This window comes from Herbidospora sp. RD11066, assembly GCF_054661255.1.
The window spans coordinates 1,088,295-1,259,641 of the sequence record NZ_BAAGDO010000002.1; the positions used below are offsets into that span (position 1 = coordinate 1,088,295).

Annotated in this window: 145 protein-coding genes, 4 pseudogenes and 2 riboswitches (1 of these 151 only partly in view); of the genes and pseudogenes, 75 read left to right on the forward strand and 74 right to left on the reverse strand. The window is 70.8% G+C overall.

Features of this window, described 5'->3' with window-relative positions; translation table 11 throughout:
- From ACYQ78_RS10635 to ACYQ78_RS10685, 11 genes are all read left to right on the forward strand, one after another.
- Nucleotides 1–6,920, forward strand: the 3' portion of a protein-coding gene (locus tag ACYQ78_RS10635; protein WP_459800597.1) for an amino acid adenylation domain-containing protein. 2,413 nt of this gene lie to the left of the window's left edge; 6,920 of the gene's 9,333 nt are visible here — the last part of the coding sequence; its start codon lies beyond the left edge, outside the window; the stop codon is at nucleotides 6,918–6,920.
- The gene (locus ACYQ78_RS10640) at nucleotides 6,917–10,108 is read left to right on the forward strand and encodes a non-ribosomal peptide synthetase (RefSeq protein ID WP_459800598.1); all 3,192 of its coding nucleotides are present in this window, start codon (nucleotides 6,917–6,919) and stop codon (nucleotides 10,106–10,108) included. The genes ACYQ78_RS10635 and ACYQ78_RS10640 overlap by 4 nt, the downstream gene beginning before the upstream one ends.
- Nucleotides 10,108–17,385 (forward strand): amino acid adenylation domain-containing protein, encoded by a 7,278-nt coding sequence (locus tag ACYQ78_RS10645; protein WP_459800599.1) that lies wholly within the window; start codon nucleotides 10,108–10,110, stop codon nucleotides 17,383–17,385. Before ACYQ78_RS10640 ends, ACYQ78_RS10645 begins: the two co-directional genes overlap by 1 nt.
- A complete protein-coding gene (locus tag ACYQ78_RS10650; RefSeq protein WP_459800600.1) occupies nucleotides 17,372–18,334 on the forward strand; it encodes an ornithine carbamoyltransferase in 963 nt (320 codons plus the stop codon). Before ACYQ78_RS10645 ends, ACYQ78_RS10650 begins: the two co-directional genes overlap by 14 nt.
- Complete coding sequence (locus tag ACYQ78_RS10655) at nucleotides 18,328–19,512, forward strand: M20/M25/M40 family metallo-hydrolase (RefSeq protein WP_459800601.1); 1,185 nt, start codon at nucleotides 18,328–18,330, stop codon at nucleotides 19,510–19,512. The genes ACYQ78_RS10650 and ACYQ78_RS10655 overlap by 7 nt, the downstream gene beginning before the upstream one ends.
- On the forward strand, nucleotides 19,509–20,348 hold the full coding sequence (locus ACYQ78_RS10660; RefSeq protein ID WP_459800602.1) for an ABC transporter ATP-binding protein: 840 nt from the start codon (nucleotides 19,509–19,511) through the stop codon (nucleotides 20,346–20,348). The genes ACYQ78_RS10655 and ACYQ78_RS10660 overlap by 4 nt, the downstream gene beginning before the upstream one ends.
- Nucleotides 20,341–21,213, forward strand: a complete 873-nt coding sequence (locus ACYQ78_RS10665; RefSeq protein ID WP_459800603.1) for an ABC transporter permease — start codon at nucleotides 20,341–20,343, stop codon at nucleotides 21,211–21,213. Before ACYQ78_RS10660 ends, ACYQ78_RS10665 begins: the two co-directional genes overlap by 8 nt.
- A 113-nt stretch (nucleotides 21,214–21,326) precedes the next feature.
- Nucleotides 21,327–25,475 (forward strand): nSTAND1 domain-containing NTPase, encoded by a 4,149-nt coding sequence (locus tag ACYQ78_RS10670; protein ID WP_459800604.1) that lies wholly within the window; start codon nucleotides 21,327–21,329, stop codon nucleotides 25,473–25,475.
- A 179-nt stretch (nucleotides 25,476–25,654) separates the two neighbouring features.
- Nucleotides 25,655–27,082 (forward strand): FAD-dependent monooxygenase, encoded by a 1,428-nt coding sequence (locus ACYQ78_RS10675; RefSeq protein ID WP_459800605.1) that lies wholly within the window; start codon nucleotides 25,655–25,657, stop codon nucleotides 27,080–27,082.
- A 188-nt stretch (nucleotides 27,083–27,270) separates the two neighbouring features.
- Entirely contained in the window at nucleotides 27,271–27,927 is a 657-nt protein-coding gene (locus ACYQ78_RS10680; RefSeq protein ID WP_459800606.1) for a 2-phosphosulfolactate phosphatase, read from the forward strand.
- Between the two features lie 31 nt (nucleotides 27,928–27,958).
- Nucleotides 27,959–28,813, forward strand: a complete 855-nt coding sequence (locus ACYQ78_RS10685; protein WP_459800607.1) for a hypothetical protein — start codon at nucleotides 27,959–27,961, stop codon at nucleotides 28,811–28,813.
- Here the strand turns inward: ACYQ78_RS10685 and ACYQ78_RS10690 are convergent.
- Nucleotides 28,797–30,185, reverse strand: a complete 1,389-nt coding sequence (locus ACYQ78_RS10690) for a DHA2 family efflux MFS transporter permease subunit (RefSeq protein WP_459800608.1) — start codon at nucleotides 30,183–30,185, stop codon at nucleotides 28,797–28,799. The genes ACYQ78_RS10685 and ACYQ78_RS10690 overlap by 17 nt on opposite strands.
- 111 nt (nucleotides 30,186–30,296) lie before the next feature.
- Between ACYQ78_RS10690 and ACYQ78_RS10695 the strand changes: the two genes are divergently transcribed.
- Nucleotides 30,297–30,896, forward strand: coding sequence for an ABATE domain-containing protein (locus ACYQ78_RS10695; protein WP_459800750.1), 600 nt, complete (start codon nucleotides 30,297–30,299; stop codon nucleotides 30,894–30,896).
- A 53-nt stretch (nucleotides 30,897–30,949) separates the two neighbouring features.
- Here the strand turns inward: ACYQ78_RS10695 and ACYQ78_RS10700 are convergent, their stop codons facing one another.
- Entirely contained in the window at nucleotides 30,950–31,924 is a 975-nt protein-coding gene (locus ACYQ78_RS10700) for a helix-turn-helix transcriptional regulator (protein WP_459800609.1), read from the reverse strand.
- Between the two features lie 60 nt (nucleotides 31,925–31,984).
- Between ACYQ78_RS10700 and ACYQ78_RS10705 the strand changes: the two genes are divergently transcribed.
- Complete coding sequence (locus ACYQ78_RS10705) at nucleotides 31,985–32,386, forward strand: RidA family protein (protein WP_459800610.1); 402 nt, start codon at nucleotides 31,985–31,987, stop codon at nucleotides 32,384–32,386.
- On the opposite strand, the gene ACYQ78_RS10710 is transcribed toward ACYQ78_RS10705, so the two are convergent.
- Together ACYQ78_RS10710 and ACYQ78_RS10715 are read right to left on the reverse strand one after the other, a co-directional pair.
- Nucleotides 32,330–33,214, reverse strand: coding sequence for an SDR family NAD(P)-dependent oxidoreductase (locus ACYQ78_RS10710; RefSeq protein ID WP_459800611.1), 885 nt, complete (start codon nucleotides 33,212–33,214; stop codon nucleotides 32,330–32,332). The genes ACYQ78_RS10705 and ACYQ78_RS10710 overlap by 57 nt on opposite strands.
- Before the next feature lie 58 nt (nucleotides 33,215–33,272).
- Nucleotides 33,273–33,809, reverse strand: coding sequence for a TetR/AcrR family transcriptional regulator (locus tag ACYQ78_RS10715; RefSeq protein WP_459800612.1), 537 nt, complete (start codon nucleotides 33,807–33,809; stop codon nucleotides 33,273–33,275).
- A 162-nt stretch (nucleotides 33,810–33,971) separates the two neighbouring features.
- Between ACYQ78_RS10715 and ACYQ78_RS10720 the strand changes: the two genes are divergently transcribed.
- The 5 genes from ACYQ78_RS10720 to ACYQ78_RS10740 are packed head-to-tail and all read left to right on the forward strand — an operon-like array spanning nucleotide 33,972 to nucleotide 40,045.
- The gene (locus ACYQ78_RS10720) at nucleotides 33,972–35,312 is read left to right on the forward strand and encodes an extracellular solute-binding protein (protein WP_459800613.1); all 1,341 of its coding nucleotides are present in this window, start codon (nucleotides 33,972–33,974) and stop codon (nucleotides 35,310–35,312) included.
- Nucleotides 35,313–35,315: 3 nt separating this feature from the next.
- Complete coding sequence (locus ACYQ78_RS10725; protein ID WP_459800614.1) at nucleotides 35,316–36,230, forward strand: carbohydrate ABC transporter permease; 915 nt, start codon at nucleotides 35,316–35,318, stop codon at nucleotides 36,228–36,230.
- Nucleotides 36,227–37,054 carry a carbohydrate ABC transporter permease gene (locus tag ACYQ78_RS10730; RefSeq protein WP_459800615.1) on the forward strand — a complete coding sequence of 276 codons (828 nt, stop codon included), beginning with the start codon at nucleotides 36,227–36,229 and terminating at the stop codon, nucleotides 37,052–37,054. The genes ACYQ78_RS10725 and ACYQ78_RS10730 overlap by 4 nt, the downstream gene beginning before the upstream one ends.
- Nucleotides 37,051–38,835, forward strand: coding sequence for a glycoside hydrolase family 9 protein (locus tag ACYQ78_RS10735; RefSeq protein WP_459800616.1), 1,785 nt, complete (start codon nucleotides 37,051–37,053; stop codon nucleotides 38,833–38,835). The genes ACYQ78_RS10730 and ACYQ78_RS10735 overlap by 4 nt, the downstream gene beginning before the upstream one ends.
- 19 nt (nucleotides 38,836–38,854) lie before the next feature.
- Nucleotides 38,855–40,045, forward strand: coding sequence for an ROK family transcriptional regulator (locus tag ACYQ78_RS10740; RefSeq protein ID WP_459800617.1), 1,191 nt, complete (start codon nucleotides 38,855–38,857; stop codon nucleotides 40,043–40,045).
- A 6-nt stretch (nucleotides 40,046–40,051) separates the two neighbouring features.
- Here the strand turns inward: ACYQ78_RS10740 and ACYQ78_RS10745 are convergent, their stop codons facing one another.
- The 15 genes from ACYQ78_RS10745 to ACYQ78_RS10815 all read right to left on the reverse strand — a co-directional run bounded on the left by ACYQ78_RS10745 (nucleotide 40,052) and on the right by ACYQ78_RS10815 (nucleotide 58,295).
- The gene (locus tag ACYQ78_RS10745; RefSeq protein WP_459800618.1) at nucleotides 40,052–41,656 is read right to left on the reverse strand and encodes a PucR family transcriptional regulator; all 1,605 of its coding nucleotides are present in this window, start codon (nucleotides 41,654–41,656) and stop codon (nucleotides 40,052–40,054) included.
- A gap of 22 nt (nucleotides 41,657–41,678) precedes the next feature.
- A complete protein-coding gene (gene menC, locus ACYQ78_RS10750) occupies nucleotides 41,679–42,803 on the reverse strand; it encodes an o-succinylbenzoate synthase (protein WP_459800619.1) in 1,125 nt (374 codons plus the stop codon).
- The gene (locus ACYQ78_RS10755; protein ID WP_459800620.1) at nucleotides 42,800–43,516 is read right to left on the reverse strand and encodes a GNAT family N-acetyltransferase; all 717 of its coding nucleotides are present in this window, start codon (nucleotides 43,514–43,516) and stop codon (nucleotides 42,800–42,802) included. The genes menC and ACYQ78_RS10755 overlap by 4 nt, the downstream gene beginning before the upstream one ends.
- Nucleotides 43,517–43,518: 2 nt before the next feature.
- Nucleotides 43,519–44,886, reverse strand: coding sequence for a serine hydrolase domain-containing protein (locus ACYQ78_RS10760; RefSeq protein ID WP_459800621.1), 1,368 nt, complete (start codon nucleotides 44,884–44,886; stop codon nucleotides 43,519–43,521).
- On the reverse strand, nucleotides 44,883–45,599 hold the full coding sequence (locus ACYQ78_RS10765) for an ABC transporter ATP-binding protein (RefSeq protein WP_459800751.1): 717 nt from the start codon (nucleotides 45,597–45,599) through the stop codon (nucleotides 44,883–44,885). The genes ACYQ78_RS10760 and ACYQ78_RS10765 overlap by 4 nt, the downstream gene beginning before the upstream one ends.
- 2 nt (nucleotides 45,600–45,601) lie before the next feature.
- Nucleotides 45,602–47,320 (reverse strand): dipeptide/oligopeptide/nickel ABC transporter permease/ATP-binding protein, encoded by a 1,719-nt coding sequence (locus tag ACYQ78_RS10770; protein ID WP_459800622.1) that lies wholly within the window; start codon nucleotides 47,318–47,320, stop codon nucleotides 45,602–45,604.
- Nucleotides 47,317–48,261: an ABC transporter permease gene (locus tag ACYQ78_RS10775; protein WP_459800752.1), complete on the reverse strand. Its 945-nt coding sequence runs from the start codon at nucleotides 48,259–48,261 to the stop codon at nucleotides 47,317–47,319. Before ACYQ78_RS10775 ends, ACYQ78_RS10770 begins: the two co-directional genes overlap by 4 nt.
- Nucleotides 48,258–49,832, reverse strand: a complete 1,575-nt coding sequence (locus tag ACYQ78_RS10780; protein WP_459800623.1) for an ABC transporter substrate-binding protein — start codon at nucleotides 49,830–49,832, stop codon at nucleotides 48,258–48,260. The genes ACYQ78_RS10775 and ACYQ78_RS10780 overlap by 4 nt, the downstream gene beginning before the upstream one ends.
- A gap of 87 nt (nucleotides 49,833–49,919) precedes the next feature.
- Nucleotides 49,920–50,873 (reverse strand): dipeptidase, encoded by a 954-nt coding sequence (locus ACYQ78_RS10785; protein WP_459800624.1) that lies wholly within the window; start codon nucleotides 50,871–50,873, stop codon nucleotides 49,920–49,922.
- Nucleotides 50,874–50,889: 16 nt separating this feature from the next.
- A complete protein-coding gene (locus ACYQ78_RS10790) occupies nucleotides 50,890–51,933 on the reverse strand; it encodes a thiopeptide maturation pyridine synthase (protein WP_459800625.1) in 1,044 nt (347 codons plus the stop codon).
- The gene (locus tag ACYQ78_RS10795) at nucleotides 51,930–52,760 is read right to left on the reverse strand and encodes a lantibiotic dehydratase C-terminal domain-containing protein (protein WP_459800626.1); all 831 of its coding nucleotides are present in this window, start codon (nucleotides 52,758–52,760) and stop codon (nucleotides 51,930–51,932) included. The genes ACYQ78_RS10790 and ACYQ78_RS10795 overlap by 4 nt, the downstream gene beginning before the upstream one ends.
- Nucleotides 52,753–55,128 carry a lantibiotic dehydratase gene (locus tag ACYQ78_RS10800; protein ID WP_459800627.1) on the reverse strand — a complete coding sequence of 792 codons (2,376 nt, stop codon included), beginning with the start codon at nucleotides 55,126–55,128 and terminating at the stop codon, nucleotides 52,753–52,755. Before ACYQ78_RS10800 ends, ACYQ78_RS10795 begins: the two co-directional genes overlap by 8 nt.
- A 10-nt stretch (nucleotides 55,129–55,138) precedes the next feature.
- Complete coding sequence (locus tag ACYQ78_RS10805; RefSeq protein WP_459800628.1) at nucleotides 55,139–55,294, reverse strand: hypothetical protein; 156 nt, start codon at nucleotides 55,292–55,294, stop codon at nucleotides 55,139–55,141.
- 197 nt (nucleotides 55,295–55,491) lie between these two features.
- Nucleotides 55,492–56,655, reverse strand: coding sequence for a cytochrome P450 (locus tag ACYQ78_RS10810; protein ID WP_459800629.1), 1,164 nt, complete (start codon nucleotides 56,653–56,655; stop codon nucleotides 55,492–55,494).
- A complete protein-coding gene (locus ACYQ78_RS10815) occupies nucleotides 56,652–58,295 on the reverse strand; it encodes an FAD-dependent oxidoreductase (RefSeq protein ID WP_459800630.1) in 1,644 nt (547 codons plus the stop codon). Before ACYQ78_RS10815 ends, ACYQ78_RS10810 begins: the two co-directional genes overlap by 4 nt.
- Between ACYQ78_RS10815 and ACYQ78_RS10820 the strand changes: the two genes are divergently transcribed.
- Nucleotides 58,294–59,415 (forward strand): epoxide hydrolase family protein, encoded by a 1,122-nt coding sequence (locus tag ACYQ78_RS10820; RefSeq protein ID WP_459800631.1) that lies wholly within the window; start codon nucleotides 58,294–58,296, stop codon nucleotides 59,413–59,415. The two genes, ACYQ78_RS10815 and ACYQ78_RS10820, sit on opposite strands and share 2 nt — an antisense overlap.
- A 50-nt stretch (nucleotides 59,416–59,465) precedes the next feature.
- Here ACYQ78_RS10820 and ACYQ78_RS10825 read toward each other — a convergent pair whose 3' ends face one another.
- Complete coding sequence (locus ACYQ78_RS10825) at nucleotides 59,466–60,545, reverse strand: hypothetical protein (RefSeq protein WP_459800632.1); 1,080 nt, start codon at nucleotides 60,543–60,545, stop codon at nucleotides 59,466–59,468.
- Between the two features lie 204 nt (nucleotides 60,546–60,749).
- On the reverse strand, nucleotides 60,750–61,058 hold the full coding sequence (locus ACYQ78_RS10830) for a MiAMP1 family antimicrobial peptide (RefSeq protein ID WP_459800633.1): 309 nt from the start codon (nucleotides 61,056–61,058) through the stop codon (nucleotides 60,750–60,752).
- 92 nt (nucleotides 61,059–61,150) lie between these two features.
- Between ACYQ78_RS10830 and ACYQ78_RS10835 the strand changes: the two genes are divergently transcribed.
- Together ACYQ78_RS10835 and ACYQ78_RS10840 are read left to right on the forward strand one after the other, a co-directional pair.
- On the forward strand, nucleotides 61,151–61,924 hold the full coding sequence (locus ACYQ78_RS10835) for an NYN domain-containing protein (RefSeq protein ID WP_459800634.1): 774 nt from the start codon (nucleotides 61,151–61,153) through the stop codon (nucleotides 61,922–61,924).
- Between the two features lie 101 nt (nucleotides 61,925–62,025).
- Nucleotides 62,026–62,238: a DUF5988 family protein gene (locus tag ACYQ78_RS10840; protein WP_459800635.1), complete on the forward strand. Its 213-nt coding sequence runs from the start codon at nucleotides 62,026–62,028 to the stop codon at nucleotides 62,236–62,238.
- Between the two features lie 191 nt (nucleotides 62,239–62,429).
- Here ACYQ78_RS10840 and ACYQ78_RS10845 read toward each other — a convergent pair whose 3' ends face one another.
- Nucleotides 62,430–63,632, reverse strand: coding sequence for a glycosyltransferase (locus ACYQ78_RS10845; protein WP_459800636.1), 1,203 nt, complete (start codon nucleotides 63,630–63,632; stop codon nucleotides 62,430–62,432).
- Between the two features lie 137 nt (nucleotides 63,633–63,769).
- Between ACYQ78_RS10845 and ACYQ78_RS10850 the strand changes: the two genes are divergently transcribed.
- Both ACYQ78_RS10850 and ACYQ78_RS10855 read left to right on the forward strand, forming a co-directional pair.
- A complete protein-coding gene (locus ACYQ78_RS10850; RefSeq protein WP_459800637.1) occupies nucleotides 63,770–63,964 on the forward strand; it encodes a hypothetical protein in 195 nt (64 codons plus the stop codon).
- 24 nt (nucleotides 63,965–63,988) lie between these two features.
- A complete protein-coding gene (locus ACYQ78_RS10855; protein WP_459800638.1) occupies nucleotides 63,989–64,252 on the forward strand; it encodes a TetR family transcriptional regulator C-terminal domain-containing protein in 264 nt (87 codons plus the stop codon).
- Here the strand turns inward: ACYQ78_RS10855 and mobA are convergent.
- The 4 genes from mobA to lexA all read right to left on the reverse strand — a co-directional run bounded on the left by mobA (nucleotide 64,212) and on the right by lexA (nucleotide 67,834).
- The gene (mobA, locus tag ACYQ78_RS10860; RefSeq protein ID WP_459800639.1) at nucleotides 64,212–65,018 is read right to left on the reverse strand and encodes a molybdenum cofactor guanylyltransferase; all 807 of its coding nucleotides are present in this window, start codon (nucleotides 65,016–65,018) and stop codon (nucleotides 64,212–64,214) included. The two genes, ACYQ78_RS10855 and mobA, sit on opposite strands and share 41 nt — an antisense overlap.
- A 289-nt stretch (nucleotides 65,019–65,307) precedes the next feature.
- Complete coding sequence (locus ACYQ78_RS10865; protein ID WP_459800640.1) at nucleotides 65,308–65,898, reverse strand: hypothetical protein; 591 nt, start codon at nucleotides 65,896–65,898, stop codon at nucleotides 65,308–65,310.
- A 349-nt stretch (nucleotides 65,899–66,247) separates the two neighbouring features.
- Complete coding sequence (locus ACYQ78_RS10870) at nucleotides 66,248–67,105, reverse strand: fumarylacetoacetate hydrolase family protein (RefSeq protein WP_459800641.1); 858 nt, start codon at nucleotides 67,103–67,105, stop codon at nucleotides 66,248–66,250.
- A 69-nt stretch (nucleotides 67,106–67,174) separates the two neighbouring features.
- A complete protein-coding gene (gene lexA / locus ACYQ78_RS10875; protein ID WP_459800642.1) occupies nucleotides 67,175–67,834 on the reverse strand; it encodes a transcriptional repressor LexA in 660 nt (219 codons plus the stop codon).
- A 379-nt stretch (nucleotides 67,835–68,213) separates the two neighbouring features.
- On the opposite strand from lexA, the gene ACYQ78_RS10880 reads away from it, so the two are divergent.
- Both ACYQ78_RS10880 and ACYQ78_RS10885 read left to right on the forward strand, forming a co-directional pair.
- Entirely contained in the window at nucleotides 68,214–68,744 is a 531-nt protein-coding gene (locus tag ACYQ78_RS10880) for a DUF1697 domain-containing protein (protein WP_459800643.1), read from the forward strand.
- Nucleotides 68,745–68,919: 175 nt separating this feature from the next.
- The gene (locus ACYQ78_RS10885; protein WP_459800644.1) at nucleotides 68,920–70,140 is read left to right on the forward strand and encodes an MFS transporter; all 1,221 of its coding nucleotides are present in this window, start codon (nucleotides 68,920–68,922) and stop codon (nucleotides 70,138–70,140) included.
- A 29-nt stretch (nucleotides 70,141–70,169) separates the two neighbouring features.
- On the opposite strand, the pseudogene ACYQ78_RS10890 reads toward ACYQ78_RS10885, so the two are convergent.
- The 3 genes and pseudogenes from ACYQ78_RS10890 to ACYQ78_RS10900 form a co-directional block, all read right to left on the reverse strand.
- Nucleotides 70,170–70,699 (reverse strand): annotated as a pseudogene (locus ACYQ78_RS10890) (IS5 family transposase); the annotation flags it as partial.
- A 386-nt stretch (nucleotides 70,700–71,085) separates the two neighbouring features.
- A complete protein-coding gene (locus tag ACYQ78_RS10895) occupies nucleotides 71,086–71,568 on the reverse strand; it encodes a metallophosphoesterase family protein (RefSeq protein WP_459800645.1) in 483 nt (160 codons plus the stop codon).
- The gene (locus tag ACYQ78_RS10900; RefSeq protein WP_459800646.1) at nucleotides 71,565–72,290 is read right to left on the reverse strand and encodes a nucleotide exchange factor GrpE; all 726 of its coding nucleotides are present in this window, start codon (nucleotides 72,288–72,290) and stop codon (nucleotides 71,565–71,567) included. Before ACYQ78_RS10900 ends, ACYQ78_RS10895 begins: the two co-directional genes overlap by 4 nt.
- Nucleotides 72,291–72,355: 65 nt before the next feature.
- Between ACYQ78_RS10900 and ACYQ78_RS10905 the strand changes: the two genes are divergently transcribed.
- A complete protein-coding gene (locus tag ACYQ78_RS10905) occupies nucleotides 72,356–72,793 on the forward strand; it encodes a MarR family winged helix-turn-helix transcriptional regulator (protein ID WP_459800647.1) in 438 nt (145 codons plus the stop codon).
- A gap of 82 nt (nucleotides 72,794–72,875) precedes the next feature.
- A complete protein-coding gene (locus ACYQ78_RS10910) occupies nucleotides 72,876–74,306 on the forward strand; it encodes an MATE family efflux transporter (protein ID WP_459800648.1) in 1,431 nt (476 codons plus the stop codon).
- A gap of 288 nt (nucleotides 74,307–74,594) precedes the next feature.
- Here the strand turns inward: ACYQ78_RS10910 and ACYQ78_RS10915 are convergent, their stop codons facing one another.
- Complete coding sequence (locus tag ACYQ78_RS10915) at nucleotides 74,595–75,737, reverse strand: tudor domain-containing protein (RefSeq protein WP_459800649.1); 1,143 nt, start codon at nucleotides 75,735–75,737, stop codon at nucleotides 74,595–74,597.
- Nucleotides 75,694–77,145: an MFS transporter gene (locus tag ACYQ78_RS10920; protein WP_459800650.1), complete on the reverse strand. Its 1,452-nt coding sequence runs from the start codon at nucleotides 77,143–77,145 to the stop codon at nucleotides 75,694–75,696. The genes ACYQ78_RS10915 and ACYQ78_RS10920 overlap by 44 nt, the downstream gene beginning before the upstream one ends.
- A gap of 487 nt (nucleotides 77,146–77,632) precedes the next feature.
- On the opposite strand from ACYQ78_RS10920, the gene ACYQ78_RS10925 reads away from it, so the two are divergent.
- A complete protein-coding gene (locus ACYQ78_RS10925) occupies nucleotides 77,633–78,220 on the forward strand; it encodes a helix-turn-helix domain-containing protein (protein ID WP_459800651.1) in 588 nt (195 codons plus the stop codon).
- Nucleotides 78,221–78,259: 39 nt separating this feature from the next.
- Nucleotides 78,260–78,496 (forward strand): hypothetical protein, encoded by a 237-nt coding sequence (locus tag ACYQ78_RS10930; RefSeq protein ID WP_459800652.1) that lies wholly within the window; start codon nucleotides 78,260–78,262, stop codon nucleotides 78,494–78,496.
- Between the two features lie 24 nt (nucleotides 78,497–78,520).
- On the opposite strand, the pseudogene ACYQ78_RS10935 reads toward ACYQ78_RS10930, so the two are convergent.
- From ACYQ78_RS10935 to ACYQ78_RS10945, 3 genes and pseudogenes are all read right to left on the reverse strand, one after another.
- Nucleotides 78,521–79,097, reverse strand: a pseudogene (locus tag ACYQ78_RS10935) (transposase family protein); the annotation flags it as partial.
- Between the two features lie 130 nt (nucleotides 79,098–79,227).
- Nucleotides 79,228–80,036, reverse strand: a protein-coding gene (locus ACYQ78_RS10940; RefSeq protein WP_459800653.1) for an IS5 family transposase whose coding sequence is annotated in 2 segments (ribosomal slippage) — nucleotides 79,228–79,700 and nucleotides 79,700–80,036 — 810 coding nt in all. Because the reading frame shifts where the segments join, the coding sequence is not laid out codon by codon here.
- A 128-nt stretch (nucleotides 80,037–80,164) separates the two neighbouring features.
- Nucleotides 80,165–80,716, reverse strand: a pseudogene (locus ACYQ78_RS10945) (transposase); the annotation flags it as partial.
- Nucleotides 80,717–80,802: 86 nt separating this feature from the next.
- On the opposite strand from ACYQ78_RS10945, the gene ACYQ78_RS10950 reads away from it, so the two are divergent.
- On the forward strand, nucleotides 80,803–81,207 hold the full coding sequence (locus ACYQ78_RS10950) for a type II toxin-antitoxin system PemK/MazF family toxin (protein WP_459800654.1): 405 nt from the start codon (nucleotides 80,803–80,805) through the stop codon (nucleotides 81,205–81,207).
- Between the two features lie 362 nt (nucleotides 81,208–81,569).
- On the opposite strand, the gene ligA is transcribed toward ACYQ78_RS10950, so the two are convergent.
- On the reverse strand, nucleotides 81,570–83,633 hold the full coding sequence (ligA, locus tag ACYQ78_RS10955; protein WP_459800655.1) for an NAD-dependent DNA ligase LigA: 2,064 nt from the start codon (nucleotides 83,631–83,633) through the stop codon (nucleotides 81,570–81,572).
- A complete protein-coding gene (locus tag ACYQ78_RS10960) occupies nucleotides 83,630–84,607 on the reverse strand; it encodes a GlxA family transcriptional regulator (protein ID WP_459800656.1) in 978 nt (325 codons plus the stop codon). Before ACYQ78_RS10960 ends, ligA begins: the two co-directional genes overlap by 4 nt.
- A gap of 138 nt (nucleotides 84,608–84,745) precedes the next feature.
- Here ACYQ78_RS10960 and ACYQ78_RS10965 point away from each other — a divergent pair.
- Nucleotides 84,746–84,991: pseudogene (locus tag ACYQ78_RS10965) on the forward strand (DUF6010 family protein); the annotation flags it as partial.
- A 52-nt stretch (nucleotides 84,992–85,043) separates the two neighbouring features.
- Here the strand turns inward: ACYQ78_RS10965 and tenA are convergent.
- Complete coding sequence (gene tenA, locus ACYQ78_RS10970; RefSeq protein ID WP_459800657.1) at nucleotides 85,044–85,700, reverse strand: thiaminase II; 657 nt, start codon at nucleotides 85,698–85,700, stop codon at nucleotides 85,044–85,046.
- Nucleotides 85,695–85,805: riboswitch (TPP riboswitch) on the reverse strand. Its footprint overlaps the gene before it by 6 nt.
- Nucleotides 85,806–85,890: 85 nt before the next feature.
- Between tenA and ACYQ78_RS10975 the strand changes: the two genes are divergently transcribed.
- The gene (locus ACYQ78_RS10975) at nucleotides 85,891–87,018 is read left to right on the forward strand and encodes an AI-2E family transporter (RefSeq protein WP_459800658.1); all 1,128 of its coding nucleotides are present in this window, start codon (nucleotides 85,891–85,893) and stop codon (nucleotides 87,016–87,018) included.
- 3 nt (nucleotides 87,019–87,021) lie between these two features.
- On the opposite strand, the gene ACYQ78_RS10980 is transcribed toward ACYQ78_RS10975, so the two are convergent.
- On the reverse strand, nucleotides 87,022–88,206 hold the full coding sequence (locus tag ACYQ78_RS10980) for an amidohydrolase family protein (protein ID WP_459800659.1): 1,185 nt from the start codon (nucleotides 88,204–88,206) through the stop codon (nucleotides 87,022–87,024).
- A gap of 75 nt (nucleotides 88,207–88,281) precedes the next feature.
- Here ACYQ78_RS10980 and ACYQ78_RS10985 point away from each other — a divergent pair, with 75 nt between their 5' ends.
- Both ACYQ78_RS10985 and ACYQ78_RS10990 read left to right on the forward strand, forming a co-directional pair.
- The gene (locus ACYQ78_RS10985) at nucleotides 88,282–88,755 is read left to right on the forward strand and encodes a MarR family winged helix-turn-helix transcriptional regulator (RefSeq protein WP_459800660.1); all 474 of its coding nucleotides are present in this window, start codon (nucleotides 88,282–88,284) and stop codon (nucleotides 88,753–88,755) included.
- Between the two features lie 10 nt (nucleotides 88,756–88,765).
- Nucleotides 88,766–90,046, forward strand: coding sequence for a class I SAM-dependent methyltransferase (locus tag ACYQ78_RS10990; RefSeq protein WP_459800661.1), 1,281 nt, complete (start codon nucleotides 88,766–88,768; stop codon nucleotides 90,044–90,046).
- Here the strand turns inward: ACYQ78_RS10990 and ACYQ78_RS10995 are convergent.
- On the reverse strand, nucleotides 90,033–90,755 hold the full coding sequence (locus tag ACYQ78_RS10995) for an SDR family NAD(P)-dependent oxidoreductase (protein WP_459800662.1): 723 nt from the start codon (nucleotides 90,753–90,755) through the stop codon (nucleotides 90,033–90,035). The two genes, ACYQ78_RS10990 and ACYQ78_RS10995, sit on opposite strands and share 14 nt — an antisense overlap.
- 82 nt (nucleotides 90,756–90,837) lie before the next feature.
- On the opposite strand from ACYQ78_RS10995, the gene ACYQ78_RS11000 reads away from it, so the two are divergent.
- Nucleotides 90,838–91,692: a LysR family transcriptional regulator gene (locus ACYQ78_RS11000; RefSeq protein ID WP_459800663.1), complete on the forward strand. Its 855-nt coding sequence runs from the start codon at nucleotides 90,838–90,840 to the stop codon at nucleotides 91,690–91,692.
- Here the strand turns inward: ACYQ78_RS11000 and ACYQ78_RS11005 are convergent.
- Nucleotides 91,687–92,364 carry a response regulator gene (locus ACYQ78_RS11005; protein WP_459800664.1) on the reverse strand — a complete coding sequence of 226 codons (678 nt, stop codon included), beginning with the start codon at nucleotides 92,362–92,364 and terminating at the stop codon, nucleotides 91,687–91,689. The two genes, ACYQ78_RS11000 and ACYQ78_RS11005, sit on opposite strands and share 6 nt — an antisense overlap.
- Before the next feature lie 391 nt (nucleotides 92,365–92,755).
- Nucleotides 92,756–94,069: a sensor histidine kinase gene (locus ACYQ78_RS11010; RefSeq protein ID WP_459800665.1), complete on the reverse strand. Its 1,314-nt coding sequence runs from the start codon at nucleotides 94,067–94,069 to the stop codon at nucleotides 92,756–92,758.
- Between the two features lie 172 nt (nucleotides 94,070–94,241).
- On the opposite strand from ACYQ78_RS11010, the gene ACYQ78_RS11015 reads away from it, so the two are divergent.
- From ACYQ78_RS11015 to ACYQ78_RS11030, 4 genes are all read left to right on the forward strand, one after another.
- Nucleotides 94,242–94,976: an ABC transporter ATP-binding protein gene (locus ACYQ78_RS11015; protein WP_459800666.1), complete on the forward strand. Its 735-nt coding sequence runs from the start codon at nucleotides 94,242–94,244 to the stop codon at nucleotides 94,974–94,976.
- Nucleotides 94,973–96,037 (forward strand): ABC transporter permease, encoded by a 1,065-nt coding sequence (locus tag ACYQ78_RS11020; protein ID WP_459800667.1) that lies wholly within the window; start codon nucleotides 94,973–94,975, stop codon nucleotides 96,035–96,037. The genes ACYQ78_RS11015 and ACYQ78_RS11020 overlap by 4 nt, the downstream gene beginning before the upstream one ends.
- A complete protein-coding gene (locus ACYQ78_RS11025) occupies nucleotides 96,037–97,407 on the forward strand; it encodes a S41 family peptidase (RefSeq protein ID WP_459800668.1) in 1,371 nt (456 codons plus the stop codon). Before ACYQ78_RS11020 ends, ACYQ78_RS11025 begins: the two co-directional genes overlap by 1 nt.
- An 872-nt stretch (nucleotides 97,408–98,279) precedes the next feature.
- Nucleotides 98,280–99,392: an alpha/beta hydrolase family protein gene (locus ACYQ78_RS11030; RefSeq protein ID WP_459800669.1), complete on the forward strand. Its 1,113-nt coding sequence runs from the start codon at nucleotides 98,280–98,282 to the stop codon at nucleotides 99,390–99,392.
- On the opposite strand, the gene ACYQ78_RS11035 is transcribed toward ACYQ78_RS11030, so the two are convergent.
- Nucleotides 99,380–100,156 (reverse strand): isoprenyl transferase, encoded by a 777-nt coding sequence (locus tag ACYQ78_RS11035; protein WP_459800670.1) that lies wholly within the window; start codon nucleotides 100,154–100,156, stop codon nucleotides 99,380–99,382. The genes ACYQ78_RS11030 and ACYQ78_RS11035 overlap by 13 nt on opposite strands.
- A 147-nt stretch (nucleotides 100,157–100,303) precedes the next feature.
- Here ACYQ78_RS11035 and ACYQ78_RS11040 point away from each other — a divergent pair, with 147 nt between their 5' ends.
- From ACYQ78_RS11040 to ACYQ78_RS11050, 3 genes are all read left to right on the forward strand, one after another.
- The gene (locus ACYQ78_RS11040) at nucleotides 100,304–101,602 is read left to right on the forward strand and encodes an FAD-dependent oxidoreductase (RefSeq protein ID WP_459800671.1); all 1,299 of its coding nucleotides are present in this window, start codon (nucleotides 100,304–100,306) and stop codon (nucleotides 101,600–101,602) included.
- Between the two features lie 119 nt (nucleotides 101,603–101,721).
- On the forward strand, nucleotides 101,722–102,093 hold the full coding sequence (locus tag ACYQ78_RS11045; RefSeq protein ID WP_459800672.1) for a hypothetical protein: 372 nt from the start codon (nucleotides 101,722–101,724) through the stop codon (nucleotides 102,091–102,093).
- Nucleotides 102,094–102,262: 169 nt separating this feature from the next.
- Nucleotides 102,263–102,589: a metalloregulator ArsR/SmtB family transcription factor gene (locus ACYQ78_RS11050; protein ID WP_459800673.1), complete on the forward strand. Its 327-nt coding sequence runs from the start codon at nucleotides 102,263–102,265 to the stop codon at nucleotides 102,587–102,589.
- A gap of 312 nt (nucleotides 102,590–102,901) precedes the next feature.
- Here the strand turns inward: ACYQ78_RS11050 and ACYQ78_RS11055 are convergent, their stop codons facing one another.
- Nucleotides 102,902–103,882 (reverse strand): quinone oxidoreductase family protein, encoded by a 981-nt coding sequence (locus ACYQ78_RS11055; RefSeq protein ID WP_459800674.1) that lies wholly within the window; start codon nucleotides 103,880–103,882, stop codon nucleotides 102,902–102,904.
- A gap of 114 nt (nucleotides 103,883–103,996) precedes the next feature.
- Between ACYQ78_RS11055 and ACYQ78_RS11060 the strand changes: the two genes are divergently transcribed.
- Nucleotides 103,997–104,650 (forward strand): TetR family transcriptional regulator, encoded by a 654-nt coding sequence (locus ACYQ78_RS11060; protein ID WP_459800675.1) that lies wholly within the window; start codon nucleotides 103,997–103,999, stop codon nucleotides 104,648–104,650.
- A gap of 88 nt (nucleotides 104,651–104,738) precedes the next feature.
- Here ACYQ78_RS11060 and ACYQ78_RS11065 read toward each other — a convergent pair whose 3' ends face one another.
- Complete coding sequence (locus tag ACYQ78_RS11065; protein ID WP_459800676.1) at nucleotides 104,739–106,088, reverse strand: DNRLRE domain-containing protein; 1,350 nt, start codon at nucleotides 106,086–106,088, stop codon at nucleotides 104,739–104,741.
- 549 nt (nucleotides 106,089–106,637) lie between these two features.
- Nucleotides 106,638–106,753: riboswitch (SAM riboswitch) on the forward strand.
- 13 nt (nucleotides 106,754–106,766) lie between these two features.
- Here ACYQ78_RS11065 and ACYQ78_RS11070 point away from each other — a divergent pair.
- A complete protein-coding gene (locus ACYQ78_RS11070) occupies nucleotides 106,767–107,960 on the forward strand; it encodes an aminotransferase class V-fold PLP-dependent enzyme (RefSeq protein ID WP_459800677.1) in 1,194 nt (397 codons plus the stop codon).
- Between the two features lie 65 nt (nucleotides 107,961–108,025).
- Here ACYQ78_RS11070 and ACYQ78_RS11075 read toward each other — a convergent pair whose 3' ends face one another.
- The 3 genes from ACYQ78_RS11075 to ACYQ78_RS11085 all read right to left on the reverse strand — a co-directional run bounded on the left by ACYQ78_RS11075 (nucleotide 108,026) and on the right by ACYQ78_RS11085 (nucleotide 110,131).
- Entirely contained in the window at nucleotides 108,026–108,745 is a 720-nt protein-coding gene (locus ACYQ78_RS11075) for an SDR family NAD(P)-dependent oxidoreductase (protein WP_459800678.1), read from the reverse strand.
- Nucleotides 108,746–108,815: 70 nt separating this feature from the next.
- Nucleotides 108,816–109,583 (reverse strand): helix-turn-helix transcriptional regulator, encoded by a 768-nt coding sequence (locus ACYQ78_RS11080; protein ID WP_459800679.1) that lies wholly within the window; start codon nucleotides 109,581–109,583, stop codon nucleotides 108,816–108,818.
- Nucleotides 109,580–110,131, reverse strand: coding sequence for a TetR/AcrR family transcriptional regulator (locus ACYQ78_RS11085; RefSeq protein ID WP_459800680.1), 552 nt, complete (start codon nucleotides 110,129–110,131; stop codon nucleotides 109,580–109,582). Before ACYQ78_RS11085 ends, ACYQ78_RS11080 begins: the two co-directional genes overlap by 4 nt.
- A 98-nt stretch (nucleotides 110,132–110,229) precedes the next feature.
- Here ACYQ78_RS11085 and ACYQ78_RS11090 point away from each other — a divergent pair, with 98 nt between their 5' ends.
- The gene (locus ACYQ78_RS11090; protein WP_459800681.1) at nucleotides 110,230–111,129 is read left to right on the forward strand and encodes an NmrA family NAD(P)-binding protein; all 900 of its coding nucleotides are present in this window, start codon (nucleotides 110,230–110,232) and stop codon (nucleotides 111,127–111,129) included.
- Here the strand turns inward: ACYQ78_RS11090 and ACYQ78_RS11095 are convergent.
- Genes ACYQ78_RS11095 through ACYQ78_RS11110 form a run of 4 tightly spaced genes read right to left on the reverse strand, consistent with a single transcriptional unit; the run spans nucleotide 111,126 to nucleotide 115,653 of the window.
- Entirely contained in the window at nucleotides 111,126–112,496 is a 1,371-nt protein-coding gene (locus ACYQ78_RS11095) for a glycoside hydrolase family 5 protein (protein WP_459800682.1), read from the reverse strand. The genes ACYQ78_RS11090 and ACYQ78_RS11095 overlap by 4 nt on opposite strands.
- A 15-nt stretch (nucleotides 112,497–112,511) precedes the next feature.
- Nucleotides 112,512–113,309 (reverse strand): carbohydrate ABC transporter permease, encoded by a 798-nt coding sequence (locus ACYQ78_RS11100; RefSeq protein ID WP_459800683.1) that lies wholly within the window; start codon nucleotides 113,307–113,309, stop codon nucleotides 112,512–112,514.
- On the reverse strand, nucleotides 113,293–114,243 hold the full coding sequence (locus ACYQ78_RS11105; protein ID WP_459800684.1) for a carbohydrate ABC transporter permease: 951 nt from the start codon (nucleotides 114,241–114,243) through the stop codon (nucleotides 113,293–113,295). Before ACYQ78_RS11105 ends, ACYQ78_RS11100 begins: the two co-directional genes overlap by 17 nt.
- Nucleotides 114,244–114,261: 18 nt before the next feature.
- The gene (locus ACYQ78_RS11110; protein ID WP_459800685.1) at nucleotides 114,262–115,653 is read right to left on the reverse strand and encodes an ABC transporter substrate-binding protein; all 1,392 of its coding nucleotides are present in this window, start codon (nucleotides 115,651–115,653) and stop codon (nucleotides 114,262–114,264) included.
- 380 nt (nucleotides 115,654–116,033) lie between these two features.
- On the opposite strand from ACYQ78_RS11110, the gene ACYQ78_RS11115 reads away from it, so the two are divergent.
- From ACYQ78_RS11115 to ACYQ78_RS11145, 7 genes are all read left to right on the forward strand, one after another.
- Nucleotides 116,034–117,080: a LacI family DNA-binding transcriptional regulator gene (locus ACYQ78_RS11115; protein WP_459800686.1), complete on the forward strand. Its 1,047-nt coding sequence runs from the start codon at nucleotides 116,034–116,036 to the stop codon at nucleotides 117,078–117,080.
- Between the two features lie 81 nt (nucleotides 117,081–117,161).
- Nucleotides 117,162–117,527, forward strand: coding sequence for a tautomerase family protein (locus ACYQ78_RS11120; RefSeq protein ID WP_459800687.1), 366 nt, complete (start codon nucleotides 117,162–117,164; stop codon nucleotides 117,525–117,527).
- A gap of 11 nt (nucleotides 117,528–117,538) precedes the next feature.
- Nucleotides 117,539–118,555 carry an NAD-dependent epimerase/dehydratase family protein gene (locus ACYQ78_RS11125; RefSeq protein ID WP_459800688.1) on the forward strand — a complete coding sequence of 339 codons (1,017 nt, stop codon included), beginning with the start codon at nucleotides 117,539–117,541 and terminating at the stop codon, nucleotides 118,553–118,555.
- Entirely contained in the window at nucleotides 118,552–119,400 is an 849-nt protein-coding gene (locus tag ACYQ78_RS11130) for an SMP-30/gluconolactonase/LRE family protein (RefSeq protein WP_459800689.1), read from the forward strand. Before ACYQ78_RS11125 ends, ACYQ78_RS11130 begins: the two co-directional genes overlap by 4 nt.
- A 2-nt stretch (nucleotides 119,401–119,402) precedes the next feature.
- Complete coding sequence (locus ACYQ78_RS11135; RefSeq protein ID WP_459800690.1) at nucleotides 119,403–120,341, forward strand: aldo/keto reductase; 939 nt, start codon at nucleotides 119,403–119,405, stop codon at nucleotides 120,339–120,341.
- A 37-nt stretch (nucleotides 120,342–120,378) separates the two neighbouring features.
- The gene (locus ACYQ78_RS11140; protein WP_459800691.1) at nucleotides 120,379–122,688 is read left to right on the forward strand and encodes a beta-glucosidase family protein; all 2,310 of its coding nucleotides are present in this window, start codon (nucleotides 120,379–120,381) and stop codon (nucleotides 122,686–122,688) included.
- A 67-nt stretch (nucleotides 122,689–122,755) separates the two neighbouring features.
- Nucleotides 122,756–123,739 (forward strand): Gfo/Idh/MocA family protein, encoded by a 984-nt coding sequence (locus tag ACYQ78_RS11145; RefSeq protein WP_459800692.1) that lies wholly within the window; start codon nucleotides 122,756–122,758, stop codon nucleotides 123,737–123,739.
- On the opposite strand, the gene ACYQ78_RS11150 is transcribed toward ACYQ78_RS11145, so the two are convergent.
- From ACYQ78_RS11150 to ACYQ78_RS11175, 6 genes are all read right to left on the reverse strand, one after another.
- Nucleotides 123,681–124,928 carry a DJ-1/PfpI family protein gene (locus tag ACYQ78_RS11150; protein ID WP_459800693.1) on the reverse strand — a complete coding sequence of 416 codons (1,248 nt, stop codon included), beginning with the start codon at nucleotides 124,926–124,928 and terminating at the stop codon, nucleotides 123,681–123,683. The genes ACYQ78_RS11145 and ACYQ78_RS11150 overlap by 59 nt on opposite strands.
- A gap of 23 nt (nucleotides 124,929–124,951) precedes the next feature.
- Entirely contained in the window at nucleotides 124,952–125,899 is a 948-nt protein-coding gene (locus ACYQ78_RS11155) for a GlxA family transcriptional regulator (protein WP_459800694.1), read from the reverse strand.
- 66 nt (nucleotides 125,900–125,965) lie between these two features.
- Nucleotides 125,966–127,018 carry a LacI family DNA-binding transcriptional regulator gene (locus tag ACYQ78_RS11160; protein WP_459800695.1) on the reverse strand — a complete coding sequence of 351 codons (1,053 nt, stop codon included), beginning with the start codon at nucleotides 127,016–127,018 and terminating at the stop codon, nucleotides 125,966–125,968.
- Between the two features lie 18 nt (nucleotides 127,019–127,036).
- Nucleotides 127,037–128,776: an IlvD/Edd family dehydratase gene (locus tag ACYQ78_RS11165; protein WP_459800696.1), complete on the reverse strand. Its 1,740-nt coding sequence runs from the start codon at nucleotides 128,774–128,776 to the stop codon at nucleotides 127,037–127,039.
- Nucleotides 128,764–129,510 carry an SDR family NAD(P)-dependent oxidoreductase gene (locus ACYQ78_RS11170; protein WP_459800697.1) on the reverse strand — a complete coding sequence of 249 codons (747 nt, stop codon included), beginning with the start codon at nucleotides 129,508–129,510 and terminating at the stop codon, nucleotides 128,764–128,766. The genes ACYQ78_RS11165 and ACYQ78_RS11170 overlap by 13 nt, the downstream gene beginning before the upstream one ends.
- Nucleotides 129,507–130,601 (reverse strand): zinc-binding dehydrogenase, encoded by a 1,095-nt coding sequence (locus tag ACYQ78_RS11175; RefSeq protein WP_459800698.1) that lies wholly within the window; start codon nucleotides 130,599–130,601, stop codon nucleotides 129,507–129,509. Before ACYQ78_RS11175 ends, ACYQ78_RS11170 begins: the two co-directional genes overlap by 4 nt.
- A 271-nt stretch (nucleotides 130,602–130,872) precedes the next feature.
- Here ACYQ78_RS11175 and ACYQ78_RS11180 point away from each other — a divergent pair, with 271 nt between their 5' ends.
- The 3 genes from ACYQ78_RS11180 to ACYQ78_RS11190 all read left to right on the forward strand — a co-directional run bounded on the left by ACYQ78_RS11180 (nucleotide 130,873) and on the right by ACYQ78_RS11190 (nucleotide 133,051).
- Nucleotides 130,873–131,424 carry a hypothetical protein gene (locus ACYQ78_RS11180; RefSeq protein WP_459800699.1) on the forward strand — a complete coding sequence of 184 codons (552 nt, stop codon included), beginning with the start codon at nucleotides 130,873–130,875 and terminating at the stop codon, nucleotides 131,422–131,424.
- A 19-nt stretch (nucleotides 131,425–131,443) separates the two neighbouring features.
- Nucleotides 131,444–132,325 carry a WD40 repeat domain-containing protein gene (locus tag ACYQ78_RS11185; protein WP_459800700.1) on the forward strand — a complete coding sequence of 294 codons (882 nt, stop codon included), beginning with the start codon at nucleotides 131,444–131,446 and terminating at the stop codon, nucleotides 132,323–132,325.
- 306 nt (nucleotides 132,326–132,631) lie between these two features.
- Nucleotides 132,632–133,051, forward strand: a complete 420-nt coding sequence (locus ACYQ78_RS11190; protein WP_459800701.1) for a hypothetical protein — start codon at nucleotides 132,632–132,634, stop codon at nucleotides 133,049–133,051.
- A gap of 159 nt (nucleotides 133,052–133,210) precedes the next feature.
- Here ACYQ78_RS11190 and ACYQ78_RS11195 read toward each other — a convergent pair whose 3' ends face one another.
- Nucleotides 133,211–134,158 carry an NADP-dependent oxidoreductase gene (locus ACYQ78_RS11195; RefSeq protein WP_459800702.1) on the reverse strand — a complete coding sequence of 316 codons (948 nt, stop codon included), beginning with the start codon at nucleotides 134,156–134,158 and terminating at the stop codon, nucleotides 133,211–133,213.
- A 49-nt stretch (nucleotides 134,159–134,207) separates the two neighbouring features.
- Between ACYQ78_RS11195 and ACYQ78_RS11200 the strand changes: the two genes are divergently transcribed.
- From ACYQ78_RS11200 to ACYQ78_RS11210, 3 genes are all read left to right on the forward strand, one after another.
- Nucleotides 134,208–134,843, forward strand: a complete 636-nt coding sequence (locus ACYQ78_RS11200) for a TetR/AcrR family transcriptional regulator (RefSeq protein ID WP_459800703.1) — start codon at nucleotides 134,208–134,210, stop codon at nucleotides 134,841–134,843.
- A 436-nt stretch (nucleotides 134,844–135,279) separates the two neighbouring features.
- Nucleotides 135,280–135,798 (forward strand): hypothetical protein, encoded by a 519-nt coding sequence (locus ACYQ78_RS11205; protein ID WP_459800704.1) that lies wholly within the window; start codon nucleotides 135,280–135,282, stop codon nucleotides 135,796–135,798.
- Between the two features lie 50 nt (nucleotides 135,799–135,848).
- The gene (locus tag ACYQ78_RS11210) at nucleotides 135,849–138,509 is read left to right on the forward strand and encodes an AAA family ATPase (protein ID WP_459800705.1); all 2,661 of its coding nucleotides are present in this window, start codon (nucleotides 135,849–135,851) and stop codon (nucleotides 138,507–138,509) included.
- Here the strand turns inward: ACYQ78_RS11210 and ACYQ78_RS11215 are convergent.
- From ACYQ78_RS11215 to ACYQ78_RS11230, 4 genes are read right to left on the reverse strand one after another with little or no spacing between them, the layout of a single operon-like run.
- Nucleotides 138,496–139,119 carry a response regulator gene (locus ACYQ78_RS11215; protein ID WP_459800706.1) on the reverse strand — a complete coding sequence of 208 codons (624 nt, stop codon included), beginning with the start codon at nucleotides 139,117–139,119 and terminating at the stop codon, nucleotides 138,496–138,498. The two genes, ACYQ78_RS11210 and ACYQ78_RS11215, sit on opposite strands and share 14 nt — an antisense overlap.
- Entirely contained in the window at nucleotides 139,116–140,240 is a 1,125-nt protein-coding gene (locus tag ACYQ78_RS11220; protein ID WP_459800707.1) for a sensor histidine kinase, read from the reverse strand. Before ACYQ78_RS11220 ends, ACYQ78_RS11215 begins: the two co-directional genes overlap by 4 nt.
- 3 nt (nucleotides 140,241–140,243) lie before the next feature.
- Complete coding sequence (locus ACYQ78_RS11225; RefSeq protein WP_459800708.1) at nucleotides 140,244–140,981, reverse strand: ABC transporter permease; 738 nt, start codon at nucleotides 140,979–140,981, stop codon at nucleotides 140,244–140,246.
- Nucleotides 140,978–141,880, reverse strand: coding sequence for an ABC transporter ATP-binding protein (locus ACYQ78_RS11230; RefSeq protein ID WP_459800709.1), 903 nt, complete (start codon nucleotides 141,878–141,880; stop codon nucleotides 140,978–140,980). The genes ACYQ78_RS11225 and ACYQ78_RS11230 overlap by 4 nt, the downstream gene beginning before the upstream one ends.
- A gap of 91 nt (nucleotides 141,881–141,971) precedes the next feature.
- Here ACYQ78_RS11230 and ACYQ78_RS11235 point away from each other — a divergent pair, with 91 nt between their 5' ends.
- Both ACYQ78_RS11235 and ACYQ78_RS11240 read left to right on the forward strand, forming a co-directional pair.
- Nucleotides 141,972–142,529 (forward strand): YdeI/OmpD-associated family protein, encoded by a 558-nt coding sequence (locus ACYQ78_RS11235; RefSeq protein ID WP_459800710.1) that lies wholly within the window; start codon nucleotides 141,972–141,974, stop codon nucleotides 142,527–142,529.
- A gap of 285 nt (nucleotides 142,530–142,814) precedes the next feature.
- Complete coding sequence (locus tag ACYQ78_RS11240) at nucleotides 142,815–145,604, forward strand: M14 family zinc carboxypeptidase (protein WP_459800711.1); 2,790 nt, start codon at nucleotides 142,815–142,817, stop codon at nucleotides 145,602–145,604.
- Nucleotides 145,605–145,658: 54 nt separating this feature from the next.
- On the opposite strand, the gene ACYQ78_RS11245 is transcribed toward ACYQ78_RS11240, so the two are convergent.
- Together ACYQ78_RS11245 and ACYQ78_RS11250 are read right to left on the reverse strand one after the other, a co-directional pair.
- Nucleotides 145,659–146,564: a hypothetical protein gene (locus ACYQ78_RS11245; RefSeq protein WP_459800712.1), complete on the reverse strand. Its 906-nt coding sequence runs from the start codon at nucleotides 146,562–146,564 to the stop codon at nucleotides 145,659–145,661.
- Nucleotides 146,561–147,052 (reverse strand): RNA polymerase sigma factor, encoded by a 492-nt coding sequence (locus ACYQ78_RS11250; protein ID WP_459800713.1) that lies wholly within the window; start codon nucleotides 147,050–147,052, stop codon nucleotides 146,561–146,563. The genes ACYQ78_RS11245 and ACYQ78_RS11250 overlap by 4 nt, the downstream gene beginning before the upstream one ends.
- Before the next feature lie 111 nt (nucleotides 147,053–147,163).
- Between ACYQ78_RS11250 and ACYQ78_RS11255 the strand changes: the two genes are divergently transcribed.
- Entirely contained in the window at nucleotides 147,164–147,502 is a 339-nt protein-coding gene (locus ACYQ78_RS11255) for a peptidase inhibitor family I36 protein (RefSeq protein ID WP_459800714.1), read from the forward strand.
- Nucleotides 147,503–147,550: 48 nt separating this feature from the next.
- On the opposite strand, the gene ACYQ78_RS11260 is transcribed toward ACYQ78_RS11255, so the two are convergent.
- Complete coding sequence (locus ACYQ78_RS11260; RefSeq protein WP_459800715.1) at nucleotides 147,551–148,603, reverse strand: DUF5685 family protein; 1,053 nt, start codon at nucleotides 148,601–148,603, stop codon at nucleotides 147,551–147,553.
- Nucleotides 148,604–148,628: 25 nt separating this feature from the next.
- Nucleotides 148,629–149,159: an Imm21 family immunity protein gene (locus ACYQ78_RS11265; RefSeq protein ID WP_459800716.1), complete on the reverse strand. Its 531-nt coding sequence runs from the start codon at nucleotides 149,157–149,159 to the stop codon at nucleotides 148,629–148,631.
- 155 nt (nucleotides 149,160–149,314) lie between these two features.
- On the opposite strand from ACYQ78_RS11265, the gene ACYQ78_RS11270 reads away from it, so the two are divergent.
- On the forward strand, nucleotides 149,315–150,181 hold the full coding sequence (locus ACYQ78_RS11270; RefSeq protein ID WP_459800717.1) for a hypothetical protein: 867 nt from the start codon (nucleotides 149,315–149,317) through the stop codon (nucleotides 150,179–150,181).
- Here ACYQ78_RS11270 and ACYQ78_RS11275 read toward each other — a convergent pair.
- Complete coding sequence (locus ACYQ78_RS11275) at nucleotides 150,170–150,649, reverse strand: hypothetical protein (protein WP_459800718.1); 480 nt, start codon at nucleotides 150,647–150,649, stop codon at nucleotides 150,170–150,172. The two genes, ACYQ78_RS11270 and ACYQ78_RS11275, sit on opposite strands and share 12 nt — an antisense overlap.
- A 48-nt stretch (nucleotides 150,650–150,697) precedes the next feature.
- Here ACYQ78_RS11275 and ACYQ78_RS11280 point away from each other — a divergent pair, with 48 nt between their 5' ends.
- From ACYQ78_RS11280 to ACYQ78_RS11290, 3 genes are read left to right on the forward strand one after another with little or no spacing between them, the layout of a single operon-like run.
- A complete protein-coding gene (locus tag ACYQ78_RS11280) occupies nucleotides 150,698–151,483 on the forward strand; it encodes an ABC transporter ATP-binding protein (protein ID WP_459800719.1) in 786 nt (261 codons plus the stop codon).
- On the forward strand, nucleotides 151,480–152,490 hold the full coding sequence (locus ACYQ78_RS11285) for an aliphatic sulfonate ABC transporter substrate-binding protein (protein WP_459800720.1): 1,011 nt from the start codon (nucleotides 151,480–151,482) through the stop codon (nucleotides 152,488–152,490). Before ACYQ78_RS11280 ends, ACYQ78_RS11285 begins: the two co-directional genes overlap by 4 nt.
- A complete protein-coding gene (locus tag ACYQ78_RS11290; protein WP_459800721.1) occupies nucleotides 152,487–153,296 on the forward strand; it encodes an ABC transporter permease in 810 nt (269 codons plus the stop codon). The genes ACYQ78_RS11285 and ACYQ78_RS11290 overlap by 4 nt, the downstream gene beginning before the upstream one ends.
- Here ACYQ78_RS11290 and ACYQ78_RS11295 read toward each other — a convergent pair.
- Complete coding sequence (locus ACYQ78_RS11295) at nucleotides 153,219–153,962, reverse strand: TioE family transcriptional regulator (RefSeq protein WP_459800722.1); 744 nt, start codon at nucleotides 153,960–153,962, stop codon at nucleotides 153,219–153,221. The genes ACYQ78_RS11290 and ACYQ78_RS11295 overlap by 78 nt on opposite strands.
- A gap of 81 nt (nucleotides 153,963–154,043) precedes the next feature.
- On the opposite strand from ACYQ78_RS11295, the gene ACYQ78_RS11300 reads away from it, so the two are divergent.
- Nucleotides 154,044–155,171, forward strand: a complete 1,128-nt coding sequence (locus ACYQ78_RS11300; protein WP_459800723.1) for an erythromycin esterase family protein — start codon at nucleotides 154,044–154,046, stop codon at nucleotides 155,169–155,171.
- Here ACYQ78_RS11300 and ACYQ78_RS11305 read toward each other — a convergent pair.
- Nucleotides 155,168–155,812, reverse strand: coding sequence for a hypothetical protein (locus ACYQ78_RS11305; RefSeq protein ID WP_459800724.1), 645 nt, complete (start codon nucleotides 155,810–155,812; stop codon nucleotides 155,168–155,170). The genes ACYQ78_RS11300 and ACYQ78_RS11305 overlap by 4 nt on opposite strands.
- A gap of 134 nt (nucleotides 155,813–155,946) precedes the next feature.
- Between ACYQ78_RS11305 and ACYQ78_RS11310 the strand changes: the two genes are divergently transcribed.
- The 3 genes from ACYQ78_RS11310 to ACYQ78_RS11320 are packed head-to-tail and all read left to right on the forward strand — an operon-like array spanning nucleotide 155,947 to nucleotide 159,234.
- Nucleotides 155,947–157,689 (forward strand): sensor histidine kinase, encoded by a 1,743-nt coding sequence (locus ACYQ78_RS11310; RefSeq protein WP_459800725.1) that lies wholly within the window; start codon nucleotides 155,947–155,949, stop codon nucleotides 157,687–157,689.
- Complete coding sequence (locus ACYQ78_RS11315; RefSeq protein ID WP_459800726.1) at nucleotides 157,686–158,333, forward strand: response regulator; 648 nt, start codon at nucleotides 157,686–157,688, stop codon at nucleotides 158,331–158,333. The genes ACYQ78_RS11310 and ACYQ78_RS11315 overlap by 4 nt, the downstream gene beginning before the upstream one ends.
- A gap of 34 nt (nucleotides 158,334–158,367) precedes the next feature.
- A complete protein-coding gene (locus ACYQ78_RS11320; protein ID WP_459800727.1) occupies nucleotides 158,368–159,234 on the forward strand; it encodes a fumarylacetoacetate hydrolase family protein in 867 nt (288 codons plus the stop codon).
- Here ACYQ78_RS11320 and ACYQ78_RS11325 read toward each other — a convergent pair whose 3' ends face one another.
- Nucleotides 159,235–159,534 carry an STAS domain-containing protein gene (locus ACYQ78_RS11325; RefSeq protein WP_459800728.1) on the reverse strand — a complete coding sequence of 100 codons (300 nt, stop codon included), beginning with the start codon at nucleotides 159,532–159,534 and terminating at the stop codon, nucleotides 159,235–159,237.
- Between the two features lie 84 nt (nucleotides 159,535–159,618).
- On the opposite strand from ACYQ78_RS11325, the gene ACYQ78_RS11330 reads away from it, so the two are divergent.
- The gene (locus ACYQ78_RS11330; RefSeq protein ID WP_459800729.1) at nucleotides 159,619–160,482 is read left to right on the forward strand and encodes a tyrosine-type recombinase/integrase; all 864 of its coding nucleotides are present in this window, start codon (nucleotides 159,619–159,621) and stop codon (nucleotides 160,480–160,482) included.
- 12 nt (nucleotides 160,483–160,494) lie between these two features.
- Nucleotides 160,495–161,475: a methyltransferase gene (locus ACYQ78_RS11335; RefSeq protein WP_459800730.1), complete on the forward strand. Its 981-nt coding sequence runs from the start codon at nucleotides 160,495–160,497 to the stop codon at nucleotides 161,473–161,475.
- Here ACYQ78_RS11335 and ACYQ78_RS11340 read toward each other — a convergent pair.
- The 4 genes from ACYQ78_RS11340 to ACYQ78_RS11355 form a co-directional block, all read right to left on the reverse strand.
- Nucleotides 161,441–164,443 (reverse strand): efflux RND transporter permease subunit, encoded by a 3,003-nt coding sequence (locus tag ACYQ78_RS11340; protein WP_459800731.1) that lies wholly within the window; start codon nucleotides 164,441–164,443, stop codon nucleotides 161,441–161,443. The two genes, ACYQ78_RS11335 and ACYQ78_RS11340, sit on opposite strands and share 35 nt — an antisense overlap.
- 88 nt (nucleotides 164,444–164,531) lie before the next feature.
- Nucleotides 164,532–165,203 carry a response regulator transcription factor gene (locus tag ACYQ78_RS11345; protein WP_459800732.1) on the reverse strand — a complete coding sequence of 224 codons (672 nt, stop codon included), beginning with the start codon at nucleotides 165,201–165,203 and terminating at the stop codon, nucleotides 164,532–164,534.
- Nucleotides 165,200–166,375, reverse strand: coding sequence for a sensor histidine kinase (locus ACYQ78_RS11350; RefSeq protein WP_459800733.1), 1,176 nt, complete (start codon nucleotides 166,373–166,375; stop codon nucleotides 165,200–165,202). Before ACYQ78_RS11350 ends, ACYQ78_RS11345 begins: the two co-directional genes overlap by 4 nt.
- 58 nt (nucleotides 166,376–166,433) lie before the next feature.
- Nucleotides 166,434–167,009 (reverse strand): CPCC family cysteine-rich protein, encoded by a 576-nt coding sequence (locus tag ACYQ78_RS11355; protein WP_459800734.1) that lies wholly within the window; start codon nucleotides 167,007–167,009, stop codon nucleotides 166,434–166,436.
- Nucleotides 167,010–167,785: 776 nt separating this feature from the next.
- On the opposite strand from ACYQ78_RS11355, the gene ACYQ78_RS11360 reads away from it, so the two are divergent.
- From ACYQ78_RS11360 to ACYQ78_RS11375, 4 genes are read left to right on the forward strand one after another with little or no spacing between them, the layout of a single operon-like run.
- Complete coding sequence (locus ACYQ78_RS11360) at nucleotides 167,786–168,628, forward strand: ABC transporter ATP-binding protein (RefSeq protein ID WP_459800735.1); 843 nt, start codon at nucleotides 167,786–167,788, stop codon at nucleotides 168,626–168,628.
- Nucleotides 168,625–169,335, forward strand: coding sequence for an ABC transporter permease (locus ACYQ78_RS11365; protein ID WP_459800736.1), 711 nt, complete (start codon nucleotides 168,625–168,627; stop codon nucleotides 169,333–169,335). Before ACYQ78_RS11360 ends, ACYQ78_RS11365 begins: the two co-directional genes overlap by 4 nt.
- A complete protein-coding gene (locus tag ACYQ78_RS11370; RefSeq protein ID WP_459800737.1) occupies nucleotides 169,326–170,393 on the forward strand; it encodes a sensor histidine kinase in 1,068 nt (355 codons plus the stop codon). The genes ACYQ78_RS11365 and ACYQ78_RS11370 overlap by 10 nt, the downstream gene beginning before the upstream one ends.
- A complete protein-coding gene (locus ACYQ78_RS11375) occupies nucleotides 170,390–170,983 on the forward strand; it encodes a response regulator (protein WP_459800738.1) in 594 nt (197 codons plus the stop codon). The genes ACYQ78_RS11370 and ACYQ78_RS11375 overlap by 4 nt, the downstream gene beginning before the upstream one ends.
- Nucleotides 170,984–171,347 lie beyond the last annotated feature (364 nt).

The following is a 171,347-nucleotide window of genomic DNA, read 5'->3' on the forward strand; positions in this document are numbered from 1 at the left end:
TCACCCGACGCGTCGTCACCCCGGCCGACGTGGGCAGCCCGATCGGACGGCCTCTCGACGACATGCGCACCTATGTCGTCGATGTCTTCGGCGACCTCGCCCCACCCGGTGTCATCGGCGAGCTCTACGTCGGCGGCGCCGGTGTCGCGCGTGGCTATCTGGGACGCCCGGCGCTGACGGCCGACCGTTTCACCCCCGATCCGTACACGGCGGGAAAGCGCGTCTACCGCTCCGGGGACCTCGCGCGCTGGACCCCCGACGGCGAGCTGCGGTTCGCCGGGCGGGCCGACCAGCAGGTGAAGATCCGGGGCTACCGGATCGAACCGGGCGAGGTCAGGGCCGCGCTCATCGCCCACCCGGAGGTCGCCGACGCGGCCGTCATCGCCCGTGAGGACACCCCGGGCCATCGCCGCCTGGTCGCCTACGTCGTGTCGGGCACCGATCCGGAGGAACTCCGCGCGCACCTGCGCCACGTGCTCCCGCCCTACATGGTCCCGTCGGCGATCGAGACGGTGGCCGGTCTGCCGCTGACCTCCACCGGCAAGCTCGACATCGCCGCGCTGCCCGCCCCGGGCGCCGCCCGCAGAAGCGCCGCCGAACCGCCCGTCACGGCGACCGAGCGGCGCATGACCACGGTCTGGGAGCGGGTGCTGGGGCAGCGGGTCGTCGGGGTCGGGGACGACTTCTTCGAGCTGGGCGGTGACTCCGTCAGGGCGGTCGCGCTGGTCGGGGCGCTGCGCGCGGAGGGGTTCGACGTCGCGGTCAGGGACGTGTTCGAGGACCGGACCGTCGCCGCGCTGGCGGTCCGCGCCGCCGGGCGCACCGCCGCCGCGCCGCACGTCTCGGTGGCGCCGTTCGCGCTGCTCGAACCGGGTGAGGCAGCGCCAGTCGGGGTCGTCGACGCCTATCCGCTGTCGCGGATCCAGGCCGGCATGGTGTACGAGATGCTCGCCGACGCCGAACGCGGCAGCTACCACAACGTCACGAGCTTCAGCATCACCGACGACGCCCCCCTCGACGAGACCGCGCTCCGTCGGGCCGCCGACCTGCTGGTCGCCCGGCACGAGGTGCTGCGCACGTCGATCGACCTGGCCGGGGCCGACCGGCCGCTCCAGCGGGTGCACGCCACCGCCGTCATGCCCGTCCACGTCGGCTCCCTCAACGGTGACGACGAACTGACCGCGTTCCTCGACGCCGAGCGGGCGACGCCCTTCGACCTGCTGGTGCCGCCGTTGCTGCGGCTGGCGGCCCATCGCACGGGCTCGCGCACGTGGCGGCTGTCGCTGACCGAGTGTCACGCCATCCTCGAAGGCTGGAGCTACCACTCGCTGCTGATGGAGCTGCTCACCCTCTACCGGGCGGTCCGCGACGGGCGGGAGGTGCCCGCCGCCGATCCGCCGCCCGTGCGGTACGCCGACTTCGTCGCGGCCGAGCTGGCCACCGTCGCCGACCCGGAGGCGCGGGACTACTGGCGTGAGGTGGTCGACGGGCACTCGACGCTGGCCCTTCCGGCCGCCTGGCGGGATCCGGAGGGCGGGCGGGCACCGTACAAGATCTCGATTCCGCTCTTCGGGCAGGACGCCGGGCTGCGGCGGCTGGCCTCGGCGGCGGGCGTGCCGTTGAAGAGTGTGCTGCTGGCGGCGCACCTGAAGGTCATGTCGGGGCTGACGCACGAGCGCGCCTTCCACACCGGGCTGGTCTGCGACACCCGGCCCGAGGTGGACGGCGCCGACCGGCTGGCCGGGATGTTCATCAACACCGTCCCGTTCCCGCACGCGCCAAGCGCGGCCGACTGGCGCGGGCTGGTCCGCGAGGTGTTCGCGGCGGAGACCGCGATGTGGCCGCACCGCCGCTTCCCGCTGCCCGAGACGCAACAGCGGTTCGCGGGTGGACGCCAGCTCGTCGAGGTCTACTTCAACTATCTCGACTTCACCGTCGTCGACACCGATCTGGTCGACCTGACGGGCAGCGTCGACGTCAGCCCGAACGAGTTCCCCCTGTCGGTGACCGTCCTGGCCGGGCTGCTAACCCTCACCTCCAGCCCCGACGTGCTCGCCCGCGACCAGGCCGAACGCCTGGCCGCCTGGTATGAGGCCGTTTTGGACGCGATGGCCGCCGACCCCTGCGGCGACGCCTTGGCCTCCTACCTCGCCCCGGGTGAGAAGGAGCGGCTGCTCCAGGGGCCGCCCGAGCTGCCGCGCCCGCCGGTCACCGTGCTGGAGGTGTTCGAGGAGACCGCCCGCCTGCTGCCGGGCGCCGAGGCCGTCACCACCTGGGACGGCCGCTCCCTCACCTACGCCGAACTCGACGCCCGCGCCAACCGGATCGCGCACGCGCTGCGCGCCCACGGCGCCGGACCGGAGACCGTGGTGGGCCTGTGCCTGGAGCGCGGCCCCGACCTGGTGGCCGGGATGCTCGGCGCGTGGAAGGCCGGAGCGGCCTACACGCCGCTGGAGCCCGCCCACCCGGCCGACCGCTGGGGGAACGTGCTGGCCGACGCCGGCGCCCTGGTCACCCTCGCCGATCCCGAGCACGCGACGGCGCTGGCCTCGGTCTTCGAGGGCACCGTGCTGACCGCGAAGACCTGGGAGGACGCGCCGTCGACCCGCCCGCCGGGGGCGCCCGACCTCGAAGGGCTGGCGTACATCATGTACACCTCGGGGTCGACCGGGCGCCCGAAGGGCGTGCTGATCGGGCATCGGGGGCTGGCCAACTACCTGTGGTGGGGTGTCGAGCGGTACGCCGCGCACGGAGTCGGCGGGGCGCCGCTGTTCTCGTCGGTGGCGTTCGACATGGTGGTGCCGAACATCTTCGTGCCGCTGATGCTGGGCCAGCGGGTGCACCTGCTGCCACCCCGCGTGGAGCCGGGCGAGCTGGGCGGGCTACTGGCCGACGGGGGGCCGTACAGCTTCGTGAAGCTCACGCCCGGCCACGTCGAGCTCCTCACCCACCAGCTCGACGCCGACCGGGCCGCCGCGCTGACCGAGCTGCTGGCCATCGGCGCCGACGCCTTCCCGACCGGCATCCTCGACCGCTGGCAGGCCGTCGGCGGCGACACCCGCACCCTCAACGAGTACGGCCCGACGGAGATCTCGGTCGCCAACAGCACCTACGCCATCGACGGCCCGGTCCCGGGCGAGGTCGTCCCGATCGGCGTCCCGATCCCCAACACCACCATGTACGTCCTGGACCGCCAGCTCGAACCGGTCGCGTCCGGCGTGGTGGGCGAGATCTACATCGGCGGCGCGGGCGTCGCCCGGGGCTACCACGCGATGCCGGGCCGGACCGCCGAGCGCTTCGTCCCCGACCCCTACGGCGTTCCCGGCGACCGCCTCTACCGGACGGGCGACCTGGCGTCGGTCCGCGACAACGGCGACGTCGACTTCCTCGGCCGCGCCGACGACCAGATCAAGATCCGCGGCTACCGCATCGAACCGGGCGAGGTCCAGGCCGTGTTGACGGCACACCCGGGCGTGCACGAGGCGATCGTCCTGGCCAGGGACGAACGCCTGGTGGCCTACTGGGTGCCCACCGAGGCCGGGACCGATGAGGTCACGCTGCTCGACTGGTGCCGGGAGCGGTTGCCCGACTATCTCGTCCCGGCGCACGCCATCGCCATCGCGGCCGTTCCGCTGAACTCCAACGGCAAGGTCGACCGCAAGGCGCTTCCCCTTCCGGGATCGGCCGGGGAGCGGGTGTCGGTCGCGCCGCGCACCGAGGTCGAGCGGCGGGTGGCCGAAGTCTGGGCGGGGCTGCTCGGTGCCGAGCCGGGTGTCACCGACGACTTCTTCGCGCTCGGTGGCCATTCGATCATGGTGGTCCGGATGGTCTCCCGGTTGCGGGAGGCGTTCGGGGTCTCGCTGCCGATGCGCGCGGTGTTCGACCGGCCGACCGTCGAGGGCGTCGCCCGCCTGGTCGCCGAGGCCTCCGGGCCGCAGCCGATCCCGGCCACGCCCCGTACCGGACCGGTGTCGCTGTCGGCGGCGCAGCGGCGCCTCTGGATGCTGGACCGGCTGAACCCGGGCAGCCCCGAGTACCTGGTCCCGATGGCGGTCCGGCTGCGCGGCGTCCTCGACCCGGCGAGGGTCCGCGAGGCGTGGGAGCGGCTGGTCGCGCGGCACGAGATCCTCCGCACCCGATACGCCGTCGTCGACGGTGAACCCCGCCAGATCGTCGACCCGGCCGGCCCGATCGACTTCACGGCGACCACCGGATCGGAAGAATCCGCGCTGGCCGTCGCCCGGCAGCCGTTCGATCTGGCCGCCGAATGGCCGATCCGCGTGAGGCTGATCGAGCTCGGCCCCGACGACCACCTGCTGGTCGCGGTCCTGCACCACATCGCGTGCGACGGCTGGTCGACCGGTGTGCTGCAGCGCGAGTTCACCGCCCTCTACCTCGGCGACGACCCCGGCCCGGCCCCGGTCCAGTACGCCGACTACGCCGCCTGGGTCACCGAGGGCCCGCTCGGCTACTGGCGCGAGCACCTGGCGGGGCTGGAACCCCTGCCGCTGGCCACCGACCGGCCCCGGCCCGCCATCCGCGATTGGGCCGGTGACACGGTCACCTTCGCGGTGCCGGACGAGGTCGGCGAACGGCTGAGGGAGATCGCCCGTGCGCACGGCACCACGATGTTCGTCACCACCCTGGCGGCCGCGCAGATGGTGCTGGCCCGCCAGACGGGGGCCCTCGACGTCCCGCTCGGCACCCCCGTGGCCGGGCGGGACCACCCCGACCTCGCCGGGATGGTCGGCTGCACGGTCAACACCCTGCTCATCCGGGGCGACCTGCGCGGCGATCCCGCGTTCACCGATGTGCTGCGCCTGGCGAAGGAGACGGTCGCGGGGGCGCTGGCGCACCAGGACGTCCCGTTCGAGACGCTCGTCGAGGCGCTGTCGCCCGACCGCGACCTGTCGAGGAACCCGCTGTTCGACGTCATGTTCGCCCTCGACCACGTCGACCGCCCGCAGGGGGAGCCGGTCGTCCTGGACGGCGCCGTCGCCAAGTTCGACCTCACCCTGCACCTCGACGACCACGGCGACACCCTGACCGGCCTGCTGGAGTTCGCCACCGCCCTGTTCGACCGCACCACCGCCGAACGCCTGACCGCCCGCTTCCTCCAGGCGCTGGCCGAGATCGCCGCCGACCCGTCGATCCGCCTCTCCCGCCTGGCGATCCCGGTAGCCCCCGCCGGACTCCGGAAGGCCGCGCAGGTCGAGGCCGCCATGTGGGAGACCACGCCGGAGGCCATCGCCGCGCAGGTCGCCGCCGCTCCCGATGCGGTCGCCGTGATCGCTCCTGATGGCACCGCGATCTCGTACAAGGAACTGGATCTGATGGCCCGCCGGGTGGCGGGCCACCTGCGGGCCGAGGGCGCCGGACCCGAAGACGTCGTCGGCGTCTGCCTCGGGCGCGGGCCGCACCTCCTCGCCGCGCTGCTCGGCGTCTGGTACGCCGGGGCCGCCTACCTGCCGCTCGACCCGTCGTGGCCGCCACTGCGCCGGGCCGCGCTGGTCGAGGACATGCGGGTGAGGATCGTGCTCGACGAGCAGGTCGAGGGCCCGGAAATCGAACCGGTGCGTGTCGACCCGGACACCCTCGCCTACGTCATCGCCACCTCCGGCTCCACCGGCCGCCCGAAGGGTGTGGCGGTCTCCCACCGGTCGCTGGCCGCCTACCTGCGCGACGCCGCCCCCCGCTACGACGCCGCGCGAGGTTCCGCAGTCCTCACCTCACCGGCCTACGACCTGGCCGTCACCACCCTGTTCGCCCCGCTGGTGGCGGGCGGCCGGGTCAGGCTGCTCCCCGCCGACCTGGACCTCGCCTCGCTCGGCAGGCTCCTCACCCAGGGCGGCCCCTACGGCTTCGTCAAACTGACCCCGGGCCACCTGGAGGCGCTCCTGGCCTCCCCATCAGGTGACCTGCCCGAGGCAGGACACGTCGTGGTCGGCGGCGAGACCCTCACCTCCGCCCTGGCCGCACGCTGGCCCAAGATCATCAACGAGTACGGCCCCACCGAGGCCACCGTCGCCTGCACCATCCACGCCGCGGGCGCCGAGCAGGGCCCCCGGGTGCCGGTCGGAAAGACGATCGCGGGCGCGTCGGTACGGGTGCTCGACCTCTGGCTCGACCCCTGCGCGCCCGGCACCCCCGGCGAGGTCATGATCGGCGGCCCGGGTGTCGCCCGTGGCTACCACGGCCGCCCGGCGCTGACGGCAGACCGGTTCGTCCCCGATCCCTACGGCCCGCCGGGCTCGCGCATGTACCGGACCGGCGACCTGGGCCGGGTCCTGGACACGGGCGACCTTGACCTGATCGGCCGCACCGACGACCAGGTGAAGATCCGCGGTCACCGCGTGGAACCGGGCGAGGTCGCGGCCACGCTGGCCGAGTCGGTCAAGGACGCCGTGGTGGTCGCCCGCGAAGGCCGGTTGGTCGCTTATGTCGTACCGGCGGAAGAGGGCTTCGACGAGGACGCGCTCATCGGCCGGCTCAGGGAACGGCTGCCCGCCCCGCTCGTGCCCTGGCGGGTGATCCCGGTCGCGGCGATCCCGCTCACCCACGGCGGCAAAACGGACCTGCGCGCACTCCCCGCCCCGGCGGCGGCCGTGACCCGCACGCCACCGGGCACCGCCGCCGAGCGGCTGCTGGCCGGGATCTGGGGCGACCTGCTCGAGACCGCCGAGTTCGGGGTGCACGACGACTTCTTCCGGCTCGGCGGCCACTCGATCCTGGCGGTGCGGCTGCTGGCCCGCGTCCAGGAGGTCTTCGAGGTCGAGCTGGCCTTCCGGACCGTGTTCGAACACCCCTCCGTCGCCGGGCTGGCCCGCGCGGTGGAAGAGGCGATCCGCGCCGAGGTCGCGGGGCTCACCGATGCCGAGGTCGCCGTCGAGGCGCAGCGTCAGAAAGGCAGCACACCATGACCGACGCCGTCCGTGAGGAACTGATCCAGGCCCGGCTGGCGGGCGGCACGACCGGCCGCCGCCAGACGATCCCGCGGGTGCCGCGCGGCGGGCCGCTGCCGTTGTCGTTCGGGCAGCGCCGCCTGTGGGTGCTCGACCGGCTCGACCACGACGGCGCCGAATACCTGGTGCCGACGGTGATGCGGATGCCCGAGTCGCTGGACCCCGAGGTGGTCCGCGCCGCCTGGCAGGCCCTCGCCGACCGGCACGAGGCGCTGCGCACCCGGTACGTGCTGGTCGGCCAGGAGCCGATGCAGGTCGTCGACGAGACGGGCGAGATCGACTTCGAACTCCGCGACCTGTCCGAGGAAGAAGCGCTGGCCTGGTCGGAGGAGGCGTCCCGCACCCCGTTCGCGCTCGACCGCGACTGGCCGGTGCGGGTGCGGCTGGCCCACCTGCGCGAGGGCGGATATCTGCTGGTGATCGTGCTGCACCACATCGCCTGCGACGCCTGGTCCAACGGCGTCCTCGGCGAGGAGTTCGGCCTGCTCTATTCGGCGATCAGCGCGGGGGTGCCCGCGACCCTGCCCGACCTGCCGATCCAATATGCCGACTTCGCCGTCTGGCAGCGTGAGCGCCTCACCGGCGACCTGCGCGAGCAGATCCTCGGCTACTGGCGCGAGCGGCTCGACGGGATCCCCCGGCTGCGGCTGCCGCTCGACCGGCCCCGCCCCGCACTGCGCGGCGGCACGGGCGGCACGGTCCCGTTCCGGGTCGGCGCCGAGACCGCCGAACGGCTGCGCACGCTGGCGAAGGAGCACGACGCCAGTCTCTACATGGTGCTGCTGGCCGCCTTCCAGGGTCTGCTGGGGCGGCACTGCTCGACGCGGGACGTCGTCGTCGGGACGGTGGTGTGCGGGCGGACCCGTCCGGAGGTCGACCACATGGTCGGCTTCATGGTGAACACGCTGGTCGTGCGGACCGGCTGGACCCCGGACGCCGACTTCCACACCCTGGTCGACCTGACCCGCGAGGCGGTGCTGGGGTCGCTCGACAACCAGGACCTGCCCTTCGAGCAGCTCGTCGAGGAGCTCCAGCCGGAGCGCGACCCGTCGCGGATGCCGCTGTTCGACGTCATGTTCGGCTCGCAGACCGACGACTCACTTCGGGTCGGCCTGGACGAACTGGACGCCACCCAGGTCGTCCCCGACTCCCCCGTGGCCAAGTTCGATCTGAGCGGCTACGTGGAGGACGTCGCGGACGGCTCGCTGCTGGGGCGGCTGGAGTTCGCGACCGAGATCTTCGACCGGCCGACGATCGACGCGATGGCCGCCCGGTACGTCCGGCTGCTCGACCTGGTCGCCGCCGACCCCCGGGCGGTCGTGGCGCTGGCCCCGATCTTCGGCCCCGGTGAGGTCTCCACCCTGGAGGTCGCCGCCGACCCGCCCGACCTGCTGGTGCCGGACGCGGTCGTGGCGCAGGCCCGGCAGACCCCGGACGCCACCGCCGTGACCTTTCCTGGCGGGAGGTTGACGTACAAGGAGCTGATCGAACGCGCTGGTCGAGTGGCTCACGCTCTGCGAGTGCTTCACCAGGGCCCGGAGAGCGTCGTCGGGGTCAACCTGGGCCGTCACGAGAACCTGATGCCGGCGCTGCTCGGCTGCTGGCTGGCCGGGGCGGCCTACCTGCCGATGGACCCCGTCTTCCCGGTGGAGCGGCGGCGGCTGATGCTCGCCGACGCGGGCGCGTCGGTGGTGCTCTGCGAACCGGTCACCGACGACCTGTCCGGTACGCCGGGCCTGACGGTCGTGGACGTCCCGAGCCTGGAACCGGGGCTCGTCGAAGAACCGGCCGTCCACGACCCCGACGGGCTCGCCTACGTCATCTACACCTCCGGCTCCACCGGCCGCCCCAAGGGCGTGATGATCAAGCACGACGCGCTGGCCGACTACGTGAGGCACTCCGCCGGATACCACCGGGGCGAGGGCGGGGTGCCGCTGTTCCTGTCGGTCGCCTTCGACATCTCGGTGCCGAGCCTGTGGCCCGCGCTGACCAACGGCAGGCACGTCGCGATGGTCCCCGACGACGTCGACCTCGCCGACCTCGGCCGTGCCCTGACCGCCTGCGGCCCGCACGCCTTCATCGACCTCACCCCCTCCCACCTGGAACTCCTCACCCACCAGCTCAGCCCGGAGGAGGCGTCGAACCTCAGCGGCGCCTACGTGCTCGGCGGCCAGGCCCTCCCCTACGCCCGCGTCCGCGCCTGGCGCGCCCTCGACCCGGACAGCCCGCTCATCAACGAGTACGGCCCCACCGAGGCGACCGTCGGCTGCCTGCGCCAGTACGTCACCGAGCTCGGCCCCGACACCGAGACCGTCCCGATCGGCATCCCCCTTCCTGGCGTGACCGCGTCGGTCGTCGACGAGGAACTGCGGCCGGTCCCGCCGGGGGTCGAAGGCGAACTGGTCATCGCGGGCCCCCACCTGGCCCGTGGGTACCTGGGCCGACCCGGCCTGACGGCCGAACGGTTCGTGCCCGCCCCCGGCGGTGGCCGCCTCTACCGGACCGGTGACCTGGTCGCCCTGGTCGGCGGTGTGATGGAGTTCCGGGGCCGGGTCGACGACCAGGTCAAGATCCGCGGCCACCGCATCGAGCCCGGCGAGATCGCCGCCGTGCTGCGGGAACATCCGCTGGTCAGGGACGCCGTCGTGGTCGCCCGCGACCAGCGCCTGCACGCCTACGCCACCGGCGAGGCCACCTTCGACGACCTGCTCGCGCACTGCCGCGCGAGGCTGCCCGAATACATGGTCCCGTCGGCGTTCGTCGCCGTGGACACCATCCCGCTCACCCCGCACGGCAAGGTCGACACCGCCAAACTGCCCGTCCCCGACCCGTCGGCCGGCCCGACGTCACGCGCACCGGAGACCGAGACCGAGCAGGTCGTCGCCGACCTGTGGGCGGAGGTCCTCGGCGGCGGCGAACCGGGCGCCCACGACGACTTCTTCGCCTCCGGCGGCGACTCGATCAGCGCCATCCGCATGATCGGCAGCCTCCGCGACGCCTTCGAGATCGACCTGCCGTTCCGCGTCTTCTTCGCCGGCCCCACGGTCGCCGCGCTCGCGGTGGAGGTCGAGGAGGCCGTACGGGCCGAGATCGAGCGCATGACCCACGACGAGCTGCACGCCGAACTCGCCCGCGAGGAACTCTGATGACCGTCGACGCGGACCTGCGCGAGGAGCTGATCCGGCGGCGGCTGGCCGGCACCCGGCGCCGCCGCCAGGGCATCCCCCCGGCCGACCGGTCGGCGCCGCTGCCGCTGTCGTTCGGCCAGCGGCGGCTGTGGCTGCTGCACCTGTTCGACCCGTCGAGCCCCGAATACCTGGTGCCGATGGCGATGCGCCTGCGCGGCGACCTGTCGCCGGCCGCAGTGGTGAGGGCATGGGAGGCGATGGTCGCCCGCCACGAGGTCCTGCGCACCCGCTACGTCGACGACACCCAGGTCATCGACCCTCCGGGACCGCTGGAGGTCCGCGAGACCGACCTGTCGGCCCTGCCGGAGGACGAGCGGCTGCCCGCCGCGATGGAGATCTTCGAACGCGAGGCCGCGACCCCGTTCGCGTTGGACCGCGACTGGCCCTTGCGGGTCTGGCTGGTGACCCTGGGCGAGAACGACCACGTGATGATCACCGTCTACCACCACATCGCCTTCGACGGCTGGTCGCTGGGCGTCATCGACGCGGAGTGGCCCGCCCTGTATCTGGGCTTCGCCCTGGGCGAGCCCGACCCGGCTTCGGGGTTGCCCGAGCTGCCGGTCCAATACGCCGACTACGCCGCCTGGCAGCGCGACCGCCTCGCCGCGGGCGGCGCGCTCGACCGCGAGCTGACCTACTGGCACGAGCGCCTGGCCGGACTTCGCCCCCTGGACCTCCCCACCGACCGCCCCCGACCGGCGGTGCGCGACTGGGCCGGAGCGAAGATCGAGTTCACGGTGCCGCCGTGGCTGGCCGAACGCCTCCGGAAGGTCGGCCGCGACCATCAGGCGACGCTGTTCATGGTCCTGCTGACCGCCTTCCAGACGTTGCTGTCGCGGCTGACCGGCCAGCGGGACATCGCCATCGGCACCCCCGTCGCCGGACGCACCCGCCCCGAACTCGCCCGCGTCATCGGCTTCACCGTGAACACCCTGGTGATCAGGGCGACGTGGCACGGCGACCCCGCCTTCACCGAGGTGCTGGGCGACACCCGCTCCGCCGTCCTGGACGCCCTCGACCACCAGGAAGTCCCGTTCGAGCGCCTGGTCGACGACCTGGAGCCCGGCCGCGACATGTCCCGTCACCCGCTGTTCCAGGTGATGTTCGGCCTGCACAACGAGGAGTCCGGCGCAGGCGACTACGGCATCCTGACCGCCGAGACCCTGCTGACCGAGAGCGCGGTCGCCAAGTTCGACCTCAACCTCCACTTCGAGGAGACCGCCTCGGGGGGCCTGTCGGGCGTCCTCGACTACGCGACAGCCCTGTTCGACCACACGACAGCCGAACGCCTGGTCTCTTCGCTGACCCGAATCCTCACCGAGGTCGCCGCCGACCCGGCCCGGCCGGTCTCCGTCGTCACCCACACCGCCGTGCCGGTCCCGGCCCCTTCGGAGGTGCGGGACCTGACTTCGGTCCCGTCCCGAATCCTTCTGTACGCCACCACGCACCCAGAGGCGATCGCGGTCACCGCCGGGGGCGTCTCCCTGAGCTACGGCGACCTGGTTGAGCAGGCCGAGAGCGTGGCGGCCCGACTGCGCTCGGCGGGGATCGGTCCGGAGGACCGGGTGGCGGTATGCCTCCCCCGAGGACCGTTACTCGTTCCGGCGCTGTTGGGAGTGTGGCGAGCTGGCGCCGCCTACGTCCCGCTGGACCCGACGCACCCCGACGCCCGCCTGCACGCGATCGTCGCCGACGCGAGCACCCGCCTCGTGATCACCGACACGGATCTTGCCACCCGTTTCCCGGGCCACCCCGTGCTCGACATCATGGATCCGGAACCGGCTCCCCGTTTTCCGGATCTTTCCGGGCCGGATCTCGACTCGGCCGCCTACGTGATCTACACCTCCGGATCGACAGGGGCGCCCAAGGGTGTCGTGGTCACGCATCGGAACGTGGCCCGGCTGCTCGCCGTCACCGAGGGCCCGTTCGGGTTCACCTCGGAAGACGTGTGGTCGTGCTGTCACTCGGCCGCGTTCGACTTCTCGGTGTGGGAGGTCTGGGGTGCGCTGGCGACCGGTGGGCGGGTCGTCGTGGTGCCCTCCGACGTGGCGCGGCTCCCCGACGAACTGCTGGACCTGCTGGGGTCGGAGCGGGTGACCGTGCTCAACCAGACACCGTCGGCGTTCGGCGGGCTCGTCGCGGCGGCCGGGCGGGACGACCCCCGGCTCATCGGCCTGGCGCTCCGCCTGGTCGTCTTCGGCGGCGAACGGCTCGGCACCGCCGCCCTCGCGCCGTGGTTCGCCCGGTTCGGGACCGGCGGCCCCCGGCTGGTCAACATGTACGGCATCACCGAGACGACCGTCCACGTCACCGCCTGCGACGTCACCGGCACCGAGGAGGGCGCGGGCAGCCGGATCGGCCTTCCCCTGGACGACCTGAGCGCGGTCGTCATCGACGCCTACGGTGACCCCGGCGCCCCCGGCGTCGCCGGTGACCTGCACGTCGGCGGCGCGGGCGTCGCCCGTGGCTACCTCGGCCGCCCGGCCCTGACCGCCGAACGGTTCGTCCCCGACCCGCACGGCCCGCCGGGCTCCCGCCGCTACCGATCGGGCGACCGCGCCCGCCACCGCGCCGACGGGATGCTGGAGTTCCTGGGCCGGGTCGACGACCAGCTCGCCCTGCGCGGCCACCGCATCGAACCGGGCGAGGTGGAGGCGGCCCTGACCCGCCACCCGTCGGTCGCGGGAGCCGCCGTGCTGGTCCACGACGCCCGGCTGGTCGCCTACGTGGTCCTGCGATCCGACGCCGTCGACCTGCGCGACCATTGCGCGCGGACTCTTCCGTCGTACATGGTCCCGGCGCTGTTCGTCACCGTGCCCGACCTGCCGCTCACCCCGAACGGCAAGGTCGACCGCCGCGCCCTCCCCGCACCGGAGCCGCCGGAGGTCGCCGAAGCGGGCGCCCCTCGCACACGGACCGAGGCCCTGATGCTGGCCGCCTGGACCCGGGCCGTCGGACGCGGCGGCGTCGACGAAGACTTCTTCGAGGCCGGTGGCGACTCCCTGCGCGCGGTCGCCCTCATCGGCGAGCTGCGCGCCGCCGGATTCGACGTGGCCGTCCGGGACCTGTTCGAACGCCGCACCGTCGCCCGCCTCGCCGCCTTGGCCGACGAACGCCCCGCCGCCGAGCAGCCATCACCCGTCGAGCCCTTCGCCCTGATCTCCCCCGACGACAAGGCCCGCCTGCCGGAGGGCGTCACCGACGCCTATCCGCTGTCGCAGATCCAGGCCGGCATGGTCTACCAGTCGCTCCTCCACCCGGACCGGCGCCACTACCACGACGTGATCGGCTTCTCCGTCCAGGGCGCCTTCGACGAGACGGCCCTGCGCGCTGCGGCCGAGACGGCGACGCGACGCCACGAGAACCTCCGCACCTCGGTCCACCTGGCCGGATATTCGACCCCGCTCCAGCTCGTGCACGCGACCGCGACCCTCCCGATCGAGGTGGAGGACCTGCGCGACCTGCCCCCGGAGGCCCGCGCGTCCGCCGTCGAGACCCGCCTGTCGCGGGAACGCGCGACCGACGTCGAGTTGCCGGCGGCGCCGCTGATGCGCCTGACGGTCCAGATCGAGTCCGACGACCGCTGGCGGCTGTGGATGACCCTCCACCACGTCATCGTCGAAGGCTGGAGCCACCATGCGTTGCTGATGGAGTTGGTGACGGGCGACCCGCCGGGCGACGAGGAGGCCGTCACGGTCCGGCACGCGGACTTCGTCGCCGCCGAGCTGGCCGCCCTCGACTCGCCCGACGACCAGGCCCACTGGGCCGGTGTCCTGGCGCGGCACCACCGCTGGGACATCCCCGACGCCTGGGGCGACCCGACGGCCGGCGACGAGGTCGACCAGGTGCACGTCGACCTGCTCGACGCCTACGAGGGCCTGCTCCGCCTGGCCGCCACCGCACAGGTGCCGCTGAAGAGCGTCATGCTCGCGGCCCACCTCAGGGTCCTGGCCGCCTGCACCCCCGACACCGCCTTCCACACGGGCCTGCTGGTCGACGCCCGCCCCGAGGTGGCCGGAGCGGACCGCGTCCACGGCATGTTCCTGAACATGGTCCCCTTCCCGTTCACACTGCGGGCCGGGACCTGGCGGGATCTGGTACGCGAGGTCTTCGCCACCGAGGTGACTCTGTGGCCGCACCGGCGCTTCCCGCTGCCGGAGATGTCCCGCCGCTGGGGCGACGGCCGGGACCTGCTCCCGGCGTTCTTCAACTACCTCGACTTCCACATGGTCGACGCGGAGGTCGTCGACCTGGGCGAGAGCGTCGGCGAGGTCCCCAACGAGTTCCCTTTGATGGTCACCACCTCCAACGGCGTCCTCACCCTCACCACCCACCGCCGCGCCCTGACCCCTCACCACGCCACCCGCCTGGCCGCCGCCTACCGAACCGTCATCACCGCCATGGCCACCGACCCCGAAGGCGACCCCCTGGCCCCCTGCTTCCCACCCGAGGCAGCAGGCGCCATCGCAGCAAAGGCGGAGGCGCTGCCCACTGAGAGCACCCCGTCGAGCGGGCACGCTTCAAGGCTCAGCGCTAGCACTGCCCGAGTGCCGCAGACCTCCGGCGCCGTGATGGTCCCGGGCGTGGAGGAAGAAAGTGTTCGGAGCACCCTGCCGGACTGGCGGGGCTCGGTGCCCGCGTCGATCGCGATACAGGTGCTCCGGACCCCCGATGCCGTGGCGGTCTCGGTCGCAGAGGGAGGGGCCGAGGCCGTCACCTACGCACAACTACATGAGCGGGCGCGGCATGTGGCGGGGTTGCTCGCGGCGGCGGGTGCGGGGCCCGAGAAGGTCGTCGGCGTGCGGCTCGGGCGTGGGCCGGACCTCGTGGCCGCGCTCCTCGGCGTCTGGTACGCCGGAGCCGCTTACCTCCCTATCGACCCCGCTTGGCCTGCCCGGCGAGTCGCGGGTGTCCTGGCCGATGCGGGGGCCGTCGCCGTTCTCGGCGATCTCCCTGCTTCGGAGGGCGCGCTGGTGTTTCCCGTGTCGGCATGGCGCGAGGCGGGGCCGGTCGATCCGGTGGAGGTCGAGCCCGGGACGCTCGCTTATGTGATCTTCACTTCGGGGTCCACCGGGCGGCCGAAGGGGGTGGAGGTCAGTCACCGCAACCTATGGGGATATATCCGGACAGCGGCGGCTCGGGGGTCGGCTCCGCTGATCTCCTCGCCCGCCTATGACATGGCGGTTACGTCGCTCTTCGTTCCGCTGGTCGCGGGTGAGCGTGTTCATATCCTCCCCGACCGACCCGAGGACCTCGGCAAGCTTCTCGCCGACGGGGCGCCCTACGGGTTCGTCAAGCTCACCCCCTCTCACCTGGAGATCCTCGCCACCACCTCGCACGAGCCCACGACATGGCTGGTCGGTGGCGAGACCCTCACCACCTCGTTGGCCCGACGCTGGCTGGCCGCCTCCCCCGGATCGGTGATCGTCAACGAATACGGCCCCACCGAGGCCACCGTCGCCTGCGCCGTCCACACCGCCGCCGCTCCCGCCGAACTGGGGGGCGGAGAGCGGGTGCCGATCGGGCGGCCGATGCAGGGTGCCACGGTTCGCGTGGTCGACCAGTGGTTCCACGCCACGCCTCAGGGCGTTCCGGGTGAGGTCGTCATCGGGGGTGCCGGGGTCGCAAGGGGGTATCGGGGGCGGGCAGCCCTGACCGCCGAACGCTTTGTCCCGGACCCGGATGGGCCACCCGGATCCCGGATGTACCGGACAGGTGACCTCGGGCGCGTTCTGGAATCGGGCGACCTCGACCTCATCGGGCGCACCGACGACCAGGTGAAGATCCGGGGCCACCGAGTGGAACCCGGCGAGACCGCCGCGCTCCTGGCGACCCACCCTGCGGTCCGGGCCGCCGTGGCCATTCCCGTGGACGGGCACCTCGTGGCCTATGCGGTGTCTGCCGAACTGGCTCCGGCACCGAGGTCGCCAGAAGGGTGGGCGGGAGCCGTAAAAGAACCCGCTTCTGACCAGACATCGCACCCTGCACGGATCGCCGGAGCAGACGATGAGCGACCTGCACCCGCCTCAACCACCAGGGACGAACGGCGCATAGGGCGTGAAGAGGACACCACGCCGGGAGAAGCTCAGGAGGAGGATCTGCTCGCCTGGTTGCGGGAACGGCTGCCCGCGCCGCAGGTTCCCTGGCGGATCGTCATGATCGACGCCATTCCCGTCACGTCCGGCGGGAAGCTCGACCGGGCCGCTCTGCCCTCTCCCACGCCGCTGACCCGGACCCACGCCGTTTCGCCGGAGACTCCCACCGAGCAAGCCCTCGCCGCGATCTGGCAGGCGATCTTCAAGCGGGACATCGGCGCCGAAGACGACTTCTTCGACCTGGGCGGCCACTCCCTCCTGATGCTCCGCGCGGTAGGCCTGGCCACCGAGCAGGGCATCCCACTACGCGCCGCCGACATCCTTGAGCTCCGCACTCTGCGCGCCATCGCCGCCCGCATCGCCGCCCCCACCACCGACAGCCCGCTGTTCCCCCTCACCACCGGCGAAGGCGCCCCCCTGATCACGGTCCACCCGGCCGGCGGAAGCTCCCACTGGTACCTGCCGCTCGCCGAGCGGCTCACGGCCCCGGTGGCGGCATTCGCCGTGCCCGACCTGGACACGGCCGCCGATATCGCCGCCCTCGCCGACCACTACCTGCGCCACCTCCCCGCAGGGAAGCCCCACCTGTTCGCCTGGTCCTCCGGCAGCGTCATCGCCTGGGAGCTCGCCCGCCGCCTCATCGCCCAGGGCCGACCCCCCAGGCTCACCCTCGCCGACCCGATGACCGACCTCCCCGGCAGCGACGTCGGCGCCGCCACGTTCGACGAGCTGGAACACCTGCTCGCCCACCCCGGCACCAACCGCCTCGCCCGCGGCCTCACCGGCTACCGCGCCCAGCGCCTGCTCAACGATCTCGGCATCGCCGCCCGGCGCGACGACCTGACCTCGCTCACCGACGAGATCCGCCTCTGGCGCACCCTCGACGCCGCCACCGCCGCCTACCGCTTCACCCCACTCCCGCTCCGCGTCACGCTGATCGCCAGTGACGACGCCGCGAGCGGACAGCACAGCGTCACCGGACACCTGCCCTACCCCGACTATCTCGCCCGCTGGCGTGAGCTCGCGCTCGGCGGGCTCGCCGTCAGCCGCCTCGGGAGCAGCCACCGAGGGCTGTTCCACCCGCCCTACGTCGACACGCTCGCCCGCATCACCAGTGAGGTGACCCATGACGACCACTGACGCCGCACTGGCGACCCGGCCGCGCAACCTGCTCACCCTGGGCGACCTGCCCGCCCCCGACCTCGACCACCTCGTCACCCGCGCCCGCACGATGGCCGAGCGCCTCGCGGCGCGCGACCCGGACCTCACCGACACGCTGCGCGGGCGCGTCGCGGGGATCTACTTCACCCGCACCTCCACCCGCACCCGGACCGCCTTCTCCAGCGCGGCCCTGCGGCTCGGCGCCGGGCTCATCTCCTATGGACCCGGCGACCTCCAGGTCAACACCGGTGAGACCCTTGAGGACACCGGGCGGGTCCTGAGCGGGATGCTCGACCTGCTCGTCGTGCGCACCGCCGGGCCCGTCGCCGACATGGCCGCGCTCGCCCACCCGGGCATGGCCGTGGTCAACGCCATGAGCGCGGAGGAACACCCCACCCAGGCGCTCGCCGACCTCACCACGCTCCACGCCCACTTCGGCGGCGTCGCCGGATTGAGGGTGCTTTACGTCGGCGAGGGCAACAACACCGCCACCGCGCTCGCGCTGGCCCTGACCCGCTACCCGGGCGCCGAGCTCCACCTGCGCACCCCGCCCGGCTACGGCCTCCCGGCCGACACCGCGCAGGTCGCCGCCATCCAGGCCGCCGACACCGGCGCGATCCTCACCGAACGCCACGACATGGACGACCTCCCCGCCGACGTCGACGTCGTCTACACCACCCGCTGGCAGACCACCGGCACCACCAAACCCGACCCCGACTGGCGGCGGATCTTCGCCCCTTTCCGGGTCGACGAGCACCTCATGGCCCGCTACCCGGACGCCGTCTTCCTGCACGACCTGCCCGCCCACCGCGGCGAAGAGGTCACCGCCGACGTCCTCGACGGGCCGCGCAGCCTCGCCTTCACCCAGGCCCACCACAAGCTCCACAGCGCGATGGCCGTGCTCGAATGGGCGGGCGGCGCATGGTGACCACCCCCGGACTCCACCTCGACCAGAAGGTCACCATCCGCGGCGAACGGCTCCTCGCCGACATCACCCGCCTCGCGGCCATCGGCGGACGCCTCGACGGCGGCGTCGACCGGGTCGCCGGGTCGGCCGCCGACCACGCCGCCCGCGACTGGCTCGGCGCCCGCATCGCCGAGGCGGGGTGCGTCACCTGGCGCGACCCCACCGGCAACATCTTCGGCCGCGCCCCCGGCGCGGCGCCCCACGAGCGCCTCCTCGCCGGGTCGCACACCGACACCGTCCCCGGCGGGGGCAGGCTCGACGGCGCCTACGGCGTGCTCGCCGCGCTCGAAACGCTGCGCACCCTGCACGAACACGGCCACCCGGCCGCCCGGAGCCTCGACATCGTCAGTTTCTGGGACGAAGAGGGCGCCGCCCCCACCTCCACCGGCGGCCTCACGGGCTCCACCGCCTTCTGCGCCGGAGACGACGTCACCCGCGTCGCCGCCTTCCTCGAACCCCACATCGAGCAGGGCCCCCGGATGGAAGCGGCCGGAATCGACCTCGCCGTCGTGGACGGCATCGTCGGCATCGACCGCCACACCGTCACCCTCACCGGCGAGACCAACCACGCCGGCACCACCCCCACCGACCGGCGCGCCGACGCGGGCCGGGCCGCCGCCCGCACGCTCCTGGCCGCCCGTGACATCGCCGCCGGCACCGACCCGGGCATGGTCGCCAACGTCGGCTGCGTCGACGTCCAACCGGGCGCGCCCAACGTCGTGCCTGGTCAGGCCCGTCTCGTCGTCGAGTTCCGCGCCGCCACCCGGGCCGCCCTCGACCACGCCGCCGCGCAGCTGTCGGCGTGCGCCGACGACGCCGCCCGCGCCGAACGCTGCACGGCCACCGTCACCCCGCTGTCCAGCAAACCGGAAGCCCGCTTCGACCCCGGCCTGCGCGAACTCCTCGCCGGGGTGTGCGCGGCACTCGGAGCCCCGACCACGCATCTGATGAGTTTCGCCGGGCACGACGCCGGCGTCCTGAGCAGGCACGTCCCCACCGCCATGCTCTTCGTCCCCAGCACCGCGGGCATCAGCCACGCCCCGGCCGAGCACACCCCCGACCGTCAGCTCGTGCTCGGCTGCCAAGCCCTGCTCGACACGGTGATCGCTTGGCACACCACGAGAGGAGAACGGCAATGACCGCCGTACGGGTCAGAGGACTACAGAAGCGCTACGGCAAGACCATCGCAGTGGACGGCATCGACCTCGACATCCAGCGAGGCGAGGTGTTCGGCCTGCTCGGCCCCAACGGAGCCGGCAAGACCACCACCGTCGAGATCCTCGAGGGCTACCGGGACCGCGACGGCGGCGAGGTCGACGTCCTCGGCGCCGACCCCGGCCGCGCCCCCAACTCCTGGCGCGACCGCATCGGCGTCGTCTGGCAGAGCACCGCCGACGCCCCCGAACTCAGCGTCGCCGAGATCACCCGCAACTTCGCCACCTACTACCAGCACCCCCGCGACCCCGAGCAGGTCATCGACCAGGTCGGCCTCACCGAACACGCCGGCAAGAAGGTCTACCACCTGTCCGGCGGCCAGCGCCGCCGCCTCGACGTCGCCCTCGGCATCATCGGCGACCCCGAACTCCTCTTCCTGGACGAACCCACCACCGGCCTCGACCCGGAGGCCCGCCGCAAGTTCGCCGACCTCATTCTCGGCCTCGCCCACGACGGCACCACCATCCTGCTGACCAGCCACTATCTCGACGAGGTCGAGACCCTCGCCGACCGCATCGCCGTCATCGCGCGCGGCACCATCGTCGCCGAAGGCACCCCCAAGACCCTCGGCGGCCGGGCCACCGCCGTCAGCACCGTCCAGTGGATCGGCGAAGACGGCCCCCAGTCCCTCGAAACCGCCACCCCCGCCCAGGCGATCGCCGACCTCTACGGCACCCACGGCGAGATCCCCGGGCTCACCGTCACCCGCCCCACCCTCGAAGACGTCTACCTCCAACTGATCGGAGCCGAGAATGAGTGAGCCCGCCACCCTCACCGCGGCAGAGCCGTCGAGCAGCCGCCCACCCGCACGGCTCCCCCGCATGGAACCGGCCCGAGCCGTCCGCCTCGGCCTCGGCCGCGCCGTCCTCGAGACCAAGATGTTCTTCCGCGAACGCGACCAGATCGCCTTCGTCTTCTCCATCGCCGTCGTGATGCTCATCATCCTGGGCTCGATCTTCACGACCCGCTACAACGGCCTGAACGTCACCGTCTCGCAGGTGTACGCGGCGGGTCTCATCGGCACGGGCATCATGGCCGTCAGCTTCCAGAACCTCGGCATCGCCATCGCGGTCGAGCGGGACCTGGGCGGGTTACGGCGCCTGGCCGCCACCCCGATGCCGCCGAGCGCCTACTTCATCGGCAAGGTCGGCAGCGTCTTCGTCGTGGCGGTCATCCAGATCGCCATCCTGCTCGCCATCGGCGTCGCCTTCTACGACCTCCAGCTGCCGTCGACCGTCGGGACCTGGTTCACCTTCACGTGGGTGTTCGTCATGGGCCTGGCGGCGATGACCATGCTGGGCATCGCCGCCAGCAGCGTCCCCCGGTCGGCGCGCAGCGCGACCGCGGTGATCACCCTGCCGTTCGTGGTGCTCCAGTTCATCTCGGGGACCTTCATCCCGCACACCGACGTGCCCGACTGGCTGCTGAACGTGTCCGCGGTCTTCCCGCTGAAGTGGCTCTGCCAGGGGATGCGGTCGGTGTTCCTCGGGCCCGAGGCCGCCGTCCTCGAAGTGGCGGGGAGCTATGAGCTGGGGAAGGTCGCGCTGGTCCTGGCGGCCTGGATGATCGGCGGCCTGGTGCTGTGCCTGCTGACCTTCCGCTGGCGCGACAACCGCACGAAGTGACGTCCCGCGCCGGTGGCCCCCGCAGGGCCACCGGCGTATCGAATCGGCCACCAAACGACCACGAAAAGTGATATTTCTGCTACGGCGGAAACACGTGCTTTCAGGTCGCTTTGGTGGAGGCCGACATCGAGCAGTCCCGCGACACGCGGGCCAGGGTGGCGGCGGCCGTCGTCCGGCAGGCGGGTGACGGAGCGCTGCGGCTGACGCCGCCGTTGCTGCTCGCCACCCTCTGCGCCAGTGCGCTCACCCCGCTGGCCCTGGACGCGCCGGACGTCGCCCTCGCCCAGGTCGTCGCCGGAGTGGGCGTCAACATCCTCAGCCAGGTGATCGGCGACTCGATCACCGCGCTACGCGCGAGGGCGAAGAAACCCGAACCGGAGGTGGCCGAGCAGGAGCTGACCACGCGGATCGCCCAGCTGCTCGACACCGGCTCGGCCCAGGCCAAAGAGCTGCGGATCGAGATCGCCGGAGTGCTCCGCGAGATCGACGCGGCCGGTCTCACACTGGAGGCGATGATCAAGACCGGCGACCGGGCGCTACAGTCGCAGATCGCCGGCGCGTTCACCGACCTGAGCGCCGAGTTCTCCGAGTTCGGCTTCCTGCTCACCGGCCTCGAGGACACCGCCGACCAGACCCTGTCCGAGCTCCGGCGGCAGGCGGCGGAGCTCCGGTACGACCGCGACCAGGCCCGGCACCGGTCCGACCAGCTCGTCCTCATCCGCGACGAGCTGGCCCGGCTGCGGCGGGTGCGCGGCCACGACCCCGAGACGGTGCGATGGGAGAACGGAAGCCCGTACCGGGGGCTGCTGCCGTTCGAGGCCGACCACGAGGCGATCTTCTACGGACGCGAGCAGCTGACCGCCCGGCTGGTGGGCAAGGTGGGCGAGCGGCTCACCGGCCCTGGGCTGGTGATGGTGACCGGCGCGTCGGGTGCGGGCAAGTCGTCCCTCGTCCGGGCCGGGCTGCTGCCCGCGCTGACCCGGGGGCGGCTGGCGGCGGCCGGGTCGGACACCTGGCCGCGCCTGCTGTTCACCCCGACCGCGACTCCCCTGGACGAGTTCGCCGCCCACCTGTCCGCCGCCGGAAGGCTCGACCCGGTCACCACGATGAACGCGCTGGCCGAGCGCCCCGGCCGGGCGGATCTGCTCGTGCGGCAGTGCCTCCTGACCCAGGGCGCCCCCGAGCGCCTGGTGATCGTCGTCGACCAGTTCGAGGAGGTCTTCACCCTCGCCGGAACCGCGCAACGGGAGGCGTTCATCACGGCGCTGGCCTCGATCGTCGCGCGGCCGACGGGCCTGGTCATCCTGGTCATGCGCGGCGACTTCACCGAGCGGTGCGCCGACCATCCCGTGTTAGCCGAAGCGCTGATGGACGGACAGTTCGTCGTCGGCCGGACCACCCGGTCCGAACTGCGGCTCGCCATCACCGGCCCGGCGGCGGCGGCCGGTCTGACCCTGGAGCCGGGCCTGAGCGAGGCCATCCTCGACGAGCTCGGCCCGAGCGTCCACGAGGCGGGGGCACTGCCGCTGTTGTCCCAGGCGATGCTGATGACCTGGGAGAACAGGGACGGCGACCGGATCACCCTCCGGGGATACGAGCGCGGCGGGGGCGTGGAGTTCGCCGTCCAGACCAGCGCGGAGGCGGTGTTCGACGGTCTCTCCCCCGACCGGCAGGCGCTGGCGCGGCGGCTCTTCCGGCAGATGACGCAGGTGTCCCACGACGGCCACCTCGCCCGGCGGCGGCTGGGCCGGGCCGAGCCGCCGGACCGGGCCGACGTGGACGCCGTCCTGAACGCCTTCGCCGCCCGGCGCCTGATCGTGCTCACCGCGACGGACGCCGAGATCAGCCACGACTGCCTCCTGCACGCCTGGCCACGGCTCCGCGACTGGCTGCGGGAGGACCAGGCCGTCCACGCCGAACACGGCCGGCTCACGGACGCCGCCGCCGTCTGGGACGCCCATGGCAGGGACGCGTCCTTCCTCTACCGGGGCGTCCGGCTGGCATCCCTACGCGCGGCCCGCGATGTCTGGACGGCCCATCCCGGACGCTTCCCCCCGGTCGGCGAGACGGCCCGGGACTTCCTCGACGCGTGCGAGCGGGCCGCCGTGAAGGCCGAGCGGTCCGTCGTCCGCCGCAGGCGGCTGACCCGGCTGGTCGTCGCGGGGACGACCGTGCTGGCGCTCGTCGCCGTGACCGGGGCGGTCCTCGCCGTCAGGTCGGCGGACGAGGCCGAGACCGGGCGGCTGGAGGCGCTGTCGCGGCAGCTGTCGGTGCAGAGCGTCACCCTCGCCGAGACCGACCCCGTCGCCTCGGCGAGGCTGGCCCTGACGGCCTGGGACCGGGCCGAGACCGACGAGGCCCGCCACGCGGTGCGCAACGCGCTGGCCTCACCGCTCCGAGGCGTCCTCACCGGCCACACCGACGCGGTCAGGGCGGTGGCCGTCAGCGCCGACGGCAAGCGGGTGGCGACGGCGGGAGCGGACGGCACCGCCCGGCTGTGGGACGCCCCCACCCACCGGCAGATCGGCGCACCTCTCACCGGCCACGCCGGCCCTGTCTCGGGAGTGGCCTTCGGCGGCGGCCTGCTGGCCACCACGGGGACCGACCGGACCGTCCGGCTCTGGGACCTCGCGACGCAGCGGCCGGCCGGCACCCTGCGTAGCGAGGACGTCGACCTCTCCGGCCAGGTGGCGTTCGGCCCCGGCGCCACGACGGTGGTCGCCACCGCGACCGACGGAACCGCCCGGTCGTGGGACGTCGCCACCCTGCGGCCGACCGGCCCGCCCGTCGGTCGCAGCCGGGCCCTCGCCGCCACGGCCCTGAGCGGTGACGGCGGGACGCTGGCGGTGGCGGGAGCCGGAGGTTCCGTCGTCCTGTGGGACGTCGCCACCGGAAAGCGCGTCGGAGCCGGTCCCCTCGGCGACACCGGAAACGTGCGGGCCCTGGCGTTCCACCCCGGCGGCGGCCTGCTGTGCGCCGTAGGAACCGACGGCACACTCCTTCTCTGGGATGTACGCACCCGGAAGCGGCTCGGCGACCTGGTCTCCACCGAGCTGGGAGCGCTTTTCGCGGTCGCGTTCAGCCCCGACGGCGCCACGTTCGCCGTCACCGGCGACGACACCGTGCAACTGTGGGACACCGCGACCCGCAGGCGGATCGGCGCCCCCCTTGCCGATGGCATCGGTCCCGTGGAAGCGATGACCTTCGACCCCGCAGGAACGACGCTGATCACCGCGGGTACCACGGGGGTCGTCCGCCGCTGGGACACCCGCGTCCACCGGCAGATCGGCCCCCCGCTGGGCGGCCACGAAGGCTACGTGCTCGCGATGGCCCACGACGACGATCACGACCTCCTGGCCACAGCGGGCGCCGACGGGAAGGTCCGGTTCTGGGACGTCACCACCGGCGAGCAGACCGGCAGGACCCTGCCGGACCACGCCGGTGCCGTCTACGCGATGGCGTTCGACCCCGAAGGCACGATCCTGTCCACCGCCGGATCGGAGGGAGAGATCCATCGCTGGGACGTCCGCACCCGCCGCCCGGCCGGCGCCGTCCTCCGGACCGGATACCTGGCTTCATCGGTACGGTTCAGCCCCGACGGCACCCGCGTGGCCACGACCGGCGCCGACGGCAAAGCCCGCATCTGGGACGTCCCCGCCCGCAGGCAGATCGGCCAACCGGTCAGCGGCCCGGAGGCCATCGACACCGTGGCGTTCGGCCCCGGCGGAACGACGCTGGCCACCGCCGAACGCGACGGCACGATACGACTGCTGGACGCCGTCACCCACAAGGAGCTCACCCCACCTCTCGCCGGCCATGTCGGCAGGGTCAGTTGGGTGGGCTTCAGTCCTGACGGGACGACACTGGTCTCCGCCGGTCTCGACGACACGACCCGCCTGTGGGAGGTCGCCACCGGCGAGCAGCTCGGCACACCTCTCGCCGGTGGCGGAAGGGTCGCCTCCGCAGAGTTCAGCCGCGACGGGACGACACTGGCCACCGCCGGGGTCGACGGCCTGACCCGCCTGTGGGACGTCCCCACCGGGAAGCAGATCGGCGCGCCCCTCGCGGGCCACACCGACACCGTCCAGCTGGTGGCCTTCACTCGCGACGGAACCACGCTGGCGACCGTGAGCAACGACGCCACCGCCCGCCTGTGGGACATCGCCACCCCCACCGGGATCTGCGCCGTCGCCGGCGGCTCCCTCACCGAGGAAGAGTGGTCCAGATACCTGCCGGACGAGCTCTACCGGCAGCTCTGCTGAAAAGGGTTGGACGAGGTGGTGATCGGGCTTGTAGCTTGCAGGCGACCGCGACATCGCCCGAGGAGGTGAGACCCATGAACGTATCGACGTGGGTGCTCCCCCTTCCCATCACGGTCGGGCGATCGACGTAGGTGTCGCCGGGAGCGCCGCAGACCAGGCACTCCCGAAAGGCACCACCTATGCACTACGACGTGATCATCGCCGGATGCGGCCCCACCGGCGCGATGCTGGCCGCCGAACTGCGGCTGCACGACGTGCGGGTCCTCGTCCTGGAGAAGGAAACCGAGCCGACATCGTTCGTCCGCATCGTCGGGCTGCACATCCGCAGCCTCGAACTGATGGCGATGCGCGGACTCCTCGACCGCCTCCTCCCCCACGGCCGCCGCCGCCCCGCCGCGGGCTTCTTCGCCGCCATCCCGAAACCGGCACCCCAGGGCCTCGATTCCCCGTACGACTACCTCCTGGGCATCCCCCAGCCGGTCATCGAGCGCCTCCTCGAAGAACACGCGACCGAACTGGGCGCCGAGGTCAGGCGCGGTCACGCGGTCACCGGATTCTCCCAGGACGACGAAGGCGTGACGGTCGAACTGGCCGACGGCGAACGGCTCCGTTGCCGCTACCTGGTCGGCTGCGACGGCGCGCGCAGCACGGTCCGCAAACTGCTCGGCGTCGGCTTCCCTGGCGAGCCTTCACGGAACGACACCCTCATGGGCGAGCTGCAATTCAGCGCGCCACCGGAGGAGATCGCCGCCAAGGCCGCCGACCTCGGCAGAACCCTTCAGCGGTTCTGGCTCAGGCCCTTCGGCGAGGGGATCTACAGCGTCCTGATCCCGGCGGCGGGAGTCAGCGACCGCACCGAACCACCCACCCTTGAGGACTTCCGACAGCAACTGCTCTCTTTCGCCGGTACGGATTTCGGCGCCCACTCCCCCCGCTGGCTGTCCCGTTTCGGAGACGCCACCCGGCTGGCCGAACGCTACCGAGTAGGGCGGGTGCTCCTGGCCGGTGACGCCGCGCACATCCACCCGCCGACAGGTGGTCAGGGCCTGAACCTGGGCGTCCAGGACGCGTTCAACCTCGGCTGGAAGCTGGCCGCCCAGATCCAAGGCCGGGCACCTGAGGGCCTACTCGACACCTACCAGGCCGAACGCCACCCGGTCGCTGCGGAGGTCCTCGACAACACCCGCGCCCAGACGGAGTTGTCGTCCCCCGAACCAGGCCCCCAGGCGGTCCGCAGACTGCTCACCGAACTGATGGACTTCGACGAGGTCAACCGCCACCTGATCAAGAAGATCACCGCGATCGACATCCGCTACGACTTCGGCGCGGGCCCCGACCTCCTCGGCCGCCGCCTCCCCGACCTCGCCCTGAAACAGGGCACCCTCTACAGCCACCTGCACCAAGGCCGCCCCCTCCTCCTGGACCGCACCGAACACCTGACCGTCGACGGCTGGTCAGACCGCGTCGACCATCTGCCCGATCCCACTCCCGCCCTGGACGCCCTCAGCGTCCTGCTCCGCCCCGACGGCCACGTGGCCTGGATCGGCGACGACCAGCAGGACCTGAACGTCCACCTCTCCCGCTGGTTCGGCGAGCCCACCGACTGATCCCCCACAACTAACCGTGGTGCTCTGACGCCGAAGCAGCGGCCGAAGAGCACCACGAGTTGATCGGCGCCGATGTCGGCGGTCTGCGCCACCTCGCCATCGTGACCACGTCCTGGCCCGCGGGACGGACAGGCCACTATCGGCGAGCACCTGGAACTCCGCGCCCGATGCCTGCGATCATGACCCGGATGGACGCTCGCTTCCTCGGTATCCCCGACCTGGCCGAACCCCCGTCAGTCGCGGTCGTCGTGGACGTCATGCGTGCCTTCACCGTCGCCGCGTGGGCCTTCGCCCGAGGCGCGGAGAAGATCGTTCTTGCCGCGTCGCTGGACGACGCCCTGGCGCTCAAGGCCCGCCACCCTGGTTGGGCCGCGATCAAGGACGGCCCGCCCGCGCCCGGGTTCGACGCCGTCAACTCGCCCGGACTGCTGCGATCCATCGATCTCGGCGGTCGCACCGTCGTACAGAAAACAACCGCCGGAACGGTCGGTGCCCTCGCGGTCAAGGACGCCGATCTGGTGCTGTGCGCGAGCTTCGTGGTGGCGGAGGCGACGGTCCGGATGCTGCGGACGCACGAGCGCGTCACCTTCGTCGTGACCGGTGAGGACGGGCGGGCCGATGAGGATCTGGCATGTGCGCAGTACATCGCCCGGGGGGCCACCGGCCCCGCGGCCGGCTATCTCCGGCGGGCCGCCGAGTCACGGGCCGCCTTCGAGCTGAGGGAGGGGGTGCGCGAGGGCGTCCATCCCGACGACGTCTCGCTCTGCCTGGAGCTCGACCGGTTTCCCTTCGCCATGGTGGCGGCGCTGGAAGGTCCGCTCATGGTGCTGCGTCCACGGCACTGAACCTCTGACGATCTCCACCCGTCTCGGAGGCATGAGAGGTTTGTGGCCCCTGGCCGCCATCGCGGTGCTCGCCGCCTGTGGGACGGCGCCGGCCGACACCACCGCCACCGAGCGACGGTACGAAGCCGACGCCACCGTGCTGTCCGACCCGAAGCACGGGCCCCAGCTCTGCATGATGGTCGCCGAATCGTTCCCGCCCCAGTGCCAGGGCCCCGACGTCGTCGGATGGGACTGGGCCGCCGTCCGGCACACCGAAGAGCGCGGCACCCGCTGGGGGCTGTACCACGTCGTCGGCACCTGGGACGGCGAGCGCCTGACCCTCACCGAACCGCCCCGCTCCCCCGAGCCGCCGGCCTCGCCGCCCGACGACACGCCGATCACCACTCCGTGCCCGGAACCCGAGGGGGGCTGGCGTCCCGCCGACCCCGCCAAGGTGACCCAGAAGACGATGGACGCGGCGCTCGCACGAGCTCAGTCGATCCCCGGGTACGCCGGAAGTTCGCTCGACCAGAGCTACCTGAAGGAGATCGAGGGCTACGACCCCGGCGACGTGAGGTCCGTCGAGCGGTACGCCAACGATCCTCAGCGCGTCGTGCTGACCCTCCTGTTCACCGGCGATCCGCAGGTCCACGAACCGGCGATCCGGGAGATCTGGGGCGGCGCGCTGTGCCTCGCCGCGGCCCCGCGCAGCCAGAGCGACCTGTGGGCCCTTCAGGACAGGGCGTTCGACGAGATCGAAGGCGCCGTCTCGGCCGGCTCGAACGAACGGACCGGCCAGGTCGAGATCACGGTCTGGGTGGCGACGCCGGAGCGGCAGCGCGAGGTCGACGAGAAGTACGGAGAGGGCCGCGTCCTCCTGACGGGCTTCCTCACGCCTGTGGACTGAGGCGCTCCGCCGCGAGGGACGCGCTGCTCACGAGGGCCGCGATGACGATGAACAGGAAGCCGTTGCGGTAGCCGTCGAAGCCGTCTCCCGCCGCCAGGAGGGTGACCAGGACCGCGACGCCGATGGCGCTGCCGACCTGGCGGGACATGTTCAGCACGGCGCTGCCCGTGGTCGAGCGGTCGGGCGGCAGGGTGCTCGCGGTCGCGAACAGCGGGGCCTGGGTCATGCCGACGCCGCTGCCCGCGACGATGAGTCCGGGCAGGAGGCCGGCGACGTAGTCGGGGTGGGACGGGGTGACCAGGAACCAGAACAGCCCGGCGGCGGCGACCAGCAGGGTGCCGACCATGGCCGTGTTGCGGCGGCCGAAGCGGGCGGTGATGCGTCCGGCGTTGACGGCGAGCAGGCCCGACATGATCGGGCCTGGGGCGATCGCCAGACCGGCCTGGATGACGCCGTAGTGCCAGACGTCCTGGAGGAGGAGCACCGTCAGGAGCAGCCAGGCGGAGAAGGCCAGGAAGAACAGGAACAGCGCGACCGTCGCCACGGTGAACTGGCGGCTCTGGAACAGCCGCGCCTCGATCAGCGCGTGCGGGTGGACGATCGACCGCCGGAGCGTGACGATCCCGGCGGCCACGGCGACCGCGAGGAGACTCAGGGTGCGGGCGTCGGCCCAGCCCCACACCGAGCTCTGCACCAGCGCGAACGTCAGCAGCGCCAGGCCGACGACCAGCGAGATCACCGACACCACGTCGGGCAGCCGGGCGCCGTCGCCGGCGCGGCTCTCGGGCAGCAGGCGCAGCCCGGCGACGATCGTGGCGGCCCCGATCGGGACGTTGATCAGGAAGATCCAGCGCCAGTCGAACTCGACGAGCAGCCCGCCGACCGTGGGGCCCGAGGCGGCGGCGACCGCGGCGACCCCGGCCCAGATGCCGACCACGAGGGTGTGCTCGTTCTTGGGGAACGACGGGTAGAGCAGTCCGAGCGACGTCGGCACGATCATCGCGCCACCGGCCGCCTGGAGAATCCGCCCGATCACCAGGACCGGCAGCGTCGGGGCCACGGCGCAGATCACCGAGGCGACCACGAAGACCGCGACACCGATCAGTAGCAGGCGGCGTCGGCCGACGTGGTCGGCCAGCCGTCCCATCGGCACCAGCAGGGCGGCGAAGGTGATCGCGTACGCGTTCAGCACCCACGACAGGTCGTTGAGCCCCGACTGGTCGAAGCTCCGCGCCATCGCGGGCAGCGCGATGTTGACGATGAACAGATCGAGCTGCGCCATGAACGCCACGGCGGCCAGCACCGCCAGCACGGCCCACCGACGCCTCGACGGCGCCCCGACGACCGTCGCCGAGGTCTCCTGGTCGATCATGCAGCCCTCCGGTTGAGTGAGGATCTAACTCAACTAGACCATAACAGAACACCTCCCGGCTCGGACAATGTGATCTACCAGACGGAAACGAGGTAAGGTTCCTCCGTGACCATGGTTCCGGCGTCAACGGTGCTGAGCTTCGTCAACACGCGCTTCGACGGAAAGGGCGGCCACGTCGAGCGGTTCGGCGACGCCGCCGACTTCGCGGCCTGGGCGGCCGAACACGGCTTCCCCACTGACGAGACGATCAGCGAGTCCGAGGCCTTCGCGGCCCGAGAACTGCGCACCGCCCTGCTCACCCTGCTGCTGAGCCACAACGACCACCCGGATGTCACCGAGGAGGAGGTCAGGGCGGCCGAGCGCCATCTGGCCCACGCGGGCGAGCTCTATCCGATCCGCGTCGTCCTCACCGCCGACGGATCACAGTCCGCCGGCCAGCGCCGAGGAGCGGCCGGCGTCTTCGGATCGGTGCTCGCCGCCGCCGACCAGATCGTCCAGCAGGGGCGGTGGCCCCGGATGAAGGCCTGCTGCAGCGCGCCCTGCCGCCACGGCTTCCTCGACCGCACCCGCAACGGCACCCAGCGCTACTGCGCCCAGCGCTGCGCCTCCCGCGCGGCGATGAGGGCGATGCGCGACCGCCAGAACGACGGAACAGGGGCACCTGAGCAGGCCGAGCGCGGGCGAAACCTGGCGGCCGGAAACTCGCCGTAGGCGCTCAAAAGGCCGGGAACCGCCGCCGAAGCAACGCCCCGCAAATCCCGAGATCAGATGGACGCCTCGTAGCGGGTGACGATCGCCGCTGCGCGGTCGCGCAACGTGTCGCGGAGCCACTGTGGCGTCAGGGCCTCTCCGTTCGTGCCGAGTTGCCACAACGCCCATTCCGCATGCCGCCGGTCCTGGAAGTCCGCTTCCAGGCGGAGCCAGCCGTCCGGGTCGGTCTCCTCGAAGCGGATGGCCAAGGCGGTAGCCACCAATTCCTCGCGCCGGGCCGGATTCAGCCGTACCAGCACGGTCACCTGGTCGCCTCCCGCCCGGAAGCGGGTGCTGCGTTCCTGCCACGCCCGGTCCAGGTCGACGCGGTCGGCGCGTTGCGCGGGTTCGGGGAGTTCCTCGGCGGCCGAGATGCGGGACAGGCGGTAGGTGCGGTCGGCGCCCGAGCGGGTGGCGAGCAGGTAGCCCTTGTCGCGCACGGTCACCAGGCCGATCGGGTCGACGGTGCGCCATTCCGGCGTCTGCCCGAAGGCCTCGTACAGGATCTTCAATCTGCGGCCGGCGAAGACCGCGCGCAGGACCTCGGCCACGACGGCGTCGGGGGCCTCCTCGTCGGCCAGGCGCCGGGACAGCAGGTCGGTCTCCGGGTCGATGAGCAGGCGGCCGGCCGCTCCGGCCGCGGTGGCGCGGTAGCCGGCGGGGAGGGCGTCGACCACCTTCAGCATCGCGGAGGCGAGGGCGGAACCCAGGCCGAACGCCTGGGCGCCGCGCCGCGATCCGGCGACGAGCAGGGCGAGTGCCTCGTCGTGGTTGAGGCCGGTGAGCTCGGTGCGGAATCCGGGGAGCAGCGCGAACCCGCCGTGGCGGCCGCGTTCGGCGTAGACCGGGACGCCCGCCGCCGACAGCGCCTCGATGTCGCGCAGGACCGTGCGGGTGGAGACCTCCAGCTCGCGGGAGAGCGCCGCAGCCGACAACCGGCCGTGCTGACGGAGCAGCAGGACCAGGGAGACCAGCCGGTCGGCGCGCATCCGGAAACTCTACGGAATACACGACACAGGGTGTCGTGATTCCCCGACAGGCTGATCGTCATGACAACGAAGCGAACCGCGGTGAACCCGTGGGCCTGGTCGACCGGGCTGGGCTACAACCAGGGCGAACTCGTCTCCGGACACACCCGGACCCTCTACCTCTCGGGGCAGACCGCGATGAGCGGCGACGGCAAGCCCCAGCATCCCGACGACATGGCGGCGCAGCTCGCGCTGACCCTCGACAACCTGGAGGCCGTGCTCGCCGAGGCGGACATGTCGCTGGCCAACCTGGTGCGGCTCAACGTCTACACCACCGACGTCGACCGTCTTTTCGAGCACTACGGCGTGCTGGCGGGGCGGCTGGGCGCGGCCCGGGTGGCGCCGTCGACGACGATGCTCGGGGTGTCACGATTGGCGATCCCCGACCTGCTGGTCGAGCTGGAGGGGACCGCCGTGGCGTGACGACATCACCCGCTCGGTCAGGGCCAGCACCGCGCGGACCGTGCGCGGGTCGAGGCTCGGCCGATAGGCCGGTACGGGAACGGCGCGCGGCCCGATGACCAGCCCGGTCTCCAGCGAGGGATCGGTGGCGGCGGCCAACGAGGGGCGGGCCGCCACCGAGGCCGGGCCCGAGGTCGAGCGTTCGAAGACCCGGCGGACGAGGGGCCACAGCAGGCGGTAGCCGGGCTTGACGATCCGGGGCGAGCGCATCGTCCCGTCGGTCATGGGGGTCGCGGCGCCGCCCGGGTCGGCGGCGAAGACCGCGGTGGTCCCGCGCAGCCGTCCGGCCAGGTCGAGGGTGTAGGCGAGGTGGGCCAGCTTGGCCCTGCCGTACCAGTGGAAGCCGTAGTAGCCGCCGGGCGGGTCGACCTCGTCGAAGACGTTCTTCGCCGCCCGGACGGCGCCCGAGGTGACGTTCACGATCCGGCCGCCCCTGACGACGTCCAGGAGCAGTTCGGTCAGCAGGTAGGGCGAGAGGTGGTTGACCGCGAAGCTCGCCTCGATGCCGTCGGCCGTCTCGGTGCGGTCGGGGAACATCGCGCCGACGTTGTTGACCAGCACGTCGATCGGGCCGTCATCGGCCAGCCGGGCGGCCAGGGCGCGGACCTCGTCCAGAGAGGAAAGATCGGCCTGGACGAAGGTCGCGCCGCCGATGCGTTCCGCGGCGGCCCGGCCGCGGGAAACGTCTCTGCCGACCACGGTGACGTGGTGGCCGGTCGCGGCGAGGCCGATCGCGGTCTCCAGGCCGATGCCGCCGGTTCCGGCGGTCACCACTGCGCGTCGAATCATGGCATGCCTCCACTAAACGGATAACCATCCGCTTAGTACGGTAGCACGAAGCGGATAGCTATCCGCTTTCGCGCAGGCCCTGGAGAAGCACGTCCAGATAGAGCTCGGACCGGCCGGGAGCCACGCCGATCGCATGGACGACGCCGCAGACCAGATGGACCACATCGCGCGCGTCCACATCCGCGCGGACCCGCGCCCGGACGAGCAGTTCGGCCGCCGCCGCGCCGAACTCGGCCTTCATCGCCGAGGTCTCCGGATCGGCGTCGTCGGGCGCGTCGAGCACGGCCGCGAACCCCGGGTCGGCCACCGCCCGGCCCACGATGGAGCGCAGCAGATCGCCCAGCCCCGCCACGGGATCGTCGGCGGACGCCGCCGACCGCGCCTCGGCGACCAGGTCGCGGAACCGCTCGGCCGTCAGCGCCTCCAGGAGGGCGAGCCGGGTCGGGAAGTGCCGGTAGACCGTGCCCACGCCGACCCCGGCCAGCTTGGCGAGGTGGTTGAACTGGAGCGACTCATCGCCGGCCTCCCACTGCTCGCGGGCGACCCGGAGCACCAGAGCGCGGTTGCGGGCGGCGTCGGAGCGGGGTCTGGTCACCCGGCCAGCCTAGTGACCCTTGATCGTAAGGACTCCTTCCCGACTCCCCCGGTTACGAGTTGATGTCGCCCATTGACCCTCATAGTGGCCAGACCTAAGGTCCATTGAAAGTTAGGAAATGTTACTAACTTTCCGTGCACGACGGGTCTGAGGAGAAACCACGTGCGCTTCATCTCTCTCGCGGCCGCCGGGTGTCTGGCCCTGACGCTGACCGCATGCACCGCCGGCAAGGAGGCGCCGCCCTCGCTCGGGGCCCAGGCGCCCAATCCGGCCTCGTCCGCCGCCCTGCCTCCCGCGACGCTGGAGTTGTGGCACGGCTTCTCGACCGACGTCGAGACCAAGGCGTTCGAGGAGGCGATCGCGGGCTTCACCAAGAAGTTCCCGCAGATCAAGGTCACCACGAAGAAGGGGATCCAGGACGACCAGATCACCCAGGCGATCCGGGGTGGCCAGGCGCCCGACGTGGCGGCGTCGTTCACCACCGACAACGTCGCCCAGTGGTGCAAGAGCGGGGCGTTCCAGGACCTCACGGCGGTCATCAAGCAGGACGGCCTCGACCTGGGCGTGCTGCCGGCCGCGTCCCGCGCGTACACGGAGTTCGAGGGCAAGCGGTGCACGATGCCGCTGCTCGCCGACGCGTACGGGCTCTACTACAACAAGGCGCTCATGCAGGGCGAGGAGCCGCCGAAGACCCTGTCGGAGCTGACCGAGCTGACCAAGAAGCTCACCGTCCGCGACGCCGACGGGAACATCGAGGTGGCTGGGTTCATCCCCAGCTTCCAGTACTACGAGAACTCCCCCAGCCACCTCGGGCCCATGGTCGGCGCGAAGTGGTACAACGACGACGGCACCTCGGCCATCGGCTCCGACCCGGCGTGGAAGGAGCTGCTGACCTGGCAGAAGGAGCTCGTCGACTGGTACGGCTACGACAAGCTGGAGAAGTTCCGCAAGGGCCTGGGCGACGAGTGGGGCGCCGAGCACCCGTTCTTCGAGGGCAAGGTCGCGATGGTCCTCGACGGTGAGTGGCGCAACGCCATGATCGCCGCCGACCCGAAGGCCAAGGCGCTCGACTACGGCACCGCGCCGCTGCCCGTCTCCGACGCCAAGCCCGACCTGTACGGCAGCGGCTTCACCGCCGGAACCGTCATCGGCGTGCCGAGGGGCGCCAAGAACCCGCAGCAGGCGTGGGAGCTGGTCAAGTATCTGACCACCGACACCGCGTCGCTGGTCACCCTGTCGAACGCGCTGCGCAACGTGCCCACCACCCAGGCCGCCATGAACGACCCGGGCCTGGCCGAGGACGCCAACTTCGCCACCTTCCTCAAGATCTTCGCCCACCCGAAGACCTCGACGCTCCCGGCGAACGTCAACAGCGTCTTCAACCAGGACGCCTTCTCCACCTTCCTCATCCAGTGGGAGAAGGGCGCGGTCAAGGACCTCGACGCCGGGCTGGCCGAGGTCGACAAACGGATCGACGACAAGATGAAGCTGTCCGGAGGCTGATCGATGGCCTCCACGCGCGGGGAGGGCGTCCGCGCCCTCCTCTGGCTCTCCCCCTGGCTCATCGGGATCGCGATCTTCTTCGTCTACCCGCTGATCTCCACGGTCTACTTCTCCTTCCAGCGCTACGACCTGTTCACGCTGGAGTTCATCGGCCTGGACAACTGGCGCTACGCCTTCCACGACCCGCGCCTGCTCCAGTCGGGGCTCAACACGCTCTGGCTCGTGGTGTTCATGGTCCCGGCGCAGGTGCTGTTCGCACTGGGCGTGGCGCAGCTGCTGACCAAGATCAAGAGCGGGTCGGGCGTCCTGCGCACCCTGTTCTACCTGCCCTCGCTGGTGCCGACGGTGGCGGGCACGGTCGCCTTCGTCTACCTGCTGAACCCGGCCACCGGCCCGGTCAACCAGGCGCTGTCGTGGATCGGGATCACCGGCCCCGACTGGTTCGGCAGCGCGGCGTGGGCCAAGCCGAGCGTGACGCTGCTGGCGCTGTGGGGCGCGGGCAACACCGTCATGATCTTCCTGGCGGCGCTGCTCGACGTACCGAAGCATCTGTACGAGGCCGCCGCCATCGACGGCGCGGGCGCGTGGCGGCAGTTCCGCAACATCACGCTGCCGGTCATCTCCCCGGTGCTGATGTTCTCGGCGGTGACCGGGGTGATCTACGCGGTGCAGTACTTCACCCAGGCGATGATCGCCTCCCGGGTGGCGTCGGGGGCGACCGACTCGGCGGGCACCTCGTTCACGCCCGGCTACCCCGACGGCGCGCTGCTCACGCTGCCGCAGCACCTGTTCCAGACCGGGTTCCGCGACTGGTCGATGGGGCTGGCCTGCGTCCACGCGCTGCTGCTGTTCGCGGTGTCGATGCTGTTCACGCTGGTGCTGCTGCGCCAGTTCAACCGCGCGGAGGCGGCCTCATGACGCGCAGACGCGGTCTCTACTGGATCGCCCAGCACGCGCTGGCGATCGCGCTGTCGCTGATGTTCCTCGGGCCGATCGTGTTCATCGCGCTGACCGCGCTGATGACCGACGAGCAGGCCCTCACGAGCGCGCTCTGGCCGGAGCAGTGGAACTGGGGCAACTTCGCCGAGGTGTTCGCCCGGTCGGAGCTGCTCACCTGGACCTTCAACACCTTCGTGTACGCCTCGCTCGCGACGCTGTTCATGCTGGTGTCGTCGATCCCGGCGGCGTACGCGCTGTCGCGGTTCCGGTTCCGGGGCCGGAAGCTGGCGTTCCTCGTGGTGATCAGCGCGATGATGCTGCCGCCGCAGGTCGTCGCGGTGCCGATCTACCTGGTCTGGGCGCGTCTCGACCTGACCGACTCGCTCTGGCCGCTGATCCTGCCGATGCTGTTCGGCGACGCCTTCTCGATCTTCCTGCTGCGTCAGTTCCTCATCACGATCCCCCGTGACTACACCGACGCGGCGAAGGTCGACGGCTGCTCCGATGTGCGCATCCTGTTCACCGTCATCCTGCCGATGGCCCGCCCCGCCATCGCGGCGGTGGCGCTGTTCTCGTTCTTCTACTGCTGGAACGACTACTACGGTCCTTTGTTGTACGCGGGGGTGGACCAGGAGAATTGGACGCTGTCGCTGGGCCTGGCCACTTTCAAGGCCTTCCACAGCGTGCAGTGGAACCTGACCATGGCGGCCACCCTGCTGGTGACCGCGCCCGTGATCGTCGTCTTCCTCTTCGCCCAGCGGGTCTTCATCGAGGGCGTCACACTGACAGGAGTCAAAGGGTGAAACTTTCACGACCGGTCCTCGCGCTGACGCTGATGGCCTCCGTACTGGCCAGTCCGGCGCAGGCCGACGCGTCGCCGTCCCACGTGAGAGTCGACCAGGTGGGCTACTGGCCGAACGAGAGCAAGCACGCCTACCTGATGACGGCCGGTGGGAAGGGCCGCTTCACCGTGGTCGACCACCGCGGGAAGACCGTGTTCACCGGGCAGGCGGGGGCCGACCGGGGGTCGTGGAACGGCGCCTACCCGCACGTCTACGAGCTCGACCTGACCAAGCTGCGCACGCCCGGCCGTTACCGGATCAAGGCCGGTGGCGCCGTCTCGTCGGAGTTCCAGATCGCGCCGTCGCGCACTCCCGTCCACGACATCCTGCGGTTCTTCGGCATCCAGCGGGACACCACCCACCGCAACGACCGCGCGGCGTCCGTCTACGACTGGCCGGTGTTCACCGGCCCGGACACCGACCAGACCAAGGGTGAGCTGAAGAAGGTCGGCGGCCCGGTCGACGTCGAGGGCGGCTGGTTCGACGCGGGCGACTACCTGAAGTTCACCCACATCCTCGCGTACGTCGACACCATGCTCTGGGCCGCCCAGCGCGACGGGAAGGCCGACGTCCGCGACGAGGCCGCTCACGGCCTGAAATATCTCGACAAGATGTGGGACGAGAAGTCCAAGACCCTCTACATCCAGGTCGGCGTGGGCGCCGGGAACGAAGAGGGCACCTTCGTCGGCGACCACGACATCTGGCGCCTCCCCGAGGCCGACGACCACGACACCGCCGAGGGCCACCAGTTCATCCGGCACCGCCCGGTCTTCCGCGCCGCCGCCCCCGGCCAGCCGATCAGCCCCAACCTGGCCGGCCGCACCGCCGCCGCCTTCGCCCTGGCCTCCCAGCTGGAACCCGACCGCCGCCGCGCCGCCCGCCTGCTCGACGAGGCCGCCTCGGTGTATGCCATGGCCAAGACCGAGAACGTCGGCCAGCTCGTGACCTCGCTCCCGCACGCCTTCTACCCCGAGAGCGTCTGGCGCGACGACATGCAGCTCGGCGCCGCCGAGATGACCCTGGCCGCGCAGCGCCTGCGCGACCCGCGGGCCAACCGCTGGCTCGCCGACGCCGCCCGCTGGGCCCGCGCCTACCTCGACGAGGAGCAGGGCGACACCCTGAACCTGTACGACGTGAGCGCCCTGGCCCACGCCGATCTCGTCAAGGCCATCCGGGCCGCCCGCGCGTTCGACCTGGCCGTGACGGAGGCCGACCTGGTCGCCGGTCTGAAGGCCCAGCTCGACCTCGGCGCGGAACGCGCCGCCGCCGACCCCTTCCGCGCCGGTGCGGAGCACGACCAGTTCGACGCCGTCCCGCACGCCTTCGGCCTGGCCGCCACCGCCGGTCTCTACAAGCGGGTGACGGGCGAGCGCACCTACGACGCCTTCGGCACCCAGCAGCGCAACTGGACGTTCGGCGCCAACCCGTGGGGCGTGTCCTTCGTCGCCGGGGCGGGCGCCAACTCCATCGGCTGCCCGCACCACCAGATCTTCAACATCACCGGCAAGCCCGCCACCGGCGCCGTCGTCAACGGCCCGAACAGCGCCGACCTGTTCGAAGACGGCCTCGGCGACCACTTCGAGGAGATGCCCCCCTGCCCCGCCGACGGAAAGGACCGCTACGCCGAGTTCACCGGCCACGGCAGCCGCTTCGTGGACGACGTCCGCTCCTGGCAGGCCTCCGAACCGGCCGACGATTTCGCCGCGATCGCGCTGTACGCTTTGAGCCTGATCTCGTCATGAACCCGCACGCGGAGTTGATGTGAAGCCTCCTCTGCACGGGACCCCCAGCCTGATGCGGGCGATCAACAAAGGCCGGGCCCTGCGGGTCCTGCTGGAGCGCGGCCCGCTCACGCGTCCCGAGATCGGCGAGCTCACGGGCCTGTCCAAGCCGACGGCCTTCCAGCTCCTGGCCCGCCTCCACGAGGCGGGCCTGGTGGTCGCCGACGGCATCCGCGCCGGCCAGCCGGGCCCCACGGCGGAGGTCTACCGGATCAACCCCGACGCCGCCTACGTCGCCGCCCTCGACGTCACCCGCGACCGGATCAGCGTCCGCGTCGCCGACATCACCGGGCAGGTCCGAGGCGAACACACCGTCACCGTCCCTTCGGAGGCCCCCGCCCCGCTGGTCGACCGCCTAGCGTCGGCCATCGCGGCGGCGGGCCCGCCGGGCCCGCTGCGCCGGGTGGTGATCGGCGTCCAGGGCGCCGTCGACCCGACCACGGGCCTGCTCAGTTACGCCACCGACGAGGACCTGCCCGGCTGGAAGGTCCCCGACCTGCTCCCCACCCTGCGCACGGGCCTGGGCACGGCGGTCGACGTGGAGAACGACGTCAACCTGGTGGCCCTGGCGGAACAGGCCCACGGCGCGGCCTCCGACTGCCCCGACTTCGTCCTGTTGTGGGCCGACGAGGGCCTGGGCTCGGCGCTGGTGATAGGCGGCCGCCTGCACCGCGGCTTCTTCGGCGGCGCCGGAGAGGTCGGCTACATGCCGACCCCGGGCGTGGCCACCGCACGCGACGGCGGCCGCTTCGGCCACCACGGCTACCAGGCGCTGGTGGGCGGCCCTACCGTCCACGACCTCCTGCGAACGTACGGCGTCGAGGCCCCCGACTTCCGCCGGGCGGTGACCTCGGCCGTCACCCTGGCCCAGGGCACGGACCTGGCGGCCGAAGAGGCGGGCGCGGGCCTGCGCATGGTGGCGGCCAGACTCGCGGTCGGCCTGGCCGCCGTTGCGTCGGTCGTCGATCCGGGGCTGATCGTCCTCGCGGGCGGGCTGCCTACGGCGGGTGGCGAGTATCTGCGGGACCTGGTGGAACGGGAGCTGCACGCGATCACCCATTCGCGGCCGCAGGTGCGGTTGTCGGCGCTGGAGGGTAATCCCGTGTTGGCGGGGGCGCTGGACCTGGCGCTGAAATCCGTCCAGGAAGAGCTCTTCGAGCTGCTGATCTGACCTGACTCAGCGTGGGGCGAGGATGCGGAGTTGGAGCATCGCGGCGAATCGCTGTTCCGGGTCGGTCAGGTCGATTTCGCCGACCTCCGTCACGCGTTTCAGCCGGTAGCGCAGGGTGTTCGGGTGGATGAACAGGGCGCTGGCCGCCTTGGCCACGTCGCCCAGAGCGTCCAGCCACGCCTCCAGAGTCTCGACCAGGCCTGCGTTGTTGCGGGCGTCGTAGTCCATCAGGCGGGCGATCGCGCCGGCCGGGCGTTCGTCGCGGGCGGCGGCCAGGTCGCGGAGTTCCAGGACCAGAGCGAGGGTCTGCACGTCGTCGAGGCGGGCCACCCGCAGGTTGGTGTGGCCTTCGCGTATCACCCGCAGCACCCGGTCGGCCTGGGCCTTCCCGTGGACGATCGCGCTGATGTCCGAGCCCGCCGGGGCCACCGCCACGATCGCGTGGAGGTTGCCGTCGACCCGGTCGACGAAGTCGGCCGCCAGTCGGGCCGCGCGGCCTTCGGGAGCGTCGCCGACGACGGGGAGCAGGCCGTAGACCGTGCCGCCGACCGCCGCCACGGCCGATGACGGCACGGTCGCCGACAGGTGGACGGACAGCGCGTCGGCCAGCCGTTCCAGGTCGGTGTGGGGGTCGCCCGGCAGGAGGCCGGCGCTGACGATGACGAGGCGGCGGGCCGACAGGCCCAATCGCGCGAGGGCGTCGCGGGCGCCCGCGCCGCCTTCCAGGACGGTGCCGATCAGGTCGGTGCGCAACCTCCGTTGCACGTCGGCGCCGGCCCGCAGGCGCAGTAGATGGAGGGCGACCAGCTTCGACGCGTCCAGCAACGCCTGGGTGCGTTCGGCGTCGACCTCGCCGTCCATGGCGGCCCAGATCGAGCCCAGGACCTCGTCGCCCGCCCGCACCGCGATGGCGACGCGTTGCACGGTGATGGCCTCGTAGCCCAGGTCCTGCGGGCGGACGACCACCGGCGCCTGGTGGCGGTAGAGGTCGCGGAAGACGCCCAGTTCGGTGAGGCGCACCGCGTACCGTTCCGGGACCTGGCGGCCGATGACGGTCTCCACGCGAGACGGGTCGGCCTCGTCCTGGCGGCCGGAGAAGGCCAGGACGCGGGAGCTGCGGTCTTCGATCGTGATGGGGGCGTCGAGGAGGGCGGCCACGGCGTTCGCGACGGCGAAAAGGTCGCCCGACGGCAGGCCGCCGAGGGACTCGTGGTCGGCCACCCCGATGTCGCCCTCGGCGAGCATCGCGCGCAGAAGGGCGGTGAGCTGGGCCCAGGTCGCGCCCCGGCGCAGGCCGATCAGGGCCACGCCGCTCTCCTGGATGGCGGCCCGCAACTCGGGGGTCAGCGCGACCGGGGCCCGGACCACCAGGCCCACCGTCGAGTGGGCGCCGAGCGCGCGGAGCAGCGACGGCAGGGTGCCTCCGGCCGGGTCGACCCCCACGCCCAGCACCAGCGAGCGCGGCGCGAGGACCGGTTCGTCCAAGGGGTCGAAGATCACCAGGGCGCTGATGCCCTCGGGGTGGTCGACGTCTCCGGCGACGAGTTCCAGGAGGGTGGAGCCCAGGTCGTCGAGGACCCGCCCGAGGCTGGCACGCGGTCGCTGACTCACGCCCGGAGTATAGGCGCGGCGATCAGAAACCGATCCACTCCGTACCGGTCGTGAAGCGTTCGAGCAGTTCGGGGATGGGGGTGACGCCCAGGCCCGGACCGGTGGGGACGGTGACGTGGCCGTCCACCAGGACGATCGGCTCGGTGATGTCGGTGCGGTAGAAGCGGTCGGAGGCCGAGACGTCGCCGGGGAGGGTGAAGCCGGGCAGGGCGGCCAGGGCGATGTTGGCGGCGCGGCCGAGGCCGGTCTCCACCATGCCGCCGCACCACACCGCGATGCCGTGGGCGGCGGCCAGGTCGTGGATCTTCCTCGCCTCCAGGTAGCCGCCCACACGGCCGGGCTTGATGTTGATGATCTGGCAGGCGCCCAGCGTGATCGCGGCGGCGGCGGTCTGGGCCGACACGATCGACTCGTCGAGGCAGATCGGCGTCTTCAGTTGCCGGGCCAGGGCGGCGTGGCCGAGCACGTCCTCCTCTTCCAGCGGCTGTTCGATCAGCAGCAGGTCGAAGGCGTCGAGTCTGGCCAGGTGGCGGGCGTCGCGGAGGGTGTAGGCGGTGTTGGCGTCCACCTGGAGGAGCACATCTCCCCCGAAGCGGTCGCGGACGGCGGCGACCGGTTCCACGTCCCAGCCGGGTTCGATCTTGAGTTTGATGCGGGCGTAGCCCTCGTCCAGATAGCCCTCGACCGCCGTGAGCAGCGCCGGGATCGAGTCGTGGATGCCGACCGAGACTCCGCTGGGCACGCGGTCGGCCACGGCGCCGAGTTCGCGGCCGAACGAGCGGCCGAGCGTGCGCAGCTCCGCGTCGAGGAGCGCCATCTCCACGGCCGCTTTGGCCATGCGGTGTCCCTTGTACGGATGCAGCAGGCCCGCCACCGCCCCCGCACCCGACCTGGCGATCGCGGCCGTCCCCTCCGGCGAGGCGAGCTTGGGCAGCAGGAAGCGGCGCAGAACGTCCTGCTGCGACTCGACGTATTCGGCCGAGTAAAGCGGGTCGGTCAGCGCGACGCACTCGCCCCAGCCCTCGGCGGCGTCGGTGACCGCCCTGACCAGCAGGATGTCGCGGTCGACCTGGGTGCCGAACGAGGTGCGGAACGGCGAGACGAGCGGCATCGAGAGGCGGCGGAGTTCGATTCCGCGCAGTTTCATGGGTTCTCCAGGTCGACGAGGTAGCCGAGGTCGCGGTCGAAGTCGACGACGCGGCCCCCGGCCGCCATCAGGGGCGCCAGGTCGTCGCGGAGGCGACGTCGCCAGGCTACGGCCGCCGCCGGGTCGTCTTGACGCAGGGCCTCGATGTCGGCGGGCGCGGCGACCCGGCGGGCCGAGGGTCCGGCGGGCGGGGGCTCGAACGGCTTTCCCTCGCAGGCGGCGACGACCCTCGGCGAGAGCAGGTCCCAGCGCACCAGCAGGCGGTCGGTGTCGTCGGTGCCGTTGATCGCGTCGTGCATCGCGCCGTAGAAGTTCGTGAGGTACTCCACCGGGAGCGCCCCCAGCTTGACGATGTTGAAGTAGGCGTTGCGGCCGACCAGCGGGTCGAAGGTCCACTCGATCGTGGGGATGTCGCGCGCCAGGGCCCACGACCGCTGGTGGATCTTGAGCGCCGTGCCGACGCCGCGCCCCGCCAGGCCCGGCGCGACCCCGGCGACGTGGCTGTGCAGGGTGCGGGCCGCCGGTTCCTCGTGGAAGCCGATGCAGACGCCGACGAGGCGCTCGCCCTCCCAGGCCCCGGCGGCGTAGTTGCCCGCCCTGGACAGGGCCCGGAGGAACTCCACCGTGATCAGCGGACGGCCCCAGATCGCCACGAGCAGGTCGATCATGGCGTGGGCGTCGGACAGGTCCCGCAGATCCCTGATCACCAGCACGGTCAGCCGAGCCTCTTCGGGGTCGCGCGGGCGCCGTAGTGGACGTAGTCCTCGCCGCTCGGCAGCGAGTAGAACGTCACCGGCACCCACGTCTCCAGGCCCTCGGGACGCACGGCGTAGACGCCGGGTTCGACCGGGGTCATCTCGTACGTCGCGACCGGGTCGCCCTCCAGCCCGGCCAGCGGGCCGGTGACCGTGGTGCGCAGGGTGGGCTTGCCGTCGTCGTCGAACACCTCCATCCGGACCGACTCCCTCTCGTAGGTGCCGACGAAGGGGGACAGATCGGTCGTGACCGGCTCGGCCGGGGGTTCGAACGCCTCGGGGAGCCGCACTCCGGTGAGGGCGGCGAAGATCTCGTCGTACAGGTCGGCGTAGAGGGCGTGGGTGTGGCCGCCGTTGGTGTTGAGCGCGACCGCGACCCCGGCCTCCGGGAGCACGCGCAGGAACGCGGCCTGGCCGATGGTGTTGCCGTCGTGGCCGTAGGCGCGGTGGCCGTGCCAGTCGCAGCGGAACCAGCCGAGCCCCCACGAGTCGCCGAGCAGGCGCTTCTCGGGGCAGTCGGTCTGGTACGACGACATCGCCGCGGCGCTCTCCGCCGACAGGATCCGGGTGCCGTCGCCGGCGATCCCGCCGCGCAGGTGCATGCGGGCGAAGGCGAGCACGTCGGTGACGGTCGCGGTGACCAGCCCGGCCGGGCCGACCGCGCGCGGCAGCCCCCACACGGGCGCGAGCACCGGGTCGGCGCCGCCCTTGACATGGCCCATCGCGTGGCCGAAGACCATCGCGTCTTCGGGGAGGGTGGTGGTGTGGGTGAGGCCGAGCGGGGTGAACAGCTTCTCCCTGATCGCCTGGTCCCAGTTCTGGCCGGTGACGGCCTCGATGATCCGGCCGAGCACCGAGTAGCCCGCGTTGCAGTACGACCAGGTGGCGCCGATCGGGTGGTTCAGCGGGACGTCGGCCAGCAGGGCGACGTACTTCTCCAGAGCGTCGTCGCCCCGGCCGGTGTCGGTGAACAGGTCGCCGTCGATGCCGCTGGTGTGGGTGAGCAGGTGCCAGACGGTGACGGCGGCGGTGGTCTCGGGGTCGCGCAGCCGGAACCCGGGGAGGATCTCGGCGACCGGGGTGGCGAGGGTGAGCCGGTCGTCGTCGACGAGTTGCATGATGACGGTGGCCGTCCACACCTTGGAGATCGAGCCGATCTGCCAGACCGACTCGGCGGTGGCGGGCTGGCCGGTGCCGGCGTGCAGCACCCCGGTGGCGAGGGTGACGACCTCGTCGCCCTGGAGGATGCCGAGCTGGGCACCGGGGACACCGTGCTTGGCGGCGAGTTCGTCGAGGCGGCTCTGCCAATGGGCCTGGTCGATGGTCACGTTGACTCCTTCACAGCGAGCAGATGACGGGTGTAGGGGTGCTGAGGTGCGCCGAGCACCTGGGCGGTGGGGCCGTGTTCGACGATGTGTCCGTCGTGGAGGACCGCCACGCTGTCGGACACGTAGCGGACGACGGCCAGGTCGTGCGAGATGAAGAGGAGGGACAGGCCCAGGTCGCGGCGCATGTCCCTGATGAGGTTGAGCACGGCGCCCTGCACCGAGACGTCGAGCGCGGAGGTGATCTCGTCGGCGAGGATCACCTCGGGCCGGGCGCCGATCGCGCGGGCCAGCGCGACGCGTTGACGCTGGCCGCCGGAGAGCCGTCCGGGCCGGTCGCCGGCGCGGGCCGGGTCGAGGTGGACGAGTTCGAGGAGCCGGGCGATCTCAGCGTGACGCTCTTTCTTGGGGAGCCGATCCGGCAGGGCTTCGGCGATGGTCTCCCCCACGGTCATGCGGGGGTCGAGGGAGGAGTAGGGGTCCTGGAAGACCATCTGCACCGGGCGGCGGCCCCGGCGCGGGAGCGGTCTGCCGTCGAGCAGGATCCGGCCGCCCGTCAGGGGCGCCAGTCCCACGGCGGCGCGGGCGAGGGTCGACTTGCCACACCCTGATTCGCCGACCAGGCCGACGGTCTGACCTGGAGGGACGTCCAGGCTGACATCGGTCAGGACGGAGTGCGCGCCGTAACGTACAGAAACGTCGTGGAAGCTCAGCATGGTCACCGGCCGCTCTTGTGGCACGCGACGCCCGCCAGGAGCGGGGGTTCGACGGTGCGGCAGTGGTCGTCGGCGAGCGGGCAGCGCGGCGCGAAGGAGCACCCCACCGGGATCCGCGCGGGGTCGGCGGGCAGTCCGGGAATGACGGCGAGCGGGCGTTCCAGGTCGGTCTCCAGGTCGGGCACCGCCGCGACGAGCGCCCGCGTGTACGGATGCCGCGCCTGCGCCCGCAGGTCCTTGGCCGGGAGCTCCTCGACGATGCGACCGGCGTACATGACCAGCACCCGGTCACAGACGTCGGTCACCACCGAGACGTCGTGGCTGATGAGCAGCAGGGCGGCGCCGGTGTCGCGGCGCACGTCGGCGAGCAGTTCGAGGACCTGCCGCCGCACGGCGACGTCGAGGGCGGTGGTCGGCTCGTCGGCGACGATGAGCCGGGGATTCCCCATGAGGCCCATCCCGATCATCGCCCGCTGCCGCATGCCGCCCGAGAACTCGAACGGATACTGCCGCGCCCGCCGCTCCGGCTCGCCGATCCGCACCGCGCGCAGCCGGTCGACCGCCCGCGCGAACGCGGCCTTGCGGCCCATCCGCTGGTGGACGCGGCTCACCTCGGCCAGCTGCGGCCCGATCCGGTGGGCGGGGTTGAACGAGGTCATCGGGTCCTGGAACACCATCGCCACTTCGGGCACGACCAGGCGGGCCGCCTCCACCTGGATCGGAGCTTCGAGGAGCCCGGCCACCGCGAGCGCGGTCACCGACTTCCCCGACCCCGACTCGCCGACCACCCCGACCGCCTCGCCCTCACCGACCGAGAACGTGACGCCCCGCACGGCGTGGACCGGACCGGGGATGGTCACCCGGAGGTCGTCGACCACCAGGGCGGAGCCCGGAACCGGAGCCGCCATCAGATAAGGCCCAAGGGGGCGGACGCGTTCGGGGGCCGTGGCGAAGGCCTCGCCGGTCAGGTTGAACGCCAGCCCGGCCAGCACGACCGCGATGCCGGGGCCAAGAGCCGCGAGCGGGTGGACGTAGATGCCGTTCAGCCCGTCCTGCATGAGCTTGCCCCAGTCGTAGGCGGGCGCCTGCACCCCCAGCCCCAGGAAGGAGAGCCCCGCGAAGGTGAGCAGCACCCCGCCCGCCGCCATCGTCGCGTTCACGATGAGCGGTTCGGCGACGTTCGGCAGGATGTGCCGCCACAGCACCCGCAGCCGGGAGACCCCGGAGATACGGGCCGCCGCGACGAAATCGCGCTCGGAGACGGCGGCGACCAGCGTGTGGCAGAGCCGGGCGAACGCGGGCGCCCCGGCCAGGCCCACCGCGAGCGCGGCCCCCTGGGCGCCGACGCCGAAGATCACCGCGAAGAAGAGCACGAGCAGCAGCCCCGGGAAGGCCACCAGCACGTTGACCGCCGAGGTGATGAGACGGCCGAGCCGCCGCCCGACCAGCACGGGCGCGGCCCCGAGGGCGATGCCGAGCGTCAGGCTGATCGCGGTCGCCGCCAGCGCCAGCAGGATCGAGAGCCGCGCCGCCACCAGCACCCGGGCGAACAGGTCGCGGCCGAGGTTGTCGGTGCCGATCCAGTGCTCGGCCGACGGCCCGGCCAGCAGGTTGCCGGTGTCGACGACCATGGCCCGCTCGCCCCAGAACACGGGGCCGAACACGGCGGCGCAGACGACCAGGGCCAGCAGTCCGAGCCCCACCCGGCCGACGGGCCTCATGCTCTCTCCCCGATCGCCGAACGCGGGTCGAGCAGCGTGAGCACCACGTCGACCAGCGTGTTGATGAGGAGAACCCCGATGCCGTAGACGAGCACGGTGCCCTGGACCAGCGGATAGTCCTTGGCGACGATCGAGGAGACGATGGACGACCCGAGCCCCGGCCAGGCGAACACGTTCTCCACCAGCACCGTCCCGGCCACGAGCGAGCTCAGCAGCAGCCCGCCGATCGTGAGGGTGGCGGTGACGGCGTTGGGAAGGGCGTGGACCACGTACACGCGAAGGGGCGTGAGCCGTTTGGCCCGCGCGGTGCGGATGTAGTCGGCCTCCATCACCGCGAGCATCTCCACCCGGACGATCCGCGACAGCACCGCCGCAGGGCCGACCGCCAGCGCCAGCACCGGCAGCACGTAGGAGTCGGGCCCGGCCCGCCCGGCCACCGGGAAGACGTTGGTCTGGACGGCCAGCAGGTAGACGAGCCCGACGCCGAGCAGGAAGTCGGGGACCGCGCTGACCACGACGTTCGTGCCGGTGAACGCGAGTTCCACGCGCCGCCCCCGGCCCCGGCGGGTGATGACCGCCATCACCACGCCGACGGGGATCGCGACGGCCACCGACAGCAGGAACGCGGCCACGGCGAGCTCGGCCGTCGCGGGCAGCCGCTGGGCGATCGTCTCGCCGACCGGGAGCCGGGTGGAGATCGAGGCGCCCAGCTCACCGGTCAGCAGGCGGCCGAGGAACCCGAGGTACTGCTGCCACAGAGGGTCGAGCAGGCCGAGCTCCTCCTTGTGCGCCAGCACCAGTTCGGCCGGGGCGGTCGGCCCGAGCGCGGCGCGCACGGGGTCGCCCGGCACCAGGTGGATCATCAGGAACGAGGCGGTCACCAGCACCCAGAGCGACCCCAGCAACCGCCCCGCACGCCGGAGTGCGAACCGCGGCCTCAGCTCGTCATCCTGATGCTGGTCGGGACGACGCTGCCGATGATCGACAGCTCCGCGCCCTTGACGTACATCGGGACGACGCTGTTCGCGAACGGCACCACGTCGGCGGCCCGGTAGAGCGCCTGTTCGGCGGCGAACCAGTCGGGGCAGCCCTCGGCGCCGGTCGCGGCCATCGCCTTGGTCGCGGCGGCGGTGTAGCCGTCGTTGTCGATGGCGGCGAAGTTGGTGCCCTTCGGCGCGGCCGGGCCGGAGACGAACGGCATGACCTGGTCGGGGGTGCTGACGTTGAGGGGCACCCAGGCGACGTCCCAGTCACCGGTGCCGAAGACCGCGCCGGAGATCTGCGTCGCGTTCTGCTGGACGGCCTTGGCCTCGATCCCGACCGCCTTCCACGCCGCCACGGCCAGTTCGGCCGCGCCGCTCCCCGCGGCGCCGAGCGCGCCGTCGTAGAGGAGGGAGACCGAGAGCGGCTTGCCGTCCTTGGCCCGCACCCCGCCGGCGCCCTTCGCCCACCCGGCCGCGTCGAGGGCGGCCCCCGCCGCCGCGGCGTCGAAGGAGGGCACGTGGCCGGTCACGGCGTCGCCGGTGCAGCCGGACGGCGCGAGCACCGCGAGCTGGGTCGCCGGGACGCCCTTGCCCGAGGTCATGGCGACCTGCAGCTGCTTGAGGTCGACGGCCTGGGTCAGCGCCATCCGCACGGCCGGGTCGGAGGTGGGGTGTCCTTCGGCCTGGTTGTACCACTGCTGGCCGATCAGCGCCTGGGTGCCGACCGAGGCCAGGCCCGCCCCGGCGAGGCGGTCGCCGTCGGGGCCGATGACCTGGACGGCGTTGATCGTGCCGGCGAGCAGTTCGTTGGCGGAGGTGGTCTCGTTCGCGACGACCTTGACGACGACGGTGGCGGGCATGCCCTTCTCGGCGGTGGTCGCGCCGCCGGGACCCCACGTGTAGCCCTCGCGCAGCCGGTAGGTGTAGCGGCTCGACGGCACGGCCTCGGTCAGCACGTAGGGGCCGGTGCCGTTGGTGGCGGCTTTCAGCGTCGCCCGGTCCTTCATGCCGGCGTCGCACACCATCGGCAGGTTCGAGAACGCGTTCAGCGCGAACGGCGCGGGCGCGGCCAGCTTGACGGTGACCTTCGAGCCGGAGGCGGAGGCGGTGGCCCCGGCCGGGATGAACACGCCCAGGAACGGGCTCTTGTTCTCCGGGTCCTCGACGTAGGAGATGTTGTCGACCACCGTCTGGGCGGTGAACGGGGCGCCGTCGGCGCAGGTCACACCGCTCTTGATGTCGAAGGTGAGGGTGGTGCCCTCGACCGTCCACGCGCTCGCGAGCTGGGGCTCGATCGTGCCGTCGGCGGCGACGGAGACCAGGTTGTCGTAGGCGAACTGGGTCAGGCCGAACAGGGCGCTCACCGCGGAACCCTGCGGGTCGAGGGCGCCGGGGTCGGACGCGATGTTCAGGGTGAAGGTCGCCGCCGGGGCTTCCGCGCCGCCGCCACCGTCACCACCGGCGCCGCCGCAGCCGGCCAGGCCGATCAGGGCGAGGGCCGAGAGCGCCCTCGTGCGTAAGGGACTCATGCGCTGAGGCTAGATCGCGTTCCGGCCGTCGTACTCAGCCGATCGCACAACCCCTCCCCGCCCGGGTTGTGCGATCGGACAATGGCTCTATTTCCAGACCTGGGCCGCCACCCGCCGGAAGTTGCCGCCGAGGATGCCGCGCACCGTCTCCTCGGGATAGCCGCGCGCCATCAGTTCCCGCTCGACCAGCAGCGTCGTCTCGGGCTCGACGAATTGGATCACGCCCCAGCGGGTGTACTCCTCGGGGAACAGCTCGGGGTTGTCCTCCAGTTCGGCCATGATGTCCTCCGCGTCGAAGGAGTAGTCGCTGCCGATGCCGACGTGCTCGGGCCCGACCAGTTCGACGGCGTAGTCGATGTGGGCGACGAAGGCGTCGAGGGTCGCGGTGTTCTCGCCCAGGAAGATGCCGACGCCGGGGATGCCGATGACGCCGCCGGTCGCCGCGCAGGCGCGGGCCTGCTCGTCGGTGATGTTGCGGGGGTGGTCCCAGAGCCCGCGCATCGCCGAGTGGGAGTAGATCATCGGCTGCTCGGAGAGTTCGGAGAGGTCCAGTCCGGTACGAGATCCGCAGTGCGACCCGTCGACCAGCATGCCGACCTCGTTCATCCGCCGCACCAGGTCGCGGCCCCAGCCGGTCAGCCCCGAGTCGACGGCGTCGAGGCAGCCGCCCCCGGCCGCGTTGCCGTTGTTGTAGCTCGGCAGCAGCGACTTCACGCCCAGGTCGTAGAAGGTGCGCACCATGTCGAGGTCGCCCGCCAGGGGGCGCGAGTCCTCCAGGTCGAAGGCGACCACGATGCGGTCGTCCGGCACCGCCGCGTCGATCTCACCGACGGTCGTGGCGAGCTCCAGGTCGGGGTGGGCCTCGATCGCGCGGGTGAAATGGCCGATGTAGGCGAGCGAGTCCTCACGGGAGTGCGGCGCGTAACCGACGTTCACGCACACGTAGGCACCGCCGGGCCGCCGGTAGCGCAGGAGGTCGGCGACGTCGGCGTCGAGGGTCAGGGGCAGACAGGCGTGCTGCTCCCAGAAGGCACGGGTCATGCGGCACATCCTGCACTCATCCGCCGCGCAGATACTCCCGGGCCCGCTCCAGCGGGGACACGCCCCACTCCTCCTCGACCGCCGACGCGATCAGATGGCAGAACAGGTGCCGCTGGATCGGGGTGACCCCGAGCCGCGCCAGGTGCGCGTAGAGCAGGTTGACCGCGAGCCGGTGGGCCCGGAACCAGTCGGATTCGAGGACCTCGGTGCGGTAGCGGTCGGTGGACATGAGCACGTCGAAGTAGTCGACCGGATGGCGGCGCGGATCGGCCGGCTGGCCGGGCGTGTCGAGGTCGATCTCCGCGTTCGCCAGCAGCGGGAGCGCGCGCTCCTTCTGGCGGTGGGTGAAGGCGATCCAGTCCTGTACGTGTTGCGCGGGCTCGCCGTCGTCGATCGTCCTGACCACGTCGACCACGGTCGCGCGCAGCCCCCGGGCGTTCTCGCGGTATTTGGCGTCGAACGCGACGGTGATCGCGTCGGGGTTCTCGCTGGCCGCGATGGCCGCCGAGACGTGGGAGCGATACGACATGTAGCCCCGGCCGATCGGCGGCACGCTCACGTGCGCGACCGCGACCATGAGATCGATGGCGACCCCGAACAGCGCGAGCTCCCCTGTGCGGATCCGGTCGAGCGTGCCGAAGGCGAGCAGGGAACTCTCCGCGGCGGCGGTGTCGACCAGGTCGGCGAGAGGCCGCCCGCCGAAGATCCGCATCCGGTCGTCGTGGGGCTCGGCCTGGAGGGTGTTGTCGGGATACCACGGCGTCAGCGGCCCGGTCTCGTGCTCGCGAATGGCGAGGAGGCGGTGCGGTTCGAGGTACTCGTCCGGGTCGAGGAGAGTCGTGGACGGGTGCTTTCTCAGGTAGCCGGTGATCGCCTCGGTCACGACGAGGAGCCGGTCGTCGGAGGCCGCCCGGAAGTCGAGCCGCAGGTGCGGCCCCCGCCGCCAGTGCCGGACGAAGGACGGATCGTCGAGGTGCTCGAACAGAGGGCGGACGCAGTCGAGGATCAGCCCGGTCTTGTCCGGGTCGTAGTAGCGGATCTGCAGACTGTGCCGGGTCACGGGGTCCCCGCCTTCTCCAGGGTGGCGGCGGCCAGGTAGCGCAGGTGCGCCTCTTCGGCGATGGTCAGGCCGAGCCGGTTGCAGAACAGGTGGACGCACCGGTCGAGCACCCCCTTGTCGGGCACCTGCTCCCTGAGCGTGGAGATCGACCGCCACCAGCTTCCGCCCGAGGCGGCGATCCGCCGGCAGCGTTCGGCCTGGGCGGCCAGGGCCTCGTGCTGGGCCTCGAAGATCTCGGCGTGCCGGGCGCGGGCCGGGGCCGGATCCCAGCCGTCCCGGTTCGCCGCCAGCAGGGCGGCCAGGCGGACGGGGTCGGGCTCCCAGGCCATGAGGGTGAGCATCGTCGCGGTGAGGGCGTGGCCGAGCCGCCGCCGGTGGTCGGGCTCGCCGCGCAGGATCGCCAGCGCGATCCTGCTGGAGTCGGTGAAGTGCCGTTCGACGGCCGCCGAGTGTTCGGACCGGTAGGCGATCGCCTCGACGTGGTCGTCGGGCCGCAGCCGTTCGTCGTATTCGGTCAGGCCCTCGCGGCGGGCGAACTCGCGGGCGAGCCGGGCGTAGTCCTCCCGGTCCCAGGTGGTGAGCGTCGGATGGGCGGCCAGGTGGTCTTCCAGCACCTCGACGGCGCGCTTCTCGATCGTCTCGGCGTCGCTCGCGAAGACCGGCAGCAGGCGGAGCCGCACGTGCGGGCCGCCCTCCCAGTAGCGCAGGAAGAAGAACCGGTCGAGGCGCCCGTCGAGCTCCCTGATCAGGCCGTCGACGGCCGTGACCAGTAACGAGTCGGGGTCGCCGTGATGGAAGACGTGCAGGGAGATCCAACGGTCAGGCATGGTTCACCTCGACGACGTACTCGGTCACATGGCCTCCGGGCGCCGCCTCGAAGCCGGGGAGCTGCTCGTGGAAGACGACCATCGGCCCGCACGTGTCGAGCCCTCGGTCGAACAGCGCGACCAGCGCGGGATCGGCCAGATCGAGGAAGGTCGGTTTGCCCGGCCGCCTCCCCGGGTGGCGCGAGCCGACGAAACACCGTTCCGGCATGCCGTGCCCGGCGAACCAGGCGGCGAGCCTGAGCAGGTGCGCCGCGCCGGAACCCTTGCCCCGTCGCGGGATCTCCCCTGTCGGGACGTACCAGGCGGCGCGCGCCACGGTGACCCGGCCGACCGACACCCTGCCCGTGCGCTCGACCCGATCGGGCACCGACTCGGGCGGCCGGGAGAAGATCGCCTCCAGGCCGACGGCGGGGCTGGGCAGATCGCCGAACAGCTGGAGCAGCAGGCGGGCCGTGCGGGGCAGCAGCATCGGCGCGAGCATCCCGGTGTAGACCGGAAATATCCGGATCCCGTCGTGGACGAGAACCAGACCGCCCGGCTCGTGCCGGACGACCAGGTTGCGCAGGTCAAGAGCCGGGCCACGCGGGACCACGCCGGGATAGCCGACCTCGTGGGCGGCGACCGGGGACCGCAGGTTGACGTTGCCGCCGAACAGCCCGCTGATCTCCACCGGCAGACCGCGCTCGTCGCCGAGTGCGCGGTTCGGGCCGACCGGCACCCCGGCCACCCGCAGCAGGCGGTGCACGCGGCTGCGCATCGCGCCGTATCCCGGCCCGATCCCGTTGAGCACCAACCGCACCGGCGTCTCATCCGGCGGCCCGATCGTCTGGACAAAACAGGACACCGACCCCACCGGCCGAACCTTGGGGAACCCGGCCCGGCGACTGGCGGCCGCATCCCAGAGCCCAGGCCCCGGGTTCCGCTCGGGCCGCGGGTTCTGCCCAGGCCGCGGGTTCTGCTCGGGCCTGAGGTTCTGCTCAGGCCGTGCGTTCTGAAAGGGGTGTTCCTCCCAGGGGAACAGGAGTGCGTGCAGGTCGTCGCCGGGGCCGGTGCGCTCCGCCAGGGTTCGGTGGAAGCGGCCGAAAGGGACCTGGGCGCCTTCGCCGAACCATTCCGCGAACAGGTCGGCGGCGAGGCGCTTGGCCGTGGGATCCCGGTCGAAGGTCGCGGCGAAGCGGACGATCTCCGACAGGTCGTCGAGCGCGGGGGCCCAGGCGGCCCGGCCCAGCCGGGGGCCCGGGGTGGTGACCACGGCGTTCTCGTGGAAGAGGTTGCGGTCGGGCAGCAGGTCGGCGTCGCCTCCGGCCAGTTCGGTGAACGCGGCCCGCACCCGTGCGGCCAGCGCTTCGCGTTCCGGCACACCCGGGGCGTCGGGGTAGCGGGCCAGCGCCTCCTGGACGTCCGCGAGCACCTTCGCCACCGGATGCGGCCCGAGCCGGTCGACGAGGTCGGTGAGGTGCGCGTCGGCCTGGTCGGCGACCGGTGGCCGGAGCTCCAGCAGGCCCAGCTCGACCAGCCGCCGCCGGGAGACGTCGTAGGGCGGGGTCAGCAGCGCCCGCAGCGGCTCGGACACCGCGACGCCCTGGTAGGCGCCCTCCTCGCCGGTCGGCCACCACAGGCGTCCGCCGTCTTCCTCGAGGGCCGGGTTGAGCCTGATCTCGAACAGCTCCGCGAGCGCCGCGTCGTCGCGGGCCAAGGCGGTGAGCAGCCGGAGCAGCAGCGGCACGTTCGGCTCGACCGCGCTCCGCACCGGCCTCGGCCCGTCGTCCCAGGTGACCGGCTCGGCGCCGTCACCCCACTCCCCCAGCGCCGCCGTCATGAAGGTCGCGTGCGGGCTGGTCTTCGCCACCACCCGGGCCAGGTACTTGTGCAGCCGGAGCGCCACCCGGCGCGGCGGGTCGGGCGACCGGCTCAGCGCGGCGGCCATCGACGGCCCGGCCTGGAGCAGTCCGTACCGGAAGGCGTCGGTGCCGGTCCAGCGGCGCAGCACCTCGCGGGTGTCCCGTTCGAGCAGGCGCGGAAGGTTCCGGACGAGCGCCTCGTGCCGGTCGAACTCCGCGACCCAGGACGCGATCTCCGGAGGCCAATCGGCCGGGCGTCTGACGTTGTAGAGGTCGCGCCGCAGCGCCACGAGCGCCACCCGTTCCGGCCCGGGGCCGGTCGAACCGATCACCGGCTCCAGCGCGAGAGCGAGCCGCCGCCCCTCGGAGGCCAGGCGCGCGCGGAGGGCCAGGATCTCCTGGACGCATCCCCAGGTGACCGTGCACCTCAGCTCCGCGAGGGCCGTCACCGGCAGCGCGGCGGTCCTGACGACCGCCGTCGCGTCGATCTCGACGCGTCCCGGCAGGCCACGACGCGTCGAGACCATGGTCGGGACCTCAGATGACCCAGCTGGTACGGCCGATGCCGGAGGCGCCGACTTCGGTGTTGCCCAGCCCCATGCCGAGGGCCTTCACGAGGTCCTCGCCGGGGAGCTCGACCGTCATCACGTCGAGCGCGTCGAGGTCGAGGTGAAACGGTTCATTAGTCGCCATCTACTCTCCATTCCACGGGCTTTACCGGTGACGTTCGTCACGGTAAGCGGGGGTGGAGAAGTCGTCCATCGGCGATTCACGAACGGAAAGTGCGGGGCCGAATACGAATCGAAACTCGGCCCCGCCACGACCAGCGGGTGTCACCGTCAGCGATATGTCCCTACGGGCGATTCCACGACGGTGAGACAATGCTTTTGTCAACGCGCGGAAAGGACCTCGTCGTAGTCGACGAGAAGGTGGCGCGGCCCGCGCAGGATCGGGCTCGGCCGATAGGGCGGCGGGTCGGCGACCAGCCGGGGATTGCGCAGCCGCCTGACCAGTTCCGTCAAGACGATCTGGGCCTCCAGCCGGGCCAGCGGCGCCCCGAAGCAGTAGTGGATCCCGCCGCCGAACCCCAGGTGCTCGTTGCGCTGCCGGTCGAGCGAGAACGTGTCGGGATCGGCCACGTGCTCCGGATCGCGGCTGCCCGCCGCCACGGCCAGCACGATCGGCGCCCCGGCGGGGATGACGACCCCGCCGACCTCGATGTCCTCCAGGGCGACGCGCGAGGAGATGAGCTGCACGGGAGGTTCGTACCGCAGCAGTTCCTCCACCGCGGGGACGATCAGCCCGGGGTCGTCGTGCACGCGGGCCAGGATGTCGGGGCGGCGCAGGAAGGTGAGCATGCCGTTGGCGATGAGGTTGATCGTGGTCTCGTGCCCGGCGATCAGCAGCAGCACGCCGGTCCTGACGATCTCGTCCCGGGTCATCTCGCCGTCGGCGATGAAGCCCGACAGCATGTCGTCGCCGAGCTTGTGGCGCCGCTCGTCGACGAGTTCGCCGAGGTAGTGGTCGAGTTTGGCGGCGACCTCCCGGCTCTCCTCGAGGTGCTCGTCGCCCGGTCCGAGGAGCTCGATCAGCCGGTCGGCCCAGGCGTGGAAGGTCGGTTCGTCCTCGCGCGGCACGCCGAGCAGGCGGCAGATCATCGCGACGGGCAGCGGGTAGGCGACCTCGTCGACCAGGTCGGCGCGCTGCTTGCCGGCCAGGTCGTTGATCAGGCCGGTCGTGAGGGCCAGCATCTCGGGGCGGAGCGCGTCGATCCTGCCGGGCGCGTGCGGCGGGCCGAAGTGGCGCATGGCCAGGCGGCGCAGCCGGTCGTGCTCGGGCGGGTCGAGGCCGATGAAGGCGGGCGTGCGGTCGAAGCGGCGCCGGGTGGAGCTGACGCGCGGGTCGTGCAGGAGGGCGACGATCTCGCGGTAGGTGCTGACGACGTATGTGCCGTCGTCCTGAAGCGCCACCGGGGTGGCGCGCAGCTCCGTGAACAGCGGATACGGGTCGGCGCGGTTCGACGGGTCGAGGATGCGGTGGAACGGGCAGCTCATGACGTGCGGCCTCCGGGCAGCAGCGAGACCCGCCGTTCGGCGGGGTCGTGGCCGGTCACGACCACGGTCGCCTCGGTGGCGGCGGACAGTTTCTCCGGGACGCGGGCGGGCCGCGCGTTCGCCGAAGGGAAGGGCGCGGCCTGCTCGATGAGCCGCTGGTAGTGCTCCAGCCACATGCCCTGGTCGAAGGTGACCGCCGCGGTGATCCGCCCCTGGTAGCCGTAAGCGGCGACGAACCGGTGGTCGGCCGTCGACCCCTGGGTGACGGCGACCTGGTCGGCGAAGGTCGGCACCCCGACCGACTTGATGTTGACCCCGAACTGGCTCGACCAGAAGACCGGCACCGCCAGGTGCGGCCAGCGGTGCGCCTGGTCGCTGATCATGTTGTGGGCGGCGATCTCGGCCTGCGCGACCGCGTTCCCCCAGTGCTCCAGGGTCATGAACTGGTATTGGTAGAGCGGGTGCGGGAAGCGCGCGATGTCCCCGGCCACGAAGACGTCGTCCAAGACCAGGCCGTTGAGGTCGACGGCGCGGCAGCCCGCGTCGCAGGTCACGCCCCACACCCCGGCGGCCAGCCCCGAGCCCTCCAGCCACTCGACGTTGCGCACCGAGCCGAGCGCGACCACGGCCACGTCGGCCTCGACCGTGCTGCCGTCGGACAGCCGGGCCCGCCGGAAGCGGCCGTCGGCGTCGCCCTCCAGTGAGGTGACGGTGGTGTCGCACCGCAGGTCCACGCCGTGCGCGCGCTGCAGCGCGGCGGCCACGTCGCCGATCACGCCGCCCAGCGCGCTCGCCAGCGGGGCGGGCCCGCGCTCCACGACGGTCACCGGGAGGTCGAGCTCCCGGCAGACGGAGGCGATCTCGCTGCCGGTGAACCCGGCGCCCAGGATCAGTACCCGCTTCGGCCCCGCCTCCAGCGCCTTGCGCAGCTCGGCGGCGTCCTGCGCCGATCTCAGGGTGTGGACGCCCGCCAGCGCGGCCTCGGCCGGGTCGTGCCACGGGCGGGCGCGGGTGCCGGTGGCCAGCAGGACCCGGTCGAACGGGATCTCCCGCCCGTCGGCCAGCAGCACCTTCTTGGCCTCGATGTCCAGGCCGGTCGCGGGCGTACCCGACAGCCACTCGACGTCGACCTCGATCAGGCGCGGGAAGACGGTGTGCCCGGCCGCGACCTGCCCGGTGAGGACCTGCTTGGACAGGGGCGGCCGGTCGTACGGCTCGCCCTCCTCCTCGCTGATCACCGTCAGCGGCCCGGTGAAGCCCTCCCGCCGCAGCCTCCCGACCGCCCGCGCCCCGGCCAGCGAGCCGCCGACGATGACGATCCGGCCCTGGTAGGTGCTCCCGCCGGGCTTGAAGTCGGGGACCGGGCGCATCGCCGTCCAGTCGAGATGGATGGCCTGGACGGGACAGGCCGCCGCCGCCCTCAGCACGTGGTCGCGCTGCTGGTCGGAGGGCGCCAGGTCGTACAGCAGGGATTCCTCGCGCATGCGGAAGACCTCGGGCGCGAGGAACACGCACTGGCCGTAGCCCTGGCACCGCGTCAGATCGACGACCACTCTCACGAGGTCGGCCGTGCCCGCCCGCGCGGTGCGGCATGTGCCCGTGCCGACGATCTTTTCCTGATTTTGTACGATGCGGCTCATGTCCCATCCCGAGCCGTTCACCTCGAAGACCACCCTCGAAGAGCTCGACGACCTGCGGAACCGCCTCCGCGCGACCCGATGGCCGGTCAGCCCAGAGGACGCCGGATGGTCGATCGGCACCGACCTCGACTACCTGCGCGAACTCGTCGACTACTGGTCGTGCGGCTTCGACTGGTCCGCGCAGGAGGCGGCTCTCAACACCCTGCCCCGCTTCCGCGCGACGGTCGGCGGGCTCGGGATCCACTTCGTCCACGCCAAGGCGGCCGCCCCGGCGCTGCCGCTGATCCTCACCCACGGCTGGCCCGACTCGTTCTGGCGCTACCAGAAGGTCATCCCGCTGCTGACCGACCCGGGCGCGCACGGCGGCGACCCGGCCGACGCGTTCGACGTCGTGGTGCCCGACGTGCCCGGCTTCGGCTACTCCGACATCCCGCGCGGCCCGGCCCTGGACGCCGTCGCGGTCGCCGGTCTGTGGGCCGGGCTGATGACCGATCTGGGCTACGAGAGGTTCGGCGCGGTCGGCGGCGACATCGGCAGCCATGTCAGCCGCTACCTGGCGCTCGACCACCCCGAGCGGGTGGTGGCGGTGCACCGTACCGACGCCGGTCTGCCCCTCTACCAGGGCGATCCGGCCGACCTGTCGCCCGAGGAGCGCGCCTGGATGGAGGGCGCGGCGGTCTGGGGCCGCGACGAGGGCGCCTACGCCGCCATCCACCGCACCAAGCCGCAGACCGCGGCCGTCGGCCTCACCGACTCCCCGGCGGGCCTGGCGGCGTGGATCGTCGAGAAGCTGCACGCGTGGGGCGACACGCCCCTGACGATGGACGAGATCTGCACCAACCTCACGATTTACTGGCTGACCGGCACGATCGGCTCGTCGATGCGCATGTACCGCGCGAACGCCGCGATCCCCCCGGCGCAGCACGCCAGGAAGGTCGAGGTCCCGTCGGGCTTCGCGATCTTCGCGGGCGACGTCGTGCGGCCTCCCCGCGCGTGGCTGCACCGCGTCGCGAACACCGTCCACGTGAGCGAACCTCCGCGCGGCGGCCACTTCGCGGCCTTCGAGGAGCCCGAGCTCTACGCCGAGGACCTGCGGAACTTCTTCCGCCCCTACCGCTGAGACGAAGCGGGACGACTCCGGGACGTCGCCCCGCCGCTCCGGTCAGATCGTCACGCGGTGGACGTGTACGACACGAACGAGGTGTTGTTGACGCGCGTCGTGCCGACCCAGCAGACCACGTTGCGGACGATGGCGATGCCGCCGCTGGTGAACCACGGCATCTGGATGTTGCAGTAGGCGGGGTTGTTGGCGGACGCCGTCACCTGCACGTGGTCGATGGGGTAGCCGACCTTGGGGAAGGTGATCATGCGGAGCCCCGTCCCGGAGCTCTGCACCGTGTTGATCGCTCCCTGCGAGTTGTAGTTGAGGCCGGCCGCGGGCGCGTAGGGGCCGGGGTTGGACGGGTTCTGGTCGAAGGTGTACGCGAACGCCTTCGGCGGCACCCAGCGCCCGTTGATGTTGCGTTCCCGCTGGTAGGTGAAGCTGAAGCCGGAGTTCTGCGGCGTGTTCGCCGCGTCGAAGCACCGGACCTCGGCCTGCTGCGCACCACCGGACGGCACCCAGTTGACGACCTTGCACCGGGCGGGCACGAGATCGTTGACCGCCGTGACCTGGATGTTCCCCGCCGCCGACGACGAGCCCAGGCCGGGCATCGTCACCTTGTACCAGCCGACGCCGAGGACGCTGACGATGTTGCCCACGAGGGCCGAGTTGTACTGGGTGACGATCCCGGCGTTGTAGTGGACGTAGCCGAAGGCCGCCGTGGCCGGTCCGCCCATGACCCCGGTGCTCTCGGAGTAGGTGACGGTGAACGGCACGGCCTGCGGGGTACCGGTGCCGAACTGGTGACACCGCACGTAGGCGATGATGTCCGTCCCGATCGGCACCCACTTGGCGACCTGGCAGATGACCGGGCCGTCGTACACGGCCGTGGCGTGCACGACCCCGCCCGGCCCCGCGATCTGCGGGAACCGCACGACCGTCTCACCGGGTATGCCGGGCAGCACGCTGACGTTGAACCCCACCGGCCAGCTTCCAGCCTGGTGGGCAAGGCTGGGGACCCCCGACGGGACGTTGACGTAGGCGTACCCCCACCGGTTCGGCACGGCGGCCTGCGCGGGGGTGACGGCGACCTGGACGAGCCCGAGCGCGACCAGCACGCCCATCAGGACCCTCGATAATCGCGACATGTGTTTCCTTTCGGTGTGAACAACTTGTCACGCCGTTCATAAATCAGAAACACAGGTGCGAGATAGAGGGATTCCGCCACGTGAGACGTTCATTCTGAACGGTTCACGCATTCGATCCGGCGGCGTTTGTCAAGCCCACGAATTCAGGGTTTCGGCCTCGGCCGGATCGCCGAGGCCGACGCTCGTCATTCGGTCATCTGAGAGCTAGCAGGCGATGAAGATGCTCTGCCAGCCGACCGGGGTCCGCTGCTCGGCGTTGCGGGCGCTGTCGAGGGTGAAGTGGGAGCGGCCCTGGGCGTTGGGCTGGTTGTACATCACGCCGCTCTGACCGTCGCCGTACCACTTGTACGAACCATGGAACGGAATGTTGGACACGCCGCACGCGGTGATCACGACGCTGCGGCCGGCGAAGCCCGGGAGCTCATAGGCGACGTACTGCGAGGCGAAGGCCGCACCGGCGGTGCCGAGCGTGACGGCGGCGGCGAGCGCGGACGTGAGGATCAGCTTCTTCATGATGATCACGATAAGTGATCTTGTCGTGACGGTCGGCTGTACACGCCGTGGGCCGGGTTCCCGGGAATGCCGGGCGCTGAGAGGATGGCCCCATGGCCAGTGAGAACGCCGCCAAGCTCGCGGTGCTCATCGACGCGGACAACGCGCCCCCGGCGATCGTGGAGGCGCTGCTCGCCGAAGTGGCCACCTACGGCACCGCCCACGTCAAACGCGCCTACGGCGACTGGACCGGCACCAGCCTGCGCGGCTGGAAGGCGCAGCTGCTCACGCAGTCGATCCAGCCGATCCAGCAGTTCGCGTACACGACCGGGAAGAACGCCACCGACGCCGCGCTCGTGATCGACGCGATGGACCTGCTCTACACCGGGCGTTTCGACGGATTCTGCCTCGTCTCCAGCGACAGCGACTTCACCCGCCTGGCCGCCCGCATCCGCGAGTCGGGCCTGACCGTCTACGGCTTCGGCGAGCGCAAGACGCCCAAGCCGTTCGTCGCGGCCTGCGACAAATTCGTCTACCTCGAGAACCTCGGCTACTCCTCCGCCACGCTGGCCGAGGTGCCCATCGCCCCGACCCCGCGCGCCTCGACCGCGAAACTCCGCGGCGACACCGCGCTGGTGAACCTGCTCCGGCACGCCGTGAAGGCCGCCTCCGACGACGACGGCTGGGCCGGGCTGGCCACGATCGGGCACATCATCACCAAACAGCAGCCCGATTTCGACGCCCGCACCTACGGCTACACGAAACTCAGCGACCTCATCGCCGCCTCGACGCTGTTCGACATCGACCGCAGAACCCTCGGCGAGGGAAAACCCGCGGTCGTGTACGCCCGCGACAAACGCCACCAGAGCAAAAGCCAGCCCGAATAGCACACCGCGGCTCGTAGGGGTTCTAGGGGATAGGCGCCGCCGTTCCGGGTTGTCAGCATGGAATCACGGATCGCGATCTCCAGATATCAAGGAGTCCCCCCATGCGAACGAACAACGCTTCCGTTCTCGACGGCCTGGTCGACGTCATTCTGGAAGGCGGGCCGGCCAGCTGCCCCCGCCGGACGCGCGTGGAGCCCCACGCCGGCAAGGTGAAGATCCCCAACCAGGGCGGCTACGAGCACTTCGAGCGGGTCGAGTCGGGCCACCCGGAGTGGATCTTCCGCTGGACCATGCGCACCAAGATCGCCGAATAGAAGCACGTCCCATACAGCAGAGAGCTCGGATGCCCGCGGCCATCCGAGCTCGCTCCGGCTTTCACGAGAGCGGCGAGATCCCACCGGGCACGGTTGAGAAAGAAGAGGAACGGGCCGATACCGAAAGCCCTTTCCCTTGCGCCGGCTCATCCTGCCTGTCCGCCGCTTTTCACGAGAACGGCGATGTCCCCTCAGGTTGCGAGCCGGTTCACCGCCTCGATGACGGGCACCGCGCCGTCTTCCGCCGCGACCCCCGCGGACAGTTCGCGAGCCCGCCGCAGGTAGGCGGGGTCGGTGACGGCCGTGGTGAGCGCGGTGGCCAGCCGCTCGGGAGTCACCCGGCGGAACGGGATCGCGGCCGGGGCGACCCCGAGGGCCACCAGCCGGGCCGCCCAGAACGGCTGGTCGTTCATGACCGGCAGGGCCACGGCGGGCACCCCCGCCCGCACCCCACTCCCGGTGGTGCCACCCCCGCAGGCGTGGGCGACGGCCGCCATGCGGGGGAACAGCCAGTCGTGCGGCACGTCACCGACCGCCAGCACGTCGTCGGAGAGACGCCCTTTCGCACCGGTCTGCACCACCCCACGCAGCCCCGCCTTCCGCAGAGCTTTCAAGGCCAGTTCCGTGTACCGCTCCGCCCGCGTGTCCGCCAGGCTGCCGAACCCGACGTAGACCGGCGCGGGCCCCGAGGCCAGGAAGTCGTCCAGCTCCGGCTCGGGCCGCCATCCGGCAGACCGGTGTGCCCACCAGTAGCCGGTGATCTCCAGCCCCGCCCGCCAGTCGGCCGGACGCGGCAGCACCAGCGGGCTGACGCCGTGGAACACGGGCAGGCGACTGCTCTCGCGGCGCCGATAGTGGTCTCGGGGAGTCATCGGGGCCAGCCCGAGCCGGGCCCGCATCGGCGCGCTCAGCCCCGCGATCAGCGGCCCCGCGGCCGGGACCTCGAACGCGAGCCGCGCCGCCCTGCGGTTCCCCCACCGCCCAAGCGACGGGCGGAACATGCTCAGAACGGGCGGAAAGTCACCGGTGGGCTCGATCGGCTGCAGGTGCACCCCCATGCTGGGCACCCCCATCGCCTCGGCGACATGGTGCCCGAGCGCACCGGCCACCCCCACGAGAAGCACATCGGCGTCCCGCTGGGCGATCGCGCTCAGGCCGTCGAGCAGATGCCCGCCATATTCCTTGTACGCACTGACGGAGAACCGTCCGGTCAGGAAGAAGAGCGGATCCCCCGGAAGCTCCAGATATCCGAGCCCCGCCCCGGTCACCAGAGCGGCGTAGGGCGCGTGCGCGGCGACGAGCACCTCGTGCCCCGCCTCACGTAATCGCACCCCCAGCCCCGTGTAGGGCGCCACGTCCCCCCGCGTGCCGACCCCGACGATCAGAACCCGCATCCCCATCTCCCCTCGTTTCCTGCTTTTACCATGCGTGTGTACGAAAAGAGGTGGGCCATCCCGAAGATCGTCAACCATGACGAACGCGGCGGCACATCGCCGAACCCGTGCACCGCGTGGCGGTCAGCTTGCGAGAAATGGCCACCGAGGCGGGCATGTCGATGGGCGCGGTGCAGCACTACGTCACGACCAAGAACCACATGCTGCTGCTCGCGCTGGAGCACATCGGCATCTGGATCGGCCAACGGGTGACCGCCGTCGCCGCCCGCGAGTCGACCCCCCTCGACCTGGTGCGGACCGCCGTGCTGGAACTCCTGCCCCTGGACGAGTAGCGCAGCTACCTCAACCGCATCGGCTTGGCCTTCCACGCGAGCTCCGTGGTCGACGGCGAGCTGGCCACGGCGATGCGACTCGGCCTGCCCCTCCTGCTGTCGTTCTTCGCCGACCAGATCGCCGCCGCCCAGGCGGCTGGCCAGCTCGCCGCCGACCTCGACCCCGCCAAGGAAGCGAGCATCCTGTACGCCTTCGCCCAGGGCATCGTGAACGCCACCCTGGTCGGCCACTACACACCCGAAGAGGTCACGGCGCTACTCGACTATCACCTGGCCCGGCTCCGGTGACGGTCACGATGTCCCCCGCCACCAGAGGCATGTGCTCGTCCAAGGTCACCCGAACGCCGTTGAGCGTGATCACCACGTCGCGATCGGAGGTGAGCCCGGCCACCGCCGCCCCGAGGGTCGCCGCCCGGACCTCTCCGACCTGCGGCGACGGCCGGTCACGGGCCGCCGCGTAGTCCTCGGGAGAGTTGACGTTCACCACCGACTCCAGCGTCGGATCGAGCCGGGCGAGGTCGGCGTCGGCCAGCAGCTCCTCCTCGGTGAGCCGGGCCACCTCGCAGCGCTCGAAGAGCATCCCGGGCCGGAGAGCACCCTCGGCCAGAAGACGCTCGACCAGCGGAACCAGCGAGGTACGGTAACCGGCGGCCAACGGCTGCCGGAACCCCCGCGCCACCGGAAGCGCGACATCGACCCCGGGGGCCAGCCCACGCAGCACCCGCCGGACGAAGGCCGGGTGCAGGAACGGCATGTCGGTCGAGCACACGAACGCCGCCTCGGCCCGGTCGGCCACCGCCGCGAGCCCCACCGCCAGCCCCTGCACCGGACCGCGCCCCTCGACGGGATCCTCGACCACCGTAACGTCGCGGGGCAGCGGCGGGAGCTCCTGCCCCGGTGCGGCCACCACGACGACCGGCCCGTCGACACTCCGGGCGAGGATCGCGGCGGCACGGTGGAGCAGGGTCGACCCGTGCCACTCCAGCCAGGCCTTGGACTGTCCCATGCGCGAGGAACGCCCACCGGCCAGCACGACACCCGCAGCGGTCAGCATGTCCGCACCCTAAGCCACGGCGTCACACCGCCCATCGGCGGTGAGCCAGGAGCCGTCACCGAGAGGGTGGAGGTCGTAGGGGTTCCCGTTACGGCCGTCGAACGGCGGCCCGATCCGGCCGGAGCGCAGATCGACTCGTCCTCCCGCGCCAGAACAACGATCAAGGTGTCGGCAGTGAGGAATCCGCCTGACCATTCGAAGAGGGTCTCGTCCTCTGCCGGGAGCTGAAGGAGTGTTTCACCACCCGGATAGGCGTGGACTGTTGCGTCGGCCTGGTCGTGGCCGATCGTCAGGAACCAGGTGCGATGAGGCACCGGTCGTTCCACGGGTAGCGTCCGAGAGCCATTCCGTCGGTGGGTGTCAGTGTCGCCCGGTGGATGACGGTGCCATCCTGGCCCTCTCCGACGTCGAGCAGGACGTGACCGTCTGACGGATGAACGAGATGCCGGGCGCCATGGCCGACCGTCTCCAGGTCGGCGTGGGCGAGAGGTGCTCCGGTTCGGGCGTCGAGGGCGACCCATCGGTCGGGGAGGTGGCGTCCGGCCATCGCGTCGGGCCGGTACACCCACACGGTCTTCTGATCCGTCGAGAGGGCGCAGCCGGGTCGATGGCCGTACACCCGATCTGACCTCGGCTCCAACCCCGACCGCCAGACCTCGGCCCCGGCATCGGTGACGCAGACGACCGCGTTCAGCGTCGTGTAAACGGCCCTCTTCCCATCGTCGAAGACCACGTACTCCCCGACCGCATCGCCGGGCGAAGCCGAATACACCGCGACGGGAGCCAGCAAGCCCCAGGCCTCGGGCGTCACGACATAAGCGCAAATCTCCCCGTCGACCAGACGTGTGATGATCTTCGATGGAGTCGCGGTCAGGACCATGGCCGGAGGCTAACGCCCAAAGAGATCTTCCAAAAGCCAGACCTCCCAGTCCAGCACGTCTTCCCAACCGGGACCCTCAACCCTGTACCACGGCGAAAAGAGAGCACCTCACACGTCCTCCAAACCTGACCGACAGCCCGGCACTACGCCGCTCGTAATCCCGGAAACCAGACTCTCGGCCCTTGGGCAGAAACAGCCCGCCACACACCCTCCGAAATCCAAGACCCCCGCCCAGCAACCAGCACCGTGCGGAGTCTCCAACCCGAGGCCCTCACCCACGGCAGGAAGCCGGCCTCCCTAGAACCGAACCCTCAACCCAGGGCGAGATACCGGCGCCCCATGCAGTAGCTCAGCTCTGCGGCTGGTAGGCCACGATGGTCTGTTCCTGGCGGCCGAGTCCGTCGATCTCCATCGTCACGACGTCGCCCACCTTCAGGTAGGGGAAGCGGCCCGACAGGGCGACGCCCTCGGGGGTGCCGGTGCTGATCACGTCGCCGGGCATCAGGAGCATGTAGTGGCTCAGGTGGTGGATGATCTCGGCGACGGAGAAGACCATGTCGGCCGTGTTCGAGTCCTGCCGGACCTCGCCGTTGACCCACGACCGCAGCCGGAGCTTGGCAGGGTCGAGTTCCGAGGCGGGCCGCAGCACGGGCCCCAGCGGGTTGAACGTCTCGGCGCACTTGCCCTTCGACCACTGCCCGCCCGACTCCTCAAGCTGGAAGGCCCGCTCGGACAGGTCGTTCGACAGGGCGTATCCGGCCACATAGTCGAGGGCCTCCGACGGGTCGGCCAGGTAGCGCGGGGTGCGCTTCATGACGACCGCAAGCTCGACCTCCCAGTCGGTCTTCGCCGAGTTGGGCGGCAGGATCACGTCGTCGTCGGGACCGACCACGCAGCCTGGATGCTTGAGGAACACGATCGGGTAGGGCGGCGGGGCCGCGCCCGACTCGGCCGCGTGGGCGGCGTAGTTCATCCCGATGCACACCACGGCCGCCGGACGCGCGATGGGCGAGCCGATGCGCCGCCCCGCGGTGTCGATCTCGGACAGCTCACCGGCGGCCAGCGCGGCGGCGACGCGTTCGATGCCGTCGGCCGCGAAGAAGCCGCCGTCGAGGTCGGCGGTGACCGGCGTCAGGTCGAAGTCACGCCCCTCATGACGGACGGCGGGTCGTTCGGACCCGGCGGGGCCGTGGCGGAAGAGTTCCATGTTCCTGTCCTCACACGTCCTCACAGCCCGTGCGCAGCGGGCCGGACGTCGTTGATGGTTCCGGGGACCTCAGAGGTTACGCAGGACCGAGACCACGATGCCCAGCACCACCGCCTCATCGCCGTCGATGACGTCGAAGGCGGGGTTGCGCGGCTCCAGGTACACGTGACCGTCGCGGCGCCGGAACACCTTCACGGTCGCCTCCCCGTCGATCATCGCGGCGACGATCTGACCCGAGTGTGCCTCGGGCTGCTGCCGGACCACGACGATGTCACCGTCGCAGATCGCCGCGTCGATCATCGAATCGCCCCGTACCCGCAGCCCGAACACGGTCCCCCGGCCGGTGAGATCGCGCGGCAGGGTCAGCGCGTCGTCGACGTACTGTTCGGCCGGGATGGGGACACCCGCCGCGATGTCACCGACCATCGGCACGCTCACCATGTCGGCGGCGGGCTTGGGCGCCGGGTCGCGCAGGAACAGCCGAACGTCGATCGGCCTGGTCATGGCCGTACCCCGGCGGAGGAAGCCCTGTTCTTCGAGGATCTTGAGATGCTTCGACACCGACGAGGACGACCGCAGCCCGACCGCGTCACCGATCTCACGGGTGCTCGGCGAGTATCCATATCTGACCACCCAGTCGCGGATCGTCACCAGAATCCGCTGCTGGCGCGGCGACAACGCCGAGGAATCCAGGTAGTCGAACACGTCGGCATCGTCGTAGGCGGTCATCCGCCACATGTTAGGGCCCGACACGCCTCGTGATGGCCAGTGACCACCCCGTGTCCGCACACGAACACGACCACCCGCACCCGTCCACGCACGGCAGGCCGCAGACGTGGGCCCTTCACTGCGGCCGGACCGCCTTCCGCGTGCTCGACGCGCTCGTTGTCGCCACAGGAGCCTCGCGTTCGCGGTAGGGAGATGCGGCAACTAGCCGGGCGTAGAGCTCCTAACAAAATGGCTCAGGTGCCCGACAACTCGCCGTTGCCAAGCGCCGCCTATGCAGGTGACTCATCGCGCCCGTCCGGCGAGGCGTGACCTCGGTCTTCTTCGCCAGGTTCCTGCACGGTCCGATGGCCAGGTCAGCGCATGCGGTAGAAAGTGGGACGTGACGCGATATGTGGCGCTGCTGCGCGCGGTGAATCTCGGCAGCCACAAGAAGGTGTCCATGCCCGACCTGCGCGCGGTGTGCACCGCCTTGGGCCACGACGACGTCGAGACCTACCTGCAGAGCGGCAACATCGTCTTCACCTCGGCCTCGTCGAGCTCTGAGGAAGTCGCGGCCCAACTCGAAGAGCGCCTGGCCGCCGAGCTCGGCCTGACGACGGAGGCCATCCTGCGAACCGCCGCCGACCTGCGCTCCCTGGTCGACGACAGCCCAATGACCCCCGACGACCCGACCAGGTATTCAGTACTGTTCCTGCTCGATCCGCCAGCGGAGGGATGGCTCGACGGTTTCGACGCCACACCGTTCGCCCCCGAGCAGATGTGGACGACCCACCGCGAGATCTACCTGAGCCTGCCGAACGGCACCGGCCGCGCCAAACTCCCACCCGCACTCGGCCGTCGCCTGAAGACCCCGGCGACGATGCGCAACTGGAGAACCGTCACCAACCTGCTGAACCTGGCCGAAAACTAGAAGACCGCCGAACTCCGCGACAGGCAGGCCCTCTGGACGTTCATCGGACGCGAAGCGACAATTGCCGCCGACAAGGGTGATCCACTGACATCGGGGGCAGAGTGCGGCACCGCGACCAGACGGATGGTGTGGCGGCCTCGCCCCGCGAGTCTCGTACAGACGACGTTTTCACCCGATGAGCGGCGCCGCACCCCGGGAGGAGAGCTGGGCCCCGTTCCGGCACCGCGCGTTCGCGCTGCTGTTCACGGGACGATTCATCGCCTTCGTCGGGAATGCGGTCGCGCCCGTGGCGGTGGCCTTCGCGGTGCTCGACCTGACGGGGTCGGCGGGCGACGTCGGCCTCGTGCTGGCCGCGCGCAGCCTGGCGCTAGGCGTGTTCGTACTGGTGGGCGGCGTCTGGGCCGATCGGTTACCGCGCGATCTGGTACTCGTCGTGTCGAACGTGGTCAGCGCGGGCAGCCAGGCCGTAGCCGCGACCGTGGTACTGACGGGAAACGCGAGCGTCCCGGCACTGATCGGGCTGGAAGCGCTCAACGGCGCGGCGGCGGCGTTCGTCCTGCCCGCCGCAGCCGGAGTGATCCCGCAGACACTGCCGCCGGCGCTGCTCCAGAAGGGCAACACCCTGCTGCGCGTCGGCACCAACGCGGCGGCCGTCGGCGGCGCGAGCGCGGGCGGCTTCGTCGTCGCGGTCATCGGACCAGGCTGGGGCCTGGTGATCGACTCCGCCGCATTCCTCCTGGCGGCCGGGATCTTCACCTTGATGCGGCTCGACCGATCCGTACCGGAGGAGAAGTCGGGCTTCCTCTCCGATCTCCGGGCAGGCTGGCGCGAGTTCACGTCGCGAACCTGGCTGTGGGTCGTGGTCGCCGCGTTCTGCGTCATCAACGCCGCCTTCGCCGCCGCGTTCTCGACCCTCGGCCCAGTGGTCGCCGACGCGTCGATCGGCCGCGCAGGATGGGGCGCCGTCGTCGGCGCGGAGGCCGCCGGCTTCCTGCTGGGCGGCGTCATCGCGCTGAAACTCCGCGCCGACCGGCCACTGCTGGTGGCCATGGTCGCGATGCTCGCGACCGCCCCAGTGCTGTTCGTCCTCGGCCTCGCCCCCGCACTGGTCCCGCTGATCGCGCTGTCGGTTCTGGCTGGCGTCGCACTGGAGGTCTTCGGCGTGCTCTGGGACACCTCCGTCCAGAGCAACGTGCCACAGGCCGTCCTTTCTCGCGTGTACGCCTACGACGCCCTCGGCTCCTTCGTCGCCATCCCAGCGGGCCAGGCCATAGCCGGACCCGTATCGGTCGTCTTCGGCTTCGGCCCCACGATCGCCTTCTGCGGCGGCCTCGTCGTCGCCGCAGTGGCCGCCACGTTGATCGTTCCGGGAGTGCGGCGCCTACGCCTCAACTGACCGACATGACCGCCGTCTTAGAGCTCATTTCAGAATGAGGTGCGTAGGCGTCGGAGGCAGATGATGCTGCAGGCCAGGAGCAACAGGGCGTGATGAAGTCTGGCCTGGCGTTCGGAGCGGACGCGTAAGCGTTTGAACTGGTGGAGCCAGGCGAGGGTCCGCTCGACGACCCATCGGACCTTGCCCAGGCCGGAACCGTGCGGTGTGCCGCGGCGGGCGATCACGGGGATGACGCCTCTGGCGCGGACCAGCGTGCGGTATTTATCGTGGTCGTAGCCCCGGTCGGCGAACAGCCGGCGAGGTCTTCGGCGAGGGCGGCCGCGGATGGGCTGGATGGCCTCCAGCAGCGGGATGAGCTGGGTGACATCGTTGCGGTGGCCTCCGGTGACCGAGACGGCCAGCGGTGTCCCGTGAGAGTCGACGATCAGGTGGTGCTTGGATCCGGGTCGTCCCCGGTCGACCGGCGAGGGTCCGACGTGGTCCCCCCTTTGAGGGTCCGTACGTGGGAGCTGTCGATGCACGCCCGCTCCATGTCCAGCAGGCCGACGGCGCGTAGATCGCACCGTCGTGTCTCGTCGGGTGCCGTCGTCATGGCCGCGGCAGTCTTGCCCTAGTCATTCCTGGGCGATGACTGCGGCTCAATCGAGCATACGACCGTAGCTCCGTGACGATGGCCTGGTCGTGGCCGCAAATCATTCTGGCGGTTCGGGTCTACTGACGGACACGATCGACGCCCTGCGAGAGGTCTCCGCCGTGGTCCCGCGTTGGTCGTTCCCAGGCAGGATGCGTGGCCTGCGCCTCAACCGGCTCGCACCATCGTCGTCCCCGGCGTGATGGCGTCGTCATGGCTGCGATGACTGCGAGGTTGAGCGTTCCGGAGGTGCGACGGCTACAGCTCATTTGGCCGACACGATCATCGCCTTGGCAAGGCTGCCCTGGTGCTGGTCAGCTGACGGGCACGATCATCGCCTCCGTGAGGATGCCGTCGTCGATGTGCAGGACGCCCAGGGTGCCGTGGGGCTGGCGGCGTTTGTCGGTGGGTGAGCCCGGGTTGAAGATGCGGAATCCGTCGGCACTCTCGTTCACGGGGATGTGTGAGTGGCCGTAGACGACCAGTTCGGCGTCGGGAAAGCGGCCCCGCATTCTGGCCATGCGTCCTTTGGCCGGGCCGCTGTCGTGGATCATGGCCACTCGCAGGCCGCCGAGTGTCAGCTCCAGCGTCTCGGGGGCCTCGACGTCGGGGCCGTCGTTGTTGCCCTTGACGGCGTGGACAGGCGCGTAAGCGGCCAGGTCATCGAGCACCTGGCCGACGCAGACGTCACCGGCGTGCAGGATCGCGTCGGCGCCTCGAAGGTGCTTGGCCACGGCAGGCGGGCAGGCCTTCCAGAAGCGCGGCGCGTGCGTGTCGGACAGGACGACGATCTTCACAGCGGCTCGACGTGGTGGCAGTCGTAGGGGAACAGGTCGTCGCCGTAGTCGACGACAGTGCTGCACCGGTGGCGGACGATCTCGATCATCCAGTCGGCCTCGGGTTTCTCATCGCCGTCGACGTTGTAGCGCAGCAGGCCGTCGGTCACGTAGTCGCGGCGCATGTCGGTCCGCCACTGCGAGTTGTGCCCCCAGCCGTGGGAGAGGTCCTGGACCGGACGCGACCCCCGCCGAAAGGTCCAGTAGAGGGCCGACCGGTCGGCGACCCCGGCGACCAGGTGTTTCTCCCCTGCGGTGACGACGACCCCGGCCCGCGCCAAGAGCAGGTCTCCCATCAGGAATCCGGGCCAGCGCTCCTCGACGATCGCGGGCGGCTCGTCGGGGTCGGCGGTCTGCCGGACCTCGACGATCTCGTGGAAGAACGGATGGAAGCCTTCTCTGTCGATCCGGTGGGCGCCCAAGGCCTCACAGAAGGCGGGATAGACCCCGGGACGAAGCTCGATGAGGAAGTCGAGGATGCGGCTGACGGCGTACAGCCGCTCCAAGGTGCTGTATCTGTCCGGGAGATCGACCAAGCGTTGCTCCCGACCGGCCTCGCGCACCTCGGCCACGTGGGCCGGATGCTCCTCGAGCCACCGCCACAGCATGTCGGTCTCCTCGCCGGAGCAGAGGGCCTCGTAGAGGGTGCGCCAGTGGTGGCCGGAGTAGACGTCATCGCTCACACACCCCACCCTACCAAACAGTTCGATGCTTGACAGTTAGAAGTCGAACAATTAGTTTTCTCATCATGGACGCACCGAACCTCACCGGCCCCCTCGACCTGGTCCGCTGGATCATGTGGGCTCAGCGGAAGGCCGCCGAAGACTGGATCCGGGCCCGTGACCTCACTCACGAGCAGAGTTTCGCGCTCGGTTATCTCGTCCAGAACCCGGGTGCGATCCAGAAGGACATCGCGCAGATCACCCGCACGAGTGCGGCGAGCGTGTCGAGCCTCCTGCAGGGGCTCGAACGCCGCGGGCTCGTCGAGCGGCGCACCGAGCCGGGCGACGAACGCAGTAAGCGCGTCTACGCGACGGCGGCCGGCGCTGAACTCATCGCCGGGTTCGAGACCGCGCTGTCCGAGGTCAACGAGTCGATCCTCGGCCCGTTGAGCCCGGCCGAGCGGGCCACCCTTCAGGCCCTGCTCTCGAAGATCACCGCGGAGCTGCCGCAACCGACGCGGTAACCCCGCCCCACCTCCACGAACATCCCCGCCTCGCCGGCGGTTCCGTCGGCGTGCGCTCGACCCTGCCCGGAAAGGGGCGGTCATGACCACTCAGAGTTTCGAATCCCCGGGAGCCGTCGGCACCAACCGCTGGTACCTCTCGTCCGCACCGATCGTGCGCGCGCTCGTGCACCTGTGCGTGCCGATGGCGGCCGCGATGATCGTCGGCGCCGTCTACAACCTCATCAACTCCGGTTTCGTCGGCTCACTCCACGACACCGCGCTGCTCGCCGCGATCACGTTCGGCGCGCCGGTGCTCGGGCTGGTCATGGCGGTCGGCGGGGTGTTCGGCGTCGGCGGCGGGGCGCTGATCTCGCGACTGCTCGGCGCGGCCGAACACGAACCAGGGAAGGCCGCCGAGATCAAGTACGTCTCGTCGTTCGCCCTCTGGGGTTCGGTGCTCGCCGGGGCCGTGTTCGGCGGGGCCGGGCTGCTCCTGCTGGATCCGTTCGTGGCACTGCTCGGCGCCGATGCGGCAGCCACGCCCGCGACCAGGGCGTTCGTCGGGGTCATGCTCGCGTTCGTACCGGTGCTCGCGGCCGCGTTCTGTCTCGAACAGCTCGTCAGGGCCGAAGGCGCGGCCCGTCAGGTGATGATCGGGATCATCGCGTCCACGATCGCCAACGTCGTGTTCGACGTGCTGTTCATCCTGGTGCTGCACTGGGGCGTGGCCGGGACGGCGCTGGCGATGGGGCTGTCCAACCTGGGCATCGTCGGCTATTTCGCCTTCTGGCTACACCGCAACAGCGAACACGTGAGCCTTGCGCCGCGCTGGTTCACGCTCTCCCCCGCCGTGGTGCGGCCCGTCTTCGGTGTGGGCGTCGGCGAGCTGCTCCAGGCCGGTTTCCTGATCGCCACCACGCTGGTGCTCAACAACCTCGCCGCCGCCTACGGCGACCACGCGCTGGCGGCCATGGGGGTCGCGGTCCGCATCGCGCAGGTGCCGGAGTTCCTGGTGATGGGGGTCACGCTCGGGGTCCTGCCCCTGCTCGCCTACTCCTACGGCAAGGGCGACCGGTCCCGCCTGACCGCCGCCCTGCGCGGGTCCGCGATCGCGGTGGGCGCCGTCGTGCTGATCTTCTCCATGGTGGTGTACGTCTTCCGCGAGCAGGTGTTCGGCACCTTCTCCGCAGACCGGTCGGTCCTCGCGATCGGCGTCACGGTCCTCACGGCGCAACTCGTCGCGATGATCGTCAATGGGTTCGCGGGGCTGATCACGTCACTGTTCCAGGCGACCGGCCGGTCGGCAGCGGCGATCGTGATGTCGGTGGCGCACGGAGTGCTGTTCGTCCCGATCGTGATCCTCGGGAACCTCTGGTTCGGGCTGGGCGGCATCATCTGGGCGCTGACGGTCACCGAGGTCATCGTCTTCCTGGTGGGCGTGGCCCTGTGGTTCGCCGCCCGCCAAGCGATCGCTCTCGGCCTCGCCGACGGCAGCCCCGAACGCGCCGAAGAAGCACTGGCCGAGGCCTGAAGAAGCCTCCTCAGCTATGCGCCACTTCCCTCTCACGGGCCAGACCTACGCCACACCGGAAATACTCCCCAGGTGCACGTCGAGTCTGCGCAGATCGGATTCACTGCGCGGCACAGAGGCGAATCGGCTCAGCCAACCTGGTCCGCCCCAGGCCAGCTAGACCGGCCGAGCATCGACTCCAGTGAGCCGGGACAGCGGGTCAAGCCGACGTCGTCTCTGGGAGGACCTCCTCATCGCGGGCCTGGCCGCCATCACACCCGAACCTCCCAGCGCCCTCCCTGGAAAGAGCTACCAGTCTCGGGCTGAGTCGAGGCCGTCGATGAGACTCTCGCGGGCTTCGTCGAGGCCGGGGCCGTGGATCGCCTCGGCTTCGTCCATGATGTGGTCGAGGGCGGCGTAGAGCTCCTCGCGCTCGACGGTCTCGATGAACTCCGCACCCTCATCCAGCTGGTTGAACACCTCGCCGTAGTCGGCGCCGATCTGTTCGAGGAGGGCCGGGCGGGCCTCCGGTGGTTCTTTGGCCAGTACTCGCAGGACCGTCTCCCGTGTGGTCGTGTACTGGGCGAACGCGATCGTGTACGTCGCTCCGTTGATCCCTTCGCGGCCGTCCCAGTCGCGGAGCGGGTTGTTCCGGTTCTCTTCGGCCCATTCCCGCGTGCGGGGGCGGGAGATCGACACGTAGGTGCCCGCCGGGATCTCGGGCTGCCAGGTGCGCTGCATGGCCAGGGCGTAGTCGGCCTGGACGCCGTAGAGATGGACGTGTTCCAGCTCGGGTACGCGCTCTGGTCGTAACCGGTCTTCTTCGGTCATCCCGAACAGGTCGGCGATGTCGATTCCCCGGAGTGAGGCCAGGGTGTTGAGTTCGCCCGCGTGGGTGAGGAGGCCGAGGCGTCCGTAGAGCCGCAGCCAGGTCAGGTTGGGGAAGCGGCGGACGAGCAGGGCGCAGTCGAGGGTGTCGATGTCCCTGATCGTCAGCTCGGTGATCTCGGGCATCGCCTCGCCGGGGAGCGCCGTGTGTTCGGCCTGCCACTCCGGGGCCGGGTCGTCGTGGATCCCGGCGTTCCAGCGCTGTTGAAGGGCCAGGTGGTAGCCCAGCCGCCACGTCCGGGCCCAGCTGTTCGGCGGTTCGTCGTGGAGCGGGGGCAGGGTTCCGATGACCTTGTGGCTGCGGGGCAGAAGCCAGTCGTGGTTGCAGAAGGACAGGTCGCCGCCCCACGAGTGGTGGGTGCGCCTCAGCGGGGTGACGTCGCCGAGGTCGGACACCGACGACGGCTCGGGGCCGGACCAGTCGAGTTCCAGTACGGCCGCCGACTCGGTGTCGGCGTCGAGGTGGATGATCTGGGCGGCCGTCCACTCGCCGAGGTGGGGTGAATGGGCGGCCACCACGTCACCGACGTTCAGGGGCCTCGGCGGCTGCTTGTGTCCCGGCATGTCGTGATCTTAGGGATGCGCGTGCGATGACGTACACGAAAAGGATGGCCATGACCACCGCGCCCGACCACATGGACTGGCGCCAGCCGTCGACGAACGCCTCCTTGGCGGCCTGGGCGGTGGGGCCGTCGGCGACGGCGAGTGCGTTGGCGATGCCGGCGCGGACGGCTTCCGGTGCGGCGTCGAGGCGGGAGTCGATGGCGCCTCGGTATCCGGAGGTCAGGACCGCGCCGAGGAGGGCGACTCCCAAGGCGGTGCCGAGTTCGCGGGTGACGTCGTTGAGCGCGGAGGCGACGCCCTGCCGTTCGCGGGGCAGCGCCGAGGTGATGGCCTCGGTGGCGGGGGTCATCGTCAGGCCCATGCCGAGTCCCATGGCGAGCATGCCGGGCAGGATCGAGAGGTAGCCGCCGTCGACCGAGACGAACGTGGCCATCAACGCCAGTCCCGCGCCGCCCAGGAGGATTCCGGCGGCCATGGTCGAACGGGGGCCAATGCCTGCGGCCAGCCTGGGTGCCAGGCCGGAGGCGATCATCATCAGCAGCGCCATGGGCATGAGCGCGAGGGTGGAGAGCAGGCCGGTCCAGCCGACGACCGCCTGGAAGTAGGGGAACAGGACGACGAAGATTCCCGCCTGGACACCGAACACCGTCAGGAGCGAGACCGAACCACTGGCCAGACCGCGTTTCCGGAAGAGCCGCACGTCGAGGAGTGGGGACCCTGTCCGCAGCTCCCAGGCCACGAACCCGGCGGCGGCGACGATTCCGATCAGGAGGGCGAGGAGGGTCGGGGGTGCGGTCCAGCCTCGTACGGGACCTTCGTGCAGGAAGAAGACGACGCCGACCACCGCGACCACCGACGTCAGCGACCCGATGATGTCGAACGGATGCGCGGCCGACTCCCGCGAGTCGGGGATGGCGCGCAGCGCCATGACCGCGGCGACGACCACGAGCACGACCGGCAGGACGAACAGCCAGCGCCAGGACGCGAAGTCGACCAGGACAGCCGACAGGTACATGCCCAGGATGCCGCCGCCACCGGCGACGCCGGTCCATATGCCGATCGCCTTCGAGCGTTCGTTCTCCGGGAACGTCGAGGTGATGACGGCGAGCGTGACCGGCATGATCATCGCCGCGCCGACGCCGCTCAGGAACCGCGCCACCAGCATGATCTCGGACGTCGGCGCCAGCCCGGCGGCCGCGCTGGCCACCCCGAAGACGAGCAGGCCGGTCAACAGGATCGGGCGGCGGCCCAGCCGGTCACCGATTGCGCCGAGTGGCAGGAGCAGCGCGGCCAGGGTGATCGTGTAGAGGTTGATGAACCAGAAGATCTCCGTCTGCGAGGCGCCGAATGCTACGGCGAGCTCGGGTTGGGCGACGTTCAGCCCCGACACGGAGGCGATGACCGCCATCAGGGCGACGCAGACACCGACCAGGATCGCACGACGGCGCCTCGGATCGTGGACGGTCGGGTCGGGGGCTTCAGAATCACCGCTAGACGGATCCGGGCCTGTAGCCGTGACGGGAGACTCATTACGTCGGCTCGGCCCCATGGCCATAGCCAGGATCCCTCCGCGCCGGCCCGTCCCGGCAACCGTGGCCGGAAACGCCTTGCCCCAGCTCGGCCCGACGACAACAGCCGGAGATCTTTCACGCCATTTCCGCCAGGCGACCATGACCGGAGTCCCTTCGAGCCGGCTTGGCCCGTCAGCCGTGGCCGGTGGCCCTGTGCGCCGGTTCGGTCTGTTACCCGAGACCTTCCACATCGTCGATGGGAAGTCGGCTCTGGAGTCGAATGTGTTCACGGTGTGTCCTCCGCGTTCGCGTGTTCTCGCCGCTCATCGTGGTGACGAGGCAGGCGGATACGCAAATGCTGTTGCCGAATGGCAAAATGGGAGGGTGGATGACACCATCGACCGCACCCTCGACGCCGTCGGGCCGAGGCTGAAACGCCTTCGGCTGCACCGCGAGGTCACCCTCGCCGACCTCGCGGCGGAGACCGGCATCTCGACCAGTACCCTGTCCCGCCTGGAGGCGGGCCTGCGCCGCCCCACGCTGGAGCAACTCCTCCCGCTCGCCCGCGCCCACGGCGTCACCCTCGACGAACTCGTCGACGCGCCGCCGACCGGCGATCCGCGTGTGAGTTTGCGTCCGATCCCCTGCGGTGACGGTTCGGTCGTCCTGCCGTTGACGCGCAGGCCCGGGGGCATCCAGGCCTACAAGTTCGTCCTCCCGGCCGGGCGCGACGGCGCCGAGCCCGAGATGCGCACCCATGAGGGCTACGACTGGGTGTTCGTCCTGAACGGGACGCTCCGGCTCGTGCTCGGCGAGCACGACCTGATCCTCAAGGCCGGCGAGGCCGCCGAGTTCGACACCCGCATCCCGCACTGGTTCGGCGCCACAGGCGCGGGTCCGGTCGAGTTCCTGAGCCTCATCGGGAAGCAGGGGGAACGCGCCCATGTGCGCGCAGCCCCAAGACGGCCCTGAACGACCACTCTCTGTAGTTAACTACGGAGAGTGATGATCATGATGAAGACGGCTCTGCTCGTACTCGGCGCGGCGGCGATCGCCGTTCCCGCCCACGCCTCCGACGACCCCGACTCGAACTTCGGCCCCGGGGTGAACGCGGCCAACAACTGGAACTTCTCCGCCGCGTCCGTGTGCTTCCAGGAACTGGCGGTCGTTCCGGTCGGGGCGCCGTGGACCGGCAACACCACGAACCACTGCGTCAACGGCAACGTGCTCAACCACGGCGGCAACTAGTACTCCGGCCGTAGATCGTGTTCTTCATGCTTGAGCGACTTGTCGTCGGTAGCGGCTGGTCTGGGATCGGGCCGGGTGGCGGCGCTGCCAGACGGACCAACCGGGCCGGTGGACAGGGTCAAAGTCGCGTCGGATGACGAGCGTGATGAACAGTCGTTGAATCTCGTTGCAGGGTGACAGATGACGGTCGTGTTCGTTCGCACGGACGACGGCGAGGAAGGCGTGCGCGAGCATGGCCAGGGTGACCCGACGGGACCAGGACGAGTAGCGCCGGACCTGGTGCTCGTCGAAGGCCGCCAAGCCCTTGCCGGACTGGAAAACTCCTCGACCCGCCAGCTTGATCCAGCGACGCGTACCAGGGTGGTGGGCGGCAAGGTGGCTGGCGGGTAGCAGCGTACGGTTGCGGCGGATCAGCAACTGCCGACTCCCAGGCGAGGGTCGGTGAGGTCGATGACGGCCCAGTCGTAGAAGCGGTGGCCCTCGGCTTCGACCTCTGCGGACAGCTTCTGCCAGGCCCTCTGGGCACCCTCCTGGCCAGCGTGTCCGCGCGGAACTTGCCGGCGCCTGTGGTGACTTCGTGCGAGCAGACCACCGCTAAGAGCTCCTAACAAAATGGGTCCGGTACCCGACAACTCACCGTTGCCAAGCGCCGCCTACGCAGGTGACTCATCTCGCCGCACCGGCGCCAGATTCAGTTGGCTTCATTTTGTTAGGAGCTCTAAGAGCTCATTTCAGAATGAGGTGCGTAGGCGTCGGAGGCAGATGATGCTGCAGGCCAGGAGCAACAGGGCGTGATGGAGACGGGCCTGGCGTTCGGAGCGGATGCGTAAGCGTTTGAACTGGTGGAGCCAGGCAAGGGTCCGCTCGACGACCCACCGGACCTTGCCCAGGCCGGAACCGTGTGGCGTGCCCCGGCGGGCGATCATCGGGATGACGCCTCTGGCGCGGACCAGCGTGCGGTATTTGTCGTGGTCGTAGCCTCGGTCGGCGAACAGTCGGCGGGGTCTTCGGCGGGGACGGCCGCGGATGCCGCGGATGGGCGGGATGGCCTCCAGCAGCGGGATGAGCTGGGTGACGTCGTTGCGGTGGCCTCCGGTCACCGAGACGGCCAGCGGTGTCCCGTGAGAGTCGACGATCAGGTGGTGCTTGGATCCGGGCCGTCCCCGGTCGACGGGCGAGGGCCCGACGTGGTCCCCCCTTTGCGCGCCCGCACGTGGGAGCTGTCGATGCTGGCCCGGTCCATGTCCAGCAGGCCGGCGGCGCGTAGTTCACCCAGCAGGGCCTGGTGCAGGCGGGGCCACACCCCGGCCCGGGTCCACTCCTCCAGCCGCCGCCAGCACGTCACCCCTGAACAGCCCACCACCTGCGCGGGCACCTGCCCCCAGGGGACGTCCCTGGTCAGCACGTACACGATCCCGGCCAAGGCCACCCGGTCCTCCACCCGCCGCCGACCCGGATGACGAAACCGCCGCGGCGGCGCCGGAGGCAGCAGCGGAGCCACCCGCTCCCACAGATCATCAGGCACCAAGACCACGCCCATATCCCAGACGATGACCCGGCCCCAGCCCCTCTACCAGTCACCAACCAGCCTCATTCTGAAATGAGCTCTAAGACGTAGCCGGTGCCGCGTTCCTCCAGCGCGGCACACAGCCTCGGGTTACCGCCTTAGATTTCGTCTCTCGCGACCCACGCGGCCCGGTGGCCAGCATCCAGGTGTTGGGTGACCATGCGGGCGGCCGGCTCTGACTTGGTCGCGAACTCCGTCTTGTCACCGAGTCCTCGACCCGGCAGCGGTCGAGGCTGGAGGCCCAGGAACGCGGAACATGGAGTTCCCGGTCGATCGCCGCGTGCCCTCGCGGGGTCGAGTATGGCGAGGTAAGCGGCTACCTGGCTGTTCTCGACGCCTCCGGCGGCGCCGGTGTGCTGGCGCCGGACACCGACAGTGTCGGTGCCTTTCTTCACGTCGCCGGTCTCGTCGACCGCCAGCACCGCCACATCGTCGCGGACCTGGTCGGCCCGCCCGCGCAGGTGCCACATGTCGTCAGGGTCCTGTCCCCGGCCCACTCGGCGATAGTCCGGAAGGTCCGACAGCGGGTCGAATACCGGCTTCCGGGCTCGGCGCCGGGATTCGACCCGCGTGAACCGTCCCGCTATCCGGCTCATCAAGCCCTCGAACGCCTCCTGCCAGCAGGCAGGGCTTACTCTGTGGCCTGCGGCCACGGCGTGATCTCAGTCTGGCCGCACCCGTCTCCACAGCGTGTCAGGCTCGCGCAGCGTCTGTCCGCCGTCCTGTGTCTGGAGGACTCGTGCAACGTGGCGAAGTCTGGTGGGTCCAGTTCGACGAGCGGAGGCTGGTCGTACTGCTGTCGGGAGACGACACCTCGGGGATCAGGGCGATGCAGGTCGTCGCTCCGGCGGGCGTCGACCTGAGCGGTCTGGGCATCGAAGTGAGCGTGGGCGCCGGTGAAGGAGTGCCGTTCGAAGGCGTGCTGCGGCTCGCGTTCCCGCGTCCGGGCTTCACCCCTTGCACGTGGCTGACCACCGTGTCACGGGAGGACCTGATAGAGCGGGCGGCCGTCCTGTCCTCGGCCAAACTCAGCGAGATCGACGATGCCCTCCGACTCGCCGAACAACCGCAGGAGCAGACCCCGGCGACGACCGCGAAGCTCAGCGAGATGAGGGACGCCCTCCGTCGCGGTGAACTCGGGTAGAGGGAGAAGAAGCCGATGGCGTGTCGACGCTGCCCGACTGTCGCCCCGGCACCCATCGCGATCACGATCTTCGGCTGGAGTGTGAGCCGCCCAAAGACCCAAGCCGTGGCTCAAAAGCCCAACAGAATCGGACGCCTGTCCCGAGAACGGCCAATTATCAGGCGGAGACCGCGTCAGAGGGAAATCAGACCGGCGAACTCCTCAGGAGTCGCAATGCGCGCACCCAGGCTCAAGCCGGCTTGAGAGAACAGCCCGGCCAGATCGGCAGTCTCCTCGGGCTGGCGATGCGATCACCCAAGCTCTCAGTTTCGCCCTGACCTGAGAAGAACACTGAGATCAGACCGGCGCGCTTCCAGCAGACCCTAAAGGAACGCCGCAACCAGCTCGGCGAACTCCTCGGGAGTCGCGATCCGGACGCCCAACCCCTCGGCCTTGGCCCGCTTCGAGCCGGCCTTCTCCCCCGCCACCACCAACGAAGTCTTGGCCGACACGCTGGACGACGCCTTCCCGCCCGCCCGCTCGATCAACTCGTTCATCTCGTTACGCGACAGCGCCTCCAGCGGCCCGCTCATCCCCCCGGTCACCACGACCGACATCCCCGCCAGCGGCGACTCGGCAGACCCCTCGCCCGGTTCGTCGGCCTCAGGCGTCCAAGCGGTCACGCCAGGCTCGACCATGTTGACCCCGGCGAGAATCAGCTTGTCGATGAGCGGCCCCACCTCGATCAGCTCGGCGACAACGACAGGAGCCTTTTCAGGCCCGATCCCCTCGACCCGCTGCAGATCCTCGGACGTCGCCGCGCGAATACCGTCCATGTGAGCGAAGTGCCGGGCGATACGCCGCGACATGCTGCGCCCGGTTCCCCGCACGCCCAAAGCACAGAACACCCGGCTGAGAGGCTGCTCCTTGGCCTTCACCAGCGCCGCGAGCAGATTGTCCGTACTCGTCTCCCCCATCCGCTCCAGCCCCAGCAACTGCTCCCGGGTCAGAAAGAACAGGTCGGCGAAATCGACGATGAGACCCGCGTCGAGCATCTGCTGGATGCGGTTGACCGCCAGCCCCTCGATGTCGAGCTGGTCGCGCCCGGCCGCATATTCGATCGACGCGATCGCCCGGCAGGCCCGCCCGCGCACGCACCGCCACCGTTCCTGGCTGGCGTCGATCGCGTCGCCGCACGACGGACACACCTCGGGGATCGGAATCGGCCGCTCGTCGCCGGTGCGCAGGTGGACGACGGGCGCCTCCACGCGAGGAATCACGTCGCCCGCCTTGTAGACGGTCACCGAATCGCCCAGCATGAGCCCGCGCCGCCCGATGTCGGCCGCGTTGTGCAGGGTGGCGTAGGTGACGATCGAGCCGTCGAGCTCAACCGGTTCCAAAACCGCGCGCGGGGCGATGATGCCGGTGCGGCCGGTGTTCCACTCGACGCCGACCAGCTTGGTGATCTTCTCGGTCGCGGGCAGTTTGTACGCCACCGCCCACCGCGGCGCCCGCGAGCTGAACCCGGCCAGCGCCTGGTCGGCGGCCAGGTCACACTTGATCACGATGCCGTCGATGCCGAACTCGAGGTCGGCGCGCGCGGCGGCGATCTCCTCGACCCGCGCCTGCACCTCTTCCAGCGTGGCCACGAGAACCCCGGCGACCGGCGTGACGGCCGTCGTCTGGACGCCCTGGCCCGCCACCCACTCCATGATCTCGCTGTGCGGCAGCTCGCTGAGGCGCGTCTCGGCACCCTCGAAGGGCAGGGCGCCGTACCCGAAGAAGGTCAGCTCGCAGACGTAGGGGCGCTCCTTGGTGCGGAGGGTGCCCGCCGCCGCGCTTCGGGGGTTGGCGAAAGTGGTGCCGTCGTGGGCCTGCCGCTTGGCGCACGCGTCGGCGAACTGGGCGGCGGTCATCATGACCTCGCCGCGCAGCTCCACGGTGACCGGTTCGGCCAGCCGGCCGGGCAGTCCGACGATGGTGCCGATGTTGTGGGAAACGTCTTCCCCGGCGACGCCGTCACCGCGCGTGATCAGCTGGACCAGCCGCCCCCGCCGGTAACGCGCCGACACCGCCAGCCCGTCGAGCTTGGCCTCCACGCTCCACGCCTCGACCGGACGCCCCAGCCGCCGCTCCAGCGAACCCGCCCACGACACCAGTTCGTCGGGGCCGAAGACGTTGTCGAGGCTGAGCATCGGCACCGTGTGCGGCACGTCGCCCACGACCGCGCCGCCCGCGACCTTCCCCGTCGGGGAGTTCGGCAGCACCTGCTCGGGATGGGCCGATTCGAAGGCCTCGATCCCGCGCACCAGCCGGTCGTAAGCATCGTCGTCGAGGGTGGAGGTGCCGTCGGCGTAGTAGGCGGCAGCGGCGTCGACGGCCAGCTGGACGGCCTCGGCGTAAGCGGTCTCATCCGAGATCAGCGTCATCGGGGGCGTTTCGTTCATGATCCCATCCTCTCGAACGGCACTGACATTTTCCGGCTCCGGAACGACGAACGATACGACTGCGGTGTGACGCCGACGACGCGTTTGAACCTCTCACGGAACGCGGTCGCCGAGCCGAATCCGGACCGTGCGGCTACGCGTTCGACCCCCTCGTCGGTCGTTTCCAGGAGGAACTGGGCGCGCCGCACCCGGGCCCGCAGCAGCCACTGCACCGGTGTGGTGCCGGTCTGCTCGCGGAAGCGGCGGCTGAAGGTGCGCCCGCTCATCCCGCCGCGCCGGGCCATGTCGGCCAGTGTGACCTCGTGGTCGAGGTTGTCCTCGATCCACGACAGCACCGGGTCGAGCAGCGATCCCCGCGGAACGGCGGGCCGGGTGTGCGGGACGAACTGCGCCTGCCCGCCCTCGCGTTCCAGCGGCACCACCGACACCCGGGCCGAGTCGGCGGCGACCTCCGAACCGAAGTCGCGCCGCACCAGATGCAGGCACAGGTCCAGCCCGGCAGCCGCTCCGGCCGAGGTCAGGACGGCGCCGTTGTCGACGTACAGGACATCGGGTTTGACGTCCACGAGCGGAAACCGCCGCGCGAGCCGGTCGGCGGCGGCCCAGTGGGTGGTGGCGCTGAGGCCGTCGAGCAGCCCGGCGGCGGCGAGGGTGAAGGCGCCGACGCAGATGGAGGCGATCCGGGTGCCGCTCGCGGCCGCCGCGCGCAGCGCGTCGAGGACCTCCTCGGCCGGCGGCGAGGCCTCCTCGGAACAGCCCGGGACCACGATGGTGTCCGCCTCCCGCAGCGCCGCGAGGCCGTGCGGCGCGATGAGGGTGAAGGCGGTCCCGGCCACCTGCGGTGCCGGGGCGCAGACCAGCACTTTGTACGGATTGCTCCCGTCGCCCAGCCGCGCCCGCCCGAACACCTCGATCGGCGTCGCGAGGTCGGCCGCCACCACATGGTCCTGAGCCAGGACCGCCACCGTGTGCATGCCGACCACCGTAGAGGTGGCGAGAACCCGGCGGAGATTGTCGATTCACCCCGTGGGGCGCCCACGCGCGGCCGATCTAGCCTGCCGCGCATGGACATCGTCATGCCGATTCTCATCGGGCTGGTCTTCGTCGCGGTCATGTCACTGTTCCCCGAACCGCGCCGCCGTCACGTCAACGCCGTGCTGGTCGGCGGCGCGGGCGCGGCCTATCTGAGCGGCGGCGGGCTCGGCTACTGGGAACTTTTGCTACCCGTGGTGATGACCTTCGTCGCGTACAAAGGGCTCAACAGCTGGACCTGGATCGGTGTCGGCTGGCTGATCCACACCGCCTGGGACGTCGTCCACCACCTGAAAGGGAGCCCGATCCTCCCCTTCTTCGAGCATTCGTCCTTCGGCTGCGCCATCTGCGATCCGGTCATCGCGCTGTGGTGCTTCGTCACAGCGGCCAGGACTCGCGGCGCCACGCCGCGTCCCAGAACATCCACTCATAGCGGGCCGTGGTGGCGAAGTGTTCCGCGGCCCGCGCGCGCTGCGCCTTGGTGGCCTCCTCGCCGACCCGGTCGGTGAGGGTCACCACTCTGCGGACCGTGTCCTGAAATGCCTCGTTCCCGTACGCCTCGATCCACCGCCGGTAGAGCGGATCAGGAGATGACCGCTTCAGCAGGTCCTCCCCCACCCGGGCGTAGATCCAGTAGCAGGGCAGCACCGCCGCCAGTCCGTCCAGGAACGAACCCCCGTAGACCGTGGCCAGGACATAGCTGGTGTAGGCCCGGGTGGTCGGCCCGACCGGCGCGGCGGCCGCCTGTTCGGCCGAGCCGCCGAGGTCGGCCATGAAGGCGGCGTGCATCTCGCGCTCGGCCGCGATGGCCCCGGCGGCATCGCCCGCGAAGGCGCTGGTGGTCTCGTCGTCGGGCGCCTTGGCCGCGCACACGGCCAGGGCGCGGGCGTAGTCGCGCAGGTAGTGGGAGTCCTGCTCGACGAAGTGGCGGAACGCCTCACGGGGCAGCGTTCCGTCGACGAGCCCGGTGATGAAGGGGTGGTCGAGAATCGCCTGGTAGACGCGGGTGTCCCATAAATCTTGGCTGTACGTCACTACGGACCTTCTCCCTACGCCGGCATGACCCGGTCAGGTTCGAGCGGTCTGTGGCCGCCTCAGCCACACTCTCAGCCCGTTGCGCGGGCTCCCGCGATGTCGTGATCGAGCCTAGACCACCCCGCCATTTTCCGGCAAAGCCCGGTGCCGCCTCCGGCCAGCGGGAATGGGCAGGTGGGGGCGATGCGGCATGACATCTCACGACCCTCCCGAGGGGCCCGTCGAGCGGGCGGCGGAGAAGGCGAACGCGGCGGCGACCGAACGGCGGCCGTTCGGCGAGCAGGGGCGGCCGTTCAACCGGCGGTCGCCGTTCCACGTGGGGATGATGGCCGCGGCGGGCGTGGCGGTCACCTACGGGGTGATCCTGCTGCTGGGGGCGGCGAAGGACGTGCTGATCCTCATCGGGCTGGGGCTGTTCCTGGCGATCGGGCTCGATCCGGCCACGAACTGGCTGGTGCGGCGGGGGGTGCCGCGCTGGGCCAGCGTGCTGATCATCGTGGTGGCGACGCTGGCGCTGGTCGGGGGCTTCCTCGCACTGGCCATCCCGGTCGTCGTGGCGCAGGTGAGCCAGTTCGTCCACGACGTGCCCATGTATCTCCAGCAGGCGACGAACCAGAACACGCTCGTGGGGCGGCTCAACACCCGGTTCGACCTGGCCCGCGTGATCCAGGAGCTCGGTACCGGTAAGAGCGAGATCTCGCTGGTCGGCGGGCTGCTGGGCGCGGGCGAGGTGGTGGCGGGCGCGGCCTTCTCGACGGTGATCGTGCTGGTGCTGACGATCTACTTCCTGGCCGACCTGCCCCGGATCAAGGCCACCGCCTACCGGTGCGTACCCAACTCGCGGCGCCCGCGCGCGATCCTCATCGGCGAGGACATCCTCAGCAAAGTAGGTAGGTTCGTGCTCGGCAACCTCGTGACGTCGACGGTCGCCGGGGTGCTGACCTTCATCTGGCTGGTGATCTTCAATGTCCCGTACGCGCTGTTGCTGTCGCTGTTCGTCGCGTTCATGGACCTGATCCCGGTCGTGGGGTCGACCCTCGGCGGACTGGTCGTCTTCCTGGTGGCGCTTTCGGTCTCCTTCCCCGTCGCGCTGGCCACCGCCGTCTTCTTCGTGGTCTACCGGCTCTTCGAGGACTACGTGCTGGTCCCGCGCATCATGGGCGCGGCCGTCGAGGTGCCCGGCGTGGTCACGCTCGTCGCGGTGACACTGGGCGCGGCCCTGCTGGGCATCCTCGGCGCGCTGTTCGCCATCCCGATCGCGGCGGCGCTGCGGCTGATCCTGCGCGAGGTCGCCTTCCCGCGCCTGGACACGTCGTGAGGTTCAGGCGCGCCAGACCCGCCGCAGGTTGAGGGTGTCGCCGATGGTGACGGTCGGGTCTCCGTCCACCAGAAGGAGATCGGCCCGCAGACCTGCGGCGATGCGCCCCCGGTCGGTGAGCCCGAACCGCCGTGCCGGGACGGAGGTCGCCGCGCGCAGCGCCTCGATCGGCGTGAGCCCCGCCTCGACCAGGTAGCGCAGCTCACGGTGGAGGCTGGCACCGTGCACGACGCCGCCCAGGAACGGCAGCGGCGCGGGCGCGGCGTCGGTGCCCGCGAGCAGGTCGACCCCCGCGTCACGCAGCGCCTTCACCGAGGCGAGCACGTCGTCGAGACGGCCCTGCGGATAGCGGTCGTAGCTGCTGCGCAGGGTGGCGGTCCAGGCGGCGTCGAGCCGCGATCCCACGCGCGGATCGTCGGCCAGATCACCACCGGTGATCCCCATCATGGACGCGTTCAGCACCACACACGGCACCACGAACGCCCCCGAGGCGGCGATGACATCGATGATCTCGGCGGTGTGCGGCTGATCCATGAACAGGTGGGCGAACCCGTCGATACCGGCCTCGGCGGCCATCCGCGTCGCCTCGACCGTGAGGGTGTGCGCGATGGCGAGCAGCCCGTGCCGGTGGACCTCGGCGACCCCGGCGTTGAGCGTGGCCTGGTCGAGCATGGGCAGACCGGGATGGCCTTCGACCGAGCCGTCGTCCACCATGAACTTGATGTAGTCGGACCCGTCCGCGACCAGCCGCGGCACGAACGCGACCGCCTCCTCCGGGGTACTGGCGAACGGCATCAGCGGCAGGTCGGGCCCGGCCGCGGGCTCGAAACCGGGCGGGAACAGCTCGCTCGGATGCCCACCCGGCGGCGTGATCCCGAACCCCGACGAGCGCACGTCGGCGACCGTGTCGGGCAGGTGCGCACGGCCTTTCTTGGTGTGCAGCCCCTGCATCTCCAGCTCGGTGGTGACCCCGAACCGCAGCGCCAGCGCAAGCGCGGGTTCGGAGGTGTGGACGTGGGCGTCGATCAGCCCGGGTAGCAGCGTGCCGCCCTGGGCATCGACGATCTCCGCCCCGTCGGGCGGCGGGGTGCCGACGGCGGCGATCAGCGCGCCGTCCAGCAGGACGGTCGTCTCCTCACGGACGCGCTCGCCGTCGAACACACGGGCGTTGACGATGGCCGTGGTCATGGTGCCTCCTCAAGTATGCATGATGCAATTACATGCTTAATAGCACATATATGCACCTTGTGGTAGAAAGGCGATGTGAGCGCAACACCGCAGGAGGAGCCGCTCCTCGACGCCGTGGGCATGGCCTTCGCCCGGCTCCGCCGCCGCACCATGCAGGCCCCCGTCGACGGCCCCGTGGGCCGCAAGGACCTGACGCGCAACCTGGTCCTCAACATCGTCGACGAAGCGGCCGAGGCGGGCCGCGAGATCACGATCGGCGCCCTGGCCGACCACCTGATGGTCGACGCGTCGGTCGCCAGCCGCATGGCGACCGACTGCATCAGCAACGGCTACCTGGTGCGGGCCGCGTCCCAGCTCGACGGGCGTCGCACCGTCCTTCAGCTGACGGGCGAGGGGGTGGCGCTGCTGGCCCTGTTCCGCCACCAGCAGCGCCAGGCCTTCGAACACATCACCCGCGACTGGCCTCGGGCGGAACGGCTGGAGTTCGCCCGGCTTCTACTGAAATACGCCGACGCCACCGCCCGGCTCCCGGCCCCTGACGCGTCTTAGGAGAACCCGCGTGGACCTCGGCTCGTCCTTCGGCACGGCGGCACCCGCTTATGCGGAGCACCGCCCGGATTATGCGCTCGCCGCCGTCCGCTGGGCACTGGAGCCTGCGCTGGGCTCTGACATGCTCGTTGTTGAGCCTTTGCCCGGCCAGCCGGCGGCGGATGCCGACGCGATCGCAGCCGAGCTCGCACCCAATCCACACGTCCTGGACCCAGGCACCGAGTCGCGGACCAGCATGATCGTCGTTGGGCCTATGCCCGGCCCGCGCATACCGGACCTGGGCACCGAAACCGACATGCTGGCCGCAGCGGATAGCGACGCGATCGAGCCCGCACCCTGTTTTGGTGTCCCCAACCGAGACACCGAAAGCGGCACGCTAGCCGCAGTCGATGCCGACATGATCGCGGTTGAGCCCACATCCGGTCCGCGCATCCTGGACCTCAGAGCCGGAGCCAACGCGATCGAGCCCGCACCCGGTCTGCGTGCACTGGACCCCGGCGTCAGAACCGACACACTCGCCGCGGCCGATGCCGACACGATCACTACCGAGCCGGCACCCGGTCTGGGCGCGCCCAACCGGGTCACCGAAAGCGGCACGCCAGCCGCAGTCGATGCCCGCCGAATCGCAACTAAGCCCACATCCGGCTCGCGCGTCCTGGACCTCGGCGCCGGAACGGGCAAGTTGACCGCCGCGCTGGTCACGGTCGGCGCCGATGTGATCGCGGTGGAGCCCGATCCGGCGATGCTGGCCGAGTTGCGCCGTTCGTTGCCTGGTGTCCGTGCGCTTTTGGGCAGTGCCGAGGCGATCCCGTTGCCCGACGCGTCGGTCGACGTCGTGGTGGCGGGCAATGCGATGCACTGGTTCGACATGGACGTCGCGGGTCCCGAGATCGCCCGGGTCCTGGTACCCGGCGGCGTGCTGGCCGGGCTGTGGAACGTCCTCGACGACGAAACCGAGTGGGTGGCCGGGCTCGCCCAGGTCAGCGGGGGCGCGGCCATCGGCCCCCGTGACACCCCTGCGAGCTGGCGTAACGAGACCGCCGGGCTGCGGATTCCGCCGGTGTTCGGCTCGGCGGAGCGGGCCGAGTTCCCGCACGGCCAGCGGCGCACCGCCGATTCACTCGTCGCGACGCTCGCAACCCGCGCCGGGCTGCTGGTCATGCCGGAGCCGGAGCGTCGAGCCACGCTCGCCCGGATCCGCGACTACCTGGCCGACCGCCCGGAGACCGCCGACGGCGAGTTCACTCTCCCGATGCTGACGGCGGTACTGCGCGTGGTCACCAGGGGATGACGCCCGCGTCGTCGGCGAACGTCCCGGTCGGGCCGCCGTCGGGCAGCGTCGCGTACCTGATCGCGACGGCCGCGCCCTCTTCCGGAGTGCGGCCCACGAAGCCGGTGAAATCGGTCGCGACCAGCCCTGGGCAGACGGCGTTGATCAGGATGCCCGTCCCGGTGAACTGCCGGGCGTAGTGCACGGTCACCGCGTTGAGGAACGACTTCGACGGCGAGTAAGCCGCCATGATCGGACCGATCGCGACGTCGGGGTCGGCCTGGCGGGTCACCGAGGCGACGCTGCTGGAGACGTTCACGATGCGCGGTGACGCCGAGCGCCGCAGCAGCGGCAGCATCGCGTTGGTCACCCGGATCACCCCGATGACATTGGTCTCCACGACCGTCCTGACCACGTCGAGGTCGAGCGTCGTCGGATCCTGCTCCCAGCCCGGCCCGGTCGGCCCGGAGATTCCGGCGTTGTTGACCAGCACGTCGAGCCGATCGAGCCCGGCGGCGGCCTCGGTGACGCTGCGGTCGTCGGTGACGTCCAGGAGCACCCCGAAGGCATCGGCCCCGGCGGCGCGCAACTTCTCGACGGCGCTCTCCAGCCGCGCCGCGTCGCGGGCCCCCACGCCGACCCGGTAGCCGAGGGCGCCCAGCCCGGCCGCGATCTCACATCCGATTCCCTTGTTCGCGCCGGTGACCAGCGCGACCTTCGTTTCGCTCATGGCCCGATGCTCGCGCGCGGCCGGGCGGCCCGGCCAACACCGATCCGGTCGCCTGTGATACCCGGCGGGTATGGTGGTGGGCGTGGACAGCCTGGAAACGCGGGAATTGCGCTACTTCGTCGCGGTCGCCGAGGAACTGCACTTCGGCCGCGCCGCCGAACGCCTCGGCATGGCCCAGCCGCCGCTGTCCCGCGCGATCCAGCAGCTCGAACGCCGCCTCGGCGTCTCGCTCCTCGATCGCAACCGCCGCGGCGTCGCCCTCACCGGCGCCGGAGAAGTGCTCCTGTACGAAGGCCGCGCCGCCCTCGACGCCACGGCCGCGGCCGCCCGGCGCACCCGCCGCGCCGGTGGCGCCGACAGCTCCCGCGACCGATTGGTCCTGGCGGTCAAGGCCGCCGGCGTGCACGAACTCCTCCAGAAACTCCTCGACGCCTACGCCGCCCGGCCCGGCGCCGCCGAGATCGAGGTGCTGCTGTGCGGCTTCTGCGACCAGGAGGGCCTGCTGCGCGACGGCCGGGCCGACGCGGCGCTCATGCACACCCCATTCAACTCCCTCGCCGGATTCGACAGCGAGGAACTCATGAGCGAGGGCCAGATCGCCATCCTGCCCGCCGGTCACCCCCTCGCGAGCCGCCCGGCTCTCTCGACGGCCGAGGTGAGCGACATCCCCGGCCTGCCGCTCGCCCGCTGGCCGAACCGGGGCGTCTACCCGCCCGGCCCCGGCCCGGAGATCCGCGACCAGACCCAGCTCGCCCAGCTCATCGCCCTCGGACGCACCGTCACGATCCTGCCCGACTCGGCCCGCCCCTGGCTGTGGGCCGACCACGCCGCCGTCCCGCTCACCGACGCGCCCCGCGTCGTCACGCACATCGCCTGGCCCGCTCACAGCCGCTCCCTCCCCCTTGCCGACCTGGTGCGCACCGCCGTAGAGCTATGACCCGCCGCCGGGGGTGACCAACCCGGTCTCGTACGCCACCACCACCGCCTGCACCCGATCCCGCAGCCCCAGTTTCGACAGGATGCGCGCGACGTGGGTCTTCACCGTCGCCACGCTGAGGTTCAGCCGGTCGGCGAGCTCGGCGTTGCTCAGACCGGTGGCGAGCAGGCGCAGCACGTCCACCTCCCTGGACGTCAGCCGCGACAGCTCCCGATGCAACGCGGGCGCGACGTTGTCACGGCGGGCGAAACGCTCGACCAGCCGTCGGGTGATGGTCGGCGCGAGCAGCGCGTCACCCGACCGCACCAGGCGGACCGCCGCGACCAGGTGCTCGGGGGTGACGTCCTTGAGCAGGAACCCGCTCGCTCCGGCCGCGAGCGCGGAGTAGACGTAGTGGTCGAGGTCGTAGGTGGTGAGGATCAGCACCCGGGTGTCCCCGGCGCCGGCCCCGCTCGTGAGGATCCGGCGGGTGGCTTCGAGGCCGTCCATACGCGGCATCCGGATGTCCATGAGCACGACGTCGGGCCGGGTCCGCCGCACCGCCGCGACGGCCTCCTCCCCGTCGGCCGCCTCCGCCGCCACCTCGATGCCGTCGGCGGCGAGGATCATACGGAACCCCGTGCGGACCAGGGCCTGGTCGTCGGCGATGACGGCACGCAGCGAATCGGTCATGGCGCGCTCCCGGGGACGCCCGCTTGGGCCTGGAACGGACCAGTATTTTGCGTGCACTCGTAGACGGAACCCTCATCAACCGTTCGACCGGCCTTCAAGATGACGCCATGAACGGCGAGCCGCACGGTCGAAGCGTGATTCGAAACCTGCTGCTGGTCTCCCGGTTGTCGCAAACGGCGGGCGGCCCGGTCATCCCCTAGATCCGTGGAACCCCCGTCGCCCATCCAACCTGTCTCCAGCGGGCTGCCTACAAACCGTTCGATCATGGCGTGAACCCAGAATCCTCCATCGGCCATCCAGGCGACCCCCAGCGGGCCGCCGCAGACGGCCATCCGCTCGATCATGCCGTGCCCCGTCTGCAACGTGCCGTTATGGATGGAAGAGCACCAGGTCACGGGGTGCTCCAGGGGACACTCACTTTGACTCGGAATCCCCCCTCGGCTGTCCGACCGGCTTCCAGTGTGCCGCCGTAGACGGCGAGGCGCTCGCGCAGGCCGATCAGCCCCCGGCCGTCGCCCGAGCGTGGCCCTGTGCTCCGGATTCCGCCGGTGTCGGTCACCTCGATCTCCAGCCGGTCGTCGTCTCCGCCGATCGTCACCGTCGCGGCGGCGCCGGGCGCGTGTTTGATCGTGTTGGTCAGGGCCTCCTGGACGACGCGGTAGGCGGCGAGGTCGATCCCGGGAGGCAGCGGCCCCGGCGGCGACACCTTGGCGGTCACCGGGACTCCGGCGGCGCGGACCCGTTCAATCAGGTCGTCGAGCCGGTCGAGGCCCGGCTGGGGTTCGAGCCCGTCGGCCGGGCCGTCGAGGCGCTCACCGCCGGGACCGGCGAGCAGGCCCATGACGTGGCGCAGTTCGGCCATGGCGGCCCGGCCACCCGACTCGATCGCGAGCAGCGCCTGTTTCGACTGCTCGGGCTCGGCGTCCATGACCTTGCGCGCCGCCCCGGCCTGGATCACCATCACGCTGACATTGTGGGTCACCACGTCGTGCAGTTCGGCGGCGATCCGGGCCCGCTCCTCCGCGACGGCCCGGCTCGTCGCCTCCGCCTGATCCCGCGCCATCTCGGCGAACCGATGCCGCCAGAACCGGACGAAGCTCCCGACGACCCCCACGCTCAGCAGCACGACGAAGGGCCCCATCCAGCTCGGCAACCCCGGCGCGACATCCTTGAAGGCGCCTCCGGCGAGCCCCGCCGCGAGCACGAGCGCGACCATCGCCGGGAACCGGTTCCGGGCGTGGACGACGGCGCCATATGCGGCGATCGCGCAGGCCAGCACGGTGATCCAGGTCGCGGAACCGGAGGTGGCCAGGGTCGCGGCCAGCACGATCCAGAACACGGCGAGCGGAAACCGGCGCCGCACCGCCAGCGGCAGCGCCGTCATCGCCACCAGGAACACGGGCGGCTGACCGGAACGCACGGCCGGACCGACCTCCAGGCCGGGGATGGGCATGATGTCGGGAACCGGCGGCACGGGCGGGACATCCTGCCGGAGCCGCAGATATTCGATCACCTCGGGCTGGGCCGCGACCTGGCCGGTCCCAGGAAAGCGCACCGACAGGGCCACCGCGACGACCGTCAGGAAGATCGCGACCACCACGTCGACGGCGACCGCCCAGCGTGGGGCCCTCGGGCGGTCGTCGTCGCGCCGGGCCCGATGTTCGAGCACCCGACGCCAGCGGCGTGGTCGTTGACTGGTCTCCACCGGCACATTCTCACGCCCGCCCGGGACCTCCCACATCCGCCGCGATGACGGCACTCGTCGCCGCAGGGCGTACATCGCAGGGATGACGTGGCGGCGGTTCGTTCTCGGGACGTACACGATCTCGGCACGACGACCGACGCGCCCCGGCAGGGGCGGTACCTAGTTTCGTCGCGTGACTTCCGTCCTACGGGCCCAGGCACTGGGCAAGAGCTACGGCCGGCGCTGGGCGCTGCGCGAGTGCACGATTGACATCCCGGCGGGCCACGTCGTCGGGCTGGTCGGCCCCAACGGCGCCGGCAAGACCACCCTGCTGAAGCTGGCCAGCGGCCAGCTCCACCCCAGCACCGGCGACATCACGGTGCTCGGCGGGCGGCCGGGCAACACGCCCGCGCAACTGGCCAGGGTCGGGTACGTCGCCCAGGACACCCCCGTCTATGCGGCCCTGACCGTCGCCGAACACCTAAAGCTGGGAGCCGCGCTCAACCCCCGTTGGGACGCCACGCTCGCGCGGAACCGCATCGAACGCCTCGGCCTCTCCCCAGGCCACCGGGCGGGCCGGTTGTCGGGCGGGCAGCGAGCCCAGCTCGCCCTCACCCTCGGCCTGGCCAAACGCCCCGAGCTGCTGATCCTCGACGAACCGGTCGCCTCGCTCGACCCGCTGGCCCGTCGCGAGTTCATGCGGGCCCTGACCGAGGCCACCACCGGACACGACCTGAGCGTGGTGCTCTCCTCCCACCTCATCTCCGACCTGGAACGCGTCTGCGACTACCTGATCGTCCTGGTCGACTCCCGCGTCCGCCTCGCCGGCCGGGTCGAAGACCTGCTGGCCGCGACCGAACCCGACCGGCCCAGCCTGGAGGACCTCGTCCTGGCCCACATGGACGCGCCCGCGGAGGCGCGGCGATGATCTGGCTGACCTGGCGCCAGTTCCGCGCCTCGGCCGCGATGACGGCCGCCGTCCTGGTAGTGCTCGGCACCGTCCTGGCGTTGACCGGCCCGAAGCTGGCCGCCGACTACGCCGCCGGGGTCGCCGCCTGCACCCCCGACGACACCTGCCTCGACTTCTTCGACCGTTTCTTCGGCGCGTACGACCTCGTCTTCCTGGCTCTCACCCTCGTCGTGCTGGTCCTCCCGGCGCTGATCGGCCTCTTCTGGGGTGCGCCGCTGGTCACCCGCGAACTGGAGGCGGGCACGCATCTGCTGGTCTGGAACCAGAGCGTTACCCGTGGCCGCTGGCTGGCGGTCAAACTCGGGCTCATCGGCCTGGCGGCCGTGGTGGCGGCGGGGGTGTGCGGTCTCGCGGTGACCTGGTGGTCCGGCCCGCTGGACAGATCGGCCGTGCCGGAGATGGCGCAGATGGCCCCCGTCGTGTTCGGCGCACGAGGGATCGCTCCGATGGGATATGCGGCCTTCGCCTTCGTCCTCGGAGTGACCGTCGGCATGCTGGTCCGCCGCACGCTGCCCGCCATGGCCCTCACTTTGGCGGTCTTCGTGGCGGTTCAACTCGCCATGCCGCTGCTGGTCCGACCTCACCTGATGCCGCCGGTCGCCGGGACCTTCGAGCTCACGCGGGAGAACATCGACGGCATGGGCGGGCCGCAGGGCGGATCCCTCCAGATCTTCCTCAGGACCTCGGCCGTGCCGGGCCATCCGGGCGCCTGGGTGCTGTCGAGCGAGCTGGTGGGCCCGTCCGGGCAGGCGGTCTCCGGCGGTGGCACCGATTCCGGCCCGTCGTCGACGGTCGTGCGGACCGTCCCGGTCTCCACGACGTCGGGACCGTGCTCTCCGCAGGGGCTCATGGCGGGCGGGTGCCTGGCCGAGATCAACCGGCTCGGCTACCGCCAGCAGGCCACCTACCAGCCCATCGACCGCTTCTGGCCTTTCCAGTGGATCGAAACGGGGATCTACACCCTGCTCACGCTGGGCCTCGCGTGGTCGTCGCTGTGGTGGATCAGGAAACGCCTGTGATGTCCGCCGTCCGAGCCGTGGCCGCCGTGCTCGCGCTCGTGCTGGCCGCCGCCTGCTCCGCGCCGACGCCGCCGCGCGGCCAAGCAGAAACCTCCTCCGGTACGGTCTGCGCGCCTCCCTCGGGAGCGCTCGAACCCGAGACGTCCACCACCATCGACGTCGTCGAACACGCCTACTTCTGCATCCTCGACACCTACGACGGCACCGCCACAATGGACACCCGCTCACTGCTGACCGCCGGATTCGCCGCCCTGACCCGGCGGCTCGACCACGCCGGACGCGATCTGCCTGTGGCGACCATGCCCGCCCTCACGGGTGACCGGAAAGCCGACTGGGCCGCCTTCGAGACCACCTTCCGTGAGATCACCGACATGGTCCCCGACCTGCGCGAGGAACTCACCGAAATCACCCTGCGGGCACTCGTGGCCGCCCTCGACGACCGGCACGCTACCTGGACCCACCAGGACAAACGGCATCCCGATGCCTATGACGGCGACGGCTACGGCCTGGGCCTCGACACCGGCACCACCTCCCCGCTGTTCATCACCGCCATAACCGGCGGCGCCGCTCAGGCCGCCGGTCTGCGCCCCGGCGACGTCATCGAAACGGTCAGCGACGGGGCGCCCTTCATCGACGGAGCACCTTCTTCCGCGCTCCGTCCCGAATACCCGGAGGCCCGGCCGGTGCGGCTGCGCGTCTTCCGGCAGAGCACCGGCCGCCGCTGGAGCGTGACGCTCCAGCCCGGTCTCTTCCCGCGCGATCCCGCCGGTCTGCGAGTGGTGCAGTCGAGGCTGCTGGACGACGTCGCCTACGTCCGGATGACCGCCTTCACCCCCGACTCGGCGAACCGGGTCCTGCGTGCGATCACCCGGCTGCGCACGAGCCGGACCCTGTCGGGGGTCGTGCTGGACCTACGCGGCAACGAGGGTGGCGTCCTACTGGAGTCGACCCGACTGTTGAGCGCGTTCGTCCACGGCGCGACCACCGGCTACCACTGCACCGCCGACGACACCTGCCAGGCCATCCCGACCGACGACACCGTCGACCTGCTCCACCTACCGCTCGTGGTCCTCGCCGACCGTGGCTGCGCCTCGACCTGCGAACACTTCGCCTCCGCCGTCAAGGACCTGCACCTCGGGCGGTTGGTCGGCACCAGGACCGCAGGCATGATCTCCGGCCCGGTGCAGACCTATCTCCTCGCGAACAACACCCTGCTGCACCTCCCCACCCGACATCACCTCGGGCCAGATCGCGAGGTGATCGATGGGATTGGCGTGGCCCCCGATCATTACGCGTCCCCGACCCCAGAAGACGCAGCCACCGGACGCGACCCCACCCTGACCAAGGGCCTGACCTTGCTTCGCCCCTGAAGAGACCCTCCGCCACGAGAGAGGTGCCAACACCGTGAAGAGAGTCCGCTGCAAAGACTCCAGTGCAATGACCTCCGCCGTGAGACTCCTGGCTGACCTGAGCCCGCAAGGCACACCCGCCTCAAATGACACCCGGCCGCGCTGAGCCCACCCCCTGAGGGACCTCACCAAAGAAGCCTGCTGAGCCTGCGATGGCACCTCTGCCGTAAAGATCTCGGCCGCGCTGAACTCCGTGAAGAGACCTCCGCCATAAGAAGCCACTTGGCCATGCCGAACCCCGTGAGGAGAACTCATGACAACAAGACTCTTCGAGCTGCTGCAGCCGTGCAGTGACCGCCGCCGCATAAAGACTCCTGGCCGCATCCGGCGTGGAAGGCCCGGTCGTGCTTTAGAGGTCCTAACAAAATGACCTCGGCACTCGGGCTGCTCGCCGTTGCCTTGCGCCGATTATGCAGGTGAAGCACCTCGCCGCACCGGCGCCGAGACCGGTGACGCTCATGTGTTAGGAGCTCTAAGTCCGCTGTAAAGAGCCCCGCCGTAAGAAGGCTCCCCGCCCCGGCTGAGCCTGCGATGGCACCCCTGTCGTGAAAAGACTCCCGGCCGTACCGACCCCATGAAGAGAGATCGTGCAAAAGCCTCCAGGTGGTACTGAACCCGTGCAGTGACCACTTTCGTGAGAAGACTCCCGGCCGTACCGACCCATGAAGAGAGCTCGCGCAAAAGCCGCCAGGTGGTACTGCACCCGTGCAGTGACCACTTTCGTGAGAAGACTCCTGGCCTTGCTGCGCCTTCGAAGGCACACCTCGCCATGAAAGGACTGCCCGCCCTACTGAAACCCCCCGCCCTTGCTCAGCCTGCGAAAGGACCTCACCGTGAAAAGACTTCTGGGCCTCGTTGCGGGACTGGTCGTCATCGCCGTATCCGCCTGTTCCGCCCCCGCGCCACCTAGGGCAGATGCCCCGCAGGCCAGCCCGCCCGGCCCCGTCATCCTGCCCGCCCCCACCGGGCCGCACGCGGTCGGTACCACCGCACTGCATCTGACCGACACCTCACGTCCCGATCCCTGGGACCCCGATGTCGGAGCTCGGGAGCTCAAGGTCACCCTGTGGTATCCGACCGAGCAGCGCGATGGGGAGTCGGCGCCGTACATGACCATTGAGGAAGCGGAGCTCCTTCTGAGGGACTCGGGGCTTTCCACCGCGCCCGCCGCCACTCTGAGCGGGACCCGGACCCATGCCATCGCGGACGCTCAACCTTCCGGCCGCGATCTGCCGCTCGTGGTGCTCTCGCCCGGTTTCACCAAGCCGATGAGCACGCTCACCTCTCTGGCCGAGGACATCGCGAGCCGGGGTTATGTCGTGGCGGGTATCGACCACACCTACGAGAGTTACGCCACCACGCTGTCCGACGGACGCGTCGCGGAATGCCTCGCGTGTGACAGCAACACCGACCCCGGGTTCGGCATGGGGCTCGTTCAAGGCCGGGCGGCCGACGTCTCCGTTGTTCTCGACCGGCTGACCGCTACCTTGAAGCTGATCGACTTCGACAGGATCGCGATGGTCGGTCAGTCGATCGGCGGTGCGGCCGCGTTGGCGACCATGGTCGCCGATCCCCGGGTCCGGGCCGGGGTCGATATGGACGGGACCGCTTACGCGCGGATTCCCAAGGGTGGTCTCTCCCGGCCCGTCCTGTTCTTGGGTGCGAAGGAGCATGTTCCGGGTGGTCTCGACCCTTCGTGGGATCGTGACTGGACGCTGCTGACCGGGTGGAAACGCTGGTTAGTGGTGCCGGACGCCGAGCATCAGACGTTCACCGACGTTCCTCTGCTGGCGGAGGTCCTCGGGCTCGAGCCCCTCCCGGGCATGCTGCCTGCCGAAAGAGGTGCCGAGCTCACCCGCACCTATGTGGCGGCCTTCCTCGATCTACATCTGAAGTCGCGGCCACAGTCGATCTTGGACACGTCATCGTTGCGCTATCGGCCGTAGCGGCGGTTGCGGCCCGCGTAGGCGCGGAGGGCGCGCAGGAAGTCGATCTCCCGGAAGTCGGGCCAGTAGCACTCGCAGAAGTGCATCTCGGCGTACGCCGACTGCCACAGCATGAACCCGGACAGGCGTTGCTCACCGCTGGTGCGGACGATCATGTCGAGGGGCGCCTGGGTGGCCGTGTAGACGTGGCGGGAGATCAGTTCCGCGTCGAAGCCCTCCAGGATGTCGTCGAGCGGGATGCCGAGGGCGCGCTGCTCTCCGATCGCCGAGCGGACGGCGTCGGCGATCTCACGCTGGCCGCCGTATCCGATCGCGACGTTCACCCGGGCGCCGCCGGTCCTGGCGACGGTGCGGGCGGCGGCCTCCTTGATGCCGAGGGCGGTGGCGGTGGGCAGCAGGTCGAGGGTGCCGATGGGGGTGATCTGCCACGGATTGCCGGGCTCCGCGAGCTCTCCGATGACGTCCTCGATGATGGCCAGCAGGGCGGTGAGTTCGGGTTCGGCGCGGTTCAGGTTGTCGTCGGAGAGCAGGTAGATCGTCACCTGCTCGATGCCGTAGGCGTCGCACCAGCGGAGGAAGGTGGGGATCTTCGCGCCGCCCGCGCGGTGGCCGTCGGCGGGGTCGGGGAAACCGGCCGATCTCGCCCAGCGGCGGTTGCCGTCGACCATGATCCCGATGTGGCGCGGCATCAGGTCGAGCGGGAGTCGTCCGGCCAGCCGCCTGACATAGATCCGGTCGAGGACACCTCTGAGCCGACGTCGCATCCACAGCATCAGGTCATCGTCGACCCGGACACCATTCCGGACAACCCGTTGCACCGAACCCTCACGGAAAAACGACAAGCGCTGATTTGATATCTGTCTAATCAAGGCCTAACCTGATTAGACAACCCTCTAAGCAAGGTGGTCATCATGGTTCCCGTGGTCGTCATCGGCGCCGGTCCCGTCGGGCTGGCCGCCGCCGCGCACCTCGCCGAGCGTGGGGTCGGCTTCGTCGTTCTGGAGAGCGGCGCGAAGGCCGGGTCCTCGGTGGCGAAGTGGGGGCACGTGCGGGTGTTCAGTCCGTGGCGCTACAACATCGACGGCGCCGCGCGGCGTCTCCTGGAATCCACCGGGTGGACGGCGCCCGACGACGACCACCTCCCGACCGGTGCGGAGATCGTCGGCGACTACCTCGGTCCGCTCGGCGAACTGCTCGGGGTCCAGGTCGGGGCCGAGGTCGTCGCGATCAGCAGGCTCGGTTACGACAGGGTCCGCACCGATGGGCGGGAGTCGGCGCCCTTCGTGCTGCGTCTGTCGGACGGCCGGGAGGTTCTCGCCAGCGCGGTGATCGACGCGTCGGGGACGTACAGGAACCCCAATGTTCTTGGGGCGAGCGGGCTGCGAGCCTTCGGCGAGGAGACCGTCGCCGAGCTGATCGACCATGCGCTCCCTGATGTGCTCGGCGCCGACCGCGACCGCTACGCCGGCCGTCGCACCCTGGTCATCGGCGCAGGTCATTCGGCCGCGACCACCGTGCTGGCTCTGGCGCGGCTCGATGACACGCCGATCACCTGGGCGGTCCGCACGGGGAATGCCGACCGCGCTTACGGCGGCGGGGAGGCCGACGCGCTGCCCGCTCGGGGTGCTCTCGGCACTCGTCTGCACGCTCTGGTGGCTTCGGGTCGGGTCCGGTTGGTGACGGGGTTCTTCACCCATCGGGTCGCCGCCCATGCCGATGGTGTGGAGGTCGTGAGCCGCGACCCGCAGGGCGTTGAGCAGTCGATCGTGGCCGAGCGTGTCGTCGCCGCCACGGGTTACCGGCCTGATCACTCGATCGCCGAGGAACTGCGCCTCGATCTGGATCCCGTTCTCGGCAGTACCCGCGCGCTGGCGCCGCTGATCGATCCCAACGTCCACTCCTGCGGCACGGTGCCTCCGCATGGGGTCGACGAGCTCACTCATCCCGAGCCGGGCTATTACGCGATCGGGGTCAAGAGTTACGGGCGCGCGCCGACGTTTCTGATGGCCACCGGCTATGAGCAGGCGCGTTCCGTGGTGGCCGCGATCGCCGGGGATTGGGAGGCGGCGCGGGCGGTGGAGCTCGACCTTCCTGAGACGGGGGTCTGTTCGTCCGAGCTCGCCGAGGCGCGGGGACGACACGGTGGTTTGGTCGGTACGCCACTCGTGCTCGCCGGCGCTTCTTCCGACGGCGGCGGGTGCTGCGGCTGAGAGGAGCGTGGCCCAGCTTCCGGCGGGCGGGACCGAACTTGGGGGACCACTCCGGGAGGGGAGATCTGATCGACTCCACCCGAGGACGAACGCTAGCGGCGTGGCTCGCCGTCACGATCGTGGCCGGACTCGCATCGTCGATCTTCCTGTCGCTGACCGGGTGGTTGCTGTCCCGCTTCAGCTGGCGCCCGGTGCTGGTGATCCTGGCCATCGTGTACGGCCTGACTGCGGTCCCGCTACACGCCCTCGTCATCTGGCGAGGGCACCGCCCGAAACGGCAGCCGAGCGAGAGGCGGTGCGGGGTCGCCCTTTCCGCCTTCTGCGCCGCCATGGCCGTGATCAGCCCGCTGCCGCTGGTCGCCAGGCTGTTCGGCGTTCTCGGTCAGCGGCCACCTGGTCACCACCGGCCCGCCACGCAGGTGGGCGGCGTCGGCGATCGCGGGAGTCCTGTTCGCCGTCCAGACCACCGGAATCCTGCTGCGTGGGCATGATCGCCTTCCCCACCTGCTCGCCGAGAGGTAGGGCACCGCCACCTTCTTTCGCCTTCGGCGCGCGTCGGTTCCGGTGACCGCCGTCGGTTCTGTGTGGCATCGCGGTGTTCTTACTCTTCGGGTACGCGCGGCTATGATTTCGAAGGACGTCTAAGCAGGGGAGGGCATCATGACGATCGAGTGTTGTCCGCCGCTCACCTGTGTGCCGCTGTCGGAGCAGGACGCCGAGGCGCTCGCCTCCCTGCTCAAGGCGGTGGCCGATCCGGTCAGGCTGCGGCTGCTGTCGATGATCGGGTCCCATGAGGGCGGCGAGGCGTGCGTCTGCGACCTGACCGACGCCTTCGACCTCACCGCCCCCACGATCTCGCACCACCTGAAGGTCCTGCGCACCGCGGGCCTCATCGACGGCGAACGGCGCGGGACCTGGGTGTACTACCGGGTGATCCCCGAAACGGTGGCCCGCCTGGGGGCGATCTTCAGCCCTCCGGCTCGCTGAAGACGACAGATCTGGGGCATCGCTGATCGTCTCTTCTTGGGGCCGGACTCGCAGGACGATCGCGGATCACTTAGAGCTCCTAACGAAATGAAGCCAACTGAACCCGGCGCCGGTGCGGCGAGATGCGTCACCTGCATAGGCGGCGCTTGGCAAAGGCGAGTTGTCGGGCACCGGAGCCATTTTGCTAGGAGCTCTTAGTGATCACCGTGATCCCGATCCCGCTCGCGACGGCGGGGCCAGAGCGGCATCGGCGCCAGACACGGTCAACAGCCGGCAGATCGCCCAGATGGGGCAACGCCACATCCGCATCGACTATGGGGTCAGGACGATGCGGCCGGCGACGTCGCGGGACTCCATGCGCTCATGCGCGATGACGGCCTGGTCGAACGGGAGGACGTCCACCTCCATCTCGCCGAGCCCGGCCGCCACGACCTCCAGGGCGGCGTCGAGTGCGGGGCGGACGACCTGTGGGTGGGTGGGCAGGTAGACGCCCGCGTTGAATCCGGCCACGGTGATGGCGCCCAGCCACAGCTGGTTGGTGTCCACGTGGTGGTTCCAGTCTCCGCTGGCGTTGCCGCCCACGATGATGCGGCCGCCCGGCTTCACCAACGACAGGCTGTGCGTGCGGACCTCGCCGCCGACCGCGTCGATCACGACGTCGAACTTCTCGTCGCCGAACACCTCCGGCAGACCGGCGGAGTCGACGACCAGGTCATAGGGCAGTTTGGTCGTGGACGCGGCCGCCAGTTTCCCGCTGCGGACGGTCCCGGCGACGCGTGACGCGCCCAGTCGACGCGCCATGCCGGGGAACGCCGCCGCGAACCCTCCGAGCGCGCCGTGGACGAGGACGCTCTCGCCCTCCGCCAGGTGGGCCACCTCCTTGAGCGCGGCGTAGGCCATCGCCGCGTTCGGGACGACGGCGACCGCGAGGGCGGGGTCGAGGCCGTGGCGTTCCGTCGACGCGACACGCGAGGCGTCGGCCAGGTAGATCGACGCGTAGCCGCCGGTGCCGGTGCCGGACATCGAGACGACCCGCTCCCCCACGGCGAATCCGGTGACACCCTCGCCGAGGGCACGTACCGTTCCCGCGACCTCCAACCCTGGCACGAACGGCGGCTGCGGCATGCCCGGACGGTCGCGGTAGAGGCCCTGCCGGAAGAACAGGTCGATCAGCCCGACCGCCGAATGGGTGACGTCGACGGCGATCTGCCCCGGCCCGGGGGTCGGGTCGGGCAGCTCGGTGACCGACAGGACGCTCGGGTCTCCGAACGCGGTGACCTGGACGGCTTTCACGTGGTGTCGCCTCTTTCATCGAGTTAACGCACTAAATGATGCGTTAACTGAGCACTGTAACGCACCTCGCGATGCGTTAAGGACGACGATGCGAGATGCCCTAGGCTCGCGGGCATGCGGCAGAGGGCTCGATCGAGCGAGGACAAGGAACGCCGGGCCGAGGAACTGCTGAACGCGGCCGAGGAGCTCGCGCTCGAACTCGGTGGCGTCCGCCACGTCACCCTGGCCGCGGTCACCGAACGGGCCGGGCTGCACCGGACCGGCGTGCGCCGCTACTACGCCGGCAAGGAACAACTCCTCCTGGAGCTGGCCGAACGCGGCTGGGGCCGGTGGCGCGACGCCGTCACGGCGGACGTCGCAGACCGCACCGCGCTCGACCCCACGCAGACCGCGGCGGTGATCAGCCGGACGCTCATCTCGCTCCCGCTGTTCTGCGACCTGCTGACCCACGTGACGCTGCACCTCGAAGGTGACGTCGACATCGAGACCGCGCGCCGGTACAAGACCAACGCCTTCGCCGCCCACAACGAGATCGCGGCCACGCTGGCGCGGGTGAGCAGCCTGACGGCCGAGCAGATCGTCGACCTGCTGGCCGTGTCGGTCGTCCTGGCCGCCGGCTTCTGGCAGGCGTCGCATCCAACCCCGACGCTCGCCGCGCTGTACGAGGAGGTGCCGTCGTGGGGCCACGCGGTCCTCGACTTCGGCCCACGCCTCGACCACCTCTTGCGGACCTTCGCCAACGGGCTGACGGAAACGACCTCGACATAGCGGGGCGTCTCCGCGCATGGACGATGTCTCGCAGCTGAGCTCGATCAATCCCTCAGCACGCCGCACTGAGGGCTGTTTCAGTACATGGTCAGGGGTTCAGGGCGACGGTGGCCTTCTGCCAGTCGGTCGACGCCGGCACGTCCACCGAGGAGGTGGCGCGGACGCGCCAGCGGATCTGCCAGCCGTCAGACAGTTTGCCCGCCGGCACGGTGACCGTGCGGAGGCCGCCCGCCAGGTAGCCCGGGCCGAAGCCGCCGGTCCAGATCAGGCCGGTGCCCTGTTCGGGCACGTCCGGATCGTGTTCGACCTCGAAGCGGACCGTCTCCAGGTCCTCGTAAGGGTGGGTGACGACGGCGCGCAGCTGCGGGGTGAGGCTGGAGACCACCGTCGTGCCGCCGGTCTGGAGCGCCGGGAGGATCTCGGGTGAGGCGATCTCCGGTGGGGCGAGGTGGACGACCTGGACCTGCCAGGGCGTCCAGCCGGACACCGTGCCGGCCGTGAGGTTGTGGGCGCGGGCGCGCCAGCGGATCTGCCAGCCGTCCTGGATCAGTCCCGGCGGGACGTTCGTGTGGATCAGCCCGCCGGATCTCGTGGTGCCGGAGAAACCGGTCCAGATCTGACCGGCGGCGGGGTCGTGTTCGATCTCGTACTCGCCCTTCATGGTGCCGCCGAAACGGTCGGACATCTTCAGCAGGAAGCGGGGAGCGGTCCTGAGCAGCATCATGGTGCCGTCGGGCGCCTGGTAGGAGGGGGTGAGGACGACCGTCCGGACCTCGGGGGCCGAGGTGATGGTCATCGTGATCTCGATCCGAGGCTGGGGAAACCCGTAGTTCGCCATCGGCGTGAGCAGCGAGTAGCCGTCGTCGAGACTCTCGTCGGGGTGCTGGAGCACGATTCCGTGGTTGGGGGCGCCGTCGACCCAGTCCTGAACGATGTCCTTGAGCTGCCACTCCACCGACTCCGCGTGGACGCCGCATTCGACCGCGGCGAGGTGCGCGCCGTCGGGTGTGGAGTCCGGCTTGTTGCCCCAGTGCAGGAAAGCGGGGTCATAGGGTCCGGTGAGCCGGCGCGCCTCGATCCCCTCCCCTGGCTGGCTCCCGCACGTCGGCGCAGTCAGGTTGCTGAACCGGAGCGTGGCCGAGGTGACGACGCCGGGAGGCAGCATCGCCGTGCCGAACCTCAGGTAGGCCCGGTTCCGGGAGCCGCCGGGCAGGGCGCCGACGAGGAGGAGGTCGTCATCAGTCGTCGCCGGATCGTTCGCGTTGGTGTCCGAAGGGACGGTGATCTCGTCGCCAGGGAACACGGTGATCGCGAGCTCGGTCGTCGCCGGGTCGGAGGCGTGCGAGGGCACGGCCGGGAGGGTGACGAGCCCGGCCGCCGTCACGGCCGTGGCGAGCAGGGAGAGTGCCCTCCTCCGCAGGAGGGATGGTGCAGACATCATCGAGCTCCTCGGGTCGCGGAGATGATCATTGGCATCGCCCAAGGACGGTAACAAAATCCCTTACCAAAATGCACCTGGAAATGTTCGACAAATCCCGCCTATTTGCCGTGAGGGATGGCCATGAGCGTTTGACCGGCGGCCTTCAGGGGGCGCGCGCCCATTCCCGAAGTGATCCGGCTTCCCGCGGGAGTGCGGTCGCCGAGCAGACGGCCCGAGGACGGTGGCGGTGTGGCGACCTTGACCACATGCCCGCACACTGCCTTGATGCGCCGAGTCCGACCGAGACCGCTAGCGAGGTCCAGGTGGGCCGATCTCTGCCCCGGCAACGCATGGAGCGCGACTCATTTGCGAGAGCTCTCCGTCAATGACTCGCATCACAGCCCGATCGCGAGCGAATGCCAGAAGTCTCGGCCCGAATATGGCGAGAAGACCAATCGACCCACCTTTACTAAGTATATTAATAACAAATTAACATACAGAAAATTCGAGGGCCGCAAGATGCCACTTGCGCTCGGGGCTGATCGTCGGGTTATAGTTCCGGCTGTAGGTCATGAGTGCCAGCGCATAGCCCCGGCTTGCTGGCCGGCAACCCTCGCGTCCGCGGCGGGGTGCCCCGGGTGAGGACCTGGTCCGTCGCGTGGTGCGGCGGGCAAGCGCGTGGCCTCTGGAGGCACTGTGTCCGCCGTGTTGTCCCTTGATGTCCCGGTGCGCGGTGGCGCGCTGGTGTCCTACGCCAATCTCGACTACGCGGCGAGCGCGCCCTGTCTCGAGGCGGTCAGCGTCGCCGTGGCCGAGGCGCTGCCCGCCTACTCCAGCGTGCACCGCGGCGCGGGGTACGCCTCACAGCTCACGACCGCGCGGTACGAGCAGGCGCGGCGCACGATCAAGTCGTTCGCAGGGGCCCGGCCCGACGACGCGCTCATCTTCACCCGGAACACCACCGACGCGATGAACCTGCTGGCCAGGAGCCTGCCGGAGGGGACCACGGTGGTGGTCTTCGACACCGAGCACCATGCCACGCTGCTGCCCTGGTCGAAGCCGGTCCGGCTCGCGCCGCCCACGCTGCCCGGTGAGGCGGTGCGGGCGGCCGACGAGGCGCTGGCGGCGATCGACGGGCCCGCGCTGCTGGTGGTCACGGCGGCCTCCAACGTCACCGGGGAGCTGTGGCCGATCGCGGGGCTCGCGCACATCGCGCACCGGCACGGCGCGCGGATCGCGGTGGACGCCGCCCAGTTCGTGCCGCATCGTCCCCTCAACCTGGCCGCGCTCGACCTCGACTACGTGGCGTTCTCGGGGCACAAGGTGTACGCGCCCTTCGGGGCCGGTGTGCTGGTGGGGCGGCGTGACTGGCTGGAGGGTGCCGAGCCCTACCTGAAGGGCGGCGGGGCCGTGGTCGCGGTGGGCGACGAGGCCGAATGGCAGAGCGACGTCGAGGCCCGGCACGAGGCGGGCACCCCCAATGTGCTGGGCGCCATCGCGCTCGCCGCCGCCTGCGAGCACCTGGCCCGGACGGGCTGGCCCAGCCTCGTACAGGAGGAGGAACGCCTGCTCACGCGGCTGCGGGCGGGGATCGCCGCCATCGACGGCGTGCACGAACTGGGGCTCTGGCCGGCCGATCATCCCCGGGTGGGGATCGTCTCCTTCGTCGTCGACGGTCACACCGCGCGTGAGGTGGCGGAACGACTGTCCGAGGACCACGGCATCGGCGTCCGCGACGGGAAGTTCTGCGCCCACCCGTTCGTGCGGCATCTGCTGGGCGTGGGCGAGGGCGGCTGCGACGACATCGGCGGCGCGGTCCGCGCCTCGATCGGCATCGGCAGCACCGACGAACACGTCGACCGCCTCCTGGCGGCACTCCGCGAGCTGTAGTCATCTAGGGGGCGAAGGGGGCATCCGCCCCCTCGCGCTCCTCGGTGGACCCGCACCGCCGGACGCTAGACGACGGCGACCAGGCCGCCGTCCACCACCAGGTCCTGTCCGTTGACGTAGGACGCGTCGCCGGAGGCGAGGAAGGCGACCGCGGCGGCGACGTCTTCCGGGGTGCCGAGGCGGCCGGCCGCGACTGTGGTGATCACGGCGGCGGCCGCTTCGGCGGAGATGTGCTCGTGGAACATCGGGGTCTCGATGTAGCCGGGGCTGACGGAGTTGACCCGGATCCCCCTCGGGGCCAGTTCCGCCGCGAGGGTGCGGGCCAGGTTGTGCACGGCCGCCTTGGTGGCGGCGTACAGGGAGGCGCCGGGCATTCCCCGGTGCAGCGCCCACGACGCGTTGATCACGATCGCGCCGCCGTCGGCCAGCAGCGGAAGCGTCGTGCGCAGGGTGAGGAACACGCCTTTGACGTTGACGGCCAGGAGACGGTCGAACTCGGCTTCGGTGATCTGGTCGAGGGGCTGGAACGTGGCCATGCCCGCGTTCGCGAAGACGACGTCGAGATGGCCGTAGTCGGCGAGGTCGGCGGGGTTCGCCACGTCACCGCGCACGGCCCGCACGCGCTCTCCCCCGCCCAGGTGCTCCACGGCGGCGTCGAGTCTGCGCTTGTCGCGGCCGGTGACGATCACGTGGGCGCCCTCGGCGAGCAGCCGCCGGGCGGTCGCCAGGCCGATGCCGCTCGTGCCGCCGGTGATGAGTGCGATCTTGCCGTCGAATCGGTTCATGGGGTTCAGCCTGGCGAGGGGCCCGGGAAGTGAACAGTGCGCACGTATCCGGGGACCGGTACCACCACCCTCAGCGCGGGAGGTAGAGCTCCAGGTACCAGTACGGGCGGCCGACCACCGCCAGGGTCGTCAGGTCGAAGAACAGGTCGCCGTCGTCGGGGTGGCGCACCGCCTTGACCGCCTGGACGGGCGGGCCGACGTCGTGGCGGGTCCACAGTTCGGCGAACTCGGGGCTCACCGCGCCGAGGTCGTCGACCAGCCGGGCGAACTCGGGGTCGCCGGGCGCGTGGGCGGCGTCGGCGCGGAAGGCGGCCACGACCGACGGCGCGACCGAGTCCCACTGCACGTGCATGGCCCGATAGCGGGCGTTGGTGAAGAAGCTGACCAGGCAGTTGTGGTCGGTGCCGTCGTAGCCGAAGACCCGGCGCGCGGCGTCGTTGACCGCGAGCCGGTTCCAGTAGCGGTCGCGCAGGATCGCGGGGGGCGCCCAGCCATCGAGCACCCGCCGCAGTTCCGGGGTGATCTCGGCGCCGGGTGCCGCGCCGGCCGGGGGCGGATTGAGGCCGGCCAGCAGGTAGACGTGGGCGCGCTCCGGTTCGGTCAGCCGCAGCGCGCGGCCGATCGCGTCGAGGACGCCCGCCGAGACGTTGATGTCGCGGCCCTGCTCCAGCCACGTGTACCAGGAGACACCGACCCCGGCCAGCACGGCGACCTCCTCCCGCCGCAGCCCCGGGGTGCGGCGGCGGGCCGCCACCGCCATGCCGACGTCGGCGGGGGTGAGCCGGGCCCGGCGGGTGCGCAGGAAGTCGCTGAGGAGTTCGCGGTTCGGGCGGGTCATCGGAGCGGGCTGATTCCGGTGAGGGTCAGGCCCAGCAGCCGGGTGGCCTCGGCGGCGGGGTCGGGGTGGTGTTCGGTGGCCAGGGCTATGCCGGTGATCAGGGCGAGCAGGTCGGTGATGGTGATGCCCGGGGTCAGGTCGGCCTCGGCCCGGTGGAGCAGGGGCTCTCCCGCTTCGGTCAGGCGGGACGTGGCGCAGTGGTCGTGCGGGGCGTCGGGGTCGGACGCGCACATGCGGTTCAGGGCGACGGCCAGGCCGCTGATGGTGGCGCCCGACACCGTGACGGCGCTCAGCCACTCCAGGAGCGCGGCCCTCGGATCGGGGCGGTCGCGCAGCTCTTCCGCGTGGGCGCACAGGGAGTCGACGCGTTCGCGGAAGACCGCCGCCAGCAGCGCGTGACGCGTCGGGAAATGGCGGCGTACGGTGCCGGACCCCACGCCCGCGACACGGGCGATCTGTTCCAGGGATGCGTCGGCGCCGTGGAGGGCGATCTCCTCTTCGGCCACGGCGAGCAGGCGCGCGTAGTTGCGCTGGGCGTCAGCGCGCATGGGCTTCACCTCGGGGATTGCTAAACGGCGGGGTCCTCCGTATCGTACCGGAGAACGGAAACGGCGGGCCCCGCCGTTTATTCTGACAAGGAGTCCCCATGTCTTTCGTGCTGGTCACCGGTGCCACCGGACAGCAGGGCGGCGCGACCGCCCGTGCGCTGCTCGCGCAGGGCGTTCCCGTGCGGGCCCTGGTCCGTGACGCCACCACCGAGAAGGCCAAGGCGGTCCAAGCGCTCGGGGCCGAGCTGGTCACCGGCGATCTCACCGACCGTGACTCGCTCGTCGGGGCGGCGCAGGGGGCTCGGGCGGTGTTCTCGATGCAGATGCCGCCGATGGTCGACGGGCTCCAGGGCGCCTCCATCGACTTCGACGGCGAGCTCGCGCAGGCCGTCAACCTCATCGAGGCCGCGCGGAGCGTGGGGGTGCCGCAGTTCGTGCACACCTCGGTGTCGGGGGCGGGGCAGCGGATCACCGCCGAGCGGTGGCTGGGGCTGGATCCCTACTACGCCACCAAGGCCGCCATCCAGGATCGGATCAGGGAGGCCGGGTTCACCCACTGGACGCTGATCAAGCCAGGCTGGTTCATGGAGAACTTCCTGCCCTCGGCCGCCTACCTGTTCCCCCGCGGCGTCGAAGGCGGCCTGGTCACGGTGCTGAAGCCGGACACGAAACTCTCGCTGGTCGCGGTCGACGACGTCGGCCGGGCCGCCGCCGCGGCCATCGCCGATCCCGCGCGGTTCCACGGGATCGAGCTCGAACTGTCGGGCGACCACCGGTCGATGGCGGAGATCGCCGCGGTTCTCTCCGCCGCGCTCGGGACCGAGCTGGCCGCGCCCGATCTGACCGAAGACGAGGCGATCGACCGGGGGATGCCGGTGTGGGCCGCCGTGTCCCACGAACGGACCGGGGTCGTGGGACAGCCCGCGCGTCCCGAGTACGCGCGGGCGTTCGGCATCCCCGTGACGACCTTCGAGGAGTGGACGCGCCTGTACCTCTAGCCGTCGATCAGCTGGTCGCGCAGCGTCGTGCGGACGTCGCAGTTGGCCAGCGCGAACGAGTCGGCCAGGGCGATCAGCTCGTCGTCGGTCAGGCCGCGGAACAGCTCGGCGTACTCGTAGGCGAGCGGCTGGGCGACCGTCAGGTTGAGCAGCAGGGTGCGCACCCAGTCGTACTGGCCCCACGGGTAGGGGTCGAAGCCGGGGAACTCGTCGGCGATCATCTTGTAGTAGGGGCCGGTGACCTCGGCGACGCCCTTGCCGTCGCTCCCCCACTGGTCGGCGCCCAGACGCACCTTCTTGGCGACGAAGTCGCCGAACCGCTTCATGTACGGGGAGTCGGGACGCACCATGACCAGTCCCTGGCGGCCCAGGTCCTTGTACATCCAGATCGACCAGCCGGCGTCGTCCCGCTTGAAGATCTCCAGCTGGTCGGCCAGGAGCTGGCGCAGTTCGGCGTCGCGCGGCTCGCTGCCGGTGTAGATCGGGCCGAACTCGCCGACCCACACCGGGGTGCCGGTGCGGTTGCTGTACTCGGTTCGCTCGGCGTACTTCTCCTCCAGGGTCGACTTGTCCCAGTGCTTCCCGGCGGTCTCGCCCGGGTAGGGACCGCCGCCGCCCAGGCCGGGTGCGGCGTAGTCGTGGGCGGCGTACACCGTGTTGTCCCACGGCTCGTCGAAGACGTCGAACTCGGTGGAGTAGGTGTTGCCGTCCAGGAAGAGGATGTGCCGGTCGTCGATGGCGCGGATGGCGTTGACCAGGCGGGTGTAGACGGGGCCGACCACCTTGCGCGACTCGTCGGCGGGCTCGTTGATCGGGTTGTAGCCGGCCACCCAGGGGTTGTCCTTGTAGTGCTCGGCGATGTGCTTCCACATCTCGACCACGCGGTCCTGGAAGTGGGGGTGGTCCCAGAACAGGGGACGGTGGGTGATGTTGTCGGAGTGCCAGTGGTGGTTCTGCGAACCGGGCAGGGCGTGCAGGTCGATCACGGTGTAGATGCCGTGCTTGGCGCACGCCTCCACGGCCCGGTCGAGGTGCTTGAAGCCCTCGGTCTTGAACTCGAAGGGCCGCTCGTCGTCTTCGAAGTGACGGTAGTTGACGGGGAGACGGACGCAGTTCATGCCCATCTCGGCCAGCAGCTTGGCGTCGTCCTCGTTGAAGAAGGCGGTCAGGAGGCGGTCGAAGAACAGCTCGTACTTGTCGTCACCGAGGACCTCGCGCACCGTGCTGCGCATGAGCGCCTCGTTGGCGGCGTAGCCGGTGATGAAGTTCTCCATGTTGAGCCAGCCGCCGACCGCGACGCCGCGCAGGCGGATGGCGGCGCCCGACTCGTCGACGATCTGGCGTCCTTCGACCCGGAGGAAGGTCATTTTTACCGTGTTCCTTTACTTGATGGCGCCGGCGGACAGGCCGCGCTCGAAGAGGCCCTGGAGGCAGAGGTAGGCGAGGATCTCGGGGATCGCCGTGATCACTGCGCTGGCCAGGACCTTGGTCTGGTCGTTGCTGAACTGGCTGACGAAGTACTGCGGCAGCAGCGTCACCGTCTGCTGGGCCGGGTCCTGGATCAGCACCAGCGGCAGCAGGTAGGAGTTCCACGAGCCGATCAGGGTCAGCACCACGATCGCCGCGGCGATCGGACGGGTCATCGGCAGGACGATGGAGCGGAAGGCGATCCACGTGCTGGCGCCGTCGATGCGGGCGGCGTCGAACAGCGCGTCGGGCACCCCGTCGACGAACCGGCGGGCGATCAGGACCGTGAAGGGGATCTGCAGCGCGGCGAGCGGCAGGATCACGGCCCAATACGTGTCGTAGATGCCGAGGGACAGCGTCGTGGCGAACAGCGGGGTGAGCAGGACGACCTCGGGCAGCGTCAGCGCCGCCAGGATCATCCAGAAGAACACCTCTTTGTTGCGGACGCGCAATTTGGAGAATCCGAAGGAGGCCAGCATCGTCAGGGCGTACACGATGGCGATCGTGCAGATCGAGATGATGACGCTGCTCTTGAAGAACGTGCCGATGGCGCCGACTTCGAAGACCGCTTTGTAGTTGCCCCAGCCCTCACCCGACAGGGAGCCCTGCACCATGACGACCAGGGGGAACAGGTAGGGGATCGCCAGAAGGGTGACGAGAACCTGGAGCAGGAGTTTCGTCGACAGGCGGCGGGCCTCAAACACCCGTGTCACCGTCCTTCCGGTTGGATCGCGTGGCCACGAGGATCGCGCCGAGCAGGGCCAGGATGAGGAGCATGACCGACAGTGCGGCGCCGTAGCCGACGTGGGCGCTGGGGATGCTCATCCGGTAGATGTAGGTGCCGAGGAACTCGGTGGCGTAGTTGGGGCCGCCGATCGTCACCAGGTAGGGCACGTCGAAGGTCTTCAGCGCGCCGATGACGCCCAGCATGGCCAGGGCCACCGTCGTCCCGCGGACGCCCGGCCACACGATGCTGACCAGGGTGCGGAAGTTGCTGGCGCCGTCGGTCCGGGCCGCTTCCAGGATCTCCGGGTCGATCTGGCCCATCGCCGCGTAGTAGAGGATGAACGTCAGACCTGTGTAGTTCCAGACGGTGATGAACATGATCACCGGCATCGCGGTGCTCGACTGCGCCAGCCAGGGCTGCGACAGGAAGTGCAGGCCGAGGAAGTCGAGGAAGCTGTTCAGCTGGCCGTCGGCGGCGAACATCTGCCGGAAGACCGGTGCCATCGTCGCGGGGGCGATGACGACCGGGGTGAACACGATCACCTTGTAGAAGGTGCTCAGCTTGATCTTCGAGTGGAGCAGCGCCGCGAAGCCGAACCCGAGCGCGGTCTGCACGGCGAAGGTCACGATGAAGAAGATCACCGTGTGCCAGATCGCCTGGTAGAAGATCGGGTCCTGGAAGAGCTTCGTGTAGTTGTCGAAGCCCACCGGGGTCGGGTTGGGGTTGACCCCGTCCCAGTCGAGAGTGGAGAGGTATCCGGTCTCGATGATGCAGTAGTAGAGGATTCCGACCACGAAGACGAACGCGGGCAGGATCCAGGGAAGGCCGGAGGGGCGGGTCGCCCCGCTCCGGGCCTTGCGGCCCGGAGCGGAGTGACCGGAAGGACGGCGCCCGGTCTTCGATGTGGTCGTGGAGGTCAAGGGTTCCGTCCTCGGGGGTTACTGGATCTTGGAGGCGGTTTCCTGCAGCGTGGCGGCGGCCTCTTCTGGCGTTGCCTCGCCGGCGGCCACGGTGGTGGACGCGACGCCGATCGCGGTCTGCAGGTCGGCCTTGACGGTCGCCAGGCGCGGCTCGGACGACTTGCCGGCGTCGGCGATGAGCTGCTCGAGGGCGGGCTTCTGCACCTCGGGGTTGACCAGCTTCACGTTGTCCCAGTTGGGCTGGGCGGTGACCAGGGCGGGGATGTCGTTGAGGATGTCGGCCACGACCTGCTGGCCCTCGGCGGTGGTGCCGAGCCAGGTGGCGAAGGTCGTCGCGGCGGCGATGTTCTTCGACTTCTGGCTGACGGCCAGGCCGAAGTCGGCGTCACCGTAGACGCCGCCGACGTTGCCGGTGCCGGCGATGTCGGGGAAGCGGATCGGCAGCTGGGTGAACGGCTTGGGGTCGGCCACGCCGGCGCCGGAGATCGCCGCGGTCATGCCGTCGACGGTCGAGTACTGCATGTACCAGGAGCCCATCATGACCATGGCGTACTTGCCGGACATGAAGCCGTTGTTGGCGTCGGGGTACTGCTGGGTGCCCAGCGCGCCCTCCTGCATGATGCCGTCGTCGAACAGGCCCTTCCACAGGGTCAGCGCCTTGACGATCGTCGGGTCGGTCCACGGCACCTCACCGGCGATGGCCTTCACCCACACGCCCGGGGAGACGTTGTTGGAGATGGCCTGGAGGGTGTCCTCGTTGAACGCGGTCTGCGCGGCGCCCTGCACGAAACATCCGACGTTATTGGCCTTGAAGGTCTCGCAGACCTTCTTCCACTCGTCGAGGTTGGTCGGGGGCTGGAGGTTGTACTTGTCGAACAGGTCCTTGTTGATCCAGACCGTGCCGGAGAACACCGAACCGACCGACAGGGCGGCGAGCTTGTCGCCGTTCTTCAGGCTGGACACACCGATCGGAGCGAGTTTCGACTCCCAGTCGGCACCCAGCGCCTTCTCCACGGCGGGCTTGAGGTCCACGGCGTTGACGCCGTAGATGTCGACCGAGCCGTTGGCGGAACCGGGGGCGACGTCGAAGACGTCCGGGCCGACCGAGGAGGCCAGGGCGGGGCGGATCGCCGCGTCGTAGCCGTCGATGGTCAGCTTCTTGAAGGTCACCTTGATGTTCGGGTGGACCTTGTTGAATTCCGCGATGTATTTGTCGGCGACGGCCTGGTCGGGCGTCCAGCCCCACCAGTTGACCTCACCGGAGTCGGCTGATCCCTGGTCGGCACCCTGAGCCGCGTTCTGGGCGGGAGTGCCGCCGCCGGCGCAGCCGGCCAGCACCAACGCTCCGCTCATGAGGGCGGCGGCGAAGCCGAGGGGACGACGCTTCCAGATCCGCGAAGATCCCAGCATGTGAACTCTCCTTGCGCGTGGTAGGCACGCACCGTGGTACTGACGCCGTTCCGCGCCCCAGTGAGAACTGTCGACGGATTCGACCGAACGACGAGAGCCGGATCAGGCAAGGCTTCCGAAAACTCCGAAAGTTTCGAAAGCGGTCTCGAAAGAGAGAAACATCGAGCTCTCGGCAGTGTCAAGAATCTGAGCTAAATTGTTTCCGTTGAGTTTCGAAACTCTGGATCTTGTACGGCCCCTCACCCGCCCACCATATCCGGGCCATCCTGCACAGACATCCGAGTTTTCGCAGTTCAAATGCGCTCTAGACGGCACCGACCCTGCCGGTGCTACGGTGTTAGAAAGTTTCGACAGATCGAATCTACGCATGATGAGGTGTCGTGCCTAAGCGGGCCGCAGCCAGCCGAGCCGACCGGGTGACCATCGCGATGGTCGCCACGGAGGCGGGGGTATCCGTACCGACCGTGAGCAAGGTGCTCAACGGCCGGGACGCCGTCGGCCCTGCCACGCGCCGTCGCGTGCAGGCTGCGCTGGAGGCCACAGGCTACCAGCGAAGGGCCAGGTCAGAGCCGCGCAAAGTGGGTCTGGTCGACTTCGTGATCACCGAGCTCGACACCGCCTGGGCGAGCGAACTGCTGCGCGGGGCGGAGCAGGAGGCCTATCGGCTCGGCGCCCGGCTGGTGCTGACGGTGACCCACGACCGGCAGGCGAATCCCCGCGAATGGCTGTCCGCCATCGCCTCCCGGCCGACCGACGGCGTCGTCCTCGTCGGATCGGGCACCCAGCATCTGTCGGCGACCCGGTTGCGCACGATCGACGCGCCTTTCGTCGTCATCGACCAGGTCGGCGGTTACGACAAGGACATCCCGACGATCGGCGCCACCAACTGGGCCGGCGGCTTCGCGGCCACCGAGCACCTGATCGACCTCGGCCACCGGCGCATCGGGATGATCACCGGACCCGACGGCGTGCCGTGCAGCCTGGAGCGCCTCGACGGCTACCGCGCCGCGCTGCGCCGCGCGAACCTGCCGGTCGACGAGTGCCTCATCAGGCCCGGCGACTTCTATCCGGAAAGTGGCCGTCGCGGCACCGCCGAGCTGCTTGACCTGCAAGAACCCCCCACCGCCGTGTTCGCCGCCTCCGACCAGCAGGCCGCCGGGGTGTACGAGGAGATGCGGGCCAGGGGCCTGCGCGTGCCCGAGGACCTCAGCGTCGTCGGCTTCGACGACACCGAGCTCTGCGAGTGGCTGGCCCCGAAACTCACCACCATCCGCCAGCCGCTGGCGCAGATGGCGGTGCTGGCCGTCCGCAACGTGCTGGAGGTGGAGCACCCGGGCGGAGAGCCGCTGCGGCTGGAGCTCTCGACCAGCCTGGTGATCAGGGACAGCACCGGTGCGGCGTCCGAAACTTCCTCGAAACAGCCTTGACGTCCCGGAAAGACAGCTCTACGTTGTCACCGAACGATCGGAGTTTCGGATAATTCCCGAAACTTTCTTTAAGGAGTCCCAGTGCCTCTCGTGCAGATCGACCTTGACCGTTCCCTCGCCGAACGGCTCGGCCCGCAGATCAGCGAAGGCGTCCATCAGGCACTCGTGGACGGGCTCGGGATGGACCCGACCGACAAGTTTCAGATCTTCCGCACGCACGCCCCCGGCGAGCTCGTCGCGGACCCCGGGTACAACGGTGTCGACCGCCGCGACCTGATCAGCATCCAGATCCAGATGGTGCACATGTACGACGTGTCCACCAAGTGGGCGACGTTCGACCTGATCGCGAAGAACCTGGCCGACCTCGGCATCCGCAACGACGACCTGCTGATCAGCGTCGTGGAGAACGGTTTCGAGGACTGGTACGCCGGCAAGTCGCGGAACTAGAGGAGTCCACCATGAAGGTTCTCTACATCGGCGGCACCGGCACGATCAGCTCGTCGTGCGTGGCCGAGTCGGTCGCCCTGGGTCAGGACGTGTACGTCCTGAACCGCGGCCAGTCGAGCAAGCGCCCCGTGCCCGAGGGCGTCACGCCCATCACGGGTGACGTGCAGGACCCCGCGTCCCTCAAGGCGGCGTTCGAGGGCACCGCCTTCGACAGCGTCGTCAACTTCCTCAGCTTCGGCGCCGACGACGCCGCCCAGATGGTCGGCCTCCTGGAGGGCCGCGTCGGGCAGTACGTCCACATCAGCTCGGCCTCGATCTACCACAAGCCGGTCCGGCAGTGGCCGGTCACCGAGTCGACGAACCGGCGCAACCCCTACCTCGCCTACGCGCGCGACAAGATCGCCGCCGAGGACGTGCTGCACGCCGCCTACGCGGAGCGCGCGTTCCCGGTCACGATCGTCCGCCCGTCGCACACCTACGACGACGCCAACCCGCCGCTCCCCGGCGACTGGACGGCCTGGGACCGCATCGCCCGCGGCGACGAACTGCTCGTCCCCGGCGACGGCACCAGCCTGTGGACCCTCACCCACGCGCGCGACTTCGCCGTCGGCCTGGCCGGTCTGGTCGGCAACTGGCAGGCGCTCGGCGAGGACTTCCACATCACCTCCGACGAGTCGCTGACCTGGGACGAGATCTACGGCATCATCGCCCGCACGGCCGGTGTCGAGCCCCGTCTGGTGCACCTGCCGTCGGAGTTCCTGCCGAAGGTGGCCCCCGACTGGTTCTGGTCGACGCTGATCCTCGGCGACCTCGCCCACACGGCGGTCTTCGACAACAGCAAGATCAAGCGCTTCGTCCCGGCCTTCAACCCCACCACCACCTGGTCGGAGGGCGCCCGGCGGCTGCACGCCTGGCGGGAGGCCAACCCCGAGCAGACCCGTCCCGACGCCGCCACCGACGAGGTGCTCGGCCGGCTGGTCCGGGCGCACCATGCGGCGCTCGACGCGGTCACCGCGCCCGCCCCGTGAGGCCGGAGGTCTGGCTGGAGGTCGGCGGCGTCCACCTGGAGGGCGTGACCTGGGACGACGTCGCGGGCCTGCTCCGGTTCGTCGACATCCCGAGGGGCCGGGTGTTCGCGGACGCCGACTGGGTCGAGTTGCCCGCGCCGGTGACCGCCGTCCACATGACCACCGACCCGGCGACCCTGCTGATCGCCGACGGCGACGGGATGGCGCTGACCTCGGGCGGCGTGATCACCGAACGGCTGGCCTCGCCACTGGCGAACCGGCCCGAGATCCGCATGAACGACGGCGGCGTCGACCCGGCCGGTCGTTACCTGGCCGGGAGCATGGCCTACGCCTTCACCACCGGCGCCGCCGAGCTCTACCGCCTCGACGCCGACCGCTCGCTGCACACCGTGCTGACCGGCGTGACGTGCAGCAACGGCATCGACTGGTCGGCCGACGGGACCCTCTGTTATTACGTGGACACCCCGACCAAGAAGATCGACGTCTTCGACTACGACGTGACGACCGGCGCCCTCACCGGCCGCCGGACCTTCGCCGACACCTCCGACCTCTCGGGCATGCCCGACGGCCTGACCGTCGACGCCGACGGCGGGGTGTGGGTGGCGTTCTGGGGCGGCGGCCGGGTGGTCCGCTACGTGGCCGGTAAACCCGACGTGATCATCGAGCTGCCCGTCTCCCAGGTGACGTCGTGCGCCTTCGGCGGACCCGATCTGGACGTGCTGTACATCTCGACGTCCACCGAAGAGCTCTCCCCCGACCAGCTCCGAGACCAGCCCGCCGCCGGTGCGATCTTCCGGGCCGAGCCCGGCCACCGGGGCCGACCCGCGAACAGGTTCGTGATCTGACCATGGACACCAGGCCCTTCGGCCGGACCGGCCTCAGTGTGACGCCGATCTGCATCGGCACCAGCCCGCTGGCCAGCATGCCCGCCCTCTACGGTTACGCCGTCGACGACGAACGCGCCGAGGCCACCGTGAGCGCGGTGTTCGACGGCCCGGTCAACTTCCTCGACACCTCCAACAACTACGGCGCCGGTTCGGCCGAGCGCCGCATCGGGGCCGTCATCCGGCGCCGGGGCGTGCCCGACGGGTTCGTCCTGGCGACCAAGGCCGACGCCGATCCGGACACGGGTGCCTTCGACGGCGAGCGGGTGCGCCGCTCGGTGGAGGAGAGCCTGGAGCGTCTCGGCGTCGACTTCGTGCCGGTCATGTACCTGCACGACCCCGAGTTCCACATCACCTTCGAGGAGGCGATGGCTCCGGGCGGCGCGGTCGAGGCCCTGGTCGCGCTGCGCGACGAGGGCGTGATCGGCCACCTCGGCATCGCGGGCGGGCCCGTCGACATGATGAGGCAGTTCGTCGGCACCGGGGTGTTCGCGGCCGTCATCAACCACAACCGCTGGACCCTGGTCGACCGCTCCGCCGGGCCGCTCATGGACGACGCCGTCGCCCAAGGCGTCGCGTTCGTCAACGGCGCCCCCTACGGCGGCGGCATGCTCGTGAAGGGGCCCGACGCCCAGCCGCGCTACGCCTACCGCGAGACCGCCGAGTCGGTCCGTGAGGCGGTCAGGGCGATGCAGGCGGCGTGCGCGAAGTACGACGTGCCCCTGTCGGCGGCGGCGCTCCAGTTCTCGCTGCGCGACCCGCGCGTGACGTCCACGATCGTCGGCGTCTCCGAACCCGGGCGCGTCGCCGCGACCCTGGCGCTCGCCGACCTCCCCCTTCCCGCAGATCTGTGGGACGAACTCGACCGGCTCGCGCCCCCATCCGGCGGATGGCCGGAATGACCCCCGGAATGACCTGCTGTATCAATCGGAGAAACACATGACCATCACCACCACACCCGCCCCTTGGAAAGACGCGGGACGGTCCCCAGAGGAGCGGGTCGAGGCGCTGATGGCGCGGATGAGCCTGCCCGAGAAGATCGCCCAGCTCTACGGCGTGTGGGTCGGCATCGACAACACCGACGGCGAGATGGCCCCCCACCAGCACGAGTTCACCGCGCTGCCGATCCCCTGGGACGACCTGGTCAAGGACGGCATCGGGCAGCTCACCCGGCCGTTCGGCACCACGCCGGTCGACCCGGTGAAGGGCGCGGCCACCCTGGCGGCGGCCCAGCGGTCGCTCATGACGGCCGGGCGGCACGGCGTGCCCGCGCTCGTGCACGAGGAGATCCTGACCGGCGTCGCCGCCTGGCAGGCGGGGGTCTACCCCAACCCGCTGTGCTGGGGCGCCACATTCGACCCCGAGCTGGTCGAGCGGATGGGCGCCCAGATCGGCGTCACCATGCGCCGTCTCGGCGTCCACCAGGGGCTGGCCCCGGTGCTGGACGTCGCCCGTGACCTGCGCTGGGGCCGGGTCGAGGAGACCATCGGCGAGGACCCCCACCTGGTAGGCATCATCGGGAGCGCCTACATCAGGGGTGTCCAGTCGCAGGGTGTCGTCGCCACGCTCAAGCACTTCGTGGGCTACTCGGCGTCCAAGGGCGGGCGTAACCTCGCGCCGGTGTCGGCGGGCCGGCGGGAGATCGCCGACGTGCTGCTGCCGCCGTTCGAGATGGCGCTGCGCGCGGGCGCGGGGTCGGTGATGAACTCGTACGCGGACATCGACGGCACCCCCGTCGCGGCCGACGCGACGCTGCTGACCGACCTGCTGCGCGACACCTACGGGTTCACCGGCACGGTCGTGGCCGACTACTTCTCCGTCGCGTTCCTCCAGACGCTGCACCACGTGGCCGACTCGCCCACCGAGGCGGCGCGGCTGGCGCTGACCGCCGGCATCGACGTCGAGCTGCCGACCGTGAACACCTTCGGGCCCGCGCTGGTCGAGGCGGTGGAGAAGGGCGACGTCGACGTCGCGCTGATCGATCGCGCGCTGCGCCGGGTGCTGGTGCAGAAGGTCGAGCTAGGCCTGCTCGACGAGGACTGGAACCCCGAGCCGCCGATCCTCACCGAGGACGACGTCGTGCTCGACGGCCCCGAGGTCCGCGAGCTCGCCGGTGAGCTGGCCCGCCGGTCGATCGTGCTGCTGCACAACCGGGACGCGACGCTGCCGCTCGCGCCGGGCGTGAAGCTGGCCGTGGTGGGCCCGCGCGCCGACACCGCGCAGGCCATGCTGGGCTGCTACTCGTTCCCGATGCACGTGGGCGTGCACCACCCGGAGACGGGTATGGGCGTCGAGATCCCCACCCTGCTCGACGCGCTCAAGAGCGAGTACGACGTCGCCTACGCGCAGGGCGTGCCGGTGACCGGCGGCGACGACGAGGGCATCGCGGCCGCGGTCGCGACGGCGGCCGACGCCGACGTGGTCGTGGCGGTTCTCGGCGACCAGGCCGGGCTGTTCGGGCGCGGCACCTCCGGTGAGGGCTGCGACGCCCCCGGCCTGGCGCTGCCGGGCCGTCAGGAGGAGCTGCTGGAGGCGCTGCTGGCGACCGGGAAGCCGGTCGTGCTGGTGCTGCTGGTCGGCCGTCCCTACGAGCTCGGCCGTCAGATCGACCGGCTGGCCGCCGTGGTCTGCGGGTTCTTCCCCGGCGAGGAGGGCGCCTCGGCGCTCGCCGACGTGCTGTCGGGGCGGGCCAACCCGGCCGGACGTCTTCCGGTCAGCTTCCCGCGCGACGGCGGCAACCAGCCCGCGACCTACCTCGGCGCGACGCTGGCCCAGAAGAGCGAGGTCAGCAACGTCGACCCGACCGCGCTGTTCGCCTTCGGCCACGGCCTGTCCTACGCGCCCGTCACCTGGGGCGAGGTCACCGGTTCCGGCGAGTGGGCCACCGACGGCACCTTCGACGTGAAGGTGACGCTGAGCAACGAGAACGAGCGGGCGGCCTCCGAGGTCGTCCAGGTCTACCTGCACGACCCGGTCGCCGAGGTGGCCCGGCCGCTCCAGCAGCTCATCGCGGCACAGCGGGTGGACCTGGCCCCCGGTGAGAGCCGTGAGCTGACCCTCACCCTGCACGCCGACCAGACCTCCTACACCGGGGCTTCGTGGCGGCGGCAGGTCGACCCGGGTGCGGTCGAGCTGAGGGTGGGTGCGTCGAGCGCGGACGTCCGCGCTACCCTCTCCGTCACGATGACCGGTTCGCGGCGCCATGTCGGCTTCGAGCGTGTCATGGAGGCGTCCGTCACCTGCGCGTGACGGACATCAGGGGGGTGGTCCGTTGGTCGGCGACGGGGCCACCCCCTTTTCTTACTAGGGAGACGTCATGAGTGAACCGTTGCGCTGGGCGATCATCGGCACCGGCGGCATCGCCGCCGCCTTCGCCAGTGACCTGCGCCTGACCGACGCCGGTGAGCTGGTCGCCGTCGGGTCGCGGACCGCCGCCCGCGCCGAGGCCTTCGCCGCCGAGGTGGGCGCGCCCCGTTCCTCCGGTGACCTGGCCGCGATGCTCGCGGCCGACGACATCGACGCCGTGTACGTCGCCACCCCCCACCCCGCGCACCACGCGGGCGCCCTGGCGGCGATCGAGGCGGGCAAGGCCGTGCTGGTGGAGAAGCCGTTCACCATCAACCGGAGCGAGGCCGAGGAACTGGTCGCCGTGGCCAAGGCCCGGGGCGTGTTCCTGATGGAGGCCATGTGGACGCGATTCCTGCCCCACATGGTCCGCATCCGCGAACTGCTCGCCGAGGAGCGGCTCGGCGACGTGCGGCTCGTGGTGGCCGAGCACGGGGTCTGGTTCCGTCATGACCCCGTACACCGGATGTTCGACCCGCACCTCGGCGGCGGCGCGCTGCTCGACCTGGGCGTCTACCCGGTCTCGTTCCTGTCGATGGTCTTCGGGGCGCCCGACACGGTGACCGCCTCGACCCAGTTCGGCGACACCGGCGTCGACGGCCAGACCTCGGTCATCACCGGCTACTCGGGCGGCCGCCAGGGCGTGGCCGTCAGCAGCATGGAGGCGTTCCTGCCCAACCGCGCCTCGATCGCCGGGACGGACGCGCGCATCGACCTCGACCCGTGGTGGTACCGCCCGACGTCGTTCACGCTGACCGAGCGGAGCGGCGCGGTCGAGCGCTACACCTTCGAGGTGCCCGGCAACGGGCTGCGCTTCCAGGCCGAGGAGGTCGCCCGCTGCGTGCGGGCCGGCCTGCTGGAGAGCCCGATCCTGACTCTGGCGGAGACCTGCCAGATCATGGGGACGATGGACGAGGTCCGCGCCCAGGCCGGGCTGGTCTACCCCAGCGAATGACGGCGAAGCCGACGACCAGGAGCGTGGCGGCGCACAGGATCGTGGGCCGCCATGGCCAGGCGGGGCCCGTCAGCGTCAGGTGATCGGCTGGATATTCGGTGAACTTGGCGGTCACGCGGGCGGTGGCCCGGTCGGTGTGGACGGCCAGATCGCGCAGGACGGGGTCGAGGCTGAACTCGCCGGGCCGCCGGGATACACCGGGGACGACCGTGCGGTCGACGGCCGGGGGATCCGGTTCGGCGACCAGCACGGCGCCGTGCCGGGTCGTGACCGTCTGCCGGGCGGCGACGGGGACCGCGCGGGTGGCGAACGACGTGCCCGAATAGGCCTCGAAGGCGGCGGCGACGTCGATCTCGCCGACGCCGTCGGCCAGCTCGATCCCGGTCGTCGGCCGCCACCACGGGAAGGCGGCGTTCAGCGCGTAGGGCAGGTCCGAGAGGGCGAACCGATTTTCGGCGATCGCGGTCGGACCGTCGAGCGACCAGTGCGGGTAGGCGATCTCCTTCCCCACCCGCTCGGCCTCGGCGGCCCCGGCGAGCTGCTCCACCAGGCGCAGCGCGCCCACCGCGCCTGAAGTCACGCCCGCGGTGGTGGTGATCGGCCCGTCCTGGACGTAACGCTCCCCCGCGACCCAGGAGACCTCCGGGTGGGACCGCCGGAGCGGGTCGATGCCGGCCCAGAACGACGTGGCGCGGCGGCCGTCGAGCACCCCGGTCGCGGCCAGGAACTCCGCTCCCGCGCACACGCCCAGGATCCGGGCGCCCCGCGCGGCCTGCCGGGCGATCCACGCGCGGAGCGGTGCCTCCCGCTCTCCCGTGGGATCGACCACGGCGGGCACCACGACCACGTCGGGGTCGCGGTCCATCTCGTCCAGCGCCCGGTCGGGCAGCAGATGAAGGCCACCCGACAGCGGCACGGGCTCCCGGCGCACGGACACCGTGGAGACGGCGAAGCGCGGCGAGCGGGCGAACACCTCGTAGGACGCGAGCACGTCGGCGGCGACCGAACCGGTGTCCCCCACCACCACGGCCACGACGGTCCGCCCCGGCGGGATCGCGGCGGCCTCCGGCCAGCCTCCCGGTGGAGCCGTGGCCGACGACGGCCGGAACGAGTCGTGCATCGTCACGGCCACCCCCGCGGCGCCCACCCCCGCGATCGTGAGGATTCCGAGCAGCACGAATACCAGCATCCTGACCATGGGGGATCTCCGAATCAGTGGTTCTTGGGGCGCAGGGCCGAAGGGGAACTTCCGTAGCGGGCGCCGAAGAGGCGGCGGAAGTGACGGGCGTCGTGGAAGCCGCACCGGGCCGCGATCTCCTCGACGGTCAGTTCCGTCTCGGCGAGGAGGGTGGCGGCCAGGTCGAGCCGCAGGCGCTGCCGGTATTCGAGAGGGGTGATCCCGATCGTCGCGGTGAACGCGCGGCTCAGCCCCCGGGGGGACAGGTGCGCGACCGCCGCGAGGTCGGCGAGGGTGTGCTGGGCGTCGAGGTGCTGCGCCAGGTGGTCCTGCACGCGGTGCACGGCCGGATGGAGGTGCGCGCGGTGCTCCAGGAACGGGCTGATCTGCCCGTGTGACCCGGTGCGCCGCAGGTAGACGACCAGCTGGCGGGCGACCGACGCGGTCAGGGCGGGGCCGTGGTCGTGTTCGACCAGCGACAGGGCGAGGTCGATGCCGGCCGAGATGCCCGCGCTGGTGCTGACCGGGCCGTCGTGGACGTACAGGACCGCATCCTGCACGCGGGCGGCCGGATAGCGCAGGCGCATCGCCTCGATGAGCGACCAGTGGGTCGTGCAGCGCCGCCCGTCGAGCAGCCCCGCCTCCCCGAGGGCCGCCGCCCCCGAGCAGACGGACGCGATCCGCGCGCCGTCCCGATGGGCGGCCCGCAGCCAGCCGACCACCGTCGCGGGCACCAGCGGACGCTCGGCGGTCGGCGCCCGCAGCCGGGGGCCCGGCACCAGCACCAGATCTCCGGCGGACACATCCGGCAGCGCGCCGAGACCGGCCAGCCGCAACCCCTGCGCGGAGACCACGTCGGCCCGGTCGGCGACGTACTCCACCCGGTAGCCCGCGCCCTCATGGGCCGCCGCGTCGAACACCTGCACGGGACCGGCGAGATCCAGCAGGTTGACCTCGGGCAGCACCACGACCAGGACCCTCATGACGACCACGGTAGGCCCGCGGGGAGACCCGGCGTCAGGGCCGGGCCGGTCGGGTGACCGGACGGATCAGGCACTCACCGGGCCGGTGCTGCCCCGGACGACGAGCTTGGTCGACAGCTCGACCCGGCCCTCGGTCATCTCGGTGCCGTCCTGATGCCCGAGGAGGGAGCGCACGGCGAGGGCGGCCATCTTCGCTATCGGCTGCCGGACCGTGGTCAGCGGCGGGGTCATCCACTGGGCCATCGGCACGTCGTCGAACCCGACGACGCTGACGTCGTCGGGCACCCGCAGGCCCCGCTCCTGGATCGCGGCGTAGACGCCGAAGGCCTGTTCGTCGTTGCCGGTGAAGATCGCCGTGGGCGGGTCGGGGCGGCCCAGCAGGGCCAGGGCCAGCGCGAACCCGCTGGCGTAGTGGAAGTCGCCGTGCTGGACGAGGTCGTCGTCGAGCGCGATCCCGGCACGCTCCAACGCCGCGCGGTAACCGGCCAGCCGCGCCTGGCTGCACAGCAGCCTCATCGGCCCGGTGACGACGCCGATGCGGCGGTGGCCGAGATCGACCAGGTGTTTCGCGGCGGCCATGCCGCCGCCCCAGTTGCCCGCGCCGATCGACGGAATCGTCCCGTCGGCGTCACCGACCGGGTCGACCAGCACGGCCGGGAGCCCGAGTTTCGCGATGCGGGCGTGGTCGCCCGGGGTCAGCTCGGACAGCGCCAGGATGATGCCGCCCGGCGCCCGGTCGGCGATGTCTTCGAGCCACTGCTGCCCGTGACCCGGGGCGCTCTCCAGCACCGACACCACGATGCCGACCCGGGCCGACCTGGCCTCCATCTCGGCGCCGCGGATCATCTCGGCGGCCCACGGCGACCCGGCGTCGCTGACCACCAGCTCCAGCAGGCCGCCCCTGCGGGGTGTCGTCCTCGGCAGCGGCAGGTGGAGGGGCCGTTTGGTGCGCTTGGTCGGGACGTATCCCCGGGTCGCGAGCAGCGACTCGATCTGCGACCGGGTGGCGGGCGCCACGTCCGAGCGGCCGTTGAGCACTTTCGAGACCGTCGCCCTGGACACCCCCGCCTCGGCGGCGATGTCGGCGACGGTCACGCGAGAATCTAACGAGTCGGACACCAACCGATCGTACCGAGGTCAGTGCGAGTCGCGCGGCACGGCGCTGCCACGTCCGCCGACGAGGAAGTCGAAGTCGGCGCCGCCGTCGGCCCCCAGCACGTGCTCCCGGTAGAGCCACCGGTAGCCGCTGTCGTCCTCGTGCTTCTTCGGCGCCCACGCGGCCCGGCGCTCCGCCAGCTCCTCGTCGGAGACCAGCAGGGTCAGGCTGCGCGCCGGCACGTTCAGCTCGACGCGGTCACCCGTGCGGACCAGCGCGAGCGGGCCGCCGACGGCCGCCTCCGGGGAGACGTGCAGGACGACGGTGCCGAAACCGGTGCCGCTCATCCGGCCGTCGCTGATGCGCACCATGTCGGTCACCCCGGCGCGCAGCAGCTTGGCGGGCAGCGGCACGTTGGCCACCTCGGGCATGCCCGGGTAGCCCTTCGGCCCGGCGCCCCGGATGATCAGGATGTCGTCGGCGGTGACGTCGAGGTCGTCGTCGTCGGCGACCGCGTGGTAGGCCTCGGGCGAGTCGAACACCAGGGCCCGGCCGACGTGGGTCATCAGCGCGGGCGAGGCCGCCGACTGCTTGATGACCGCGCCGTTGGGGGCGAGGTTGCCGCGCAGGATCGCGGTGCCGGTGCCGGCGGGCTGGAGCGGCGTGGTCATCGGGCGGATGACCTCGGTGTTCCAGTTCTCCGCGTCCGCGACGTTCTCTCCCATGGTGCGGCCGGTGGAGGTCAGCGCGCCCGCGTTGAGCAGACCCGCCTCGTCGAGCTGGCGCAGCACGACCGGCAGGCCGCCCGCGTAGCAGAAGTCCTCCATGAGGAACCGGCCCGAGGGCATCAGGTCGACGATGGTCGGGACGTCGCGGGCGAGGGTGTCGAAGTCGTCGAGCGACAGGTCGACGCCCAGCCGGTTGGCCAGCGCGGTCAGGTGGACGATCGCGTTGGTCGAGCCGCCGATCGCGGCGTTGGCGCGGATCGCGTTCTCGAACGCGGCGCGCGTCATGATCTGGCTGGGCTTCAGGTCCTCCTCGACCATGGCCACGATGCGCTTGCCCGCCTCCTGGGCGACCTCGAAGCGGCGGGCGTCGACGGCGGGCCAGGAGGCCGAGCCGGGGAGCTGCATGCCGAGCGCCTCGGCCAGGCACGCCATCGTCGAGGCGGTGCCCATCGTCATGCAGTGGCCGTTCGAGCGGGCCATGCAGCCCTCGGCCATGTAGCCGTCTTCGACCGACATGCGGCCGGCCTTGATCTCGGCCTCGAACTTCCACACGTGGGTGCCCGAGCCGACGTCCTGGCCCCGGAACTTGCCGTTCAGCATCGGGCCGCCGGTCACCATGATCGACGGAAGGTCGACGCTGGAGGCGCCCATGAGCAGGCCGGGCGTGGTCTTGTCGCAGCCCGACAGCAGCACGACGCCGTCGAGCGGGTTGGCCCTGATCAGCTCCTCGGCCTGCATGGCGAGCATGTTGCGGTAGAGCATCGCGGTCGGCCGCAGCAGCGTCTCGCCGGTCGCCATGACCGGGAACACCAGCGGGAAGCCGCCCGCCATCCAGACGCCGCGCTTGACGGCGTCGGCCACCCGGTCGAGGTGGGCGTTGCACGGCGCGAGCTCCGACCACGTGCTGGCGATGCCGATCACCGGGCGGCCGTCGAAGACCTCGGCGCCGAAGCCCTGGTTGCGCATCCAGGAGCGGTAGAGCATGCCGGAGCGGCCCTCGGCGCCGAACCAGTGCTGGCTGCGCCTCTTCGCGTTCTCGTTCACATCATCCATCCGGCGTCCACGATCCAGTTCTGTCCGGTGCACATGGCACTGTCGTCGGCGGCCAGCCACAACACGATCCGCGCCACGTCGGCGGGGTCGAGGTTGTCGGGCAGGCACTGCAGCTCCGCCAGTTTCTCCCGGACCTCCGGGGTGACCCAATGGGTGAGCTGCCGTTCGGTGAACACCCAGCCGGGGATGACGCAGTTGACCCGGATGTGGTCGGGGCCGAGCTCGCGGGCCATCATCTTGGTCAGGCCCTCGATGGCCGACTTCGACGAGACGTAGGCGGGCAGCCCGAGCAGTCCGACATGGGGGCTGACCGAGCCGAGGTTGATGATCGAGCCGCCCCCGAGGGAGCGCATCCCGGTCAGAACGGCTTGGGCGGCGAAGAACTGGTGGCGCAGGTTGACCGCGATGCCCTGGTCCCAGTCGGCGGGTTCGAGCTTCTCGATGCCGGTGCGGGTGTCGTTGGCGGCGTTGTTGACCAGGATCGAGATCGGGCCGAGCGCCGCCTCGATCATGCCGATGGCGGTGCGCAGGGCGTCGATGTCGGTGACGTCGGCGTGGAGGTAGAGGGCCCGGTCGGTGAGCGCCTGGGCGCCCTCGTCGTCGATGTCGACGAAGGCGACCTTCGCGCCCTGGGCGGCGAGCTGGGCGACGAACTCGGCGCCCAGGCCGGTCGCGCCGCCCGTGACGAGGGCGACCTTGTCGCGCAGGCTCGGGTAGCTGGCGTATGCGGTCACAGCACGATCACCCCTCGGCCGACGGCGCCCCCGGTGAGGTCGGCGAACGCCTCGTTGATCTGGTCGAGCCGGTAGCGGTTGCCGACCAGGAGGTCGAGCGGGAGCCGCCCGGCGAGGTAGAGGTCGAAGAGTTTCGGCAGGTCGATGAGGGGGTTGGCGGAGCCGTAGAGGCTGCCGACCACCCTCTTCTCCCGCTGGACGAGCAGGTTGACCGGCACGTTGAAGGTCTGGCCGACCTTGCCGAGCCCGACCGCGACCAGGGTCCCGCCGGGCCGGAGCACCTCGAAGGCCGTTTCCAGAGTGCTGGGCCGCCCGATGGCCTCGATCGCCCACTCGGCGCCGCCGGGGCGGATCTCCAGCATGCGTTCCTGTACGTTTTCCGCCGAGGCGTCGATGGTGTGGGTGGCACCGAGCCGCTCGGCCATCTCCAGGCGCTCCGCGACGACGTCCACCACGATGATCGGATTGGCGCCCGCGAGCACCGCGCCCTGGACGGCCGACAGGCCGACCCCACCCGCGCCGAAGATGACGATGCCGTCACCGGCGCACTCGCCGATCGCGTTGAGCACCGCGCCGACGCCCGTGATAACCGCGCAGCCCGCGATGGCGGCGATCTCCGGCGGCACCCCGTCGGGCACCGGCACGACCGCTCGCTCCGAGACGACGGCGTATTCGGCGAAGCAGGAGACGCCGAGCAGGTGGTGCACCTTCTGGCCGTCGGCGCTGAGGCGGGTGGTGCCGTCGAGCAGGCCGCCCGAGCCGACCATGATCCCGGCGGCCTCGCAGAGTGCGGGCCGTCCGACGAGACAGTTGCGGCACTGGCCGCACCTCGGCCGCCACATGAGGCAGACCCGGTCGCCCGCCTTGTAGCGGGTCACCCCCGGCCCGACCGCCTCGATCACGCCGGTGCCCTCATGCCCCGGCACGACCGGAAGGGGGCACTTGAGGTCGCCCGCGAGGTAGTGCTGGTCGCTGTGGCAGACGCCCGCGGCCTCGATCCGCACGAGCACCTCTTCGGGCCCCGGCGGATCGAGATCGAGATCGCGCACCACGAGAGGCGCCCCTACCTGTTCCAGCAGCGCAGCTCTCATCTGACCCCATCCCTCTATGTGCGACCGATCGCAGTAAACGTAGATGTAACGAACGTTAGGGTCAATAGTTTCGAAACTTTCGACTCGACACAACCGGGGCGTGACGGCCGGTTGATCGAGGACGGCAAGGTGGCGGCGTGTTACACGGCACCGAAACTTTCTTGACGTAGCTTGACGTTCGCAAACTCCGTAGCAACTACCGATTCGCCGCGAGGGCGTGGACGGGAGTCTTCAGGCAGCAGGAAACACCTCTACACACAGGAGCTGCACCGTGAAGATTTCCACCAAGCGCGCCCTGGCCCTGTCGGCCGGCTTACTCGCCTTCCCCCTGACGCTGCTCGGCGCCTCCCCCGCCCAGGCGACCACCGGGGTGTCGATCGGCAGCGGCGGCAAGCTGACCGTCGCGGCGAGCAACGTCAACAACTCCATCGTCGTGAGCACGGACGGCGCGTTCATCGTCGTCACCAACCCGAACGACACGATGAACGCCGTCACGCCGGGCTGCGTCAAGCCCAACGCCGCCACCGTGCGCTGCCCGAGCGCGGGCGTCACCAACATCCAGATCAGCACGGGCGACGGCCACGACTGGGTCGAGAACCGGACGTCGCTGCCCGCCAGGGTCTTCCTGAACAGGGGCATCGACATCTACCTGGGCGGCTCGGCCCGCGACACCGTCAACGGCGACGAGGACGACGACATCCTGATCGGCAACGGCGGCGGCGACGAACTCATGGGCGGCCCCGGCCTGGGCGACTACGCCGAGGGCGGCGCCGCCACCGACTTCTGCTCGGCGGAGACGGTCGTCACCTGCGAGCTGTTCTGACCGCCCCTAAGCTGACTCCATGATCACGTGGAGTACGGCCTGGACCACGGCCGCCGCACACGACGAGGACGTCTGGGCGGCGGCCGTCGTCGGCGACCGCCGCACGGCGGTCACCGTGGGCAGCGAGGGCACCGCCCACCTCTGGGACCTGGCCGATGGCCGTCGCCTGGCCACGTGGGCCGGCGACGGCCGGTTGTGGTCGGTCACCGTCGCCGACATCGAGGGCCGCCCGCACGCGCTCATCGGCAGCGACTGGTCCCTGAGCCTGTGGGACCTGACCACCCTCTCGCCCGCCGGTGTCCTCGACGGCATCGAAACCGAGGTCTGGGCCGTCGCCGTCGCCCAGCTCGACGGCCGACCCCACGCCCTGGCTTCGGACGACGACCAGACGATCCGCGTGTGGGACCTGACGACCCGACAGCAGACGGCGGCCCTCACCGAATTCACCACATTCGTCATGGACGCGGCGGTCATGGGAACCGACGCCGTCACATCCCACGTCGACGGCGAGATCAACCTCTGGGACCTGACCACCGGCAGCCGCACGGCGACGTTCACGGGTATGAAGGCGGAGTGCTGGTCGGTCGACTTCGATGCGGCCTACGTGGTGGGTTCCGGCCATGACGAGACGGTCCGCGTCTGGTCGCGGGCCACCGGCGAGGAACTCGGCCTACTGACCGGCCACGAGGGCACTGTGGGCGACGTGAAACTCATCACCACGGCGGAAGGCACCCGGGTGATCACCGGCGGCGAAGACGGCACGATCCGCACGTGGAACCCCGCGACCTTGAAGGAATCGGGCCCACTCTTGCGGCTACCCAGCCCCATCCTCGCCCTGGCCCCCACCCCTGACGGGCACCTGCTCACGGGCTACGGCGACACCCTGGCCCTACTCCGATAGGTCCCAAGCAGCGATGCCGGGGTGCAGCGACCAGCGCATGGCGGGCCAGATGTGTTCGCGCGGGCTTCCGGCTTCCGCAATCCTGACCGTCGACGATCATGCGCTTTCCGCGACGGGATTTGACGATCACGGCATGAGGCCGAACTCGTACGTATGGCAGCTGCCGAGTTCGGTGCCGGTCGAGTTGAGCCAGCGCGAAAGACGCACCTTTCCTGACGTGGGGCGCCGGGCGCATATACACGAAATGTAGCCGCCGGAAGGAGGATGCGACTGCGTACACCGAAACGGTCCACCGGAGGAGAGAAAATGCTCGGACGCAGGGCAATGGCCGCAGCGTCGATCGCGACACTGCTGGCGACGGCACTTCCCTCCTCGCCGGCGGCGGCGGCCGGCGGCGGTTGCGCCACCAAGACGGGGAGTGGCTGGAACATCGGTATCTGTACGGCGGACAACGGCGTCACCGTCTTCGCCGACCTGTACGTCAACGCACGGGGAAGCATCGGTTCGACGTGCCAGATCCTCCGATGGATTCGGCGCTTCAGCTCCTCGGGAGCCCAGGAGAACATCATCTATCCGAGCAACGGCAAGACCGAGGCCTGCACCGTCGGATACAAACCGGCCATCACCGCGCCCATGGTGTCCGGCAAGCGTTACAGGCAATACGCGTCCGTCTGGGTGAACGGCATTTTGATCGTCGACGGATACAGCAAGGATTACACCTATTGATCGCGCCGACCCGTCGGCGAACCATCCGCTGACGAGGAACGCCCGGCCTATTCGCCGGGCGTTCGTCGTGTGGGTGGAATCCGTGGCGGGATGCGAAAATCCGATACGCCGCTTTGTCGGCGTGCGCTCGACGCGGAAGGCCGATCCGGGAAGCGCGACCTAGTGCGTCAGCACGATCTTCCCCGGGGCGTGGCGTGACCCCGCGAGCCGGTGTGCCGCCACGACATCCTCGATCGGGAACGACGCCGCGACCGGGATCCGTAGCCGACCCTCGGCGGCGAACGCTACCGCCATGGCGAGGCCGTGCCAGGCGACCGGGTCGGCCGCGCCCACCGGGCCGCCCGGTTCGGCGGCGACCGCCCCATGGGACATGTGCACCCCGTGGGACTTCGCCGTGATGTCGGCGATGGTGACCACGCGCGCCGGGTCTCCCGTGATGGCGATCAGGTCGGGTAGCGCGCCCCCGGCGCAGTCGAAGACCGCGTCCACTCCATCGGGAGCCAGTGCGTGGACTCGCTCCACCAGACCCGGGCCATACGTCGTCGGGACCACCCCGAGGGAGCGCAGGAAGTCGTGGTTGTGCTCGCGGGCCGTCCCGATGACGACGGCGCCCCGGGCGACCGCGATCTGCACCGCGACCGCTCCCGTGCCACCGGCCGCACCCTGTACGAGCACCGTCTGCCCGGCGCCGACGCCCAGCCGGTCGAGTACCCGGGTCGACGTCTCGATCGCACCTGCCGCGCCGGCCGACTCCTCCCACGTCCACGACGCCGGTTTGGCCGACCACGCCGTCAGGACCGTGAAATCGGCGTTGGCGCCCCGCCTGCGGGGGTCGGCCGCGCCGAACACCTCGTCGCCGATACCCACACCTGTGACGCCGTCGCCGATCTCGTCCACGACACCGGCCGCGTCGAAGCCGGTGCGGTAGGGGAAGACGACGGGCACCACGTCGCGCAGGGCGCCCGAGCGGATCCGGGTGTCACCGGTCACGACCCCGGAGGCCCGCACCGCGATGCGGATCTCCCCAGGTCCGGCGTGGGGTTCCGGAACTTCGGTCACGTGGACGACATCGGCCGGGCCGTACTCGTTGAACTCGACTGCTCTCATGCCGGGGACCGTAACGGAACGCCCCGTCCGTTTGGCTAAAGTGAGAGCGATGACGGCTGAAGTGGGAACGAAGCTCCGTTCGGACGCCCGTGACAACCGCGAGCGCATCCTCGCGGTGGCCCGCCTGGCGTTCGCCACCGAGGGCCTCGACGTGCCGATCCGCGAGATCGCCCGGCGGGCCGGGGTCGGTCCCGCGACCGTCTATCGCCATTTCGACACCAAAGACGCCCTGCTGGCCGGGGCGTTCGCCGAGCAGATGGCGATATGTTCTGCGGTCATCGAAGAGGGGCTGGCGGCGACCGATCCGTGGGTGGGGTTCCGGCTGGTGGTCGAGCGGCTCATGGAGATGCACGCCCTCGACCGGGGGTTCGCCCGCGCCTTCACCTCGCCGCTCCCCCAGGCGATCTTCGCCGCCGAGCGTGACCGCTCGCTGTGGATGCTGCTCGAACTCGTCCGGCGGGCGAAGGAGGCGGGCCCGCTGCGGCGCGACTTCGTTCTCGACGACCTCGTCATGGCGCTGATGGCGGGCGACGGCATCCGGGCCGACTCCCCCGAGACGCGCGTCGCCGCCACCCGCCGCTTCGCGGCCCTCATGCTCCAGTCGTTCATGGCCGACCCGGTCCCGGCCCCACTGCCCCCGGCGGTCCGGCTGCCCCTGCCCACGGTCGGAGCCGTCACGACCTGAGTTGCGGCGAAGACCCGCATATGGCGTTAAATCCTGGTGCAGAACCTGCGGGAAGCAGAGTTCACCTCGTACATTCCGATCCACCACGGGACTTCACGCCCGCGCTTTCATCAAGGTTCCGGCGGACAGGATCCACAGTTGGTCGGGAGGATCAATGACGCGCCGCGGGCTGGTCGTCGCTTTCAGCGCCACCGTGTTATTCGCCGCTGCGGGAATCGTCCTGTGGACAGGCGGAGGTCTCTCCCGGGCGGGAGATGGCCTCTCCACCAGCGGTAGTTCAGCTCTCAGCGGCGGCCCGTCTCCCAACGGTGGTCCATCCGTCGGCAGCGATCTGTCCATCAGCGGCGGCCCAGCCCCCACCGGCGGTCCGTCTCCCAGCAGGAGTCCATCCGCCAGCCGTGGTCCGTCTGTCAGCGGGCTCTCCGGCACTCGTTCAGTGCCGGCCGAGAGGCTGCTCATCCCCGACGCGAAACTTCCTCGTCCGGCGGCCGTCGCGGAACTGGTGGCAGGTCGCCAGGACGATCGCATCGGCGATTCCCGGCTGTCCCATTTCGGCGCGAACGAGTCACTCACTCGCGCCTGGGGAAGAGCGGAGAAGGGCGACTTCGCGCTTCTCCAGGAAATACTCACGTACCAGAACCCGGAGCGGGCCCAGGCCGAGTTCGACGCGGTACCTCAGGGCAGGCAGTTCAACGATACGGACTATGGAGATCCCGTGTTCGAGGACATCTCCTCGCTGCACTTGACCGCTCCGTCGGCGGCCGTCTCCTGTATCGGGACATTCCCGGCGGGGACCTGCGGGCGCTGGGTGTTCCGGGCGCGCTATGCGAACCACGTCACCGAGTTCGTCCTGAGCGAGTACATCGACGGTGGGACCTATGTGCTCGTGTCCCGGGACGTCTTCCTCACCATGGTCAGAGCCGTCGATGCGCACATCGCGAGTGTCCTCGGGTAAGTGTGCATTTCGACCTACTCCCCAGGAACTTCCCGGGGTGAGATGCCCCCATGCGATCGATGGTGGGGCGGAGCGCGGAGCTGGCCACGGTCCGGAGCCTGGTGGACGGGGTCGGTCGAGGCAGGGGCGGGGTGCTGCTGGTCACCGGTGAGTCGGGGATCGGGAAGACGCGGCTGCTGCGGGCCGCCGCCGATCGGGCCAGGAGCGCCGGGCTGGCCGTGGCGTCGGGGCGGGCCGTCGAGGGTGGGGCGACCTATCGGCCGCTGGCCGAGGCGCTCAGCAAGTGGCATGCCGCCTGGCCCGGGTGTCCGGCGCCGGTCGTCGATCCGGCCGTCGATCCGGCGCTCGTCATCTGTGCCGAGGTGCTGAAGCTGCTGCGCAAAGGCGCCGGTGACCGCGGCTGCCTGATGGTGCTCGACGACCTGCACTGGGCCGACGGCGACACGCTGGCCGTGCTCGACTACCTGACCGCCACGTTCCTCGACGAGCCGATCCTGGTCGTGGCCTCGGTCTGCGACGATGAGACGACGCCGGGAGTGCTGACCCGGATGATGCGCCGCGACGAGGTCACCACCCTGCGGCTGGGCCGGTTGACGCCCGCCGAGGTCGCGAGTCTGGCCGCCGGTCTGCCCGAGGACGCGCGGCGGTTCGTGGTGGAGCACGCCGAGGGGCTGCCGTACCTGGCCGAGGAGCTGGTGGCCTCGCTGCTGGAGGGCGGCACCCCGGCGGTGCCCGAGGGTCTCGTCGGCCGGGTCGCCGGGCGGCTGGCCGCACTGACCCCCGAACGCCGCGCGGTCGTGACGGCCGCCGCCGTGCTCGGCACCGATCCCGACTGGACGCTGCTGACCCCGATGACCGGGGTGCCGGAGGCGCAGGTGCTGGGGGCGCTGCGGGATGCCGTACCGCACCTGCTCGTCTCGCACCCCGACGGGCTGCGCTGGCGGCATTCCCTGACCAGGGAGGCGGTGCTGGCGCCGGTGACCCAGCCCGAGCGCGCGGCGCTGGCGCGGCGCGCCGCCGACGAGGTTCTCACCAGGGGCGAACCGGCGCGGGAGGCGTACGCGGCCGAGCTGCTGGCCTCGGCCGGGGAGACGGCGCGGTCGGCGGAGATCTTCCTGCGGCTGGCCCGGCGCGACATGAACGCCGCCGCCCTGCACAGCGCGGAGCAGCACCTCGACCGCGCGGCGGCGCTGGGGCCGCGGGTGGCGATCGAACGCGTGCGGCTGCTGACGCTCACCGGTGCCGCCCCCGAAGCGATCGAGGCCGGGCATCCCGCGCTCGGCGAGGTGACCGGCGACCGGCACGCCGAACTGTGCCTGCGGCTGGCCGAGGCCGCCGTCGCCGCCCGCCGCTGGGCCGACGCCGATCGCTACATCGAGCGCGCCGGGCGGCCGGGCGACCCCCGCGCACTCGTGCTGGCCGCCGAGTCGGCGTTCGGCGCGGGTGACCTGCGGCGGGCCGCCGATCTGGCCGGCGCCGCGGCCGAGCGGGCCGAACGTGAGGAGCGCTGGGAGACGCTCTGCCAGGCGCTCACGACGGTGGCGCGGTGCGCGACCCGCGACGACCTCCCCCGGTCGCGCCGGGCCTTCGCCCGCGCGGCGCAGATCGGCGCCGAACACGGGCTCGTCCCGGCCCGGGTGACCGCGCTGCTCGGGCTCGGCATGGTCGAGCTGCTCGACGACGACGCCTCGCCCGCCCTGGTCGAAGGGCGCGAGGCCGCTCTGCGGGGCGGGCTGCACGCCGAGGTGGTCTGGAGCGAGGTGCTCCTCGCGGAGATCACGCTCAACACCGAAGGACCCGAGGCGGCGTGTGCGTTCGCGCGCGGCGCGGCCGAGAAGGCCGGGCGGTTGCGGCTGCCCAACCTGGAGAGCCTCGCCGAGCTCTTCGTCGCCACCGGCCATGCGGTGAGCGGGGACGCGGCGGCGATGCGGGCCGTCCTGGCGCGGGCCGTCGAGCGCCCGCACGCCCGCGTCGAGATCCCGCCATTGGCACAGGCCACCGCCGGGATCCACCGGTTGCTCTCGCGTGACCTGCCGGGGGCGTGCGCGCTGCTCGACGAGGCCGTCGAGGTGCTCGCCGCGCACGATGAGGCGTGCCTGGTGCAGCACTGGGGGCTGTGGGCGCTGGTGCGGACCGTCCTCGCCGACCGCGACGCCGAGGCCCGCGCGGCGCTGCGCCGCTCCCCGGCGATGATGCAGCTGGTCAACCGGGCGGCGCTCCAGTACGCCGACGCGGTGGCGGCCGGGCGGTCGGGCCGTCCCGAGCTCGCCGCGGCTCTGTTCGCCGACGCCGACCGGGCGCTGGCCGGGCACCACTGGTGGCGCCGCCTGCTGCGGTTGCTCGTGCTGGAGGCCGCCCTCACCGACGGGTGGGGGGATCCGGTGCCCGCGCTGCGGGTGGACCTCGATGCGCACGTACAGAAAGGAGACCACCAGATGGCGCGCATCTGCCGCGACCTGCTGCGGGTCGCGGGGGCGCCGACGCGGCGCGGGCGCGGGCTCGCGCCGGTGCCGCCCGGACTGCGGGCGGCCGGGGTGACCAGCCGGGAGATGGACGTGCTCAGCCTGGTCGCCGAGGGGCTGACCAACGGGAAGATCGCCGAACGCCTGGTGATCTCCCGCCGCACCGTCGACACCCACGTGGCGAACCTGCTGGCCAAGACCGCGTCGGCCGACCGCTCGCAGCTGCGGGCCATCGTCAGCGCGGGATGAGCAGCCCCCGGTTGAACGCCTCGGCGACGGCGGCGGCGCGGTCGTTGACGCCGAGCTTGGCGTAGATGTTCAGCAGATGGCTCTTGACCGTGGCCTCGGTGATGAACAGCCGGGCCGCCGCCTCCTTGTTGGTGTTCCCGGCGGCGACCAGTTCGAGGACCTCGACCTCGCGCGGGCTGAGCGGAGGCGGCGGGGTGCGCACCCGCGTCAGCAGCCGCGCCGCCACCGACGGCGACAGCACGCTCTCCCCCCGGGCGGCGGCCCGCGCGCCGCGCAGCAGTTCTTCGCGCGGTGAGTCCTTCAGCAGGTAGCCGGTCGCGCCCGCCTCGATCGCCGGCAGCACGTGGGAGTCGGTGTCGTAGGTGGTCAGCACCAGCACCCGGGAGGTCACGCCCAGCTCCGCGAGCCGGGTGATCGCGGTCAGTCCGTCCACTCCCGGCATGCGCAGGTCGAGCAGGATCACATCGGGCCGCAGGTCGACGGCGAGCCGCACCGCCTCGGCGCCGTCGGCCGCCTCGCCGACCACCTCGAAGCCGGGCGCGGCGGCGAACATGGCGGACAGGCCGTCTCTGACGACGGGATGGTCGTCGGCGATGAGCAGCCGGATCACGCGGACCTCCAGGGGACGCAGGCCGAGATCCCGGTGCCGCCACCGGGCTCCGATTCGACGCTCAGGCTGCCCGCCAGCGCTTCCACGCGCTGCCGCATGATGGCCAGTCCGAACCCCTCGCCGGGCCGGGAAAGATCGAAACCCTTTCCATCATCCCGTACGTCCAGAGCCACCTCCCCCTCCAAATACGACAACGTGACCCCCACCCGGCGCGCGTCGGCGTGCCTGGCGACGTTGGCCAGCGCCTCCTGGGCCGTCCGCAGCAGCCCCGACTCCGTCTCGGCGTCGAGGGGCCGGACCGTCCCGGTGGTGACGACCTCGACGGGGATGCCCTGGAGGGCCGACCAGCGCGCGGCGACGTCGGCCAGCGCCTCGCTCAGCCGCGCGGTCTCCAAGGGCGCGGGCCGCAGCGCGTCGACCGACCGGCGGGCCTCGTTGAGGCTTTCGCGGGCCAGCCCCTTCACCGCGTCGAACGGCCGCCGCCACGGTTCGGGCACCTCGTGGAGCTGCTCGGCGGCCTGGAGCTGGGTGATGATCCCGGTCAGCCCCTGGGCGAGGGTGTCGTGGATCTCCCGCGCCATCCGCTGCCGCTCGTCGAGCACCCCCGCCTCCCGTGCCTGCACGAGAAGCTGCGCGTGCAGCCCGGCGTTCTCCGCCAGCGCCGCCTCCAGCCGGGCCACCGCCTCGATCCGCTGCTCCCGTTCGAGGTCGGCGGTGTGGAGCACCCAGGCGGTCGTCCCCATCATGGCGACGTTGACCCCGACGATGACCAGCGGCAGCAGCACCCCCGGCACCGACGACGCCTGCGCCAGCCCCGACACCACCGCCGTCGCGGCGACCCCGGCCAGCCGCCAGGGCCAGCGCAGCATCGTGAAGGCGTAGATGTAGGGAACGGGGGTGAACAGCCCGAACACCGGGTTGCTCGCCACCATCACGGCGGCGATGACCAGCAGCCCGGCGAAGAACACCGGCTTCTCACGCCACCGGTAGAGCCCGGCCATCCACGCCGCCGCCACGGCGCACAGCCAGAGGTCGGCGGTCGGGTATCCGGCTGCCGCCAGATATCCGGTGAGCCCGGCGAGCAGCGTGAACGGCACGACGGCGACCAGCAGAAACGGCACGTCCTACTCCCAGCGGAACCAGCGGACCGCCACGGCCGTGCACACGACCGCGTAGGCCACCAGGATGGTCAGCGGCATCGCCGAGGGAAAGCCGCCCAGGTAGGAGTCTTGGAAGGCGCCCATCCCGGCGCCGAGCGGGGTGTAGGCGCTGATGTCCCGGAGCAGCGGCGGCATCTGCGCGATCGGCACCCACAGCCCGGCGAAGAACATCATCGGGAAGAACAGCAGCGTCCCGATCGCCGTCGCCGCCGACCGCGACGCCACGAGCGCGGTGACCAGCAGCCCGATCGAGAGCAGCGCGACGGTGGCCAGCAGCCAGACGACGGCGAACCCGAGCGGATGCCGGGGCGGCTCGACCCCGAACCCGAGGCCCGCCACGAGCAGGAACAGCGCCATGGCGACCAGCGCGATCACGAAGTTGGCCACGAGCTGCGCGGCCAGCACCCTGACCGGGCCGACGGGAGTGGTCCGCATCCGCCGCAGGACACCGTTCTCCCGATAACCGGCGAGCGTCGACGGCAGGGCGGTCATGGCCAGGATGGCGACGTTGAACAGGATGAGGACGGGGACGTACACGTCGAACACCGTCAGGTCGGCCGTGATGGGCTCCCGCAGCGACGGGATGCTGCCCAGGATGACGAGCACGACCAGCGGGCACGCGATCCCCCACACCAGCGCGGCCCGGTCGCGGACGCTGAGCTTCCCCTCGACGGCGATGAGCCGCCACGTCGCGCCGTTCACTGTGCCTCCCTCTGGGTCAGTCGCACGAAGGCGTCTTCGAGGCCGCCCTGGAAGACGCGGAGCCGTTCGGCCGTGATCTGCTCGCGGGCGAGCACCGTCATGACCGCGTTGAGCGCGTCGTCGCCGCCGGTGACGACGACGAACTCGCCGTCGCGCTCGACCCCCGACACCTCGGGCAGGCCGGCCAGCAGCGCGGTGTCCAGGTCGCGGGAGGGCCGGAACCGGATGCGCTGCTCGATCCGCGCCCGCTCCGTGAGCCCGGCCGGGGTGTCCACCACGACGACCCGGCCCCGGTCGATGAGGGCGATCCGGTCACACAGCCGTTCGGCCTCCTCCATGAAGTGGGTGACCAGCACGATCGTCACCCCGCGCGCCCGCACGCCCTCGATGAGCTCCCAGGTGTCCCGGCGCGCCTGCGGGTCGAGGCCGGTCGTGAGCTCGTCCAGGATCGCGACGTCGGGGTTGCCGACCAGGGCCAGCGCGATCGACAGCCGCTGCTTCTGGCCGCCGGAGAGGTCGGCGTACCGGGCCTTCTCGGAGAGCCCGAGGTCGTGGAGCAGCCCGCGCCAGTCGGCCGGGCGGGGGTAGAAGGAGCCGTAGAGCTCCAGCGCCTCGCCGACCCGCAGGCGGCCCGGCAGCATCCCGGCCTGCAACTGGACGCCGAGGCGCCGGGTCAGCTCGGCACGGTCGGTCCGCGGGTCGAGCCCGAGCACCGAGATCACGCCCCGGTCGGGCGTGCGCAGGCCCTCGACGCACTCGACGGTCGTCGTCTTCCCCGCGCCGTTGCGGCCGAGGATCCCGAAGATCTCGCCGCGCTCGACGGAGAACGACACGTCGTCCACGGCGACCTTGTCGTCATAGCGTTTGTGGAGGTCACGTACCTCGATCACAGGTGGCATGCCCCAAGAGTGCTCCGGCGGCACCCTCCTGCGGCACCGCCCGACGGGCGGGACTTCGGCTCAGCCGATCGGTGGATCTAGGGTGGTCCGCATGATGCGCTTCCCCGACGCCGACGCGTGGGAGACCTGGCTCTCCACCAACCACGAAGGCGAGGGCGTCTGGCTGGTGATCGCGAAGAAGGGGTCGCCGCTGGTCTCGCTCACGATCGGCCAGGCGCTCGACGTCGCGCTCTGCTACGGCTGGATCGACAGCCAGCGCAAGGGCCACGACGAGCACAGCTACCTGCAGCGTTACTCCCGGCGGCGGAAGACCAGCCCGTGGTCGCAGGTCAACGTCCGGAAGGCGGAGGCGCTCATCGCGGCCGGGCGGATGCGGCCCCCGGGACTGGCCGAGATCGAGCAGGCCCGCGCCGACGGGCGGTGGGATTCCGCCTATGTCGCGCAGAGCGAGTTCACGGTGCCCGACGACCTGGAGGCGGCGCTCGATCCGGCGCTGCGGGCGGTGTTCGAGGGGCTCGACAGGACCGCGCGCTACCTGCTGATCCTGCCCCTGTTGAAGGCGCGGGGGCCGAAAGCGCGGGCGGCGCGGCTGGAGAAGGTGCTCGGCGAACTTCGTGCGGGCGCGATCGCGTCGCCCGGGAAGACCTGAACGATCAGCCCGGCCACCTGCTCAATCTTCCGGTGTTTGCGAAGAAGACGCTCAGTCGTTATCGGCCGTTATAAAGGGGCGATTGGGACTGGAGAAACCCCTGTGACCTGGTAATATGTGAGATATCACATGACTTGACAGTCACCTGTTGACTTTTCTACTATCTTGTCCGTTTTATCGCGTTCCAATACCGTCCGCAGTGGTTTTAGTACTCCCTCGGACGGGCTCCTCTCCCGAGCACCCCCGTCCCCTCCGCCTGGAGGCGTGATGCGGTTTCGCGCGATCATGCGCAAAAGATCCCCCTATGTCGCGGCGTTGGGCGCCGCGGCCCTGGTGGCGGCCGGTCTCACCCTGACGCCGACGGCCTCGGCGCAGTCGGCGGCCGCCGACTGTGTCAGTGACCCGAACGCCCACATCGCGTCCGTGCCGACGCCCGAGCAGTTCTTCGGGTTCCCTCTCGGCACGGGCCAGACCCGGATCCTCACCACCCCTGAGATCCAGAACTACGTGGCGGCCGTCGGCAACGCGTCCGACCGCGTGCGCACCGGCACCCTGGTCAAGAGCGTCCTCGGCCAGGACCTGCCCTACGCCATCGTGTCCAACTCGGCCAACGTCACCGATGCGCGGCTGAAGAAGCTCGTCGACGACATCGTGTCGCTTCGGGACCCGCGCACCCAGACCGACGCCAAGGCCGCGAAGATCGCGACCGACAATCCGGCCATCGTCTGGGTGGCCGGCAACGTCCACGGCGGCGAGAAGAGCGGCGCCGACGCCTCGCTCAAGACGCTGTACGAACTCGCGTCCGGTCTGTCGTGCGACGTCGCCAAGCGCAACGACAACCTGATCACGGTCATCCTGCCGACCCAGAACCCCGACGGCCGCGACGCCAACCGCCGCCAGAACGAGTTCGGCTTCGACCTCAACCGTGACTGGTTCGCCCGCAGCCAGCCCGAGACCGACGCCAAGATCGCGATGCTGCGGGAGTACCCGCCGCAGGTCTTCATCGACGCGCACGAGATGGGCGGCCGGCAGTACTTCTTCCCGCCGAACGCCGACCCGATCCACCACGAGATCGCCGACCAGCCGGTCGACTGGATCAACCGCATCGGCGAGGCCAACAAGGCCGGCTTCGGCTTCAACGGCGCCTGCGGTGGCGCGGTGACGGTCGAGTGCTACTTCAACTACGCGACGTACGACCTGTTCTACATGGGCTACGGCGACACCGTCCCGGCCGCCGGTTTCGGCGCCGCGGGCATGACGTTCGAGAAGGGCTCCACCTCGGCCGTCCAGGACCGCGTGCAGCAGCAGTTCAACACCCAGTGGGCGACCACGGGCTGGGCCGCCGACAACAAGCACGAGGTGCTGAGCAGCTACTGGGACATCTGGAAGACCGCTCTGGCCGAGGGCCAGCAGGGCGCCCTGGAGCCCAACGAGGTCGTCCAGCCGACCAACACCGTGCAGTTCCCGGTCCCGCAGCAGACGATCCGCTCGTACTTCCTGCTGAACGACCGTCAGCTCGGTGACGTGCGCAAGCTCGTCGAGCGCCTGCGTCAGATGGACGTCGAGGTCTACCGCCTCACCGCCCCGCTGACCGTGCCGAACGCCAAGATCTTCGGTGGCCGCACGCAGGCCAACAAGGTGATCCCCACGGGTTCCTACTACATCCCGATGGCGCAGCCGCAGAAGCACTGGATCCAGGCGACGCTGGGCGAGGACCCGTACACCCCGTTCCCGTACTTCTACGACGTCTCGTCGTGGAGCAACCCGCTCCTGGCCGGTGTCGACACCGTCTACTCCGGTGACGTCGTGGCGCCGCAGACCGAGCTGGTCCGCAAGATGGAGGGCGGCGTCGCCCAGGGTGCGTCGAAGAAGGGTGCCTACACCTACCCGCTCGACTCGTCCTCGGCCTCCGCGCTGACCTTCAAGCTGCTCGGCCAGGGTGTCGCGCTCAAGCGTGACCTCACCACCGGCGTCGTCGGCTTCTCGCCCACCGAGGTCGACCGCGCCGAGCTCGACGAGCTCGCCACCTCGCTCGGTGTCACCGTCTCCGCCAGCGGCAGCGCCCCCACCGGCACCGCTCTGGCCAACCCCGACCTGGGCCTGTTCAACGGCACCGGCGTCTCCCTCACCTCCGGTTCCTACGGTGAGGCCCGCTACGTGCTCGGCAAGCAGTGGGGCATCGACCTCAAGCCGGTCACCACGGCGGACATCAACAACAACACCGCCGCCTTCACCGGCCGCAGCGTCCTGCTGATGCCCGACGGCAGCAACGCCACCGGCGGTCTGACCGCCACCGGCCAGGCCAACCTCAAGACGTGGGTGTCCAACGGCGGCACGTACATCGGCCTGCGCAACCAGGGCACCCGCGTGGCCCGCGCCGCCGGCCTGACCAGCACCACCGAGCGCACCAAGCCGGCCGGTTACACGGTCGTCGGCTCGCACTTCCGCGTCGACACCGCCACGGGCGACCCGGTGGGCCTGGCCCGTCCGGCCGAGGACTTCCAGTTCAACAACGGTGACCTGATCCTCAACCCGAGCACCACCGGGACCAACGTCCTCACCTACCCGAACAACGCGACCTTCTGGTCGAACGGGTACACCGTGGGCGCCGACACCCTCAAGGGCAGCGTCTCGCTGACCAACGAGCCGACCGGCGCCGGGCACGCGGTGCTCTTCGCCTACAACCCGCTGTTCCGCGCGTACAACGAGAACGGCATCCACCTGCTCGCCAACGCCATCCTCCAGCCCAAGGGCACCGCGACCGTCGCGCAGAAGCGCGTGGCGGCCCGCACCCTGGCTCCGGCCGAGGTCAAGGCCGAGGCCTCGGCCGAGGCTCCGAACCTCGGTGGCGAGTGGCGTCCGATCCAGATCCAGGTGGCCGACGCCGACCTGGCCCGCACCCAGGCCGTGATCGGTAAGTACACCGACACGGCGACGGTCGCCGCAGCGGACGGTTCGTCCTACCTGACGATCCCGAACCCGGAGGGGCTCGACATCCACGAGCACCCCTACCTGCGTGACCTGATCAACGACCTGAACGTCGCGGGCATCCCGCTGCGCTCGGTCGTCGGTTAACACCAGCAGTGAGTGAGGCCCGGCCGGGTGCCACCCGGCCGGGCCTTCGCGCGTTCAGGGCCGGTTGAGGTCGAAGGTCACGTCCACGAGCCGGACCGTACGGACGAGCGGATCCTCGATGATCCGCCGGAGCCGCTCGACGGTGACGATCTGGCCGACGTAGCCGTACGCGAGCCCACCCTTCGCGGCCTTGCGGAGGCGGTCGAGGCTCAGGTCGAACCGCCGGAGGTTGCCCTCGTCATGGTCCTGGAGGGTCGCGACCCAGGCGCGGAAGGCGGCGAGCTCGCCGGGGGGCGCGTCGGAGCACACGATCCCCCCGCTCCTGGCCGGGGCGCCCATGCCCGTGCCCCAGGTGATGGGGGCAGAGCCCGGCCGGGTTTCGTACACCACCTTCTCGGGGCAGGCGTCGTAGCGGCGGGTGAAGCCGAGCAGATCGGCACCGGCCAGGGGCCGGGCGAACTCCACGACGGCGAGCGCGTTGAGGTCCTGGGGCAGCCGGGCCAGCACTTTTCTGACGTCGGCCTTCTCCTGAAGACGGGTGCCCATGTTGAACAGGGCGAGGGTCAGAGAGGTGTCGGCCATCTGGTGCCAGGGAAGTTCGTCCACTCCCCCGAACAGGTTCTGCCGCACGGTGAACTCCTGCCCGCCCGAGGTCCCGAAGCCGCCGTAGGCGCGCATGGGTGTGGCCGTGACGGTGAACGACATCGACAGCGGCCCGGTCTCGCAGCAGGTCGTGGCGGTGACGGCGTAGGCGGGCTTGGCGATCTGCAACGCCGTGCCGAGCACGCTCACCATGCGGTGCTCCCGCAGCCCCCGCGTCTGGACGAGATGCGACCCCACCGTCGCGACGAGCGCCAGCACGGTGAGGACGCCGAGCACGAGCGTGGCGGTCCTGACCACACCCCGGCGCACCGCGCGCCGGGTCGCCCGGGGGTCGAACTCGGGGATCTCGAAGGTCATGGCTGCTCTCCGTAGATGTCGGCGAACGCGGCACGGGCCCGCCAGATCGCGGTCTTCACCGCCGGGGTGGTCCGGCCGGTCATCGCGGCCACCTCGACGAGCGAGAACCCTTCGAGGTAGACGAGCGTGAGCAGCCGCCGATGCCGCTCGTCCACCTTCTCCAGGGCCTGGCGCACGTCGAGCGCCGCGAGGTCGAGCGCGGGCACGGCCAGCTCCTCGGGATCGGGCAGCGGTAACTCACGCCGGGTGCGCCGGGCGTGGTCGACCAGGACGTTGCGCGCGATGGCGAGCAGCCAGGCGGCGGGGTTCTCGCCCCGCCAGCCGAGCAGCGCCCGGGTGGCCTTGATGAAGGTTTCCTGGGCGAGGTCCTCGGCCAGGTGCGGATCCCGGGTCCGGCGGAGCAGGAACCCGCACACGAGCGGCCAGTACTCGCGGTAGAGCTCCTCGATGATGGGGGCCTCCGGGCTGGAATGTCGGTCACCCCCCATAAGACGGGCGTACCGGCCCGATGGTCACAGGCGCGTGTTGTACGCCGCCCGGCACCGGAACAGCAAGTATTCATATGAATGCAACCTGTGACACCCTTTGGGAGGACCGCAATGATCCGTCTCGCCACGCTGACCGGTGTGATCGCCCTGGCCACGCTGACCGTCGTGACCCCCGCAGCCCAGGCTCGGACCGGCGACATCTGCATGTGGAGCGGCCGCGACTTCAAGGGCGCGTCGTGGTGCTGGAACCCGGGCAACGGTTATGTGGACATGCCCCCGGCCCTGCACGACAACGTGGGCTCCTTCCGCGCCGACAGCGACGGCTGCTTCATCAACTGGATCCACGTGCCCGACCGCAAGGAGACCCGCGTCGTGCGCAGCGGCGACTTCCGCCACGCCTACGACAACGACTTCGGCGCCAAGATCGACGCCGTCTCGACCCAGTGCTGAACCCGTGACCCGCACCGCCGCCCCGCGAGCGAGGGGCGGCGGCCCGTTTCAGCAGTCGCAGCTACAGCAGTCGCAGCAGTCACAGCACCCGTCGCACCCCGAACAGCCGTCGCAGTTCCCGCACTGGCAGCGGTCCCCGCACGACTTGAACCGCTCCTCGTCCCACGGTGGCCGGTAGAGCCCGCAGGTGCAGCACGCGGCGGTCGAGCACAGCAGGGAGACCAGCCCGCCGGGGTTCGGCTTGAGCCGCGGATCCCTCTTCTCGGCGAAGGTCCGCTCCACCGCCCGCCCCGTCTCCCGGACGAACAGCGCCTTCACCAGCCCGCGCCGTTCGAGATCGAGGTCGGCGACCGCGAGCCGCAGCCCGGCCGCGGCGTCGTCACAGAGCGTCCGCGCGGTGTCCAGATCGGTCCCTGAGGCGACCAGCGGGTTGTACGCGTCCAGCGCGCGATCCCGTTCGAGATCCTCGACCGCGTCGAGCAGGTGCGCGAGCCGCCCGAAGTACCGCCCGGCCTCTTCGAGGCTCGCCCGGTTGTGCGGCTTCCCGGCGAGCACCGCCGTGTGCCCGAAGGCGGCGGCGACGGCGTCCTCGGTCGGCGCGGTCAGCCGCAGCAGCGCCGTCCCGGGCGACCGTTCAAGAAGAGCCTGTCTCTGTACGGCCTCGATCAGCGGCGCCGGATCGAAGGCCAGACCGGAAGCGGTCTCCGCCCCCGCGACAGACCACCTCTCGGCCAGTCTCGACGCGCCCACCGCGACCAGACGGCGCCGGAACGGCCCGTCGCCGTCTTCGACGTGGTCCTTGAGCTTGCCCGAGGCCAGGATCAGCGAGACGGCGGCGGCCAGCCGCACGCCCTCCGCCTCGCTGATGTCGGCCCCCTTGAACCCGCGCAGCGCACAGGGCTTGGCCCGGCGGTGCCGGGTGAGCGGTGTCTGGGCCTCGGTGAGAACCGAGACGAGCAGGCCGTCGTAGTTGGTGACGAGCCGGGCGGCGTGCCCGTGCTCGTCGCGCAGGGCGACGCAGAGGCCGCACAGGTGTGCCATCCACTCCGCGAACAACCCGCCGCACAAGTTGTGCCGGCAGGGGCGAACAATCCCGAACACGGTGATCCTTCCCGAAATTTCGGGATCAGCCTGCCAGGGATGACTTGCACACGGCTTGGAGCCCGTCCTGCTCGACCGGATCCAGCCGCACGACGACCGCCGTCACCGACTCCGTCTCGACCGTGGCGGCCCGGACGGTGTGCCGCCCGGGAGGAAGGTCGACGCGCAGATGCTCCTCTTCGGCGATCATGTCGTACCCGAGAACGGAGTCGAAGAGGATCACCGGTTCTCGGACATCCCAGACCAGCTCCTCCTCCCACTGAGCGGATTCGACCGCCTCGGTGGCGGCGTCGATGATGTCCGCCGCGGAATCCGCACCCAGCCACCGCACGAAAATGCGGGATTCGGGGAGAAAGGTCGCGAGAGCCGGAACGTCACCGAGAACGAGGGCCTGCGCCGTTCCCACTTCGATGAGCCCGACATATCCGCTCACCGCACAGGCCCGCCAGTAATCCTCACCGTTTTCGAGACCACCCTGCCAATGCCGGCAGGCCGACTCGGGAATGGCGATCAGCGGCCCGCCCATCGTCTCGATCCACAGCGGGGTGTCGGTCACGGGTGACGGTCCTCCTCGTCTTCTCGGGCCGGCTCACCGTGTTCCCTACACTTCCCCGAAGAAGATCAGGTGAGCCGATCCGAATTTGATCACATTCCACCGAAACTCGACATATGCGACCTGGCCGAAAACACACAAGGGGATGGCAGAAACCAATGCCCTTACGACTGCGGCACCTCGCCGCCGTTCTCCTGGTCTTCGCGACCTCGTGCACGGCCGAAAGCCCCAAGGTGCTCACCCGCGACGAATGGGTGGAGCGCTATTCGGCCTACGCGGTCGGCCTCGCGGTCACGCATCCGGATCACGAATCCAGTTATTTCTCCGACTACCGCGAAGCGAAGAACACTCTTCCCAGCGATGCGCCGACGGCCATCACCGTCGAACTGCCCCCGATACCCGGTGGCCTGGCGTCGATTCCCTCGTCCGTGACCTTCCCCACGTCCGACGTGGGCGAATACGACCGGGTCAGGGTGGCGGAAACGGGCGCCACCAGGGTGTTCCGCGAGGAATACCTCAAGGGGACCGGAAGATCCGACCGGGAGCGCCGCAAGGTGGAACGCTTCCTCCACGGTCTCGACAAGGCGATGACGACATCGGGCACGGACTTCCGCAAATACACCGTCGCCCTTCTCGTCGAACTGGACGAGCCGCTGACCATCCGCGAACTGGAGCCGGCAGGGCTCGACGCGGTGGCCGACCGAGTGCTCTTCTCCACGATCGGATCGGCCGGTCTTCCGCTGTCCTGGTCGGGCGAGAACTGCCAGGCCGCCGACACTCCCGCCTGCGACGGCGTGGACGAGGTCGACCAGTTCCGCGCCTGGCTGGAGAGCCTCACCCCGGCCCAACTCGACGTGCTGGGTATGAACGCCTTCGATCTGCCCGAGATGCGGCGGACCGCCGCCGACGGGCGGATATCGGGGCTGATGGTCGACCGGACGACACCCGGCGACGCGTGGGAAATCGCCCGCAACCCCCACGTACGCGCCGCCTATGTCGTGGGAATCGTGCAGTCACGCCCGTGAGGCGTCCAGGATGACCGTCGCCGCGAGGGCCGCGAAGTCGTCACCCGTGCTCAGTTCCTCCAGGATCGCGTAGGCGGACTCGTCGCCCGGCAGCAGGGCGACCGCGATCCGGTAGCGCACCCCGCGATCCTCCTCCACCGCCAGCCGCGCCCGCAACGCACCGACAGACGCCCCCAACGTCGCCGCCGCCCGCACGCGAAGGTCCGCGTCATCGAGGGCCCCGTCGAACTCCGCCCGATAATCGCCCGTTTCGGCGAGGGCGAAAAGGGCCTCTAACGCGATAAGCCGGACCGGTGTGAAGGCCGACTCAGGGGGGTCGTTACAGTCGTCTCGGTCGTCGAACGCGCCGGGGTCTCCCACCAGGGCCGCGACGGCCGCCGCATGCTCCGGGCCGCCCTGCCGCGCGAGCCGCCGGAGGGTGTTCGCCCGCACCGACGCGTCGGGGGATGTCAGACCGTGTTCCACCATTCGGTTACCCCGTTATGTCTATCGGTTTGGTAGGATATAGTCCGTTTCGTGACGATCACTACCGCACCCGCAGGTGTCTCGCTGCGCGGCGTCGGCCGGGCTTTCGGCGACCATGTCGTGCTGCACGACATCGATCTTGAGATCGCTCCCGGTGAGGTCGTCGCGCTGCTCGGCGCGTCGGGCTGTGGCAAGTCCACGCTACTGAGAATGGTCGGCGGGCTCGACACGGCCACGTCGGGAACCGTCCGGGTCGACGGCCACGACGTCACCGGGATCGACCCCCGCTGCGCCGTCGTGTTCCAGGAGCCGCGCCTGCTCCCTTGGCGGACCCTCGCGGGCAACGTCGCCCTCGGGCTGCCCCGTGACCTGCCCAGGAACCAGCGGGACACCGAGAGCCGTCAGTGGCTCGGCGAGGTCGAACTCCAGGGCTTCGCCGACTACCGGCCCCGGCAGGTGTCGGGGGGCATGGCCCAGCGCACCGCGCTGGCGCGCGCCCTCGCCCGCAAGCCCGGTGTGCTGCTGCTGGACGAACCGTTCGCCGCGCTCGACGCCCTGACACGGCTGCGGATGCAGGACCTCGTCGAGGACGTGCAGCGGAGGTCGGGGACCACCGTGATCCTCGTCACGCACGACGTCGACGAGGCGTTGAAACTGGCCGACCGGGTCGTCCTGCTGGGAGGCGCTCCCACCGGAGTGAGCGTCGTCCTGGACGTGCCGGGCGATCGGCCCCGTGACCATCATCAGCCGGAACTGGCCGAGCTGAGGTCCGAACTGCTGGCAGGCCTCGGCGTGCCGCGACGTACCCCCCTGGAAAGAGAGATCCACGCACGATGAGCAGACTCCGGATCACGCTGGCCCTCGCGCTGGCCGCCACGCTGGCGACCGCCTGTGTGAGCGGTGAGGACTCGACCGGCCAGCCGGCGGCCGAGGGCGGCGGCGCGCAGACCGAACTGCGGCTCGACTACGCCTACTACAACCCGGCCAGCCTGGTCATCCGCGACCAGAAGTGGCTCGAGACCGACCTGGCCGCCAAGAACGTCAAGGTCACCTGGACGTTGTCGGCCGGCAGCAACAAGGCCAACGAGAACCTGCGCGGCAACGTGATCGACCTCGGCTCCACCGCCGGGGCCGCGGCCTTCCAGGCGCGCTCCAACGGGACGCCGATCAAGGCCGTCGGCATCTTCAGCCAGCCCGAGTGGGCGGCCATCGTGGTCGGCAAGGACTCGGCGATCGCCGACGTCGCGGGCCTGAAGGGCAAGAAGGTCGCGGCCACCAAGGGCACCGACCCCTACTTCTTCCTCCTCCAGTCGCTGCACGAGGCCGGCCTCGCGGCGACCGACGTCGAGGTGGTCAACCTCCAGCACGCCGACGGCAAGACCGCTCTGGAGCGCGGCGACGTCGACGCGTGGGCCGGGCTCGACCCTCTGATGGCGCAGAGCCAGGTCGACGCCGGGTCGAAGCTCATCTACCGGAACCCGGGCTTCAACTCCTACGGCTTCCTCAACGCCCGCGAGGCGTTCATCACCGAGCACCCCGACCTCGTCCAGTCGACCATCAACGCCTACGCCAAGGCGCGCGACTGGATCCAGAAGAACCCCGACGCCGCCGTCGCCCTGCTGGCGAAGGAGTCGAAGGTCTCCCCCGAGGTCGCCAAGCTCGTCATCACCGAGCGCACCAACCTGACCGGCAGCCTGGTTCCCGGCGCCGACCAGAAGGCGGTGCTGGAGCGCATCCTGCCGACGCTCGTCGAGGAGAAGCAGGTCAAGACCGAGCAGGACGCCCGGACCGCCCTCGACAGCCTGCTGGAGCCGAAGTTCGCCGAGGCGGCGGCCAAGCCGTGACGGTCACCGAGGCGCCCGGCGAGACCGGGAAGCCCGTCAGGAAGCGTCCCGCCGGGAAGAGCCGCAGGCCGGTGGTCGCGGGGCTGATCCTGCCGGTCGTGCTGCTGGTGGTCTGGCAGCTCGCCGCCTCCAGCGGCCTCTACTCCTCGGCCCAGCTCCCTCCGCCGCTGTCGGTCCTCGACGCGCTGGGCGAGCTGGCCGGGGACGGCTCGCTGTGGACGCACATCGCGATCAGCCTCCAGCGGGTGCTGATCGGTTTCGCGGCGGGGGCCGGGCTCGGGTTCCTGCTCGGGGCCGTCGTCGGGCTGTCGGCGTGGGTGCGGGCGGTCGTCGCGCCCAGCATCGCGGCGCTGCGCGCCGTGCCGTCACTGGCCTGGGTGCCGCTGCTGGTGCTGTGGCTCGGCATCGGCGAGGGGCCGAAGATCACGCTGGTGGCGATCGGGAGCTTCTTCCCCGTCTACACCACGATCTCGGCCGCGCTCGCGCACGCCGACGCGCATCTCGTCGAGGTCGGCCGCGCCTACGGTCTGCGGGGCGGTGAGCTGCTGGGCCGCATCATGCTGCCCAGCGTCGCCCCGGCGATCTTCTCGGGCCTGCGGCTGGGGCTGGCCCAGGGCTGGCTGTTCCTGGTCGCCGCCGAGCTGATCGCGTCGTCGATGGGCCTCGGGTTCATGCTCACCGACAGCCAGAACACCGGCAGGACCGACATCCTGCTCCTGGCGATCCTGCTACTGGCGGCGCTCGGCAAGCTGTGCGACGTGATCCTCGGGCTGGTCGAGAGACGGATCCTGCGCACCCACAAGTGAGAGGTAGTCGCTGAGCCGCGCCGCCCCGTGCAGCGTGGCCAGCCCCTGGCGGGTGAGCCGTCCCCGCCAGTCGTCGAGGGCCCGCGACAGCGACGCCGTGCCCCCCGCCGTGCGGATCTGCCGCACCACCGTGGCGATGTGCGCGAGCGGATAGCCGCCGCGCCGGAGCAGGTGGGCGAGTTCGGCGTCGCGGATGTCGTCGGCCCGGAAGACCCGGTAGCCCGTCGCGGGGTCGCGGGCCGGGTCGAGGATGCCCGCCTGTTCCCATTTGCGCAGCGTCGCCGGGGTCAGCTCCAGCCAGCGGGCCAGCGCGCCGATCGTCTTCACCACCGGGTCGGCCGGCCTTTCCGCCAGGTGGTGTACGGCTCCGCGGACCAGGTCGAGCGTCTCCCTGTCGCGCAGCAGCTGGGCGTGCCCGCGATCGATCGTGGCCAGGGCCTCGTCGAGCCGGTCGCGGTGGACGGCGTTCATGATGTCGGTGGCGGTCGCGTGCCCATACGCCGGAACCAGCGCCAGGAAGGCGCGCAGCGCCACCGCGTGGGCCTCGGTGTAGATCCGGTAGCCGCTGGGGGTGCGGCGGGCGGGCGGGAGGCACCCGGCCTGCTCGTAGTTGCGCACCGCCTGGGTCGAGAGCCCGTGTTCGCGGGCGAGGTCGGCCGGTCTCACGGTTGGAGACTTTATCTCTTGTGAAATGGAGAAATGCCATCGAAAGTCTCAACCGGTGCTTCAACGATACGATTGCGGGACATGAGTCAGGAGATTCGCGACTTCGTCCCTTCGTCATGTGAACTGCTGGGCCTCGGCGAGCCGACCCACACCGAGCCCGCCTTCGGGTGGCTCCGCAACGGCTTCCTCGCCCGGCTCGCCGCCGAGGGCTTCCGCTCGATCGCCCTCGAAACCGGCCGCAGCGCCGCGCTCCTCGTGAACGACTACGTCCAGGGCGGCTCCCACGACCTCGACACGGTCATGCGCGACGGCTTCAGCCACGACTGGGGCGTCAAGGATCACTACCGGGCGCTCGTCACCTGGATGCGCGACCACAACGAGAAGCTGCCGGAGGCCGACCGCCTCACCTTCCACGGCTTCGACGCCGAGACCGAGAACTACAACGCCCCCAGCCCGCGCCGCCACCTCGAACACGCCCGCGACCACCTGGGCCTCGACCACGACTTCGCCGGCCTGCTCGGCGACGACGAACGCTGGCACCGCACCGAGGCGATCATGGACTACACCGAGTCCCCCGGCGCCTCCCCCGAGGCCGGGAAGGCGCGGATCCTCGCCGACGACATGCTCGTGCGGCTGTACGCCCAGGCGCCCGACGTCCCGAGGGCCGACTGGATCCGGGCCAGGACACACCTCACCACCGGGATCGGCCTGCTCCGCTACCACGCCAAGGCGGCCGTCCCTCTCGCCGACCCGCGCGACCGGATGGTGCTGCTGCTCGGCATCCGCGACGTCCTGATGGCCGAGAACCTCTTCGCCATCCGCGACATCGAGGCCCGCCGGGGCCGTACCTTCGTCTTCGCCCACAACGCCCACCTGCAGAAGAACCCGAGCACCTGGAAGATGGGCGACCGCGCGGTGACCTGGCACGGCGCCGGTTCGATCGTGGCGGCGCTGTGGGGCGACCGCTACGCCTTCATCGCCGCGAGCCTCGGCCGCAGCCCGGCCGTCGGCCTCGCCGACCCCGATCCGGCCACCTACGAGGGCCGTCTCGACTTCCCGGCGTGGGGCCTGACCACCGCACTCCCCGAGGGCGCGACCCGCACCGACACCACCCCGCAGCAGGGCTACTTCCCTCTTACCCCCGCGACCCTCGACGGCGCCGACGCGCTCCTGCACGTCGGCGACGGATCGAGCGTCACCGCGCCCTAGTTCCTGGCCATCCGGAGGGCGAGCGGGGCCAGCCCGGCCAGCAGGGCGGCCAGCCACACAGCCGACACGACCGGCGTCGACCCGAGCACGGCGAAGGCGATCGTCCCGGCGACCACGACCCCCATCGCCCACACCGGGATCTGCCCGGCCCGGTAGAGCCCGACGGACTGCGGGAGGAACGCCAGGAAGGCGAAGAAGTACGGCACGAACAGGGCGGTGAAGAACGCCTGTCCCTCCAGGACGCCGGTCAGGTCGTAGCCGAGCCCGGGGTCGAAGCCGGTCGCGAACCCCAGCTGAAGCCCGTAGTAGGCGACCAGGTGGACGACCTGGCCGATCACCCCCAGCACGCCGAAGACCAGGCCCACCCGCGCCCAGGTCGTGTCCCTGGCCGCCCACCAGAGCGCGACGACGGCCGGGACGCCGACGAGCGCCGCCGCCAGGGCGAGCCAGGCGGCGGCCTGGTAGGTGCCGAGGTTCGCGGCGATCGACGCCGACTGGGCGACCGCCTGCTCCCTGCCCCATTCGGTGACGATGCCGGTCTCGGTGGCGGCCCCTTCGGCCGCCATGCGGAGCTGGTCTGCGGCGCAGGTCAGCACGGGGGCGGCGAGGATCGAGGCGGCGCCCAGAACGCGGATGGCCATGACGTGGTCCCTTCGTTTCGGTGTGCCGTCAGCGTGGGCTCCGGGCATGGGCCGCCGCGTCCGCCGAGGCGGAGTCCGCCGGGTCAGACTCAAGGGGGATCCCGGGCCGGGCGGCGCGCGTCTACCGTGACGACGTGACCGTTCGGCAGTGGCTGTTCCCCCTGGCCTGCGGCGTCTGGGTGGTCGCTTTCGACCCGCGCCACGGGTGGCTCCTGGCGCTGCTCACCCCGCTGCCGGTGGCGCTGCTCCCGGCCCGTCCGGTGGCCGCCGCGTCGGGGTTGCTCGGGCTGGTGGCGGTGTACGTCGGTCTCGGCGGCGCGCTCGACGGGCCCGCGCTGGTGGCGCCGGTGCTCGCCGGGGCGTTCGGCCTGGGCCGCTACTCGACCCGGCTCGCCGGGGCCGGGTGGACGGCGGTGGCCGCCGGGCTGGTGGCCTGGCGGCAGGACGCGCCGTCGGCGGTGTTCTCGGCGATCGTGCTGGGCGGGACCGTCGTGTTCGGGGTGCTGGTGCGGCGGCGTACGGAATCGGCGCGGAACGCCGAGCGGGCCCTGGCCGAGACCACCGCGCGCGATCCCGCCCGGGTGGCGGCCGAGGTCGCGGCGGGCGAACGGGCCCGGCTCGCCCGCGAGACCGTCGCGCTGGTGCGGGAGGCGGTGGCCGCCATGCACGCCCACGCGTCCCGGCCGGGCGCCGGCCACGCGGCGCTGACCGAGGTCCAGCGGCGTGGCCATTCGGCGGTGACCGACCTACGGCGGCTCCTGGGTCTGCTCCGGCGCGAGGAGACCGCACCGGAGTCCCCGCCACGGAGCGCGACGCCCGCCGGGCCGTGGTGGCCCGACGTCGCCGCCTCGCTCGTGCTGGCCGGGCTCGCGCTCGCCGAGCACGGCGGGCCGCTCGCCCTGGTCATGGTGGGGGCCGTCGTGGTGCGCCGGGTCGATCCCGCCCTCGCGTGCCTGGCCGCCGTCGCCGCCACGGTCGCCGCGATCGGCTGGCGGATGCCGATGGAGGGCGGGTTCTGGCTGGTCGGGGTCGATCTGATGCTGGCCTGGGCCGTCGGCGGCAGCACGTCGCGGCGGGCCTGGGCCGCGCTGGCCCTGCTGGCGCTCGCCCGGTTCGCCCAGGTCCGGCTCGCCGCCCCGGGCAACGAGCCGCTGGAGCTCGCGTTGCTGGCCCTGGGGGCGGCCGCCGCCTACCTCTGGGCCGAGCGCGACCGCGAGGAGCGGGCGGCCCGCGCCGGCACCGACCGGATCAACGCGGAGACCCGGGCGATGGTGGCGGCGGCGGTCCGGGAGGAGCGGCTCCGGGTCGCCCGGGACCTGCACGACGTGACCAGCCACGCCGTGGGGGTCATGGTCGTCCAGGCGGGAGCGGCACTGGCGCTGGCCGGCCGCGATCCGGCCGCCTCGGCTCGGGCGGTGGCCGAGGTCGGGAAGGCGGGCGCGCACGCCCTGGCCGAACTCGACCTGCTGGCCCGGCTGCTCGACACCGGCGATCCCGGGCCCGAGGGCGACCTCTCCGCGCTGATCGCCCGGATGACCGCGAGCGGCCTGCGCATCGACCACCGTCTCGACCTGCCCCCGATCGGCTCCCCCGAGGTCGACCGCGCCGTCTACCGGACCGTCCAGGAGGCCCTCACGAACGTGGTCCGGCACGCCCCGGGCAGCGACGTCACCCTGACCGCCACGACCGGTGCGGGGATGGTCGAGATCCGGGTCGGCAACACCCTCCCGCCGGGCGGCTCCGCCCACACGGAGAGCGGGTTCGGCCTGGTCGGGCTGGCCGAGCGGGTCAGGGCGCTCGGCGGGACCCTCTCGGCGGGGCCGTCCGGCGGCACGTTCACCCTGCTCGTCCGGCTCCCGTTGGAGGTCCCGTCGTGATCCGTATCGTCATCGCCGACGACCACGAGCTGGTCCGCAGCGGTCTCGGCGCCATCCTGGACGCCGAACCGGGCTTCTCCGTCGTCGGCCTGGCCGCGGATGGTCCGGCCGCCGCCCGGTCGGCCGCGGCGCACGAGGCCGACGTCGTGCTGATGGACGTCCAGATGCCGGGCGGCGACGGCATCGACGGGACCCGGCTGGTCCTGGGGCGCAGGCCCGCGGCGAAGGTGATCGTGCTGACCACGTTCGACCTCGACGAATACGTGTTCGGGGCGCTGCGGGCCGGGGCCAGCGCGTTCCTGCTGAAGACCTCGCCGCCGAAGGACATCGCCGCGGCGATCCGGTCGGTGCACGCCGGGGACCTGCTGTTCGCCCCCACGGTGACCCGCCGCCTGGTGGAGACCTACGTCCGGCATCCGCCCGCCTCCCCCGACCGGCTGGGCGGGCTGACCGACCGGGAACGCGAGGTGCTCCGCGAGGTCGCGAAAGGACTGTCGAACGCGGAGATCGGCCGGGTGCTCTTCCTCGGCGAGGCCACGGTGAAGACCCACGTCACCCGCATCCTGGCCAAACTCGGCGTCCGCGACCGGGTGCAGGCCGTGGTGGCCGCCTACGAGTGCGGGTTCATCCGGCCGAGCGGTTAGATAGGACGCAAGAACCACCCAAAGGAGCGGTTACGTGCACATCGTGCGGTTTATCGGCCCGGCCAGCGGTCAGGCCACGATCGGTCTCGACGACGGCGTCCACATCATCGAGCTCGACGGCTCGATCGGTGAGCTGCTCCGGCTGACGGTGGAGGAGCTGCGCGACCTGCTCGCCGCTGCCGACGGCCCGCGCCACGACCGGTCCTCTGTACGCCTGCTCCCGCCGCTCGACGACCGCATGGAGGTGTGGGCCGCGGGGGTGACGTACGAGCGCTCGAAGGCGGCCCGCATGGTCGAGAGCGAGCAGGCGGCCGACGTCTACGACCTGGTCTACGACGCCGACCGGCCCGAGCTGTTCTTCAAGTCGGTGGCCTGGCGGGCGACCGGGCACGGCGGGCACGTGTCGGTGCGGGGCGACTCGGAGATCGACGTACCGGAACCGGAACTGGGCCTGGTGGTCAACCGGTTCGGCGAGATCGCCGGATACACCGTGGTCAACGACATGAGCTCGCGGACGATCGAGGGCGAGAACCCGCTCTACCTGCCCCAGGCCAAGATCTACCTGGGTGGCTGTGCCACCGGTCCGGCGATCAGGCCGGTGTGGGAGGTCGCGAATCCGTACACGCTCGGGATCGAACTGACGATCACCCGCGACGGCGAGGAGGTGTGGAACGGGCAGGCGAGCACCGGGCAGCTGCACCGCAAGCTCGACGACCTGGTCGGCTACCTGTTCCGGGAGGACGTCTTCCCCGACGGCGTGATCCTGGCGACCGGGACCTGTCTGGTCCCGGAGCTGCCGTTCACGTTGAAGGCGGGCGACGAGATCACGATCTCGATCGCCGAGGTGGGCACGCTCACCAGCACGGTCGTCGCCGGGAAGGCCGCGATGCCGGGCTTCTGATCAGTCGGCGACGGGGAACCGGTCGGTCAGCCCCGTGATGTGCAGCAGCCGGGCCATCCGGGGCGTGACACCGGACAGGCTGAGGGTGATGCCCATCATCCGGGCCCGGCGCTGGGCGTGGAGCAGCACGCCCAGCCCACCGGCGCCGCAGAAGGTGACCGCCGACAGATCGAGGATCAGCTCGTCGATGCGGGGGTCGAGGGCGTGGAGGATACGCCGGCGCAGGTCGGCGGTGGTGAAGATGTCGATGTCCCCGGAAAGGTGCAGGACGGTCGGCGCCGTGGCTTCCAGAACGGTCATGACGGCACTTCCTCGCTGATGGCGGTCTTCTCACACTACCCCACCACTTCCGGGATTCCGTGTTTCCGGAAGTAGAATCGAAAGGTGACACCCGGAGGGACCGACGCCGTGCTGGCCGACTACGCCGCCGCGCTCGCCACCGCGCCCCTGGCGGCATCGACCAAGGGGAAATACGTCTCCCGCCTGCGCGGATACCTGTCGTGGCTGGCCCTTTCCACCTTCGACGGCGACCCGCTGACCGATCCGGCGACGGCGACCGGCGCGGTCGAGGCCTTCCGGCACCACCTCAAGAGCGCCCGCCGGGCGCCGGCCACGATCGACACCTACCTGTCGGCCCTCGACGACTTCTACGCCCGGCGCGGCGTCGGCAGACCCGAGGCCCGCCGCGAACGCACCGTCCGTCACCCGGCCCCGCGCGCCCTCGACGCCGGGCGGGTCCGCCGCTACCTCGGCCGGGTGCGCCACACCGCGACCCCGCGCGACCGGGCCATCGCCCTGCTCCCCTACCTGGCCGGGCTGCGCACCTCCGAGGTCGTCGGGCTCGACCTGGCCGACGTGCGCCCCGACGGCCTGGCCGTGCGCGGCGGCAGGTCCCGGCTGGTACCCGTGCATTCCGACCTGCGCGCGGTGCTGACCGGCTGGCTGGAGGTCCGGGCCGACTGGAAGGGCGCCGACGCCGAACCGGCGCTGTTCCTCAACAAGCGCGGCGCCCGCCTGAGCGACCGCGCGGCCCGCGACGTCATCACCGGCTTCGCCGACCCCGACGACCCCTTCAGCCCGCTGGTGCTGCGCCACACCTTCGCCACCCAGCTCATCCGTGCCGGCAGGGATCCCGTCGTGGTCGCCGAACTGCTCGGCCTGGAGTCGCTCGACAGCACCCGGCGCTACGGCCCGCCCGCCGCGACCAGCCGCGAGGCCGTGCTCGACTCCCTGATCACCGACGCCTGAGAGGAGACCGGCATGGCCGAGACGTGGGGCGGCCCGCTGTGGCGCGCCGCCGACCTCTACACCCCGATGGCCCTGCGCGTCGCCGCGACCCTGCGGGTCGCCGACGCCATCGCCGCCGGGGTGACCACCGGCCCGGCCCTCGCGGCCCGTCTCGGGGTGGCCGAAGATCCTCTTGTACGCGTTCTCGACCACCTCGTCACCGCCGGTTTCCTCAGCGGCGACGACGGCTCCTACGCCCTGACCGACGACGGCCAGTGGCTGCGCGACGACCACCCCGAGCGCGTCCGCTCGCAGATCGACCTGACCGGCGCCATCGGCCGCGCCGACCTGAGCGCGGTGGAGCTGCTCCACACCGTCCGCACGGGCGAGGCCGCCTTCCCCCAGCGGTTCGGCCACGGGTTCTGGGAGGACCTGGCGGCCCACCCCGAGGTGGCCGAGTCGTTCGACCGCACGATGGGCTCCCAGGAGGTCGCCGAGGTGGCGGCCGCCTACGACTGGGCCGCGCTCGGCGACGTCATCGACGTGGGCGGCGGCGACGGAACCCTGCTGATCGGCCTGCTGACGGCCCACCCGTCGCTGCGCGGGACGGTGATCGACCTCCCGGCCCCGGCCACCACCGCCGAGAAGGCGCTGCGGGCGGCCGGGCTCGCCGACCGGGGGCGGGCGCTGACCGGAAGCTTCTTCGATCCGCTGCCCGGCGGGGCGGGCGGCTATGTGCTGTCTCGGGTGCTCCACGACTGGAGCGACGCCGACGCCGCCCGCATCCTGGCCAACTGCGCCAGGGGCGGCCCGGTGATCGTCATCGAGGAGGCGAACGGCGGCGTGATCAACACGGAGATGAACCTGCGCATGCTCGCCTACTGCCTGGGCCGCGAGCGGACCGTCGACCAGCTGGTGCACCTGGCCCGGGGCGCAGGACTGGCCCCGGGCCGGGTGGTGTCGACCGGCTACCGCGACGTCATCGAACTCTTGCCAGCACCCGCTCCGTCGTGACCGGGGCCTTCTTCTCCTTGCGGCCCTCGACGATGGCGTACAGCGTCGGGACCAGGACCAGCGTCAGCAGGGTGGAGCTGAGCAGGCCGCCGATGACGACCACGGCCAGCGGCCTGGAGATGAACCCGCCGCCTCCGGTGATGCCCAGGGCCATGGGCAGCAGCGCGAAGATCGTGGCCAGCGCCGTCATGAGGATCGGGCGCAGGCGCTTGCGGCCGCCCTCGATGATCGCCTCCTGGAGCGGCACGCCCTGACGGCGGTACTGGTTGATCAGGTCCATCAGCACGATCGCGTTGGTGACGACGATGCCGACGAGCATGAGCATGCCGATCATCGCGGCCAGGCCGAGCGAGGTGCCGGTGACCAGCAGCAGCGTGATCGCGCCGGTGCCGGCGAACGGGATCGACACCAGCAGGATGAACGGCTGGATGAGGCTGCGGAAGGTGGCGACCATGACGAAGAACACCAGGGCCACCGCCGCGAAGAGGGCGACGAACAGGCTGTCGAACGCGTCCGACTGGTCGGCGCTGGCGCCGCCGACGCTGTAGGTGACCCCGGCCGGCAGTTTCAGGTCGGCGAGCCTGGTCTCCAGGGTGCCGGTGGCGGCGCCGAGGTCGGTGCCGGTGTTCTTGCCGCTGACGGTGACGTTGCGTTCGCCGTCGACCCGGTTGACCGAGGCCGGGCCCTGGACCTGCTCGACGGTGGCGACGTCGCCCAGCGTCAGACCGGGGCCCAGCGGCAGGTTCTCCAGCTGGGGCAGGGAGGCGGGGACCTCCTCGGGGGCCAGCACGACGTCGGCGGTGGTGCCGTCGAAGGAGAGCTGGGTGACCGTGGTGCCGGTGAAGGCCTGGGCGACGGCCTGGCCGATGACGGCCTCGCTCAGCCCGCGTTCGGCGGCCTTGGCGCGGTCGACGGCGACGTCGATGCGGGGCGAGGTGTCGGCGATGCCGCTGGTCACCTCGGTGATCCCCGGAATGGTGGCCATGGCCGCCTGGACACTGTCGGCGCCCTGGCGCAGGGCGTCCAGGTCGCCGCCCTGGAGCACGACGGCGAGCTGGTCGCCGCCGAAGCCGCCGCTCACCCCGACGGTGATCTTGCCCGCCTCCGGGCCGAGCGCGGCGACACGCTCGCGGAGCTCGGTCTCGACGGCGGCGACGTCGTCCTCGTCGCCGACGGTGAGGGAGTAGCTCGCCCGGCCGGGGTCGCCGCCGCCGACGGTCGCCTGGTAGGAGGTGATGGCGTCGATCCCGGTCAGGATCTTCTCGACGCGCTTGGCCTGGGTGTCGGTCCCGTCCAGGGAGGTGCCGGGCGGCATCGTCTGGCTCATGCTGACGGTGTTCTGGCCGCCGTCCTCGATGAGGCTGGTCTTGAGCTGCGGCACCAGGGTGAGCGTGACGATGAAGATGCCCAGGGCTGCGGCGAGCGTCGGCAGTTTGCGGGTGACGGCGAAGCGCAGCACGGGGATGTAGGCCCGCTGCAGCACGCTGTCGCGTTCGCGCTGCTCGGCCCGCTCGCGGTCGCCGTCCTTGGGCGCCTTGAGGAACCAGTAGCTCAGCACGGGGACGACCGTCAGCGACACCAGCAGCGAGGCGACCAGCGCGACGGCCACGGTGATGGAGAAGGCGCTGAACAGCTCGCCCACGAGGCCGCCGACGAAGGCGATCGGCAGGAACACCGCGACCGTGGTCAGCGTCGAGGCGACGACGGCGCCGGTGACCTCGCGGACGCCCTCCATGACGGCCCGGTGCTTCTCCTCGCCGTAGGACAGGTGGCGCTTGATGTTCTCCAGCACGACGATCGAGTCGTCGACCACCCGGCCGATGGCGATGGTCAGCGCGCCCAGGGTGAGCATGTTGAGCGAGTGGCCCTCGACCCACAGGGCGATCAGCGCGATCAGCACCGACAGCGGGATCGACACGGCCGTGACCAGCGTGGACCGTACCGACAGCAGGAAGATCAGGATGACGATGATCGCCATGACCAGTCCGAGGACGCCCTCGGTGAGCAGGTCGTCGATCGCCTTCTCCACGGCCGGGGCCTGGTCGAAGACGATGGTGGACTCGGCGCCCTTCACGAGGCCGGGCAGCGCCGCGCGCACCGCGTCGGAGATCGACACCGCGTTGCCGTCGGGGGCCATCGTGATCGAGATGCCCAGGCTCGGTGTGCCGTTGGTCCGCGTGTACGAAGTGGCGGTGCTCTCCGCCAGGGTCACATCGGCGACCTCGGCCAGCCGCACCTTCGAGACGGGGAGGTTCCTCAGATCGTCCAGAGAGGTGAAGGGGCTGCCGACCTGGACGGTCAGCGCGGTCCCCTCCTGCGTGAGGGTTCCGGCGGGCCGGGCGGTGCCGGAGTCGCGGATGGCGGTGGCGATGGCCGAGGGGTCCAGGCGGTGCCGGGCCAGCTTGGCGGGGTCGGGCGTGATGGTGATCGTCTGGGCGCGCACCCCGGTCACGGTGGCCTGCTTGACGCCCTCGACGGCGTTCAGCGCGGGGATGGCGTGGGTGTCCAGGTCGTCGGCGAGCTGCCGCTGGTCGCCGGTGGAGCTGACCGCGATCTGCATCACCGGCAGGTCGTCGAAGCTGCCCACCGAGGCGCGGGGCTCGACGCCCGTGGGCAGCCGCACACCGTCGGCGGCCTGCTGCACGGCGGCGCGGGCCGCGTCGATGTCGGCGCCGAAGTCGAACGAGATCCGGACCGAGGAACCGGCCTCACGCGACGTGGAGGTCACCTTGGTGACGCCCTCCAGCCCGCGCAGCGCCTCCTCCAGCGGGATCGTCACCTGGTCTTCGACGATCTGGGGGGCGGCCCCGGGATAGGCGGCGCTCACCGACACCTGGGGGAAGGTCAGGGGCGGGAGCAGTTGCTGTTTGAGCAGCGGGATCGTATAGACACCGAGCGCGGTCACCGCCAGCGTCACGAGCATCACCAGAGCCCGGTTGGCCAGGCTCAGCCTTGTCAGAATGGTCACTCGTTCAGCCTTGCGGCGCTCACCTGCGAAAATGTCCGCCGGAAGAACGGTTCGCGGCTACCGCGACCGCAGTATCCGGCCCGCTCCGCTACCGCGGTCGCGGGTGCACCAGGCCGGTCTCGTACGCGATGATCACGAGCTGGGCGCGGTCGTGCGCGCCGAGTTTGAGCATGGCCCGGTTGACGTGGGTCTTGGCGGTGGTCCGCGAGATGCCGAGCCGGTCGGCGATCTGGTCGTTGGTCAGCCCGCCCGCGACCAGTGCCATGATCTCCTGCTCGCGTTCGGTCAGCGCGGCCAGTTCGTCGGGGGTGTGCTCGCGCCCGGCGCCCGGACTGGCCAGGTAGCGGGTGATGAGGCTGCGGGTGGCCCAGGGTGACAGCAGCGCCTCCCCCTTGTGCACCACGCGGATCGCCTCGTGCAGGTCGGCGGCCTCCACGCCCTTGCTCACGAAGCCACCGGCCCCGGCGCGCAGCGCCGCGAAGACGTATTCGTCGATCTCGAACGTGGTCAGCACGAGCACCTTCACCTCGGCCAGCGCCGGATCGGCGGTGATCTGCCGGGTGGCGGCCAGTCCGTCCATCCCGGGCATCCGGATGTCCATCAGCACGACGTCGACCCCGCCCTCCCTGGCCAGCCGGACCGCCTCCCGCCCGTCACCGGCCTCCCCGACCACCTGGAGATCGTCGGCCGCGTCGATGAGGGCGCGGAACCCCGCCCGCACCAGCACCTGGTCGTCGACCAGCAGCACCCGGACGCTCATCGGCCGCCGTCGTCGTACGGGAGCAGGGCGTACACCCGGAACCCGCCGCCCGACCGCGGGCCCGCGGTGAACCGGCCCCCGAGGGACAGCGCCCGCTCCCGCATCCCGATGAGCCCATGGCCGTCGCCGTCGCCGTGCCTCCGGACCCGCCCGTCGCCGCCGTCGTCGCTGACCTCGATGCTCAGCGCGGAGGGTGTCGCCGCCAGCCGCACCTGCGCGTGCGCCGCCGGGGCGTGCTTGCTCACGTTGGTGAGCGCCTCCTGGACGATCCGGAACGCCGCCAGCTCCACGGGCACCGGCACCTCCTCACCGTCCGGCCGCCCGGCCGGGGTCTTCAGCCGCACCCGCAGCCCCGCCGCGGTGAAGGAGGACACCAGATCGGGCAGCCGGTCGAGCCCCGGCGAGGGCTCGGTCGGCCACTCTTCCTCGACGCCCGGACCGCGCAGCAGCCCGACCGTCGTCCGCAACTCCCCGAGTGCCTGCTTCCCGGCGTGCCGCACGTGCCGCAGCGCCTGACGGCTCTGCTCGACGTCGTGGTCGAGCCCGTGCTCGGCGACCTGCGCCTGGACGTTCATCAGCGCGATGTGGTGCGCCAGCACGTCGTGCAGCTCCCGGGCGATCCGCAGCCGCTCCTCCATGACCCGCCGCTCGGCCTCCTCCTCCTTGCTCTCCTCGGCCCGCCGGGCCCGGTCTTCGATGGCGGCCACATAGGCGCGGCGGCTGCGCACGGCGTCTCCGACGGCCGCCGGCATCCCCACCCAGGCCACCTGCGCCAGCACCTCGGGCGTCAGCCACGACTCCCCCGGCGACACCACCCGCCACCCGCCCAGGGCGAGCGCGACCACGGCACCCGCCAGCCACGCCCGCCGCCGGGGCGTGCGCGTGGCCACGGTGTAGAGGGCGATCGCGGGCATCAGGTCGAGCACCCGATCGCCGCCGAGCTCGGGATAGACGAACGCCACCACGGTCGTGACCGCCAGCACCACCTGCGGCGCCCGGCGCCGGAACGCCAGCGCGCCACAGCTCACCGCCCCCAGCAGCACGAAGACGGGCGGGGGCACGTCACCCAGCCGTATGCCGGCCGAGGGAGTGATCACCACGAGCGCGAAAAGGACCAGCGCCGTCGCACCATCGACGACCTGGGGACTTACCGCCCTCCGCCGCACCTTCACGGACATCAGGGTAGGCGGCCCCCGGAGAGGTCCCCTCCTCCTGAAGGACGTCCCCGGCCTACTGCGATCGCGGTAGCGACATGATCCTTTCCTTCGCCTCTGCTTGGGATATTCCGAACACTCTCGATACCACCCAGATGGATTCCGCGCGGGAGTGATGCGTGGCGCGCAGGTGCTCGATGGCGGAGGCGAGATCCTGGAGCATCAGGTCGGAGCACATGTCGTCCAGCCGGGACTTCTTTCTCATGATCTTCGTTTCGTCGCGGGCCATCGGGTGCCAGAACCCGGGCGACCACCAGTACAGAACCGTGTAGTCGGATGGCCAGGGGTGCAACTGCCGATCGGTCGGCTCGAACCGGTCGATCGCCAGGTCGATGACCCGCCATCCGGCGGCGACGCGCTCCGACGGGCGGGGAGGTCTGACGTGGGGAAGGGACTTTCGCTCGCTGGCCGCGAAGAGGGCGAAGTTCTTCTGGGCCTCGACGAGGGATACGCGGTTGGCGCCCTCGTCGAGCAAGGGCCATCTGAGCTGGGTGATGTCGTCTTCCCAGAAGCAGACGGAGCAGATCTCCCAGCTGCCCGGCCCGTTCTCCTGCGTGAGATGTCCGCAACAGCTACACGGGAACGGCTTCACATGATCACCCCGGCCCGATGATGAGCCCTGTGAGGCCGATCTAGGAAGATCCACGAGCCTCCCGGTCGACGGCGGCCCTGTTCGAGAGGTCCGGGACCACGTGCTCGAACAAGCCCGGCATGCCGGGCGGGCACTCTCCATAGACCCGGGACCTACTTCGAACGGGCCCGGCCGTGCGGGTGTGGGGACTGCCCCACGGACCCGGGCCACACGTCGAACCAGCCCAGCACACCGTAGGGACGCGGGCGCTCCCCAGACATCGAGGCCACACCTCGCTCGGCACGACAAGCGGGCGCAGGCACCGTTCAAAAGACCCGAAGCCACACTTAGAGCTCCTAACAAAATGAAGCCAGCAAAACGCGGCGAGATGCATCACCTGCATCGGCGGCGCTGGGCAACGGCGCATTGTCCGGCACCAGAGTCATTCTGTTAGGACCTCTTAGCCCCGCACACCAAGCAGACGCGGACACCATCGAGAAATCCAGGACCACACGTCGAACAAACCCGGCACACCGTGGGGACGCGGACGCTCTCCAGAGATCGAGGCCACAAGGCGGGCTCAGGCACCGTCCAAAGATCCGAGACCACACGTTGAACAAACCCGGCACACCGTCCAATGACCCGGGACCGCACTTCGGAGTAGCCCGGCCGTGCGGGTGCGGAGACTGTCGCGAGGCCCAGGGCCTCGCGCGCGGGGCGCGGTATGACATTCGTCATCCGGGGCGGGCTGATCGGCGGCACTACAGCGCGTCGGCGCGTCCGGCGACGCTGGTTCCATGTTGGAACTCACTGACCTGACCAAGAAATATGGAGAGATCACCGCGCTCGACGGTGTCAGCCTGCATGTGCGTAAGGGCGAGAAGGTCGCGCTGCTCGGGCCCAACGGGGCCGGGAAGACGACGCTCCTGTCGATCGCGCTCGGGTTGCTCTCCCCCGGCTCTGGGACCGCCCGGCTACTCGGGCGTCCGCCGCAGGAGGCGCTGGCGGCCGGGCGGATCGGGGTGCTGCTCCAGGACGCCGGGTTGCCCGAAGACGTGAAGGTGAGCGACCTGGTCGCCGCCGTGGCCGGAATGTATCCCCGCCACGCGCTGCTCGACCTTGGTGACCTGTCCGAACGCCGGGTCATGGCCCTCTCGGGCGGCGAGCGGCAGCTCGTCAGGTTCGCGCTCGCGCTGGCGGGCGATCCCGAGTTGTTGATCCTCGACGAACCGACCGTGGGGCTCGACGTCGACGCCCGGCGGGCGCTCTGGCTGGAGGTGCGGGATCGGACCGTCGTGTTCGCCACCCACTACCTGGCCGAGGCCGACGACCACGCCGACCGGGTCGTGCTGCTGTCGGGTGGCCGGGTCGTCGCCGACGGGCCGGTCGAGGAGATCAAGGCTCTGGTGGGAGGCACGGAGGTGCGGGTCACGCTCGACACCATGGATCTCCGGCGGCTGCGGGCGCTGCCCGGCGTCCACGACGTGCTGGTCGACGGGAGCGCGGCGACCCTGCGGACCGGCGACTCCGACGCGACGCTGCGGGCGCTGTTCGCCACGTTCGACGAGGTGCGGAACGTGCGCACGGCCGGGATCGACCTGGAGAGCGTGTTCGTCAGCCTGACCGGTGAGGGGGCATGATGCGATCCTTCCTGCTGTTCGAGGTGCGGCGCGGGATGTCGAGCCCGGTCAACCTGATCTTCCTGGCCGGGTTCCCCGTCCTGCTCTATCTGTTGTGGACGAAAGTGCTCGACCTGGCCTCCGGGCCGGTGTCCATGGTGTCGATGGCGACGTACGGCGCGATGGGAGGTGCGTTGTTCATCGGCGGGGCGATCGCGCTGGAGCGGGCGAACGGGTGGCTCCGGCAGCTCGCGGTCACACCGCTGCCCGCCCACGGCTACATCGTGTCGAAGCTGGTCGCGGGGATGCTGGCCGTGCTGCCGAGTGTGGTGATCGTCCTGGCGGCCGGGTGGCTGCTCGGCGGGGTTCGGCTGCCGGTCGGCACCTGGCTCGCGTTGCCGCTGCTCATCTGGGCCGGGGTGGTGCCGTTCGCGGCCCTGGGAGTGGCCATCGGCTACGCGCTCAGAGGCCAGACGGCGAACATCGCGATCATGGTGGTGTTCTTCCTCCTGGCGGTGCTCGGCGGGCTGTGGCTGCCGGTGTCGCGGATGCCCGAGGGATTGCGGGCGGTGGCCGAGTACAGTCCGGCGTACCAGGCGGGGTCGCTGGGATGGCGGGCGCTCGACGGGCTGCCGCCGACCGGCACGTCGGTGCTGGTGCTGGCGGGGTGGACGGCACTGTTCGTGCTGCTCGGGGTGTGGCGATATCGGGGGGCCGCGTGGAGGTGAACCACCGGGTGCTGACGCTCGCGCGACTGATCTCGCTCGGCTGGCTGTTCATACTGCTCTGGCCGTTGTGGGAGGCGTTCCGCGAGCGCCCTCCCCTCTGGCAGATCCTCTGCATCGTGGCGCTGACCGGGGTGTTCGCCGTCTGCTGGAAGCGGGTCATGTGGCGCGTCTTCAGCGCGACCGGCCCCGACCACCTGAGCGCCGGGCTCCTGCTGGCGGCAGCGGCGGGGCTCTATCCGCTGCTGGGGGCGCCCTGGGCGTACACCTCCTGGCTCTACGTGATCTCCGTGCTCGGAACCCTGCCCTTCCTGGCCGCCGGGGTGCTCGTGGCCATCGTGGTGAACGTCCTGGTGCTGCTCGGCGCCGGTGAGGGCTTCGTGTGGTGGCTGCCGCTCGCGATGGCGCTGGAGGGGGCGGCCGTCCAGGCCCTCGCCCACATGCGGGGTCTGATCGCCCAGCTCAACGTGGCCAGAGCCGAGAGCGAGCGGCTCGCGGTGGAGAATGAGCGGCTCCGGTTCGCCCGCGACCTGCACGACATCCTCGGCCACACGCTGACCTCGATCACCATCCGCAGCCAGCTCGCCGCCCGGCTGACCACGACCGATCCCGGCCGAGCCGCCGAAGAGATGGGCGGAGTCGAGCGCACCGCCCGCCAGGCCCTCGACGACGTGCGCGACGCGGTGGCCGGATATCGCGCGGTGTCGCTGCCGGAGGAGCTGCGCAACGCCGAGGCCGCACTCGACCTCGCCGGGATCCGGCTCACCGTCTCGGGCGCGGGCCCCGTCCCGCCCGGCTCCGAGTCCTTACTGGCTTGGGTCGTACGTGAAGGGGCGACCAACGTCCTCCGGCACAGCCGGGCCACCGAATGCTGGATCACCCTGGGCCACGGTCCGAGAGGGGTCAGCCTGGAGGTCCGCGACGACGGCCAGGCCTTGATCCCCGTGGTGCCCGGCACCGGCCTGCTCGGTCTGGCCGAGCGGATCGAGGCGTCCGGCGGCACCCTGGAGGCGGGCGGCCTGCCCGGCGGCGGCTACCGGCTCCGCGTGGAGGTGCCGTGATCCGCGTCCTCATCGCCGACGACCAAGATCTGGTCAGAGGCGGCCTGGCGGCGCTGCTGGGGCTCGAACCGGACATCGAGGTGGTGTCCGAGGTCGCCAGAGGCGACGAGGTGCTCGCCGCGGTGGCCGCCCACCAACCCGATGTGGTGCTGCTCGACATCGAGATGCCGGGGCTGACCGGCCTGGAGGTCGCCGAGCGACTGGCCGGGGTGCGCGTGATCATCGTCACGACGTTCGGGCGGCCCGGCTACCTGCGCCGCGCACTCGACGCCGGGGCGTCCGGCTTCGTGGTGAAAGACGCACCCGCCCCCGAACTCGCCGCCGCCGTACGCCGGGTGATGGCCGGCGAACGCGTCGTCGACCCGAAGCTCGCGGTGACCGCGCTGGCCGTAGGAGCCAACCCGCTGACGGTGCGGGAAGGTGACGTCCTCCGCGCCGCCGACGGCGGAGCGAGCGTGTCCGACATCGCCCACGCCCTGTTCCTGACCGAGGGAACGGTACGCAACTACCTGTCCTCGGCGATCGGCAAGACCGGCGCACGCAACCGCGCCGAGGCCCTCAGCGTGGCTCGGTCACGCGGCTGGCTCTGACACCCGACGCCGCACCTGACTGGGGGAACACAACCGGGCTGAAACACTCAACATCGCGCGACCGCGCAATCGCTCTGAGACCAGGAGGCTCCGCACCCGGTTACAAGCGCGACGAGGCGCTCCGCGTGGCACGGTCGCGCAACTCACTCTGAAACCAGGGCTCGCACCCCGTTCAAGCGCGGCGAGACGCTCACCACGACCCCGTCACGTGGTCGACTTTGTGAGCAAGACCCGGTTCAGGCACCGTAAGGCGCTCAAGCGTGGCGCCGCCGCGCGGTGACTCTAGGTGTACTTGGCCGAGATCTTGGTGACACATGGCCATCGGTGATTGATCACGAAGAAGACCTCCGGGCGTAGTGGAGTT

Bases quoted from the DNA above. Each gene is read 5' to 3' on its own strand.
- ACYQ78_RS11005 (WP_459800664.1), bottom strand. From the start codon at position 92,364: ATGACCGATTCGCTGCGTGCCGTCATCGCCGACGACCAGGCCCTGGTC.
- ACYQ78_RS11020 (WP_459800667.1), top strand. From the start codon at position 94,973: ATGATCTGGCTGACCTGGCGCCAGTTCCGCGCCTCGGCCGCGATGACG.
- ACYQ78_RS11110 (WP_459800685.1), bottom strand. From the start codon at position 115,653: ATGCTGGGATCTTCGCGGATCTGGAAGCGTCGTCCCCTCGGCTTCGCC.
- ACYQ78_RS11255 (WP_459800714.1), top strand. From the start codon at position 147,164: ATGATCCGTCTCGCCACGCTGACCGGTGTGATCGCCCTGGCCACGCTG.
- ACYQ78_RS10995 (WP_459800662.1), bottom strand. From the start codon at position 90,755: ATGAGCGAAACGAAGGTCGCGCTGGTCACCGGCGCGAACAAGGGAATC.
- ACYQ78_RS11175 (WP_459800698.1), bottom strand. From the start codon at position 130,601: ATGAGAGCTGCGCTGCTGGAACAGGTAGGGGCGCCTCTCGTGGTGCGC.
- ACYQ78_RS10780 (WP_459800623.1), bottom strand. From the start codon at position 49,832: ATGAGTCCCTTACGCACGAGGGCGCTCTCGGCCCTCGCCCTGATCGGC.
- ACYQ78_RS11150 (WP_459800693.1), bottom strand. From the start codon at position 124,928: ATGCTGGTATTCGTGCTGCTCGGAATCCTCACGATCGCGGGGGTGGGC.
- ACYQ78_RS10915 (WP_459800649.1), bottom strand. From the start codon at position 75,737: ATGCCGGGACACAAGCAGCCGCCGAGGCCCCTGAACGTCGGTGACGTG.
- ACYQ78_RS11195 (WP_459800702.1), bottom strand. From the start codon at position 134,158: ATGAGAGCAGTCGAGTTCAACGAGTACGGCCCGGCCGATGTCGTCCAC.
- ACYQ78_RS11135 (WP_459800690.1), top strand. From the start codon at position 119,403: ATGGACACCAGGCCCTTCGGCCGGACCGGCCTCAGTGTGACGCCGATC.
- ACYQ78_RS10805 (WP_459800628.1), bottom strand. From the start codon at position 55,294: ATGGCGACTAATGAACCGTTTCACCTCGACCTCGACGCGCTCGACGTG.
- ACYQ78_RS10730 (WP_459800615.1), top strand. From the start codon at position 36,227: ATGACGCGCAGACGCGGTCTCTACTGGATCGCCCAGCACGCGCTGGCG.
- ACYQ78_RS10865 (WP_459800640.1), bottom strand. From the start codon at position 65,898: ATGGTCCTGACCGCGACTCCATCGAAGATCATCACACGTCTGGTCGAC.
- ACYQ78_RS10975 (WP_459800658.1), top strand. From the start codon at position 85,891: ATGACATCTCACGACCCTCCCGAGGGGCCCGTCGAGCGGGCGGCGGAG.
- ACYQ78_RS10655 (WP_459800601.1), top strand. From the start codon at position 18,328: ATGGTGACCACCCCCGGACTCCACCTCGACCAGAAGGTCACCATCCGC.
- ACYQ78_RS10690 (WP_459800608.1), bottom strand. From the start codon at position 30,185: ATGATCGACCAGGAGACCTCGGCGACGGTCGTCGGGGCGCCGTCGAGG.
- ACYQ78_RS11190 (WP_459800701.1), top strand. From the start codon at position 132,632: ATGCTCGGACGCAGGGCAATGGCCGCAGCGTCGATCGCGACACTGCTG.
- ACYQ78_RS10835 (WP_459800634.1), top strand. From the start codon at position 61,151: ATGGCCAGTGAGAACGCCGCCAAGCTCGCGGTGCTCATCGACGCGGAC.
- ligA (WP_459800655.1), bottom strand. From the start codon at position 83,633: ATGAACGAAACGCCCCCGATGACGCTGATCTCGGATGAGACCGCTTAC.
- ACYQ78_RS10770 (WP_459800622.1), bottom strand. From the start codon at position 47,320: ATGAGGCCCGTCGGCCGGGTGGGGCTCGGACTGCTGGCCCTGGTCGTC.
- ACYQ78_RS10830 (WP_459800633.1), bottom strand. From the start codon at position 61,058: ATGAAGAAGCTGATCCTCACGTCCGCGCTCGCCGCCGCCGTCACGCTC.
- ACYQ78_RS11305 (WP_459800724.1), bottom strand. From the start codon at position 155,812: ATGGCCATCCGCGTTCTGGGCGCCGCCTCGATCCTCGCCGCCCCCGTG.
- ACYQ78_RS11075 (WP_459800678.1), bottom strand. From the start codon at position 108,745: ATGAACCGATTCGACGGCAAGATCGCACTCATCACCGGCGGCACGAGC.
- mobA (WP_459800639.1), bottom strand. From the start codon at position 65,018: ATGCTGACCGCTGCGGGTGTCGTGCTGGCCGGTGGGCGTTCCTCGCGC.
- ACYQ78_RS10930 (WP_459800652.1), top strand. From the start codon at position 78,260: ATGATGAAGACGGCTCTGCTCGTACTCGGCGCGGCGGCGATCGCCGTT.
- ACYQ78_RS11275 (WP_459800718.1), bottom strand. From the start codon at position 150,649: ATGGTGGAACACGGTCTGACATCCCCCGACGCGTCGGTGCGGGCGAAC.
- ACYQ78_RS10840 (WP_459800635.1), top strand. From the start codon at position 62,026: ATGCGAACGAACAACGCTTCCGTTCTCGACGGCCTGGTCGACGTCATT.
- ACYQ78_RS10675 (WP_459800605.1), top strand. From the start codon at position 25,655: ATGCACTACGACGTGATCATCGCCGGATGCGGCCCCACCGGCGCGATG.
- ACYQ78_RS10685 (WP_459800607.1), top strand. From the start codon at position 27,959: ATGAGAGGTTTGTGGCCCCTGGCCGCCATCGCGGTGCTCGCCGCCTGT.
- ACYQ78_RS11185 (WP_459800700.1), top strand. From the start codon at position 131,444: ATGATCACGTGGAGTACGGCCTGGACCACGGCCGCCGCACACGACGAG.
- ACYQ78_RS10710 (WP_459800611.1), bottom strand. From the start codon at position 33,214: ATGATTCGACGCGCAGTGGTGACCGCCGGAACCGGCGGCATCGGCCTG.
- ACYQ78_RS10700 (WP_459800609.1), bottom strand. From the start codon at position 31,924: ATGCGCGCCGACCGGCTGGTCTCCCTGGTCCTGCTGCTCCGTCAGCAC.
- ACYQ78_RS10680 (WP_459800606.1), top strand. From the start codon at position 27,271: ATGGACGCTCGCTTCCTCGGTATCCCCGACCTGGCCGAACCCCCGTCA.
- ACYQ78_RS10725 (WP_459800614.1), top strand. From the start codon at position 35,316: ATGGCCTCCACGCGCGGGGAGGGCGTCCGCGCCCTCCTCTGGCTCTCC.
- ACYQ78_RS10810 (WP_459800629.1), bottom strand. From the start codon at position 56,655: ATGAGCTGCCCGTTCCACCGCATCCTCGACCCGTCGAACCGCGCCGAC.
- ACYQ78_RS11345 (WP_459800732.1), bottom strand. From the start codon at position 165,203: ATGAGCGTCCGGGTGCTGCTGGTCGACGACCAGGTGCTGGTGCGGGCG.
- menC (WP_459800619.1), bottom strand. From the start codon at position 42,803: ATGAAACTGCGCGGAATCGAACTCCGCCGCCTCTCGATGCCGCTCGTC.
- ACYQ78_RS10870 (WP_459800641.1), bottom strand. From the start codon at position 67,105: ATGGAACTCTTCCGCCACGGCCCCGCCGGGTCCGAACGACCCGCCGTC.
- ACYQ78_RS10980 (WP_459800659.1), bottom strand. From the start codon at position 88,206: ATGACCACGGCCATCGTCAACGCCCGTGTGTTCGACGGCGAGCGCGTC.
- ACYQ78_RS11325 (WP_459800728.1), bottom strand. From the start codon at position 159,534: ATGACCGTTCTGGAAGCCACGGCGCCGACCGTCCTGCACCTTTCCGGG.
- ACYQ78_RS10800 (WP_459800627.1), bottom strand. From the start codon at position 55,128: ATGGTCTCGACGCGTCGTGGCCTGCCGGGACGCGTCGAGATCGACGCG.
- ACYQ78_RS10665 (WP_459800603.1), top strand. From the start codon at position 20,341: ATGAGTGAGCCCGCCACCCTCACCGCGGCAGAGCCGTCGAGCAGCCGC.
- ACYQ78_RS11090 (WP_459800681.1), top strand. From the start codon at position 110,230: ATGTCTTTCGTGCTGGTCACCGGTGCCACCGGACAGCAGGGCGGCGCG.
- ACYQ78_RS10645 (WP_459800599.1), top strand. From the start codon at position 10,108: ATGACCGTCGACGCGGACCTGCGCGAGGAGCTGATCCGGCGGCGGCTG.
- ACYQ78_RS10795 (WP_459800626.1), bottom strand. From the start codon at position 52,760: ATGCCTGACCGTTGGATCTCCCTGCACGTCTTCCATCACGGCGACCCC.
- ACYQ78_RS11095 (WP_459800682.1), bottom strand. From the start codon at position 112,496: ATGACCTTCCTCCGGGTCGAAGGACGCCAGATCGTCGACGAGTCGGGC.
- ACYQ78_RS11065 (WP_459800676.1), bottom strand. From the start codon at position 106,088: ATGTCTGCACCATCCCTCCTGCGGAGGAGGGCACTCTCCCTGCTCGCC.
- ACYQ78_RS10820 (WP_459800631.1), top strand. From the start codon at position 58,294: ATGTCCCATCCCGAGCCGTTCACCTCGAAGACCACCCTCGAAGAGCTC.
- lexA (WP_459800642.1), bottom strand. From the start codon at position 67,834: ATGACCGCCTACGACGATGCCGACGTGTTCGACTACCTGGATTCCTCG.
- ACYQ78_RS11035 (WP_459800670.1), bottom strand. From the start codon at position 100,156: ATGCGACGTCGGCTCAGAGGTGTCCTCGACCGGATCTATGTCAGGCGG.
- ACYQ78_RS11060 (WP_459800675.1), top strand. From the start codon at position 103,997: ATGCGGCAGAGGGCTCGATCGAGCGAGGACAAGGAACGCCGGGCCGAG.
- ACYQ78_RS10815 (WP_459800630.1), bottom strand. From the start codon at position 58,295: ATGAGCCGCATCGTACAAAATCAGGAAAAGATCGTCGGCACGGGCACA.
- ACYQ78_RS11040 (WP_459800671.1), top strand. From the start codon at position 100,304: ATGGTTCCCGTGGTCGTCATCGGCGCCGGTCCCGTCGGGCTGGCCGCC.
- ACYQ78_RS10785 (WP_459800624.1), bottom strand. From the start codon at position 50,873: ATGACCCGTGCCTTCTGGGAGCAGCACGCCTGTCTGCCCCTGACCCTC.
- ACYQ78_RS10705 (WP_459800610.1), top strand. From the start codon at position 31,985: ATGACAACGAAGCGAACCGCGGTGAACCCGTGGGCCTGGTCGACCGGG.
- ACYQ78_RS10765 (WP_459800751.1), bottom strand. From the start codon at position 45,599: ATGCTGAGCTTCCACGACGTTTCTGTACGTTACGGCGCGCACTCCGTC.
- ACYQ78_RS11270 (WP_459800717.1), top strand. From the start codon at position 149,315: ATGCCCTTACGACTGCGGCACCTCGCCGCCGTTCTCCTGGTCTTCGCG.
- ACYQ78_RS11300 (WP_459800723.1), top strand. From the start codon at position 154,044: ATGAGTCAGGAGATTCGCGACTTCGTCCCTTCGTCATGTGAACTGCTG.
- ACYQ78_RS11230 (WP_459800709.1), bottom strand. From the start codon at position 141,880: ATGCCACCTGTGATCGAGGTACGTGACCTCCACAAACGCTATGACGAC.
- ACYQ78_RS11080 (WP_459800679.1), bottom strand. From the start codon at position 109,583: ATGACCCGCCCGAACCGCGAACTCCTCAGCGACTTCCTGCGCACCCGC.
- ACYQ78_RS10885 (WP_459800644.1), top strand. From the start codon at position 68,920: ATGAGCGGCGCCGCACCCCGGGAGGAGAGCTGGGCCCCGTTCCGGCAC.
- ACYQ78_RS11155 (WP_459800694.1), bottom strand. From the start codon at position 125,899: ATGAGGGTCCTGGTCGTGGTGCTGCCCGAGGTCAACCTGCTGGATCTC.
- ACYQ78_RS10920 (WP_459800650.1), bottom strand. From the start codon at position 77,145: ATGGCGGTCATCGCCTCCGTGTCGGGGCTGAACGTCGCCCAACCCGAG.
- ACYQ78_RS11145 (WP_459800692.1), top strand. From the start codon at position 122,756: ATGAGTGAACCGTTGCGCTGGGCGATCATCGGCACCGGCGGCATCGCC.
- ACYQ78_RS11200 (WP_459800703.1), top strand. From the start codon at position 134,208: ATGACGGCTGAAGTGGGAACGAAGCTCCGTTCGGACGCCCGTGACAAC.
- ACYQ78_RS11245 (WP_459800712.1), bottom strand. From the start codon at position 146,564: ATGACCTTCGAGATCCCCGAGTTCGACCCCCGGGCGACCCGGCGCGCG.
- ACYQ78_RS10845 (WP_459800636.1), bottom strand. From the start codon at position 63,632: ATGCGGGTTCTGATCGTCGGGGTCGGCACGCGGGGGGACGTGGCGCCC.
- ACYQ78_RS10650 (WP_459800600.1), top strand. From the start codon at position 17,372: ATGACGACCACTGACGCCGCACTGGCGACCCGGCCGCGCAACCTGCTC.
- ACYQ78_RS10640 (WP_459800598.1), top strand. From the start codon at position 6,917: ATGACCGACGCCGTCCGTGAGGAACTGATCCAGGCCCGGCTGGCGGGC.
- ACYQ78_RS11165 (WP_459800696.1), bottom strand. From the start codon at position 128,776: ATGGATGATGTGAACGAGAACGCGAAGAGGCGCAGCCAGCACTGGTTC.
- ACYQ78_RS11125 (WP_459800688.1), top strand. From the start codon at position 117,539: ATGAAGGTTCTCTACATCGGCGGCACCGGCACGATCAGCTCGTCGTGC.
- ACYQ78_RS11025 (WP_459800668.1), top strand. From the start codon at position 96,037: ATGTCCGCCGTCCGAGCCGTGGCCGCCGTGCTCGCGCTCGTGCTGGCC.
- ACYQ78_RS11210 (WP_459800705.1), top strand. From the start codon at position 135,849: ATGCGATCGATGGTGGGGCGGAGCGCGGAGCTGGCCACGGTCCGGAGC.
- ACYQ78_RS11240 (WP_459800711.1), top strand. From the start codon at position 142,815: ATGCGCAAAAGATCCCCCTATGTCGCGGCGTTGGGCGCCGCGGCCCTG.
- ACYQ78_RS10910 (WP_459800648.1), top strand. From the start codon at position 72,876: ATGACCACTCAGAGTTTCGAATCCCCGGGAGCCGTCGGCACCAACCGC.
- ACYQ78_RS11365 (WP_459800736.1), top strand. From the start codon at position 168,625: ATGATGCGATCCTTCCTGCTGTTCGAGGTGCGGCGCGGGATGTCGAGC.
- ACYQ78_RS10905 (WP_459800647.1), top strand. From the start codon at position 72,356: ATGGACGCACCGAACCTCACCGGCCCCCTCGACCTGGTCCGCTGGATC.
- ACYQ78_RS10850 (WP_459800637.1), top strand. From the start codon at position 63,770: ATGGCCACCGAGGCGGGCATGTCGATGGGCGCGGTGCAGCACTACGTC.
- ACYQ78_RS11360 (WP_459800735.1), top strand. From the start codon at position 167,786: ATGTTGGAACTCACTGACCTGACCAAGAAATATGGAGAGATCACCGCG.
- ACYQ78_RS10695 (WP_459800750.1), top strand. From the start codon at position 30,297: ATGGTTCCGGCGTCAACGGTGCTGAGCTTCGTCAACACGCGCTTCGAC.
- ACYQ78_RS10960 (WP_459800656.1), bottom strand. From the start codon at position 84,607: ATGCACACGGTGGCGGTCCTGGCTCAGGACCATGTGGTGGCGGCCGAC.
- ACYQ78_RS11250 (WP_459800713.1), bottom strand. From the start codon at position 147,052: ATGGGGGGTGACCGACATTCCAGCCCGGAGGCCCCCATCATCGAGGAG.
- ACYQ78_RS11140 (WP_459800691.1), top strand. From the start codon at position 120,379: ATGACCATCACCACCACACCCGCCCCTTGGAAAGACGCGGGACGGTCC.
- ACYQ78_RS10825 (WP_459800632.1), bottom strand. From the start codon at position 60,545: ATGTCGCGATTATCGAGGGTCCTGATGGGCGTGCTGGTCGCGCTCGGG.
- ACYQ78_RS11235 (WP_459800710.1), top strand. From the start codon at position 141,972: ATGATGCGCTTCCCCGACGCCGACGCGTGGGAGACCTGGCTCTCCACC.
- ACYQ78_RS11085 (WP_459800680.1), bottom strand. From the start codon at position 110,131: ATGCGCGCTGACGCCCAGCGCAACTACGCGCGCCTGCTCGCCGTGGCC.
- ACYQ78_RS11335 (WP_459800730.1), top strand. From the start codon at position 160,495: ATGGCCGAGACGTGGGGCGGCCCGCTGTGGCGCGCCGCCGACCTCTAC.
- ACYQ78_RS11050 (WP_459800673.1), top strand. From the start codon at position 102,263: ATGACGATCGAGTGTTGTCCGCCGCTCACCTGTGTGCCGCTGTCGGAG.
- ACYQ78_RS11285 (WP_459800720.1), top strand. From the start codon at position 151,480: ATGAGCAGACTCCGGATCACGCTGGCCCTCGCGCTGGCCGCCACGCTG.
- ACYQ78_RS10660 (WP_459800602.1), top strand. From the start codon at position 19,509: ATGACCGCCGTACGGGTCAGAGGACTACAGAAGCGCTACGGCAAGACC.